Source organism: Iodidimonas sp. SYSU 1G8, from assembly GCF_039655775.1.
GTDB lineage: Bacteria > Pseudomonadota > Alphaproteobacteria > SMXS01 > SMXS01 > RI-34.
On record NZ_JBBYXJ010000001.1, the window covers coordinates 167,321 to 392,853 of the forward strand.

The following is a 225,533-nucleotide window of genomic DNA, read 5'->3' on the forward strand; positions in this document are numbered from 1 at the left end:
AGGCCGCAGAGTCAGGAGCATCTCATGTCACGTGCTGACGCCGGGGAGATGCTTCCGGGGCTGGCGGCGCTGGCGCGAGAGGCGGCGCGCTGCCGCTCGTGCCCGCTGTGGAAGCCGGCGACTCAAACGGTGTTTGGCGAAGGTCCGGAGGATGCGGAACTCGTGCTGGTCGGGGAGCAACCGGGCGACCGGGAAGATCTGGCGGGCCGGCCGTTTGTCGGCCCTGCGGGCGAGGTGCTGGATCGGGCGCTCGCCGAGGCAGGGATCGACCGGACCCGGGCCTATGTCACGAATGCCGTCAAGCACTTCAAGTTTACCCCGCGCGGCAAGAAGCGGCTGCATCAGAAGCCCGACGCGGGCGAAATCGAGGCATGCCGGTTCTGGCTTTCCGGCGAACTGGAGGTGGTCAGGCCGCGCCTCGTCGTCGCGTTGGGTGCCACGGCCCTCCAAAGCCTCGCCGGAAAAGCACTGCCGATCGGGAAGAACCGGGGCAGGATCATGGCAATCGGCGACCTGAACGTGCTGGCGACCGTCCATCCTTCCTACCTGCTCCGCCTGCCGGACGCTGACGCCCGGGAAAGGGAATATGGCCGGTTCGTGGATGATCTACGGCTCGCGGTCAGATCGGCGTAGGCGGCGGCAAACCCTGTCGGCATTGTTTTGAAACATTGCCGCAGATGTCCGGCCGGACGAAGTGTATACAACAGGGCAGATAGTCTGTTCACGGTGGTTGACCCGGCTTATGGTGCGGGTGTACCTGCCAGCCTTGGAGTTTCTCGACGGCGGCCTGATCAGCAGCCAGGCCGTCCCCTCCCGCAGCCGCCCGGTATCCCTTCGCCGGGCGGCTGTTCTTTCGTTGATCGAGAACAAATCCGACTTCGTCTTCGCGCGCTAATCTGCGCGGCATGGAGACGTCCGTGGCACACAAGCGAATCGTCGTCATTCTCGCGCATCCCGATCCCGCCGCGGAGCGGCTGTGCCGGGCGCTGGCCGGCGCGTATGTGACCGCCGCGCGGGCAGCGGGGCACGAGGTCGACTTCATCGATCTGGCGACTCTGGCCATCCCGCTGTTGTCTTCGCAGCGGGAGTTCGAGCATCAACCGGTCCCGGACTCCCTGAGGTCCGCCTGCGAGTCCATCGGCGCGGCTGGGCATCTCGTCCTGGTTTTTCCACTGTGGCTCGGGACCATGCCGGCCCTGTTGAAGGCATTCCTGGAGCAGGTGATGCGGCCTGGCATCGCGTTCCGTTACCGCGACAAGGGATTGCCCGAGAAGCTCTGGGCAGGCAAGAGCGCCCGCCTCATCGTCACCATGGGCATGCCCGCGACAGCGTATCGCTGGTTCTACGGTGCGCACGGCCTCAAGGCGCTGAAGCGCAATATTCTCTCCTTCGTCGGGTTCAGCCCGGTCAGCGACACGCTTTTCGGCATGGTGGAAGCCGCCGGGCCGAAAACGCGCGACAAGTGGTTCGCGAAGGTGCGTCGTCTTGGGGAGAGTGGCCGCTAGCCACTCCGTTTGGCGGCGTCGAAAAAATAAGCGCCCGGTCACAAACTCGGATAGGGCTTGGGGGCTGAATTCCGAGATCGTGACCGGGCTGACGAGGCCAACACCGGTAAAGTCGCTTCGTCCTGTGGCGGCAATTTGACCGCCATCGGGCATTTCCGAGAACGAGAATTTTCCCGTCGGTTCAGGGCAGCGTGATAACCCTTCGGTAGAGATGCCAGGTGGCGTGGCCGAGCACCGGCATCGCCACGGCCAGCCCGACGAAGAACGGCAACGCGCCGAGAAGCAGCAGGCCGGACACCATCAGTCCCCAGACCGCCATGGGAAGCGGATTGGCCGCGACCGCGCGCAGCGAGGTCAGGACCGCGTCCACCGGACCCACGTCCCGATCGACGAGCAGGGGGAACGAAATGACGCTGATGGACAGCACGACGCCCGCGAACATCAGTCCGAGCAGATTCCCCGCGCCGATCAGCAGCCAGCCTCGCGGCGTGCCAAATACCTCGGCGAGGAATTCTCCCGGCGACATGAACCAGATGGCGCCGCTGCCGACAGTCGACTGATACAGCGTGATCGCGACCGCCAGCCACGCCATGAACAGGGTGGCGAGCAGCACCGCGAGCACCGCGATGCTGCCGATGCCTGGCAGCCGGAAAACCTGGAAGGCGTCGCGCCAGTGGGTCTCCAGTCCCTGTTCACGCCGCCAACTGACATGATAGAGGCCGACCGCGACGACGGGGCCGAGCAGGGCGCATCCGGACACGATCGGAAAGATCAGCGGAATGACGCCATAGCCAAAGGCCAGGCGAACGACCGTGTACATCAGCAGTGGATAGATGAGACACAAGAACAGCACGTCGCTGCGGTTGCTGGCGTAATCCCGCATACCCTGTCGCAGGACATCGCGAAGATCGGCGACGCGGATTTTGTGGATCTTGGCTTCGGCGTAATCGGAGCTCACGCCTGTGACGGTGCCCATGGTCAGACTCCCCATTTGCTGCGCGAACGCCCGAGAGAGACCATTGCCGCCTATGCTCCCCAGAATCGACGTCGTGTCAGGATCTCGGGCAACCAACGGTTGGAGGATACGCCCCCGCTTGCGATTTGTCATCACAAGCAGGGGCAGGACCGTCAGCGGCTCTCGATCTTGACGAAAAGACGGGTCAGTTGCGACGTCTTGATCCGCCATGCGCCGTCGATCTTTTCATAGGTCTCGCGGTAGTGGCCGTAGCCTCGGAAGAAGAACGTGCCGTTCTTGACAGTGTCCTCCATGGGATGAATCCCTCGCGCCGTCGTCTCGGACAGGAGCTCGATCTCCGGGGTATGGCCATGGTGGGCGCTCTGGGCGTTGGCCAGCGCGCCGCCGATATAGGTGACGATGTTCTCCAGCCCGGAGACCGGCTCATGCTCGGTATAGCCCTCGGGCGTTCCGGCCACGGGATCGCGCAGCGCTTCGCGGAAATCGAAGACGGCATCGGGCGCGAACACGGTGCGCAGCGTGTCGAATTCCTTGGTGTCGATGGAGCGGAAATACCGCGCCTTGAGCTGCTTGATTTCCTCGATGGCCAGCAGCTTTTCGATATCTGTCACGTCTTTCTCCCTGTCAGGCGGTCGCGCCGCCGTCGATCTTCAGATCGGCGCCGTTGATGTAGCTGGATTCCGGGGCCGCCAGATTGAGGACGGCGGCGGCGATGTCTTCCGGCTGCGCGACCCGCCCGCTCGGGTTGGCGCGTCCGGCGGCTTCCATGTCGTCGCCGATGACACGGCGGAGCAGGGGGGTGTCGACGGCGCCGGGCGAGACCGAGATCACGCGAATGCCGTCCTTGCCATGGGCCAGCGCCACCGACCGGGTCAGACCGATGACGGCATGCTTGGTGGCGGCATAGACGGCGTTGCCGCCCAGTCCCTTGCTGCCGGCGATGGACGCCGTGTTGATGATGATCCCCGACTTGCGCGGCAGCATCACGCGCAACTCATGGCGCATGGCGTAAGACACCCCGTCCACATTGGTGCGGATGGTGTCGTGATAGCCCATGGTGCCGTCGAGCGGCGCGTCCATGAAGGCGCCGAACGGTCCTTCGATGCCGGCATTGTTGAAGCCGATGTCGATACCGCCATGGGCGGCGACACAGGCATCGACCAAGGCCGCGACCTGGGCCTCCTCCCGCACGTCGGCCTGGATGTAGGTCGCCTTGCCGCCGGCCGCGCGAATCTCGCTCTCGAGCTGCCTGCCGACGTTCTCGCGCCGGCCGCAGATCACGACGGCGGCGCCCTGCGCGGCGAAGGCCTTGGCGGTGGCGGCGCCGATGCCGGAGGTTCCGCCGGTGATGAGGACGTTCTTGCCGGCAAATCGGCCCGCGGTGGTGGGCGCCGCGGCCGCCTGTGCCGCGGCGCCGCCGGCGGCCATCGTGGCAGCAGCGGCCAGCGTCGCGCCGCCCAGCAAAATCTCGCGCCGCCCGGGACGGGCGGTCTTGTCCGTATCATGAGTCATGCGACATCTCCCCAAAGTCCATGCCGACCGATGATAGGAGCGGCGGGCGCAAACGGCTACCGCCGATGCTGAAATTCAACGCGCCGTTTTCACCGTCATCCGTGCTTGTAAGTGCGCTGGCGACTGCGCTAGCATCTGGTGGACCTTGAGGCGTCGCCACGGGGTGCGATGCCATGTGGACTGGGGAGAGCACATGTCGGCCGTTGAAGAGATGATCCGCGAGCGCTTGAAGAACGAGATCGATCCTCGTGAATTCGACGCGCCGGAGTTCCAGCGCAATCCATTTCCGCTCTACCAGCGTCTGCGCGACCATCATCCGGTCTACCATGACCGTTTCCACAACAGGTGGGTGATCAGCCGCTACTGGGATGTCGACGCCGTGTTCCAGAACAGCGAAGCCTACACGCGCGGAATCTACGAAGAGGATGGCCCATACAAATTCGGCTCGCGCCATGTGTTCGGCCCGAACATCCTGGAATATGGCCGGGGCGACCGTCACCGCTGGCTGCGCAACGTGATCGCCGGACAGTTCGTCGGCCAGAAGCTGAACGACTTTCTGCCCGTGATCGACATGATCGCGCGCGAACTCATCGACAAGTTCCGCAACGATGGCGAGGTCGAACTGGTCACCCAGTTCAGCCACCAGTTCCCGATCCGCGTGATCTCGAACATGCTCGGCCTGCCGCGCGAGGACGAGAACATGTTCGTCGGCTGGTACCAGGCGCTGATCGCGGGCCTCGGCTTCGGCGGCGTGCATCTGGCCCGCGGCATCGCGGCGCGCAATGAAATGTGGGAATATCTCGAGCCGCTGATCAAGCAGCGCGAGAAGAATCCCGGCGAGGACCTGCTGTCCCGCATCATCGCGGCCGAGCTCGACGGCGTGAAGATGGACATGGACGAGATCAAGGGCTTCGTCGCCCTGCTGCTCGCGGCCGGTGGCGATACCACCGACAAGGCCATCGCCAACATGATGTACCACATGATGTACACGCGGCCGGACCAGTATGACCGCGTCCGGGCCAATCCGGAGCTGTGGGAGAACGTGTTCACCGAGATGATGCGCTATGACCCGGTGGTCCATACGCAGGGCCGCCGCACCGTCAACGAGATGGCGCTCTATGACGAGGTGATCCCCAAGGGCGCCATGGTGCTGATCTATCTGGGTGCCGGCAACCGCGACGAGCGGGTGTTCAAGGATCCGGACACGTTCGATGCCTTCCGCGACGATCTCCACATGGGCCGCGAGAACCGGTCCGGCCGGTACAAGGATGGCAAGCCTGGCCATCTCGGCTTCGGCATGGGTCAGCATTTCTGCATGGGCTATGCGATGGCGCGGCAGGAAGCGGTTCTGGCCTGCACCTACTTCGCCAAGTCGCTCAAGAACCTGCGGCCCAAATTCGCCGAACACGAGGGGATCAAGTCTCCCAACATCGATTCAGGCGGTTTCCGGTCGCCTGACGATCTGTGGCTAACATTCGATCCCGAGTGACGGCGATGAAAGTGAAAGTCGACTACCGGAAGTGCCTGAAGGCGGGTGAGTGCTACTACAACCATCCGACCATCTTTCAGCGCACCGAAAACGGCTATCCCAAGCTTCTGGTCGAGGAGATCGATACCGACGATCTGCGCCAGGAAGTCGAGGAAGCCATCGAGGTCTGTCCCGCCGGGGCGATCACCCTCGAAGCCTGACTGGCAGGGGCGGCGGGGAGCAATCCCGCGCCGCCCTAAGCCTGCAAGGCGAGTTCCATCATTCCACCGGTACCACGCTCGCCACGCCTTCGGCGCCGATATAGACGACCAGAAGGGCGACCGGCTCGCTTCCCTTGTTCATGCCCCGGTGCGGGACTTCCTGCGCCTCGACGAGGGCGTCGCCCTTGCGGAATGTCCGGGTGCCGTGCGGGCCATAGTCCACCGTGATCTCACCCTGAAGCACATAGGCGTACATGGGAATCTGATGCCGGTGCAGTTGTCCCGATTCGCCGGGCTTGATGGTCACGATCGCCGAGCTGACCTTCGCGGGGCCCGAGGGATAGGTGATCCCGCGTCCCAGCACGTCGGCCTGTGTCGACAGCAGGTCCTGCGCCGGATAGCCCAGGTTTTCAGCCCTGCCGGCCGTCGCCAGGGTCAGACATGCCAAGAGTGCGGCGCCGAAAACTGTCCTCATCGCGTATTCCACTTTCCTATGGGCGATCAGCCCAACGCTTCGTCGCGGGTCTCCCGCATATGCCAGATGGCCACGAAGCTGATCAGGGCCGCGGCGATCAGATAGCCACCGACCCAGTGGAGGCCGCCCATGTCCACCAGGATCTGGGCGACGAATGGCGCCAGCGAGGCGCCCAGGATGCCCCCCAGATTATAGGTCACCGAGGCGCCGGTGTAGCGCACGTGAGTCGGGAACAACTCGGATAACACCGCGCCCATCGGGCCGAAGATCAGCCCCATGCAGAGCAGGGACATGCACAGAAACAGCCCGATGACGAGGGTCGAGCCGCTGGACAACATTGGCCCCAGCAGCAAGCCCATGGTGGCGGTCGCGACCAGCCCGGTCAGCAACACGGGCCGGCGTCCCCACCTGTCGCTCAACCATGCTGATATGGGGATGCCCACCGCCATGAAGGCGATGGCGACGCAGAGCAGGGCGAGGAACGCCTCTCGGCTGTAACCCAGCGTCTTGGTCCCGTAGCCCAAGGCAAAGACGGTGGCAAGGTAGAACACGGCGTAGCAGCCGACCATGGCCAGGGTGCCAAGCACGGTGTCCTTGCGGTAGCTGCGCAACAGCGTGCCCAAGGGAATGCGCTGCTTCTCGCCCTGATCCAGTGCTTTCTGGAAGAAAGGCGTTTCGGTCAGCTTCAAGCGTACGTACAGACCGACGACCAGAAGTGCGGCGCTCATGAGAAAGGGGATGCGCCAGCCCCAGTCGCGGAACTGCTCTTCGGATAACTGCATCGCGAGTAGCAGGAACAGGCCATTGGCAGCGATGAAGCCGACCGGCGCGCCCAGCTGGGGAAACATGCCGAACCATGCGCGGCGGTTCGGCGGCGCGTTTTCCACCGCCAGCAACGCGGCGCCGCCCCACTCGCCACCCAGACCAATGCCTTGGCCAAAGCGCAGAAGGCAGAGGAGGATCGGGGCGACGACGCCGATGTCGGCATAGGTGGGCAGTACCCCGACAAGAGTCGTGGAAATTCCCATGATCACGAGGGAAGCGACGAGAGTGGATTTTCGACCGATGCGGTCGCCAAAATGGCCGAACAGCGCCGACCCCAGCGGCCGGGCCACGAACGCAATGGCAAAAGTCGCGAACGAGCTTAACTGCTGCGCCGATGTCGATTCATGGGGGAAGAACAGCGGGCCGAACACCAGCGCCGCTGCCGTTGCATACACGTAGAAGTCATAAAACTCAATCGCCGTGCCGATGAAACTGGCGACGACAATACGTCCGGTCGTGTTGGCCGGCGCGGCAGGCGGAGCGGAAGCGGTCATGGGTTCCCCTTTACAACGGGCGAACCATTACACCTGACCGTATTCAGCGCAACCTGTCGTGCGCCGCTGTAACTCTTGGAGAAAAGGGCGGAGACGTCAATGCGCGTCTCCGCCCCTCACGGTCAATGCTTGGCGTGGCTCTTGCCAGCCTTCTCGGCCTTCAGCAGCTCTTCGCGTTCATCGCTCGAAAGAGCCTCCTTGGCGTCCTTGGCGGCCGCTTCGACCTTGCCCGACTTGGCAAACGCCTCGGTCTTCTCATTGTATTTGCGTGCGCTTTCCTTGTCGCCTTCGCCCTGATTCTTCCATTTGTCGGTCATCTGGCTCTCCTTGCTGGCGTGAGCTTGGATAACGGCGTGGAATGCGTCATGGTTCCATGACCTGAGGAACAGTGCAGTCAGTCCAGCGTTTGTCAGCAAGGGCTACTGGGGCCGTTTGGCCATCGTTCGCGTTTCCAGGGTCGATCTGTGGTTACCAGGGGACGGCAACGTGGTGAGCCTCGTGAAACGGCTGAAATATTACTGCGACTTCGACGACGACGCTACCAAGCCACTCCTTGAGTTGCCCGGCCGCTATATGGACGTCATGCGTGGGGCGGAACTGATCAGAGCCGGTGACTCGCCGACCCACGGTTTCATCGTCGAGAGCGGCTGGGCGATGCGCTATACGCTGCTTTCTGACGGTCGGCGGCAGGTGTTGAACGTGCTGATGCCGGGTGACATGTTTGACCTGCAGGTGTTTGTCGCCGCACAGGCCGACCACTCGGTGACGGCGCTCACGGATATGAACGTCAAGCTGTTCCGCGCCGAAGACCTTCTTGATGTATTCAACAGTTCAGGCCGGATCGCCCAGGCGCTTTGGTGGACCGCGGTCCAGGAAGAGGCAATGCTGCGTGAGCAGATCGTGCGCAATGGACGGCGCAACGCGGCGGAGCGTATCGCGCACTTCGTCCTCGAGCTTCATCGACGTGCGCTGATGGTCGATGAAGGTCAGGGGACAAGCTTTCGCCTGCCGCTGACACAGTCGGTGATCGGAGACGCGTTGGGGCTCACGTCGATCCATGTGAACCGGGTGCTGAAACGGTTCCGCGACTGCGGTCTGATCACCAAGAATGGACAATGGATCGAACTGGTTGACCGGGATGCCCTGGTCGCGCTGTGCGATTTTGATCCGTCCTATCTGCATCTTGACGCGTATCCCAGACGTCTGCGATTTCGTAACAGTTAACAAAATAGTGAGATGCTGTTGATCCAGGTTAACGCGTTGTAGCGGATTGGCGTCTATTGTTGCAGTCAGTGGGGAAAGACTTCTCGCTGTAGTCTTTGGAATCGGACCCGACGATCTTGACGAGGTCACAAGACCGATCCTGACAAGCACGGAATTCTCCGTTGCTTGGAGTGTAAAGGATACTGTGACTGATGGATAACGCCATTGAACCGGAAGAAATTCCTACGGTTCTGAGCGACGCCGACTTCGAGCGGCAATTACGAGACATCATTCCCCATTTGCGCGCCTTCGCCCGTAGTCTATCAGGCGCTGCCGACCGCGCCGACGATTTGGTGCAGGACGCCATGCTCAATGCATGGAACGCGCGGAAGCGCTTTCACGCTGGCACCAATTTCAAGGCATGGATGTTCGTGATCCTGCGCAATCTTTTTCTCTCGGGGGTCCGGCGGGCCCGGTTCACCGGAGAATGGGACGAAACCATGGCCGAACGCGCGCTTTCGACGGCGCCCGGTCAGGACCATCAACTCGCGCTGGGTGATGTGCAACGGGCGTTGATGCATCTGACTCCGTCGCGCCGGGATGCACTCATCCTCGTCGGGGCAGGCGGCTTTTCCTATGAAGAGGCTGCTCAGCTATGCAATTGCCCTGTCGGGACGATCAAAAGCCGCGTGGCGCGGGCCAGAACCGACATGGAGCGGCTGCTTTCCGGTGCTGGTAATCTTCCCCCGCGGAAACGCGGCGGCAGGCGGAACGCCGCACTGGACGACGTCATGCGACAGGTTGATCGTCTGTCCGACTGCGCAGCCACCCAACCGGGATAGTATCGCGGGGAAGCAATAGGAAAGGAATGGGCCGCCCAAGGCGGCCCATGTCACTTTCAGGCGTCGTGCTTCTTGGACGAGCGGTCCGGTTCGGGCACGCGCGACGCTGATAACCCACGCCGGTCACTTTCGGTGGCTTTCGCTCCAGAGGTCTGGCTGGATTTCTGGGTGCGCCAATCACCGAAATCCTGACCGAATCTCGACTGTCGCTCCTCACGCCACTTGGCATATTCGTCATCATAGGCGCGGCGCTTTTCGGCGCGCCACGCGTGATAATCGCGATCGTGCGCCCGCAACTGATCCTCGCGCCAGTTTTCATACTCGGGATCCACGCTTCTCGCATAGCGGCGCAGATCCTCCCCAGTCAGTCGGTCACCAGTGTCTGGTCCGTAATTGGGGGACCAGAAGGCGTCTTCCGTTGTCTGCCCAGAGACCTGCCGCAGCGTACCGGGGCGGGATTCGGGATATCGCGGCCCGCGTCCCCACTCATCACGATCGTCGATTTCGTACCGCGCATAATCACGTTCAGGGCGCGTGTAATTGCGGAGCGGGCGACTGTAATTCGGCTCACCATAGGCCGCATCGGCCCCGACACCAAAGGGGTGGGCCGAGCCGTGATCGTCACGTTCGCTTCTCCAGTCACCGTGGGTGTTCCAACGACGATGGTCGCCTCGCTGGCGAAAATTGGGGCTGTACCGGTCGTCCCGGTCATGCCCGCGAGGCTCATCATCGTTGTGGCGGAAATGGTCGCCTTCATGGCGTTCGCGATAGCGATTCATATCGTTTCTCCTCTCGCGCGATGGAAGCGCCGGCGATTGCCGGCATTTAAGACAACTCGAAGGCCCGGGAGGAGGTTCCGTCATTTTTCAGACCCGACCACCTGTCTGGAACTTTGGCGACAATCCGATGTTCACGAGGCAATTGTTTCGCACAAGGAAGGATCTGCCGTGCGTGGACCCGCGACTGTTATCGCTCTTGGCCTGATAGCGGCAATGGCGGCACCCGTTGCCGCCCAAGACCAGATCGCGGGGAATCCGCCGATCATCGCCGCCGCCGCCGCGCCGGGCGGAGAAGAGGTCACATCGGTCGCCGCGCAGGATCTCGTCGGCCGCGAAGTCCACAATCTCGACGACCAGATCATCGGCGAGGTCGAGGGCGTGAAGGTGGACGAAAAGGGTAATGTCCAAATGGTCGTCGTGGGCGTTGGCGGCTTTCTGGGCGGCGGTGAGAGGCATGTCGCCATCGACTGGTCAGGTATCGTCGTGTCCAGTGATGGTCGTAGACTGGGCGTGAACGCCACCAAGAAGCAACTACAGGACCTGCCGCCCTATATCTATGCCGAGCCATCTCACCGCGGCACCGTGTTCGGCATGACGACGGGAGAATAGCCTGGCGGTTCGCATCCGCCTGCTCGAATAAGCCTGCTTCCTTCTAGGTCGATCGCCCTGAGGAACCGGCATCGCCCACAGGTCGTTCTCATTCCAGCTAGCAGCTTCGAGGAGACCGATCATGTCGACCCCGCCGTCATCGCGTCCGGATACCCCTTCCCATCCGGAAAGGCCGGAGCCTGAAGTGCCCATCGAAAAGCAGGCACCGCCTGAATACGAGCCGCCGGAGCCGCCGGCTCCCACCGAGGTGCCAGACGAAGTTCCACCTATCTCCGACCCTGACCGGACCCCGCCGCAGCCCGGTGCATGAAAAGAAACGCCGCCATGATGTCATGGCGGCGTTTTCGTTCAAAAATGGAGTGGCTCAGCCTGTCTTGGAGGGAGAGCCTTTGTCCCCTGGTCCGGTGGCGGACAAGGTTGCCAGCGCCTCCCGGACGTGTTGCAGCGATTCCGCGGGTTGACCCGCGGTCGTGCCAGGCATGTTTTCCTCGGACGCGACCATGAGCTGCCGCAAATCCTGCTCCCACTCTTTCAGCGTCTTGATCTTCTGAGCGTTGGTAAGCGAGCGGTCATTGAGGATGTCGTCGGGGTGGGCATACTGCTCCGAGACGTCCCCGGCGACAGGGTGTTCTGTCTTCGTGGTCATCTGATATTCCATGGTTCATTGATGTTGGTTCATTAACGTTCGTGGCGTTTCGGATGTTCCGCATCGGGAACGTGACCTGGATCACCGGACAGCGCCAGGCACCACCGCCTCGGCTCGACGCGGCCGACAAATCCTCGCCGGTTACCGAAACGAAAAACGGCCCTCCCGAAGGAGGGCCGTTCCAGGATCATGGAAGAGGGGTCAGCGCGCGTCGAATTCGACGGGCAGGTTCCAGCATGTGTGCATTTCCCAAAGCCGCAGCGAACGCAGTTCAGGCTTGGCGCCCGCCTGCAGCCGGAGATTGGGAAGCGAATCCAGCAGGATCGATGCCGCTGTGGTCGCCGTATCGCGGGTGATCGCATAAAGCGACCGGGGACGATCCTCGGGCACCGCGGGATGTTTGGTCGGCGCCCCGAGGCCGAAGGCGATGCCTGCAGGTAGACCGTCGGCCCGATATTGACCCCGCGGCTCGCGCTGGCACAGGTCCTTGCGGCCCACGACGAATACGTCGGGATCCTTGTACTGGCGCGGATCCCGGTTTGCCGCAGCGGCAGAGCAGATCATCATGCCACCTTCCGGGATCAGCTTGCCGAAGCGTTCTACTTCATGGCGCGCGAAGCGGCGGGCTGACAGCACCGGCGTGGAATGACGCAACGTTTCCAGATACGCGAACTTCACCAGACGCCGTTCCGCCATGACACGGTCGAGCTGCTCGGGATGGGTGAGCAGCAGGAACAGCATGTTCGACAATGCGCCGTGCAGGGTCTCATGGTCCTGCTCCAGAAGCGTGATCACCAGATCCTCGGCGGTTGTTTCGCCGCCATCGGCATCCAGCATGGCGACGGCCGAGATCAGGTCGCTTCCCGGATTGGCGCGGCGGGCCGCCAACAGGGGACGGAAGTACTCGGTCAGTTCGCGGATCGCCGCCAGACCGTCCTGTTCCGCGTTCGGCTCCCAATTGAACCCACGCTGCATGCGCCAGTAACGCTGCGAGAACAGGCCGATGTCGGCCTTGGGCAGGTCGAGTACCCGAGCAAGCAGCTCCAGTGCATAACGGCCAGCGAAGTCGATGGCCAGGTTGGCGCGTCCGTTGCCCGAGAAATCAGCGATGATCTCTTCGGCGACCGCGGCGGCGTTATCGTCAATGCCCTTCGCCTGAGCGAACAACACCGGCAATTCCTGTCGCAGGTCGCGCCCATAGGACTCTATGCCGTAGAACCAGCGCTTCGGTCGGGTTTCGAAGTTGGCATCGTCGGTAAAGATCGACGTCACGTCGTTGTACTGGGTGATCCAGTAGGAGTTTTCCAGCCAGTCGCGATAGGCGGGATAATTCTCGCGCAGAATCTCCAGGAACGGGTAGGGATTGCGGACGAACTCAGGGGAGATCAGTTGCCCGGCCTTGATCTTCGCCGTGGATTCGCCCAACCGCTCGCGCTGATGGACTTCATAAGTGCGAAAACCATGGCCCTTCACACCGCCTGGCGTGATCGGCACGCCGTTGCGGCCATAGGTGATCTTGGGCGTCGCCGCAGCCGTCGCAGGCTGGGAGGTTCCGGTACCTGATACGGTCCGGGTCGTTTCTGTCGTGCTCATGGGATAAGCCCTAGTTGAGGTCGTAGTCGATCCAGAGATTCTTCACCGACATCAAACCGATCGGTGCGAGGCTCTGGCCATCGATATCCTTCGGCATTTTCGCCACGTTGATGCGCGGATTCTTCAGGTAGCGCCACAGGATCTTCGATCCGATGACGGCTTCCTGATGCGAGATCCAGGCGCCTGGGCACAGATGCGGACCAACGCCGAAAGCCATGTGGCTGCACTTGCCTTCCTTCCGGTAGCCGCTGCGCAGCAGCTTGCCGCTATACAGGTCCGGCCGGAAGATATTGAAACCTTCGGGATCATTGAAGATGCGGTCATCGTGGTTGGCCGAGAAATCAACCATGTTGATCAGCGAGCCGGCCGGAATCTTGACGCCGTGCAGTTCGATGTCGAACGAGTTGTGACGTGGCTGACCGCCGATGGGCGACGAATTGCGCAGCGTCTCGTGGAACACGGCATCCCACAGCGTCTCGTCTTCGGAAACGGCCTGGAACTGGTTTGGGTGCTGCAGCAGCAGGTACCACATGTTGAGGATGGCGCCGCGGGTGGTTTCACCGCCGCCGCCGACGACGAGCGCGATATTCGACGTGATTTCCTCGGTCGACAGATAATCGCCGTCGATCTGGGTCTCGCACAGCTTGGAGATGATGTCCTTGCCGCTGGGATTGCCGGCCGCGTCATAGAGATAGGTCGGGCGCACGCGGCGTTCCTCGACCAGGGTCTCGACATAGTCTTCCAGATGCTGGCGTGCCTCGAGACCGATGTGATGGGTTTCCGACCCGCCAAGACCGGACATCATCGAGTTGTACCAGAAGTAGAAGTTCTTCCGGGACTCCTTCGGGAAGCCGAGCACGTCGCACACGACGCGGATGGGGAACTCGTTGGCGAAGGCGCGAGCGATGTCGATGGTGCGCACACCGTTGGAGTCCTGGACGATGCTCTCATCCAAGGTATCCCAATCGTCGATCATCTCCTTGGCGATGCTCTCGATGGCGTGCATGCGGTTGTCCAGCGACTTGCCGACCAGATGCTGGCCGTACAAGTTGCGGCGGCGGCGATGTTCGACGCCGCTCAGCTCGAGCTGGGTGTTGCCAAGGACGCCGCTCGACGAGCCTTTCGGGATCGTGTTGAACCCTTCATCGTCGAAATAGCAGGTCGTGATGTCGTCATACCGGGTGACGTAGTAGCAGTTGTGCAACTTGTCGAAGAAGACGGGGTAGTGATCCCGCATGATCCGGTAGTACGGATAGGGATTCCGGAAGAATTCCGGCGAATTGAAGATGCGCGGGTCGATCAGGGGCGTGCCATCGGGCGCGTGGCCCATGTCGCATGCCTGACCAAGCGGCATCAGCGGGAACTGGCCGGTATCGGCGTTGCTGCTGCCGCTGTCCGTATCGGTGTCCGCGATCGTGTTCAGAAAAGAGGTGATGGATTCCACTGTGGGCCTCACTCGGTTCGGTTTGGGCCAGATTTTCGCCAACCTACATCCTGGCTGGTCGATTGGCAATGAATCAAAAGTCACGCTTGACTTGACAATGATTGAAATCAAGCGGTCAGAAGATGACGGGCAGGCTCCAGCACGTATGCATCTCGCCAAGCCGCAGGCAGCGCAGGGTTGGCGCGGCGCCGGGCTTCAATTTCAGAGCCGGCAGCATCTCCAGAAGCACGTTGGACGCGGTGGTCGCCGTGTCGCGGGTGATGGCATAAAGCGAGCGCGGACGATCTTCAGGCACGGCCGGATGCCGGGTCGGCTTGCCCAGTCCGACGGCGATGCCGGCCGGCAGGCCATCGGCCCGGTATTGCCCTCTCGGTTCGCGCTGGCACAGATCCTTGCGACCGACGATGAAGTCGTCAGGGTTCTTGTACTGGCGCGGATCGCGATTGGCGGCCGCCGCCGAACAGTGCAGCAGCGCACCGATGGGAATAAGCCGGCCGAACCGTTCCACTTCGTGCCGGGAGAACCGGTGGGCCGTGAGCACCGGCGCGGAATGGCGAAGGGTCTCGAGATAGGCAAACTTGAGCATGCGCCGTTCGGCCTTGACCCGTTCCATCTGCTCGGGATGGGTGAGGAGCAGGAACCACATGTTGGACAGCGCGCCGTGCAGCGTCTCGTGATCCTGTTCCAGCAGGGTGATGACCAGATCCTCGGCCGTCGCCGGTCCGCCATCCGTGTCCAGTCCGGCGATCGCCGAAACAAGATCGTCGCCGGGCGCGGCGCGGCGCGCCTCGATCAGTGGGCGGAAGTAGGCCACGAGATCCCGGATCGCCTGCAGACCGCTCTGCCTGGTTTTCGGCTCCCACAGATGGCCGCGCTGCATCCGCCAGTACCGCTCGACGAACTGGGGAAAGTCCTGCCTGGGCAGGTCGAGCACGCAGGCGAGCAGTTCCATGGGAAAGCGCGCGGCGAATTCGATGGCGAGGTCGGTGCCGCCATTGCTGGCGAAGCCCTCGACGATCTCGCGCGCGATCCGTTCCGCATTGGCGTCGATGCCCCGGGCCTGTGCTTCCAGGACGGGCAATTCCTGGCCGAGATCGCGCCCCAGATCCTCGATACCGTAGAACCAGCGCTTTGGACGGGTTTCGAAATTGGCTTCGTCGGTAAAGATGGACGTGACGTCATCATAACGGGTGACCCAGAACGAGTTGCCCAGCCAGTCGCGGTAGAACGGATAGTTCTCGCGCAGGATTTCCAGCGCTGGGTAGGGATCGCGCGCGAACTCCTCGGACACCAGCTGGATCGGACGAATCTTGTCGGTCGCCTCGTGAACCCGCTCGCGCTGATAGATTTCATAGGTGCGGTAGTCCGACTGAACACCGTTGCGGGCGTAGAGCGGCACGCCGTTGCGGCCGGTGAACGCGTCCTTGTCGGGCGCGCCGGCGCCATAGCTCGGCGGCTTCACCGCTTCCTTCAGTTCCGTGCTCATTGCGCGTGTCCTAGGCCAGATCGTAGTCGAGCCAAAGCTCGCGGGTCTTGTTGATGCCGATGGGCGCGAGGCTGACGCCGTCGATGTCCTTGGGCATCCGGTCCACATTGATGCGCGGGTTCTTCATGGTCCGGGCGATGATCCGCGAACCGATGACGGCTTCCTGGTGCGAAATCCAGGCGCCGGGGCACATGTGCGGGCCGACGCCGAACGCCATGTGGCTGCACTTGCCTTCCTTGCGGTAGCCGCTGCGCAGCAGCTTGCCGGTATAAAGGTCGGGACGGAAGATGTTGAAGCTGTCCGGGTCCTTGAAGATGCGCTCGTCATGGCTGCCCGAAAAGTTGACCATCTCGATCAGCGAGCCGGCAGGAATGTGGATGCCGTGGATCTGCACGTCGAAGGTGTTGTGGCGCGGCTGGCCGCCGATCGGGTTGGAGTGTCGCAGCGTCTCGTGGAACACGGCGTCCCACAGGCTTTCGTCGCGCGCGACGGCATCGGTCTGGTCCGGATGCTGCAGCAACGAGTACCACATGTTCATCAGTGTGCCGCGCGTGGTCTCGCCACCGCCGGCGACTACCAGCGCGATCAGCGCGGTGATCTCCTCGGTCGACAGGTAGTCGCCGTCCACCTGGCTCTCGCACAGCTTGGAGATGATGTCCTTGCCGATGACGTTACCGTCATTGTCATAGAGGAAGGTCGGCCGCGCGCGCCGCTCTTCGACGATGGACTCGACATAGTCCTCGAGGTGCTGGCGGGCTTCCATGCCCTGCTTGTGGGTTTCCGAGGCGCCCAGCCCGCCCATGATGGAATTGTACCAGTAGACGAAGTTGCCGCGCGCTTCCTTGGGGAAGCCCAGCACGTCGCAGACCACGCGGACCGGGAAGGCGTCGGCGAATGCCTGACCCAGTTCGATGGTGCGCACGCCGTCGCGGTCGATCTTCCAGTGCGCGTCGACATTTTCCCAGTCGTCGATCATCTCCTGTGCCAGCCGCTCGATGGCGGGGACGCGGTTGTCCAGCGCCTTGCCGACCAGATGCTGTCCGAACAGGTTGCGCCGGCGGCGATGCTCGACGCCGCTCAGCTCGTGGGTGACATTGCCGAGCACGCCGTTGGACGAGCCCTTTGGAATGGTGTTGAAGCCGATATCGTCGAAGTAGCACTCCGTCATGTCGTCATAGCGGGTCACGTAATAGGTGTTGTTCAGCTGGTTGTGGAACACGGGATAGTGATCGCGCATCAGCCGGTAATAGGGCCACGGATTGCGCCGGAATTCGGCGGAATAGAACAGGCGCGGGTCGATCAGCGGCGTACCGTCCGGCGCGTGGCCCATGTCCACGGTCTGGCCAAGGGGCATCAGGGGAAACAGCGCCTGCATGTCGCTGTCGGAATCGCCGGCGAGCGCGTCGGCGCCGACGGCTCTGGCGAATACACTGGCAAAAGGTTCAGTATTCATCATCTACCCCGTTCAACTGTGACTTTTTTCCCCAAAGCAACGTTACATGGTGTACCCCTGTAAGGCAACGCCGCATAAAGTCACGCTTGACTTGGCATACCCTCGCGGGTGTACTGCGCGCGTCGGGAGACGGCGGGCCTTTCCATGGGGAGAGAACCACCTTCGACCGCCGTCAGCCCACATATTTCACCAGGGCACGGCGCGTTCCGGGTGGTAGAATTGGCAGGCACGCCGATACCAAAGCATTGGCCGAACCGGGGCGATTCGCGATCCTGGACATCGGCCGCACATATGAGGCTCGGGAGCTTATGACCTACGTAATCAGCAACGCCTGCATCGACGTCAAAGACATGTCCTGCATGGAAGTCTGCCCGGTGGATTGCATCTACCAGGAAGACGAGGACCGGATGGTTTATATCGAGCCGGAGCAGTGCATCGATTGCGGCGTCTGCGTCTCCGCCTGTCCCGTGGGCGCGATCTTCGCCGACCACGAGATTCCCCCGGCAGCCAAGGATTTCATCGAAATCAACGCCCTGTGGTTCCAGGACAAGGACGCCGCGCGCGCCCAGGCAGCCGAACGCGCCGGCACCAGTATCTGACCGGACGCGCCTGGCCAAGCCGTTGTAGAACGGCGTGCACCGAAGGAGGTGCGCGCCGTCCATGTCGTCGTCCTTGCCGATGACGCCAAGGTGAGCGCGGAACGATCCCGCCGGATCAATTGATTATCCGATTGGCCTGTGGTCCCCTCGCCGAAGAACAGGGGAACTCGCCATGAAACTCTACAATTTCGCCGCGCCCAATCCTCAGAAGGTCCGCATCTATGCGGCCGAGAAGGGGATTCCGCTCGAGCTCATCGATGTGGACGTCTTGGGGCATCAACTGCGGACGCCGGAGATGCTGGCGAAGAATCCCCTGGCCGTCGTGCCGTTTCTCGAACTGGACGATGGCACCGTGATCCGCGAGTCCCTGGTGATCATCGAATATCTCGAGGAACTGCATCCGCACCCGCCCATGCTCGGCACCTCGCCGCTGGAGCGCGCCCGGATCCGTGAACTGGACCGGCTGGCGGAACTGGGGCTGATGGTCGAGCTCGCGCACTATGTCCATAACGTCTCGCCGTTCTTCGCCGACAAGGGGCCGCAATCTTCCGAGGCCGCCACGATGGCGCTGAACAGCTACCGCAAGACCCTGGCCGTCATGGACCGGGAAATCGGCGAGCGTCCGTTCGTCGCGGGGGGCTCGCCGACGGTGGCCGACTGCACGCTCTATTCGACCCTCGGCTTTGGCGACTATGTGGGGGTGAAGGCGGCGGAGGACTTTCCCAATATCGTCCGCTGGCGAGCGGCGTTCGCCGCGCGGCCCAGCGCATCCGCCTGAACGGCCGCGCCCGTCAGCGGACGGGGAAGTCGAAATAGGTGTCCGGAAAGGGTTCGTTCGTCAGGGTGAAGTGCCACCACTCCTTGTCGAACGGCTTGAACCCGTGCCGTTCCATGGCAAGGCGCAGCAGGAGCCGGTTCGCCCGCTGTTCGTCGGATAACGGCTCGTGACCTGGCCAGGATTCCGGGCCGAAGAAGTCGAACCGCGTGCCCATGTCCAGTTCGGCGCCATCCGCCAGCGAAACCACCGTCAGATCCACCGTGCTGCCACGGCTGTGGCTTGACCGCGTCGCCACATAGCCCTCCTCGAACAAGCGGTGCTTGTCGATGTCGGGGTAGTAGAGCGCCTTGATGTCAGGATCGTCGGGCATCTCGGCCCAGCGGACGAAGTGCGCCACCGCTCGCTGCGGGCGATAGGCGTCGAACACCTTCAGGCCGAGACCGAACGGTCGCAATTCTTCCTGAACGGCGGCAAGGGCCTTCGCGGCGGGGGCGGAGAGAATGGCACGCGTCCCTTCGTAACCGTCCACGACCGCGCCGACGAAGTTCTCGGTTCCCGAATAGGCGAGATCGACGCGCAGTCCCGGGACCGTCTCCTCCAGATACACGAAGCCTTCGGGCAGGGTGTCGGCGGCTTGGACAGGATGGGCCGTGACCAGCATCAACAGATATCCGAAGGTGAAAAAAGGGCGGCGCATGCTGGGATGCTAGCGTCTTTGGCGGTCCGCCGGAACCCGGTTGTCGCCGGCACCACCTTGCAGTCCCGCTGTGGAAGGCTTAAGTACCGCTTCATCCGCCACCAGCGCGGCTTAACCGGAGGTTTCCGATGGCCATCAAGGCTCTGCTCGTCATCCTGCTGCTCGTCCTTGTATTCGGGAAGGGCAAGATTTCCGATCTCATGGGTGACATGGCGAAAGGCATCCGCAGTTTCCGCAAGGGGTTGGCCGAGGATGACGAGGACGAAGCGGTGGCGGAGAAGCCGGCCGCGCTTCAGCCGCCCGCGCCCGTGGCGACGGCCATGGCCGAACCTGCGCGCAAGGACCCCGTCTAGCCGATCAGAAACAGGGCCAACAGCCCCGCGCTGCCGATGGCGATCCGCCACCAGCCGAACAGGCCAAAGCCCCGCCGGCCGACATAGGCGAGCAGGCCGCGCACCACCAGCAACGCCGTGACGAAGGCGGCCACGAAGCCGATGGCGATGATCGCCGTATCGTCGAAACTCAGCACGTCGCGATTCTTGTAGAGGTCATAGACGACGGCCCCGGCCATGGTCGGCATGGCCAGGAAGAACGAGAACTCGGCGGCGGAGCGCTTGTCGGTACCCATCAACAGCGCGCCGACGATGGTGGCGCCCGAACGCGACACACCCGGGACCATGGCGAGGCATTGGCATAGCCCGATCCTGAAGGCTAGACCCGGCGGATAGCGCATGGCGTCCGTATGGCGGGGCGTCAGTTTCATCCGGTCGACGAACAACAGGACGATGCCGCCGAGGATCAGCATGGCGCAGATCAGCCATGGGGTTTCGAACAGCACCGTCTTGATGAAATCATGGGCCAGAACGCCGATCACCGCCGCCGGCAGAAACGCCAGCAGGATGCTGGCGATGAACCGCCGCGCCGCCGGATCCTTCGGCGCGGCCGCCGCCACGCCCAGCAGACGCTGGGCGTAGACGAGCAGCAGCGCGAGAATGGCGCCGAGCTGGATGACGACCTCGAAGGTCTTTCCCGCCGACTCGAACCCCATGAAGTGACCGGCCAACAGGATATGGCCGGTCGACGACACGGGAAGGAATTCGGTCAGACCCTCGATCAGGCCGAGGATCAGCGCCTCGACGATGGTCTGACCATCCGCCGCGAGCAACGAGACCATCACGATCCTCAGGACTTCGGCAGGGCGCCGGAGCTCTGCCCCGGCACGGTTTTGGCCGTGCCTTCGACGACGCCGTCCTCGATGTCCTGGGCATCTCTGTAGCGCGTCCGCCAGTCACCAAGGAACAGCATGATCGGCGCCGCGATGAAGATCGACGAACTGGCGGCGATGAAGATGCCGAACAGCATGGGCACGGCGAAACTTTCCACCGCCGTGCCGCCGATCACCGCCATGGGCAGCATGGCGAGGAAGGCCGTCGCGGAGGTGTAGATGCTTCGGGCCAGGGTTTCGTTGATGCTTCGATCGATGATCTCGCGCAGGCTCAGCTTCTTGTAGAGCCGCATGTTCTCGCGCATGCGGTCGTAGACCACGACCTTGTCGTTGACCGAATAGCCGACCAGGGTCAGCACGGCCGCGATCGCGGTCAGATTGAAGTCGAGTCCGGTGAGGGCGAAAAAGCCGATGGTCTTGGTGACATCGAGGATCAGGGTCACGATGGCGCCCACGGCGAAGTACCACTCGAACCTGAACCAGATGTAGAACAGCATGGCGATGCTGGCGAGCACGACGGCGATCAGGCCGTCCTGCGCCAGCTCGCCGCTCACCTTCGGCCCGACCACTTCGGTCCGGTCGAAGACGGCCCCCGGGACCAATTTTTCGATGGTCGTGCGCACCGTCTCCACGGCCACGCGCTGTGCCTGCTCGCCGCCCGGCTGGCTCTCGATCCGGATCAGCACGGTGCGGTCATTGTCCACGTTCTGCAGGGCGACGTCACCCAGCCCCAGGCCGCCGAGCGCATCGCGCATGGCGCCCAGATCGGACTTCTCCGGCGTGGCGACTTCCAGCTGGATGCCGCCCTTGAAATCGATGCCATAGTTCAGCCCGGGGGTGATGAACAGGATGATCGAGGCGACGGACAGCACGATCGAGAAGCCGATGCCGAAGAAGCGCGCCTTCATGAAGCTGATCGTCGTGCCATAGGGCACCACGCCGATCGGCGGCTCCATCGACATGGTCTTCAGGCCCTTCCAGCGGATCAGCTGCAGCATGATCACCCGCACCACGGCGACGGCGGTGAACATGGAGATCACGATGCCGAGGCCCATGGTGATGGCGAAGCCGCGCACGGGGCCGGAGCCCATGGCGAACAGCAGGACGACCGCGATCAGGGTCGTGACGTTGGAATCGATGATTGTGGCGTAGGCCTTGCGGAAACCCGCATCGAGCGCCGCGTAGGCGCCGATGCCTTTTCGGCTTTCTTCCCTGATACGCTCATTGATCAGCACGTTGGCGTCAACGGCGAGGCCGATACCGAGCACGATGCCGGCGATGCCGGGCAATGTGAGGGTGGCGCCGAGAATACTCAGCGCGGCAACGGTCAGGATGGTGTTCAGGGCAAGCGCCAGATTGGCGATCAGGCCCCATGATCCGTAGAGCATCACGATGAAGACGAACACCAGGCCGAAGCCGATCAGGCCGCTCCAGGCGCCCATGGTGATCGCGTCCCCGCCGACATCGGCGCCGACCGTGCGTTCCTCGATGACGACCAGCGGCGCGGGCAGGGCACCCGCCTTCAGCATGGTCGACAGGTCCCGGGCCTCGGTGGTGGTGAAGTTGCCGGTGATGACGCCTTGTCCGCCCAGGATCGGTTCATTGATGGTGGGCGCGCTCAGGATCTTGTTGTCGATCACGATGGCCATGCGCTTGCCGGTGTTCTGCTGCGTGATACGGCCGAACAGGCGGGCGCCGGTGGCGTCAAACTTGAAGCCGACCTGCGGTTCGCTGGTGTATTGGGCGAAGCTGACGTCCGAACCTTCGAGATGATCGCCGGTCAGCATCGGCCGCTCGATGAGGGCCACCATCTGGCCGGTGCTCTCGTCGGGCAGCACGATCACCCCATGAGGCGGGGTCGCGCCCGGCGCGACCGGATCGGTCACCAGATGGAAACTCATCTTGGCGGTGCCGCCCAGCAGCTTGGTGATGCGGCCCGGATCCTGTTCGCCGGGCAACTGGACCAGAATGCGATCCGTGCCGACGCGCTGGATGGTGGGTTCGGCGACACCGGCGCCGTCGATACGCTTGCGTACCACTTCCAGGCTCTGATCGACCGCGGCAACGATACGCCGCCGTTCGCCTTCCTCGGTGAAGGTCACGCGGAACTGATCCGTGCCGCGCGGTTCGATGTTCACGTCCGGCTGGGGCGTGCCGAATGCCGATGGCGGGGCCTGGGTGATGTCCTGAATGATCTTGCGAATATCCGCGCTGCGGCCGGTATCCAGGAATTTCACCATCACCGCGTCGCCGACCGGCGTCGCGCGGATGCTCTGGATCTTGGCCTGCTTCACCGACAGGACGATATCGTCGGCCATGGACTGCAGGCGTTCCTTGATCAGAGCCTTGGAATCCACTTCCAGAACGAGGTGCGAGCCACCGCGAAGATCGAGGCCCAATGTCACCTGCTGCTTGGGCATCCAGCCGGGCAACTCGGCCAGTTTGTCCTTATGGAACACATTGGGAAGCGCCATCACGATCCCGAAGAGGATCACGACGCTGTAAAGATAAATCTGCCACTTGGGTGTCTGCATGGAGTCCGTCCCTGGCCTTTGCGGCCTGCAGCCTCCGCCTGTTGGGGGGCGGGGCCGATGTCTATTGATGAAGTTCCCCGGAAAGGAAATGACGCGCCTGGAGCGCGGTCGCTCAGACCTGCCGGGCGGGCGGCGCGCGTGGGCCGTTTTGCACGGCCAACGGCGCGGTGGCCAGCACCGTCGCGGGCTTGGGAGCGGCCGTCTCCGCCTCGTGACGCGGCGCGGGCGGAAGGGGCGGGATCAGAAATCCACCGCCGGAATTGCTGCCCGAGGGCGTGAATTTCGAACGCGTCGCGTCCGAGATTTGCGTTCCCGCTCGCCCGGATGCCTGCGCTTTCGCCGCGTCGAGCGGGGAGGCGGCCAGGTCGGAGATCGGATCCGCAATATCGCTGGCCTGGGCAAACCGGTCGGCGATGCCGGGCGACGGCTGCCCGCTCTGGTCGAGGACAAGCGACAGCAGAAGCAGCGGAACGGCCACGAGCAACGCCTTCGACCGGCAGCAGTGCCGCTCGAACCAGTCGGTCCAGGAAGTGCCCGCATTCCGGGCCTTGGTCACCGATACGTCTCCCGAAGAAGCGCCGGAACGGATTTTCCGCTTGGCTCAGCCTCTGCTGCCGTCCACACATAGAGCCAGGTTCTTGTAACTGCAAGGCAGGACCTCGCCGCAGGCGCCGGCGCATTGTACCATCGTCGTTTTTCAGGGGAATGTGGTGAGCCGCAAGCTGCTAGTCGTGGAGGATGATTCCATTACCTCCAGCTACCTGGTGCAGAGCCTCCGGGAGCAGGGCTATACCGTGGATATCGCCGAGGATGGACGAGAAGCGCTTTATCTCGCTAGCGATGGCGCCTACGACCTTGTCGTTCTGGACCGGATGCTTCCCGGACTGGATGGACTGTCCGTTCTCAAGGCGCTGCGTGCCGCCCGAATCGAAACACCGGTACTGTTGCTCTCGGCGCTCAGTACGTTGGACGAGCGGGTGAAGGGCCTCAAGGCCGGCGGCGACGACTACATGGTCAAACCCTTCGCCGTTTCCGAACTCCTCGCGCGTATCGAGGTGCTGCTGCGCCGACGCAGCGCGGGTCCCGAAGCCGAGACCAAGCTGCGCTGCGCCGATCTGGAAATGGATCTGATTGCCCGCAAGGTGTCGCGCGCGGGCAAGATCATCGAGCTTCAGCCGCGTGAATTCGCGCTGCTCGAATATCTCATGCGCCACCAGGGGCAACTCGTTACGCGGACCATGCTGCTCGAGGCCGTGTGGGACTACCATTTCGATCCCCAGACCAACGTCATCGACGTCCATATCAGTCGGCTGCGCCAGCGGGTGGACAAGGGCTTCGAGCAGTCACTGATCCACACCATACGCGGCGCCGGATACCGGCTCGCAGCCGAAGGCTAGACATCATGGCAAGCCGTCCGCAGAGCGCCACGCTCCAGATCGCTAGGGCGCTGGTGCCGCTGGCCGTGATCGCCACGTTGGTTCCCTTCGGCGTGTTGTTCTTCGAGCTGTCTCGCGTCTATGAAGAAAAGGCTGCGCGGGAGGTCGCCGAGGAACTGTCGACGTTGCGGTCGGTCTATTCGCAGGAAGGGCCGGCGGGCGTCGATATGCTCATCCGGCACCGGCTGCGCGGCCCGACGCGCAAGCACCTACTGTATCTGCTGGAGGACGGGGCGCGCTACCGGGTGGCGGGTAACATCACCGCCTGGCCGTCCAAGACCGGCTCCACCTTTCAGTGGACCGTGACCGAGCTCAGCCGGTCGACCTTCAGCGAGCCCGAGGTCATGGGCGCGGCGGGCAGTGAACTGCCGGGACGCTACAGGGTGCTCGTGGCCATGCCCCGATCGGAATGGGGTGTTCCGACCCAGATCATCTTCCAGGCCGCCGGTCTGGGACTCGCCATTGCGCTCGCGCTCACCGTGGTCACGGGATACGCCGTCTCCCGATTCTTGCAGCGTCACATGAGCAGCATTGTCGAGACGGCGGAGGACATTCTGGGCGGCGATCTCTCACGCCGCGTGAAGGTAACCTATCTTCCCGTTGAATTCAGTGTGGTTTCCGCCTCGCTTAACGCGATGCTGTCTCGCATCGAGGACAGCATGACCACCATGCGGGCGGTGACAGACAGCATCGCCCACGATTTTCGCAGTTCTCTCACAAGGCTGGGCGCGCGCCTTGAGATGGCGTCGGGCGGGCGCGGCGGGGAGCAGGAACTGCGCACTGCAATGCGCGACGCGGCCAGCGAAGTTGATTCCATGCTGCACGTGCTCAATTCCCTTCTGGAAATCGCCCGCGCCGAGGCCGGGGTGAGCGGTGATCAGATGGTCGACATGGACCTGGCCACGTTGATCTCGGATGTCGGGGATCTCTACGTCCCGGTTGCCGAAGAGAGTGGGTTGCGGCTCAACGTCCACGCGGCGGAACCGATCCAGGTTCGGGCTCATCCGGAACTGCTCGCGCAGGCCATTGCCAATCTTATCGATAACGCCATAAAGTACTCGCCGCGCGGCACCGCCATCGAACTGCGCGCCTCGCTCGGTCCACTTGGTCCGCTGATCGAGGTCAGCGACAGGGGGCCGGGCATCCCGGCCGAGGCTCGCGAGCGGGTGATTCATCGCTTCGTCAGATTGGACGCAGCCCGCAAAAGTCCGGGCTCCGGCCTGGGTCTTAGCCTGGTTGCTGCAGTTGCGAAATTGCACGGCGCTTTTCTGAAATTGCACGATAATTTGCCCGGCCTGACGGCCGTGATTCAATTCGTGTCGAAACCCCGCAGAAAGCCGCCGCTCTCCTTCCTGTTCCGGGGGGCGCGGGAAAGATGAACAAAAGTTAATCTTCGGGTCATGGTCAGTTCATGCAGGCGCGCATAACCTCGACCTGAAGGCCTCTCGCACACATGTGTCGAGGCTTTGTCGCCCGGGGAGGGCGACATGGCGCGCCGCCAGGGCGCGCCGGGGAAGTTCAAAAGCGTCGAGGTACCATGACCCAGGTTAACCAGAGTGCAATCTCGGGGAGAATGATCGGCTTCGGCCTCGTCATTCTTCTTCACGTCGGGATCGTCTATGCGTTGATCACCGGTCTCGCCAAGGAAGTGGTCCAGGTTATTCGCGGACCAATGGAGACCGAGATCATCGACGAGATTCAGACCGATGACGAGCCGCCGCCGCCGCCGCCGCCGGAGTTCGAGCGTCCGCCGCCCGCCTTCGTCGACATGCCGGTGCTGAATATCGAAACAGCGCCCGCGACCACCAACGCCATTCAGTCAGTGACTAATGAGCGTCCGGTCGTCAAACCGCCGCCGCCGCCGCCGGCGCCGCCGAAGAAGGCGCGCACCGAGCCGCAGCAGAACCCAAAGCGGCCGATCACGCAGCCGGAATATCCGTCGACCTCCGTCCGCCTCGAAGAAGAGGGCGCGGTCGTGCTGAAGTTCATGGTGAAGCCTGATGGCCGTGTCGATGCTGATTCCATCACGGTCGAGGAAAGCAGCGGGTTCGAGCGTCTCGACAAGGCCGCTATCGCCGAGGCCCGCAAGGCCTGGAGGTTTACGCCGGCCACTGAAGACGGGAAGCCGGTTGCCGCGTGGCACCATTTCCGCGTCGTGTTCGAATTGAAAAAGGCCCGGGGCCGCTGAGCGGCTTTCACGTCCAAGAATCCAGAACGGAGATCACAAAATATGAACCGCCTGTCCAACACTCTTCCGGGTCTCGCGTCCGTCGCGCTTGCCCTCTCACTGCTTGTCGCCCCGGTCGCCGCCGTGGCCCAGGACGCCGCCGCACCGGCGGCTGACGCCGCCGCGCCGGCCGATGGCACGACGCCGCCGGTCATGACCGATCCGGTCGCCGCCGAACCCGCCCCGGCCGAAGCCCCGGTCGAAGCCGCGCCGATCGAAGACGAAGACGCGACCGTCGTCGAAAACCCCTATGGTCTGCAGGCTCTGTGGGCGCAGGGCGATTTCGTCGCCAAGGGCACCCTGATCATCCTGGTCATCATGTCCATGGGCACCTGGTACATCATGATCACCAAGGTGTGGGACCAGCATAAGCTGAACAAGCAGGCCAAGGCCGTCGACAACGAATTCTGGAAGGCCCCGAGCCTGCAGGAAGGCCTGGACAAGCTGGACCGCAACAACGCGTTCCGCACCCTGATCGAAAAAGGTCTCGGCGCCGCGGCCCATCATGAAGGCCGTCTGACCGACCAGATCGACGGTTCGGAGTGGATCGCCAACAACCTGCAGCGCGAAGCCGACAACATCAACAATCGTCTCCAGGGCGGCATGGCCTTCCTCGCCACCGTGGGTTCGACTGCTCCGTTCGTCGGTCTGTTCGGTACGGTGTGGGGCATCTATCACGCTCTGGTCGCCATCGGCGTGTCGGGCCAGGCCTCGATCGACAAGGTCGCCGGTCCGGTCGGTGAAGCACTCATCATGACCGCCATCGGTCTGGCCGTCGCCGTTCCCGCGGTGCTCGCGTACAACTGGCTGGGCCGTCGCAACAAGGCCGTGCTGGAGTTCGTTCGCAACTTCGTGACCGACTACGGCGCTTATCTGGTGACCAGCCGCGCTGCCGGCCGTCCGGTGACCGCGACCACCCGGAGCCACTAACATGGCAATGGCCGTCGGAGCGCAAGACGATGAGGTGATCTCGACCATCAACACCACCCCGCTGGTGGACGTGATGCTCGTGCTCCTCATCATCTTCCTAATCACCATTCCCGTGGTGGTCCAGACGCTTCCGGTGGAATTGCCCACGGCTACCAACCAGGTGACGGTCACGAAACCGGAGAACGTCGTGGTCGCCGTCGATGCCGAGGGCAAAATCTACTGGAACGCCGTTCAGTTGGCGAACCAGGGAGTACTGATGGACAAGTTGGCCGAGGTCGCCGTCATGGTGCCGCAGCCGGAAGTCCACATTCGTGGAGACAAGAACGCCCGCTACGATTTTATCGGACGCGTGGTGGTGGCTTGTCAGCGGTCGGGCATCGTGAAGCTCGGGTTCATCACCGAACCCGTTCGCGCACCGTCCTGATCCGGCCCTGTAGAAGGAGTACCTAAATGGGTATGAGTGTAACGACAGGTTCGGGTGACAGCGACGACGTGATGATGGACATCAACACGACACCGCTGATCGACGTCATGCTGGTGCTGCTGATCATGTTCATCATCACCATCCCGATCCAGACGCATGCGGTGAAGCTGGATATGCCTCAGAGCAACAACAACCCGCCCCCGGCCGTCGAACCGGTCGTGGTCGAGTTGCAGGTGGACTTCGACGGCACCGTTCTTTGGAACGGCAACGTGGTGTCCAGCATGGGGCAGTTGAACGGCTACCTGTCCGACATTGCCAGCCAGGTGCCGCAGCCGGAAATCCACATCCGGCCGCATAAGCTGGTGAAGTACGACTACGTCGCGAAAGTGATGGCGTCGGCGCAGCGGCTTGGTCTGACCAAGATGGGTCTGATCAACGATTCCGTCGGCATGTAACCAGATTTCGGGAGGTTGAGCCTCGTTCAGGCGGGGTTCAACCTCCCGAAACTATTTTGTGAATCGCGCGATCGACGCGTGGACTGGTAAAGAAACGGAAGACACACATGAACTGGAAACCGCTTGTCGCCTCCGTGACCTTTGCGCTCATGGCGCCGGTCATGGTCAGCGGCGTGACCAATGTCGGGGTGGCCCTGGCCGCCAAGGATACCATCAGCCAAAAACTCGCCAAGCCGTTGACCGAAGCTCAGGGCGCGATCAACTCGAAGGATTGGGATGGCGCGCTGGCCGCTCTCGCGACCGCCAAGAAGGTCGAGAAGCGCAGTCCGTATGAAAACTTCATGATCGCCAACTTTGAATACAACGCCTATGTGGGCAAGAAGCAGCTGCCGCAGGCGGCGAAGGCGGCCCAGGCGATGATCGATTCCGGCTACGCTTCGCCGGAGCAGGTCAACTCCATGCGCAAGGCGATCCTGCAGATTCACACCAACACCAACAACTTCAGCGCCATGGTCGATGCAGGTCAGGCGTATCTGAAGGCCAACCCCAATGACCTCGACGTCATGGGCCAGATCGCGTTCGCGCAGTACAAACTGAAGCAGTGCGATGCGGCCAGCAAGACCATCAAGCAGGCCACCGATGCCGCCAAGGCCTCGGGCAAGGCACCGAAGGAAACCTGGTACCAGCTCGAGCTGACCTGCGCCGTCGAGGCCCAGGACAATGCCGGCGCCGTCAAGGCCCTGGAGAATCTGGTCCGCTATTTCCCGAGCGACGATTACTGGAACCGTCTCCTCGAACAGCAGCAGGGCGCCGCCGGTGGTAACACCGACCTCAATATCGAGGTCTACCGTCTGAAGGAACAGACCGGCACCATGAAGACCGCAGCCGATTACATCGAGTGGGCGGAACTCACCCAGCTGCTGCAGCCGCGTCTGCCGGGTGAAGGCAAGCGGGTCATCGACGAAGGCTTCGAAAAGGGCATCCTGGGCGGCGACAAGCAGGGCACGGACAAGAAGCATGACCGTATGAAGACCCTGACCACCACCGAGGCGGCCAAGGATCTCGCGACCATCGCCGAACTGGAGCCGGCCGCCAAGGCCGCCCCGAACGGCGATCCGGATGCGGCGCTGGGCGATACCTATGCCAGCCATGGTCAATACGACAAGGCGATCGAGGCCTATGAGCGCGCGCTGAAGAAGGGCGTGAAGAACTCCGCCCAGGTTCAGCTGCACCTTGGCCAGGCCTATGTGAAGACCGGCAACAAGGCTTCCGCGACCAATGCGTTCAAGGCCGTCAAGGGTGACGCCGCCTATGAACGTCTCGCCCAGCTCTGGCTGCTGGCGATGCGCTAAGTCAGGCTTTTGGGGCCCGTCAGCGGGTCCCAGCCTCCTGAGACAGATCCCCCCGTTTCTCGGAACGGGGGGATTTTTTTTGCCTAGCGTCCGGCGGGCGGGACCAGCGTGCACAATTGGGGCCGGCCGGGTGCCTGAGCGGTTGAGGTGACGATGAGGTCGCAGGTATCGTAACCCGCCTCTCTCAGGATCGCGGCGGCGCGGGCGAGGGTCTGGTCCGGCAGCGCTTCCTCGCGGGCGAGTATCCAGGCGTAGTCGCGACCCGGCTCTCCGACCACGGACCAGCGGTAGTCGCTGTCGAGGCCAATAATCCAGTACCGGCCCGCCGCCTGCCACATCCACCATCCTCCCACATCGACGAAGGTCACCTCCAGCTTTCCCTCGGTGGAAGGGCCGGCGAAACGGGCAAGACCCTTGGCCGTCTTTTCTGTGCCCGAACCGGTCGCACAGCGATTGGTGACGTGCACGAGCAGGCCGTCGAGTTCATAGCGTGCCTGCGCCGCGCCGCTACAATCATCCTGGAAACTGGCCGGAACGGTGGCGATTTCGTGCCAGTCGCCCATGTAACGCTGCGCGTCGAAATTCTTCACCACCGCCATAGTCTCTCCGTCGCCGGGGGAGCACGCCGTCAACGTGCCGAGGACCATGGCGAGAAGCGCGGCGCGGCGTATTCGGAGTCTCGGCGGAAATGGCATAAGGTCTCCTTCATCGAAGGTGCGCGGCGACCGCGCGCGGCACGGTGTTCTTTTGATTGGTGACAACCTAACCGGTTCGATACCCTGCCGCGACCATATGCGGCGGATGGCATGTTCAGGGAGAATGCACGTGACGGTATCGCAACGGCGGAGTTTGCTGTTCTGGCTGATCGGCTTCTTCGTGTTCATGCTTCTGGTCTGGCTACTGCGGTCGATCCTGCTTCCGTTCCTCGCCGGATTGGCGGTCGCCTATTTCCTTGATCCGGTCGCCGACCGGATGCAGCGGTGGGGCATGTCGCGAATCTGGGCGACATCGCTGCTCACGATCGCTTTCGCGCTGATGGTGGTCGCCGGCGCGGCCCTGCTGCTTCCGCTGGCGATCAATCAGCTGAGCGACCTCATCGACAGTCTTCCCGCGCTGCTGGAGCTGGCGCGCAGCCGGGCCCAGTCGTTGCTCGACTACATGGACCGGATATTCGATCCGGGTACCTCCGATCAAATTCGCGACAGCCTCACCAGTTCTCTCGGCGGGATCGGCGCATGGATCGCGAGCCTCATGGCGGGTGTGCTGTCCAGCGGCCTCGCCATGCTGAACATCCTCTCTCTGGTCTTCCTTACGCCGGTCGTCGCGTTCTTCATGCTGAGAGACTGGGACGGCTTCGTCGCGAAGCTCGATTCCTGGATTCCCCGCAATCAGCTCGATACCGTGCGTGATCTCGCGCGGCAGATCGACGTGACGCTCGCCGCGTGGGTGCGCGGCGTCGCGCTGGTCTGCGTGCTGCTCGGGGCATTCTACGCCATCGCCCTGACCCTGCTCGGGCTCAAGGTCGGACTCTTTATCGGCCTTTTCGCCGGGGCACTGTCTTTCGTGCCGTTCGTCGGTGCCGTCGGCGGGTTCGTGCTGGCGGTGGGCATGGCGGCGCTGGAGTTCGACAGTGTCTGGCGCATCGTCGCGGTGGGAGGCGTGTTCCTGCTCGGTCAGGCCCTGGAGGGAAACTGGCTGACACCCATGCTCGTCGGTGAAAAGGTCGATCTGCATCCCGTCGCGGTCATTTTCGCCCTGCTCGCGGGTGGTGCGCTGTTCGGATTCGTCGGTTTGCTGCTCGCCGTGCCCATGGCGGCGGTCATCGGTGTGTTGGCCCGTTATGCCATCGACCAGTATCTGAGCAGCCCCCTCTACAGAGGCGGGGATCCAGCACCGCCTGTGTGAGACAAAAGAAAGCCGGGCATTGCCCGGCTTTAAATCAACTCTGGATGTCGCCCGTCAGAGCCAGTACGGCGTGACGTTGTAGTAGCTGTGGACCTGCTTGCCCCAGGTCTGGTCTTCCCAGTTGGGACGATCGGTTGCGTCGTAGGACGGCGCCTTTTCCAGCTTTTCCTTGTCGATATTGACCACATAGCCATCCATGTCGGTGTTGTACTTCAACACGCTCCATGGAAGCGGATGATGCCGGTTGCCGATCCCGAGAAATCCGCCGAACGACATGTCGGCATAGGCAACCTTGCCGCTCAGCTTGTCAATCATGACATTGGAGATCGATCCGACCTTGTCGCCGGAGGGATTGTAAACCGTGGTGCCTTCAACCTTGTCGGAGGAAATCAGACGGGCGTTCGAGGTGGTTTGCATCGTTCTGCCTTTCTGTTGTGATCCGGAAGACCCGCCCTGTAAGTTTCGGCGGCGTCTGACATCCCATCAACGTACGGGCCGTGCTCGCGTTCCTGGAGCGGGGGAATTATCCGTTAAAAATGCAGCCTATGCGTGCAGACTGTCGCTGGTCACATGCTCCAGGCCGCCCTCGCCGGGCAGCCAGCCGATCAGTTGGTAGGTCGTAAGGCCGCTGGCCTCGCGGACGTGATCGAACACATATCCTTCGGCGCGCAGGCCGCTGATCGCCGCGCGCACCGATTGTGACGAAAGGCCCGTCTCCCGCTGAATGGAGGTGATGTCGGCGCCGTGGGGTTTGCCCATGATGGCCATCAAGACCCAGTGCAGGTCCTCTTCGGACAGCAGTTCACCCGCATGCATGGCGGCCTGATCCTGGGCCTCGCGCGCATCGCTGGTGGTCTCGTCCATATGTGCCGCGCCGCCGGCGGCATTCAGGGCGGCAAACCCGGCTTCCGAGACGGAGAGCGTCGTAGCCGTGCGGCCGGCCCGCCAGATGGGCTCGTCGGCAAGAGCCTGTCGTTCATGGATCAAACCACGGCGGATCAGGCGCTCGAGCGCGATCACCACGGCGAGACCGCGGACGTAGATGAAACGGGGAAGGGGAAGCAGCGTGCCCGAAGCGCGCCGTGCCGCATTGGCCAGAATCGCCGTCTCCGTCTTGCTCAATGCCATCGCGCGCTTCCCGACCATAACGCGCCTTCAAGGCGCAGGCCCCAATCCCCGTGGGCGATGGCGGAAACGGTAGCGAGGGTTCGCGGCAGGATTGTGGCGCGGTGGTGTTAAGCTGCAGGACAGGCTAGGCGTGGTTCGTGATCGAGATATCCACGACCATGCCGAGGGTGTCGCCCGGAAAAGCTTCGATCGACCCCTGGATCGGCGACGCCTGGTGCGGCTCGCGGACGATAGCTACGGGGATCAGTTCGATATCCGATGTCAGGGCGTTGGTCGGGTCCACGTGCGTCCATCCAGCCCCCGGGAGGTAAACCTGCAACCAGGCGTGAGTGGCGCCGCCGCCGATGACGCCGACTGCGTTCGAGCCCGGATCCTGAGCCGCGTCATAGATGTATCCGCTGACGAAGCGCGCGGCCAGGCCGACGCTGCGCATTGCCTCCATCATGAAATAGGCAAAGTCGCGGCAGGTGCCGCTGCCGCCGTGCAAAGTCTCAAGCGGCGACTGCGTGCCATAGATATCGCGCGGGATGTAGGCGAAGTTGTCCTTGATGGACCCGGCGATCTCCTTGATCAGGCTCAGCGTCTCCTTGGTCGTCGTGGTGCCTTCTGCAGTAGCCAGAAACGTCTTTGCCCACAGATCGACTTCATGCTCGGGATCGACCACATGACGCTCCTGCAAACCGGCGAGGTCGCGAATTTCGTCAGCGGAGTAGGCGAGTGGGAGGTGACGGGCATGGTCGGATAACAGAGCATTCGCATCGACGAACGCGAAGCGTTCCACATCGAGGGTGCTCTCGATGGTCAGCGTCGTGGCCTGACAGTCGAAATCGACGAGCGCGATGCTGTTGCCGAACACGTCATATTGCCAGACGATCTGGCTCGGCAACGGATCGATCATCAAGGTGGCGTCGTGCAGCTTCATCTCATGGCTGTCGCGGGGACGCAGCATCAACCGATGGCGGCCGAGCGTCACCGGATTGGCGTAATTATAGGTCGTGGTGTGCCGCAGCAGGAATCTCATGTTCGCCTCGCGCCCCTTCAGTACTGGAGCACCACAAACGTTTACCCTTCGGTTCGGTTCCGCGCGGCCGATAGCGGGTCAGCGTTGCAAGGCGCCGGGTAGATCAGCCTGGTCAAATCGCCATGGACGCCGGGGCTATCGCGACGGGCCAATGCGTCCCTCGCATATATACATGAGGCTATTCCGGCATCAGCCATTCGGCCGTGGAAGGACCCTCCGCGCCCAATGCCTGGCGCAGCCAGGGCAGGGCGGCCTGTGCCGCCGCGGGCAGCGTATAGGGAGGATTGACGATGAACAGGCCTGAGCCGGTCATGCCCCGTTCCTGCGTGTCTTCGGCCATACCCAGTTCAATCCGGAACGTCTTGCGCAGGCCGGCGGCGCGCAAGGCGACCTCCATGGCCCGGACCCGGTTCCGATCGATGACCGGATACCATAAGGCGTAGGTACCGGTGGGAAACTTTTTCCACGCCCGCGCGATGGCCGTGATCACCACCGCATAATCCGTCTTGATCTCGTAGCTGGGGTCGATCAGGAACAGACCGCGCTTTTCCGGCGGCGGCGTCAGGGCGATCAGACCGCCGAGCCCATCACTCTTTTCGACCCGTACACCGTGCTCGCGCCGGGTGATCTCGACGAGGCGCTGATGGTCGGCAGGGTGCAGTTCATGGAAGACCACCCTGTCCTGGGGGCGTTTCAAGGATAGGATCAACGACGGCGATCCGGGATAGGCGTGAAGATTACCCGCGGGGTTCAGCGCGCGGACCATCTCCAGATAGACGCGGAACAGCTCCGGCGTTTCGGCGGACGCCGACAACAGGCGGGCGATTCCGGCGTGATATTCGCCGGTCTTCTCGGCCTCGGGCGCTCGCAGATCATAGAGCCCGGCGCCCGCGTGGCTGTCGTGGAACAGCAGCGCGCCGTCCTTCTGCTGCAAGTAACGGGCAAGATAGACCAGTACCGCATGCTTCAGCACGTCGGCATGGTTTCCTGCGTGAAATCCATGACGGTAGGAAAGCATGGCGGGACCAGACGAATAAGGCGGATTGGCCAGCACTTTGGCCACCAGGTGGTTAGCGATCAAGCGCTAATCCCGCGTGGGGACGAGGCAAAAGAAAACGGGGCGGACCAGTACCCAGGCCCGCCCCGTTCCTGTCGCGGTCAGTCTACCAGCGGTAGGTGGTCTGGATCGTCACCAGCCGCGGCATGCCGAGCTGGCCGGTCAGGTCGCCGGTCTTACCCAGCGGCTTGTCCTGGATGCTGTAGACATAGTGGTCGTTGGCGCAGTTGGAGCAGATCAGCGAGAACTCCCACGGGCCGTCGACCTGGTAGACGCGGAGAGACGCGTTGATGATCGTTCGCGCCGGGACCGCCGATCCTGGTTGGCGGATGGCGAGCCTGCCCTTGCTGTTGTGCATCACGTCGCCGCTGAGGGCCAGGTTCCACGAATTGTTGACCGGCACGTCATAGGTGAAGCCGGCGCTGATCTGGAACGGACCGCCGCCGTAGCGCTGGCCGGACAGATCCTGGATGCAACCGGTGGCCGCAGGGCTGGCGCACTGGATGGTGACGTCAGCCGCCACGCGGCACAGCGCCGCAAGCTCGGGCCGGTAGGTCGAGGCATTCGGATCGGCCTGACCGGCATAACACTGGGCTTCGGGGAAGCTGTCGTACTTCAGGTCGTTATACTGGCCGGCAAGGCGCAGTTGCAGTTCGTCGCTCGCCTGCAGCAGCAGGTTCGCTTCGACGCCCTTGTTGATGGCGGCGGCCGCGTTCTGCACGGTGAAGTTGGTGGTCACCGGGTTGAACACCGCAACCTGCAACGAGCTGTACTTCATGTAGTACATCGCCATGTCGGCGGTCAGGATGCCGTCGAAGAACGAACCCTTGGCGCCGATTTCAAAGCCTTTGACGGTCGAGCCGTCGAAGGTCAGCGTGTCCTGGATGTCGACCGTAGGACCGAAATTGCCGATGGTGCCCGGATTGGAAATACCGGCGGCCTGGAAGCCGGTCTTGTACGAAGCGTACACCATCAGGTCATCTACGGGCTTCCAGCTCAGGGTCACCTGAGGCGACGTGTTGTGGAAGCTGCGGGTCAGATCGTAGGTGGTGCCGGTGTGGGCGAACGGGTTCGCCGTGTCGGGCAGGCCGAGCACTTCAGGGAAGAACTGGTCAAGCCGATTGAACAGCTGCACGCCCGTGGCGCTGCGGTTGTCCTCGGTGTAACGCACGCCGCCGGAGAGCTCGAGAGCGTCGGTGATGTCCCACCGCATTTCCGCGAACACTGACCAGCTCTCGACCTTGTTATCCCAGTACTGGTGATAGGTCAGGAAGCTGCCGTTGTAGAAGTCGGGATACTCTCCGCTGTCCGGGGCCGGGCCGAGCGGAAAAATCTGCACCGGGGCATCCAGATAGCGGCTGGCGTTTTCATAGAAGCCGCCGATCATGAAGTTCACCGGGCCGTCGAAATCGGAGCGCAGGCGCAGTTCCTGGCTGAACGTGCGGCCGCCTTCACCCTGTTTGGACGCGACCGCGCCGTAGGTGTAGTCGTACTGGGTCAATTCGGACTGCTTGTAGTCCCAGTAGCCCGAGACCGAGGTCAGCGTCAGGTCATCGCTGACCTGCCAGTTCATTTCCAGCGTCGTCAGCAGGTTACGGAAATGGTTGTAGTAGTGGGTGTCGTTGTCATCGAGCGTCGGGTTGCTGGCGAACCAGGCCTCCGGCGGCTGGGTCGAGTGGCGGCGCCAGCGAATCTTGCCGTCGCAGGTCTGCGTCGGGTCCGCGACGTTGCCGAAGAAGCCGGTGGACAGATACGGATTTCCGCCGATGCCGTCGGCGCAGGCGATCACCGCGGCGGCGCCCGCGTCGTTGTCGCGGGAATCGGCGGCGAAGATTTTCAGCGTGGCGTCGAAATTGTCCGTCGGCTCGAAACGGGCGGTGATACGGCCCACATACTGCTTGGTCTGGGGCTGCGACTTGAACTGGTTCGGGTTGGTCGGATAAAGCGCGTCGGTTTCGTACGGACTCAGATTGCGCGGCAGGCCGATCAGGTCGCTCGACGTGTTCTTGTAGTAGCCGCCCTGCATGAACTGGCCGCGGCCGGCGACACGGATGGCGAGCTTGTCGTTGACCGGGATCGATACGCCGAACTCGGCGGTCGGATCCTCGGACCTGAATTCATAGCTCAGCTTGGCGAAGCCCTCGAATTCGTCACCGGGGCTGACGCTGGTAACCGCGATCACGCCCGCCGGGCTGTTCTTGCCGAAGAACAGGGTCTGCGGGCCCTTGAGCACCTGGATGCTGGCCACGTCGAAGAAGCCGACGCTGGACATGTGGCCGCGGGTGAACGAGAAGCCGTCGATCACGAACGCCACCGGCTGCTCGGCGCCATAGTCGGACGCCTGCCGCCCGATGCCGCGGATGATGAAGTTGCCGCCGGCGCCGCCGCCGGAGGCCTTGCTTACCTCGACGCCGGGAAGCTGGGTCGACAATTGAGTGATGTCGGTGGTGTTGTAGCGCTGGATCTGGGTCTCATCCATCACCGCGAGGGCGACGGGCGTGTCGATGGCGCGTTCCTCGGTCTTGCGGGCGCTGACCATGACGGTGTCGATGGCCTGGCTCCTGGGCTGGGCGGCCGGCTGTTCCGATGGGCTCTGTGGCGCGACCCCTTCCTGTGCGGCAGCCGGCACGCCAACCGATAGCGCCAGCACGGTCGCCAAACCGGTCAGCGTTCGACCGGAGTGGCCGAGATAATTAAAAAGCTGTCTCACTGGTTGTTTTCTCCCCTTGTCGTGTTGTCCTGCGACCGTTGGAGTGCCCAACGGACATGAGATCAGGCTGCGGTTACGCCCGCGTCTGTTTTGATTGTGGTGGTGATGCGCGAGGAGGTGCCCGGCGTGAGGGTGCGAGAAGCCCATGTGGTGACCATCCGCACCTGTCCTCCCCAGATCAGTGCTTCGACTATTTAAAACAACATCATAATATTTTAATACATTCAAGCATGAATTTTCCGGGCTGCGCAGGTTGCAACAGTCTACACCGCCGGTCGTGCGGGCGGGACAGCCACTTTCAGTGAGTGGCTGTCCGACGTACAGCTCGCCGAAAGAAAAGGGGCGGACCGGTTTCCCGGCCCGCCCCTTGGCGGCTTATGCTGGGATAGCTTACCAGCGATAGGTGCTCTGGATGGTGACCAGGCGCGGCAAGCCGAGCTGGCCGGTCAGGTCGCCGGTCTTGCCCAGCGGCTTGTCCTGGATGCTGTAGACGTAACGCTCGTTGGCGCAGTTCGAGCACATCAGCGCGAACTCCCACGGGCCATCCACCTGGCTCACACGGAGCGAAGCGTTGATGATGGTCCGGGCGCCGACGGCGGTGCCCGGCTGACGGATGGTCTCGCGACCCTTCGTCCGGTGGTTCACGTCACCGCTGAGCGACAGGTTCCAGTCGTTGCTCAGGCCGATATCGTAGGTGAAGCCAGCGTTGATCTGGAACGGCGCGCCGCCATAGTTTTCACCCGACATGTCTTGCACCCGGCCGGTGCCGCTGGAGCTGAAGCCGCAAAGCGCAGCCAGTTCCGGACGGTAGTTCGACGCGCTCGGATCCGCCTGACCCGCATAGCACTGGGCTTCCGGGAAGCTGACATATTTCAGGTCATTATACTGGGCCGACAGGCGCAGCTGCAGTTCGTCGGTGGCATACATATAGAGGTTGGCCTCGACGCCCTTGTTGACGGCGGCGGCGGCGTTCTGGACGGTGAAGTTGGTGGTCACCGGGTTGAACACGGCGACCTGCAGGTCGCTGTACTTCATCCGGTACAGTGCCAGATCGCCGGTCAGGATACCGTCGAAGAACGATCCCTTCACGCCGAGTTCGAAGCCCTTCACCGTTGAGCCGTCAAAGGTCAGGATCGGATTGACCTCTTCGCTGGTCGCGCGGATCGGATTGCCGTTCACGTCGTAGCGGATCGCGCCGTTCTGATCCTTCGAATAGAAGTTACCGATCGTGCCCGGATTGGAAATACCGGCCGCCTGGTAACCCGTCTTGTAGGACGCGTAGAGCAAGATATCCGGCGTGGCCTTCCAGCTTAGGGTCGCCTGCGGCGAGGTGTTGGTAAAGCGGCGGTTCAGATTGTATTCCGTGCCCGAATGCGCGAACGGGTTGGCCGTTTCAGGCAGTCCCAGAAGGCCGAAGAACTGGTCGAGGCGGTTGAACAACTGCTTGCCGTTGGCCTTGCGCTCGTCCTCGGTGTAACGCACGCCGCCCGACAGCTCGAGGGTATCGGTGATGTCCCAGCGCATTTCCGCGAAGATCGACCAGCTGGTGATGTTGTTCTTCCAGTACTGGTGATAGGTCAGGAAGCTGCCATCGTAGAAGCTGTCATAGAACGGGCTTGACGGGGCAGGGCCGAGCGGGAAGATCTGCACCGGCGCGTTCAGGTCGCGGAACATGTCTTCATAGAAGCCGCCGATCATGAAGTTGACCGGGCCGTCATAGTCGGAGCGCAGACGCAGTTCCGAGGTGAAGCTGTGACCGCCTTCGCCCTGCTTCGACGCGACGACGCCATAGGTGTAGTCGTACTGGGTCAACTCGCGTTGCTTGTAATCCCAGTAGCCGGACACCGAGGTCAGCTCGAGGTCGTCATTGATCCGCCAGTTCATTTCCAGGGTCGTCAGGAAGTTGCGGAAATGGTTGAAGTAGTGGGTGTCGTTGTCGTCCAGCGTCGGGTTGGTTGCCAGCCATTCTTCGGTCGGCTGGGTGCTGTGACGCCGCCAGCGGATCTTGCCGTCGCAAACCTGGGTCGGGTCCTTGACCAGGCCGAAGAAGCCCGTGTTTTGATATGGGCTGCCGCCGATACCGTCGGCGCAGGCGATGACAGCGGCCGCGCCGGCGTCATTGTCGCGTGAGTCCGCCCCGAAGATCTTCAGTGTCGCATCGAAACTATCCGAGGGCGTGAACACCGCCGTCAAACGGCCGACGAACTGCTTGGTCTTCGGGGTTTCCGTGAACTGGTTCGGATTGGTCGGGTAGGTGGTCTCCAGACCCAGATTACGGGGCAGGCCGACAAGATCGGACGAGGTGTTCTTGTAGTAGCCGCCCTGCATGAACTGGCCGCGACCGGCGACGCGGATGGCGAGCTTTTCGTTGACCGGGATCGACACGCCGAATTCGAGGCTGGGGTCCTCGGCGCGGAATTCGTAGCTGACCCGCGCGAAGCCCTCGAACTCGTCGTCGGGGCTGACACTGGTGACCGCGATCACGCCGGCCGGGCTGTTCTTGCCGAAGAACAGGGTCTGCGGGCCCTTAAGCACCTGAACGTTCTCGACGTCGAAAAAGCCGACGCTGGACATGTGGCCGCGCGTGAACGAGAACCCGTCCAGCACGAAGGCGACAGGCTGGTCGGCGCCGTAGTCGGATGCCTGACGACCGATGCCGCGAATGATGAAGTTACCGCCGGCGCCGCCGCCGGACGCCTTGTTGACCTCAACGCCCGGCAATTGCGAGGTGAGCTGGGTAATGTCGGTGGTGTTGTAGCGCTGGATCTGGGCCTCATCCATCACCGCGAGGGCGACGGGCGTGTCGATGGCCCGTTCCTCGGTCTTGCGCGCGCTGACCATGACGGTGTCGATGGTGCGGCGCGCTTCCGGCGCGGGCGGTGCCGGGGGCGCATCCTGTGCGCCCGCAGGCAGGCTGGCCGACGTCAGGAGCAGAGCCCCCGCCGTGCCAGTAAGCACGCGTCCGGCCAGCCGGCGCGCGCGTTTATGCTCTGTCGCTCTCTTGGTCACTGTTTACTCCCCTGTTTCGGCTTTCCCCAGCCGGTTCCCTTGTGTCTGGCGCCCGACGCCACCGCATCAGGACCATTGTTAAATTTCCGAAAAATGGGCTGCTCATGTCGCGTCGGCTTCTTGAGCGAGGACCGACTTCTCCACTTGGTGGCGTTTCGGATGACCCGGTAGCACGCACCCGATCCTCCCCAAGATGGTGTGCCTACATGTCGCAACGGCCTGAAAATCAGACCATGTTACCCCTCAGCATTCAAGCATGATTTTTTAAAAACAATACGACTGTTTGTTTTTGAGCGCGGTATATGCGACCTCGTGTCGAAGATGTCCGCTGCCTGTCAATGGTGTCGTGCCGGCTGCGAATAAGCAAGGGTGCTTTTTCCGGCGTCACGCGCTAGGCTCGGGGGCGGAGGCTTCTTTAAAAATGGGGATGACACGAATGTCCGACGATCCGAGGCTTCAGACCCTTTGGGATAAGCAGGAGATTGCAGAGGTGCTCGGCGCGCGCTACGGCCGGGCGCTGGATTGGCTCGACGAGGAGGCTCTTAAGGACTGCTTCCATCCCGACGGCCATGTCGACTACGGATTTTTCGTCGGCAATGCCCATGATTGGTGCGTCGCGGTCATGCCGATCGAGAAGGAGAGCCTTCATCGGTTCCATTATGTGTTCAACATCCTGATCCGGATCGAGGGAGACACGGCCGAGGCCGAGAGCAACAGCCTCGCCGGCGGCCGGCGGCCCGATGGAGAGGGAGGCTTTACCCAGAGCTTCTTTGGCAGCCGCTATCTCGACAGGCTGGAACGGCGCGGCGGCGTCTGGAAGATCGCGGAGCGCCGTGCGCTGCTCGAGTTCGCGCAGGAAATGCCGAGCTCCGGCGGACCAGGTGGCGGGCTGGCGGGACTGGAACTGGTCAGCGGTCTTTCGCCGCAGCACGCTCTCTACCGTCCTATGCGGCCTGCCGACTAGATCAATCATCCGGTCCCTTCGCGAGCGAATCGATCCCTCCGCCCGTCGATGCCCTGAAAGCCGCGCTTCTGGCCGGATGAGGACGTTCCAACCGCGTTGCGGCCGCGCCGTCACGGAGCCGTAATTGCCCAGCGGAAGCCGGGTTGGCGGGGGCGCGTGACGGGCCGTGGACGACCGTCCCCCGATCGAACTCGTCGCACGGGGTAGCGTGCGGCGGCGTCCCATGCTTTTATGTCGCCCCCGGACGGCAAAAGGAGCGGCATTGTTTCAGCCCGCTGAGATAATCCGGCCACGTCGCGGCAACGCGATGTTGAGGTTGGCGACGGTCGCGGCGATGGTGATCGGGGTGACGCTTGCCGCGTCGCCCGCGGCAGCCCAGACGGCCACACCGCAGCGTATCATCGTGAAACAGAAGGCTGCGCCGGAAGTCTCCACACCGTCGCGCGTCGAAACCAATCCCGAGCCCTGGACCGGTGACCTCGATGGCATGAAGGACCGTCAGGTCATCCGTATCCTCGTGCCCTACAGCAAGACCCTCTTCTTCTATGACAAGGAGAAGGAAATGGGCGTGCTGCACGAGATGGGGCTGTCGCTGGAGAAGTGGGCGAATACCCACACGGACGGTGCCGCGCAGGATGGCAATATCCGGATCGTGTTCGTACCGGTCGCCGAGGACCGGCTTCTTCCCGACCTGAAGGCCGGTCTGGGCGACATTGCGGCGGGCGGTCTGACCACCGAGCCCGAGGGAAGGATCGGACTGGATTTGAGCGGTGCGCTGGCGCCGAACAGCGGTGCCGTCATCGTTACCCGCAAACGCGGTGATCCGGTTCCCGAACTGGAGCGTCTTTCCGGGCGGCAGGTGGCCATCCACGCGTCCAGTGCCGCTTATGTGCCGCTGCGCCAGCTCAGCGACAAGATGGTCGCCGAGGGAAAGCGTCCCATCAATCTCATTACGGTTCCGGAGGAATTGCAGGACGAAGATCTGCTGCAAATGGTCAATGGCGGCTTGCTGTCGGTCGCGGTGGTCGATGGCTACGTCGCGGCATTCTGGTCCCAGGTCCTGTCAGGCCTCGTCGTGCGGGACGATCTGCTGGACTACGGTGGGACCGAGCTTGCCTGGGCCGTGCGTCAGGACAGCCCCCAGCTCAAGCGCCTGATGGAAGGGTTCCTGGCGCGCAACAAGCCGTCGACCTTTGCCGCGGCCTCGTTGAAGAAGTATCTCGGCGAGACGGCCCTGCCCAATAACGCCACGGCGGAGGGGGAGATGGCGAAGTTCAATCAGGCCATCGACATGTTCAAGAAGTATGGCGACGCCTATGACCTCGATCATCTGATGATGATGGCGCTCGGCTATCAGGAGTCCCGTCTCAACCAGAAGGTGCGTAACCCCTATGGCCCGGTCGGCATGATGCAGATCACCCAGGCCACGGCGGCGACGTCTGTGGTGGGGATCAGAGGGATCGAAAAGGACGCGGGACGTAATGTGGAGGCCGCCGCCAAATATCTGCGTTATATCGCGGACTCCTATCTGGACGACCCCAACATGGACCAGATGAACCGGACGCTGATGGCCTTCGTCGGTTACAATGCCGGCCCCAAGAACCTGGAACGGGTCCGCGATGCGGCGGTAAAGTCGGGCCTCAACCCGAACGTATGGTTCAACAACGTCGAACTGGCCGCCGCGCAGACCCTCGGCCGCAAGAGCGTCGAGTACGTTTCCAATATCTACAAGTACTACACGGCCTATCGCGTCGCCGTCGGGGATCCCGCGTTGCGGGAAAAATCCGTGAAAGGGCTGCCTCCGGAGACGGACGGCCAGGCCCAAGCCAAGGCACCGGCCGCGCCCTAGGGCCGAGCTTTGTACGAGGGTTTTTCCCCTGTGGATCTACGGTAGCGGGGTATCCCGTTTCCGTAGTCCTGCCATTCTGAAAAAACCTGATATGGCGCTCAAACCGGGCGATAAAGTCTTGGCCGTAAACTTTCGAGGGCCTATATGTCGCGCGCCTATTGTTCAAGTCGAGGCTGTCGGTTTTTAGGCAGGTCCCGCCCGGATGGTAACGGAGTTCCAGGCTATGTGTTTCTCGATTTGATCGACCGCCACGGTCACCACGCGTTCTCGTCGCGCCGTACCCAGACCCTTGAAGGCTTCATGCGTACTTATCGCTCTCCTCTGCACAAAAGGCTGCTGACGGGCATCCTGGGCGCCGCGTTGCTGGCGGCCTGCGGCGATGCCGAACCCGAGGCCGAGGTCGCGCGGTCGGCCATGACCGTGACCACCGCGCCGGTCCAGTCCAGACCCGTCACCCGTGAGATCACGGTGATGGGCACCGTGGTGGCTTGGGAGGAAATGCCTCTGGGCGCGGAAGTCAGCGGACTGGCGATCACCGACGTGCTGGTCGACGAGGGCGACGCGGTGAAACGCGGACAGCTGCTGCTCAAGCTCAACGATACGACCCTGCGCGCGCAGCTTGCCCAGCAGGAGGCCACCATCGCGTCGGCCAGGGCCAGCCTGACGGAAGCACAGGCCAATCTCCGCCGTGCCGAGGACCTGCTGCCCAAGGGGCATATCAGCGGACAAACCGCCGATGCGCGCCGGGCGGCGGCCGATACCGCCGCGGCGCAGCTGGCGCTGGCCGAGGCGTCTCGGGCGGAAACGGCCGCCCGTCTCGCACAGACACGGATCGTCGCGCCGGACGATGGCTATGTGTCGGCACGCAGCGCCGTGATCGGTCAGATCGTGTCATCGGGCACCGAACTGTTCAGGATCGTCCGTCAGGGCCGCCTCGAACTGGACGCCGAGGTGCCGGAGGCAGCGCTGGCCTCCGTGCGTCCGGGACAGATCGCCACCGTCTCGGCCGGTGGTGTCGCGCCCACCAGCGGTACCGTCCGCGATGTGGCGCCCAGCGTCGATACCCGCTCCAGGCTCGGCGTGGCGCATATCGCCTTGCCGCCGGATTCCGGCTTCCGCCCGGGCATGTTCGCGCAGGCGAGCATTGCTCTCGACCGGGACGACGCACTGGTGGTGCCGCAATCGTCGGTGATCTATCGCGATGGCGGCGCCGGTGTTTTCGTGGTCGGCCCCGACATGACCGTGCGCTTCACCCAGGTCACCACGGGCGATCGCGCGGGGGCGTTCGTCGAGATCCCTAAAGGCGTGAAGGCCGGTGATCAGGTGGCGCTGCGCGGTGCCGGGTTCCTCGAGGACGGCGATCAGGTCACCGTCGCGCGCCAACCGGAGACGGCCCATCCGCTCGCGGGCACGGAGCCCCGCTCCAAATGAGGAACCTCTCGTCCTGGTCGATCCGGAATCCGGTTCCCACGATCGTCCTGTTCCTCCTGCTGGTGATCGCCGGCATCGCCGGCTACTCGTCGCTGCGGATCAACAACACGCCTGATCTCGACGTGCCGGCGATCATCGTTTCGGTGATGCAGCCAGGCGCCGCGCCATCCGAGATGGAAACGCAGATCACGCGTCTGGTCGAGGACTCCGTGGCCGGTCTGGGCGGGGTCAAGCACATCCGCTCGGTGGTCAATGACGGTATTTCCGTCACCACGGTTGAGTTCCAGCTGGGCACGGACACCGACCGCGCCACCAATGATGTCCGCAATGCCGTGACCGGCGTGCGGGCCGACCTTCCTGCCGACGCCGAAGAGCCTATTGTCGAGCGCATCGATGCCACCGGCGGACAACTGGTCACCTACGTGGTGCGCGGCGCGGGCCTCTCACCCGAGGAACTGAGCTGGTTCGTCGACAATGACGTGGCCAAGGCATTGCTCGCGGTGCCGGGCGTCTCGCGGGTGCAGCGGGAAGGCGGCGTCACCCGTGAAATCGCGGTAAGGCTCGATCCGCAGCGCCTTGCCGCGCTCGGCATCACGGCCGGCGAGGTGAGCCAGCAGCTCCGGCTGATCAACGCCAATCTGCCGGGCGGACGGTCCGACATCGGCGCGGCCGAGCAATCCATCCGTACGATCGGCAGCGCGCTCACCGTTCAGGGGCTCGCCGACAGCCTGGTCAATTTGCCCGATGGCCGCACCGTGCGCCTGTCGGACCTGGGCAGGGTGGAGGATTCCTGGGCCGAGCCGCGCACCCGCGCGCGCTTCGATGGCGAGGAGGTGGTCGGTTTCGGCATCGTCCGCACGCGCGGCGCCAGTGAAGTGCATGTGGCCGAGGCGACGCGCGCCGCCGTCAAGCAGCTTGACGAAGCCCGTCCGGACGTGAGCATCGAGGAAGTCACCTCGGCCGACGAGTTCGTGCAGCAGAGCTACATGGCCTCGCTGGAGGCGCTGCTGCTCGGCGCGGCGCTGGCGGTGCTGGTGGTGTGGTGGTTCCTGCGCGATGGCCGGGCCACGTTCATTTCGGCGCTGGCCATGCCGCTGTCGTTGATCCCGACCTTCGCCGTCATGGCCATCTTCGACCAGTCTTTCAACATCGTGACGCTGCTCGCGCTCGCCCTGACCGTCGGCATCCTTGTGGATGACGCCATCGTCGAGATCGAGAACATCGTGCGCCACATGCGCGCGGGCAAACCTGCCTATCCCGCGGCCATCGAGGCGGCGGACGAAATCGGCCTGGCGGTCGTGGCGACCACCATGACCATCGTCGCAGTGTTCGCGCCGGTCGGCTTCATGCCCGGTATCGTCGGCCAGTTCTTCCGGGCCTTCGCCATCGCGGCTTGTGTCTCGGTGCTGTTCTCTTTGCTGGTCGCGCGCACGATCACGCCGCTGATGGGCGCCTATCTGCTGAAGGGTGGCGACCTCAGGCATGACGAGCCGCGCTGGATGCCGCGCTATCTGGCAATCGTCGGCTGGGCGCTGGACCACCGGGTCAAGGTCATCCTTTCCGGCTTCGGCGTCGTCGTCATCTCGGTGCTGATGGCAACCTTCATGAAGTTCGACTTCGTCCCGGTCAGCGATACCGGCCGCTCCGTCATGTCCGTGGAGCTGCCGCCGGGCGCGAACCTGAGCGAAACCGACGCGGTTGTCGCGAGCCTGTCGGACATTCTCAAGAAGCGGCCCGAAGTGGAATCCATCTACGTCGCCCTGGGCACCAGCATCCAGCTGATGGGACCGGGCGGTGGTGGCAGCACCCAGGGTGAGGTGCGCCGGGCGACGATGACCGTCAATCTGGTACCGCGCGGCGACCGTGACCTGACCCAGCAGGAGTTCGAGGCCGATGTGGGTCCGACATTGCTTGCCGTGCCCGGGGTGCGCGTGCGTTTCGGCGCCGATGGCTCCAGCGGCTCCAAGCTTCAGATCGCGCTGGTCAGCGACGACGCCGAGGCGTTGACCCGCGCCTCGCGCCAGCTGGAGCGAGAGATGCGCGGTCTCGACGGACTGAACAACGTCGCATCCACGGCCAATCTTGCCCGCCCGGAAATCCTCATCACACCCAAGGCGGACAAAGCCGCCTCTCTGGGTGTCGCGACCCAGACCATCGCGCAGGCGGTCAGGGTGGCGACCCTCGGCGACGTCGATGTCAACCTGCCGAAGTACAATCTGCCCAACCGGCAGATTCCCATTCGCCTGATGTTGGTGGAGGACGCGCGCCGCGACCTGGATACGATCCGCAATTTGCGCGTCCAGACCAACAATGGCGGTTCCGTACCATTGTCGTCGGTGGCCGATGTCTCATTCGGCGCCGGCCCGTCGCAGATCGACCGGCTCGACCGGCGCCGTAACGCGGTGATCGAGGCCGAACTTGCCGGTCTGCCGCTGGGTGAGGCCAACGATCTGGTCTATTCGCTGCCGGCCATGAAGAACCTGCCGCCGGGGGTGTTCGAGGTGCCGACCGGCGACGTGGAGAATCTGGGTGAACTGCTCAACGGCTTCATCTTTGCCTTCGTGACCGGCATTCTGCTGATGTATTTCGTGCTGGCTCTGCTGTTCCGGAACTTCGGCTATCCGATCACCATCCTGACCGCGCTGCCTTTGTCATTCGGCGGCGCATTCGGTCTGCTCCTGCTTCTCGACAAGCCGTTCTCGGTCCCGGTGCTGATCGGCATCCTCATGCTGATGGGAATCGCGGCGAAGAATTCGATCCTGCTCGTCGAATACGCCATCGTCTCCCGCGCCGAGCGGGGCGCGACGCGGCGCGAGGCTTTGCTGGACGCCGCCCACAAGCGCGCCCGGCCGATCATCATGACCACGCTCGCCATGGGCGCCGGCATGTTGCCGATCGCCGCGGGCATCGGCGCGGATACCGAGTTCCGCTCGCCCATGGCCATTGCCGTGATCGGTGGCCTGATCACCTCCACGGTGCTCAGCCTCGTCTATGTGCCGGTCGTCTTCACCATCGTCGATGACATTCAGGCATGGCTCGGCAGGCGTGCCGGCAAGATCGCGTTCGGATCGCCTGATCCGAAGAACGAGTCTGAGACACCGGGTCCGGCGGCGCGTCCCGGGGAATAGCCGGGCCTCGGCCATTGCCAGCGCCGTTGAATTTCGCTAAGCCGTCGCCGGAGTTGCAAGGGAAGCCACATCATGTCCGCCAACGGAACACCGTCATTCTTCGACCTGGAAACCGCTGTCGAGAAGGTCGCGGATACGCGCTTCCTGGCCAATTTTCACGAGACGTGGGGCATCGCGGGCGGCACGCCCAATGGCGGTTACCTGATGGCCATCGCCGTCCGGGCCCTGGCTGGCACGCTAGAGCATCCGCATCCGCTGACCGTTACCGGACATTACATGAAGCGCTCCTCGGCGGGGCCTGTCGAGATCCTGACCGAGCGTCTGGGACGCAGCCTCACCACGTCGACCGGCCTGGCCCGGCTGATCCAGGAAGGTGTGCAGCGAACCCATTTCACCGCCACCTTCACCGATTTCGATCTGGCGACCGGCAAGTCGGTCGTGCATGCGACCCCGCCGGACCTGCCGCCGCCGGAAGAGTGCGTCGAGCACCCCTATGTGGAAGGCAAGTCGCCCAAGTTCCAGGAACTGATCGACATGCGCTTTCACCCCACCCACATGGGCTGGGCGAGGGCGACGCCGCACGGGGTCGGGGAGATGGCGGGCTATATCCGTTTCAAGGATGGGCTCGAGCCCGATCTGTATTCGGTTCTGATGTTCGCCGATGCCGTGCCGCCGGCGATCTTCAACGTGGTCGGCGCGACCGGCTGGGTGCCGACAATCGAGCTGACCACCCATCTGCGCCGGCGCCCCGCGCCGGGGTGGCTGCGGTTCCGTTTCACCACGCGCCTTTTGACGCGCGGATTCTTCGAGGAAGACGGCGAGATTTGGGATTCGCAGGACAGGCTGGTCGCTGATTCCCGGCAGATCCAGAAGCTGATGTCGCCCAAGGCGAGAGCCTGAGGCCGGCCGGAAACAAGGTTCCTGATCCCTAGACCAGCAGCTTCTGCTCTTCCTTCGGCTGGCGCTTGGCATCGAAGGCGGCCCAGACGCCATTGGCGCCATCCCAGCTTCCCTTTGTCGCGCCCTTCGAATATTCCGTGGCGCGCTGCTCGAAGAAGTTGGCGTGCTCGACACCGTTCAGGATTTCCACCAGCCACGGCAGCGGATGCGCCTTGATCTGGCTGTAGGTGTTGTCGTGCTCGCTGAAGTAGCCGAACACGGGCGACAGCTTCAGCTGGGTCAGCCGCCAGTCGGCGACATAACGAACATAGGCGCGGATGTCCTCGGCGGTCATGCCCTGGATCCCGCCCAGGCCAAAGGCCAGATCGACGAATTGTTCCTCCAGATGGACCATGGTCTTGGCCACGTCGATGATGTCGTCGCGCACGGCCTTGGTCACGGCGCCGGTTTCGCGATTCCACTGATGGTAAAGCCGAATGATGCCCTCGCAGTGCAGGCTCTCGTCCCGCACCGACCATGACACGATCTGGCCCATGCCGTTCATCTTGTTGTGGCGCGGGAAGTTCAGCAGCATGGCGAAGCTGGCGAACAGCGACATGCCCTCGGTGAACGCGCCGAACATGGCCAGCGTACGGGCCACGTCCGACACCGTGCCGACACCGAAGGTGTGCATGTAGTCGGCCTTGTCGCGCATTTCACGATAGTCGCGGAACGCTTCGAATTCGGCCTTCGGCATGCCCAGCGTCTTCAGCAGCAGGGCGTAGGCGTCGATATGCACCGTTTCCATGTTGGTGAAGGCGGCCATCATCATCTGCACCTCGATCGGCTGGAAGATCGGGATGTAGCGCTTCAGATAGTTGTCGCCCACTTCCACGTCCGACTGGGTAAAGAAGCGGAAAATCTGGGTCAGCAGGGCGCGCTCGGCCGGCGTCACACGGTCCGAGGTCCAGTCCTTGATGTCCGCGCCAAGCGGCACCTCTTCGCCCATCCAGTGCGTCTGCTGCTGGCGTTTCCAGAAATCGTAGGCCCATGGATAGCGATCGACGTCATAGGTGCCGGTGGCCGTCAGCAGGCCGACCTTGCCGGTACCGATCAGGCTGCGCGGGTCGACATGGGACAGGTCGCTCACTGACATGCGAGGCACTCCTCGTAATCCGTGCGCTCACCCTGGACCACGTGCATCTCGGCCTTTTCGAGCTGGCCCGCGAAAGCGGCGCGGCTGATCGATTTCGAGCGGCAGTAATACAGGCTCTTGATGCCCTTTTCCCAAGCGGTCCAGTGCAGCATGTGCAAGTCCCACTTGTCGATGTCCGCTGGCAGATAGAGGTTCAGGGACTGGCTCTGGCAGATGAAGGGCGTCCGGTCGGCCGCCAGGTCGATCAGCCAGCGCTGGTCGATCTCGAACGCGGTGCGGAATACCGCCTTCTCGTCTTCGTCCAGGCACGCCAGATGCTGCACCGAACCTTCATGCTCGACGATGGACTGCCAGGTTTCCGCGGTATCCTCGCCCTTGCGCGCGAGCAGGTCCTGCAGATACGGATTGCGGACCGGGAAGGCGCCGGACAGCGTCTTGTGGGTATAGATGTTGGCCGGGATCGGCTCGATGCAGGCGCTGGTGCCGCCGCAGATGATGCTGATCGAGGCGGTCGGGGCGATGGCCAGCTTGTGGCTGAAGCGCGCCTTCATGCCGCGCTCCAGCGCATCGGGGCAGGGGCCGCGCTCTTCCGCCAGCGCGACCGAGGCCGCGTCGGCCTCGCGGCGGATCTTGCGGAAGATTTTCATGTTCCACGACTTGGCCATGGCGCTCTCGAAGGGAATGCCGCGCGCCTGCAGGAACGAGTGGAAGCCCATGACGCCCAGGCCGACCGACCGCTCGCGGAACGCCGAATAGCGGGCGCGCTTCATGCTGTCGGGCGCTTCTTCGATGAACTGGGTCATCACGTTGTCGAGGAAGCGCATGACATCCTCGATGAAGCCCGGCTCGTTGTTCCACTGATCCCAGGTCTCGACGTTCAGCGACGACAGGCAGCACACGGCCGTGCGCTCCTCGCCATGGTGGTCGACACCGGTCGGCAGGGTGATCTCGCTGCACAGATTGGACGTGGACACCTTCAGGCCGAGATCGCGCTGATGCTTGGGCAATGCCCGGTTCACCGCGTCGATATTGAGGATGTAGGGCTCACCGGTCTGGATGCGCGTCTCCAGGATGCGCTGCCAGAGCTGGCGGGCGTTGACCTCGCGGATGGTCTGGCCGGTCTTCGGGCTGACCAGAGGGAACATGGCGCCGTCGCGCACCGCTTCCATGAAGGCATCGGTGACGTTGATGCCGTGGTGCAGGTTCAGGCCCTTGCGGTTGAAATCGCCGGACGCCTTGCGGATTTCGAGGAACTCCTCGATTTCCGGATGGTGAATGTCCAGATAGACGGCCGCCGAGCCACGGCGCAGCGAACCCTGGCTGATCGCCAGGGTCAGGCTGTCCATCACATGGATGAAAGGCACGATCCCCGAGGTCTCGCCGCAGCCCTTCACCGGCTCGCCGATGGAGCGCACGTTGCCCCAATAGGTGCCGATGCCGCCGCCATTGGACGCCAGCGCGACATTCTCGTTCCAGATGTCGACGATGCCGTCGAGGGAATCGGGCACCGTGTTGAGGAAGCATGAGATCGGCAGGCCGCGCGTGGTGCCGCCATTGGACAGGATCGGCGTCGCGGGCATGAACCACAGCCGCGAGACCGCGTCATAGATGCGCTGCGCGTGTTCCACATCGTCGGCATAGGCACAGGCGACGCGCGCGAACATATCCTGGTAGGACTCGCCGGGCAGCAGGTACCGATCTTCGAGCGTCGCCTTGCCGAAGGGCGTCAGCAGGGCGTCGCGGCCGCGATCGAGCACGAGGTCGGCCGGGGTCGGCTTCGGCGCCAGCGGCATGGGCAGCGGCGCGCGCTTGGCCGGCTCGGCCGATGACGCGTCCGCCGAGAATTTGAAGGGAAGCTGCGATGGTGGAATGGGAAGACGCGCTGCGGGCTGCTGTTGCGGCACCAGATGTCCGTTACGGTCGAAGTCGTAAGCGAGCGAAGACATACAGCGTTTCTTTCTCTTCTCGTGGCGGGGAATCGAAGGACGCTATCCGGCGCTAAACTCCGGCATGCACCCCCAAGGCCCTCCGCCCAGGGACGTTTCCAACTTCCACGGCAGGTTTCCTGGCTTGCGGGTCACCGCTTCTGCCTGGCCTTCCCGGCGTTGCCGCCAGTGACGCGAACGACAGTTGCTCGCCGCCTACAGTTGCGGGGGCAGCCCCGGATTCGCAGGGTTTTTGCCTGCTTCCCGGCTTCCCTTTTACCCCAAATATGACTGTTCGAGGCACCGTGGACGCAACATCTTGTGCTCGGCAGGGGGTATCGTCAAGCGCATTGATGATCGCGATTTCGTGATAATCAGGTTGACATCGGCAACCCCAAGCGAAGCCGCGGACCTTGGCGCTGGAGCCCGAATTGTCTCCGGTCACGAGGGGTATTATGCTGCCCGCATGGGGGAGTTTTGGCGGCGGCATGAGGTGGGGGCGTTGCATCCGGCATGGCTGCCGGGCATGCTCGCCAACCATACTGGCATCGTCCAAGGAGCCTCACATGAGTGGAACAAAGAGCCCGAACCCTGAAACACTGGTGCTCCACGCAGGCTATCGCGCCGATTCCACGACCGGCGCGGTGGCCGTGCCGATCTATCAAACCACGTCCTACCAGTTCCGCGACGCGGACCATGCGCGCCGTCTGTTCGCGCTGGAGGAGTTGGGAAATGTCTATACCCGGATCATGAACCCGACGACCGGGGTGCTGGAAGACCGGATGGCGGCCTTGGAGGGCGGCGCGGCCGCGCTCGCGGTCGCTTCGGGACAGGCTGCGTCGGCGCTGTCGCTTCAGAACCTGGCATCGGCGGGCGACAATGTGGTGAGCTCGACCGATCTCTATGGCGGGACCTGGAATCTGTTCGCCAATACGTTGCGCGCCCAAGGCATCGAGGTCCGCTTCGTCGATCCCTCCGACCCGGAGAATTTCCGCCGGGCAACCGATGCGCGCACCCGGGCCTATTACGCCGAGACGTTGCCGAATCCCAAGTTGCAGGTCTTCCCCATTTCGGAAGTGGCGGCCATCGGACGCGAGGCAGGGATCCCGCTGATCATGGACAACACGGCCGCGCCGCTGCTGTGCCGGCCGTTTGACCATGGCGCGGCCATCATCGTGTACTCCCTGACCAAATATATCGGCGGTCACGGCACTTCGATCGGCGGCATGATCATCGACAGCGGACGCTTCGACTGGGAGGCGCATTCCGACCGTCAGCCCAATCTCACCCAGCCCGATCCGAGCTATCATGGCGCGGTCTGGACCGACGCGGTCCGGCCGCTGGGACCCATCGCCTACATCATGCGCGCGCGGACAGTGCTGCTGCGTGACCTTGGCCCCGCACTGAGCCCGATGAATGCGTTCATGATCGCGCAGGGGCTGGAGACGCTGCCGCTGCGGATGGAGCGGCACTGCGCCAATGCCAACAAGGTCGCGGCGTGGCTCGCCGCCCGCGGCGACGTCACCCGCGTCATCCATCCGAGCCAGCAGAAGGGCGAGGCGCGCCGCCGGGCGGACGCCTACCTGAAACAGGGCTATGGTGGGCTGATCGGCTTCGAACTGGCGGGAGGCGTCGATGCGGGCCGCCGTTTCATCGATGCACTGAAGATGTTCTACCACGTCGCCAACATCGGCGATGCGCGCAGCCTGGCCATTCATCCGGCCAGCACGACCCACAGCCAGCTATCCCCGGAGGAACAGCTGGCCACGGGTGTGACCGATGGCTATGTGCGCCTGTCCATCGGCCTGGAACATATCGACGATATTCTCGCCGACCTGGAGCAGGCCCTGGCCGCGTCGGGCGGCTAGAGGCCCGACTGCGAGGAGACGAGGGTCCGGAGCTCCTCGGCCTGCGGGTTCGAGACACGGCGCTCGATTAGGATGTCGCGCGAGGTGACGCTGCCGCCGTAATACTTGGCCGCCATCTTGTTGCGGGACTTGATCTTGGTGCCTTCCAGGCTGACCCCGGCGAACAGGCCGCCCTGGGTTTCGGCGTGATAGTAGATGTCGCGGCGGCCGGTCGTTGTGCCGGTCGCCTTGTCGACGCCGGATTCGACGGCGACCGCGCTCAGATCGGCGCCGATCTGTACGTCGCCGCTCATGACCCGACGCACGGCGTTGTCGGTCATCAGGATCAGGAGAAAACGGTTTTCCTGGCCGCCGAGCTGGAGGCCGATGCTGATCGAGCTGAGATGGTAGAAGCCCGGATAGCTCCAGACCCCATCTTCTCCGCGCACCAGCAATACGCCGCTGCCGCCTTCGCCGCCGATGCCGATCGCGCCCTTGATCACGGACGGAAAGATCATCACGCCCTTGGCGTCCTTGAGCAGGGCGCGCAAAGTCGCGTGCGAGCCCCGGTCGGTCAGGTCGTCAAAGGCGAAGCGCGCGGCGGATACCAGTTCATGCGCGTCGGCTTCGGACGCCGCCTGGGCCGGCTGACTGGGATACAGCGCGACGGAAGCCGTCCCCGTGACCAGAGCGACCGCCAATGCCGCCGCCTGGACTCCGCGACGCGTGAACTTCAGCATGTTCGTGATCTCCTCGGTATTGTGATGCCGCCCCCGGCCCCGTGTTCGCACTAGATTTAGGCGATTATACGCCCTGCGCAAATCTCTCGGACCGCATGGGATTATTTTAGTGCCGAAACGCTCAGTTCCGCCGGGCGCATTCGATGCACTGCGGCGTGTAAGGCAGGGCCTGAAGGCGGGCTTCGGCGATGGGATCGCCGCATGTCGTGCAGATGCCGTACTCGCCTTCTTCGATGCGCGCAAGCGCCGCGCGGATTTGGACAATCTCGGCGCGGCTCGACTCTTCGAGGGCCTGATTGGCCTCGGCCGATTCCATATCCGTGGCTTGCTCGGCGAAGTCCGGATCGAGGGGCAGGCGAAGGTCGTGCTCAAGCCGATCGGCGCGGTCAGTCAGTTCCCGCAAGCGGTTCGAGAGGTCGTCGGCGACTTTGCGAAGGTCCAGCATTCAGGCAGCCTAGACCCAATTCGCGGGTTTGACCACCGAGATGCGCCGGAACCCAGGTGGCTGGACGGGGAGACGCTGCAGACGTTCCCGTCCAGCCGTCAGCACATCAGCTTGAGGGGGCTTGGGTGCTGAAAGACTATTCTACCGGAATGTTTTTTATTCGCAGCCAATTTCTTCCTGATCACGATGACGTGACAGGCCCACCAATGCCCAGTCTGAGCCGGAGCGCACCGCCGTCCGACAGCAGATCAGCCAGGGTGACGCCGTCCAGAACCGCCAGAAAGGATTTAAGCGCTTGGGCCAGAACGCGCTCCAGACGGCAGATGCCGGCAATCGGACAGGTATTGTCGGCGCTGCGAAAACATTCGACCAGAGTCAGGTTCTCCTCCATGTCGCGCACCACGTCCCCGATATTGATCTCCGCCGGGCCGCGCGCCAGCACAAGGCCGCCGCCGCGGCCCCGAGTGGGCACGACAAACCCAAGCCGCCCCAGCGTATTGGCGACCTTCATCAGATGGTTGCGCGAAACGCCATAGCTTTCCGAAATCTCTCGGATGGTCGAGGCTTCGCCCCGCTTGAGGCCGACGTGGATAAGCACGCGGAGGGCGTAGTCGGTATGTTGCGTCAGGCGCATAGGAGAAGAACTCGCTGGTTGGCTGTTTCGCCATTTGACGATCCATCGGAAACAGATTAAAGATGTATATAGAATGCATCTTATGGAGGGCTACATGGAAAGTCTCTACAAGCGGCTCGGCGGCGCGCCGGCGATCAAGGCGGCGGTGGACGTGTTCTACGGCAAGGTGCTCGCCGATGACCGGATCGCCAGGTTCTTCGACGGCGTGGACATGGAGCGTCAGCGGGCGAAGCAACGCGGTTTTCTCACCATGGTCACCGGCGGTCCCAATGGCTACTCGGGCAAGTCCATGCGGGAGGGCCATGCCCATCTGGTGGCACAGGGCCTCGACGACTCCCATGTGGATGCCGTGATCGAGAATCTGGCGGCGACGCTGCGCGAGCTGGGCGTATCAGAGACGGATATCGCCGATGTCGGCGCCCTTGCGAACTCGGTGCGGGATGACGTGCTGAATCGTTCAGCCGCGGCCTGACGCTCAGTCCGCGCCCCGACGAAGACGCCACATTCTGAATACGGCGACTTCGCCGAGGGGGCGGCGGTTCTTGATCCGGAAACTGTCGGCCCATTCGGACGCGAAATCGCGTTGAAGCGCCATGTTGACCCCGATCGTGACGCCCATGGCGATGAGCGCGCCCAGGCTCGCGAGCGCCATGTCCTTGTGGGCGTCCCAGACGTCGCCCTGTGTGCCCAGGAACGCCATGCCCAGATTGCCGCCGAACCAGGCGGCGGCACCCCACTCGATCAGTTCGTAGAGCATCGACGTCGACATCATGACGTCGAGGGGCAGGAAATACCCCCAGAAACCTCGCACGTTGACGACGCGAAGGAATATCTCGCGCGTGGGATAGGCCATCAGCAGGCCGTAACTGAAGTGGATCACCCGATCATAATTGTTGCGCTCCCATCCCAACGCCTCGTTCAGCGACGCGCCTGTCAGCGCGTGGAACCAGGCGTCGTAGGGAACGTCGGAATAGGTGTAATGCGACCCGACCTCGTGCAGGCACAGGAACAGGAAGATCATGGTCGCGGACAGGCGCGAGAAGGCGAAATGCCGGTGCATGAGCGCCGCCACGCCGATGAAGGCGGCGACCAGGGCGTTTTCCAGCAGCCACGCGGACCGGTCGGCGGGCGAAATCGCCAGAGCCACGAACAGGATGAGGAACAATACGCCGAGGACGGTCAGGTAGGTCTTGTGCCGCATGGTGCCTCACTCGGTGCGTCCTGGAGCAACATAGCCTCCCCATCGGCGGTCGGCGCAAGCCGGATCGATGAACGGCGCTATTTCGACCAGTCGGGATGCAGGTGCTGTTTCACCCTGGTGGGCCGGCCATGAACGCCGGCTTCCCAAAGCTGTAGCAGGAACGCGCCCGTCGGAGAATGGATGCGGTGCGGTCCGAGCTGCAGACGCAACATCTTCTCGATCTGCCCCTCGACATCGATGAACTGGACAGCGTCCACACCTTCGAAAAGGCCAAGCGGGATGCGATGGATCGACGCGACTTCGTCCGGGTTGGGCGTCATGGCGGAGGTGTCGGTCGCCCAGAAGACATAAGGCGAGATGACGTAGCCCGAGCGGGATGAAATATCGTCGAGCCGGCCGAGGAAATGAGTCTCGTCCAGTTCCAGGTTGATCTCCTCGCGCATCTCGCGGAGCGCCGCCTGGAACGCGTCTTCGCCCGGGTCGATCCGTCCGCCCGGCAAAGCCCACTGTCCTGCATGCTTGTTCAGCTTGGAGGTGCGCCGTGTCAGCAGCATGGAGGCGCCGTCCTCGGGCGTGTCGCCCGCCAGGATGGTCAGCGCCACGGCAGCGTGGCGCATGCCTTGCGTGTCGATCTGCTCATGGGGAAAGGCTGCCAGATTGGTGCCTATGGCGTCGCGGAAGCGGTCGTGAAAGTCGTATGGCATGGAATGCTCCTTCGGCCGCCAAACTGCCCCAAGCCGAAACGCTTGTGAAGGGACAACAAGCACGCGTGAACGATTTGTTCTTGCCAGCGGCGGGGAGGGGCGAGCTATGGTTCTGCCGTAGATTGAACGAGGACTGGCATGACGATCGACGACCTGCTTGAGATCGAGAAGATCAAGACCACGCGGCATCTCTATTCGCATTACTACGATGGCGGTGAGGTCGACAAGCTGGCCGCCCTCTTCACCGACGACGCCGTCTGCGAGTTCGGTCCCGATTACGGCGGCGACTGGGTCGGTCGTCCGGCGATCCATGCGAACTATGGCAAGTTCATGTCGAGGTATGGCGGCATTTTCAACGTGCTCCACGCCGTGACCAACCCGTTCATCCAGTTGAACGGCGAAGACCGCGCGACAGGGCGGTGGTATCTGCTCGACCTCCGGACCGCCGTGGGCACGGAGAATCCGTTGATCCTGTTTGGTATTTACGACGACGAATACCGTAAGGTGGGCGACGAGTGGCTGATTCACCGGACGCGTCTGCACTTCCTGTGGCCCAAACGCGATCTCGGGACGTTCCGCGTCTGATCGTTTCGGTGCTGCGGCCTAATGAGGGGCCGCGCTGCGGTACCATGCTGCGCCCGGTGGCGGAAATATGACGCTTCCTGAGTCTTCACTTTAACTTTAGCTTGCACAAACCCGCGAAACATAAGACTCTTTTGACATCATCAAATTGCTCGTGGAGTAGGGCGGTCAAAGGGAGGGTAGGGGTGCTTTTCAGGGCATTCGGACGTCGTTTTGCGGCGAAGATCATCAAGGCCAACGTTCTTGTCATCGCGGGACTGCTCACCATCGGTGTCGCGGCCGCGCCCGTAGCCGAGGCCAAGACGCACAAGAGCAAGACCGCCAAAGCCAAGAAGCCCGCCTACCAGATCGGTACCGGCGCCATCATCATCAATGAGGCGACCGGCGAGGTGCTTTACTCCCGCAATGCCGACAAGAAGCTGTATCCGGCCTCCATGACCAAGGTCATGACGCTTTATCTGACCTTCGAAGCGCTTCAGAACGGCACCTTGACCCTCGATCAGAAGCTGACGTTCTCGCGCGAGGCGGCCAGCCGCTCGCCCAGCAAGCTGGGCCTTCCCGCAGGCAGCAAGATCAGTGTCGAGGACGCTATTCTCGCCCTGGTTACCCGCTCGGCGAACGATGTCGCCACCGTGCTTGCCGAGTCCATCGGCGGCACTGAAAGCGATTTCGGTTACCTGATGACCGCCAAGGCGCGTGAACTGGGCATGCGCAACACGCTGTTCCGCAACGCGTCCGGACTGCCCAACAAGGAGCAGATCTCGACACCGCGCGACATGGCGTTGCTCGGCATCGCCATCCACCGCGACTTCCCGCGTCAATACGATTACTTCAAGACCCGCAGCTTCACCTTCAACGGTGTCACCCACACGTCGCACAATCGGTTCGTCGCCAACTACAAGGGCGCCGACGGCATCAAGACCGGCTTCATCGGCGCATCCGGGTTCAATCTGCTCGCCGCCGCCGAGCGCGATGGCGTCCGGCTGGTCGGCGTGGTGTTCGGCGGTTCCACTGCCCGTTCGCGCGATGCGCACATGGGCGAGATCATGGATGCCAGCTTTGCCCGGGCCAAGGGCAACGATCTTCCCGGCGTCGAGTATGTGAAGGAAGACGACGCCAAATCCGGCAACAAGGTTGCTGTCATCGAGATGCCGGAACCGAAGGTCGAGCGCATCAAGGTCGCCGGCTTCACCCCGGATGGAACGCCCGTGGCTCAGCCCGCGGTGACCATGCAGACCCTGGACGATCAGGTCGCTTCCGCTGATCCCGCGGTGTTGCGCGCGGCGTCTCTGGCCGCCGCGGACAGCGAAGCCAGGTCGGAGCCGGCCACCGTCAGCCTCGCCTCGGCCATGACCAATAACGAGCCGGAGCCGGCCGATGTGGACACCCCGGCTGGATGGGCCGTTCAGGTGGGTGCGTTCGCCAAGCGCGATGCCGCGCGTCAGTTCGCCCAGACGGTGGTTGGCAAGCTGTCCGATGCGCTTGACCATGTGAGCCCCGCAGTCAGCCTTGTCGAGGGCAAGAAGCCGCTCTACCGCTCCAGGCTGGTCGGCTTCAACAGCCGGAATGAAGCGCAGCAGGCGTGCACCCAGCTGAAGCGCGGCAAGGTCAGCTGCATTCTGGTCGCCCCTGGCACGGCCACCGCGAGCCTCAACTAGTTTACGAGAATGTTTATCAGGTCGAGGGCGTGCCCGTTTTCCGGGCCGCCGAACCTCCCTTCGGCCGTATAGGTCGCGACCGTTTCAACACCCGGCCGGACTTCGATCAAGGCGACGATGGAAATCCCGCCTGGGAGGCGGGCATCGGTGCAGATGATGCGCACGGGAAGTTTTGCCTCGCGGGTACACACGGGCTTTCTAGTATCCAAATGCATGGCAATATCTATTCTGAATAGCGGCAACGGTTGGTGCTGACATACCGTGCATATTCCTTCAACGCAAGGTGCACGACGGGCAGGCACGCCGCGATGGCCGCCGAAGCGGCCATCCGTCACACCCAGTCTAGCGCTTGTCCAGTCCCCGCTGTTCCCGTTCGCGGGCAAGGCGCTGTGCATCCGACGTCAGCCGCGGACCCAATTCGTCATCATTCAACGTGCCGTCCATGTGCCGCGCCGATTTGCCGCTGTCGAACGTGATCCACTGCGTCGGAATGACCTCGAGGATCGTCCGCATGGGCGAATTGAGTGTTTCGACGAAGCGGTCGGCGCGGGCCTTGTCGCCACGATGGGACTTGTCCGCCAGCGCCCGGTAGAACCAGGCCTTGGTTTCATCGTCATCATGGAAGATGCCGATGCCCTTGGCGGTCGCCGAACCCATGGGGCAATCCGGCTCCACGCCGGCGACGCCGCTGACCGCGACGGCGACCTTCGGGTTGCGCTTGATCGCGGCGGCGCGGTGACGGTGCGCGGCGAAGGTGATCCAGATGCGTCCGTTCCGCCAGATGAAAGAATGGTAGACGCCGACGGGCCAGTTATCCTTGGTCGACCACATCAGCACGCATTCCCTTGCGTCGGTCATCAGCCGGTCCAGCTGCTCGGGCGTGTACGGATAAATTGAGACGACTTCATGGTCGTTCGGCTTGCTCATCACTCTCCCTTTCAATACTCAGCGCTCTCCCCGGGCGCGGAGAAATCTAATCATTGCACGCTCCTCAATGGAAGCGTCATGCGTGCTGGTTTTTCCAAATGCCTGTGACGCCGTCGCGCGTCACACGCGCGGAGTGTTCCGGGCCGCCATCAGCGGTGGAATGCACAGGAGATAGAGGCAGGCTCCCACGATCCAGATCGCGCCGTTCCAATGGGCGGCGGTCGCGGCATAGATGCCGGTCACCGCAAGCGGGCCGATGATCGAGGCCAGACTCATCAGGCTGGCGACGGTGCCCTGCAATTCGCCCTGCTTGTCCTCGCCGACCTGCCGCGAGACCAATGACTGAAGCGCAGGCACGCCGACGCCGCCCGCCGTGAGGAACATCAGGATGGGGAACACCATCCAGCCCTGCGTCGCGAATGCCATCAGCACGAAGCCCGTGCCGTCGATCGCCACGCCCAGCGCCAGCGTACGCTTCTCGCCCAGACGTGCCGTGATCGGACCGGTGAGGAAGGCCTGGGCGATCGCGTGGAACAAACCGTACGCCCCCAGTGATACGCCCACCATCCAGGTGTCCCAGCCGAACGTGTCCTCGCCATAGATCACCCAAATCGAGCCTGGAATCTGGCCGACCAGATGCATGGTGAAAAAGATCGCGATCAGAGGCAGCAGCGCGCGGATGCTCAGCGCCCAGCGGAAGGAGCCAAAAGGGTTCAGGGATTTCAGCCGGACTGGCTTGCGGTCCGCCGCATGGGACTCGGGCAGGACAAACCATCCGACGAGGAAGTTGATCGCGTTGAGCGCCGCGGCCAGCAGGAACGGATAACGCAGCGACAGCTCGCCCAGCAGTCCGCCCATGACCGGGCCCGCGATGAAACCGATACCGAAACATGCCTGCATCAGCCCATAGCGCCGCGCCCGTTCGTCGGGCATCGAGATATCGGCGATATAGGCCGTGGCCACGGCGATGCTGGCGCCGGTGATGCCGGCGATCGCGCGGCTGACGAAAAGGATCGCCAGATTGGGCGCCAGCGCCATCACCACGTAATCGACCGCCGCGCCCGCCAGCGCGATCAGCAGGATGGGCCGCCGGCCGAAGCGGTCGCTGAGCGCGCCGAGGATCGGGGCGAAAATAAACTGCATCAGCGCATAAAGGGCCAGCAGGACGCCGTAGGTGCCGGCGATCTCGGTGGTGTGGCCCACCTCGCGCAGCAGGCTGGGCAGAATGGGCATGATCAGGCCGATGCCGATGGCATCCAGCGTGACCGTGGCCAGAATGACGAGCAGGGCTTTGTTCATGACGGTCTCGTGGACATATCCTGTTGGGTGTCCACAATCGCGCGGCACTCAAAAGCCTACAGGAACTAGGGTCGCGCCCGGTAAAATCTAATGGGAAATCGATGATGGTTTCGTGAACACGGCGCCGTGCTTCAGGCGTGAATTTCCCAGCCGCCATCCAGATTGAAATCGGAGCCGGTCATGTACGAGTTGCCGTCACTGGCGAGGAACACCATCAGCGGGCCGCCGTCCTTCATCGGGTCGCCCAGGCGCTTCATGGGCACCGAGTCCGCGTATTTCCTCACGTCCTCGGGCCTGGCCTTTTCCCAGTTCTCCCACGCATCGGTGCGCAGGAAGGGGTTGACGGTATTGACCTGGATGCCGAGCGGACCCCATTCGCGCGCGGCCGTGCGGGTGATCACCCGGATGGCTTCCTTGGCGATGTTGTAGGAGGTATTGCCGGGGTCGCCGGTCATGCCCGCCGCCGAGGCGAAGTTGATGATCTTGCCGCCCCGGTCTTTCATGTGCGGAAAAACCGCCTGCATGGCCCAGAGGGTCGCCTGCGCGCCTGTCCGGAACGTATACTCCAGTTCCACGTCGTCCGTGTCCTGCACGGAGACGAACACCGTCGATTTTTGCGGATTGGCTTCGGTCCCGAAGCCCTGTGCGTTGTTGACCAGGATATCGATGGGACCGAACGCCGCGACGGCCTGATCGACCATGGCGAAGATCTGGTCCTTGTGGCCGACATCGCAGGCGATGCCGATGGCCTCGCCGCCTGCATCCCAGATCTGCCGCGCGACGGCCTCGGTGGTGGCCGGCGTTCGCGAGGCGACCACGACCCTGGCGCCTTCACGTCCATAGGTGATTGCGGTCGCCTTGCCGATGCCCCGTCCCGCGCCTGTGACGATGGCTACTTTTCCGTCAAGCTGTCCCATGATCACGTACTCCCCAGTTTCGTAAGAAAACAGGGTCACGCGGGAGCGACAAATAAGCAAGATGGGTCAAGCGTCAAAGCCGTTTGGTGAGGGCAAGGGCGTTGGTTGTCGCCGCGCCCGCCGCCGTGTTGTCGAAGATGCACCAGGTATTGGCGCCGTTTTCCGCATGTCGCCCCAGATGCGCCTCGATCCGGGTCAAATCCGCCTCGGAATAGGGCGACCAGTACATCCGAGGCGCGCCATGAAGCCTGTAGTACACCAGTTTTTCGGAGCCGCCCGGCTCATCGGCACCGGGACATGGCGCGGGATCGGCGGCGACGCGCGCGATCCCTCGCTGCGCGAGCAGGTCGCCGGCTTCTTCGGTGAACCAGCTTGCGTGACGCGGCTCGCATGCCACGTGGGCGTCCGTTTGTGTTTGGAGGCAATCGAAGAAACGCGCTGCTGTCTCCGCTGAAAACGCGAGCCTTGGAGGCAGCTGGACGAGTAGCACGCCGAGCTTTTCTTTCAGCCCGTGGGCTTGCTCCAGAAAGTCCTCAACAAGTTTATCGGCCTCGTGCAGGCGGGCAGCGTGAGTGATGGATCTGGGGGTCTTGACGGCGAAGCGAAAACCATCTCGGACAGACTCCCGCCATCTTTCATAGGTCGCGCGCTGGTGAGGCCTGTAGAAGGACGAGTTGATTTCGACGGCGTTGAAGTGGCGCGCATAGCGCTCGAGATGCGTTCCAGGTCCAGGAAAATTATCCCGGTGCTCCGAGCGGATCGCCCAGCCCGCGATTCCGATACGACATGTCGTCATCGGCGGCATGGAAGAAGCCCCGCCGTGCGCCGGCGGGGCTCGTTCCTTCAGGGCCAGTTCGGCAGCGCTTCCAGTTCCTGCTTGGTCATGGTCGTGACAAGCTTGTTGTTCTGGAGTTTCAGGGAGTTCAGCTGGAATACCGCTTCCTTTTCCCCGACGCCCATGAACCCGCCATATTCGACAACGACCGCGACGATTTTGCCGGTCGAGTCCGCGAGCACCTCTTCGACGTCGCCGATGCGATCACCAGCCGGCGTGACCACGTCCAGCTCTTCCAGCTGATCGACATTGATACCGAAGGGCGTGACCTGCAGGGAATCATCGTCCACTTCCACAAGGGCCGGGGCGGCAGCGGACGGGGCTTGGGCCATGGCGGACAGCGTACCACCCAGGCTCAGCATCAGCGCGGCGCTGGCCACTGCAATATGGTTCTTCATGGGAAATCCTTCCTGTTGTAAAGCTTATCTAACGCGGTTGCGGGTGTGAGGTTCCTACCTTGGGCCGAGCGGGCTTCAGTCGCCGAAACGGTCGTCGTCTACCTCGCGCGACACCACCTTGCCCGTCTGCGGATGAATCTTCAGTTCCACCTCGCGGCCCTTGCCATCGCGTCCTTCGACCTCGTAGACGCCGTCATCCATCTCGATCTCCTCGATGCGAAGACCCTGGGTTCGCGCCTCGCGTTCGACCATGCTGAAGCCGGAGGGGTTGACGCTGGGGCCGGAGGGGCCATCGTCGCGATCATCGGCCCAGACAGGCGCCGCGAGTGCTCCGGCGGCGGCGATGGCGAGCAGGGTGGCGCGGATGGGATTGCTTGCGATGGTCATGATTCTGTCTCCTGGTTGCTGTGACACCGTGTTTCTAGCAACCCTCGCCTGACATCGGTCCGACGCAACCTGTCAGGTTCCTGTCAGGTTTCGAAGGCTAAAAGGAACCGATGAAGCGTATCCTGCTCGCATGCCTGGCCGGTCTGCTGACCGCGAATCCCGTCAACGCCGATGACGACTGGGACGACGACTACTATTCTGAACATGATCTGGCGCGGGACGCGTTAGGGCGCGGCGCCGCCTTGCCGTTGGCCACGATCCTGGCTATTGCCGGGCGTTATCAGCCCGGCGACATCATCGATGTCGACCTCGATGAGGAGGATGGTCGTCTGGTCTACGAGTTGAAGGTGCTCACCCGGTCAGGACAGGTGCGCGAAATTCATCTGGACGCGAGAGACGGGGCCCTTCTGAAAATCGAGGACGATTGATGCGCGCTTTGGTGATCGAGGATGATCCGGATGTCGCGCTCGACATCGCCCGGGGTCTGGAAGCCGTCGGCTTCGTGGTCGATGTGGCGAGTGATGGCGAGGAAGCGTGGTTCAAGGGCGATGTCGAGGATTACGACATCGCGGTGCTGGATTTGGGGCTGCCTCGCCTCGACGGCCTTACCGTCCTGCAACGCTGGCGCGCCAATGGCCGTAATCTGCCCGTGCTTATCCTGTCGGCGCGCGGCGACTGGACGGAAAAGGTCGACGGAATTGAGGCCGGAGCCGACGACTATCTCGGCAAGCCCTTCGAGATGGGAGAACTCATTACCCGGGTGCGCGCGCTCGTTCGACGGATGGCGGGTCATGCGGCTCCGGTCCTCGCCATCGGCCGGTTGCGCATCGATACCCGGCGAGGGTCGGTAGAGGTGAATGGCGTACCGGTGAAGCTGTCGCAGCTTGAATTCCGGCTGCTCAACTACCTTGCGCACCAGCCTCGGCGCGCGGTACCCGCAGGCGAGTTGGCGGAACACCTTTACGGCGCGGAAGAAGCCGGAGACACCAACGCCATCGAGGCCCTCATCGTCAGGCTGCGGCGCAAGATTGGTGCCTCGGCCATCGAGACGCGGCGCGGCTTTGGCTATCTTCTGGTGGACGGGGCATGACTCCCGGATCTCTGCGGCTCAGGCTTCTGCTGGGAGCAGGGCTGGCCGTTTTCACCGCGTTGGCGGTCGCGTCCGTGGTGATGATCCTGTTGTTTCAGCGCCACGTCGAACGCGGTATCGCCGAGGAACTCAAGCGCGATGGCGTGCAATTGATCGCGGGTCTTCAGGTCGGTCCTGACGGCTCGCCACGGCTCCAGCGTCAGCCGACCGACCCTCGGTTCTCCAAGCCCTTGAGCGGCCTGTATTGGCAGGTAACCGGTGCAAGAACATTGCGTTCGCGCTCACTTTGGGATCAGCTTTTGCCTACCGCGCACGAGGCGCCCGCCGCGGAATGGCGGCTCCGTAAGATCGAAGGACCGTTCGAGAGACCGGTGCTGGTACTGGAGCGAAGGGTACAGATCGGCAAAAGCGTGCCTCTGCTGGTTCAGCTCGCGCATGACGATACCGCCGTCCGTCACGCGCGCGCCGAGTTTGCGCGGGAGCTGGCGGTGTTCATGGCGCTGCTGTGGACGGTCTTGCTGGCGGCTGCCTGGCTGCAGGTGCGCCTTGGACTGCGGCCGTTCCGGCGGGTGCGCGAGGAACTGGCCGCGTTACGCCGCCATCCGTCGGCTCGGATGGGCGGTCAGTATCCCTCGGAGGTCCGCCAGCTGACCGACGCCATCAACGACCTGGCATCGGCGCGCGAGAGCGACCTGAAACGGGCCCGCCAACGCGCCGCCGATCTTGCCCACGCGCTGAAAACGCCGCTGGCGGCGCTCGCGGCGCAGAGCCGCCGGATTCGCGGCGCAGGAAATACCGAGGCCGCGGACGGACTCGACCGTGTCATTGGCGCGGCCGGTGCGGCGGTGGAGGCGGAACTCGCCCGCGCCCGTGCCGCGGCGTCCCGGCTGGCGCCGCAGGCCGCAGATGCATTCCCGCTGGCCGTTGCCGAACGGATCGCTGCCGTTCTGGAGCGCACGGAAAAGGGCATGCGGACAGACTGCGAACTCGACATCCCAGAAGGCCTGCGGATTTCTGTTCCCGCCGAGGATCTGAGCGAGATACTGGGAACACTGTTGGAGAACGCCGTGAAGTTCGCGCGGCGGCGCGTGCTTGCGACGGGCGGGACAGCGGATGGCAAGACTTGGCTGTGCATCGAGGATGACGGGCCGGGCATCGCCGAGACCCGCCAGGCCGAGGCGCTGACCCGTGGCGGCAGGCTGGATGAAGTCGGTGGTGGTCATGGACTGGGTCTTGCCATCGCCCGCGAGCTTACCGAGGCGACGGGCGGTTCGCTGGCGCTCGACATCTCGCCGCTTGGCGGTTTGCGGGTGACCCTGCGCTGGTGATGACAGCCGCGCCGGAGCCGATTACAGTCGGGGTGAACCGGGGAGGGACATCATGAAGATCGAAGGCGGATGCTATTGCGGCGGGCTGCGCTATGCGGCCGAGGGTGAGCCCGTGCTGAAGGCTCAGTGCCATTGCCGCGAATGCCAGTATATCTCGGGCGGATCACCCAATGTGATCGTCGGCATGCCCCTTGATGGCTTTGCTTACACCAAGGGTGAGCCCAAGCAATTCTCTCGCTCCGATATCCCGCGCCCCGTGACACGCGAGTTCTGCCCGGAGTGCGGCACCCATATCCTGACCCGCGCCAAGGGCTTTCCGGGCGTGATCCTGAAGGTCGGCACATTTGATGATCCGTCGCTGTTCGGCGGGCCTGACATGGCGATCTTCACCATCGACAAACAGGCCTTCCACACGATTCCCGAAGGACTGCCCGCCTTCGAGCGCTTCCCCGGCTAGGACGAGAGCTCCGACCGCTCTGTGCCGCGTCAGGCTTCGGCCCTCGGGACCTGGCGCTACTTCAGGGCCTGGTTGATCAGACCGGACAGGCGGACGCCGGCCTTCTTCATCTGGGTGGAGGCGATGTTCGCTTTCTCGTACGGATAGTCGCCCGAGATGATGATCCTGCCATTGTCGGTGGCCGCGCCGCGCAGATCGTCATAGGCACCGGTCTTGGCGACCTGCGCCGATTCCCAGCACCAGTCGCGCACGCTGCCCGTGAACCAGCTCTTGCGCAGCTGGAGTGTGATGTTCTTCCTGAACCTGGTCGCCAGAGCGGTCGGGTCGGACCCCATGACCGGGACGATGGCGGTTTCCCAGAGCGCGTACAGCGTCGTGTCCTTGCCATCCACCGTCGCCTTGATGTCGTTACCTCGGTTGGTGCCGTTGTCGCCGCAGTTCAGCGGCTGGTGGATGTCGCCAACCAGGTGGATCAGGAATTTCAGGGCGTCCGCGCGGGCCGCCTTCGGCTGGGTCTTGTCGGCCAGGGTCAGGTAAGCCCGCTCCGTCTGGGCCACGACGCAGTTTCCATCCGGACAGTCGCGGGCCGGATCGTAGGCGGGCTGGTCGACGGGAACCGGGGCGTAATGCCAACTCTTGGTTTCAGGACGGTTGGCGACAATTTCGTCCGCCCAGCCGGCCGCCGACATCATGGTCGCGACGGGGTCGCCTCCCAACAGCTCCTGCACCTGTGTCTTGGCCGCCGGCGTCAGGTAAGGAGCGGCGATCAGGGCGATGATCCGATGGCCGTCGCGTTCCCAGGCCGCGACTGGCCCGGACCAGAGAACCGCCGCGGCAAGGGCGAGTGTGGGAAGGCGGAAGGATATGGCGCGCATGGTGCTCCTCGGTTCGAATGTCGTCCCCATCTATAGTTCTATATAGTCGCGGGGGTCCGGGGAAACCGTGAATTGCCCTCATCGACCATTGAGACGATCTGGTCGGTGGGCAGGGGCGGCAAACTGGCATGGAATGGGGACGCCTTTGCCGAGGGCGCGCGTGTAGTACCCTTGGAAGGATTATTGCCGAGGTTTGTCCCGCTTTGTTGGACGGTGAGACGCCGGGGCACACGCAGCGCTCTCCTTGTCGTCCAACTCTTTCAACAGCGCCCGAAACCGGTCGGGAAGGGGCGTATCCTCCGACTTGCCGTACAGCAATCCCAGATTGCGCGCGAGATTGCGCCGCTCGTTACAGCCCAGGGTCGGATCCCGCTTCTCTTTGACATGCTCGATCACGATAATTCAACCTGTCTACCCATCAAGGGAGACAACGCCACCATCGGAAATTAGTTCAGTACTTTCAATAATTTCGGCTGATAATCAGCAATTATTGATGAAACAGGTGGCCCCCTACCTTAGGGGGGACGGCTTTGTCGGTAATGGTGCGCCCGGCGAGATTCGAACTCACGACCCCAGGATTAGGAATCCTGTGCTCTATCCTGCTGAGCTACGGGCGCCCCGATGGAGAGATAGCGGAAATCGCGGGGCCGGACAACGCTTGGGTGCCTGTTGGCCGGCGAGGGGATGCTTTTCCTCCTGCGCCGCGCGGGGCGCACAAAGCGGAGCGGTATTCGCCATATTGTCGCCGAACTCCGACGCTATCCAGTTTCCCGAGCCCGCTATGTACGGCGTGTTCAGGGGGTTAGGAAACATGGATTCGGTTCTGCTGTCATTCTTGCGCGGGCTCATCCTGCCCGTGCTGGTCGTGATCGTGCTCGCTTATCTGGTCTTGGGCGCCGTCTTCAACTGACGCACCGCGCCGCGGATGCTAGTCTCGATCTCATGCAACTCAGTTCTTTCTTCGCGGCACTCCTGCTCGCAACCGTCATGGTCGCACGGCCAGGGATCGCCGCGGCCTTCGCCACCCTGCCGGCGGATGCGACGACGGGAACTGGACAGGCGCGCGTCGTGTCGGTCACCGACGGCGATACCCTGGTTCTCGACAATGGCGTGACGGTTCGTCTGGTCGGCCTTCAGGCCCCGAAGCTGCCGCTCGATCGTCCCAACTTCAGGGAATGGCCGCTGGCCCGAGAAGCAAAACGCGCGCTCGAGGAACTGGTCCTCAACAAACGCCTGACCCTGCATCCCGCAACCACGCCGACGGACCGCTGGCAGCGCACGCTGGCACACCTCAGCCGCGATGACGGTCTGTGGGTTCAGGGCGAGATGCTGCGGCTGGGCTGGGCCCGCATGTATACCTTCCCGGACAATCGCATGCTGGCATCGTCCATGCGAGGCCTCGAGCGCGAGGCGCGCGCCGCCCGGCGCGGCATCTGGCGGCATCCCTATTACGCGGTGCTGACGCCAGCGGGCGCGATCAAGGCGCTCAACACCTTTCAGCTCGTGGAAGGCAAGGTCGTCGACGCGGCGGAGGTCAAGGGCCGTGTCTACCTGAACTTCGGCGAGGACTGGAAGACCGATTTCACCATCATGGTGCCGGCCAAGGTCAAGCGCGCGCTTGCCAGACAAGGCGACGACCCCGTGTCGCTCGAGGGCAGGACCGTCCGGGTGCGCGGGTGGCTCAAGAGCTACAACGGCCCGATGGTCGAGCTCACTCATCCCGAACAACTGGAAGTGTTGGACGGCGGGTCTGACCAGCGCCGATAAAAAAGGGGAGGGCCAAGGCCCTCCCCAATTCCATTATGTCGACGGGATCAGTCCGACCCTGTGCGGGTCGCCGCCGACGAGCCGCAGCAACGCCTTGCGCAGCTTGCCCAGCGCCTGATGCTCGATCTGGCGGACACGCTCCTTGCTGATGCCCAGCTGGTCTCCCAGCACGGCGAGCGTTACCGACTCTTCACCCAGGCGGCGTTCCTGGATGATCAGCTTCTCGCGCTCGGTCAGCGTCTCCATGGCCTGCTTCAGCCAGCCGAGACGGATCTGCGTGTCATGGGCGGTCATCACCGCGTCTTCCGGAATCGCCCGGTCGTCCGCGATATAGTCCTGCCATTCGTTGTCGCCTTCCTCGCCGACAGGCGCGTTGACCGACTGGTCGCCGCCGGTGAGGCGCGCTTCCATGTAATCGACTTCCTGCTGCTTCACGCCCAGTTGGGTGGCGATCCGCTGGCGTGTTTCCGCGGAAATCGGCGCGGCGCTGTCATTGCCCGTGCTCTGTCCGATCAGGCTCCGCAGCCGGCGCAGGTTGAAGAACAACTTCTTCTGCGCGGCGGTGGTGCCGGTCCGGACGATCGACCAGTTGCGCAGGACGTAATCCTGGATGGCCGACCTGATCCACCAGCTGGCATAGGTCGAGAAGCGGATGTCCCGTTCCGGTTCGAAACGGTCGGCGGCCTGGATGAGTCCGAGGCAGCCTTCCTGCACGAGATCGTTCGCGGGCAGCCCATAATGACGATATTTGCTCGCCATGCTGATGACGAGACGTAGATAAGCACCCATCAGCTGCTGCAAGGCGGCGTGATCGTGATCGTCCCGCCACCGACGGGCCAGATCGAATTCCTCCTCTTTTCCCAGGAGACGGGCATCCGTGGCTGCCTTGACCAGCCTTTGGTCGATACGCTGTGGATTCAGATCCATGGTGGACCTCCTACTGTCGCTCCCTCCTGCGTCGGCGCGGACGAACCGCTATCCATTCTTACGGTGTGGCGAGCAGTTTGGACCAATTCTAATATGATATGGGTATGGCGGCGTTCAATTTAAGGTGATGAGACGAAAAAAGGCCCGCCGGAGGCGGGCCTTTCTGCAAACGCGATGTGCGAGCTTGCTTTATGCCGCCTTGAGTGTCTTTTCCAGTTTCTCGATCGCCGAACGCTCGTCGATCTTTTCAACCGCGGCAACCTCGCGAGCCAGACGGCCAAGGGCCGATTCATAAATCTGGCGTTCGCTGTAGGATTGCTCCGGCTGGTCGTCCGCGCGGTGCAGATCGCGCACGACTTCGGCAATGGACACGGGATCGCCCGAATTGATCTTGGCTTCGTATTCCTGCGCGCGGCGGCTCCACATGGTCCGCTTGACGCGGGCACGGCCGCGCAGCGTGGTGAGGGCCGTCTTCATGATGTCGGGCGATGCGAGACTGCGCATCTGCAACTGGTCAACTTTCGCGATCGGAACCCGCAGCGTCATCTTTTCCTTATCGAATTCAATGACGTATAGTTCCAGTTCCGTGCCCGCGATGGTTTCCTTGTCGATGGAAACGATCCGGCCGACGCCATGCGCCGGATAGACGATATGCTCGCCCTTGCGGAACTTCTTCTTCGACGCATCCAGCTTCTTGGTGGTCATGCTATCCATCTTGCCATCTCTCTCCAAAGTCCCGGGTTGGTGGCCGTGCCGGATAGTGCCGGCAGTTGACAGCAACTCCCGCCCGGCGGCTGCTGCCGCACTGACCGGATGATTGCTGTACTGTCGCCTCGTTGGACGACCGGTTCTCACCGAAACGGGAGACGCGCACCCCGCAACAAGGGACATCGACTTACGCCGATTTGTCACGACGCGACGGCTATGGGTATCATAAAATCGTAAAAAAAGCACCCCCGAATTCAAGGATCGGGGATGCTTTTCTCACATAACGCTTATGCGTTCAGGTCGAGACGTCTCAGGCGCCGGGATTCGACGAAAAATACTTCTCGAACTTGTCACTCTCGCCCTTGGCGTCGTCGGCGTCGGGAAGGGCCTCTTTCTTTTCAGTCAGGTTGGGCCATTCCTTGGAATATTTGGCGTTCAGCTCGACCCACTGGTCGATGCCGTCTTCCGTGTCCGGCATGATCGCCTCGGCCGGGCACTCGGGTTCGCAAACCCCGCAGTCGATGCACTCGTCGGGATTGATGACGAGCATGTTTTCCCCTTCGTAGAAGCAGTCCACCGGGCACACTTCAACGCAGTCAGTGTACTTGCACTTGATGCAAGCTTCGGTCACGACGTAAGCCATCGCGGTCTCCTTGAGCCTTTTTTATTCTGACACGCCCAGCCGGCTGAGCACCCGCTTGCGCGCTTCCCCTCGTTCACGGTCGGAAACGTAGAGCAACCCCGCGATTCGGCGCAACAGATTTGCTTCATAGGCGTGTAGTTCGCCGTCCGCATACACCACTTCCCAAAGCAGTTCAACGAGTTCCACGCGCTGCGCTTCGCTGAATTCACTCTTGACCGTAAGGGTGTAGCGGTTGAGATCGCTCGCCTTGTCCTGCTTGGCCTCGGCCATAGTGACAAGGTTCGTGGCGGCCTCCGAAGTCAGTCCGAAATGGCGCTGCAGAATCGTCGTGACCGTCTCGCGCTCGGCGTCGTTGAACTCGCCATCCATGCAGGCGGCATCAACCAGCAGGACGGCGGCGGCGACGTGAATGTCCTGGCTGTGCGGAACGACGCTGCGCGGCGCCGCGGTGAAGAGGGCTTTGAGGGCGTCGATCATCGCATTCCGGTAACATGCCCGGCACGGTGCCGCAACTCGCGGATCATTCCGCGGCGCCCATCGGTACCGTAAGGTTGCCGCCCATGGCGCAGCCGGCGGACGGCGCCAGATCATGGTAAAGCGCCCGTGCTTCCGGGGCCGGCCCCCGCCGCTCACCCAGGGCGACGACCTCGATCACCCGGATCAGGTCACCCTGCGCGAAGGTAAGGACGTCGCCGATCCTCAGGATGGCGCTCGCCTTCGATATACGCTGTCGGTTGACCCTGATGTCGCCGGCCTGGATGTGTTTTGCGGCCAGGGATCGACTCTTGTAGAAGCGTGCGTACCAGAGCCATTTATCGACGCGCAGGGCCATCTCGTGCATGGGGTCTCCGTCTAGCCTGTCCCGAGTGCGGTTTTAAGTGCCTTCAATCCGGCGAATGGCGAATGCTCGTCGCGCTCACGCATCTGCCGTGTCGCCTTGAGGGTATGTTTGCGGTGCTCTTTGCGCTGCCGCACGAAGATGATCTCGCCGTCATCGGCCGCCTGGCCTCGATAGCCCAGGGAGGCAAGGATGGCGTTGAACGCCTCGCCCCGGCAGCCGACGAACGCGGTCAGGTCGCGGTCGGCCTTCAGCGCGCCGGCCTCGTGACGAGTCCGTGCGGCTTCGGCCACCTTCTCGAGCATGTCGAGCCGCACGGCCCGCCCCGCGATGACCCGGTAGCCCGCCATTTCATAGAAGCCGTCCGGGACCTGCGCGGCGACCAGCGATGTGAGGCCCGGCGCGGGCGGTTGCGGCACGTCGCGCAGCCGATTGAACACCCGCCAGCACATCAGACGGTGGCGGGTGACGCCGGGCTTCAGCACCGCGGGAATGAAAATGCTGGCTTCGCCGAATTTCACGCCCAGCGACCGCAGCTGCCAGCGCTCCCGCGGCGCAAGCTTCCGGATGTCCTCGGCCGCGGCATCGCGCGGCATGGTGCCGAGCGCCTCCACGAGGCGGAAGGCGATGCCGCGTGCCAGCCCGGTGAGGGCCTCGCCCGTGTTCTTGTCGGACGCATCCAGCGCGTCCTTCAGCCGGAACAACGGCGCCATCGCACGCCGCAGATGTGTTTCGCACCATGTGGACAGCCTGGCGGCGACAGCGGTGCGTTCAGCCGCTTCCAGAAAGTCGCCGGCGATCACCTCGACGCGCGGGCTCAGCGGCGTTCCGCCCTTGCTCAGGCGTCCGATCACCCCGCCGGCGAACGAAATGTCGCCGGTTTCTGGCGTCAGGCTGAATGCCGTATCGGCGCCGTCACGGATACGCTGGACCCGTCCGGCCACTTCACGGCGCAGTGCCCGGCTGGCGGCGTTGAGCAACACATTGCCCTCGGCGCCGCGCGCTGTCTCGTCCACGTCGAATACCAGGCCGTTGAGCCGCCCGACATAATGGCCTTCCACCAGCACATCGCTCTGGGGATCGACCGCCGCGAACAGCCTCTCGTCCGACTGCATGCGCTTCATCAGCATGGCCGAGCGCTTGTCCACGAACCGCAGGGTCAGCTGTTCATGCAGCGCGTCCGAGAGCCGGTCCTCGATCTTGCGGGTCTCGCCGCGCCAGTGAGCCGGATCGTTCATCCAGTCCGGCCGGTTGGCGATATAGGTCCAGGTGCGTGTGTGCGCGATGCGGGTCGCGAGCGTGTCGATGTCGCCGTCGGTCCGGTCCAACCGCTTGACCTGCGACGCGATCCAGTCCTCGGGCAGCTTGCCGTTCTCTTCCATCAGATGCAGGAACAGCTTCTTGACCAGCTGCGCGTGTTCGTCCGCCATGGTCTTGCGGAAATCCGGTACCTGGCAGACTTCCCAGAGGCGGGAGATGGCCGCGCGATGAGTCGCGGCGCTCCGGATCTCCTCGTCGCCTGCCAGCGCCTTCAGCACGGCGAGATCCTCGCTCTCGCGCGCCCGCAGCAGCCCGGCGATGCTGGGAGGCTTTTCCAGGCTGGCGATCAGCCGTGGCAGCGAGGCGTAGTCGAAGGCGGCGTTGCGCCATTGCAGCTTCTCGATCGGCGTGAACCGATGCTGTTCGACGGCCTCGATGATTTCGGGCTCCATCATCGGGTCGCGGCCGCCGAAGTCGCCGCCCGCGTCGCTGAGCACGCCGAAGGTGCCGTCATTCATGTGGCGTCCGGCGCGGCCAGCGATCTGGGCGACTTCCTGTGGCAGCAAGCTGCGGTGGCGGATGCCGTCGAACTTGGTCAGCGAGGCGAACGCCACATGGTTGATCGCCATGTTGAGGCCCATGCCGATGGCATCGGTGGCGACGATATAGTCCACCTCGCCATTCTGGTACATCTCGACCTGGGCGTTGCGGGTCCGCGGCGACAGCGCACCCATGACGATGGCGGCGCCGCCCTTGCGCCGGCGGATCAGCTCGGCGATGGAATAGACGTCCCGCGCGGTGAAGGCGACGATGGCGCTGCGGCGGGGCAGGCGGGTCAGCTTCTTCGAGCCGGCATAGGTGAGATGGGAAAACCGCGTGCGGTTGATGATCTCGCAATCGGGCAGCAGCCGACGCACCATGCGGGCCATGCTCTCGGCGCCCATGAACATGGTTTCCTCGCGGCCTCGCGCGTGCAGCAGGCGGTCGGTGAAGGTGTGGCCGCGCTCCTCGTCGGCGCACAGCTGGATTTCATCGATAGCGAGAAACGCCACGTCCTTGTCCAGCGGCATGCTCTCGACGGTGCAGACCCAGTAGGACGGATGGCGCGGGACGATCTTTTCCTCGCCGGTCACCAGCGCCACATGGGCGGGCCCGCGCATGGCGCAGATCTTGTCATAGACTTCCCGCGCCAGCAGGCGCAGCGGCAGGCCGATCATGCCGGAGCTATGCCCCAGCATGCGTTCGATCGCGAAGTGAGTCTTGCCAGTGTTAGTGGGACCGAGGACGGCGACCAGGCGCCTATCGTCCTGATCGTTCTTCATCCCGCTCCGTGGCCCAACTGCCGGCCCCGCGGGCATATATGGGGGACCTGAGTCATCTGGACTCTATATTTGCCCATTGGGCGGCGCAGGCAACAGAAATTATCGTGACGGTTGCCTATGCGGTGTGCGCGCGAAGCCATATGACAAGATGTTCGAAGCGGAAGTCGCGGTTTTCATAGAGGCCGTTGATAAACTCGTATGCCTTCAACGGATCCGCCTCGATGGTCAGACCATTGACGGCGAGGAACACGTAGGTTCCCGCGAACGCGACGCGCTTGTTACCGTCTATGAACGGGTGATTCTGTGCGAGGCTTTCCCATAGGGCGGCTGCTTCCTCGACAAGGTCGGCGTAGTAACCCGTTTGGGGGCGGAACAGGGCGGACTCAAGCGCGCCCATGTCCCTGATGCCATGCGAGCCGCCATATCGTTCGATCTGATCGTCATGGATCGCCAGAATGTCGGCGACCGTGAGATAGTCGGTCATGATTCTGAGGCTTGGCTACTTGGCCAGCCGTTCGTAGAGCGGGCCGAATTTTTCAACGCTGTTCTTATAGTGAGCCATGATGTGCTTGCGCGGTGAGCTCTGCTTACGCTTCTCGATCAGATCTGCGAGGGCTTCTTCGATAAGCGCCTGAAGTTGCCGTCCTTCCGCATCGGCCAAAGCCCGCACTTCCTGCAGGATCGCCGGATTAACCTGGGTCGAGAATTTTTGCTTCATATCACTCATACACCAATTCTATCATGATGTATCAGGATTCATCAAGATGGCGCGTCGTGTCGATTGTGGCCATCCTTGTCTCTGCCTGTCTCGCTTGCGCGCCCGCGTTGACTTGGCGGTAACCACTCGTCCATTCTCCTCGGCGAAAAGGGGAGATGCACGTATGACTGTCACGCTGGGAACGCCGCTCGATCTACCATGCGGCATTACGCTGCCCAATCGCCTGTGCAAGGCGGCGATGACCGAGGGTCTGGCCGATCCGCAATTGCGGGCGACCAGCAAGCATGCGGTCCTTTACAAGCGGTGGGCCGAAGGCGGCATAGGCCTGTCGCTGACCGGCAACGTGCAGATCGACCGCAACCACCTAGAGCGTCCCGGCAACGTGGCGATCGACGGCAATGGCGGCCTCGACGAACTGAAGGCCTATGCCGAGGCGGGCAGGACCGGCGGCACCGAGCTGTGGATGCAGATCAATCATCCCGGCCGGCAGGAGCCGGCCTCGATCAGCGCCCGGCCGCGCGCGCCGTCCGATGTTCGGCTCGGCTCCAGCGAAGCGGCGTTCGGCACGCCCATTCCGCTGACCCATGACGAGATCGTCGATATCATCCGCCGCTTCGCCCATGTGGCCGAGACGGCCAAGGCGACCGGCTTTACCGGCGTGCAGATCCATGCCGCCCACGGCTATCTCCTGAGCAACTTCCTGTCGCCCGTGGTCAACCGCCGGACCGATCAGTGGGGCGGTCCCATCGAGAACCGCGCCCGGCTGCTGCTCGACATCGTCCGCACGGTCCGCGAGGCGACCGGCAGGCATTTCGGCATTTCGGTGAAGCTGAACTCGTCGGATTTCCAGCAGGGCGCGTTCACGCTGGATGAATGCCGTCAGGTCGTCGGCTGGCTGGGCGAGGCGGGCATCGACCTGCTCGAGGTCTCAGGCGGTACCTATGAACAGCCCGCCATGGTCGGACAGAAGGGCAGCGCCAGGACCTGGCAGGACCCGCTGAAGGAATCGTCCCGCGCCCGCGAGGCCTATTTCGTCGAATACGCCAAGGCGATCCGTCCCGCGGCGACCATGCCGCTGATGGTGACCGGCGGCTTCCGGACCCGCGAGGCCATGGAATCCGCGCTCAATGATGGCTCGCTCGACGTGGTCGGCATCGCCCGGCCGCTGTGCGGCGACACGGAGTGCCCTGGCCAGCTGATCCGGGGCGAGATCGACGCGCTGCCCGCCTATGAGCACACACTGGTCGTGCGCGAGGAAGAGGCGCCCGATCTCAGCCCCTCGCACCGGTCCCTGCTGCAGCAGCATGGCCAGCAGGGCTGGTTCTGCGTCAACATCATCCGCATGGGTGAAGGCAAGGAACCGGCGCTGGACATGGGCTGCCTCGAGGCCGCCCGCGCTTATGACGAAAACGAGGCCGCGACCAATGAGCGGCGCAAGGCCGCGCTCGATATGGCGCCTGCCGAATAGCAGGCCATGCGCCATCGTCAGCCGCCCATGCAACGGCGCGATTTGACACGGAAGCAGGTTTGGCGATACTCCGCCCCCAATATAGGTTGCCATCGATTTGTCATGTTAACGTGACGAACGGAAGCGTGTTCAGGGAGACCAGGGATGTCGGATACCAAGAAGCCCACCGTCGATGAATGGAAGGCGCTGGCCCAGAAGGAACTGGGGCAGACTCCGCTGGCCAATCTGGACTGGGAAACCCCCGAAGGCATCACGGTAAAGCCGCTCTACACCTCGGAGGATCTCGAGGCGATGGCGGAAGACGAAAACCTGCCCGGGTTCTTCCCGTTCACCCGCGGCGTGCGCGCCACCATGTATTCCAACCGTCCGTGGACCGTGCGCCAGTACGCGGGCTTCTCGACCGCCGAGGAGTCCAACGCCTTCTACCGCCGTAATCTGGCCGCCGGCCAGATGGGCTTGTCGGTCGCGTTCGATCTGGCGACCCACCGCGGCTATGACAGCGATCATCCGCGCGTCGTCGGCGATGTCGGCAAGGCCGGCGTGGCCATCGACAGCGTCGAGGACATGAAAATTCTCTTCGACCAGATCCCGCTCGACAAGATGTCGGTCTCGATGACCATGAATGGCGCCGTGATCCCGACGCTCGCTTTCTACATCGTCGCCGCCGAGGAGCAGGGCGTATCGGCCGACAAGCTGGCCGGGACCATCCAGAACGACATCCTCAAGGAGTTCATGGTCCGCAACACCTACATCTATCCGCCGACGCCCTCCATGCGGATCATCGCCGACATCATCGAGTACACGGCCAAGAACATGCCGAAGTTCAACTCGATCTCGATCTCCGGCTACCACATGCAGGAAGCCGGCGCGACCCAGCTCCAGGAACTGGCCTTCACCCTGGCCGACGGCATGGAATATGTCCGCGCCGCCCAGGCCAAGGGCATGGACGTCGATGCCTTCGCCGGCCGCCTGTCGTTCTTCTTCTGCATCGGCATGAACTTCTTCATGGAAGTCGCCAAGCTGCGCGCGGCGCGCATGCTGTGGGCGCGGATCATGAAGGATTTCGGCGCCAAGAAGCCGGGTTCGCTGATGCTGCGCACCCATTGCCAGACCTCGGGCGTGTCGCTGACCGAGAAGGACGCCTACAACAACATCATCCGCACCACGGTCGAGGCCATGGCCGCGGCCTTCGGCGGCACCCAGTCGTTGCACACCAACGCGTTTGACGAAGCCGTCGCGCTGCCGACCGACTTCTCGGCCCGTCTGGCGCGCAACACCCAGCTGATCCTGCAGGAAGAGACCGGCATCACCCATGTCATCGACCCGCTGGGTGGCAGCTACTATGTGGAAAGCCTGACCAAGTCGCTGGCGGATGCCGCGTGGGAGCTGATCCAGGAAGTGGAAGCCCTGGGCGGCATGACCAAGGCCGTCGACAGCGGCATGCCCAAGCTGAAGATCGAGGAAGCCGCCGCCCGCAAGCAGGCGCGCATCGATCGCGGCGAGGAAGTCGTTGTCGGCGTCAACAAGTACAAGCCGTCCAGCGAGCAGCCTTTCGAGGTGATGGACATCGACAACACCAAGGTGCGTGAGTCCCAGGTGATTCGCCTGAAGCACGTGCGCGAGACCCGCGACGAAGCCGCCTGTCAGGCGGCGCTGGCCGCCCTGACCGAGGGCGCGGCGGGCGATGCCAACCTGCTCGAGCTGGCGGTCAACGCGGCACGGGCCCGCGCCACGCTGGGCGAGATCTCGGATGCCATGGAAAAGGTGTTCGGCCGTCACCGCGCCGAAATCCGCTCCATCTCCGGCGTCTATGGCGCGGCGTACGAGGGCGACGAAGGCTTCGCCAATATCCAGAAGGATATCGAGACGTTCGCCGCCGCCGAAGGCCGCCGGCCGCGCATGCTCGTCGTCAAGATGGGCCAGGATGGTCACGACCGCGGCGCCAAGGTCATCGCGACCGCCTTCGCCGATATCGGCTTCGACGTCGATGTGGGCCCGCTGTTCCAGACCCCCGAGGAAGCCGCCCGCCAGGCCGTCGAAGCCGACGTGCATGTGATCGGCGTGTCCTCGCAGGCCGCCGGCCACAAGACCCTCGTGCCGGCGCTGATCGGGGAACTGAAGAAGCAGGGCGCGGGCGATATCCTGGTTGTTTGCGGCGGCGTCATTCCGCCGCAGGATTACGATGCGCTGTATGACGCCGGCGTTGCCGCCGTCTATGGCCCGGGCACCAATATTCCCAACGCCGCCGCCGAAATCCTCGGCCTGCTCGACAAGAAGCGAGCGGCCGCGTAAGCGCCGTCTTTCGCAGAAGAAAGCAAAGCCCCGCGCGGCTATGCCGCGCGGGGCTTTTGCGTTCGGGCGGGCCCTACTCGACCGACAGGCCGGTCTGCTGCTCCCACATCCGGTACCATACCGACAGCTGTGCCTTCCGGAAATCCTGCGCCGCCGCCGTGTCATCGTCGATGACCAGGGTCTGGGGATCGGCGCCTTCATACCGGGGCCACGCCGGCAACGCCTCGCCGTTGGGATCGCCCGTCTTGGCGAAATTGGTCCAGTAGGTCTGTATCATGGCGGCGGTGCGCCGGTCCTTGTCGCTTGGGTGGGCAAGGTATGTGCCGTCCGATGCTTTGCCTTCCGGCCTGTAGTCCACGCCGAAGACGTACATCTGGTCGCCGCCATGGGGCACGCCAGTGAGTGTGCCGCGCCACTCGTCGCCCAGATAGTCGAGCCGATAGACATAGACGGGTGCGCCCGTCCGAGCAGCCATGCTGGCGAGCCCGTGCGAGCCCGCGGTGAAGATGAAGTCCGTGCCGACTTGCGACACCAGGTCGTCCTCGCGCAACGGGCCATCCGGTTCGTAGGCGGGCCGCACCGTGTCCAGCTGGATGCCGAATTTTTCCTTCAGTGTTTCGCCGGTGAAGCCCATCAGGCCGAAGACGCTGAACTCGTCGCTGGTCGAGCCGGACAGATATGGCACCCGCGCGATGTCGCCTTTCGCGAAGGACTCGGCGATGGGGGCCGTCAGCAATGTGCCGTCGACCACTGGGCCATAGGCGGGCGGCCCCTGTTCGTTGCCAAGGATCTGTTCGGCCGTGAGCGAGCGCAGTTTCGCCAGTGCCGTGGGATCATCGCCGGGTGCGCCTGCACGCGCCGCCACCTCCAGACCCACCTTATGGGCATCGGCGAGCGCGGTGCTCGAGTTGAAAAGGCCGCCGCCCGATTGCACGATCGCCTTGGCGAACAGGCCGCGCGCCTTGGGCGAGGCGACCAGCGCATTGACGCTGGTACCACCGGCCGAAACGCCGAAGATCGTGACATTCTCCGGGTCGCCGCCGAAATGGCCGATGTTGCGCTTCACCCATTCCAACGCCGCGATCTGATCCATCAGCCAGTAATTGGCGGTGGGCTCGTCCGGATGCTCCCTAGCGGACGCGGGATGCGCGAAAAACCCCAGCCGGCCCAGTCGGTAGTTCATCGACACGAGGACGATGCCGCGCCTGGACAGTCCGGTGATGCCTTGATCGAGCGGCTTGCGTGACGATCCCAGGAAATACGCGCCGCCATGGATCTGAACCATGACGGGCAATTTCTTGCCGGCCGACTCCGGCGGCGACCAGACATTGATGCTCAGGCAATCCTCGTCCATGCGAGGACCGTCCGGCGCAGCGCCAAGCATCACCGGCTGAGGGCAGACGGCGCCGAAATCGCTGGCATCGAGAACGCCGCTCCATGGCTTGACGGCTTGCGGTGGGCGCCAGCGGAGGTTGCCGATGGGCGGAGCGGCATAGGGTATGCCGAGATAGGCCTCATAGCCGTTGATGACGGTACCGGCGATCCGCCCCTCGGCAAGCACGATTTCCGGGGCGGCATGTGCCGAAGCGCCATAGCCGATGACTGCGGTGATCATCAGCCCGAATAGCGTCGGTCTGGCCATCTGTACCTCCCCATGATCGAGAGGACCGGCGTATCCGACCCGTCTCTCCGATCACGAAGAGTAGTGGCTAAAACCCCGTTAAGGGAAGTCGCGAGGCGCTCAGGCCGTGACCAGGCTCGCTTCCGCCTGGCGGTCCAGATGAGCGACCAGATCGGGCGGGAGTTTCAGCCGATGACCGAGCGCCTCCAGATAGGCCTTCTCGGCCGGATGATCTGGATCGATGGCAAGGCGCGACACCAGGTAGATCTCCGTGGCCTGCTCCTGCGTCCTGGCCGCCCCTGCGATGGCGGACAGATCGGCGGGCCGGGCGAGGGCATCGAACACGAACGCCTTGGCTTCCGCGTCGAGCCCGAGACGATCGACCTGCTCGAAAAGCTGCTTCTGTTCATCGGCATCCACATGGCCGTCCGCCTTCGCCGCGCCGATCATGGCGCTGACGAGCGCGAGCTCGAAGGGCTGACCGTTGGCGGCGGGCGTCGCCGATGGCAGGAAGCGCTCATCCGTATGGCGAATATCCGCCGGCGTCGGCACAGGCGCATTGGCCGCGGCCTTGCCCTGCTGCCAGTTCTGATAGGCCTTGAACGCCAGGGCGCCCAGAGCGGCCGCACCGCCATAGCCCGCGACGCCGCCGGCCATCTTGCGAACCTTCTTGTTGCCCAGCAGCAAGGCCAGAAGGCCCCCTGCGGCCGCGCCGCCAGCGAAACCGCCCATCCCACCCATGCCGCCCATTTTCTCTTTGGCGAAGCCCCCGGCCTGACCTAGGGCAGCCTTGGCGTCGGCGCCGAGGAATTGATTGAGCAGCCTGGTCGGGTCCATGTGGTGTCCTTGGGTTGCCGGTAATTTGGGTCAGGACACAATTGGGGATGAAATCCCCGCAGTTCAACCAGCGTACTAACAGATTTTGACCATGCGCTTGCCGCGGTTTTCGCCGTTCAGCAGCCCGATCAACGCTTCGGGGAGTGCCTCGAAACCGCTGATGACGTCCTCGATCACCTTCAACCGGCCATCGGCCACCCACGCGCGCAACTGCTCGAGCGCCTCGTCGCGCTGCTCGAAGAAGTCCGAGACGATGAAGCCGCGCACCGTCAGGCGCTTGACCACGAACAGGCCGGGCACGCCGCGCGGGCCGTGGGCAGGCGGCGTGCCATCATAGGCGGATACGGCGCCGCAGCAGGCGATGCGGCCCAGCAGGTTCATTTGAAACAGCACGGTTTCGAACACGTCGCCGCCGACATTGTCGAAATAGACGTCGATACCGCCGGGGCAGGCGGCTTTCAGGGTCTTGTAGAGCGGGCCGGACTTGTAGTTGACCGCCTCGTCGAAGCCGAGCTCGTCGGTCAGCCAGCGGCACTTGTCGTCCGAGCCCGCGATCCCGACCACGCGGCAGCCCAGGACCTTGGCGATCTGGCCCACCACATTACCGACCGCGCCGGCCGCGGCCGAGACGACGACGGTCTCGCCTGCCTTTGGCCGGCCGACCTCGATCAGGCCGAAATAGGCGGTCAGACCGGTGATCCCGTAGATGCTGAGCAGATGGGAAAGCGGATCTGTTGGCGTCACCTTTCTCAATACTTTACCAGGCCTTGCGGCATAATCCTGCCACCCGCAATCACCTGACACCAGGTCACCCGGTGCGAAATCCCCATGACGTGACTGCACTACTTCACCCAGGACGCCGCCTGCCATCACCGTGCCGGCCTCAATGGCGTCCCTATAGGTCGCGCCCTGCATCCAGGCGCGGTTGGCGGCGTCCAGCGACACGTAGCGCGCCTTGACGAGGACCTCGCCATCGCCCGGCATCGGGATAGCGCCGCGCTCCAGTCGAAAACAGTCCTGCGTCAGCGGACCCGACGGGATGCGGGCGAGCATGAACTGGCGGTTGATGTCGCTCATGGCATGCTCCTTCAGGCGGTCGGCAGCGTGTAGTCGCGGAAGCGGTCCCGTAGCGCCGTTTTCTGGACCTTGCCGGTCGCCGTATGGGGCAGTTCGTCGACGAACACCACATCGTCGGGCAGCCACCATTTCGCCACGTGGGCGCTGAGATACTCGATCAGCTCGTGCTTGTCCGGCGGCGCGCCCTTGGGCACGACGACGAGCAGGGGACGCTCGTCCCACTTCGGGTGCGCGGCGCCGATCACCGCGGCTTCGGCGACGCCGGGATGGCCCATCGCCGCGTTCTCCAGTTCGATGGAGCTGATCCATTCGCCGCCGGACTTGATGACGTCCTTGGCCCTGTCCGTGATCTGCATGAATCCGTGGGGATCGATGGTCGCCACATCGCCGGTGTCGAACCAGCCATCGGCATCGATGGGGCTGTCCTGCCGCCTGAAGTATCCCGAGGTCACCCACGGACCGCGCACCTGAAGCAGCCCGAAAGTCTTGCCGTCACGGGGCAGTACCCGACCTTCATCGTCGACGATCCGCATCTGCACGCCATACGCGCCGCGACCCTGCTTGACCAGAACGTCAAGCTTGCGCTCCTCCGGCCAGTCGAGCATGTCCCGCTTCAAGGTGGCGAAGGTGCCCATCGGGCTCATCTCCGTCATGCCCCAGCCCTGGCGGACCTGCACGCCCAGCTTGTGGAAGCGGGCGATCATGCTGCGGGGCGGCGCGGTGCCGCCGATGCAGACCCGGTTCAGCTGGCCGACGCCCTTTCCCGAGCTCTCGATCTGGTTGAGAAGATCGAGCCAGATAGTTGGTACTGCTGCGGAATGGGTCACGCCTTCCTTCAACATCAACTCGTGAATGCGCGCGCCGCTGACATCGCGGCCCGGCAACACCAGCTTGGCGCCCACGGCCGCGGCGCAATAGGGGATACCCCAGGAATTGGCATGGAACATGGGTGCGACGGGCAGGATGCAGTCATGGGCGCTGAAGGCATGCACGTCAGGCAGCGACGCGGCGTAAGTATGCAGAATCGTTGAACGATGCGCATAAAGCACACCCTTGGGATCACCCGTCGTCCCCGAGGTATAGCAAAGGGAGGATGCCGTGTTCTCATCGAACAGCGGCCACTCGAACGCATCGTTCTGACCAGCGAGAAGGTCTTCATAGCACAGCGCGTTCGACAGGGTCGTGGCCGGCATGTGCGCGGCGTCGGTCATGATGACCACCGCCTCGACCGAGGGCAGGTCGTCGATCAGCCGCTCCACCAGTTCGACGAAGGTCAGGTCGATGAACAGGAACCGATCTTCGGCATGATTGACGATATAGCTGATCTGCTCCTCGAAGAGACGTGGATTGATCGTGTGGCACACCGCCGCGATACCCGGAATGGCATAGAACAGCTCGAAATGGCGCCAGGTGTTCCAGGCCAGCGTGCCGATGCGGTCCCCTGGTTCAACCCCCAGTGATAACAATAGCTTGGCGAGCATTCTTGTGCGTTTGGCACAATCCGCGTAGGTATAGCGGTGCTCGCCGCTCTCGACCGGGCACGAGACGATTTCGGTCTCGCCATGGTTCAGTTCCGCGTGTTCCAGCAGCGACGAAATCAGCAGCGGCCGTTGCTGCATCAGCCCCATCATCACCGCTTACTCCGCCGCCGATGAAAGGGCGCCATCGTCCTCGTGCAGTCTTGCCGCGTGGAGCGCCAGGCCCTTGGCCCGCTTCATGTCATAGTGGTTGCGCGTGACGATGCGCTGGGCATACAGGCCGCCGCCCGCCTGGATGGTCGAGACAGCCTTGTAGCCGCCGTAGGTATCCGCGGTCAGATCGCGAATGGCATGGAACAGACGGGCACGATAGCGACCATCAACCGATTGCTTGGTGCCCAGATATTTGCGCAACAGATTCCCGGTATCCGGATTGTCCAGGTCGCTCATGGATGGCACCGTGAGGATGGAGCCGCCGCCGATATCGTGCAGGTGGCGCACCATCAGGCTGTAATTGGCCGCGCCATGGTACTTGCCCGCATTGGTGAACAGCTCGTTGGGGAAGGCGGCGCCCTCCGAGGTGACTTCGCTGTGCGCGATGGCCGCCTCGAGGCAGGCGCGGATCAGCGTGGCGTTGATGATCATCTCGGAGATCTTCTCCTTGATGTGGCCGACCTTTTCGAGGCCGTTCGCTTCGGCGATCAGCTGGGCGAACCCCACCAGCATGTCGGCGCCGTTCGCCAGGGACGCCAGGCCGCCAAGCCGTTCCCACAGACCGAGAGAATGGGCGAAGACAGCGGCATAAGCCGTTTCACCATCGAGGAAAATCCTATCGTTCGGAACGAAGACGTTGTCGAAGATAACGAACCCTTCGGGCACGATATGGTTGCTGGAGATCGGGTAGTCGCGGGCATCGCGGTTGCGCGGCGCGGGAGAGGTGTTGACGATCTTGACCCCCGGCGCGTTCGCCGGGACCGCGCAGGCGATGGCGTAATCTTCCTCGCCCTCATGCATGGCCTTGGTCGGGATGACCATCAGTTCGTGGCTTGTCGAGGCACACGAGATGTGCAGCTTGGCGCCCCGGATCACCACGCCATCGGATCGCCGCTCGACCACGTGGAGATAGGCGTCCGGATCATCCTGCTGGCCCGGCTTGCGCGCGCGGTCGCCCTTGGCGTCGGTAATGCACTCGGTGATGCGCAGGTCGTTGTCCTGCACATGCCTGACGAACCGGTTGATGGCATCGACCGCTTGCGGCCGGGCTTCCTTCACTCGGTCGGCGGCGGTCAGCAAGGTCATGATCGAGGCATAGGTCACATGGGTCAGCAGATCGACCTCATGGTGCAGCTCGACCTTCCTGCGCAGCTCGTCCACCGATCCCGGCACGGTCATGTAGTCGCTGACCGCGCCCGGTCCGGGTTTGTAGAAGCGGTCGTAGTCGGCCGCCACGTCGTCGATGGATTTGGCGAAGATGGGATGAGCCATCAGATCGTCGATCCGGCGCCCCTCGAAATAGGTCGCGCGGCCATCGTTCAGCGACGCCTTGTACTGCTCGCCCGTCATCATGGTTCTGGTCTCCGAATTCCCCGTTTTTCGGGTGAAACGGTGGCAGGACTCCGCGCCCCTGTCCAGCGATGCCGCCAGCGCGGGTATCCTTGCCGCCATCCATCCCGATTAGACTGAGGCGAATGGTGACGGGGTGTGGTAAATCGATGTGTATATACCGCGTGGACGCATTCATGAACGACCTTGAACTTGCCTGGCGGATGGAGCGCGCCTGCCGCAACGCGTGGCCGGCGCCCCGCTCCCTCTGGCTCGACGGCTGGGTGCTGAACCTTGCCGGCAGCCTGGGACGGCGGATCAACTCGGTGAACGCTCTCGGGCCTGCGCCCGGTCCTGTCGCGGCCTTGGTGCCGGTCGCGGAGCGCTTTTATGCGTCGCACGGACAGCCGGCGATCTTTCGCGTCACCGACCTGATCGGGCAGGGGCTGGACCAGCGGCTGGACGATGCCGGCTACACGACCGAGGGCAGGACGCTGACCCTTCACGCCGCGATCGCCGCCCGCACTATGGATGCCGCGGTGACGATAACCCCCGAGCCGGACGCAGCCTGGCTGATGGCGATGTCGCGGCTGCAGGACCAGTCACCCGATACGGCGTTGGCCTATCACCGCATTGTCCGGTCCATCGCGGCCCCCTCTGGCTTCGCGGCGTTCAGGGAGGACGGCCAGTATTGTGCTCTCGCCTATGGCACGGTCAGTGAAGGGCTGCTCTGTCTGGAATCCGTGGTCACGGATGCGGCATGGCGTCGCCGCGGCGCGGCCGCGCGCCTGATCCGGTCACTGATGGGCTGGGGCGCCTCGCAGGGGGCGGCGGCGGTCTGTCTCCAGGTCATGGCCGACAATGTCGCCGGGCAGGCGCTCTATCGCAGCCTCGGGATGGGCGAACCGGTGTATCGCTACCATTACCGGAGACAGCCTGGGGAGCGTTAGTATGACCGGGTTGCGTATTGGTTGCAGCGCAACAGCCTGAAATCTACTATATACACGCTCGAAGCGGTCCAGAGCCCTGCCATGCAGGACGGACCTTGGCGGAAACGTCCCCGGGAGAAAGCGGACGCAATGAAGATTCTTTTGGCGCAGCCCCGCGGCTTCTGTGCGGGTGTCGAGCGGGCCATCGACATCGTCGAGCGGGCGCTTGTCAAATATGGCCGCCCTGTCTACGTGCGGCACGAGATCGTGCATAACAAGCGGGTGGTCGAAGACCTGCGCGCCAAGGGCGCCGTCTTCGTGGATGAACTGGACGAGGTGCCGGCCGGCTCCATTACGATCTTCTCCGCCCATGGCGTCGCCAAGGTCGTCGAGAAGGATGCCGGCGAGCGCGGCCTCGAGGTGATCGACGCGACCTGTCCGCTCGTCGCCAAGGTCCACATGGAAGGTCAGCGCTATGCCCGCAATGGGCACGAGATCATCCTGATCGGCCATGAGGGCCATGCCGAGGTGATCGGCACGCTGGGGCAGATCGATGGTCCGACCCATCTTGTCGGCTCTGTCGAGGACGTGGCGCGTCTCACGGTCGCTGATCCGGAACAACTCGCCTATGTCACCCAGACCACGCTGTCTGTCGATGACACCCGTGACATCATCGCGGCGCTCAACCAGCGCTTTCCTGCGATCAAGGGCCCCGATGTCCGGGATATCTGTTATGCGACACAGAATCGCCAGGAAGCCGTGCGGCATCTGGTCGAGCGTTCCGATGTGCTGCTTGTCATTGGCGCCCAGAACAGCTCGAACTCGAACCGGCTGCGTGAGATCGGTGCGGAAATGAACATTCCGTCCTATCTGATCGACGACGCGACGTGTCTCGATCCGGCGTGGCTGGACGGCAAGAAGCTCGTCGGCGTGACCGCCGGGGCGTCGGCGCCCGAGGCGCTCGTGGATGAACTGATCGCGCGGTTGAAGGAATTGGGGGCGGAAGGCGTCGAGATGCTCGATGGCCTTATCGAGAACGTGCAGTTCAAGCTGCCGTCTCAAGTACGTAATGTCGAACGGCCGGCGGCGTAAGGCCGGACGCATCGCAACAGGTTCTTCTGAAAGGATAAATCCTTGGCTGTCCCTCTGATCCAGCAAGTGCGCGTCGCCAGCTACATCATGAAGCAGAAGCTGAAGGGCAATAAGCGCTATCCGCTGGTGCTGATGCTCGAGCCCTTGTTCCGCTGCAATCTCGCCTGCTCGGGCTGCGGCAAGATCGACTATCCGGATGCGATTCTGAACCGGCGGCTGTCGGTCGAGGAATGTCTCGAGGCGGTCGACGAGTGCGGAGCGCCGATGGTATCGATCCCGGGCGGTGAGCCGCTGCTGCACAAGGAGATCGACAAGATCGTCGAGGGCATCATCGCCCGCAAGAAGTTCGTCTATCTGTGCACCAACGCGTTGCTGCTCAAGAAGAAGATGGACCTGTTCAAGCCATCTCCCTACCTGACTTTCTCGGTTCATCTGGACGGCCTCAAGGAAGAGCACGACAAGTCCGTGTCGCAGGAAGGTGTCTTCGACCGGGCCGTCGAAGCGATCCAGCAGGCGGTGCAGCGCGGTTTCCGCGTCACCGTCAACTGCACCCTGTTCAACAATGCCGAACCGGAGCGCGTTGCCGACTTCTTCGATTACGTGAAGACGCTGGGCGTCGAAGGCGTCACCGTATCGCCGGGCTATGCCTATGAGCGTGCGCCCATGCAGGACCACTTCCTGTCGCGCCGCGATACCAAGGAACTCTTCCGCAACGTCTTCCGTCTCGGCGACAAGCGTGGCAGCAACTGGGTGTTCAACCAGTCGACCCTGTATCTGGATTTCCTCGCGGGCAACCAGACCTATGAATGCACGCCCTGGGGCAGCCCCGCGCGCAACGTCTTCGGTTGGCAGAAGCCGTGCTATCTGTTGGGCGAGGGCTATACCTCGACCTTCAAGGAGTTGATGGAAACCACCGACTGGGACAGCTACGGCACGGGCAAATATGAAAAGTGCGCCAACTGCATGGTTCACTGCGGCTATGAGCCGACCGCCGTCACCGACACGGTGTCAAACCCGCTGAAGGCGCTGAAGGTGTTCATGAAGGGCGTCTCGACCGATGCCCCGATGGCGCCGGATATCCCGCTGCAGAACCAGCGGCCCGCGACCTACGTGTTCGAGAAGCAGGTCACCACCTTCATGACCGACCTACATGAAGAAAAGGCGCGGGACGCCGAGACGAGCAAGGTCGCTTAGGGTCCGCTTCGCCGCCGCGGTGTTCAGGCCGAGGCGGATCATGTCGCCGATTTCCCAAGGATGAAGACCCAGCACCGTGAGCGCCCTGACAGCGCTCACGGTGCCGTCATTGTTCATGGCCTCGATGGCCGACACGGGCACCATGCGATTGTGCGCGTCGGCGACCGCGCGCAGGGCAAGGAACCGCGCCCCGCGATCTCTCGCGATCTCGGCCACGCCGAAGCTTTCCATGTCGACGCCTAGGGCGCGGGTCTGGATGTGCAGGAACCGCTTGTCGGACGGCGTCGCCGCCGGTGGGTCGCTATGGGCGAGATTGCCGTGCCGGGATGGAAATTTCTGACCGGCGATGCCCTCGCGCAGACGGCCCATCCAGGCGGCGTCGACATCGATGGCATCGCTCCAGTGAATCACCTGGTCGGCCAGCAGCAGGGTGCCGGGCCTGGCTTCTTCGAGCAGGCTGCCGGCGATGCCGAAGCTCAGCAAGGCGTCGGCGCCATCGTCCATCAAGGCTTCGGCCGCACGGCGCGCGGGACGGTAGCCAGGACCCGCGCAGATGACCTTGATGTCGGCGCCGGCGGATTTTGCCAGCTCGGCCGCGAGGATATCCGCTTCGAACTGCATGCCGGTGACGATACCAAGACGGGTCATGACCCGGTTCCTCCGATTGTGCGGGATGCTAACTCCGCGGCCCGGTTACCCGAGCGGATGGCGCCTTCGATGGTGGCGGGCAGGCCGGTGTCGGTCCAGTCGCCCGCGAGAAAAAGGTTGCCGATGACCGTCGCCGCGTCGGGCCGCTGAATGACAGCCTCCGGCGTCTGGGCGAAAGTCGCACGGCGCTCCTTGACGACGCGGTAAGGCGGCATCTCGTCGGTGATCGCGAGAGCGGCGCGCACATCGCGCCAGCATCGCCCGGCGATATCCTCTGAATCCATCTGCGCTTCGCGCCGCGCGGCGCTGATGGTGATCGAGACGACATCGCCCCGGACGAATATCCATTGGGCGAAGCCGCCGACGATGCCGATGATCTCGGTGGCATCCGTCCCACGCGGCGGGCGCGGCAGCCGGAAATGGACGTTCACGATGGGATCGCCGGCAGGCGGCGTGGTGAGACCGGGCAGCAACGCTGCCGCGTCCCAAGGCGGCACGGCGAGAATGACCATGTCGCCCTGCGCGATCTCGATCCGCTCGTCGCCCGCGATCAAGCCCGAGACGCGGCCTTGCGTACGTTCGAGCGACTGGATACGACTCCCGAAACGCACATCCACGCCGCGCGCGGCCAGAGTGTCCAGAGCGGGATCGATGAAGCTGTCGGCGAGGCTGTGACGGGCGATCAGGGGACGGCATGACGCCGAGCCTTTCGCGAAGGTCTCCAGCAGTACCGGCTTCATCAGGACGGCGGCCGCTTCATCGGCCGGGGCATTGATCGCGGCGATAATCAACGGCTCCCAGAGGCCTCGGTACAGCGGCCCTTCGGCCGGCAGCACATCGGCGACTGTCTGGCCTTCCTGGGCCAGCAGGAGCTTGATCGCGGGCAGATAGGAGAAGGCATTGGCGCCGGGCACGCCGCGCCTAGGTATCAGAACCCACCAGGGAATCGGCCCCGAATTGGGGCGCACCGTCCAGCGCTTGCCCGTGGAGACATCCATGAAGGGGAAGGCGGCCTTCGCGGGACCGACCATGCGGTCGCGCGCCTTGACCTCGTCGAGGAATGCCATCGCCGCCTTGTTGCCACTCATCACCAGATGGTTGCCGTTATCCAGCACGCAGCCCAGTGTGTCGTCATGATAGGAACGGCAGCGTCCGCCCGCGCGGCGCGTGGCCTCCAGCAGGGTGACCTGTCGCCCTGTCCGCGACAGCGAGAGCGCCGCGCTCAGGCCGGCCAGTCCTGCGCCGATGATGTGAATGCGTGCCATGAGCTCAGAAGATACCGTAACGCACCGCGATCCAAAGCTTTTCCAGTTTGGAAACGCCCTTGGGCATGCTGTGAGGCAGGTATGACCAGTCTTCCGCGATTAGACGGTCGAATGTCTTGCGATAGACCATCATCATGATGATCGCGGGGCGCATGGCCCGCCGCGAACACCGGGCGATGGCGGCTTCCGCCAGCCGGAACTCCTCTTCCGCGCGCACGGCGAGATCGCGGCAAGTCTTTCGCAGGCGCGGGTCGTTTAGCACCAGGGCGGGATCGGAAGACTCGATCCCTGCGCCGGTCAGCAGTTCGCGGGGCAGATAAAGCCGTCCCATGGCGGCATCCTCTTCCACATCGCGCAGGATATTGGTCAGCTGCAGAGCAAGACCGAGGTGATCGGCTGTTTCCTGTCCGGCCGTGCCGGGTTCGCCGAAGATGCGGATGCACAATCGACCGACGGCGCAGGCGACGCGGTCGCAATACAGGATCAGCTCGTCCATGGAGGGCGCCCGGATCGGGCCGATGCCATCCATTTCCATGCCGTAGATCAGCGCGACGAAATCTTTCTTTTCAAGCCCATAGGCATCCAGCGCGGGCAGCAGCACGCGGGTAATGGGATGACTGGGCTCACCGCGATACAGGGCGTCGATCTCGGCGCGCCAGCGTTCCAGGCCGATCCGCTTCTCGGCATCGGACGCGTCGCCATCGGCGATGTCATCCACTTCGCGCGCGAAGGCGTAGACCGCGAAGATGGCATCACGCTTCTCGGTCGGCAGGACCCGCATGGCCCAATAGAAGGACGAGCCGGCGGACATCACGGTTTCGCGAACCCGCGCCAGATCGGTGGGGCTGGGCGGGACAGGCGATAGGGAAGGCTGTGCCAGCGACACGGCGAGTCCTCTGAGAGAAGTCAGTTCGCGCCGACCTCGCGCAGCAATTGCGGTTGTCCGAGCGCGCCCAGCACTGTCGTGACCACGTCGCCCGGCGTCAAGCGGGCTTCGGCATATTGTTGCTCTGGGCTGCCATGGCCGATGAAGAAATCGGGCAGGCACATGGTGCGGACCTTCACGCCCGTGTCCAGCAAGCCCTCGCGTGCCATGTGCTGCAGCACATGGGCGCCAAAGCCCCCTGCGGCGCCTTCCTCGACGATCACCAGCACTTCATGGTTGAGCGCGAGGCGCCGGATCAGATCATGATCCAGCGGTTTGGCGAACCGGGCATCGGCGACGGTCGCGGGCAAGCCATAGTGGGCCAGTTCGTCGGCCGCCTTGAGGCAATCGTGCAATCGGGTCCCCAGCGACAGCAGGGCGATGCGGTTGCCTTCTCGCACGATACGCCCCTTGCCGATGGGCAGTTCCTGGCCGCGCGCGGGCAGGGCGACCCCACAGCCTTCGCCGCGCGGATAGCGCATCGCCGAGGGACGGTCGTCGATGGCGAGCGATGTCACCAGCATGTGCTTCAGCTCGGCCTCGTCGGCGGGCGCCATCACGACGAAGTCGGGCAGGCAGCACAGATAGGCGAGATCGAAACTGCCGGCGTGTGTCGCGCCATCGGCGCCGACGAGGCCGGCGCGGTCCATGGCGAAGCGGACGGGCAGGCGCTGGATGGCGACATCATGGACCACCTGATCATACGCGCGCTGCAGGAAGGTTGAATAGATCGCGACGATGGGCTTCATGCCTTCCGTCGCCAGACCAGCGGCGAACGTCACCGCATGCTGTTCGGCGATGCCCACATCATGGGTGCGTTCGGGGAAGCGGCGGCCGAAGATGTCAAGGCCCGTGCCGGAGGGCATCGCGGCAGTGATCGCGACAATGCTCGGATCGTGCTCGGCTTCCTCGATCAGGCCCTGGGCGAAGACAGCCGTATAGCTCGGTGCCTTTGGGGCGGACTTCACCTGCTCGCCCGTCTCCAGGTTGAACTTGTTGACCGCGTGATATTTCTCGGCGTTCGGCGCCTTGAACGGATGGCCCTTGCCCTTCTCCGTCAGCACATGCAGCAGCACGGGGCCGGTTGCTTCGCTGTCGCGGATCCGGTCGAGGACGGTGACCAGATGGTCGATGTTGTGGCCATCGACCGGCCCGACATACTCGAAGCCGAGGTCCTCGAACAGGGTGCCGCGATGGTCGGGACCGGCGGCGTGCGCTTTGGCGCGTTCTTCCGCGTCGGCGAATGGCAGCGGATCGGCAGCACGGACGCGGGACCGGATGTCCGCCAGCGACAGTAGCGGGTTCTCCTCGACGATCCTTAGCAGATAGTGGCTCAACGCGCCCACGGCCGGCGCGATGGACATGGCATTGTCGTTCAGGATGACCAGAAGGCGCGAATTCAGCGCGCCCGCGTTGTTCATGGCCTCGTAGGCCATGCCGGCGCTGATCGCGCCATCACCGATCACGGCGACGACATGATTGTCCGCCTGCTTCATGTCGCGGGCGACGGCCATGCCCAGCCCGGCGGAAATCGAGGTGGAGCTGTGCGCGGCGCCGAACGGATCGAAGTCGCTCTCGCTGCGCTTCGTAAAGCCGTAGAGCCCGCCCTTCTGGCGAATTGAACGGATCCGGTCGCGGCGGCCGGTCAGCACTTTGTGCGGATACGCCTGGTGGCTGACATCCCAGATGATGCGATCATCCGGGGTATTGAAGATGTAGTGCAAGGCGACGGTGAGTTCGACGACGCCGAGGCCCGCGCCGAAATGTCCGCCGGTCTGGGACGCGGCATCAATGATTTCCCCCCGCAATTCGTCTGCGAGCTGTCGCAACTGGCTGGGATCCAGTGCCCTCAGGAGGTCAGGGGTTGCGATGGTGTCGAGTAGCGGAGTCTTTAACGCCATAGGTCCCGGTCGTTCTTGATCATGGGCCGTGAACAGGGACGGTTACACTGCCTCGGACATTTTGCATAGCAATATGCGCCGCGTAGCCTGACCCCTCCAGCTGCCATATATGGTAGAGCAGTCGGCGTCCTGCGCCAACTTGTTGCCGCGCCCGGCCGGCCGAATCACCCCTGCATCTGCGAAGTGTGACTTTTTTGATACTCCCGATCCTTCCACCGGCTGGTCGCTCCCAGCCAGTGGTTGAGCGCGGAATGGACGGTCATTGCCGCATAAAGCGCGGCGGCAAGAGGCAGCGCCAGACTTGCCGCGACTGGCTGGCGATAGTCCCTTTCGGTGGGGATATACGCAAATGCCATCAGTCCCCAGGCAAGCGTCCCCATGAGCGCCGGCAGTGTCTGCTGATGCAGCGGCCAGCTCACGAGCAGCAGCGGCGGTAACAGGAATGTGACCGTCAGCCCGGCCATGGTGCCGATCAGAAGAAGAACGGAGTACCGAAGCTGTGTGAAGGCCGTGCGCGTCACCATGCGCCATAGATCCGCCAAGCCCGCCGATTCCCGCAGGCTCAGGCTCTCATCGGCCAGGCCGAGCCAGATCCGACCCCCGCTACGTTTCACGGCGGTCCCCAGCGCGCAGTCATCGATCAGCTTGCCGCGGATCGCTGCGATGCCGCCGATCCGCTCCAGCGCGGCGCTCCGGAGCAGGACGCAGCCTCCGGCGGCGCCCGCCACCCTGGAACGCGGGTCGTTGACGGCCGGGAAGGGATAAAGCATCTGAAAGAAGAACACGAAAGCCGGCACCAGCAAGCGTTCCCACAGCGTCTCGCAGTGCAGCTTTACCATCTGGGAAACGAGATCAAGCCGATCGGTTTCGGCATGGCCGACCAACTGACGAAGGATACCCGGCGGATGCGCGATATCCGCGTCGGTAAACCATAGGTAAGGCGCTGGTGCTTCCATGGCCGCGTGGCGCAGACCCCGGTCCAGGGCCCACAGTTTCCCACTCCAGCCTTCGGGAAGCATCTCGCCATCGATGACGTCGATCCGACGAATGGCGGAGGCGGCGACCCGCCGCGCCATCTCGCCGGTACCGTCGGTGCTGCCATCATCGACGATGATGATGCGGAGCAGGCCGGGATAATCCTGCGCGGCGAGGGCCGCGACGCAGTGGGCGATGGTGGCGGCCTCGTCGCGGGCCGGCACGATGGCGGTGACCGCCGGCCAGCTGTCGAGCGCGGCCGCGGGACCCAGGCGCTGGTCGGCGCGCCAGAAGCGGTGATGGAAGAAGACCAGATAAAGCCAAGCCAACAGCCCGGCGGCCCCCAGCGCGACGAGCATGATCAGCCCTTTCGGCGCAGCAATACGTCGGCGATCCCCAACGCCGAGCAGCCGAGTACGGCGGGTTTGCTCAGGGCGACACGCGCGGCGATGGGGTCTTCGCGCGAGAGCCGTTCGTTCAGCCGGTCGGCGATGCGGAAGATCACCGCCGATTCGAGCGCCAGCCGCCGGCTCGCCAGCACGCCGGGCAGACGACGCGCCTCGGCGAGCAGGCCGCGAGTGCCTTGGACGGCGCGGTCCAGAACCTGCCGCATCCCCGGCGTCAGCGCGGGCCGGGCCAGCTCCTCGGTGACGGCGCCGGCTTCCCGCATCCACTCCTGCGGCAGGTAGACACGGTCCATCTCGGCATAGTCGTCGGCGCAGTCCTGCATGTGGTTGATGACTTGCAGCGCGTTGCACAGCGCGTCGGAATAGCGGTAGCCGGCGGGATTCTCGCCATGCAGGTCGAGCAGGTAACGCCCGACCGGCGAGGCGGAACGGTCGCAATAGTCGATGAGCTCCGCCCAGCTCTCGTAGCGGTTCTTCACCGCGTCCTGGCGAAACGCCGAGATCAGGTCGAGGCAGTGACGCGCCGTGACGCCGGTCGCCAGAAGGCTGGCGCGCATGGCGTGCGCCTTGGCGAAGGCCGGCTCACTGCTTTCGCCCATGATGGCCGCGGCGAAGCCATCCAGCCGGTCGAGCTTTTCGGCCGTCGGAAGGGCCGCATTGTCCGCGATGTCATCGATCGCGCGGGCAAAGGCGTAATAGGTCGCGACATGCGGCCGCAGATGCTTGGGCAACAGGAAGGAGCCGACGGGAAAATTCTCGTCGGCGGCACCTTTTCCGGAGGGAGTTTCAGCCTGGCTCATGCACGCGGTGATAGCAGCGTCACCGGGCGATTCCTACTGGTACTGCGCCTGCAGATCGTCGCGGATGGCGCGGCCAGCCCGGAAGAAATGGAATGAGGACCAGGCGTAGATGAACAGGAAGGACAGCATGGTGTAGCGCAGCGATTCCTGACCGAACCGCGCATGCATGAAATCGCTGACCGCCCCGACGGCGACAGGCCCGAGGCCCATGCCGACCAGATTGGTGAACAGCAGGAAAATCGCCACCGTCGTCGCGCGCATGCGCAGGCTGACCATCTGCTGCAGGACCGCGTTGACCGGGCCGATGTAGCAGGAATAGGCCGCGCCCGGCAGCGCCATCAGGGCGATGGAAATCACATAGGCATGCACCGAGAAACCGCCGATCTGGTAGATCGTCGCGGGCATGAGCAGGACCAGCGCCGAAATCGGGATGGCCGGGATCATGGCGATGGCGGGAATCCAGACGTACCAGCGCGCGTCCTTGTTGCCCAGCTTGTCGGCCAGCCAGCCGCCGAGCAGCATGCCGCCGACGCCGCCGACGATGAAGGATGGCCCGAGCCACACGCCGATCTGACCGGAGGTGAGTCCGTGCGAACGCTCGAAGAAGGCCGGGACCCAGGTCTGCGAGCCGTAGCCGCCGAAGACGATCAGCGAGGTGCCGGTGACCAGGTGGATGAGCGAGCGTCGCGCCGCCAGGAAGCGAACCACTTCCATGAAACTGGGCTGCGCCTCGCCGCTGAGATGCTCGACCTTGTCGGAATAGCCGCGCGGCGGCTCGCGCAACGTGTACCAGACCACGATCGCGATAATCAGACCGGGTACGCCGGCCGCGACCAGCGCGACTCGCCAGCCATACGATTCGTTGAGCAATCCGCCCAGGACGAACCCCATCAGCGTGCCGATCGGAATGCCCAGCCCGAAGATTGACAGGGCGAAGGCGCGGCTCTCCTTGGGAAAATAGTCGGCGATGATCGACTGCGCGGGCGGCACGCAGCCGGCTTCGCCGACACCGACGCCCATGCGCGCCAGAAACAGCTGCCACATATTGTGAGTCGCGCCGCAGATGGCGGTCATCACGCTCCAGACGCCGAGCGAGGCCGCGATGATGCCGACCCGATTCATGCGGTCGGCGACGCGGGCGAGGGGGATGCCGAGCAGGATGTAGGTGCTGGCGAAGGCCAATCCCGAAACGGCGCCGCCCTCCCAATCGCTGAGGTCGAGATCGTGGGTAATGGTGTTGAGCAGGATCGAAATGATGTTCCGATCCATATGGCTGAACGCGAAGACGACGGTCAGCAAGCCGAGGACATACCACCGGTACCGCGCCGAGTATGCCGGGACGAGGCCGGGCCCGGCGGCATCAGAGGGTTTCACGGTCGGCCTTTCTCGCTGAAATCGGAACCCGGCATGGGAACGGCGTTGTTGTAGGTGTGTCGGTGTTCCATGACAAGGTGGCGACACGGTATATTCATAGAAAATTCTTGCATTGGTGCCATCGGTCGGCAGGATAGCCGCCGGCCAGGGGAGGCGCCGATCACCACGCCGATCGAATTCTATTTCGACTTCATCTCACCTTACGGGTTTTTCGCCGCGACGCGTATCGACGCCATCGCCGCAAAATATGGCCGTACGGTGCGATGGCGGCCGTTCAATCTGCGCCCCGTCGCCATGGCGGTGGGCTTCGACAAGCCCATGGTCGGCTATCCCATCAAGGGACCCTATTTCATGCACGATGTGCCGCGCATGGCGCGGCTTTACGGCATCGCGCCCTGGCAGGTGGCTGACATGCGTCAGGTCAATCCGGCGGTCGCGGGGCGGGCCTTCTACTGGGCCGCGGACCAGGACGAGCATGCCGCCAGGCAACTGGCGCTCGGCATCTACCGCAAGCTCTATTGCGAGGCGACGGACGCGTCCCGTCCCGCCGAGATCGCATCCATGCTCACCACGCTGGGGCTGGACGGCGACGCCTGGCTGGCGGCCGCCGACAGCGCGGCGCTGAAAGCGCGTTACAAGCAGATTACCGAGGACGCGATGGCCGAGGGAGTGTTCGGCTCTCCCTACATCGTCGTCGATGGCGAACCCTTCTGGGGATCGGACAGATTATGGATGGTGGAGAAGTGGCTGGCTGATGGCGGATGGTGAATTCGAGAAGGCGCTGGACGCCGCGACACGCAGGTACATGCCGGAGACGACGGGCATCGCCGATCTGAAGCGTCTCTCGGCGGGCGCGTCCCAGGAAACGTGGGCGTTCGATGCGCCGACGGCGTCCGGAACGCAGGAATTGATCCTGCGCCGTGCGCCCGGCGGCATTCCGGAAAGTCGCTCCACCGCGATCGGTCAGGTGCGCGAGGCGAAACTGATCCAGATCTGCCACAGGCACGGCGTGAAGGCGCCAAACGTGCGTTATGTGCTGCAGCCCGAGGATGGTCTTGGCGTCGGCTTCGTGATGGATCGGGTGCCTGGCGAAACGCTCGCCCCGCGGATTCTGCGGGATGAGCTCTACGCCGCCGTCCGGCCCCAGCTCGCCCGCCAGTGCGGCGAGGTGATCGCCTCGATCCATGATGTCCCTCGCGACGAGCTGGATTTCCTCGAGGAGATCACGCCGGAGCAGCAGTGGCGGAACACCTGGAACGCCTACGAGAAATACTTCCTCGAGTGGTCGCCATCGCCCGTGTTCGATTATGCGTTCCGCTGGCTGAAGGAGCGTGTGCCGGCCCGAGACCGCGTCACGCTGGTTCACGGGGATTATCGCAATGGCAACATCATCTATGGGCCGGAAGGCGTCCGCGTGGTGCTCGATTGGGAAATCGCCCATTTCGGCGATCCCATGGAGGATCTGGCGTGGATCTGCGTCAACTCCTGGCGTTTCGGCAACATCGACAAGCCTGTCGGCGGTTTCGGCGACCGCGAACAGATGTTCGAGGGCTACGAGGCGGTCAGTGGCGTCAAGGTGGACCCGGAACGCGTTCGCTTTTGGGAGATTTTCGGCAGCCTGCGCTGGGGCGTGACCTGCCGTTCCATGGCCTTCACCCACCTGACGGGCCATGACCGATCGGTGGAGCGTCCGGCCATCGGCCGCCGCTCCTCCGAATGCGAGGCCGATCTGATGATTCTGCTGGGGAGAAGCTGATGCGTCCCGACCGTCCCACCGCCGACGAGATGCTCGAGGCCGTCGAGGAATTTCTGCGCGACAAGGTGATGCCGGCCGTCAGCGGCCATCTTAATTTCCACGCGCGCGTCGCCGCCAACGTGATCGCCTCGGTGCGTCGCGAGGTCGCCCAGTCGCCGGCGATCGAGCATGATCAGCGCGATCGCCTGATGGCATTGCTGGGCCATGAGGGCAATATGGAAGTGTTGAACCGGGAACTGTGCGAGGAGATTCGCGAGGGCAGACGCGACCTCGATGATCCGGCGCTACTGGATCATTTGCGCAAGGTCGCGGTCGAGAATCTGGGCGTCGACAACCCGAAATACTCGGCCTACAGGAAGCTGCACGGCTAAATTCGTCTGGAACGGCCCATCATCATCATCCCGAGGCCGGGATGATGATTCCGTTCCAGCCGGTTACTTGGCGCTGATCATCCGTCCCATGACCTTCTTCAGAAGGTCGATCACCGCTTGCTGGCGCTGTTCCTTGTCATGGCCGAATTCGGCCACCGAAAGGCCTTCGAGAGAAACACGCAGTAGATCGCGCGCGACGGCGAAATTCGCCTCGTCGATGGCGGCGACTTCGCCATAGACCTCGCGGCCAAGCTCGAGCCGGCGCTGGTCATAGCGCTTTCCGGCGGCTTCGACGATCTCGGCCAGTTCAGGGTCGGTACGCCCGGCGGCCTGGAGCTCCTGCCAGGCGACGAAAAGCGGATTCTGGACGAAGCGCCAGTAGATATCCACGCCGCCCTGCAGCCGCTTTTCCGCGGCCGGCATCTTGCGCAGTTCCTCGGCATAGGTTTCGATCCATTGATCGATCATGTGGTCGATCGAGGCGCGCAGAACATCCGGTGTGGTCGGAAAGTAATACTGCACGGCGCCGCGCGTCACGTTCGCGCGCTTGGCGATCTCTGTCGTCGTCGTGCGGTGATAGCCCAGTTCAAGGAAGCATTGGATGGTCGCGTCCAGAATGGTATTCCGGGTTGCGATGCTTTTTTTTGTCTGGTGCCGCCGCGCGTCGCGGGCGAGAGAGGCATTATCCTGATCGGTCACGGGCTTCAACTCTGTTGGTGTGCGGGTGCAGCATACAAGTAAGCCCGCCTGACGCCTAGTGACGTTTTCGGCAACGATGATTTTTAATCCAACGGGTCAACAGGTTAGAGGCCGAGCACCAGCTTTGCCATGATATCCCGCTGGACCTCGTTGGTCCCCGCATAGATGGAACCAGCGCGGGCGTTGAAGTAATGGGGTGCCGCGGGCGGCGCGTAGGACGGGCCGATCGGTACATGATTGTGACCGCGCAGGTCGTGAATGGTGAAGGGCGCGGCGTAATACGCCGTCGCTTCCATGGTCAGTGTGGTCAGCCGCTGCATGGCCTCTGAACCCCGAGTCTTGATCATGGACGCTTCGGGGCCGGGTGAGCCGCCTTTCGACAGCACCGACATGATTCGCAACTCGATCATCTCCAGCGCCATCAACTCGACCTCGATGTCGTCGGCCCGGGCGGCGAAGGCGGGATCATCCGCAAGGCGCCGGCCATTGGCGTTTTCCTGCCGGGCGATGTGACGCAGATGCTTCAGGTCGGCGATAAGCCTCGGCGACCATGCGGCGGCGCCGCGCTCCCACTCCAGCAGGTACTTGGCATAGGTCCAGCCCATGTTCTCCTCGCCGATGCGGCCCGACTTCGGCACGCGTACATCGTCGAAGAACACCTGGTTCACCTCGTGGTCGCCGCCCAATGTGATGATCGGCTCGACCTTGATGCCCGGCAGGTCCATGTCGAACAGCAGGAAGCTGATGCCCTGCTGCTGCTTGCCGGTATCGCTGGTCCGCACCAAGCAGAACATGCGCTGGGCATATTGCGCGTATGTGGTCCAGATCTTGGAGCCGTTGATGATGTAATGGTCGCCGTCGCTCACCGCCTTGGTGCGCAGCGACGAAAGGTCCGAACCGGCGCCCGGTTCTGAATAGCCCTGCGCCCAGTAATCGTCGCCGGACAGGATTTTCGGCAGGTACTGGCGCTGCTGCTCCGGCGTGCCGAACTTGATGATGACCGGGCCGACCATGCCGAGCCCGTTGGGCAGCGGCTTGGGCGCATAGGCTTCGGTCATTTCCTTGTTGAAGATATAGCGCTGGGGAATGGTCCAGCCGGTGCCGCCATGTTCCTTCGGCCATGACGGCGCGATCCAGCCCTTCTCGTGCAGGATGCGGTGCCAGCGCATGGTCGGCTCGAACTCGGCGAAGATGGCGGTCTGGGTCATGGCCGCCTCCCGCAGATCGTCGGTCAGCGTCTCGTCCAGGAACCGGCGCACCTCGTCGCGGAACGCCATGTCCTCGCGGCTGAAATCAAGATTCATGCGGTTGTCCTCAGACGGTGGTGGCCGAGCCGCCATCCATGGGCAGCACGGCGCCGTGAACGTAGTCGCTGGCGCGGGACGCCAGGAAGATGGCGACGCCGGCCGCATCCTCGGGCTGGCCGAAGCGGCCCGCCGGAACGCGGTTCAGGATCTTGTCGCCATTCTTCTCGATGGTCTCGGCCATCATCTTGCTGGGGAAGGGACCCGGCGCGATGGCGTTGACCCGGATGTGATCCTTGGCCAGCGTGCGCGCCAGCACGCGGGTCAGGTGAATGAGCGCGGCCTTCGACGACGAATACGAGAAGGTGTCCATGTCGGGCACGGTCAGGCCGTTGATCGAGGCGATGTTGATCACCTTGGACGGCCGCTCCGCGCTCGCCGCCGCCTTCAGGGCACCGTGCAGCTGCTGGATCAGGAAGAAGGGCGCCTTGACGTTGAGGGCATAGACCTTGTCCCATCCGGCTTCGGGAAAGTCGTCGAAGGGCGCGCCCCAGGCGGCGCCGGAATTGTTCACCAGCACGTCCAGCCTGGGCTCGAGCGTCTTCATGCGCTCCGCGAGCGCGAGCACGCCCGCATGGGTTGACACGTCTGCCTGCAAGGGAATGCAGGTGCCTGTCTTCGACAACTCCGCCGCGACCTGCTCGCACACATGCAGCTTGCGCGATGCGATATAAACTTTGGCGCCATTGGCGACGAAGCCTTCGGCGATCATCTTGCCGATGCCACTCGACCCGCCAGTGACCAGGGCAACCTTGCCCTCGATATTGAATAAACCGTTCACGCGTGACTGTTCCCCGTTGATTTACAACGATCACTATGCACGATAGGCGTCCTAAAAAAAGCCTCAAGAAATTCATTCCCAGGGAAGCAGATATGAACCGCGTACTCGAGCATCTCGGCACCAAATATCCCATCATCCAGTCGCCCATGGCCTGGATCGCACGCTCGCAGCTCGCGTCCGCGGTCTCGAATGCCGGCGCGCTCGGCATCATCGAAACCTCGTCGGGCGAGATGGAGCAGTGCATGGAAGAAATCCGCAAGATGCGGACCCTGACCGACAAGCCGTTTGGCGTGAATCTGGCGCTGATGTTCCTGCGTAGCGAGAACATGGTCGACATGGTGATCGACGAAGGCGTGCGCTTCGTCACCACCTCGGCGGGCAGCCCCGCCAAATATATCGAAAAGCTGAAGAAGAGCGGCGTGATCGTCTATCACGCGGTCCCCACCACGGCGATGGCCATGAAGGCGGTTGCCGCCGGGGTGGATGGTCTGATCGTCGAGGGCGCCGAGGGTGGCGGGTACAAGAACCCCGAGGAAGTCTCGCTGTCCGTGCTGCTCCAGACCATTCGCGAGAAGACCGACATCCCGATGGTCGCCGCCGGCGCCATCGTCGATGGCCGCGGCATGGCGGCCGCCTTCGCCGCCGGCGCGGAAGGCGTTCAGATGGGGACCCGGTTCGTGAGTTCGGCCGAAAGCCCGGTGCACCGCAACTTCAAGCAGGCCATCGTTGACGGCGATGAAACCGGCACGGTGGTGCTGAACAAGAAGTCGACGCCTTGCGTCCGCGCGCTGAAGACAGAGCGGTCCATGGCCATCGCCGAGGCCGGCATCATGGAGCGCGCGACCGGGTTCGGATCGGTCCTCGATCTCTATTTCGGCGGCGACATGGAAGCCAGTTTGGGACTTGCTGGCCAGGGCATTGGTCTCATCCATGAAGTGAAGCCCGCCAAGCAGATCATCGACGAGACGGTCGAGAGCTTCTTCGCCATCGCGGACCGCTTCGCCGCGCAGGCAACGAGCCGCTCTTTCTGAAACGGTGCGCCGGCTATCGAGCCGGCGTTTCGTCCAGCGACTGGATATAGGCCAGCAGCGCGTCGATTTCGTCGCGGCTCAGAGTGATCTCGCGCATCGGACCGTGGGGACGGGTCAGGAACGTCTTGTATCGTGCCGGATCGGCGGCCACGGCCGGCGCGAGCTTGCTGAAGGCGGGCGCGGTGTCCATGCCTGTCTGGGCCGGGGCGGTGCCGGTGACATGGCAGGCGCTGCACCAGATCTGTGCAAGGTCTGCGCCTTTCTCGGCCACGGGGTAGGGTGCCGTTCCAGGCGGCAACGCCTGTTCTTCGGCCGGGGCGGATCCAGCGGCAAAGGTGAGGGCGATGGCGAGGGCGATAGCTGTTTTCATGGCCATATCCTGAAGTGATCGCGATGCGGATGCCTTGTTTCAGATCAAGGCTCATCATACGCCTGTTGTTGACCCCCCACAGCCATTCTGCAATCGTGCAGGAAATCACAAAGGCCGGGGTGGGGAGACGATGGCTCTTTACGATAACCTGTTCGAACCGATTCAGGTCGGGCCAGTCACGATCCCGAACCGGATCGTCCGCTCCGCCCATGGCACCCATCTTGGCGGCGACGATCTGATCGCCTATCACGAAGCACGGGCGCGGGGCGGCGTCGGCATGTCCACGCTCGAGGCGACGGGCGTGCACCACAGCGCCCGGACCCACCTGCCGCTCCACAGCGACGACATCCTGCCGTTCTACGAGAAGATCAGCAGGCGCATGCACCAGCATGGGATGAAGCTGTTCCAGCAGATCTACCACTCCGGCGCCAGCGGCGGCGGGTCGCCCGATTCCTGGTCGGTCAGCGGCATTCCGAATCCCATGATCCAGGTCATGCCGTTCGTCATGACCAAGACCCAGATCGACGATGTGGTGGCGTCATTCGGCGCGGCGGCGCGGCGTGTGCGCGACGGCGGCCTCGACGGCGTCGATATTCACGCCTCCAGCGGATACCTGATCCATGAGTTCCTGTCGCCAGCGCTGAACCGGCGCGAGGACGAATATGGCGGCTCGCGCGAGAACCGCATGCGGTTCCTCATGGAAGTCATCGCCGCGATCCGGGCCGAGGTCGGCCATGACATCGCCGTGGGCGTCCGGCTGCCGAACGAGGATTACGTACCGGGCGGCCTGACCGCCGAGGAAAACGCCGCCATCGCGCAGGTGCTCGACCCCCACGTCGACTACGTGTCGCTGCACATGGGCGCCTATTGGCGATTCCATAAACTCATCGCGCCGTCCGACGATCCGCTGGGCGTGGAAATGATCCCCAACAAGGTCATTACCAGGGGCGTGACCAAGCCGACCATCGTGGTGGGGCGCATCATGACGCTGGATCACGCTAGCTCCATCGTCGGCAGCGGCGAGGCGACCATGGTCTCCATGGTGCGGGCGCTCATCGCCGATCCGGAGCTGGTCAACAAGGGCCGGCGGCTGGAAGAACACAAGATCCGGCCGTGCGTCGGCACCAATATGGGCTGTGTCGGGCAGCTGATGACCCGCGGCGTGATCAGCTGCGTGGTCAACGTCGCGGCGGCCCAGGAGCGTACGGTGTCGTTCGAGCCGGAAGACAAGGTGACCCAGCCCAAGAAGATCCTGATCGTCGGCGGTGGACCGGCCGGTCTCGAGGCGGCGCGCACATTGGCGCTGCGCGGCCACAAGGTCGAGTTGCACGACGCCATGCGGCGCCTTGGCGGTCAGGTGGCCATGGCCGCCGATGCGCCGCACCGGGCGGATGTGGGGCAGATCACCCGTTGGCTCGAAAGCGAGATCGAGACGCTCGGCGTCGAGGTGCATCTCAACTCCATGGTCGATGCCGACATGGTCGCCGAGATCGCGCCCGATGAAGTCATCGTCGCCACGGGCACCACGCCGCGCTACGACGGCTTTCAGGTGGCGACGCCCTCCGTGCCGGTTCCCGGCTGGGATCTGCCGCACGTCCACAATTCATGGGAGCTCTTCGGCGTCGGCGGCAAGCCGGACATCAAGGGTCCGGCCGTCGTCTTCGACGATACCGGGACATTCGAGGCGATTTCGGTCGCCGACGTGCTTCTGCAGGCCGGCGTTCCGGTCACCATGGTCTCGCGCACCGAACAGCTCGGCCAGAACGTGCCGTTCCCGCCGGTCACGGTCGGCGCGGCGCGGGAGCGTCTCATGTCGGCCGATTTCGACTTCATCGGCGGGCACTACATCCGGAACATCACGTCCGACGAGGTCGAGATCGGCGTGCTCTTTACCGACAGGGTGCGCAGAATCCCGGCGAAGACGGTGGTGCTGGTCAGCTTCAACCAGCCCAATCGCGACCTGGCCGAACAGCTCGCCGCCCGGTTCTCCAACGTGAAGATCCATCTGGTCGGCGACGTGCGCGGCCGCAACAGCATGATGACCGCGATCCACGAGGCCGCCGAGGTCGCCCGGGCGATCTGAAGGCTCAGTCCGGCGTGAAAACGTTGCGGCCCTCGGCGCTGGTGACGGTGCCGGGCCGGCCCAAGCTTTCGCGGTCCATCAACCCGTTCAGTGTCGCCGCGTCGGTCGGCGTGTTGGCGATGAAGCGCGTCCCGTCGCCCAGGCGGCCAATGACGATGCCGCGCTCCGGCCCGCCGCGCCCGAAGCACACCGTATAGGTCTCGATGGTGCCGCTGCCCGACGGTGTTTCGGTAAAGGGAACGTCCGGCAGCCCGTCGATTTCGCCCTGATACGAAGCAGGGTTCTCCCGAGCCCATGTCCCTTCGGTCGGTGTCGTCGAATAGATGCCGGTGCCCTGCTTGCTGAGATAGCCGCCATTGGCTCCGATCAGGCCATAGGAGCCCGGCTTGCCGCGCAGCAGCGGCTGCATGGCGGCGATGGCGTTGAGCGAATAGGAATTGCCCGGGCCGCCGAAGAAGGGCAGGCCGCCGGTGACGGTCAGGCCGCGCGGGTCGTCATAGGCGAGACCCAGTTCGTCGCAGGCGACTTCCACGGCGGACGGAAAGCAGCTGTAGAGATCGATGAAATCGATCTGGTCGATGCCGATGCCGGCCATGTCGAGCGCCTTGCGTCCGCTCAGCCGCATGGCGGGCGCCCGGCTGTAATCCTCGCGGAAGCTGACCAGTTTCTCGACCGCTTCGCCGACACCATGGATGAAGACCCAGTTGGACGGCGGAATGCCCAGCTCGCGCGCCTTGCCGACCGAGGTCAGGATCACGGCCGAGCCCTGATTGACGCCGTCCATGGCGTTCATCCATCTCGGATAGGGAAAGCTGATATAGCGGTTCTCGCCGCCCGGCGTCGCCAGTTCCTCCGCGCTCCGCTCGGTACCGTAGAACGAGTAGGGGTTGCGCGCGGCCACACGGGTGAACGGGGCGAACAGCGCGCCCATGGCCTGCAGGTGCTGCTCCACGCTATGGCCCTGCTTGCCGCGAATGACGTTCTCGAACAGTGGATAGGTCTGGATCGGGATGCCGATGCCGTGGGCGAATTCGTGAGCGGTGACGAAATTGCTCCCGATGCCCCGGTCATCGAGACTGCCTTCATCCTCTTCCTGCCAATCCAGGGTCAGGCCCAGGCGGGCCGCGTCCTTGGTGGTCTGGATCGCTTCCGCGCCCGCGATCAGCGCCATGCTCACATCGCCCGCCACGATGCGCTCGCACATTTCGCTGATCAGCTTCTGGGGCGTGTTGCCGCCGACCTGGCTGTAGATGGCATGGCGCGGTTTGGCGCCGATGCGGCGGGCGATGGCGCGGGGCGGATTCTCGGCGCGGCCAAAGCCGTGAACCATGCGCGGGCGGTTCGTCGAATCGGGAAAGATGCGGATCATCGCCAGCGTGCAGATGTGCGGCGCCAGCGCCGCGCCCAGTCCGGTATCGGCCATGGCGGCCTTGGCCGCTTCGGCGGCGATCCCCATCGGCGGATGGGCCTTCTCCGGCGACACGCCCTTTTCCGTGAACTGTCCGGCGCCGACCAGAATGGGCGTCGTGTCTTCCATGGGGAGGTCCTCCGTTTCCGATTGGTAACTCTTTCCTGATAGCGGGTTTGTATATGCTTGGAAAGCCGCGCGGGGTCGCCTATCTAGGACATGGGGAAAATTACACAGGATGTCACGATGACCGCCATTTTCAGCGGCGATCGGACCCGCTCGCACGAAGACCTGATGCAACGGGCACTGCGGGCCGGAACGGGATTTCAGGCCATGGGCGTCGGCCCGGACAGCGGCGTCGCCGTCATGCTCCGAAACGACTTCACTTTTTTCGAGGCGAGCCGGGGCGCGACCTTCGCCGGCGCCTATGCGGTGCCGATCAACTGGCACTTCAAGGGCGACGAGGTGCGCTACATTCTCGAGGACTCCCAGGCGCGCGCGCTGGTCGTCCACGCCGACCTGCTGCCTCAGGTTGAAGGCTTCGTGCCTGACGGGGTCGAGACCATCGTCGTCGCGACGCCAGAGGAAGTCGCGGCGGCCTATGGCGTCACACCGGACCGGGCGCTCGTCCCGGCTGGCATGACCTGCTGGGAGCAATGGCTCTCGGGCCTCGAGCCGCACGCCGCGCCGTCATCCGCCTCGCGCGGCGCCATGTTTTATACGTCCGGGACGACCGGACGCCCCAAGGGCGTCAAGCGCGGCGTCGTCGATATCCAGCAGGTCATGGGCCTGATGATCCGGACCGCGTCGGAAGCCTGGGGCTTTTCGGGGCCGCACCACCGCATTCTGGTCACGGGCCCGATGTATCACTCCGCGCCTTCCGGCTACGCCAGCGCGGCGGCCGGCATGGGTGCCTACACCGTGCTTCAGCCCCGGTTCGATGCCGAGGATTTCCTGCGGCAGGTCGAGCGCCACAGGATCACCCACGCGGTCATGGTCCCAACCATGTTCGTGCGTCTGCTGGCGCTGCCGGACGACGTGAAGAAACGCTACGACATCTCGTCGCTGGAATGGATCACCCATGGCGCGGCGCCGTGCGCGCCGGACGTCAAGCGCCAGATGATCGAGTGGTTCGGCCCGGTCATCAACGAGTACTTCGGCGGCACCGAGATCGGCCTGATCACCACGGCGAACAGCGACGACGCGCTCCGCAAGCCCGGAACCGTCGGCAAGGCCATCACCGGCGCCAAGATCCGCATCTTCGACGAGGATGGCAAGGCGCTCGGCCCCGGCGAGATCGGCGAGGTCTATGTCTGGATGGAAGGCATGCCCGATTTCACCTATCACGGCCTTGACGCCAAGCGAGAGGAGATCGGCCGCGACAATCTGGTGTGCATCGGCGACATCGGCTACCTGGACGAGGATGGCTATCTGTTTCTGTGCGACCGCAAGATCGAGATGGTCATCTCCGGCGGCGTGAACATCTATCCGGCCGAGATCGAGGCCACGCTGATCGGCATGCCGGGCGTGCGCGACTGCGCGGTGTTCGGCATACCAGATCCCGAGTTCGGCGAGGCGCTGTGCGCTTATGTGGAACCCGAGGACGGCGCGAGCCTCGACATCGGCACCATCAAGGCGTTCCTGCGCGAGCGGCTTGCCGGCTACAAGGTGCCGCGCGTCGTCGAGTTCGCGTCCGAACTCCCCCGTGAGGATTCTGGCAAGATCTTCAAGCGCAAGCTCAAGGAGCCTTACTGGGCGGGAATGGACCGGCGCATCTAGCGCCGGCCGTTTTCCTCCCGGTCAGCGCCCCGGCGCGAGGGCTTGCAGCGCCCGCTCGTCCGGCGTGCCGGTGGTGCTGAGCGCGTGGATGCAGACCTGGTCGGCGCCCGCGTCGAGATGGGCCTGCACCCGGCGCTCCAGGGCGGCTTCGTCGCCCCAGGCGATGAGCCCGTCGACGAGCCTGTCACTGCCGCCGCCCACGTCGATGTCCTCGGCGCTGAAGCCGAGCCGCAGCAGGTTGTTGCGGTAGTTGGGCATGGGCAGATAGATCGCCAGCGCCTTGCGGCCGATGGCCCGCGCCGTCGCGGCGTCCCGCTCCAGCAGGACCTTCTGCTCGACGCACAGCAGCTTGCCTTCGCCGAGAATGCGCCGTGCCTCGGCCGTGTGCTCGGGCGTCACCAGGTAGGGGTGCGCGCCATCCGCATGGGTGCGCGCCAGCTCCAGCATTTTCGGCCCGAGTGCGGCGATGACGGTGCGCGGCGTCTCCGGCGGTTGCGGCGCCATGTACTGGACCTCCTTCATGGCGTCCAGATAACGGCGCATGGCCTCCAGCGGCGGGCCGTAGACATGGCCGCGAAACCCTTCGACGAAAGGCTTGTGCGACACGCCGAGGCCCAGCAGGAAGCGTCCGCCCGACTGTTCGTTGAGCGACATCTGCGCCGCCCGCGCCGCCCGGGCGTCACGGCCATAGATGTTGACGATACCCGTGGCGATCACGAGTTTCGTCGTGTTGGCCAGCAACCATGACGCGTGCGACAGCGGCTCGCGACCCAGCGCGTCCGGTATCCATAGCGCGCCATAGCCCAGGCCTTCCACCCGCTGCACGAAGCCGGCGGCCTCCGCCGCATTCATTCCGTCAAGGCCGCCCCAGGCCGCCCGTTGTACCATCGTCATCCTCGTCTCCTATTCGATTCCCGCCGCGGCCTTGCGCACCCACAAGGCCGCGGTCTGCCCCGTATCGGGCCGGGTCACATCCGCCTGGATGTAGGCCTGGCCAAAATCGTTGGTCGTTTCCTCGATGACGCTGAACGGCGTGCCGGCGGGAATCAGCACGCAGTGCTGCTTCGCCTGATCGACGGCCTCGCCGATGGTCTCGCCGCGCAGCGCCCGCGCCATCATGTCCGATTCGAGCATCTCGTCGCACCACGCCGTCTCCAGCGTGACGCGCTCGCCGCAGGCGGCGAGGGTAAGCAGGACGACACCGATGGCGGCGCGCGCCGGATGCATCACGGTACCCGGTAGCTGCCGTCCGGCATGTTGATGCGGATCGGATCGGTCTTGCCGTCCCAGGTCTCGGCCGCCTTGCGGACCTTCTCGAAGGTGGCGCGGATGGAGTCGTTGGGCTCGACGATCTCGAGGAAGATGTCGAAGTCCTTCCGCGCGTCGAAATACGCGAAACGCGGCGCGCTGCCATCGCCGCCGCCATAGGTCACGGCCTCATATCCCGCCGCCGGATAGGCCTTCATGTCAGCCTCGTAGTCGCTGCTCCAGACGCAGCAATGATGGAAGCCGTGACCTCCCTTCGGATACATGTCGCGATAGGCGCTGTTGCTGTCGCTGTGCTGCTGGATGAGCTCGATCTGCACGTCGCCCGCCTGAGCGAGGCCGACGGACATGCGCAGCTCGCCCGGCGCGCCCCGATACTGCACGTTGCCGATGCTGAAATCCTGGCTGATGTAGAACGGCCCGACGCCGTAGAACTTCACCCAGCGCATGGCGGCCTCGAACACATCGTCGACGACCCACGCGTTCTGGAAAATCTTGCGCTCGCTCGGCATGCCCATCCTTGTCTCCCCTGATGACGGCTCGCCGCATAGTGGCGCATCGCGGTGCCCGTGCCAACCGGGGCGGTCTCGACGGGAGCGCATCGATCCCGTATTGATGACGCAGGGAAATGGGAGATCAACATGACCGAGACCAACCGTGAATGGCTGCTGGTGAAGCGGCCCGAGGGCGAGCCCAAGGCCAGTGATTATGAGTGGCGTGAAAGCGCCGTACCGGAACCCGGTCCGGGCGAGTTCGTCGTGCGCGTGCTCTATGCCGCCATGGACCCCGCGCAGCGCGGCTGGATGGACGCCAGCGGCAACTACATGCCGCCGATCCCGCTCGGCGCGCCGGTCCGTGCCGTCGTGCTGGGCAGGGTGGTGAAATCCAATGTGGACGCCCATCCCGTGGGCCAGATTGTCTCCGGGCTCGGCGCGTGGGCCGACTATGTCATCTGCAAGCCGGGCTATGTCGGTCCCGTGCCGGTGGAATGGGGCCACGACCTGACCACCTACCTGCATCCGCTCGGCGCGGTGGGCGCCACCGCCTATTACGGCCTGTTCGAGATCGGCAAGCTGAAGGACGGCGAGAACCTGCTGGTTTCGGGCGCGGCGGGCGGTGTCGGCTCGCTGGTCGGCCAGATGGGCAAGATCAAGGGCTGCAAGGTGGTGGGCATCGCCGGCGGCGCCGAGAAATGCCGCTGGCTGACCGAGGAACTGGGCTTCGATGCCGCCATCGACTACCGCGTCACGGACAATCTGTCCGCCGAGATCGGCCGGCATTTCCCGAACGGCTTCGACGTCTATTTCGAGAATGTGGGCGGCCCCACCCTCGAGGCGGCGATCGACAACATGGCGCTGCATGCCCGGATCGCCATATGCGGTATGATCTCGGCCTACAACGACAGCCACAACCCGCCGCCCGGCCCGCGGAACATGTGGAATATTCTCGTCAAGCGCGCCCATGTGGAAGGCTTGCTGGTGTCCGATTACATGCACCGCGCCGGTCCCGGCTATCAGCAGATCAACGAGTGGATCAAGGCCGGCAAGCTCAAGTTCAAGGTGGACGTGCGCGAGGGGCTGGAGAATGCGCCAGAGGTGTTCAACAAGCTGTTCAGCGGCGCCCATGACGGCAAGCTGATGCTGAAGATCGGCGACTGAAATAATCAATCGGAAAAGCGGAGAGACATCATGCTGTCACAGATCGTCAAGGTTCGGGTCAAGCCGGGCAAGGAAATGGAATTCGCGGCGGTGAGCCGCACCATGAGCGGCGTGGTCGAGGCCAACGAGCCCGATACGCTGGTCTACAAGGTGTTCCGCACCGAGGACCCGCTCGAGTTCATCGTCATCGAAATCTACAAGGACGAGGCCGCGCTGCAGGCTCACCGCGACTCCGCCCATGTGGCGGCCGTGCTGCCGCGTCTGGGCGGCGTGATCGACGGCGCGCCGGAGATCGGCAAGTACGAGGAAGTGGTGCTCTGAGCATGGAGCCGCGCCTTAACGCCAATTTCTGGGTCAAGGCGTATATCCGCATCTGCGCGACGCGCGATATCCCGGCGCTGGTCGTTCGCCACGGCGACGACACCGCCGGGACCGTGCTCATCAAGCTGAACCAGTTCGACAAGGGCTGCACCGTGTTCGAGCGCACGGTGGACGCCGATGGCAACCGCGCCTGGCTGCGCGCCACCGGGCCGCAGCCGGTGCCGGAAGCCGACGCCGACGCCTTCATCGGCCGGCAGGTCAAATTCGATCCCGATCTCTGGGTGGTCGAGGTCGAATCCCGCAACGGCGATCATCTGCTGGACGACCCGATCCTTTGAGGTGAATCAAGGCGGCATCGCAACAGAATGACGAAGCTCTGCGAAATTCGTGGAGAGGCGACCCATGCAGCCGCACATCAAGGCGTTCTTCGACCACAGTACCTCGACATTCTCCTATGTGGTGCGCGATCCAGGTAGCCGCGCCTGCGCGGTCATCGATCCGGTGCTCGACTACGATCCCAAATCGGGACGTACGCACACCCGCTCGGCCGACGCCATCATCGCCTATCTGGATGCCGAGGGTCTCGATGTGGAATGGATTCTGGAAACCCATGCGCATGCGGATCACCTGACGGCGTCGGTTCATCTGCTCGAGCGCATGGGGGGCCGGCTCGGCATCGGCACCCACATCACCGCGGTCCAGACGATCTTCGGCAGGCTTTTCAATCTCGGCCCCTCCTTCAGCCCCGATGGCCGCCAGTTCGACCGGCTGTTCCATGAAGGCGACCAGTTTCGTGTCGGCGGTCTCGATGTGCGGGTGATGCACACACCCGGCCACACGCCGGCCTGTGTCACCTACGTGTTCGACGGCTGCGCCTTCGTCGGCGACACGCTTTTCATGCCGGACTATGGGACCGCGCGGGCGGACTTTCCGGGCGGCGACGCCCGCACGCTCTACCGGTCGATCCGCCGCCTGCTGGCTATGCCGCCCGAGACCCGCCTGTTCATGTGCCATGATTACCTGCCCGACGGCCGCAGCGCGTATCTCCACGAATCCACGGTCGCCGCCCAGAGAGCCGGGAACATCCATGTCCAGGATGGCATCAGCGAGGACGTCTTCGTCGCCATGCGCGAGGCGAGGGACAGGACGCTGGAGATGCCGGTGCTGATCCTGCCCGCCATCCAGGTGAACATTCGCGCGGGTCATTTCCCGGAACCCGAGGCCAATGGCGTGGTTTACCTCAAGATTCCGGTCAACGCCGTCTGATGTCGCGCTGCGATTTCGTGGGCGGACGGTTCCGGATATGATCCACAGGCCAGCAGGGAAAGGAGCCCGCGCCATGGAAGCGCTCAGTGTGGAAACTGTCTCCTACATCATCGTGAAAGCGCGCGAATTTGACGCCAAGGTCGATCCGGTCGAGGAAAACCCGGCCTCCGACGAAGCCGATGACGGCGAACGCATCATCCTGGAGGATTTCGTTGATGATCCGACCTATCAGGAATTGCGCGATGCCATCGAGGATCTGGACGATGACGCATCGCTGGAACTCGTGGCCCTGATGTGGATCGGCCGCGGCACCTATGATGCCGAGGATTGGGAGGAGGCGATCGAGACCGCCCGCCTGGAAGCGACCAACTCCACCGCCGACTATCTTACCGGCACGCCGCAGCTGGGGGATTTCCTCGAAGAGGGGCTGGCCGCCATGGGATACGAAGTCGACCCCGATGTGCTGAAGCATCTGTAACGGCACCCCGCCGGATCTGACCGCTGAAAGTTTTTGCGAATGAATCGCATTTTATTGTTGCAAGCGATTCTCAGGTGCGGTACATCTTGTTTCAGTTAAGACGCACTCGCAAGTTCCGGCTGGGATGCGCTGGTGACGGTATGATCCCCAAAGGATCGTGCGCTCCCCGTCACCAGCGCTCCTACCGGCCGGAAACTGCCAACGGAATCCCCGTGACGTCATGTTAGACGTCTCCTGAGCGAGCCCGCCGACTCCTCCCCGTGTCGGCGGGCTTATTCCGTTGACCCTCATGCCGCCCCGGCTAGGATCGTCCCTCCACCAAGGGAGCCGCCATATGAACGGTGCGCAAGCACTGGTCGCCGCCGCGATCGATCACGGCATCGAGGTCTGTTTCGCTAATCCGGGCACCACGGAGATGCCGCTCGTCCTCGCGCTCGATTCCGTGCCCGGCATGCGCGGCATCCTCTGCCTGCACGAGAACGTGGCGACCGGCGCCGCCGATGGCTACGGCCGGATGACCGGCCAGCCGGCCATGTGCCTTCTGCATCTTGGGCCGGGCCTCGCCAACGGGCTGACCAATCTGCACAACGCGCGGCGGGCGTTCACGCCCGTGCTGAACGTGATCGGCGAGCATGCCTCCTGGCATCTGCCGGCCGACCCGCTGCTGGCCAGCCCCATCGAGGAGGTGGCGCGCATGGTCGGCGCTCATGTGCACACCAGCGCCGGGCCGGAGACCGTGGCCTCGGATCTGGCCGATGCCGTCGATGCCACGCACCGGAACGGCGGAGCGGTCGCGACCCTGATCGTGCCCCACGACGCCCAGATCGCCGAGGCAAGCCAGGGCAGCGCCGCGCGCCGCGCTGCAGCGGATCGAAGTTTCATCCCTCGCCACGTGACTAACGCGGCGCAGGTGCTGCGGGATGGCAACGCGGCGATCCTGCTGGGCGGCGAGGGGCTCTCGGAAGCGGGGCTGATGCTGGCGGGTCGGATTGCCGCCGCGACCGGCGCCGACCTGCTGTGCGACACCTTCTTCGCGCGGATGGAACGGGGCGGCGGCCTGCCGCAGCCGGCGAAACTGCCCTACTTCCCCGATCAGGCGCTGGAATTGACCCGTCGCTACGACAAGGTCGTCATCGCCGGTACGCGCCGGCCGGTCGCGTTCTTCGGCTATCCGGGCCTGCCCAGCCATCTCACCACGCAAGCGCAGACGGTACCGCTGACCGGGCCGGGCGAGGATACGCTGGCGGCGCTGGACGCTCTGGCGGGCGAGCTGCGCGCGCCCATGGATTTTGATCCCGTCGCCGGGCCGCTGCCTGACATGCCCGCCGGCGCGCTCGATGCCCAGTCGGTCAGCGCGGTCATCGCCCGCCTGCAGCCCGCCAATGCCATCATCATGGACGAGGCGCTGACCGTGGGGACGCCTTATTTCGACGCTTCGCGCAATGCGCCGCGCTTCAGCCATCTGATGCTGACCGGCGGCGCCATCGGGGAAGGGCCGGGCGCCGCGACCGGCGCCGCCATCGCATGCCCGGGCCGGAAGGTGATCAACTTCCAGTCGGATGGCTGCGGCGCCTATTCGGTGCAGGCGTTCTGGACCCAGGCGCGCGAGCGGCTCGATGTGGTGACAATCATCGGCTCCAACCGCAGCTACAATATCCTGAACGTGGAACTGGCCCGCGCGGGCGTGACCGAGCCGGGACCGATCACTCGCTCCATGGCGGGCCTCGACAGGCCGTTCCTCGACTGGGTGAAGATCGGCGAGGGCTTCGGCGTGCCGTCCGTCGCCGTCGACACGGCGGAAGGCCTCGCCCAGGCGCTGCAAGTGGCCCTCGCCGAGCGAGGACCGCGGCTGATTGAGGCCATCATGACCTGATACCGATGTCCCGCCGGGTTCACCAGCCCGGCGGCTTGCCGTCCAGATAATCGTTCAGCACCTCGTGGAACCGGCGCACACGGGTTTCCTGACCGGCCAGATAGGGCTCCTGATAGCCGCGCGAGCGCCATCCCGCCTGCTGGCCGGGGCTGAGCGCCCAGTCCTGGAACACGACCTGGTCGTGCAGGTCGGCCACCGCGTCGGGCCCGGTGTAGACACGGAAGTCGAACTCGGCTTCCTTCATCTCCACCGCCGTGTCGGTGAGGCGGGCGCGGTATTCGCCATCGATCGGATAGGCCAGCTCCCACAGGTCGAAATAGCATTTTTCCGGGTCGTCCCGATGCGGCTCCCAGCGGAAGAACGACATGCCTTCCGCGCCCGAGCCGAAGGCGATGTTCGGAAACAGCACGCCGAACGGGCTTTCGGTCAGCTCCTCGTTGGTCAGCCGGTCGAAATGGCTGTAGCCGCGCGCCGGGCCCAGCCTGCGCTTGGCCGCCTTCAGGTCCAGCCAGCCCTGCATCGCCTTTTCCTCGTAGGTCGCGTAGCGGGCCGGATCGATCTCCCAGGCGCGCAGCGTGTCATCAAACGGATGCGGCTGCCCGTCGGGCACGCGGTCCCGCAGTGACGGACGGCCCATCTGGATGATGCGCGCATGGCCCATGGGGAACATCTCGTAGCGCGAGGTGAAATGGTCCTGGTCGATGATCGGCGGCACCTGCGGATGGGCGGTGCGGGTGTGATAGGATTCGCTGAAATTGTCCGACGAAAACTTCCAGTTGCAGTTCAACTCCACCCGGACCCAGCGCACCCGCACCATGGTCTCGAACGGGAAGTTCTTGTAGACCTCGGGCAGGGGCTCGAGGAATTTCAACAGCGGCGGCGCCTCGTTGTCCATGGTGTACCAGACGAAGCCGCCCCATGTACCGACCCGCACCTCGATCAGCCGCACCTTGCCGACGGGATCGCCCTGGGGGAAATCGTCCCGGTCGCAGGCGTCGAGCAGGCTGCCATCCAGGCCCCAGACCCAGCCATGGTAGGGACAGGTCCAGCTGTCCTGGGCGCCGTTTTCCCAGACCAGCTTCTGGGCCCGGTGACCACAGGCATTGTAGAAGCCCTTCAGCGTTCCGTCCGGCTGGCGGGCGATGATCACCGATTCGTGCATGAAGTCGTGGACGATGTAGTCGCCCGGCTCGGGAAGCTGGTTCTCGCGGCCGGCGATATGCCAGATCCGCGTCCACATGTGATCCCATTCGCGCTGCATGAACGCGCGCGAGTAATAGCGGTCCGCCGGAATGCGGTCGCCGCGCACATTGCGCGGGTCCTTGCCGTCCATGGCCAGCGGATGGGTGATGATGTCTGTCATTGATGTTCCCCGTTTCCCATTGCCGTCGCGCGACAACGCCCGATCGTTGAAGTCGCCGGAGCTGCCGCCGAGCAACGGAATGGATGGCGGACATCGGCGCGTCGCCCGCGCGCCTTGGAAACCGGTTGGACAAAGGCTTTGACGATCGAACAACCAAGCAGAAAGCGTAGACCCGGTCGTGGAGTCTTGCAACGTGCATGCTTGAATGTATTGTGACCGGCGACTGACGGATTTCTTTTGAAGGGGAAGCGATCATGAAAGCTGTTCTGTGCGACGAATACGGCGCGCCCGATGTTCTGAAGCTGGTCGATCTGCCGGCGCCCGAGATGAAACCGGGCCATATCCGGATTTCCGTCCGCGCGGCGGGCGTGAACTTTCAGGACACGCTGATCATCAAGGGCACCTATCAGTTCAAGCCGCCGATGCCGTTCATTCCCGGCGGCGAGGCTGCGGGCGTGGTGACCGAGGTCGCCGATGACGTGACGGGTTTCGCCGTTGGCGACCACGTTCTGGCGCTGACCAGCTGGGGCAGCTTCTGCGAGGAACTGGTGGCGCCGGCGGATCGCTGCGTGAAATTCCCGGCGGGCATGGACTTCGCCGAAGCCGCCGGCTTCCTGACCAATTTCGGCACCTCCTATCACGCGCTGGTGCACCGCGCGAACCTGCAGAAGGGCGAGACGCTGCTGGTGCTCGGCGCCTCGGGCGGCGTCGGCCTCGCGGCGGTCCAGATCGCCAAGGCGCTGGGCGCCACGGTCATTGCCGCGGCCTCCAGCGAATCGAAGCTGAAGATCGCCAAGGAGTCGGGCGCGGATCACCTGATCAACTACGCCGAAGGCGAATACAAGGACAAGGTCAAGGAACTGACGGGCGGCAAAGGCGCCGACGTGATCTATGATGCGGTCGGCGGTGACTATTTCGACCAGGCGCTGCGCTGCGTGAACTGGAACGGCCGCATTCTGGTGGTCGGTTTCGCCAGCGGCCGCATTCCGACCGCGCCGGTCAACCTGACCCTGCTGAAGGGCTGCGCCATCGTTGGCGTCTTCTATGGCCGCTTCAAGCAGGAAGAGCCGGAAAAGAGCCAGCAGGCCATCGAGGAAATCGTCGATTTGTATCGTCAGGGCAAGCTGAAGCCCCATATTTCCAAGCGTATGCCACTGGAACAGGCCCGCGAGGCGCTCAACCTGTTTGTCAATCGGCAGGCCGAGGGTAAGATCGTTCTCACATCGGGCGCTGCCTGACCTTTCGGGGAGAAGTATTATGTCGGATCATTCGCAATCGGAAGACCGGGCCCAGTTCCGCCGCATGGACGAGGGCACGGAAGCGGACTGGGAAATCCTGGGCCGCGAATACATGAAGATGGCCAGCGGCGTCGTCGACCGCGTCATCGACCACATGAAGCTGCTCGACGGCGATTTCGGCGGCTTCCAGGTCGATCGTCTGACCCACAGCCTGCAGACCGCGACCCGCGCCTATCGTGACGGCAAGGACGAGGAATATGTGGTCTGCGCGCTGCTGCACGACATCGGCGACACGCTTGGCACCTACGCCCATGGCGCGGTCGCGGCGGCGATCCTCAAGCCGTTCATCTCCAAGGCCAACTACTGGATGCTGGAGAACCACACGGACTTTCAGGGCTACTACTATTATCACTTCGTCGGTCTCGACAAGAACCGCCGGGACAGGTTCATCGACAGCCCGTACTACGAGCACACCAAGGAATTCATCGACAAATACGATATGCCGGCGTTCGACCCGGACTATCCGACGATGACCCTCGAGGAGTTCGAGCCGATGATGCGCCGGGTGATGCGCAAGCAGCTCAAGTCCAAGATCGCCAAGCACGCGGCCGAGTAAGTCCGCGCCATGCGCGCCTGGGTCTGCCGCCAGTTCAGCGACTATCACGACATCGCCATCGACACCGTGCCCGACCCCGAACCCGGGGCCGGGCAGGTGCTGGTTCGGCCGCGCGCCGCGTGCGTGACGTTCGTCGAGATGCTGCAGGTCCAGGGCAAGCATCAGCACAAGCCGAAGACGCCCTTCATTCCCGGCGGCGAGTGCGCCGGCGAGGTGCTGGCGGTCGGCGAGGGCGTCACGCGCTTCAGGCCGGGCGACAAAATCATGGGCGGCGTCCGTTTCGGCGCCTATGCCGAGCTCGCGGTCACGGATGAGGGCCTGATCAATCCGCTGCCGCCCGCCTTCGACTGGTACACCGGCGCATCCTTCGGCAGCGCCTACCGGACGGCCTATGTGGGCATCGTCACGCGCGGCGGCATCCAGCCGGGCGAGACGCTGCTGGTGCACGCCTCCTCCGGCGGTGTCGGCCTCGCCGCCGTGGAACTGGGCAAGATTCTCGGTTGCACGGTCATCGGCACGGGCGGTGACAACGACCGCCTCGAGATCGTCAAGCGGATGGGCGCCGATCACGTCATCAATTACCGCGAAACGCCCCGCTTCCGGGATGCCGTCAAGGAACTCACCGGCGGCAAGGGCGCCGACGTGATCTACGATCCGGTGGGCGGCGACGTGTTCGACGAATCCACCCACTGCATCGCGCCCTTCGGCCGCATCCTGATCATCGGCTTCACCAGCGGCCGCATCCCGTCGATCCCGGTCAACTACCCGCTGATCAAGCAGTTCGCCGTCATCGGCGTCCGGGCGGGCGAGTACGGCCGGCTCAATCCGGAAGGCGGACGGCGCGTCACGGCCGACATGATGCGCATGGCCAATGAGGGCCTGTTCCATCCCCACGTCCACAAGATCATGCCGTTCGAGGGGCTGGTGAACGCGTTCGACGAGATCGCCGCGCGCAAGGTTGCCGGCCGGATCGTACTGGAGATTTCCCGTGACTGAAGAAAAGCCCGTCGCCGCCTACAAGCTGAAGCCGAAGGACGCCGCGACCCTGCTCATCATCAGGGGCGGCGAAGAGGTGCTGATGGGCGTGCGCAGCGCCAAGCACGCCTTCATGCCGAACAAATACGTGTTTCCCGGCGGCCGGGTCGATCGCGCCGACGGCATGGTGCCGCGGCCCGTCGATCTTCAGCCCGGCGTGGCCGCGAAGCTGGAGCGTGCCGCCTCGCCCGCGCGGGCTCGCGCCCTTGCCATGGCTGCGGTGCGCGAGACCTTCGAGGAAGCCGGCATGTTGCTGGCCGCCGAGCACGACACCAGGATTAGAACAGGGTCGCCTCACTGGAAGCCATTTTATGCCAGCGGCCTCGTGCCGGCGCTGGACAAGCTGGAATATATCGCGCGCGCCATCACGCCGCCTGGTCGGCCGCGCCGCTTCGACACACGCTTTCTGATGGTGGATGCCGATCACCTGCGCGGCTCGGTCTATGGCAATGGCGAACTGCTCGACCTGAAATGGGTCAAGCTGAAGGACGCCCAGAGTCTCGACCTGCCCAACATCACCCGTCTCGTGATCGAGATCGCCCGGCGCCGGCTCGAGGATGGCGAGCACCGTTCGGAAGACGGCATGATTCCTTTCGTGCGCACGGTGAACAGACGGCATATCATCGGCGATCACTAGTTCGTTACCGCGCTCCCGGGGCCAACGTCCGGCATGCGGTAGTGTGATCCGCCCGGAGATCGATGCACCAGCCCGACCAGGACGAGATCGTCGACTTTCTGTCGTCCGACACCGCTTTCCGCGGTGAACCCGTAAGGCATGTCCAGACGCACCTTTCCCACATCTTTCTGGTGGGCGACAGGGCGTGGAAAATGAAACGGGCGGCGCGCTTCAGCTTCGTCGATTTCACGACGGCCGACTTGCGGCGTGCGTCGTCCGAACGCGAGGTGCTGCTCAATCGCCGCACGGCGCCCACGCTCTATCTTGGTGTGGTGCCGGTAACCTGGGACGGGCGCAACCTCGCGGTGGGGGGGCAGGGCGAGGCGCTCGACTGGCTGGTCGAGATGCGCCGCTTCGATGAGCGGGCCCTTCTGAGCCGGTGCGCGCGCAGCGGCAGGCTGACGCGCGACGTCGCCGCGGCGCTCGCCGAGCATGTCATCGCGTTTCACGATACGGCGGAGCGGCGCACCGACAAGGGCGGCGCCGGGATCCTTCGGTCCACGGCACGGGATGTCGCCTCGAATCTGCACCGCTATGCCGGTACGGTTCTTCGGCGCGAGGCCATCGACTCCTGGGCTGAACGGATCGATCGCACCCTCCTGTGCCATGCCGCTCTCCTGGACGATAGGCGCGATGCCGGCTTCGTTCGCAGATGCCATGGCGACATGCATCTCGCCAACATCTGCCTGGTGGATGGCGACCCCATCCTGTTCGACTGTATCGAGTTCAACGACGACTTCTCGTGCATCGACGTGATGTACGATCTCGCCTTCCTGCTCATGGACCTGATCCATCACGGTGCCTCGGCAAAAGCCGGTCTCGTGCTCAACCGCTATCTCAGCGCGACGGCCGATTTCGGCGCGCTCCCTGTTCTGCCGGCGCTTCTGTCCCTGCGTGCCGCCATTCGCGGGATGGCGTCGCTCATCGAGGCCTCCAATGAAGATGACGAGGGCGGTGACCTCGGTCGCGACGCCCGCCTGCATTTCGACCTCGCGCACCGGCTGCTCGATCGTCCGTCGCCCCGGCTGGTCGGTATTGGCGGCTTCTCGGGGACCGGAAAATCCACCCTGGCCGCCGCGTTGGCGCTCCGCCTCGCGCCCGGCGCGGGCGCCGTCGTCATTTCCAGCGATGTCATTCGCAAGCGCCTCTTCGGCAAGAAACCCGAGGAAAAACTCGGACCGGACGCCTATGCCGGCCCTGTCAGCGCCCAGGTCTACGACAAGCTCTACAATGACGTCCGCTTGGCGCTGGAGGCCGGCCAGGTGGTGATCGCCGACGCGACATGGCTGCGCGAGGAAGATCGCCGCGCCCTCGCCGCCGTCGCGGCAGACTGCGGCATGCGCTTCTCCGGGCTCTGGCTGGAGACACCGGTCGAGATATTGCGCGAGCGCGTTTCGGTCCGGACCGGCGACCCATCCGACGCCGATGTCACGGTCTTGACCGAACAACTTTCTCATAATGTGGGTATCATCGACTGGACCAGGCTCGACACGCCGGGGCCGGGACTGGTCACCGAAGCATTGCTCGCCATCTCGGCATAGCATCGCGCGGCTCTCCGGCCGGCGCGGATGCTGGCCGACATCACTCTGGAGCGCTCATGACCGTCCGCAATCTCGACAAGCTGTTCCGCCCCTCATCGGTCGCGGTGATCGGCGCTTCCAACCGTCCCGACTCGGTCGGGCAGGTCATCATGCGGAACATGCTCGATGCAGGCTTCGAGGGACCGATCATGCCGGTCAATCCCGGGCAGGTATCGGTCGCCGGGGTGATTGCCCACGCCGATGTGGAAAGCCTGCCCGTCGTGCCCGACCTCGCGGTCATCTGCACGCCGCCCGCGACCGTGCCGGGGCTGATCGATGCGCTGGGGCGCAGGGGCACGAAGGCGGCCGTGGTCATCACCGCCGGCGTCGACGTGGACGCCCTGCTGCGGGCCGCCCAGCCGTATCTGCTGCGTATTCTCGGGCATAATTGCGTCGGCTTGCTTGTGCCTGGGATCGGTCTCAACGCGAGTTTCGCGCCGGGCACGTTGAAGGCCGGGAACGTGGCGTTCGTGTCGCAGTCCGGCGCCCTGTGCACCGCCGTGCTGGACTGGGCCGCCGAACGGGAGATCGGCTTTTCCCATTTCATCTCGCTCGGCAATTGCGCCGATGTCGACTTCGGCGACGTCATCGACTATCTGGCGCAGGACGACAAGACCCGGGCCATCCTGCTCTACATCGAATCCATCAGTCACGCCCGGAAGTTCCTGTCGGCGAGCCGCGCGGCCTCGCGCGCCAAGCCCATCGTCGCCATCAAATCGGGACGGAACAGCGAAGGAGCCCGCGCGGCCGCCTCTCACACAGGCGCGCTGGCGGGACGGGACGATGTCTACGAGGCGGCCCTTGCGCGCGGCGGCGTGCTCCGCGTCGACAGTACCGAGGATCTCTTCGAGGCGGTCGAGACGCTGGCGCGCGCCCGGCGCCCGGCGGGCGAGGGACTGGTCATCCTGACCAATGGCGGCGGGCTCGGCGTCATGGCGGCGGATGCCCTCGCGCCGCTCGGCGGCTCGCTGGTGGCCCTGTCTAATGCCACGAAAGCGGCCCTCGACGGCGTGCTGCCGCGTACATGGTCCCACGGCAATCCCGTCGACATCATCGGCGATGCGCCTGGCGCGCGCTATGCCGACGCGCTCGGCGTGCTGCTGGACGCGCCCGAGGCCGACACGATCATCATCATGCATGCGCCGACAGGCATCACGTCGAGCGACGAGGTCGCCCGGGGCGTCATCGAGCGGATCGAAGGCGCGCGCAAGACCGTACTCACCAACTGGATGGGCGGACGCGCCGTCAAACCGGCGCGCGCCATGCTGGAAAATGCGGCGGTTCCCTCGTTCGAGACGCCCGGCGCGGCGGTCAGGGCCTATATGCAGTTGATCCGCTACCGTCGCCTGCAGTCGCTACTGACCCAGACGCCGCCCGCGCAGGCCGAGACATTCAAGCCCGATATGGCGCGGGCGCGAGCGGTCATCGATGGTGTTCTCGCCGAAGGCCGAGACCTGCTGACCGAATTCGAGGCCAAGGAACTGCTGGACGCATACGAGATTCCCATCGTCGCCACCCGGATCGCGCGCGACGCCGACGAGGCCGCCGCGCTTGCCGAGGACATGAGCTTTCCCGTGGTGGTCAAGATCCTCTCACGGGACATCAGCCACAAATCCGATGTGGGCGGCGTCGCCCTCAACCTCAAATCCGCCGACGCGGTGCGAGCCGCCGTCGACGCCATCTCGAAAAGGGTCGGGGAACTCAGACCCGAAGCGGTCATCGACGGTTTCACCGTGCAGCAGATGGTCCGCCGGCCGGGTGCCCATGAACTGCTCGTCGGCGCGTTCGTCGACGACGTGTTCGGTCCGGTCATCATGTTCGGGCAGGGCGGCACCGCGGTGGAAGTGGTCCGCGACAGGGCTGTGTCCTTGCCGCCGCTCAACCCGGTGATCGCGCGCCATCTGATGTCGCAGACCCGGATCTACCGGCTGCTCGAAGGCTACCGCGACCGGCCAAAGGCGGACCTCGAGGGCATCGTCTCCGTGCTGCTGAAGGTGGCGCAACTGGTCGCCGATCTGGCCGAGGTGGCGGAACTGGATATCAATCCTCTGCTCGCCGACGACCACGGCGCCATCGCCCTTGACGCCCGGGTCGTGGTGAAGCCCGCGACGATCGCTGGCATCAGGCGGCTCGCGATCAGGCCTTACCCGTCGGACCTGGAAGAGACGGTGCAGCTGCCTGGCGGCGAGCGGGTGTTGTTGCGGCCGATCCGGCCCGAGGACGAGCCGGCCCACCTGGATTTCTTCCAGCATCTCGATTCCGAGGATCTGCGGCTGCGCTTCTTCAATGTGGTGAAATCACCCTCTCACGAAGCCCTCGCGCGCTTCACCCAGATCGATTACGACCGCGAAATGTGTTTTATCGCGACCCGCCCCGCGTCTGATGGGCACGAGACCGTTGGCGTCGTCCGGGCGATCGCGGACCCGGATAACGAGCGCGCCGAATACGCGGTCATCATCCGGTCGGATCTGAAGGGTAGCGGTCTGGGGCAGGCGTTGATGGACAAGCTGATCCGCTATGCGCGTCAGCGCGGTATCCACGAACTTCACGGGACGGTGCTGTCCGAGAACACGGCCATGCGAGATCTCGCCACGCGCCTCGGCTTCACGACGCGGCCAGGCGAGGATGCCTCGGTCGTCGAAACGGCCCTAGCCTTGTAGATGAAGGCGCGCGGTCCGGCGGCCAGCTCAGTGCGACAGCAGCAGCGGCAGTTCCATGCGCCGCAGCAGATCCTTCGTGACGCCGCCCAGAACCGTCTCGAACATGCGGGAATGACCCCAGGCGCCGCACACCAGCAGGTCGGCGCCGAAATCCTTGCACTCGAACAGCAGCGCCTCGGCCGAGGAGGAATCGCTTTCCACGGTGTGATCAGCCTCGGCCTTCACGCCGTGCCGGGCGAGATGCTGGGCGATTTCGGATCCCGGAATGTGCCGGGTTTCCTCGTCGCCGACACTCAACACCTTCACGGCATCGGCCTTGACCAGCAACGGAAGGGCGTCGTTCACGGCCCTCGTCGCTTCCGTGCTGCCGTTCCAGCCGATCAGGATGCGCCTGCCGATGGCGGAGACCGACGCATTCCACGGCAGTGAAAGCACCGGCCGGCCGGCCGTCAGCACCAGATCGCCCGCCAGATTGTTCGCCGCGCTGATGGGCGCGTCCTCGCCGCCGCCTTGGGCCAGCACCACCACGTCGGTGTAATGGGCGTGCTGGGTGAAGACACTGCGGATGTCTCCCTCGCGGTATCGCCACTCGGCGTGTATGCCCGTCGCCGATTCACGCGCCTTGATGCGCGTCTCGATCTGCTTCGCAGCGGCGCGGGCCTCGTCGATATAGCTCTCGGCCAGATTCGCGGGGACGTAGGGCACCACATAGGAGGGAATCGGCGTGTTGTCGACGACGGTCAGCGCCGTCAACGTCGCGCCGTGCGCCTGCGCCAGATCGAATGCGGCGTTTTCGAGCGCCGCGCCGGCATCGCCTTCGAATGCATGGAACAGAATATTGCGGATCGTCATAACACTCTCCCCGATCATGCCTTGCCCTCTCAGCTTGGCTGAATCGCAGGGTCGCACAAGTAAAAACGGCCGGCCTTGATCTGCCTCAACGCTGTCGGGTAGCCCCCTGAGCGGCGGTTTTCGCGGTGATCGCGGCGATAAGTCCGTCAAACCCTCGCGTGCGGATGACATCGGCGAATTCCGAGCGGCGCAAGGCAACCTCGCTGATCCGTCCTCCCAGATAGAGGTCCGCGACCTTCCAGTCCCCGCCATCCTTGTGCATGACATAGTCGATCGCGACCGAGTCTTCCTGGGGAATACGCACCTCGCTGTTGACGATGATCTTTCCCGCCGGGCCGGGCCGGTCGCCGACCACGACCAGCGTTTCGCCCGTGAACGACCGGAACCTGCTGGCATAGATCGCGCACAGATATTGACGAAATTTATCGGTGTATGTCGTGCGCTGGTCCGGGCTCCAGTTGTTCCACGTCGCGCGTCCCACGGCCATGGCGCTCTGCAGCTTGACGTCCATCTTCGCCTCGAGCAGCGGACACAGTGCCTCGACCCGCTTGGCAAAGGGTTGTCCGCTCGTCTTTTTCAGGATACCCAGCATGCCGGTCTGGAACTCGTCGACGGCCGCCTGCGCCGAACCTGCGGGGATGGATGCCTGTGCATGAGCGCCTGACACGAAGAACACCGCAAGAATCAATGCGGCCAGAAAGGGTTTCAAACGGTTCGTCTCCTACATTCTTGTCAGGCATGCGCCATCGGTTCGTGGCCGGTTTACACCGGGCAACGACCGTCATTCGTCGCCGGCTAGAATATAGGGGGCCGTCCGTTCCGGACAAAGGCCATAGAGAGGAGTGCGACCGCTGGTGATGAAGCTGCTGACCGGATGGCTGGAGTTCGCGGCACGGCGGCCCTGGACGGTACTCGTGCTGGCCGCGATTCTGACCCTCGCGGCCGGATGGTACACATCCGCCAATCTGGGCATCAACACGGACACCAAGACCCTGGTGCCCGCCGACGAGCCGTTCCGCGTTGCCGAAGACGCGTATGTGAAGGCGTTTCCGGACAATGACGACGTCATCCTGATCGTCATCCAGGACCGCGACGCCATGGCGACGGACCGGGCGGCGCGGGCCATGGCGGCGGCGTTGAACAGACAGCCTGAACTGTTCTCCTACGTATTCGCGCCGGGAACCGGGCCGTATTTCGACCGAAATGGCCTGCTGTATCTGGAAACCGACAAGCTCGCCGCCGTCCTCGATCGGCTCGCCGCGGCCCAGCCCGCGCTGGCGATCATGACCCAGGATCCCAGCCTGCGTGGTCTGTTCGGTGTGCTCGATCAGGCGCTGCTGACCGGCGGACCGCTGCCTCCCGCCTTCACCGACGTCATGTCGGGATTGACCGCCGCCGCCGATGCGGTGCGGGACGACAAGCCCGTCCCGGGCGGACTGTTGCAGGGCGCCATGGGCGAGGGTGGTCCGAACACGCGTCTGGTGCTGACGCGACTCAAGCTTGATTTCTCCCAGGCATTGTCGGCGGAGACCGGTGTCGAACGCCTCAAGGCGGTGACCGCCGAACTGCGCGAGTCCGGCGAGATCGCGCCTGGTACGACCGTGCGCCTGACCGGCGACGTCGTCCTCTCGTACGAGGAATTGCTGTCCGTGACCGAAGGCGTTCAGATCGCTGGCACGGTCTCGCTTATCCTGCTGATCCTCATCCTGGGCTGGGGCCTGCGCAGTATCCGGCTGATCGGCGCCGCCTACGCGACCTTGACCGTCGGTCTTGTCTGGACCTCGGCCTTCGCCGCCCTGACGGTCGGCGAACTGAACATGATCTCGGCGTCCTGCGCGGTTCTGTTCATCGGCCTCGGCATCGATTACGCCATCCATTTCTGCCTGCGCTACGCCGAGAACGTGTCCTCCGGCATGGAGAAGCGTGTGGCGCTTGTCGATACGGGCCGGCGTGTCGGACCGGCGCTCGCGCTGTGCGTCATTTCCTCATCGATCGGCTTCCTGTCCTTCACCTTTACCGAATACAAGGGGTTCGCCGATCTCGGCGTGATCGCGGCGGGCGGCGTGTTGATGGCCTTTCTGGCCGGCTTGATCGTCCTCCCCGCCCTGCTGGCGGTGACCGGAGTGCCGAGGCGCGCCCTTTGGCGGCCCGTCGCGGTCAGCGACCTGAAGACGCGCTGGCGGGACCGTATCGCCTGGACCATTCTGGCGCTGGCCATTCTCGCCGTTCCCGTGGCCTTTGGCGCCCGTTTCGATTTCAGCACCCTGGCGCTGAAGGATCCGACCTCGGAGTCGGTGACCGCCCTCGAGGACCTGACGGAAGAGCAGGGCAACATCGGGTATGCCGCCTACATGCTGGCCGAGAACAAGGCGGCCGCGGCGCTGCTGGCCGACAGGCTGCGCGCGCTTCCCGAGGTCGAGTCGGTCATCACGCCCGAGGACTACGTGCCGTCCGATCAGGACGAGAAACTGGCCATGATCGAGGAGTCGGCCATGTTCATGTGGCCGGTGTTCAATCCTGAAAACAAGGCGGCTCCGCCATCCGAGGCGGAACGGCGGGCGTCGGTTCAGGCGTTTGCCGACAGGGCCGCGACCACGGGATCACTCACTCCGGAAACGGCCCAGACCGTGGCCGCCCTCCGTGCCTCCTTGTTGAAGCTGCTCGAGGACCCGGCCGGGGATCAGAAACTGCGTCGGCTTGAAGCGGGGCTCGTGGGCGATGTGCAGGCCCAGGTGGACCGGCTGCGTCTGGCATTCGAGGCCTCGCCCGTGACCTTCGCCGATCTGCCTGCCGACATGCTGGCGCGCGATATCGCGCCCACGGGCCAGATTTCCGTGACGGCGGTACCGTCGGGCGACATGCGCGACCACGAACAGCTGGCGGCATTCGCGCGCGCGGTGAGCGCCGTCGATCCGCTCGCCTCCGGGCGCGCGATCGGCGAGGCAGGGATGGGCCGGATCGTTCTGGAGGCATTCGAAATCGCCTCGGCCCTGACCATCGTCCTCGTTTCGCTCCTGTTGTATGCGATCCTGCGGCGGTGGCGGGATGTGCTCCTGGTGCTGGCGCCGCTGGCGGTCGCGGGCAGTCTGACGACGGCGATTGCCGTGTTGACGGGAATTCAGTTCAACTTCGCCAATGTCATCGTGCTGCCGCTGCTTCTCGGCTTCGGCATCGACAGCGCCGTCCATCTGGTGCTGCGTCGGCGCGAGACGGGCTCGGTCGATGGCGTCATGGAGTCCAGTACGCCGCGCGCGGTGACCCTGAGTGCTTTGACAACCATCGCATCTTTCGGCAGCCTGTCCCTGTCGCCACATTGGGGGACAGCGAGCCTCGGCCTGCTGCTGACTGTGGCAATGGTGATGATCGAGTTGTCTGCCCAACTGGTACTGCCCGCGCTGATGCGCTGGCTGGACGGAGGGCGGGCCAAAGCCTGAACCGGATGGAGAGAGGTCAGCGATGTCCGTCTGGAGAAAACTCCTCGTCGTTGTGCCCGCCTTCGTGATCCTTCACCTGGCGTCGCTGGCGGCTGTCCCGCTGATCGATGGCCTCCGGGATCTCTGGCGACCGGGCACCACGGACGAGATCGTCCTCCTCGCCGCGTTTCCGTTCGGCTATGCCATCGGCGTCTCCATCGGGATCGGACTGGGCTACGGTCTGACGAGGTCGGTGCTCACCGTTGCCCTGCTGGCGTCGATCGCATCCGCCTGGGGCTTCGCCGAATGGGCCGATGGCTACGTGCAGGGTGCTGCCGCTCTGGCCGTGGGCGGGGCGGCCGCGGGCCTTGCGTTGCCGGTGGTCTCGCGGGCGCTCGATCTGGCCTCCAGCCTGTTTGGCGGCATCGTGATGGCGGTGCTGGTCGCGGCGTCCTGGGGCGTATCCATCCCCTTCATCCAGTATCTGAAGGGCGGTCTACCGGTGGGCGATCTGCCGAGTTGGGCCGCGCCCTATTACGCCCAGGCCTTCTTCTGCGTGGTCTGGCTTCCGCTGGTCGTATTTCTCGGCCTGGACAGACGCCGTCGCTGAGACGGCTCAGGCCTCGAACTGTTCGGCGAGAATACGTTCCGCCAGATTGTGCCCGGGGTCGTAAAGCAGGCGAAGCGCCAGATTGCGGTCTTCCTGCACCTCGACGCGGGTCACGTCCCGCACCTCCAGATTATCGGCGGTGGCGCTGACTGGACGTTCGGTCGGCTCCGCGACATGGAATTCGACCCGGGCATCGTGCGGCAGCAGCGCGCCGCGCCACCGGCGCGGGCGAAATGCGCTGATCGGGGTCAGGCAGAGAATATCCGAATCGATCGGAACGATCGGTCCGTGCGCCGAGAAATTGTAGGCTGTGCTGCCGGCGGGCGTCGCCAGCAGGATGCCGTCACAGACCAGCTCGCTCATGCGCTCCTTGCCGTCGACATGGATGCCCAGCTTGGCGGCCTGATAAGTCTGGCGCAGCAGCGACACCTCGTTGATGGCAAGCGCTTCCGTGAAGCTGCCGTCCACGCAATGGGCGCGCATGCGCAGCGGATGCAACTCGACCAGCTCGGCCGCCTGGATACGCTCGATCAAGTCGTTTTCCGCATAGTCGTTCATCAGAAAGCCGAGCGAGCCCGCGTTCATGCCATAGACGGGCAGGCCGTGCTTGAGAACGCTGTGCAGCGTCCTCAGCATGAAGCCGTCACCGCCGAGGGCGACGATGACCTCGGCCTGATCCAGCGGCACGGCCGGATAGCGCGCGGTGAGCGCCTCCATGGCCGCCTGGGCCTTCGGCGTGGGACTGGCGGCGAACGCGATGGCGGGTGTCTGCATGGGGTACTCGGACAGTCGGGACGAACCCTAACCGCCCGTCACGCTCATATGGCGTGAAACGGCCGGACGTTCGCGCCGCCGGTCTATCACGAAATCATGACCTTTGGGCTTTCTTCCGATCGCCTCGTCGATGGCGTCGTTCAGCGCGACATTGTCGGCGTCGGCGCGCAGCGCGGCGCGCAGGTCCGCGGAATCTTCCTGCCCCAGGCACATGTACAGCATGCCGGTGCAGGTCACGCGGACCCGATTGCAGGACTCGCAGAAATTATGGGTCATCGGCGTGATGAAGCCGAGCCGTTGCCCGGTCTCCGCCAGGGTTACGTAGCGGGCAGGGCCGCCCGTTGCGTGATCGGACTCGCGCATGTCATGGCGCTGCCCGATCCGCGCCTTGAGCAGGGACAGCGGCATGTAGTTGTCCACCCGCGCCACGTCGACTTCGCCCAGCGGCATGGTTTCGATGAAGGTCAGGTCAAAGCCTTCGCGGCCGCACCAGTCGATGAGCTCGAACGTCTCATCATCATTCACCCCGCGCAGGGCAACCGTATTGATCTTGATGCGGAGCCCGGCCTCCTTGGCGGCCTGCAGCCCGCCGAGAACCTGGTCCAGCTTGCCCCACCGGGTGATCCGGGTGAACTTGGCCGGGTCCAGCGTGTCGACCGAGACGTTGATGCGCTTGATCCCTGCGCCCACCAGATCACGGGCGTAGCGTGCCAGCTGGCTGCCATTGGTCGTCAGGGTCAGCTCGTCCAACGCGCCGCTGAGCAGGTGACGGCCCAGACCATTGATCAACGTCATGATATCGCGGCGCACCAGCGGCTCGCCGCCGGTCAGGCGCAGCTTGCGCACGCCCTTCGCGATGAAGGCCGTACACAGCCGGTCGAGTTCCTCGAGCGTCAGGACATCCGATTTGGGCAGGAATGTCATGTCTTCCGACATGCAGTAGACACAGCGGAAATCGCACCGGTCGGTGACCGATACCCGAAGATAGCTGATGTGCCGCCCGAATGGGTCGATCACGCCGTTTCCCCTGTTCTCACGCCGGTTCCTTATATAGCAGGAAGTCACCTGATTTTAAGGGATTTCGGCTAGACTGCCCTTCCACCCCCTGGCGAGCGGCCGATGAAACCACTGCCCGATGACGAGATTTGGCACGCTCTTTCGGTGAGCCGCGTGCTGGAAACCCTCGCGGCGCCAGGCGAGGGGCTATCGGCGGCGGAAGCGGAATCGCGTCTGCGCCGGCATGGACCCAATGTCCTGCCGGAGATGGCCTCCCGGCCAGCCTGGCGGCGTTTGCTGGCCCAGTTGAACAATATCCTGATTTATCTTCTCCTTGGATCGGCCGCCGTCACGGCCGTGCTGGGCCATGTGACCGATACGCTGGTCATCCTGCTGGTGGTCGCAGCGAACGCTGTCATCGGCTTCGTTCAGGAGGGCCGGGCCGAGAGCGCTATCGCGGGGCTGCGCCGTGCCGTCAGTCCGCTCGCGTCGGCGGTGCGCGACCACGTCAGAACCTCGGTGCCGGCTGAGAGCATCGTTCCCGGCGATCTGGTCATTCTCGATCCCGGGGACAAGGTTCCGGCGGATTTGCGGCTCATCAAGGCCCGCAATCTGGCCGTCGATGAGTCGCTTCTGACCGGCGAGTCCGTGCCGGTGGAAAAGTCCACCGATCCGGTGCCGCCCGACACCCTGCCCGCGGACCGTCGCTGCATGGCATTCTCCGGCACGCTGGTCGTCGCCGGTCAGGGAGTCGGTGTGGCGGTGCGCACCGGAAGCGCGACGGAACTGGGCAGGATCGGCGCTCTTCTTGGCGGCATCGCGACCCTGGTCACACCCCTGCTGCAGCAGGTAAACCGCTTCGGAAGGACATTTGCCTTCGCGATCATCGGGTTGGCTGTGGCAGTGTTTGCCGTCGCCGTCCTTTTGCGCGGCTATAGCACGCCCGACGCCTTCCTCGCCGTGGTCGGTCTCGCGGTGGCGGCCATTCCGGAAGGGCTGCCGGCGGTCATGACCATCGCGCTTGCGGTCGGCGTCCAGCGCATGGCGTGGCGGCAGGCGATCATTCGCAGACTGCCGGCCGTCGAGACGCTGGGATCGGTATCGGTGATCTGCACCGACAAGACAGGCACGCTGACCCGTAATGAGATGACGGTCCGCCATGCGGTCACCGCCGCGGCGGTCTATGCCGTATCGGGCGAGGGGTACGCGCCCTCGGGAGGCTTCTCCGTGGACGGCGCCGATATCGATCCATCGGGACAGGACGATCTGCTGATGCTCGTGAGGGCCGCCGCGCTATGCAACGACGCGGAACTGCATGATAGAGCAGACGGCTGGAGCGTCCATGGCGATCCTCTGGAAGGAGCCCTGATGGCGCTGGCGGTCAAGGCCGGCGCGGCGCCGGATCTGCTTCGCCGGCAGGTGCCTCGCACCGACGAAATTCCTTTCGACGCCAGTCATCGTTTCATGGCGACCCTCAATCACGATCACGACGGTAATGGCCTCATCTTCATCAAGGGTGCGCCGGAGCGAATTCTCGCCATGTGCGGCAGCCAGCGGCGCGGCGGCATGGACGAGACGCTGAACGTCTCCTGGTGGGAAGGGCATGTGGCGCGGCTGGGCGGCGAGGGTCAGCGGGTCATCGCGCTGGCGATGCGCGCGGCCGGACCGGGCGTGCTGACCCTGAACTTTGGCGATGTCGAGAGTGGTTTCTGCCTCCTGGGGCTGGCGGGCATCATCGATCCGCCGCGCGAGGAGGCCATCCGCGCCATCGTCGAGTGCCGTCAGGCGGGCATCGCCATCAAGATGATCACCGGGGATCATGCCGCCACCGCCGCCGCGATCGCGGCGCAGCTCGGTCTGGAGAACGCGGAACAGGTCGCGACCGGCCATGACCTCGACCGGCTCGATGACGCGGCGCTGCGCGACATGGTTCGGGAAACTGCCGTGTTCGCGCGCACGACACCCGAGCACAAGCTGCGCATCGTGCAGGCATTGCAGAACGAGGGAGACATCGTCGCCATGACGGGGGACGGCGTCAACGATGCGCCGGCGCTCAAGCGCGCCGATGTGGGCATCGCCATGGGCGTCAAGGGAACCGAGGTCGCGAAGGAGGCCGCGAGCATGGTCCTCGCCGACGACAATTTCGCGTCGATCGTGGCGGCGGTGCGCGAGGGCCGCACCGTCCACGACAATCTGATGAAGGTCATCGCCTGGACTCTCCCGACGGGTGGCGGAGAAGCGGCCTGTCTGGTCGCCGCCATTCTCGCCGGCGTGATGCTGCCGCTGTCGCCATTGCACATCCTGTGGGTCAATACGATCACGGCCGTCGCGCTTGGCTTGACCCTCGCCTTCGAACCTGCCGAGGCCAACGTCATGGCGCGGCGGCCGCGCGGCAGGGGCCAGCCCATCGTGTCGGGCTTTCTGCTCTGGCGGATCGTGGCGGTTTCCGCCGTCTTTGCTCTTGGAGCATTCGGCGTATTCTTCTGGAGTCTGGAGCGGTCGGCGTCCGTCGATCTCGCTCGTACCCTGGTGGTCAATCTTCTGGTCGTGTTCGAGGTGTTCTACCTGTTCAGCATCCGCTACCTCGATCAGCCGTCGCTGACATGGCGCGGCGTGGTCGGGACGAAGGCCGTTATCCTCGGCGTCCTGGCGGCGGCGGCCTTGCAGTGCGTGTTCACCTACGCGCCTTTCATGAACCGCGTGTTCGCCACCCAGCCGCTCGGCTGGCTCGACTGGGCCGTCGTCGGCGGTGCCGGGGCGGTGCTGTTCGGTCTCCTCGAAGTGGAGAAGGCCCTGCGGCGATCCTTTGCCCACGGCATCCTGGCCGGGAAACGCGGAATCCGCCATGCCTGACCCGGTCTCGATCGAGGACGCCGCGCCGTCCGACGTGCCTGCCATCGCCGCCATTCTCAACCATGCCATCCTGCATACGACCGCCGTCTGGTACGACGACATCCGCACGCCTGCGGAGATGGAGGCCTGGTTCGAACTCAAGCGGATGCGGGGCTATCCGGTGCTGGTGGCGCGGAAGGACGGCCAGGTTCTGGGCTATGCCAGCTACGGGCCGTTCCGGGCGTTCAGCGGTTATCGCCACACCATGGAGCTCTCGGTCTATGTGGCGGCCGAGGCGCGCCGCTCGGGGGCCGGGCGCCGGCTTCTGGCGGCGCTGATCGAGCGCGCGCGGGCCAATGGCGTGCATGTGCTGGTGGGCGGTATCGACGCGGACAACGAGGCCAGCATCGGGCTGCATGCGGCGCTAGGCTTTCAGGAAGTCGCCCGAATGCCACAAATTGGCCGCAAATTCGACCGCTGGCTGACACTGGTTTTCATGCAAAAGCTGCTGAACGAGCCGTGATCACGCCGCCTTCGCGGCGATCCCGGCGAGCGCCTTGACCAACTCGTGAGCGCCGCGAACCCGCTTCTTGTCCTCCGACCAGTCGCGCATCAGGACCAGCGTGTGATCGGGCCGCAGCTTCGCCGTGCCCGACTGCTTGGAGAGGAATTCGACCAGGCCCATCGGATTGTTGAACGACGCGTTGCGGAACGCGACGGTCGCGCCGCGCGGGCCGGCATCCAGCTTGGCGACGCCCGCCTGCTGGCAGAGCTGCTTGATGTTGACGATCTTGAGCAAGCTCTCGACTTCGGCGGGGAGGCTGCCGAAGCGGTCGATCATCTCGGCGGCGAGGGATTCGATCTCCTGCGACGTGCGCAGCTGGGCGATTCGGCGGTAGAGGCCGAGGCGAATGCCGAGATCGGGGACGTAGTCTTCCGGGATGAGGACGGCCGTGCCCAGATTTACCGAGGCCGACCATTCCTCCAGGTTGCTGGTGTCGCCGCCGGTCTGTTCGGTACGGGCGCGCACGACGGCTTCCTCCAGCAGGTGCTGGTAAAGCTCGACGCCAACCTCCTTGATATGGCCGGACTGTTCCTCGCCCAGCAGATTGCCGGCGCCGCGGATGTCCAGATCGTGGCTCGCCAGGGTGAAGCCGGCGCCCAGCTCGTCCAGCGACTGCAGCACCTTCAGGCGCTTCTCGGCGGTCTTGGTGAGGGTCTTGCCGGCCGGGACCGTCAGGTACGCGTAGGCCCGTAATTTCGAGCGGCCGATGCGGCCGCGCAGCTGGTAGAGCTGGGCGAGGCCGAACTGGTCGGCGCGGTGGACGATCATGGTGTTGACCGTCGGAATGTCGATGCCGGATTCGATGATGGTCGTCGACAGCAGCACGTCGAAACGATTGTCGTAGAACGCGTTCATCACGTCCTCGAGTTGTTCCGACGGCATCTGGCCGTGGGCCACGGCGAATTTCACTTCCGGCACGCTTTCCTTCAGGAACGCTTCGATTTCGGCCAGATCGGCGATGCGCGGACAGACATAATAGGACTGGCCGCCGCGATAGTGCTCGCGCAGCAACGCTTCGCGAATGGCCAGCGGATCGTGCGGCATGACGAAGGTGCGCACCGCGAGCCGGTCCACAGGCGGTGTCGCGATGATGCTGAGGCCGCGCATGCCGCTCATGGCAAGCTGGAGGGTGCGCGGGATCGGCGTGGCCGTGAGCGTGAGCACATGCACGTCCTCGCGCAGTGCTTTCAGCCGCTCCTTGTGGCGCACGCCGAAATGCTGCTCTTCGTCGATGATCAGCAGGCCAAGGTCGTGGAACTTGATGCCCTTGCCGAGCAGCGCGTGGGTGCCGACCACGATGTCCACATGACCGCTGGCGAGGTTCTCCTTGATCAGCTTGGCGTCCTTGGCCGAGACCAGCCGGGACAATTGCTCGATGCGCACGGGCAGGCCCGCGAAGCGCTCGGTGAACGATTTGAAATGCTGGCGCACCAGCAGAGTCGTCGGGGCGATCAGCGCCACCTGACGGCCTTCCAGCGCGGCGATGAACGCGGTCCGCAGCGCCACTTCGGTCTTGCCAAAACCCACATCGCCGCAGATCAGCCGGTCCATCGGCTTGCCCTGGGCCAGATCTTGGGTGACGTCGTCGATGGCGCGCAGCTGGTCGTCGGTTTCCTGATAGGGGAAACGGGCGCAGAACTCGTCGTAAAGGCCCTGCGGCGGCAACAGCCTCGGCGCGACGCGCAACTCGCGCGCGGCGGCGATCTTCATCAGCTCTTCCGCCATGTCCTTCAGCCGCTGCTTCAGCGCCGCCTTGCGGCTTTGCCAGGCCTGGCCGCCCAGCTTGTCGAGTTGGACGATGGCGTCTTCCGACCCGTAGCGGGACAGGACGTCGATGTTCTCGACAGGGACGAACAGCTTGTCGCCGCCGGCGTAGACCAGCATGACGCAATCGTGGGGCGCGCCCGAGACCTCGATGGTCTTGAGGCCTTCATAGCGTCCGATGCCGTGGTCGAGATGGACGACATAGTCGCCTTCGTTCAACGACGAGGCCTCGGCGATGAAGTTTTCGGCGCGGCGCGAGCGCTTGGGCTTGCGGATCAGTCGATCGCCGAGAATGTCCTGCTCGGTCACCAGCGCCAGATCGGCCGTTTCGAACCCATGTTCCAGCCGCAGCACGCTGAGCCCGGCAATGTTCTTCGGCAGCGTCTCGATATCCGACCAGTGGTCGATCCGCTTTGTCCCCGTCATGCCGTGATCGGCCATGACCAGGCCAAGCCGCTCGCGCGAGCCTTCGCTGTAGCTGGCGATCAGCACGCGCTTGCCGGAATCGACCAGGGTGATCAGGTGCTGGCGCAGCGCGTCATAGACATTGACCTCGCGCGCATTGCGCTCGGGCGCGAAATCGCGGCCCTTGCGCGCGCCGTAGTCGACCACGCTGGCGCTTTCCGGCACCTGATACGCGTTAAAGGCGCGCGCGTCGTGCTTTTCCAGCTTGGCGTTCCATTCCGCCGGATCGAGATACAGCATCTTCGGCGCCAGCGGATGATAGCGGTTGGCGCCTTTCTGGTCGGCCTGTTCCTTGCGGGAGCGGAAATAGTCCTCGATCATCTCGTGACGGGACGAGAAGGACTCGTCGGCGAGATGGTCCAGGCTGACGAAGGCGTCCGGCAGGTAGTCGAAGATGGTGTCCATGCCGTCGTAGAACAGCGGCAGCCAGTGTTCCATGCCCTGATACTTGCGGCCCTCGCTGACCGCTTCATAAAGCGGGTCGCCGCCAGTGACGGCGCCGAACAGTTCGCGGTAGCCCTTGCGGAAGCGGGTGATGGAGGCCTCGTCCAGCGGCGCTTCGCTGACCGGCACCAGCCGGAACTTCTTGTCCTTGCCGGTGGTCAGCTGGTTCAGCGGATCGAAGCGGCGGATGCCGTCCAGCGAGTCGCCGAAGAAATCCAGGCGGATCGGTTCTTCCGCGCCAGCCGGGAATATGTCCACCAGACCGCCGCGCACGGCGAACTCACCGGCTTCGCTGACGGTGCTGGAGCGGACATAGCCGTTCTCCGACAGGAAGCGCACGAGGTCGTCGATCTTCACCGTGTCGCCGATTTTGGCGATGAAGCTGTTCCGGCGCAGGACGTCGCGCGGCGGCAGCCGCTGGCTCGCGGCGTTGACGGTGGTGAGGACCACCCGCATGCGCTGGCCTGGGGCCGCGAGCAGGCTCAACGTTTCCATGCGCCGGGCGCACAGGACCGGATTGGGGGAAATCCGGTCGTAGGGGAGGCAGTCCCAGGCGGGCAGGGTGATGATCTCGATCTCGGGCGCGAAGAATTCCAGCGCATCCTGCAGGGCCGACAGCCGCGCGTCGTCGCGGGCGACGTGAAGTATTCCGCCGCTCAGGCCTTCGGCCAGACGCGCACGCGCCACTTCGGCCAGGATGAGCGCGTCAGCGCCCTCGGGCACGCCGCACAGGGTCAGGCGGCCGGCCATTTCGAGGACGCGTGGGTTCACCGCAACCCCTCGACGGTGAAATCGAATGCCTGAAGCATGGACATCACCCGGGTACGATGAGCTTCCGGGACCGGATCACGTCCGATCACCCAGCCATAGACATCGAGATCCTGTTCGTCCAGCAGCGCCGAGAAATGGGCGAGGTCCTCGGCGCCCAGTTCCTCCAGATGGGCATCGGCGAACCCGCCCATCATGAGATCACTCTCCTTCGTGCCCCTGTGCCAGGCACGGAACCGCAATTTCTTGCGCAGAATTTCCAGGGTCTCGGTCATGAAGCTCGCTCCCTTCGCGGCCCCCGATATAATGTCTCCCAGCCTGTCTGTCAGCATCTGGAAGGGCCTTTTCCCTTTATGCGTCCCGAAGTCCTGTTTCCGGTGTTCGCATCCGTGACCACGCTGCCCGGCGTCGGGCCGCGCATGGCCAAGCTGATCGAACGTCTGGCCGGCGGCAAGGTTGCCGATCTGTGCTGGCATCTGCCCGCCGGATTGATCGACCGGCGCTTTGCTCCGAACGTCGCCGATGCCCCTATCGGCGCGGTGGCGACGCTGACCGTCCGCGTCGACCGGCACGAGAAGCCGCACAGCACGCGCGGTCCGTACCGCGTGATCTGCGCCGACGAGACCGGGTTCATCTCGCTTGTCTATTTCAGCGCCCGCGACGACTATCTGCGCAAGCTGTTGCCCGAGGGCAGCGTCAGGATCGTCAGCGGCGTCGTCGAGGAGTTCAACGGCGGGCGGCAGATGAACCATCCCGACTATGTGGTCAGCGTCGAGAACCGCGCCTCGGTGCAGATCGTCGAGCCGGTCTATCCGTTGACGGCCGGACTATCGCCCAAGATCCTGACCAAGGCGATCCGGGCCGCGCTCGCCCAGTTGCCTTCCCTGCCGGAATGGACGCCCGCTGAACTGCTGTCGGCGCGCGGCTGGCGGCCATGGGCCGATGCGTTGCGCGCCGCGCATAGCCCCGAAACCATGGACGATCTCGCGCCATCGGCGCCCGCGCGCGAGCGGCTCGCCTACGATGAGCTGCTCGCCAATCAGCTTGCCCTCGCGCTGGTAAGAACGCGGATGCGCCGTGCCCGGGGGCGGCCTGTCAGGGGCGATGGCCGCCTGCGGTCGCGACTGGCGGCCCTGTTGCCGTACAGGCTGACCAATGCCCAGCAGACGGCCATCGATGAAATTCTGGCCGACATGGCGTCGCCTGACCGCATGCTGCGCCTGCTACAGGGCGATGTGGGCAGCGGCAAGACCGTCGTGGCGCTGCATGCCATGCTGGCCGCCGTGGAAGAGGGGGCGCAGGGTGCGCTGCTCGCGCCCACGGAAATTCTCGCCCGTCAGCACTTCCAAACGCTGCTTCCCTTCGCCGATCAGTTGGGCCTGCGGATCAAGCTGCTGACGGGGCGTGACAAGGGCAAGGCGCGGGAAACGCTGCTCGCGGATATCGCGTCCGGCACGGCCAACATCATCGTCGGCACCCATGCCCTGTTGCAGGACGACGTGGCCTTTCATGACCTCGCCGTCGCCGTGATCGACGAGCAGCACCGTTTTGGCGTTCACCAGAGATTGACCTTGTCGGCCAAGGGCGGCGGTCCTGTGGACGTGCTGGTGATGACGGCCACGCCCATCCCGCGCACGTTGACCCTGACCAGCTATGGCGACATGGATGTCTCGCGCCTGACCGAGAAACCGCCGGGACGCACGCCCATCGACACCCGCGCGGTTCCCGCGACCCGTCTGGATGAGGTCGTCTCCGGGCTTGAGCGGGCGATGGGACGAGGCGCGCAGGCCTATTGGGTCTGCCCGCTGGTGGAGGAATCGGAAGTGCTGGACGTCGCCGCGGCCGAGCAGCGCCACGAAGCCTTGCAGAAGCGGTTCGGCGACCGTGTCGGCCTGCTGCATGGCAAGATGAAATCGGCCGAGAAGGATGCCGTGATGGCCCGGTTCTCTGCCGGCGAGCTGACAATCCTGGTGGCCACCACCGTGATCGAGGTGGGGGTGGATGTGCCCAACGCCAGCATCATGGTGATCGAGCATGCGGAACGGTTCGGTCTGGCGCAGTTGCATCAGCTTCGGGGTCGCGTGGGCCGCGGCTCTGAAAAGTCGTCCTGCATCCTGCTCTACGGGTCACCGCTCAGCGAGACGGCCCAGCAACGCCTGAAGGTCATCCGCGACACGGATGATGGTTTCGTCATCGCGGAAGAGGATCTTCGTCTGCGCGGCGCCGGTGAACTGCTTGGAACCAGGCAAAGCGGCATGCCCCGGTTTCGGGTCGCGGACCTTGAAGTCCATGGCGATCTGCTGGCCCTCGCGCGGGAAGAGGCCACCCGGATTCTCGCGCAGGATCCGCAACTAAAAGGGCCTCGCAGTGATGCCTTGCGTGTGCTGCTCTACCTTTTCGAACGGGATGCCGCGATCAGGTACTTGGCCTCGGGCTGAACGGGATCGTGGCGCGGTTCGTTTCACTATCCACCCGCTTCACACGGGCGCGCCATTCCATCAACAGGGCAGGCAGCGCGAGGCTTGCGATCCCCGCGATGGCGATCATGGTTTTTTGTCCCTCCGGCAAGGGACCCATCTGGCGATCAAAAGCGGCAAGCACGTAGACCAAAACCACGTGGTAGGCATAAACCTGCAACGAGTGCCGACCCAGCAGACGCAGAAACCTTAACTGGAAAATCCAGGTCAGTGCCGCGCTCAGAGAACGCAGGGTGCCATTTCGGGTCTGCTTGCCGGCCACGATCAGCCAGCCGACCGCGTAGGCCATCGCCGCGAAGTTCAACAGATATATCGCACCGAATTCCGGGCGGTTGTCATAGGGCGCAAGCCGCTGAAGGATATCTTCGGGCAGTATCTGAGCGGTCAGGGACAGCTTTAGAGCAAGGAAGAAGGTCAGCACGGCGACCGCGATGGTGAAGGGGAAGCGCCGATGCGGGTTGAACAGCCGGTCGAGGTCGAGTTTGCCCTGAATGGCGAGCGTGCCGAGAACCATGCCGGCCATGAACACAATCTGCCAGGCCATCAAATTGAAGTGCCCCCGCATGGCCAGTCCGTCCTGGGCGGCGCCGAGTCCAGCATTCATGGTGTTGGCGAGCGGCAGATGCAATCCGATCTGTACCGCGAACCAGAGCAGGCCGGACAACGCGGCGACCCAGTGCCACTTGCCCTTGACGCAGAGCCATAGCAGCGGCGGGGCCGCCGTCAGGTAGACGATATATTGGGGCAGGATGTCCATGTAGGTGGGCTGGTAGAGCAGCGTCAGCGCCGCCGCCAGATAGGCATATCCGCCGCCCACGAGGCCCTCCAGCCATGGCTGCCAGGCGCTGGCGGCATTGGGAATGATGCGCATCAGGATAAGCACGGCGGCCAGGCACCCGGCGGCATAGGCGAACAGTTCAAGGGCACGGCGCCACATGATCGGCCCGGCCGTCGCCAGACCTTTCTCTGCCATGCGCCGCGTGTAAACCATGCCGATGAGCAGGCCCGACAGGAAGACGAAACCGGGTGCATCCTGTACGAAGCTCAGTTCAGCATGGTTGATCTTGACCAGCATGTAGCTGCCCTGAAACGACAGATGATTGAGCAGCATGAAAACGAGAAAATACCCGCGCATGCCATCAAGGATGACAAATCGCTCTGGACTGCCTTTGCCGACTGTTCGCGCGCCGGGTGAAGATGTCATGCCGGTTTTCCTTGTCGTGTCTGGCCGGGTCACGTTTGCATGTAGTTGTAGAAATTGACGGATTGGGTCCACCATGGGGCCGAAAGATGACTTTTGCCGCCACATGACGTGACCTCGGGGCCTGCCGTTCTATGTTTCGGTAAGCCAGTCGTGCCGGAGGATTGCCATGAACAGCTCATTCTCGCCTGACCGCCGCGCTGTTCTCGGCCTGCTCGCGGCATCGGGCGCCCTGGCCGCCATGCCGGCCCTCGCACAGCCCGCGCCCCCGTTGAAGCGCCCCATCCCATCGACAGGAGAGACGCTGCCCGTCATCGGGCTGGGAAGCTGGCAGACGTTCAACGTCGGAGACGACCGGGCGCTACGCGACGGCTGCGCCGATGTGATGAAGGCGTTTTTCGATCTCGGCGGCACCATGATCGATTCCTCGCCCATGTACGGCTCGTCCCAGCCGGTCATTGGCTATGGGCTGCAGAAGCTCGGCAAGACGCGCGCGGTGTTTTCCGCCGACAAGGTCTGGATTTCGTCCGGCGACGAGGGGCCGAGTCAGATCGAACAATCGCGGCAGTACTGGCGGGTGCCGTACTTCCACCTGATGCAGGTCCACAATCTGCGCTCGTGGGAAGCGCAGCTCGAGACATTGCAGGCCATGAAGCAGGCGAAGCGTCTTCGCTATGTGGGCATCACCACGTCACATGGACGACGGCATGATGAGTTCGAACGGATCATGCGCGATCATGAACTGGACTTCATCCAGGTCACCTACAACATCCTCGACCGCGAGGTGGAGCAGCGCATCCTGCCGCTGGCCCGGGAAAAAGGCATCGCGGTGATCGCCAACAGGCCGTTCCGGCAAGGCGACCTGATCGCGGCCGTGCAGCGCCACGAGCTGCCGGACTGGGCGGCCGAGATCGACTGCGCGAACTGGGCACAGTTCCTGCTGAAGTTCGTGATCTCCCATCCCGCGATGACCTGCGCCATTCCGGCGACCAGCCGGGTCGATCATCTTCGCGAGAACATGGGCGCGGCGCGCGGTCGGCTGCCGGATGAGGCCATGCGCAGGCGGATGGCTGCGCATGTCGGTCAGCTCTGATGGATCACTGGCTCAGTTACAGCCTGGAAGACTTCCTGCTGTTTTCGCCCAGCACCTACTACCGTCTGTTCGAAAGCCTGAACGTGTCGGCCTGGCCGCTGCATCTGGTCACGCTGGCGTTTGGCGTGCTCCTTGTCGCGATGCTCCGGCGACAGGTGTGGTGGCGCGGTTACGCGATAGCCACCGGCCTCGCCGCCTGCTGGCTGTGGGTCGCATGGGCGTATCATCTGGAACGGTATGCCGGGATAAACTGGGCCGCGCCGTGGCTGGCGGGCGCGTTCGCCGCGCAGGCGCTGCTGCTCATCTGGCTCGGCGTCATCCATAACCGGTTTTCCCCTGGCGCCGTCGAAGGCAGCGCGCGTTACGCGGCCCCTGCCTTTCTGCTGTTCGCGCTCGTGCTTCAGCCCCTGGCCGGACTCCTCGCCGGGCGCTCGTGGGCGGGCGCGGAAATATTCGGCATCGCGCCCGACCCGACGGTCACGGCGACGCTGGGGCTGGTGCTGCTGGCGTCCGGCGCCGCGCGCTGGATCTTGTTGGTTATTCCCGTGCTGTGGTGCGTGGTCAGCGGCGCGACCCTTCAGGCCATGGGATCGCCGGAGGCCTGGATGATGCCTTTGCTGGGGCTCGCCGCCATCGTCGCGGCCGTCGCGGATCCGCGCCGCCGCTAGTCCGGGCGGCGGGAAGTGTCGTATATCTGCCGTCCATGAGTCGTCGCCGGCCCGCCGGCGCGCATCAGCATTCAGGGGAGAAAGTCATGTCGCGGCTGGAGAAGATTTTTGGCGGTTTGCCGGACAAGCCGGGCGCCGAGCACATGCGGACGCTGTTCGACCGCTACCGGGCGCTGATGACGAAAGGCGACCTCGATGGGATCGTGGCCCTGTTCGCGCCCGACGCGCGCTGGGAGGAGCCGGTCGGGACCGCGCCGGCCATCGGCCATGACGCCATCCGCGCCCGCTACAAGGCGGCGCTCGACGGCTCGGGCGGCTCGATCCCGGTCGAGGCGGAGGGCGCGGTACGGATCGCCGGCAACCGGGCGCTCGCCACGTCCATCGCCCGCGTCGCGCCCGACGGTCATCCGCTGATGGTCGAGAGCGCCAACGTCATCACCTGCGACGAGGACGGACTGATCACCGAAATGCTGGTCTATGTCGGCCCCACAAATTTCAAGCCGATCAAGGAGTAAGGCCATGGTATCGCGCCGCGACCAGATCACCATGACGCCGGAAGAGCTGAAGGCGTTCATCCTCCGCGAACATACGCTCATCATCGTTTCCAACGGACCGCATGGCTTTCCCCATCCCATGCCCATGTTTTTCTATCTAGACGAGCAGGGGCGGTTTCTGGTGTCCACCTACGGCGCGAGCCAGAAGGTGGTGAACCTGAAGCGGGACCCGAAGGCGGCGCTGCTGATCGAGGCGGGCCATGATTATGCCGAGTTGCAGTCCATGATGGCCGAGGCGACCGCCGAGATCATCGAGGACAATGATTTCGTGGTGGAGACCATGATGAACATCCGCCGCCAGCGCGACCCGTCGAAGACCGATTTTCCGCCGGAAGAGATGGAAAGCATCCGCTATTCCGCCCGCAAGCGCGTGATCATCCGCTTCACGCCGGTCAAGACCATCAGCTGGGACCACTCAAAGCTGGGCGGGACGTATTGAGGTTGGCCGACGCCTGATCGGGGCCGCCGCCGGTTCTGGCGTCCGGTGGACCTCTCAGATCAGTTGCCCGATGCCGAACAGCAGCACCGAGATCGCGGCGCTGATCCTGATCGCTCTTTCCATTTTCACGACGAGGGGATCGGCTCGAGGGCCGGTTCTGATCTCGATCCCGGGCAACAGGGCCGTGACCGCCACCGCGAACGAGCCGGCGATGATCGCCAGAGAGGTGACGACAAGATCGGGTGTGACGTTCCAGGTGGCGATCCTGTAGAGGAGCCTGACGCCGAACAGCAGGATGGCGCCGAGCGCGAGGCCCAACAGCCCGGCGCCGATCAGTCCGTCCATCGGGAAATGCCAGGGACGGTGCTTGCTCAGAAAATCATAAATGGTGCCGGCTGCTGATTCCGCCCAGTAGGGGCTGTCGGCCTCGACGAAGACACCGGGTCCGCTATTGTAAAGATTGACGAGGATCCGCCGCTGTCCCTCGGGCCTCTTCGTGCTGTCCCGCGCGGTGATGCTGACCATGTGCAGGCTGGGGGACAATCCCGGATTCGCCAGGAACTCGGCGGGATCGTTGGCTCGGATTGTTGAAAGGCCACTGCTGTCCTTGATCCGGATTTTCACCGGGTCCGGCGAGAATTCGTCAGCGATCAGGGCGACCAGTTGCTCGAACTCGGCGCGTCCCATCCGGACAGGCGGCAGGTTCTTGCTGATGGTGACACTGTTCACGACGTGCAGGCCTCGTGCCGGGCGCGAGTGCCCCCATGGCCGCGCCGTCGTGCAAAGCTTGCCTGAAAGCCGGGGAGATGACGAGAGGCCTCGGGTACCGGCGCTGGGCGGTGCTTACAGCGGCTTCTCGTACATCCGGTAGGTTTTGTAGTGCCGGCACAGGATCATTTCGAGAATGCGCTGCATGGGCACGTTGCTCTCGAGAATCCACGAGAGTTCCGCTCGGCGGTAGCCGACCTCGCGTGTCGTGGCCTGGCGAATGGTCTCGATCAGCAACAGCGCCATCGACGCGCCGGCCAGCGTGCCCTGGAACTGCTTGCGCACGCCCATGAGCGGCACACGGCACTGGGTCGGCGACTTGACCAGCAGGCGCCAGGCCAGCTTGGCCCAGCCGAAGGGCAGCATGTTGCCGTTGAGGTCGCGGGCCGCCTGGTTGATGTCGGGCACGGTCAGCATGAAGGCGGTCGGGACGCCTTCCCACTCGGCGATCATGCAGCCCTGTTCCTTGATGAAAGGCTTCAGGTCGCGGCCCATCTTGTCGATCTCGGCGTCGGTCATGGGGATGTAGCCCCAATTGTCGCGCCAGGCGTCGTTGAAGATGTCGATGATGATCTTCAGCTCGTCGGCGAAGTTCTTCTTGCTGACCCGGCGCAGCTTAAGCTTGTCCTGCTTGCGCGCCTTGTCGAGCAGGCGCTGCACGTTGCCGGGGAATTCGTGGGTTATGTTGAGATCGTACGCCCAGAGATCCTGGACCTTGGCATAGCCCATGGCCTCGACATGCTGGCCGTAATAGGGGCGGGCATGGCCCATGAGCAGGCGCGGCGGCTCGTCGAAGCCCTCGACCAGCAGGCCGGATTCCTCGTTGATCGAGGGGCTGAACGGACCCAGCACGCGCGTCATGCCGCGGGCGCGCAGCCAGTCTTCGGCGGCATGGAACAGGGCGTCGAACACCAGCGGGTCGTCGACGGCCTCGAGGAAACCGAAATGGCCGGTGCCCGGTCCCTGGTGCTCCTGCGCCAGCCGGTCGACCTGCGCACTGATCCGCCCGACGGGCTTGCCGTCGATGCGGGCCAGGAAATAGGCCGCCTCGGCATGCTGGAAGAAGGGGTTCTTGCGCCGGTCGAGCATTTCGCGGCGCTCGAAGCGCAGCGGCGGCGTCCAGTAGGGATCGTCCCGGTACACCGTCCACGGAACACTGATGAAGGCCTCGAGATCGGCCTTCGTTACCACCTCGGCGACGTCGACGCCGCCTTCACCGAACCCCATGGGCTTCAGGCCGCTTCGCGCTGGCGGCGGTCGCGGGGCGTTCCCGTATCGACACCGCCGGAGAGCTTGGCGACCCAGGGATACCGAGAGGCCATGCCTTCGTCATATCCCAGGTTGAACACGGTCGCGCTTTTCGGCGGACGGTTGGCGTTGGTGTACAGGGTGCCGAACAGGCGGTCCCACATGAAGTTGGTGATGCCGAAATTGCCCTGCTCGTTGTGGAAATGGTGCGCCATGTGCTGCTGTTTCATGCGCGCCAGGATCGGGTTCTTCGGCTTGTAGGACAGATGCTCGATGCAGTGGCAGAACTCGTAGAAGCAGGTGATCACCGCGCCGGTCGCCAGGCCGAACGCCGCGCCCGGCCAGCCGGCGAGGACGTAGCCGACGGGCATGGTGGCTGCGGCGACGGTGGGCAGGGTGGTGTAGAGCGCGCCGAACAGGATGTGCAGGTCGTGCGGATCCTGGTGGTGATCGTAATGGATGCGCTTCCATACCGGCGCGGTCAGCGGCGATTTCGCCAGCCAGTTGCCGTGCAGGATGAAGCGGTGGATGCCGTACCAGGCCAGCGGATAGATCAGGGCCGAGGCCAGACCTGTCAGCAGGAGCGGGCCGATGGGCGCGCCGCTGCTCAGGGCATAGGCGTAGCCGGCGATGGCGACGACGATGTAGGCTTGGATTGCATAATACTGGAAGTACGCGACGGTGAGTTCCTTCAGCGTCATCTTGTCGAGATGGTGACGCCGCCGTTTCCAGAAGCCGATCTTGATCACGATGTCTTGCGTCCTGTTCAGCCTGCCTGCATGCCGCACTATAGCACGGTCGCCGGGAAAATAGTCCTCCTCGCGGGATTATCCAACGGGAAACGCCTGCATATCAGCGTTCCACCAGGAACGGCATGCGCTTGGCTAGCTTCTTGGGCACGATCAACTGGGCGTCCTCGCGGGTGAATCCGACACGCACCAGTACGACGAGGGCGACGAGCAGGATCACGATACCCAGGATGAAATAGCCCGTGCGCCACATGCCGTTGGTCGCCGTGTAAATGGTCGCCATGATGGCGGACAGGACCAGGGCTGTTCCGATGGGGCGCAGCAGGCGGCGGTCGTAGGGCTTCAGGCCGTAGATGTAGCGGACCTCCAGGAAGCCGAGGATCGCCGAGACGTTGATGCCGCCGGCCGCGGCGATGGCGGCCGCGACCATGCTACCGCGCAGGCCGCCGCCGAACAGCTCGGGCCGGGGGATCAGGAAATAGGCGAGCAGGGCGGTGACGATGACGCCGGCCGCGGCGTTGAGAAACGGAATGCGGTATTTGCCGATCATGGCGAGGATCGAGGTCGACGGGCCCCAGGTCACTTCGAGGCTGCGGCCGATGACGAGAATGAGCAGCGCGCCGGCGCCGGCGACGAATTCGGATCCGCTCTGGCGCAGCAGCTCGTGGCGATAGCAGATCACCAGCGTCGCCATGGGAATGAAGGCGGCCACGGAAACGCGCGTGGCGAAGGCCAGCATCTCGCGCAGCTTGGCCCGTTCCTCGAGCCCGCTATTGGCGGCCGCCAGCGGCGCCAGCACGTATTCGAAGCTCTCCCGGAACACGTTGAGCACGCTGACCAGCTTGCGCGCGGCCGCATAGACGCCGGCGGCCTCGGCGCCGCGCGCACCGGGCAGCATCACGTTGAGGAAGATGACCGGCAGCCAGGAATGCCATTTCTTGGCGAAGTTGGGCAGCATCATGCTGGAAGAGTAGAACACCATCTCCTTGCCCAGGCTGGCGCCGAGGCCGGTCCGCGCGATGAGGTGCTGAAGGCCGTAATGCTTGTGCACCAGCCGGAAGGCGAAGACGGCGGTGACGGCAAGGCCGATCAGGTGCGAGACGAACAGGCCGAGCGAGACGAAGCCGATCACCCAGAACAGCACGCCGAACACGAGCCGGAACCCCTGTTCGTAGAAGATCCGCACCTTCACCTCCGGGCCGAAGATGCTGCGCGCCCGGATCGCGCCCGTCGCCACCTCGATCATCGACCACAGCGGTACCGCCAACGCATAGAGCTGGATGATGAGCACCAGATGCCGGGAGTCGGCCTCGTTCGCGTTAATGATGCCCGCCAGCGCCGGCGCGAACGCCGCCATGGTGATGCCGACGAGGCAGGAGATGACCAGTGAGGTGTTGACCGCGTATTTCAGGACCCGGCCGGCGCTGACGGCGTCGGCGGTGCCCGGAATGAAGCGCTGCAGCGCCATGGTCATGCCGAAATCGGAAATGATGGCGAGCCCCTGAACGAGGCCCCAGAGCGTCATGAACAGACCGAAGGTCTGGGAACCGTACATCTGGGTGAACAGGAAGAAGCTGACGAGCTCGATCAGCGCGCCGCTGCGGCCCAGCAGCGCCAGGCCGGCGCCGCGTGCCATCACTGCCTTTGTCGATGGGCCGGGCGGCGCCGTGGACATCGATCCGCTAAGCCTCGGTGTAGAACAGGACCGAACTTCCCAGGAAGAAGAACAGCGCCAGCGGACTCCAGGCCGCGAGCACCGGCGGGATGGTGCCGAACTGGCCGATGGCGAGCAGCAGGTTGTCGACGACGAAATAGCTGAAGCCGAAGGCGAGACCGCCGATGACGCGCAGGAACATGGTGCCTGACCGCTGCAGGCCGAACGCCGCCATGGCGCCCAGCAGCGGCATCAGGATCGTACCCAGCGGGCCCGCGACCTTGTGATGCAGCCACGCGGTCAGCTTGTTGGCGTTCATCCCTTCCGCCTTGAGCTGGCCGACGGCACTGGCGAGCCGGCCGATCGGCACGCTTTCCGGGTCGATGGACAGGGCGCGGAAACGGGACGGCGGGACCTTGGTGTTCCACGCGGCGCGCGGAACGGTCTCGACCTTGGTCTGATCGACCCAGAAGCGGGTGACGTCGAACATGGTCCATTGCCCGTTGGAATAGGCGGCGAAATTGGCCGAGGTGATTTCAACGATCTTGCCGGCGTCGTCCAGCTTGTACAGCGTCACCTTGTCGAGGATGGTGCCGTCGCGTGTCACCGCCTGCACCCTGATCCGGGTATTGCCCTCGATCGCCCAGGCGTCGGCCTTGGCTGGTGGCAGATCGACGGCGCCGACCGCGAAACCGCTCGCCTGCCAGCGCTCGAACTCCTCGTTGGACTGGGTGACGATGGTCTCGTTCATGGTGAAATGGAAGATCGCGACGACGGCGCAGACGCCCATCATGGGGAAGATGATGCGGAACGAGGACAATCCCGCCGACTGCATGACCGCGACCTCGCTGCTCTGGGCCAGGGTCGTGCAGGTCAACAGGGTCGCGAGCAGGGCCGAGAAGCCGACCACGGTCGACACCATCTGGGGAAAGCGCAACACGGTGAAGCGCCAGATGGATTCCATGCCCGCGCCCGCTGGCGCCAGCACGTCGCCGCTCTGCGACAGAACATCGAGAGCCTGCATGATCAGGGCGATACCGAACAGCAGCAGCAGGAACCGGACGAGAAATGCCTTGGCGATGTATTCCAGCAGTACCGGAACAGACAGGCGGCTCTGTTGCAATCGGGTCATGCGCCACGGGCCTCCGCGTCATCTTCCGAACGCCGGAAGAAGCTGATTTTCTGGATGTTCTCGATGAGGAACTCCCACCCGTTCTCGATCCATGCCAGCGGCCTGGCGCCAACCCTGTGAGCGGTGGTGTGGAAGAAGAAGAACGACAGTGCGGTAAAGCCGATGAAGGGAAGGAAAAGGTTCAGCAATGTGGAGCCATCGCCCAGTCCGGCGGCCGCGGTGCCAAACTCCAGGGTCTTGTGCAGGGTCAGCAACAGGATCACGCCGACGACGAGGCCGAGTTGCTTCTGCTGGCGTTTGGGGCCGACGCCGAGGCCAACCGCCATGAAAGGCAGCACCAGAATGGTCAGCGAACGCAACAGTCGGTCATAAAAGGCCGAGAGATAGGTCTGCGCCTCTCGCGGCTTCTGCGAGGTATGGGATTCCGACCAGAGCTCCGGCAGGGTCATTTCCCGTTCCTTGTCGCCGCGTTGACGGAACTCGGTGATCTTGGGCATCTCGAACGGATAATCGTGCTGCTTGAACGTGAACACGCGCGGCGCGGGCTTGTTGGGCTCCACGTCCACGATGGTGCCATCGCGAAGACGCATCAGGACGGTCGATCCATCCGGCGTGGCGAGAAACGATCCCTCGCGGGCCGTGATGGTGGTGACCCGCCCATCCGAACGCTCCTTCTGCGCGAAGATTCCTTCGAGTTTCTGGCCGCCATCATAGGCCCGCTCGATCCGCAGGGTGAACCCGTCGCCCAGATCGCTGTACTCACCCGGCCGGATCGACGTCCCGAACGCGCCGGACGTCAGGTCGAACAGCAGGCTCTGATAGGAGTAGAAACTGCGCGGCTGGATGTAGCCCAGTAGGGCCACGTTTACGGCCATCAGCGCCAAGGCGAGGCACAGCGGCGCGCGCATCAGGCGGAAGAGACCCATGCCGCCAGCCTGCATGCCCTCGAGCTCATTGGAGTTGGATAGCTTACGGAACGCCAGAAGGACGCCGAGGAGGAAGCCGAGGGGCAGGGCCAGTCCGATATATTGTGGGATCAGGTTGCCCAGCATGCGGAACACGACGCCGACCGGGCCGCCCTGATTGGCCACCATGTCGAACAGGCGCAGCATCTTCTCGAGCAGCAGCAGCATGGCGGAGACGCCGATGGTCATCAGCAGCGGGGTCATGACCTGACGCAGGATGTAAACATCGACTTTCTTGAACACGGCCGGGAACCCTTTCAGCGGATCCAGATAGATATACCAGCGATGCAGGGCCATGCGATCACGCGGCAGCGGTTCAAGTAAAGAGACGCAGGGCGTGATTGCAATCGAATTCTGCAAACCAACATTTGGGAGAGAGCTCCAGGAGCACTACATCAACGCGTCGCCCGCGAAGTTGGTTGCGACGCGAGCCGAAAGGCAACGAGGAGAACAATGTTGACGATATCCAACGCGCGGCGCGGTGGCCTGATGGTCGCCCTGGGCCTTGTCGCTGTCCTGGCGGGCAGTCCTGCGGTCCATGCCGAGGCCGAGTTTGAAAAGGCTCCCATCCCGGAGCACCTCAAGGGCATGCACCTGTCGGGCCGCGCGCTCGAGCTGGTCGCGGGCCGCATCGATCCGTCTCGTCCGCTGGGATACTGCGATCCGGCCAACCAGCAGCCGGAGATCCGGGTGATCGTCCCCAACCTGCGCAACGGCAAGGGTAATCTCAGGCTCAGCCTCCATAGCGATGATCCTTCCGAGTGGGTCGGCAAGAAGAAGGGCGGCAAGCTGATACGGTTCGACGTGCCCGCCGTCGCCGGTCGCATGGAAGTGTGCATGCCGCTGCCCTACGGCAATGGAACCTATGCCGTCGGCATCTATCACGACGAAAACGCCGACGGAAAATACGGCTTTACCAGTGAAGGTTACGGGTTCTCCAACAACGCCAAGGCCGGGCTCTTCGGTCCCGCCTCCCACAAGGATGCCGCGTTCAAGACCCACGCCACTAGAACGGACGTGAAGATTGACCTCCGCTACTGACCCCCTTGAGGGCCTCGTAACAGGATAGTGAGTGTCTTGCCGTTTGACCGGCGGCGGTTTGATGCATAAGTTCTGCGGCTTTCCAGCGCCTCAGGGGAAGGGTCCCGGTGACTCTCGACGAAATCGGTGTCATCAGCAATCCGGGCAGCACCCGGATGAACAAGGAACTCAAGGTCTTTCGCCGCGCGGTGGAGTCCTATCCCGGACTGTCGTATCGGGAACTGGCATCGATCGACGACATGCCTTCGATCCTGGCCGATTTCGCCGCCAAGGGTGTGCGGATGGTCATTCTCAGTGGCGGTGACGGCACGCTCCAGGCGGGCATGACCGCGCTGATCACTCATGATCCTTTCCCCGATCCCCCATTGATGGCGATCCTGCCGGGCGGACGCACCAACATGGTCGCCGAGGCGCTCGGGATGTTCGGCTCGCCCGACGATTGCCTGCGGGATGTGGTGGATGGCGCGCTGAAAGGGCCGCGCGGCCTGAAGACCGTGGACCTGCCGTTCATCCGGATGGAACTGACCCCGGGCGCGCCGCCGGTTTACGGTGCGTTCTTCGGCGCGGCCACCATCGTCCGGGGGATCGAGTTCTGCCGCCGTGTGGTGTACCCGCTGGGCCTGCCCAATTTCCTGTCGCATACCGTGGCGATCATCTGGCTGATCCTGCTGGCGATCCTGCCGTTCAAGAGCCGCAATTCGCCCATGCGGCGCGACCCCATGTTCGTCAATTTCGGTGACTCCACCCCGGAATCCAAGGCGTACATGATCGTGCTGGTCACGACCCTGAACCGGCTGATCCTGGGCCTGTCGGCCGCCTCGAACGTGGGCGAGGGATCGCTGCGCTACACGAGCATCGAATACAATCTGTGGGCCGTGTTGCGCGCGGCGCGCACCTTCCTGTTCGGCCGGCCCTCGACCAAGCTGGTGCGCGGCCTCGTGCGCCGCCGCATGTACAGCGTGGAAATTCGGACCGGCAGCCCGGTCACGCTGGATGGCGAATTTTTCCATCCCGATCCGGCATTGCCGGTTCGCCTCGAGGCGACCGAAGCGTTCCGCTTCGTCCGGCTGGACGACGAATGACGTCCGAGCACGCGGAAGTCCGGACCGTGATGGGCCGTATCCGCGACGAGTTGGGGCAGCCGCTGTTTCCCGCCGCCGATGCCGCCGCCCGGGATTTGCGCGACCGGCATGCGGGCACCGCCGCGATTCTGTTCTATGGCTCCTGTCTGCGGGCGGGCACGGACGAGGACAAGATCCTCGATTTCTACATCCTGGCGGATGATCTGGCCGCCGCGAATGGCAGCGGCGTCCTCGGCTATTTCAACCGGGTGCTGCCGCCAAACGTGTTCTATCGCGAAACCCCGTTCGAGGGCCGTGTCGTCCGCAGCAAATACGCGCTGATGTCCGTGGACGGATTCCGGGCCGCCATGCAGGCGGATCATCTGAATCCCACCTTCTGGGCCCGGTTCGCGCAGCCCTGCGCCATCGCGTGGACACGGGACACGGCGGTCGAGGACGTGATCGTCCGGTCGGTGTCGCAGGCCGTGGTCACGGCCGTGCGCAGCGCCGTGCCGGTGCATCCTTCGCCATTCACGGCGGATGAATTGTGGTCCCACCTGTTTCAGATGACCTATGGCGCCGAGCTGCGTTCGGAGAACGCCGCGACCAAGGGCGGCGAAATCTTTCGCGAGTACGCGGAGCGCTATCGGGCCCTGACCGGTCCGGCGTTGCGGGCCGGGGGCTTCGAGGCGCAGGATGATGGCGGCGTGTTCCGTGTCGAGGTGCCGTCGTCCCATATCCGCGCGGAAGCACGGCGCTGGCGCTGGCGGCGCGTGCAGGGCAAGACGCTCAGCGTCCTACGCCTGCTCAAGGGCGCTTTCACCTTCTCCGGCGGGCTCGATTATCTGGCATGGAAGATCCGGCGCCATTCGGGCGTCGAGATCGACATCGCGCCGTGGCAGCGGCGGCATCCCGTGATCGGCGGTCTCGTCCTGATGCTGCGCACCCGCAAGAGCGGGGCGTACCGGTAGCGGATCAGGCCGCCGGCTTGCTCAGCACGCTGTTGGAACGGGCAAGCCGCTCGAACGTATCGACCACCTTGGCGATTTGCTCTGGCGTATGCGCGGCGCTCAGGCTGCAGCGAAGCAGGTTGAGGCCTTGCGGCGTTGCCGGCGGCATCGCCAGGTTGACGTAGACGCCGTTGATCAGCAGCTGTTCCCAAAGACGCACCGCCATGTCGCGGTCGTCGATCTTCACCGCGACCACCGGGCTGACATCGGCGCCCAGATTGAAGCCGGCGCGGCTCAGGCCGTCATGCAGCTGCGTGGCATTACGCCACAGCTTCTCGCGGTGCTGCGGCTCGGACTTCAGGATTTCGACCGCCTGAAGCGCCGAGGCGACGACCGACGGCGGCAACGAGGCCGTGAACATGTAGGGGCGGGCGGCAAGGCGGAGAATTTCGAACTTGGGATGGTTCGACACGCAGTAGCCGCCGATGGTGCCGACGCTCTTGCTGAAGGTGCCGACGACGAATTCCACGTCGTCCATCACGCCGGCTTCCTGCACGACGCCGCATCCGGTGTCGCCGAACACGCCGATGGAATGGGCCTCGTCGACCATCAGCGAGGCGCCGTACTTGTTCTTGACCGCGACCAGTTCCTTCATGGGCGCCTTGTCGCCCAGCATGGAATACAGGCCTTCGACGATGATCAGCACGTTGCCGCCATCCGTCCCGAGGCGGCGCAGGCGCTTGTCCAGATCGTCGGGGTCGTTGTGCTTGAAACGCACGATCGTCGCGCCCGACATGGTGCAGGCGTCGTAAATGCTGGCGTGGCTGTCGGCGTCCAGCAGGATCACGTCATCCTTGCCGGCGATGGTGCCGATGGTGGCCATGTTGGCCAGGAAGCCGGTGCTGAAGACCATGCAATGGTCCGTGCCATAAAGGCCGGCGATCGCGGCCTCCAGCGCCTTGTGGCCCGTGTAGGTGCCATTGAGCACGCGTGAGCCCGTCGTGCCGGTACCGGCGGCGTCCAGCGCCGCGTGCGCGGCCGCGATGCAGCGCGGATCGAAGGTCAGGCCGAGATAGTTGTTGGTGCCGGCCAGGATGGTGCGCCGGCCCTCGATCATCGCCTCGGTGGGCGAGAGAATCTCCTCCATCACCACGTCGACGGGGCTTGCGTGTTCGATCACGATGCTCTGGCGCATCCGGATCATCGGCTCGAATTTGTCGAACAGATCAGCCATGGGCGGTTTCCGATCCTTACTTCTTTTCGATCAGCGTATCGACGGCATCCACGACCTGTCCGACCGTTTCCAGATCGGGCAGCATGTTCAGCGGGATGATGATGTCGAAATGGTCTTCCATCTCGGCAACGAAATCCATCACGGTCAGCGAGTCCCATTCCAGGTCGGTGGCGAACGTCGTCTCCGGAGTCACCGCGACGCCTTTCTTGTTATACGGCGCGATCAGGGTGCGGATGTCGTCCAGCGCGTTGCTCATGAATGGTCGGCCTTGCGTTCTTGTCTCCGAAGCGCGGGTTATAGCATTGGTGCGGAATGAAGCCCAACCCACGATTGCCGTCAGGGCAGGTCTCCGCTGGCTTCATACCAGCGCCGTGTGTCGGGCAGGCCGCGCTCGGCGTCGATCAAGGCGCGCCAGCCGCAGGCCTCCAATGTCCGGTCGCGGCACACCCAGTCGGGAAAGGACAACTCACGTGCCTTGCCGGGGGTCAGCATGGGGACGCCCCCGGTCAGCATGCTGGCGATCCTGACCATGCCGCCGACGCTGCCCAGGGCGATGGGCGGCAGAAACAGCGGCCTGTGCCATCCGGGGCGTCCGGCGATCAGCGCCAGCACGTCCACCAAGGCATATCCGCCGTCCTTGCCGTCATGCACGTCGGCGGTCTTGCCGGAAAGGCCTGGCAGGCGGAGGGCGGCCTCGAGAGCGCCGGCCAGATCGAGAACGTGGATGAGGGAGCTGCGATGCCGTGGACTGCCGGGCAGGAGCGGCCGCCGCGTCGCCGCCGCCTTGAAGAACACCAGTGTCTCGCGATCGCCCGGCCCATAGACGGCCGGCGGACGCAGGATGGTCCAGTCCAGCCCCTCTGTCCGTGTCAGCAGATCCTCGGCGGCGGCCTTGCTGGCGGCATAGGCCGACAGATGCCGCTCGCGCGCCGCCAGGGACGACAGGTAAACAAACTTGACCGGCCGACCGGCCAGGGCGGCGATCAGGCGGCGGGTGCCGTCCACATTCACGTCAAAGAAATCGGCGTCGCGCCGGGCCTTGATGAGGCCGGCCACGTGAATGACCGCGTCCGTGTCATCGACAAGGGCGGCAAGCGCGCGGTCCTGGGTAAGATCGCCCTCGACCCAGCGCACGCCGTCTCGTGCCGGCATGGCGCGGCGGGTGAGGGCGCTGACGCTGTATCCCTGGCCAACCAGGTGATCGAGGGTATGGCCGCCGACAAAGCCGGTCGCGCCGGTGAGCGCGACCCGTTTGCCGCGGGGGTCCAAGGTGCTTATTGGCCCGCTGCCGCTTTCAGGGGCAGCGCGTCTTCCCAAGGATAGGGATCGCTGCCGTCCAGCGGCTCGAGCAGGCCGGACATGTAGTTGGCCCGGGCCTTCACGCGGCTGAGCTTGCCGGACGACGTCCGGGGCAGGCTGCGCGGCTTCACCAGCACGACGCGGCACGCGATGCCCACTTCCTTCTGGATGCGTCGCTTGATCTCGGCCACCAGGCGCCCGCGTTCGTCGGCCTCGCCGACGCGGGGCTGGACCAGGATCAGGGCGACTTCCTCGTTATCGCGTCCCGGCACTGAGATGGCGGCGCTGTCGCCCGAGCGCAGGCCTTCGATCTGCTCCACGGTCCATTCGATGTCCTGCGGCCAGTGATTGCGGCCATTCAGGATAATCAGGTCCTTGGCGCGGCCGATGATGTAGAGCGACTCGCCAATCATGTAACCCATGTCGCCGGTGTCGAGCCATCCGGCTTCGTCCAGTACGTTACGCGTGCCTTCCGGGTCCATGAAATAGCCGGACATGACCGACGGCCCGCGGACATAGATCTTGCCCACATGGCGTTCGCCGACGGTTTCACCTTCCTCGTTGCGGATCTGCAGGTCGTATTCCGGCAGCGGCACGCCACAGTTGACGACTTCGCGGGTCTTGACCGTGCGGTTGGTCGGCGGCGCGGCGCGGTGTTCGAGCGACAACAGGCCCTCGTCGACCTCGTCGATGACGATCCCCTGACCGACGGGCATGAAGCTGACCGCCAGCGTGCATTCGGCCAGGCCGTAGCTGGGCAGGAAGGCCTTTTCGTTGAAGCCAGCCGGGGCGAAGGTCTCGGCGAATTCGCGCATGGAATCGGCGCGGATCATCTCGGCGCCCAGGCCGGCGATGCGCCACGCGCTGAGATCGAGACCGGCCACCGCTTCCGGCTTCACGCGGCGCGCGCACAACTCGTAGCCGAAGGTGGGGCTGTAGGTGACGGTGGACCGGTTCCGGCTCATCAGCTCCAGCCACAGCATGGGCCGGCGGGCGAAGAACTCGGTCGGCAGATAATCCGCCGACACCTGGATGGTCACCAGGGTCAGCATGGCGCCGACGAGGCCCATGTCGTGGTAGAAGGGCAGCCAGGACATCATCCGGTCGCCCTCGCGCACCCCGACGCCATGGACGCCATTGCCGCGGCAATTGGACATCACCGAGGTCTGGGTCACGGCGACGCCGTGAGGAAACCGGGTGCTGCCGGAAGAATATTGCAGATAGCAGATATCACCCGGACCCTGCGGCGTCAGGGCGGGATTGCCCTCGGGCATGGTGTTCAGGTCTTCGCTCGAGACCACCAGCGCGAGGTTGAGGCCTTCGGCGGCCTGAAACAGCAGGTCGGCCATCGCCGCCGGGGCGATGGCGGCGGTGGCGTGGCAGCTGATCATCTGCTTGTTGAGCTGTTCCACATAGCCATCCTTGCCGCCGAACGAGGTCGGCAGCGGCAGGGGAACCGGCAGCAGGCCAGCATACTGGCAGCCGAAGAACGCGGCGATGAAATCGGAGGTGGTATCTGCAATGAGCGCGACCCTGGATCCGCGCTCGATCCCCGCCGTGATCAGGCGCCGGGCAATACCAAGCGACCGGTCGCGCAAGTCGGCGAAGGTCAGGACATCGACCAGGGTGCCGCGTGCGGAATAGAAATTGAAACCGCGTATGCCGCGCGCAGCATAGTCCAGCGCGTCGAGCAACGTTGCAAAGTCGGCCTTGCGACGTGGCAGGCCGGGATCATCCGTCGGTGTTGGTGTCAGCATATTGGCTGTATTCGGTCTTCCTCAGTCCGCCACTGTCTTTCGCCCCGGGGAGTGATCCTTCCCGAAAGCTCTAGCCTTCCCACCGTTTCGCCCAAGTCCACAGACGCCGAAAAGACTAGCTCATTTTTAGGCGTCGGGGCTTCAAAAATTTGACATAGTCGAAGCATAGCGACGGATTGGGCGCCGGTACTTAAGGGGAATCCGCTGGAAAGGCAAGAGTCTAAGAAGCGCGCGGCGCGCGAGAAGGGGCCTCGCGAGCGTCCCGCGCCGCGTCCGGCCAGCGAAGCGTGGCTCGACAGGGCGGCGGTGCACTACCTGTCGCGCTTCGCGTCCAGCATCGCCAATTTCAAGGCGGTGATGTGGCGCAAGATCGAACGGCGCGGCCTGCCCGAGAGCATCAGCGAGGCCGAGGCGCGCCGCTGGGTGGACCGGCTGGCGGAGCGCTTCACGGCTCTGGGCTTGCTGGACGATGCGGCGTTCGCGCAGGGACGGGCGCGTTCGCTGCTGCGGCGCGGGCGCCCGTCACGCCGTATCCAGGCCACGCTCGTCGCGGCGGGCCTGCCGCCGGAAGCGGCGGCGGACGCGGTCGAGGGGCTGGCCGAGCAGACGAATGATGTGGATCTGGACGCCGCGCTTGCGTTCGCCCGCCGCAAGCGGGTCGGACCCTATGCGCGTTCGCCGGCGGCGCCGGAGCGGCGGCAGAAGGATCTGGCGGCGTTCGCCCGGGCGGGCTTTTCCTTCCAGATGGCGCGGCGCATTCTCGACATGGCGCCGGACGAAGAGGAGATCCGATGAATTCCACCCTGGTCATGCATGCATCGTCACGGGCGCGCGTTCTCGGCGCCCTGCTGATCGTGGCCATTGGGCTCTGGTCCGGCGCCGCGTCGGGACAGGACGGACCCGCGGGCGTGCCGCAGTCGCTGCCCCTGTCATCGCTGATGGTGGAGACGGCGGCGAAGGGCGATGTCGCGCTCAGCGTGCAGGTCGCGGACACCGACGCCGCCCGCCAGACCGGGCTGATGTTCCGGACCGAGATGCCGGAGCGGGAAGGCATGCTGTTCATTTTCCCCGAGCTGGCCCGAGTCTCGTTCTGGATGAAGAACACCTATATCCCGCTCGACCTGCTGTTCATCGGCGATGACGGGACCATTCTGCAGATCACGCGGGAGACGGAACCGTTCTCGCTGGCGCCGATCCCTTCCGAGCGCCCGGCCCGCGCCGTACTCGAGATCAATGGCGGCGCCAGCGCGCGGCTCGGCATCGCCGTCGGCGACCGGCTGAGGCATGATCTTTTCAGCAGGCCGGCCCCGCCGTCAGCGCCTCGCCCTTGAGGTGGATGCGCAGGTCGTGTATCTCCACGCCTTGACGTTTTCGGGGCGTAGCTCAGTCTGGTAGAGTGCCTGCTTTGGGAGCAGGATGTCGTCGGTTCGAATCCGGCCGCCCCGACCATCGAAAACACGCAGGACGAGCACATGCAGTCACGCATCCAGGCGCGCATCTACAAGCCGGCCAAGAACGCCATGCAGTCCGGCTGGGCGAACACCCGCAAGTGGCTTCTGGTCTATGAGGCCCAGCGCGCCAAGCGCATCGATGACCTGATGGGCTACACCAGTTCCGACGACACGCGCCGCCAGGTGAAACTGAGCTTCGATACCCTGGAAGAGGCCGTGGCCTATGCCGAAAAGCACGGGCTGGGGTATGAAGTCCAGGAGCCGCATGCCCGCAAGCTGCGCATCAAGGCCTATTCCGACAATTTCAAGTTCGCCAGGACGACCCGCTCGGCCTGACCGGCAATGGCCCCGTAGCTCAACTGGATAGAGCACCTGCCTTCTAAGCAGGATGTTGCGTGTTCGAGTCACGCCGGGGTCGCCACAATCGCAAGGGGAGCGCGATGAGTACGGGCAGCCAACTCGCCTATGTATCGATCACCGGTCCCGACAGGGTCGGCCTGATCTCGGCCGTCACCGCGCGCCTCTATGAGCTGGGCGCCGATCTGGCGGATACCAATTTCGCCGTTCTCGGCACCGGGTTCGAATTCAACGCGGTCTGCGAGGTGGCGCTCGGCACGTCGCTGGACGAGATCGCGGGCGAGCTGCGGACGCTCGAGCAGCTCGGCGAGGCCGAGGTCGCCGTCGTGCCGTTCGCCCATGCCGCCGCGCCGGCCGAGAACGCGCGCATCACCCATGTCATTGATGTGGTCGGCGGCGACCGTCCCGGCCTGATCGCGCGCCTGACCGAGGCGTTCCAGGACTACGACGGCAACATCGTGCGGATGAACTCGACCCGTCTGCCGGGCAGCGGTGGTCGTACCGACTATGTGACCCGCTTCGAGGTGAATATTCCGGCGCGCGTCGACGCGTGTCTGGCCGCCATCGACAATACGGCGCAGCAGCTTTCCTGCGTCTGCCGCTGGCAGACCGTCTGACCCGTTTTCCCAGCTCCTGATCGCGAGCGGAACCGCCGGGTTCAGGCGGCTCCGCATGCTATTGCAAATCGTTCTCATTTATCTTGACAGCCGCTTTGGCTGCTTGCATGGTGCGATCCGCAAATAGGAGTCATTCGCAGTCGCATCTATGGCCTCGAATGGCTTCCCGGCCGGATGGTAACAACCACCACGCACGCCAAGAAAGGCAACAAAATGAGGAAGTGTCTCAACCAGGGGCGGGGTCTTGTATCCCATTACGCGATCGCCGCGGCGGCGTTCGGGTTCACGGTCGCCGCGATGCCGGCGCTGGCGCAGGACGCCGCGCAGACGTCCGGAGCCCAGGTGCTCGGTCCGGTCCGGGTCGGCGGCGAGGCGGAGGCAACACAGAATACCAACCGCGCGACCACGGGGATCTCGCGCATTCCCGAAGAAGTTCAGGATATTCCCCAAGGCGTGAAGGTCATTCCGCAGGAACTGATCCGGCAGCAGGCGGCGACGACACTGGAGGAAGTGCTGCGCAACGCGCCGGGGATCACCATGATGATCGGCGAGAATGGCCAGGTCAGCGGCGACAATCTGCGCATTCGCGGTTTCGACGCACGCAGCGACGTGTTCACGGATGGCCTGCGCGACTTCGGTAACTACACGCGCGACGCGTTCAACTATGAACAGGTTTCCGTGCTTCAGGGGCCGTCCTCGTCCGCATACGGGCGGGGCACCGTCGGCGGCGCGATCGAGGCGACGACCAAGGTTCCGAACCTCATCGAGTCCTATGGCGCCACGGTCGCCGGCGGGACCGGCCCGCACTGGCGAGGCACGGCCGACGTGAATATGCCCATCGGCGAAACCGTTGGCGTGCGGCTTAACGGCATGTACACCAATTCCGAGGTGGCGGGCCGCGACCTCGTGGAATCGGAGCGCTGGGCGATCGCGCCCTCGGTCGGTGTCGGGCTCGGTACCGACACGACCTTCACGGTTTCCTATATCCACCAGGAAGATGACCGCGTGCCCGATTACGGCGTGCCGATCGTCAACGGGACGCCGGTCACGGACCAGGGCGTCAACCGCCGGAATTTCTACGGTACGACGCTGGACCGGGACGACACCGTGATCGATGTGGTGACCGCTCGCTTCAAGCATCAGGTCGGCGACTGGCTGACCCTCACCAATGATACGCGCTACGGCCGATACACCCGTGACTTCGCCGCGACGGCGGCAAATTGTCCGGCGGCGACCTGCGTGCCGGCGTTCCTCGACAATGATCCGCTGACGGTGCCGTTGTCGGGCCGCGGCGGTCCGGCGTTCGAGCTGACGACGAAAGGCTTCCAGAATCTCTCCACGGCGGTGGCGGATTTCGAGACCGGCGCCCTCAAGCACCGGCTGCTTGGCGGCATCGATTATCAGCACGAGACCACCGAGCGCCTCAACAAGGTGTATACGCCGGCGCGTCCGGCGACCTCGCTGCTCGATCCGGATCACACGCCGACCTATTCGATCGCGTACCCGACGCTCGCCAACGCCACGGCGACGACCAATGCCCTGCGCGATACGACGGCCGAAACCGTGGGCTTTTTCCTGAACGAGCGCATGTGGTTCACGCCGCAGTTCTCGATCCAGGCCGGAATGCGCTGGGAAAACTACAAGATTCGCTCGACGTCGGTCGACGTGTCGGGCACCGCGGTCACGGTCAACCGCAGCGACAATCTGTTCAGTCCGACCGCCAGCGCGATCTGGGAGCCGAGCGAGGATATCACGGTGTATTTCACCTGGGCCCAGTCCGAGCGGCCGATTTCCACCGTGGTCGCCGCCGCGCCGACGCCGATTTCGGTGACCAACAGCATCTTCCCGCCCGAGAAGTCGGAGAGCTTCGAAGTGGGCGCGAAGTTCAGCTTCCTGCAGGATGCTCTTGGTGTCGGCATCAGTGCCTTCAGCATCAAGAAGGATAACGCGCTGACCACCGACTCCACCGGGACGGAAGTGATCTCCGGCGACGCGCAGAAGGTTCAGGGCTTCGAGCTGAGCCTGTCGGGCCAGGTGACGCAGGACTGGTCGGTCTATGGCGGCTACACCTATCTGGACGCCAAGACGACGGACTCGACGACCCCGGCTGCGATCGGCTCGCGTCTCCAGAACACGCCCAAGCACGCGGCGTCGCTGTGGACGACCTACAAGCCATTGCCCGACCTGACCCTCGGCGGTGGCCTGACCTATCGGAGTCGGGTGTTCGCCAACACCACCGAGACGGCTTCGGCCAGGCCCTTTGTCAGCGTGGATGCGCTCGTGAGCTATGATTTCGGCAAGTTTACGGTCTCGCTCAATGCGAACAACCTGTTCAATCGCGTCAATTACTCCGCGATCTGGGGCAGCCGTGTCATGCCTGCCCCCAAGCGCACATTCCTGGTGACGGCGGCCGTCAACTTCTGACGTTGTCCGGCGTCATTCTTGAAGGTTAAGTGAGGGGGGAAAGGGGACGGGCCGAAGGCTCGTCCCTTCCTGCTGGAAGGGATTGCCATGCTGCTGAGAATTCCCGGGGTCCTCACGGCCGAAGAGGTCGCCCATGTGGTGTCCGTGCTTTCGGCGACGGAATGGGTCGACGGCCGTATCACCGCCGGGCAGCAGGCGGCGCGCGCCAAGCATAACCTTCAGGTCCCTGAAGCCGCGCCGGAAGCACGGCAGCTGGCGGATCTCGTGCTGAGGGCCATGGGGCGGAATGCGCTGTTCAATTCCGCGGCGCTGCCGCTGCGACTGGTACCGCCGTTATTCAACCGATACGACGCGGGCATGCGGTTCGACGATCACGTGGACAGCGCGCTACGTTTCGTGGCCAACGCCTCCATGCGCATCCGCACCGATGTATCGACCACGCTGTTTCTGACGGACCCAGAGACCTATGACGGTGGCGAACTGGTCATCCAGGACACGTTCGGCACCCAGGAAATCAAGCTGGCGGCTGGCGACGCGGTGATCTATCCGTCAACCAGCCTCCACCGGGTGAAGGAAATCACCCGGGGAAGCCGCTGGGCCTCGTTCTTCTGGACGCAGAGCCTGATCCGTTCCGATGATCAGCGACGGCTGCTGTTCGAGCTGGACAGCAACATCCAGCAGTTGTCCAGCGAGATTGGTCAGTCTCATCCCACCGTGGTTTCGCTGACCGCCAATTACCACAACCTGCTCAGGATGTGGGCGGAGATCTGAGACTAGTTAGAGGCTGCTGCCGACTGCGCCTTCATCACGTCGATCTTGGACGTCATCGCATCCAGCAGGCCCTGCATACCCTTCTGCTGCACGATCCCGCCAAACTCTTCGCGGGTGGTGATCAGCATGCTGATACCCTCGATCTTCACGTCGATGATCTTGAGGCCATTATCCATGGGGCGGACCAGCCATTCCATGGCGATGGGCTCGCCGCGACCCAGGATCTGAGAATCGACGATGGTGTCTTCCTTGGGTCCCTTGCGCTGACCCGTGACCTTCAACGTCTCCTGCTCGAAACGGGCGAGCCGCGAGGTGATGGTCCGCAGCATGTAGTCGTCGAAGATTTCCTCATACGCCTTGCGTTCGGCTTCGGTCGCCGTGCGCCAGTTGCGGCCCAGCGCCTGACGTCCCAGGAAGCCCACATCGAAGCCTTCGCTCATCATCTGGCGGAAACGCTGGTCCCGGTCGGCGCCCCTGGTCTGCGACTGGAGGAGCGATACCGTGTCGTCTGCCAGCTTTTGGACCATGGTTCCGGCCGCGGCCGACTGTGCGGCGGCGGGCAGGGAGGGCAGGGCGAAAGCAGCCACCAGAATCAGCAGCAGGCCTCTGAGTGTCTTCATCTTCTTGGTTCTCCGCAGTGTCGGGCTCGTGGGGTCACTGATAACAGTTAGAGCCGGCGCAGGCACTGTCCATCGAGAAGTGGCCAACGCCATTCCGCGCGACAAGTTCCGCCCGGTCGCCTCCGGCAAAGGCCCGCGAGCATGTCGCTTTCAGAACGAATATCCGGTACATCTGTTGGTTCGCACGCGTGTCATGGGAACGGAGCCGTCACCGGCCAATGCTCTACTTCGAACTTCTCTTCGTTGTTGCCCTCACCATCATCAACGGCGTGCTGTCCATGTCCGAATTGGCCGTGGTGTCCTCGCGGCCCGCGCGTCTCAAGGAACTGGCCAAGCGAGGGAACAAGGGCGCCCGCGCGGCCTTGAAGCTGATCGAGGAGCCCAGCCGGTTCCTTTCCAGCGTCCAGATCGGCATCACGCTCGTCGGCATTCTCGCGGGCGCGGTCAGCGGCGCCACGCTCGCCGACCGGCTGGGCGACGAATTCGACCGGTTTGTCTTTCTCCAGCCCCACGGCGATACCGTGGCGATGATCCTGGTCGTGGCGTCGATCACCTATCTGACTCTGGTCGCGGGCGAGTTGGTCCCCAAGCGCGTCGCCATGGCCAATCCGGAACGGATCGCTGTCATCGTCGCAAGGCCCATGCAGTTCGTGGCCAAGGTCGCGGCGCCGGCGGTCTGGCTGCTCAAGGAATCCACCGACTTCGTCCTGCGCATTCTGGGGCAATCCCAGATCCGCCAATCGGCGATCACCGAGGACGAGGTCAAGTCCATGATCGACGAGGGCACGCGCGAAGGCATTTTCGCGCCGCAGGAAAAGCAGATGATCGAGGGCGTCCTTCGCTTGGCCGACCGTTCGGTAATGGCGATCCTGACTCCGCGCATCGACGTCGCGTGGATCGACATCAAGGCGGACGCGGCCGCGATCCTGCACGCCGTCGAAACCAACTCCCATTCCCGGCTGCTGGTGTGTGACGGCACGGTCGATAATCCGGTCGGGTTTCTGCATACCAAGGATCTGTTGCCGCTGGCGCTGAGGGGCGCCGAGCTCGACCTGGCCCAGTTCGTCACCCCGCCCCTGATGGTGCCGGACCGGACTCCCGTGTTGCTGCTGCTTGAGCGCTTCCAGCGCGAAGGCGTGCACATGGGCGTGGTGATCGACGAATATTCCAGCCTGGAAGGCATCGTCACGGTGACGGACGTGCTGGAAGCCATCGCGGGCGAGCTTCCCGAGCGCGGCGACACATCCTCGCCCATGCTCGTCGCGCGCGAGGATGGGTCATGGCTGGTCGACGGCGCCATGCCTGTCGACGAGTTCGAGGATCGGACCGGCATCCGGCGCCTGCGCGGCAAGGGCGGCTTTCACACCATGGCCGGGTTCATGCTCAACCAGCTTGGACACCTGCCCAAATCAGGCGAGTACGTGATCTACGAAAAGCACCGCTTCGAGGTGATCGACATGGATGGTCTGCGCATCGACAAGCTGATGGTCGAGCCTCAGACGGTCGAGGAACCGAGCATCGACTGAGCCGCCTCAGTTCAGCCGGTTGATCGCCTTGGCCAGCAGGACGTAGAGCTTGCCCATGTCCGATGAGAGGAGTGAGGCCGCGAGCGCGTCGGTGCGTTCATTCTCCATGGCCTGGCGCAGCAAGCCCTCGAAATGCCCGAGATACCGCGTGACGTAGTCACGAAACTCCGGATGACCGCGGTAGCGCTGGGCGATCTTCTCCGACCAGTCCGACCCGCCAAGCTTCACGATGTGCCGCGCGAATGCCTGGGTGTCGCCGCCTCGATACTGCTGCCATACCTTCTGAGGAATTTCGGCTTCCAGAACCCGGTCCAGATCGATGGCGATCGAGCCCAGGGACTCGATCACATTGTTGGCCGTGCGGGCAAAGGCGCTGCCCGTGGCCTGCCGCTCGAGAGCCTCGAGCGCCGCGAGGCGATGCGCCAGGCCTTCCGCCATGGCGACGAGACGGTCGGTGCGGGCCTTGAAGGCCTCGTCGCTGCGTTCCGAGATCGCGTCGGCCGCGCTGGCCGCCGCCGCCAACTCGCGCGCGCCGGCGACCAGAAGTTCGGCACGCTGCTGGAAGCTTTCCGTTTCGGCGGCATAGGCGGCCAGACGGGCACTGTTGGCCTCAAGGCTTTGTCCCGCATCCGCGACAGCCGACGTCACCGTGTCGACAGTGTTCTGGATGCCCGCCGCGCGCGTGGCAAGGTCCTCGGCCGAGCGGTCCATGCGCTGCACGGCGTCTTCGGCGGTGGCGTTGAGTTTCTGGCCGACTGTTTCCAGGATTTCCCCGACACTCATGACCCGCTCGAAGGCACGATTGCTGGCGCGCCGGGCTTCGGCGTCATGCTCGTGGAGCGCCTCGCGCAGCTTGTCGATCCGCTGGACCGCGCTGTCGCTCGCCTCGGTCAGCGAGAGGGTGTCCCGCGCAACCGTCGCCGAGGCCGTCGTGAGGCTGTGTATGCCTTCGCTGGAGGCCGTGCGCAGATCCTGGATCTGGCGCAGCACATCCATGCCGGCGTCGCGCAGACGGTCCCGGGCGGTTTCCGAGGAATGCGACAACCCGCTGGCCGCCTGTTCCAGCAACGCCTCGATCTGCCGGGCGTCCTGCGCCGCTCGGTCCATGGTCTGCGTCAGCGACTGCGCGCGGCCCGCCACCGTCTCGTCGAGGGTTCGGGAGCGTTCGATCATGTCGTCGGCAAGCGCCCGCAGCATGGCGGCGGCCTTGTCCACATTGCCGCCCAGAGCGGCGATATCGGTTTCGGTCTGGTTGATCGCCGACGAAAGGCGGTGGGATTCGGTGGCGAACAGGGTGCTGAGCGCCTCGGTGCGCAAGGCCGCGTTTTGCGCCGTGTTTTCAAGCCGGTGCGCCTGTCCCGCCAGCTGGGATCCAGCCACGTCGAGCGTCTTGGCGGTCTGGGTGCCGGCCGAGTCCACCTCTCCGGCGGCCTGGCGCAGCGCGGCGCGCAGCGCCTCGGTGCGCGCGAGCGCGGTTTCCGCGGCGCGCATGGCGGTGTCGGTGTCCGTGCCGAGATTCTTCCGCATGGCGGCCGATGCCGCGCTGATGCCCTCGGCGGCGGCGGCGGCGGTGCGCTCCAGTTCGGCGGCGCGCGCGCGGAACGCGATGGTCGACTGCCGCGCCTGTTCGGCGGCCGCGGCGGCGGCGTTCTGCCATGCCGCCGTCACCGTCTCGGCGTTCTGGCGCAGCCGCAGGCCGGCCTCGTCCATGCGCTCGGCGGTTTCGCCCGATTTGTTCTCCAGCGCGTCGGTCAGGATCGAGAAGCGCTTGCCCGCCTCGTCCACCCGGCTGACGGCGTCGCCGATCCCGTTGTTCAGACCGTCGAGGGCTTCGTGGGACAGCTCCTTCATGAACTGGGCCTGCAACGCGAAGTGATCCGCCGTCTGGTTGATCCACTGCCGGGTTTCCTCGGCGATGCCGTTCAACCGCTTGCCGTGGGCGGCGACGGTCTGTTCCATCTTCTCGGCGCGCTCGCGGCTGCGTTCGCCGGAGTCCTCGATCGCCTTGACCTCGCGCCGTGCCAGCTCCGTGATGTCGCGCATCTTCGCCGCGAGCGTGTCGCCGGCCGCCACCATGGCCTGCGCTTGCGCCGCGTAGCCGTTGTTGATGTCCTCGATCTGGCGGGCCGCCGAGGCCGTCGCTTGGTCCAAGCGAGCGACGATGGCGATGTAGGTTTCGCTGATGCTTTCCGTGCGCTTGGCCGCGCGTTCGGCTGCCGTCAGCAGATCTTCCGACCGGTTGGCGAGCGCGGCCTGCGCCGACCGCGTGTTTTCCAGCGACTGGGCCGAGACGCGGGAGAGATTGTCGGCGGCCATGGCCACGGTCGCCTCGATGGCGCTGGCCCGCTGCCTCAGCGTTTCCATGGCCTGATCCAGGACGGTCGCTTGCTGGCCGAGCAGGGCGCCGGCGTCGCCACCGCCTTTCTCGACGGCCTCCGAGGCCTCCAGCAGCGCGTCGGTCTGTCGGCGCAGCACGCGTTCCATGGCCTCTGCCCGCTCGCGGGCGATGTCGGTGGCGTGGGCCAGATCGGCGGCCTGGGCCTTCAGGTTCCGCACCACCCAGGCGACGCGCTCCTGCGCCTCATCGGAGGGATAGGTCATGGCCAGCAGGCTGTCATTGATCATCCGGCTGGTATGGCGGAGCGCGCGGGCCTGCAGCAGGTTGATGCTGATCAGCCAGATCGCGAGCAGCGGCAGCACCGTCGCCATGGTGTAGAGCACGGCCTGTTCCGCCGAAACCGAGGTCAGCAGCGCGGCGTCATGCATGAAGAACATGTAGAGGCCGCACAGGCTGGCCCAGAGCAGCGACAGCGCGCTGGCGACAATCAGCAGGTTGCGCGCGGATTCTTCCCGGGGCGGCTCGCGGTCGACGGGCGCGCGGCCCGCGATGGTGGTCAACTCGCCCTGGATGGTCCGGACGTTCGCCACGTCGATCTCGACCTGCGCCATCACGGCTCTCCCGGTTCTGGAATGTGGATCAACTCTCGCTTAAGCCGGGGCGGGAATCAACCGGAGAACACCAATGAAATCCGTGAGTCAGCGGATTTTCCCGCGATACGTTGTGAGCTCGATGCGGCTGGGGTATCCTAATCCGTCTGCCTGTCGGGGAGAGATGCATGACCAGCCTGATCGCCGCCTGCGCGTTGTTTCTGCTCATTCACTCGCTAATCTCCGGCACCGGCCTGCGCACACGGCTCATCCGCGCCGTCGGTGAGGGCGGCTACAGGGCCGGGTTCAGCATTGTCTCCCTCGCGGCCGTGGTCTGGATGGCGATGAGTTACAACGTCATCTCGGAAACCGGCTCCAACATATTGTGGATATTGCCTAATATCGTCCACGCCCTGATGCCGGTCATGCTGCTGGCGCTGCTGTTCGCGGTCATCGGCGTCACGACGAAGAACCCCACGTCGGTCCAGCAGGAAGGCCTGCTGAGGCAGGGCGATCCCGTAACGGGGATCGTGCGCGTCACCCGCCATCCCTTTCTCGTGGGCGTGGCCCTGTGGGCTGGCGCACACCTGCTCGCCAATGGCGACGTGGCGTCGGTGATCTTCTTCGGCACCTTCCTGCTCGTGGCCCTGATCGGCATGCCGAACATCGATCGCAAGCGGGCGCAGTCCGATCCGGATGGCTGGGCGGTCTTTGCCGCCCGGACGTCACGAACGCCGTTTCTCGCCATCATCCAGGGCCGCAACAGCTTCCGCCTCGGGGAGATTGGCTGGTGGCGGATGGCGCTCGCGGCAGCCGTCTATGCGGCGGTGCTCGTCGCCCATGGCTGGCTGTTCGGCGTGCCGCTGCTGGGGTAGGCCCGTCAGGCCGCCCAGGTGCGGTAGGTTCGGCTTTCGGGATGATACACGAGCACCCGGTGGTTGTTGGTGTCCACCAGGAAGATGCGGCCGTCCTCGGCCACCGTGACGCCCGCCGGTTCGGCGGCGGGAATGCAGACGGGGTCGGTGCAGTTGTAATCGCCGTCGTCCAGGTCGCCGGCCACGCCCGAGGCAAGGTCCAGCACGCGCAGGGCACCATTGTAGCTGTCGGCGACGATCAGGCTGCCATCCTCCAGCAGGTCGACGCCGAGCGCATGCTGCAGGCGCGCCTCGGCGAAGGGACCGTTCTCGTGGCCGAACTCGAACAGGCCGGTGCCGACCAGGGTGGAGACCATACGCGGCTCGCGCAGTCCCAGGGCGCGGATCGAGGAGGTTTCGCTGTCGGCGAAATAGAGGGTGCTGTGATCGGGGCTGAGGGCGAGGCCGCTCGGCTGGGCGAGGGCGGCGTCGAGCGCCGGTCCGTCGACCAGATTTTCATGCCCGCTGCCGGCGATGGCGAACACGGTTTCGGCGAAAAGATCAATGACGCCAATCTGATGCGTCCCGGCATTGGCAAAATAGATTGCCTCGCCGGCTACGGCCAGGTCCCATGGAGACGCGAGTGCCACGGTGTTGATAGCCTGCACGTCGGTCAGGATCGGGCCGCGTTTGCCCGTACCCGCGAAGGTCGTGACGACGCCGGATTGCAGATCGATCCGCCGAATGGCGTGATTGCCGGTATCGGCCACATAGATGGCCCCCTCGGCGCATGCCAGTCCCTGCGGCCGGTTGAAGCTCGCATCCTCGGCCGTGCCGTCGTCGAAACCCTGCTCGCCGGAGCCGAGGCGGCGCACCACGGCGCCGTCCTCGTCGAGGAGGGCAATCTGGTGATGCCCCGCGTCCGCGAGCGCCCACAGCGCCGTGCCGGGGATGCGCCGCAGCTTGCCCGGGAACGCGAAGGTGCCGGTGGCGGCCGTGTAGGGGACCAGCGGCAGCGGCGAAGGGACAAGCTGTTCGCCGTCGGCGGCCGCCTGCAGCAGGTCGGCGACGAAGCGCAGCAGCTTCTCGGGCGACGGCTCGCCCGATGTCTGGCCGATCACGGTGCCGTCCGGCGCGATGAAGGTCAGGGTCGGCCATGCCCGAATGGCATATTGCTGCCAGAGTTCGTGTTCGGTGTCCTGGATGACCGGATGGGTGATGCCGTACCGGGCGATGGCGTGGCGCAGCGCGTCGGTGTCCTTCTCGGCGTCGAATTTGGGCGAGTGGACACCGATGACGACGATTTCCTCGGGAAAGGCTTCCTCAAGGATCGCCAGCGTCGGCAGCAGGTGAATGCAGTTGATGCAGCAGAAGGTCCAGAAATCCAGCAGGACGATCTTGCCCTGCAGATCCTTCAGCGACAGCGGCCGTTGGACATTGAACCATTGCAGGCCGGGCCGGTCGATCTCCGGCGCCCGCACTGAACCCTTCACCATGTGGTCGCTCCTTGCCGGACGGGAAACCCAACCCTAGCGGCTGAGTTCCTTCATGGCCCGCTCCAGGCCGTCTAGGGTCATGGGGAACATGCGGTGCCCCATGATCTGCTTCATCAGCCGGATCGACGGCGAGGTTTCCCAATAGCCTTCCGGCACTGGGTTGAGCCAGACGGCCTTCGGATACACGTTCAGCACGCGGTGCATCCAGACCTCGCCGGCCTCCTCGTTCCAGTGCTCCACCGAGCCGCCCGGATGGACGATCTCGTAAGGGCTCATGGTCGCGTCGCCGACGAAGATCACCTTGTAGTCGTGCGGGTAGGTGTGCAGCACCTGGAAGGTGTTGAGCTTGTCGGCGCGGCGCCGGACATTGTCCTGCCAGACTTCCTCGTAGACGCAGTTGTGGAAGTAGAAATACTCCATGTTCTTGAACTCGGTCCGCGCGGCCGAGAACAGCTCCTGGCAGATCCGGATATGCGGGTCCATGGAGCCGCCGACGTCGAAGAACAGCAGCACCTTCACGTTGTTGTGACGCTCGGGCACCATCTTGATGTCGAGGAAGCCGGCGTTCTTGGCGGTGGCGCGGACGGTGTCCGGCAGATCCAGTTCCTCGGCGTTGCCCTCGCGCGCCCAGCGGCGCAGGCGGCGCAGCGCCACCTTGATGTTGCGGGTGCCGAGTTCGACGGAATCATCGAGGTTCTTGAACTCGCGCTTGTCCCAGACCTTGACCGCCTTCTGGTTGCGGCTTTCCTTCTGGCCGATGCGCACGCCCGCCGGATTGTAGCCATAGGCGCCATAGGGCGAGGTGCCGGACGTGCCGATCCACTTGTTGCCGCCCTCGTGCCGCGCCTTCTGCTCTTCCATACGCTTCTTGAGGGTTTCCATGAGCTCGTCCCAGTCCATGGCCTCGAGCGCGGCCTTCTCCTCGTCGGTGAAGAACTTCTCGACCAGCTGCTTGAGCCAGTCCTCGGGGATATCGATCTTCTCGGCGTCGCCGGTGAACTCGATGCCCTCGAAGCACTTGCCGAAAACCCGGTCGAACTTGTCCAGGTTCTTCTCGTCCTTCACCAGGCACGAGCGGGACAGGTAATAGAAGTCCTCGACCTTGTAGTCGGCGACGCCCTTGTCCAGCGCTTCCAGCAGCGTGAGATATTCCCGCAACGTCACGGGAATCTTCGCTTCCTTCAGCTCGTAGAAGAAGTTCGTGAACATCTTTTCTTCCCTCGAAAACCCTCTCCCGCCGGGAGAGGGAATTGCCGGTTCAGCCCTGCCGGCGGCTCAGGAACGCCAGACGCTCGAACAGGTGGACGTCCTGCTCGTTCTTCAGCAGCGCGCCGTGCAGCGGCGGGATCAGCTTGTTCGGGTCCCGCTCGCGCAGGGTCTCGGCGGTCATGTCCTCGGACATCAGCAGCTTGAGCCAGTCGAGCAGCTCGGACGTCGACGGCTTCTTCTTCAGGCCGGGCACGTCGCGGATTTCGTAGAAGATCTTCAGCGCCTCGCTGACCAGCTTCTTCTGGATGTCCGGGAAGTGGACGTCGATGATGTCCTTCATCGTGTCCGGGTCGGGGAACTGGATGTAGTGGAAGAAGCAGCGACGCAGGAAGGCGTCCGGCAGTTCCTTCTCGTTGTTCGATGTGATGATCACGATCGGCCGGTTGATGGCGACGACGCGCTCCTGCGTCTCGTAGACGAAGAACTCCATGCGGTCGAGCTCGAGCAGCAGATCGTTCGGGAACTCGATATCGGCCTTGTCGATCTCGTCGATCAGCAGGACGGGCGAGGTGTCGCCGGTGAAGGCTTCCCACAGCTTGCCCTTGATGATGTAGTTCGAGATGTCGTGCACCTTGGCGTCGCCCAGCTGGCTGTCGCGCAGGCGGGACACGGCGTCATATTCGTAGAGGCCCTGCTGCGCCTTGGTGGTCGACTTGACGTGCCACTGGATCAGCGGCTTGCCGAGCGCCTTGGCGACCTCGATGGCCAGCACGGTCTTGCCGGTGCCGGGCTCGCCCTTGATGAGCAGGGGGCGCTGCAGCGTGATCGCCGCGTTCACCGCCACCTTGAGATCCTGGGTGGCGATGTAGCTATCGGTACCTTTGAATTTCATGGACTCGTTTCCAGCCTGACTGTTGTTGCCTCGCAAATTAGGCGCGCGTGCAGGGACGATCAAGGGTTAAGGGCCAGACCATGCCCGCACGCAGGTGTGTAACTCCGCAAGACCCCGGTGTAGTTTCGCACCGTGCGCCTGTTATTCGTCCTTTGTGTGGCGGCCATCGTCTATGGCTCGCTCTATCCGTTCGCGTTCGTGCCCCATTGGCCGAGCGGCGGCGCCGTGCGCCAATTCCTCGCCACCTGGAATGATCTGCCGTCGCGCGGCGACATTCTCGGCAACATCCTGCTGTTCGTGCCCTATGGCCTGCTGGGGCGCTTCACGGTGCCGGCGCGCCGGATCGTCTGGACCGGCGCGCTGTTGGCGGCGGCGCTCCAGATCGCCCAGTTCTGGATCGAGGACAGGGTGCCGCAGATCCAGGATGTGGTCTGGAACATGGCCGGCCTGGCGGCGGGTCTCGGCCTGGCAAGCCTCACCGTCGTCCAGCGCGGCATGCGGTCCGGCGCCCTGACGTGGTGGCAATCGCCGCCGGCGCTGCTCATCGGCTTCTGGCTGGCGTCGATCGCGGCGCCGTTCGTGCCCACCATCGACCTGGCGCAGGTGATCGCCAGCCTGAAGCCGCTGCTGAAGGCGCCGGTTCTGGATGCGCCGAAAGTTTTTCAGGCGCTGGCCGTGTGGCTGGCCATCGGGTGCCTCGTGCAGGAGTTCGTGGCGGACCGGTCGCGGCAGCGGCTCGCCTATCTGGCGGTGCTCGGGCTGGCGTTCCTGCTCAGGCTGGTGATCGTGGGCAACAGCGTGGCGCTGAACGAGGTGATCGGCATGGCCATCGCCGTGATGTTGTGGTTCTGGCGCGGCGAGCGCACGGCCGCGCGTCGCGGCATGGCGGGCGTCCTGTTGCTGGCGTCCATCTTCTGGGCCGGACTTCACCCCTTCGTGTTCCGGGAGACTCCCGGATATTTCCTCTGGCTGCCGTTCGAGGGGCTGCTGATCGGATCGATGCTGCTCAATCTGAAGGCAGTGCTTGCCAAGATATTCCTCTACGGCACGTCGATCTGGCTCCTGAAGGGGAAGGGGAATCGCTATCCGGTGGCGATCGCCGCGACGATGGCGGTGACCCTGGCCGTGGAGGTCGGGCAGGCGTGGAGCGGCCGAGGCGTGGCCGAAGTGACCGACCCGTTGATGGCGCTGGCGCTCGGTATCGTGCTGGCAAAATGGAAAAAGGTGCGCTGAAATACATGACGCCGTTCGTCAAGGTGTGAATTTTGCATGTCTCCCTTTACGGGCTGTGGAAAAGCGGTTGCGTGAAAGCGGTGTCCTGATTATATCTCGGGCCGCTTTCTAGGCACCCTCAACAGCATGGCGGGTTAGACCACGTGGATAAGATTGTGGATCGGAACAACTCTCAGGTCGCTGTTCACAAGGCCAACGGCATAAAGCTACCGGAAGGCTACGAGCCCTCCACCGACGAAGAATTCATGAACCCCACCCAGCTGGCCTACTTCAAGAAGAAGTTGCTGGACTGGAAGGCCGAGATCCTCCGGGAATCGCGCGAAACCCTGGACCAGCTCCAGGAAGGCGGCATTCAGGAACCGGATCTCGCGGACCGCGCCTCCACCGAAACCGACTGGTCGCTGGAGCTGCGCACACGGGATCGTCAGCGCAAGCTCATCTCCAAGATCGACGCGGCGCTGCGGCGGATCGAAACCGGCGAGTACGGTTACTGCGAAGTCACGGGCGAGCCCATCGGCCTGAAACGGCTCGAGGCGCGTCCGGTCGCGACCATGACGCTCGAGGCGCAGGAAGCGCACGAGCGCAAGGAACGCGTTCACCGAGACGACTGACGCCCTGGGGAGAGCCAAAGTCAGAAAGGCCGGTCTCTGGACCGGCCTTTTCTTTTAGCGCGGACCAGAGAGGGATTCGCCGTAACAAAGAATCGGTCCGGCTCCGCGCAAGTGGGTTCCAGACGCGGGACGTTTCGAGAACATTCCTTGATTAGGCATTAAATATCAATGCTTTACATGACCATTGCCAAAAGAGAACAAAACGCGTACATATAGCGCGTTGAATCGGTCTTGGGCGTGTGAAATAACAGAGGAACAAAGCCATGTCGGCCACTCTCCAGCTCATCAATCGGGATACCATGGACAAGCAGAAAGCTCTGGACGCAGCGCTGAGCCAGATCGAACGCGCCTTCGGCAAGGGTTCGGTGATGAAGCTGGGCCAGAAGGAAGCCTCGGTGGATGTGGAGGCGATTCCCACGGGCTCCCTCGGCCTGGATATCGCGCTCGGTATCGGCGGTTTGCCCAAGGGGCGCATCATCGAAATCTACGGACCGGAAAGCTCGGGCAAGACGACGCTGGCGTTGCATGTGGTCGCCGAGGTGCAGAAACGCGGCGGCGTGGCGGCGTTCATCGACGCCGAGCATGCGCTCGATCCCAATTATGCCCGCAAGCTGGGCTGCGACGTGCCCGAGCTGCTGATTTCCCAGCCGGATACCGGCGAGCAGGCGCTCGAGATCGCCGATACGCTGGTGCGCTCGGGCGCCGTCGGCGTTCTGGTCATCGACAGTGTCGCCGCGCTGACGCCGCGGGCCGAACTGGAAGGCGAGATGGGCGATTCGCATGTCGGCCTGCAGGCCCGGCTGATGAGCCAGGCGCTGCGCAAGCTGACCGGTTCCATCTCCCGTTCCAACTGCATGGTCATCTTCATCAACCAGATTCGCATGAAGATCGGCGTCATGTTCGGTAATCCGGAGACGACCACGGGCGGCAACGCGCTGAAGTTCTATGCATCGGTCCGTCTCGATATCCGCCGTATCGGCCAGATCAAGGACAAGGAAGAGGTCGTCGGCAACCAGACCCGGGTGAAGGTGGTCAAGAACAAGGTCGCGCCGCCATTCCGCACGGTGGAATTCGACATCATGTATGGCGAAGGCATCTCCAAGATGGGCGAACTGATCGATCTGGGCGTCAAGGCCGGGATCGTCGAGAAGTCCGGTTCCTGGTTTTCCTATGATTCCCAGCGGGTCGGCCAGGGCCGCGAGAACGCCAAGGAATTCCTGCGCAACAATCCGGAAATGGCCGCGTCCATCGAAAAGGCGATCCGGGCCAATGCGGGCATCATCGCCGCCGCCATTACCGGTGGGCCCGAAGCCGATGCCGACGACGAAGACGGCTCGCTCTAGCGGAAATTCGATCCATATTGCTGGTGACCGGCACGGCCCGTCCGTGACCGGTCATCCGCGTGTTTCGCAGGCGCGGCCGGCGCATGGCCGCCGCCATGCGGGTGCGCTGGACTTGGTTCCGGGCAGACGCTAAAAGCGGACCGCTCGGTTTGTGCCGGAGCGATAGGATGATACTGGGCAAGGGGATGGAGCGGCCGTGAAGAGCGCCAACGAAATCAGGCGGGCCTTTCTCGATTTTTTCGGGCGGAATGGCCACACCGTCGTGCCGTCGGCGCCGCTCGTGCCGCATAACGACCCCACGCTCATGTTCACCAATGCCGGCATGGTGCCGTTCAAGAACGTCTTCACGGGCAACGAGACGCGCGACTACGTGCGCGCCGCCTCCAGCCAGAAGTGCGTGCGCGCCGGCGGCAAGCACAACGATCTGGACAATGTGGGCTACACCGCCCGCCACCACACCTTCTTCGAGATGCTCGGCAACTTCTCGTTCGGCGACTATTTCAAGCCGGACGCCATCGAGTTTGGCTGGTCGCTGCTGACCAGGGATTTCGGCATCGACCCGAACCGTCTCACGGTCACCGTCTATCATGAAGACGAAGAGGCCGCGGGACTGTGGAAGAAGATCGCCGGCCTCTCCGATGACCGGATCATCCGCATCGCGACCTCGGACAATTTCTGGTCCATGGGCGATACCGGCCCGTGCGGTCCGTGCTCGGAGATCTTCTACGATCATGGCGATCACATTCCCGGCGGACCGCCCGGTTCGGCCAACGAGGATGGCGATCGCTTCGTCGAGATCTGGAACCTGGTGTTCATGCAGTTCGAGCAGGTGACGCCGGACAAGCGCATCAGCCTGCCCAAACCCAGCATCGACACCGGCATGGGCCTGGAGCGCGTCACGGCGGTGCTGCAGGGCGTGCACGACAATTACGACACCGATCTGCTGCGGGTGCTGATCGAGGCCTCGGCCGACGCGACCAACACCGATCCGGACGGTGCGCAAAAGGTCTCGCATCGGGTCATCGCCGATCATTTGCGCGCCTGTTCGTTCCTGATCGCCGACGGCGTGCTGCCGTCCAATGAGGGGCGCGGCTACGTGCTGCGCCGGATCATGCGCCGCGCCATGCGCCACGCCCACATGCTGGGCGCGCAGGAGCCGCTGATGTACCGGCTGGTGCCGGCCCTGACCAACGAGATGGGCCAGGCCTATCCCGAACTGAACCGCGCCGCGGCCCTGGTCACCGAGACGTTCCGCCTCGAGGAAACCCGTTTCCGCGTGACGCTGGAACGCGGCCTGCGACTTCTCGATGAAGAACTGGAGAGGCTGCCGTCCGGCTCGAAGTTGCCGGGCGAGGTCGCGTTCAAGCTCTACGACACGTATGGCTTCCCTCTTGATCTGACCGAGGACGCGCTTCGCGCCCAGGGCCGCGCCGTCGAACAGGAAGGCTTCGTCGCGGCCATGGCCCGCCAGAAGGCGGAGGCGCGCAAGGCCTGGGCCGGCTCCGGCGAGACCGCCACCGAATCCCTGTGGTTCGAAATCCGCGAGGAGCACGGCGCCACCGAGTTCCTCGGCTATGACGCCACCGACGCGGAAGGCAAGATCGTCGCCATCGTCCGTGACGGCAAGCCTGTCGATGTGGCCGAAGCGGGCGACGAGATTTCCGTCGTCGCCAACCAGACCCCGTTCTACGGCGAGTCCGGCGGTCAGATGGGCGACACGGGTACGCTCGTGGCCGATACCGGCGAGATCGAGATCACGGATACACGCAAGGTGCTCGGCGCGCTGCACGTGCATGTGGGCAAGGTGAAAGCCGGCCCGGTCGCGGTCGGCGACGTGGTGCAGATGCATGTGGACGCGGATCGCCGCGACCGCCTGCGCGCCAATCACTCGGCCACTCATCTCGCGCATGAAGCCTTGCGGCAGGTTGTCGGCCCGCATGTGACCCAGAAGGGCTCGCTCGTCGCGCCGGAGCGCCTGCGTTTCGACATCTCGCACCAGGCACCGCTCACCCCGGAGCAGATCGCCGCGGTGGAGGAACGGGTGAACCGGCAGATCCGCCGCAACGTCGAAGTGTCGACGCGGCTGATGACGCCCGATGATGCCGTGCAGGCCGGCGCGCTGGCGCTGTTCGGCGAAAAGTATGGCGATGAGGTTCGGGTGGTCGGCATGGGGCTGGGCGAGGATCCGTCACGTTCCAATTTCTCGGTCGAGTTGTGCGGCGGCACCCATGTCCGCCGCACCGGCGATATCGGCCTGTTCAAGATCGTGGGACAGGGCGCCGTATCGGCGGGCGTGCGCCGCGTCGAGGCCATGACCGGCGAGGGCGCGGTAGACTATGTGACCCAGCAGGAAAAGCTCCTGTCCCAGGCGGCGTCGGCCGTGAAGGCGTCTCCTTCCGAGCTTCCCGAGCGTATCGCGGCGCTCCTCAACGACCGGCGCAGGCTGGAGCGTGAACTGGCCGATGCCAAGAAGGCGCTCGCGCTCGGCGGCGGCACCGGCCGCAGCGCCAATGACGACGTACGCGAGATCGGCTCGGTAAAGATGATCGCCCGCAAGCTGGACGGCGTCTCGGCCAAGGATCTTCGCGGCATGATCGATGAAGCCAAGAAGTCATTGGGCTCGGGCATCGCCGCCTTCGTCGCCGTGGCCGATGGCAAGGTGTCCGTCGCGGTCGGCGTCACCGCCGATCTGACCGACAAGCTCAGCGCCGTCGATCTCGTGCGCGCGGGCGCGGAAGCGCTGGGTGGCAAGGGCGGCGGCGGCCGCCCCGACATGGCCCAGGCCGGCGGTCCCGACGTGGAAAAGGCGCAGGACGCGCTCGACGCCATCGAAGCGGCGGTCGCGGCGGCATAATCCGGAAATCATGAAAGCCGTCATCCTCTAGGTGGGGATGGCGGCTTTTTCTTGTCCGCTGACGATGCGCGGACAGAAAAAGGGCGGCGCAGTCGCCCGCGCCGCCCTTCCGATCTAATGCATGACGTGCTTAGGCGAGCGCCTTCTGCAGGTTCTCGTCCAGCTTGGCCAGGAAGTCCTGGGTGGTCATCCAGGGCTGGTCGGGGCTGACCAGGATCGCCAGATCCTTGGTCATGAAGCCGGATTCGATGGCATCGACGCAGACCTTTTCCAGGGTCTCGGCGAAACGCACCACGTCCGGCGTCTCGTCCAGCTTGCCGCGATGGGCAAGGCCGCGCGTCCAGGCGAAGATCGAGGCGACCGGGTTGGTCGAGGTGGCTTCACCGCGCTGGTGCTGGCGGTAATGGCGGGTGACGGTGCCGTGCGCGGCTTCCGCCTCGCAGGTCTTGCCATCGGGGGTCAGCAGCACCGAGCTCATCATGCCCAGCGAGCCGAAGCCCTGCGCGACGGTGTCGGACTGCACGTCGCCATCGTAGTTCTTGCAGGCCCAGACGAACGCGCCGTCCCACTTCAGGGCCGAGGCGACCATGTCGTCGATCAGGCGGTGTTCGTAGATGACACCGGCTTCCTTGAACTTCGCCGCGAATTCGTTGTCGAACACTTCCTGGAACAGGTCCTTGAACCGGCCGTCATAGGCTTTCAGGATGGTGTTCTTGGTGGACAGGTAGACCGGCCACTTGCGGTCGAGGCCATAGTTCAGGCAGGCACGGGCGAAATCGCGAATGGAATCGTCCAGGTTGTACATGCCCATCGCCACGCCGGCGCTCGGGAACTGGAACACTTCATATTCGATCGGCTCACCGCCGCCTTCGGGCTCGAACTTCATGGTCAGCTTGCCGGCGCCGGGCACCTTGAAGTCGGTCGCGCGGTACTGGTCGCCGAAGGCATGACGGCCGATGACGATCGGCTTGGTCCAGCCCGGCACCAGACGCGGAATGTTGGTGCAGACGATCGGCTCGCGGAACACGGTGCCGCCCAGAATGTTGCGGATCGTGCCGTTGGGCGACTTCCACATCTTCTTCAGCTTGAATTCCTCGACACGCGCTTCGTCCGGGGTGATGGTCGCGCACTTCACGCCGACGCCGTACTGCTTGATGGCGTTGGCGGCGTCGATCGTCACCTGATCGTCGGTGGCATCGCGGTGTTCCATGCCCAGATCGTAGTATTTCAGGTCGATGTCCAGGTACGGAAGGATCAGGCGATCCTTGATGAAGCTCCAGATGATCCGGGTCATTTCATCGCCGTCCAGCTCAACGACCGGATTCTTGACTTTGATTTTCGCCATTGTTGTTTCTTCCTTCTAATCACGCGTGAACGGGACGGAAAAGTCGCGGCACCATAGCATCGGGTCCGGCGTCGGAAAAGCATTGGACCGGGAAATTTCAGGATGGCTGTAATGCACCCGGCGCGCCCTGTCAGGTCCAGTCCGTGAAAGGATGAATCGTCGGGGGGCGGGCATTCCCCAGCGCGGCCAGCACGTGCTGGACGTCATCGACGATTTCATAGAGATCGAGATCGCTCTCGGCGCAGAAGCCGGCATCGGCGCGGTCCCGCATCAGCGCCGCGAAATGGCCCCAGGCACCGCCGACGTTCAGCAGGAGCACGGGCTTGTCATGGATTCCCAACTGCCGCCAGGACAGGATCTCCACCGTTTCCTCCAGCGTGCCGATCCCTCCGGGCAGGGCGATGAAGGCATCCGACAGGTCGAACATCATGCGCTTGCGGTCGTGCATGCTGTCGACGACATGCAGTTCGGTCAGGCCCTGTTTGATCAGTTCCCTGGTGGCGAGATGGCGCGGCATGACGCCGGTGACCTGCCCGCCGGCATCGAGCGCCGCCTGGGCGACCACATCCATCAGGCCGATGCCGCCGGCGCCATAGACCAGGCGGATGCCGTTCTCGCCCAGAAGGCGGCCCAGCGCCGCCGCCGCCCTGGCCATGGCGGGATCACGGCCGCGCCGCGATCCGCAGAACACGCAGATTGATGCAGGCAGGACCATCAGCCCTCGCTCCCCATTGTCACAGGACGGCCTTGGCCGCGTGCTTCAGTCTTACAGGAGGATTTCGTTGCAGTGCAACACCGCCTGACCTTATGGTTCGCGCGCGTGGACACACGTGCTTTTTGCCCTAGGTGACAAGAGGCACGGTGCAGGGTGTCCGGCGCGGTGCAGGTCATTGGAAAGAAATCAGCGTGCGCATTCCCATCGTGCCCATCGTTGTCGCCGCCGCCATCATCGCGGGTGGGATCGTCGCGTTCCGTGGTTCGAGCGACGACGCGCCGCAGATCGCGGTCGGCGAGTCGTCCGGCATGGAATCGAGCGTGACGACTCCGGCGCCAGTCATCGATTTTGACGTGATTCGGATCAGCCGCGAAGGCTCGGGGGTTATCGCCGGCGATAGCGAGCCCGGCGCCTTCATCGACGTCCTGGTTGATGGGGTGTCGATTGGCAAGGCACGGGCTAGCGAAACCGGTGCCTGGGAACTTGTGTTCGCCGCGCCGCTGCAACCGGGCGCCCGCGCATTGAGCCTGACCGCGACCCTGCCCGGCGGACTGGAAGCGCAGTCGCGCAATATCATCGTGGTGGCGGTACCGCCAGCAAAGACCGACGGCCCGACCGATGACGATGGCGCCATTGCCGTCCTGACGCCGCGCGATGGCAGCGCCGCCAGCCGTGTGCTCCAACGCCCCGGGGCACTGCGGCCAAAGGTCGAGGTCGGCCTCGACATCATCGATCGCCTGCCGTCCGGTGTCGTGGTCGTTTCCGGCCACTCGGCGCCGTCGGCGCAGGTTCGCCTGTCGCTCGACGGGACGGCCGTCGGGACGGCGTCGGCCGACGACAAGGGCCGCTGGAGCCTGGCACTCGAGAAGGCGCCTGGAATAGGCGGACATATTCTGCGCATGGACCAGATCGGCGTCGAGGACAGCGTGGCGCTCAGGGTCGAGCAGGTGTTCGACCTCACCGCGACGCTCAGGATGTCGCCTAGCGACGGCAAGGTCGCCGTCGTCCGCGACATGGATGTCTGGCACGTGGTGCGGGCGCTGCCGTCCGGCGGCACGCTCTATACCCAGATTTTCCAGCTCGACAAGGGGCAGGAGCGGCACCCGGTCACCAATGCACCGGTCGTGCTGCGCTGACCTTGACGGTGCGTTGTCCGTTGTTGCCGCCGGAGAATTGACCGACAATAGGTTGGCGTTCAGCATCCACCGCCCGCAAGGGGCTCGTTCGTGACCGACCGGCCGGCCAAGTGCCTTCTCATCGCCCGAAACTTTCCGCCGGTCATTGGGGGATCGGCCATGGTCTATGACCAGCTGGCCAGTCACGCCGGTGGCCGGATCGTCGTGCTCACCGGCCGTCACGACATCGAGACGGGCCTCGAATTACCGGGCTGGCGCGGGCTGGACGAGAGCCGCGCCTACCCGATCGCCCGGGTGGACTGGCTGCGGCCGCGCGAGAGCCGCCGGCGTCCTGGCTTGCTGTCGGCCGGCGCGGCGCTTCTGGCCGACTACTGGACGCGTCTGAAGGTCACCGCCGCCATCCTCCGTCTGTGCCTCACCCATGACATCAGGGTCGTTTGCATCGGCGAGTTGATCTCTCTGGGATGGATCGCTTCGGCCCTGCGCCTCGTGCCGGGCATGCGCAGTATCTGCTTTATCCATGGCGAGGAAATCACCACCGAGTTCGGCTACCGGCGCTTCGCCCGTAACCGTGCCCGCTCGCTGCGTCATGCCGATGCGGTGGTGGCGGTGAGTTCCTATACCCGCGAGCAGCTGGTGGCGCTGATGGGCACCGATCCGGCGAAGATCGAGGTGATCAACAATGGCGTGGACTTGGACCGCTTCCGCCCAGTGGCGGAACGGGCGGACCTCGTGGCGCGATACGGCCTCGCCGGTCGTAGAACCATACTCACCATCAGCCGCCTGATGGAAAAGAAGGGTATCGACAGTACGCTTTACGCGCTCGCCGGATTGGTCGAGGCCCGGCCCGACCTGTGTTACCTGATCGTCGGGGATGGCGAATTTCGCGCCGCGCTGGAGGCATTGGTGTGTGAACTCCATCTCGAGGGCCATGTCGTCTTCACCGGGTCCGTGAAGGTGGAAGAACTCGCCGATCATTATGCGCTCGGGGACTTTTTCGTGATGCCGAACCGCCGCATGCCCGATGGTGACACGGAAGGCTTCGGCCTGGTGTTTCTCGAGGCCAATGCCTGTCGCAAGGCGGTGATCGGAGGGCGCGACGGCGGCGTGGTCGATGCCGTTGTCGATGGTGAAACCGGTCTGCTGGTCAATGGTCACAGTATCGAGTCCATCCGCGCCGCGATGGCCGCGCTCCTCGACGATCCCGAGCGGCGCGACCGCATGGCGGAAGCGGGCTATCGCCGTGCGCTCGGGTCAGGCTGGCCATCGCGCGCGGACCAGTTCATGGCGCTCGTCGACCGGTTGGGAGGACGCGCCCGATGATTCGACGATTGCTCGAGCGCATGCTGGCATCCTATCGCTTTCGCGACGAAATCGAGGCGATGATCCGGGCCCGGGCCGCGCACGCCCGCTTTTCCGATCCGCGCGATGTGCCGCTGACGCCATTGCCGGCGCGCTATGAGCGCATGTCGCGCGCACCACGCTGCGATGGCGCGGGCGCCATCTTCATCACGGCCCGGTTCCGGACCGGATCGACGTTTCTTTGGCAGCTCTTCAACCAGCTGGACGGATTCGCGGCGTTTTACGAACCCCTCAACGAGCGGCACGGGCCTGGGCGGCGATGGGATCATGTCGATCAGACACATCGCGGCGTGACCGACTACCGGCTCAATTTCGACAGGGTCGGCGATCTGGGGCATCTGCACCGAGAAGCGTGGGCGTTCGACAAGCTGTACATGGACGAGGGCGATTGGGATCCGGATCTTCACGACTATATCGCCGCGCTCGCCTCGGTATCGGGCGTCGTGCCCGTGCTGCAATTCAATCGGGTCGATTTCCGGCTGCGCTGGCTCCGCGCCTATTTTCCAGCCGCGCGGATCGTGCATCTCTACCGCTCGCCGCGGGAACAATGGATGTCGTGTCTGGGCCGGGAGCCGGTAACCCGTGACATGAGCCCGGCGGCTTTCGAAGTGCACGACCGGTTTTATCTACTGGCATGGGCGAGAGACCTGGCGCGCGTGTATCCGTTCCTGCATCCGTCCGCACACCGGCATCCGTACGCCATCCACTACATGATCTGGCGCCTGTCGCACGCGCATGGCGCCCGGTTTGGCGATATCTCCATCGCCTATGAAGACCTCGTCGCCGATGTGGGCGGCGTCATGGCGGATGTTCTTGCCCGCTGCGGCTATCCGCAATCGCCGGCGGCTCTCGGCAGGCTCGCGGCGTTGAGCGATCCGCCCGCCATCGGGAAATGGCCGTCATTCGCGCCCGCCAGCTGGTTCGAGGAGATCGAGGCCGACTGCGACCGGATTCTCGAAGCGGCATTCTCCGCCTCCTTCACGGACCGGGCCTGACGAAGAAACGGCCCCGGACATCTCCGGGGCCGTTGTACTCTGTCGATCAAGGCCGCGGCGTCGCTCAGCGGCCGGGACGGTTATCCTCGTCCTGATCCGGCGTCGGGCGCTCCCTCGGTTTACGCTCCTCGCGCTCGCGCGGCGCCTCCCGCTGCTGCGGCGCCGCGGTCGGGCGTTCCGCCTGCGGGCGTTGCTGGACGTCCGGACGCGCGGCACGGCGCTCCTCAATGCTGGGGCGATCATTCCGCCTTTCGCTGGCGGCCGGCGTCGGGGTGCGGTCCGGCGTCGGTTCCTTGCGCTCGATGCCGCGCTGATGCAAGCCTGGCTGAGGCTGCGCCTGCGGCTTCGGGGCCGTCACCGGTGCGGTGCGCTGCTGAACCTCGCGCGCCCGCTCCTGGGCATTGCGGCGGGCTTCCTCGGCACGTTCGCGGGCGCGATCATTATCGTTGTCCCGGACGCGGTCGTTATCGCGGCGATCATTGTCGCCGCGGTCATTGTCACGCCGATCACGATCATTCCAATCACGACCGTCACGGCGATCACGATCGTTCCAGTCCCGGCGGTCGGGACGGGGACCCCAATTGGGCCTGTAGTGGTCGTGATAGTGCCGTTCCCAACGGTTGCGCTCCGAATAGAACGGGCGGCCGCGATAGTAGTTGTCCCAGTAGTTGCCGAAGCTGAAGGAGAGGACGCCAATCCCCAGATAGGGGGCGGCGGTCACGATGCCCTGGCGGCGACCGCGGTAGTCGACGACCAGATCCTCGCCGGCGACCCAGCCGCGATCGGACCGGTACCCCACATCGCACCAGCTCCAGTCTCTCAGGCAGCCGTAGATGTCGACGTTTCGACCGTCACGGATGACGCGCACTGTAGGATAGTCGTAATCCGGTCCGGCGCGCAGCTCGGTCCGTTCGACGGTGAAGCCATTGGCGGCATTCGCCGCACCCGGCAAGAAAGCCGCGCCCGCGACGAGCACGGCGGCGGCGACGCATTTGCGAAACATTGTTCTCTCCAAAAGACGTGCTTGATGACTTGCGGCGTGGGCCGCTGTCTTTTCTCGGTCCGCGCAGGGCGCTAACGCCCGGACCCCTTCAGGGTTCCGGGCGCGAAACAATGACTGGTCAGGGTTACGGACCATCACCGATGAGGGCGGTGGTCGGGCCGGTCGCGGTCCCTGCGATGGATGTCGCCGCGATGATCGGGACCTCGGCGGTGGTCGCTCCAGTGGCGTTCCCAACGGCCGCGATCACGATAGAAGCCGCGGTCGCGATAGTGGTTGTCCCAGTAGGAGCGGAAGCTGAACGAAATCACCGGCAAGTTCATGCGCGGCGCGACCTGGATCACATTCACACGCCGTCCGCGGTAGTCGGCCGCCACGAGATCGCCGCGAATCCAGCCGCGGTCGCGGCGCGCGGTGACCTCGCACCAGCTCCAGTCCCTCAGGCATCCGTTGATCCGCAAAGGCGCTCCGCGTTTGATGCTGCCGACCGTGGGATAGGCCAGGTCGGGTCCAGCCTTCACCTGAACCCGCGCGGTCGTGTAGCCGGGGAGGGCGTGCGCGGATGCGGAAGTGAACAGTGAGGCACCGACCAAGAGAGCGGCGGTGGCCAGAGTAGACTTAATCATGACTGCCTCCTTCGTGATGATGTCCCTTCCACGTGAAGTGGAGGCATTACCCTTCGGAAGGCAGTTAAAATAATTATTTTATCTTTATTACCGAACGCCGCCCAATCCATATATTAACAATCGATTAACGAATATAATTTTTCCGTTAATCTATTGTTCATTGTCTGGCAGACGGGCCGCGCTGCGAGACCTTGGGCCGAGGTGGCAAGGTCGCTTTCTTCCCATGCGCTCAGCCTCGCGTAATGCGGTGGTGGCTGTGCTATACAGCCGCGATGAGTTCCGCCCCTCAGCATCGTGCGCCGCACGGCCGGCATCACTGGAAGACCGTCAAGACCCTGCTGCCCTATCTGTGGCCGCGCGGCGAGACGACCATGAAGGCCCGCGTCGTCGCCGCGCTGGTATTGCTGGCGGCCGCGAAGGCGATCACCGTGTCCATTCCGCTGGTTTACAAGGCGGTGGTCGCGGCGCTGACCGGGCAGGACGCCGTCCCCGGCGGCGACGCATTCGCGGTGCCCGTTCTGCTGATCGTGGGGTATGGCATCGCGCGTCTTTTATCGCCGGCCTTCGGCGAACTGCGCGACATGATTTTCGCCAATGTGGGCCAGCAGGCGCTGCGCCGGGTCGCCCTGCGCGTCTTCCGGCATCTTCACGGATTGTCGCTCCGGTTCCACCTCGACCGGCGCACGGGCGGGCTGAGCCGCGTCATCGAACGCGGCACGCAGGGCGTGGATTTCGTCCTGCGCTTCATGATCTTCAACATCATCCCAACCATTCTGGAAATCTTCTTCGTCGCCGGCATGATGTGGGGCGTGCTCGACTGGCGCTATGCCGCCGCGACGGTCGCGTCCATCGCCGCCTATGTGATCTTCACCTTCGCCATCACCGAGTGGCGCCTGCGGCTGCGGCGGGAGATGAACCTGCAAGACACCGAGGCCAACACCAAGGCCATCGACAGCCTGCTGAACTATGAGACGGTAAAGTACTTCAATAACGAGGAGCACGAGGCACAGCGCTTCGACAAGGCGATGCGCCGCTACGAGCGCGCGGCGGTGCTGAACCAGAGCAGCCTGTCCGGCCTGAATATCGGCCAGAACGCCATCATCGCCGCCGGATTGATGGCGGTCATGATCATGTCGGCCTTCGACATGGCCGCCGGTCGCCATGGCATCGACGATTTCGTGTTCGTCAACATGCTGCTGGCCCAGCTCTTCATGCCGCTCGGGTTCCTCGGCTTCGTCTACCGCGAAATGCGCCAGTCGCTGATCGACATGGAGGCCATGTTCGACCTGATGGAACAGCCGCGCGAAGTGGAGGACAAGCCCGGCGCGGATGTTCTGGTGGTCGGCGACGGCGAGATCGTCTTCGACCGCGTGTCGTTCGGCTACAAGCCCGACAGGCAGATCCTGTTCGACGTCAGCTTCACCGTGCCGGCGGGCGCCAAGCTCGCCATCGTCGGCCACAGCGGCGCGGGAAAGTCGACTATTTCGCGCCTGCTCTACCGCTTCTATGACGTGACCGGCGGCGCGATCCGCATTGATGGCCAGAATATCGCCGAGGTGACCCAGGACAGCCTGCGCGCGGCCATCGGCATCGTTCCCCAGGACACGGTGCTGTTCAACGATACGATCGGGTACAATATCGGCTATGGCCGGCCATCGGCGCCCTTCGAGCAGGTCGAGGAGGCGGCGCGGCTGGCGGCGATCCATGATTTCATCACGTCGCTGCCGCAAGGGTACGACACCAATGTGGGCGAGCGCGGGCTCAAGGTCTCGGGCGGCGAGAAGCAGCGGATCGCGATCGCCCGCACCATCATGAAGGATCCGCCGATCCTGGTTCTGGACGAGGCGACGTCGGCGCTCGACACCAATACCGAGAAGGACATACAGGAAGCGCTGAAAAGCGTGTCGCGCAACCGCACGACCCTGGTGATCGCGCATCGCCTGTCCACCGTGGTGGACGCGGACGAGATCGTGGTGCTTGAACACGGACGGATCGTCGAGCGCGGGACACATACGGCGCTTCTGGCGTTACCGGAAGGATCGTACGCCACCATGTGGCAGCGACAGCAGGAAGCCGTCGCCGCGGCGGAAAAGCTGGAAACGCTGGCGGCGGACTACTAATTGGCCAACAATGGCCGTCACAAGCCCTGGCGAAAACGAGGCAACGGGAAAATATGAGCGTTCTGGATAGCGTAAAGTCGGTCTTCGTGCCCATTCACCGTGAAGGGCATATGTTCATCGGCATATTTGCCGTCGTAACCCTGGTTCTGACCCTGATCTGGGCGCCCTTGGGTTTCGTCGGTCTGGTGCTGACCGTCTGGTGCGTCTATTTCTTCCGCGATCCTGACCGGACGACGCCGGTGCGGGAAGGTCTGACCATCAGTCCGGCCGATGGCAAGGTGGTGTCCGTGGCCTTCGCGCCGCCGCCGCCCGAGCTGGAGATGGGCACCGAACCGCGCCTGCGGATCGGCATCTTCATGAATGTCTTCGACGTGCATGTGAACCGGTCGCCCTGCGACGGGACCATCACCAAGAAGGTCTATTCCCCGGGCCTGTTCATCAACGCGACGCTGGACAAGGCGAGCGAGGACAACGAGCGCATGGCGCTGCGGATGACGACGGCCAGCGGCAAGGATATCGCGTTCGTGCAGATCGCCGGTCTGGTCGCCCGCCGGATCGTCACGCCGGTTGCGCCCGGCGACCTGCTGCGCGCGGGTGAGCGCTTCGGGATCATCCGTTTCGGCAGCCGGGTCGATGTCTATCTGGACGAGGGCATGAAGCCGCTGGTGTCCGTCGGCCAGACGGCCATCGCGGGCGAAACGGTGCTCGCCGACGAGGGCGCGGTCGAGCCGCCGCACCGGGGCGAGGTGCGCTAGAGATGAAAGCCCCGCTGCAACGCCGCATGCCGCCACTGATCCCGGTCCGGGCGCTCGCGCCCACGCTGTTGACCGTGCTGGCGCTGTGTTCGGGCGTCACGTCCATGCGGTATGCCTTTCAGGAGCGCTGGGAGGCGGCGGTCATCGCCATTCTGCTGGCGAGCCTGTTCGACATGCTCGACGGGCGTGTAGCGCGGATGATCAAGGGGACGACCAAGTTCGGCGCCGAACTGGATTCGCTGTCGGACGTCATCTGCTTCGGTGTCGCGCCGGGCGTGATCCTGTGGCTGTGGGCGCTGCATGACGTGCGCGGCTTCGGCTGGGCCGTGGTCCTGCTCTATGCGGTGTGCTGCGCGCTGCGTCTGGCGCGGTTCAACATCATGGACCAGAACGCGGCGGAAGACGGCACCGTCCAGCGCCATTTCATGGGCATGCCGGCGCCGGCGGCGGCGGGCCTTGCTCTCGTGCCCTTGGCCCTGACGTTTCATACCGAGTCTGATTTTTTCCGCGAGCCTGTGGTGTGCACCATCTATCTGGCGCTGCTTGCCCTGATGATGATCAGCCGGGTGCCGACCTTCTCGGCCAAGCACATCAAGGTCAACCGGCACGCGGTCATGCCGATCCTGCTGGCGGCGGCGGCGCTGGCCGCGCTTTTGACCTCGTTCTTCTGGGCCACCTACGTCATTCTGGCGCTCATCTACGCCCTGTCCCTGCCGGTCGTCGTCCTGCAGTCCCGGCGCGAGCAGCGCCAGCCGCTCGCCGCTCCGCCAGCGGACGAATAGGTCCGCCGGCGGCCTCGTGCGGAACCGCCTTCACCGGCTCTGGGAGTGGCTGACCCTGCCAGCGCCCGCCCGTCGCCAGCAACGGGCGGATCGGGGCCGGCTCCGGCCCGATGATCCCGGCGCGGCGCCGACGCTGGCCGCCACCCTCGATTGGCTCGACCGGGCGCAGGACAGCGCTCTCCCAAACGACGGCGGCCTGTGCCGTTCGTTCAGCCTGCTGGATGGCTGGACCCCGCCCTGCGCGCTGGCCACAGCCGATGCCATTGCCGTTTGGCTCGAGACCACGCCATCCCCTGCTGAACTCGCGCCCCGGGCGAGGCGAGCCCTGGACTGGCTGCTCGCCCAGCAACAGGACGATGGCGGATTTGCCGCCACGGATGGCGCGTCGGCGGCGTTCGTGACCGGTCAGGCAATCCTCGCGCTCGCGGCGGCCCGGCCATATCTGGCAGGATCGGAGGCGCTGCGCCTCGCTGCCGGACATCTTCTGGCATCGCAGCAGCAGGACGGCTCCTGGCCGGCGGCGACTGTGCGCGATACCCAGACAGCCTGGGCGCTGATGCGGGCCGACACCATCGCACCGGGGCAGGGCTTCGCCGAGGCGGCGAACCGTGCGCTGGCCTGGGCGATGACGCAGCAGCGCCGCAACGGTTGGATGGCCAGTTGCTGCACGGACGATCCGGTCCGTCCGCTCACCGTCACCATCGCCGACGCCGTTCGCGGCTTCCTGGAGTGCTACCGGGCCGGGCGGACACTGCGTCATCTCGATGCCGCCGTGATGGCGGGCTGGGCTCTGGTCGCCGTCCAGCGACGCGAGGACGGTTCGCTGCCGGGCCGCCTGAGTGAGAAGTGGGAGCCGGCGGTGACCTGGAGTGGGCTGGCCGGCGATGCGCAGGCGGCAATCTGCTGGGAGGCGCTCCACGAATTTACCGGTGACCGCGCCTTTCGGGATGCCGCGCGCGCCGCGATGGGCTTCGTTCGCCGCACAATCGCCCTGACCGGCGATCCCGACCGGGTCGGCGGCGTGCGCGGTTCCTATCCCGTTGATGGCGGCTTTCGCCGCTTCCAGTACGTCAGCCGCGCGGCGGCGCTGGCCGCCACGGCCAATGCGCGCGAACTGGCGGGCGGCGGAACGTCCTAGTTCAGCCGAACAGATCCCAGTACATGCGTGCCGATGTGAGGGCGAGGAAGCCGGCGAATGCCCAGCGCAGCGGCTGCGGCTTCAGCCAGTGGGCCAGCGCGACGCCCCAGGGAACCGCGAGCAGGGTGGCTGGCACGATGATCGCGAAACCGATCAGGCTGACGAAGCCGGCCGACAGCACGGGCAGGAGCGGGTTGCCCCAGCCGGCGATGATGAACCCGATGGTCGCCGGCACGGAGATGATCAAGCCGAACCCGGCGGCGGTGGCCACCGCCCGGTGGATTGGCACGCCGAAAGCCTGCAGGGTAGGGACGGCGAGAGTGCCACCGCCGATTCCCATCATGGAGGAGAACGCCCCGATCCCGACGGGCGGGAGCGCGCCGCCGACGCCTCGGGGAACGCCATCGCGCACTTTCCAGTCGTGCCGGAGGAATGTCATCTGGACGGCCACCAGCAGCGCGACCGTGGCGAAGACCACGGTCAGCGCCTCGCCCCGGACATAGACGGCGACGGCGGTGCCCATGAGGACGCCGATGAACAGGGGCACGCTCCATTGCTTCAGGAGAGGAACGTCCACCGCGCCGCGCCGGTGGTGGCCAAGTACCGAACGAATGGAAGTGGGAATAATGGTGGCGAGGGACGTGCCCACCGCGAGATGCATCCTGACCGACGGATCGATCTCCAGATAGGAGAAGATATGATACAGCGTCGGCACGATGACGATGCCGCCGCCCACGCCGAGCAGGCCCGAAAGGATGCCGCCGAAAAGGCCGACACCGGCCAGCAGGGCGATGAGAACCAGGATCTCAGGCTGAACGGCCATGGCGGGCTCCGAACGGTTTGACGAGGCCGGCCCTTATATCGCGGCGTGCCTGCTCCGCCGATCGCTGTTTCCGGGGGGTGGCCTTGTCAGGTGCCGGTGAAGCGAGGCGGCCGCTTCTCGAGGAACGAGGCGACGCCCTCGGCGTGATCGTCGGAGCCGAAGCACTCCTTCAGGGCCGCCGTGTGCGCCTTCATGTGCTCGGCGGCTGAACGTTCCAGGCCTTCATACGCCAGCGTCTTGATCCGGCTGAGCGCGAAGGGAGAGCCCTTGAGATATTGCTCGGCCTCCGCTCTCGCCGCGGCCAGCAAATTCTCCGGCTCGACGACGGATGCGACATACCCGATAGCCAGGGCTTCCTCGGCGGAGAGGAAGGCACCGGAATACAGCAATTGCAGGGACTTCTGCGGGCCGATCAGGCGGGGCAGCAGCCAGGTGCCCGCCCCCGTGTCCGGGACCAGCCCGCGATGCACGAAATTCCACGCGAAGCGGGCGCGGGGCGTGGCGATGCGTACGTCGCACTGGCTGGTGAACTCGGCCCCCATGCCCACCGCCGGACCGTCAATGGCGGCGATGACCGGCTTCGGGCACTTTAACAAGGGCCACCAGCGCCCGCTGTCCTCGGCCGATCCGCGCAGGCCGCGCTCCTTGCCGGGAATGGAGTTCAGATCCGACAGGTCCGTCCCGGCGCAAAACGCACCCTGGTCGCCGCCGGTGACGATGAGGACCCGGACGGCGGGGTCGGCGCCCAGTCGCGCCACCGTTTCGATGAAGGCGCCCAGCATGGCGAACGACATGGCGTTGCGACGCTCGGGCCGGTCGATCCGCAGCACCGCGATCCCGTCGGGATCGATGTTGGACTTGATGAATTCGCTCATGGGTTACGTCCCCGCTTCACCTCGAAGGTTCGTCCCCGAACAGGGGTTACTGATCCTTGGGCTTGCGCATCTTGTCGCGGTGATACAGCGGATCGGCCGGCTTGCGGGCGCCCGGCAGCATCTTGCTGGCGCTCAAATAGTCGCCGGTGGCCGGCTCCTTGCGGACCCAGTCGACCAGTTCGCTGCGATAGGCGATCTTCCACACACCGAAGCGGTTTTCGTAACGGTCCACATAACGGCCGCTGATGAACAGATCGTATTCCTGGCCATCTTCCTCGATGCGGTGATGCGCCTGGTAATAGACCTCGCCGAACGCTTCCAGATCCTCGACGTCGATCTGGACCTGGCCGATCATGTGATGGTTGGCCTTGTGCGGCCGCAGCGCGTTCTGGGCGAATTCCACGAAGCCATCCGGGCCACCCTCATAGATGCCGTAGGACAGCCAGGCGTCGGCGTGGAACACCGAACGATGCAGCACCGGGTCGAGCCGATCCTGGGCGCGCATGTAGTTCTGGACCAGCTGCATGATCTCGTCGCGGGCGATGATTTCGTGCAGGCGCTTTTCTTCCGACCACTTCAAATTCATGACGATTCTCTCCCTCGTGTCTGCCCGGCCCGTACAATGGCGGCTAGTTCCCTGGCGGTCAAACGTCCGTTGATGCCGGCAACCATTGACCGGGGCTGCCGCGCGGCCTAACCATGCGCTTTCAGGCGGATACACCATCTGGCGGAGGATTTCCGATGGCGGCAGGACAGGTCGAGGCGGCGCGCGGCGGACTATTCGCTCTGTGGGGCGAGGCGCGCGCGCTGGGAGGCGTGCTGCTGTGCGCCGCGAGCTTCGGGCTGGGGTACTGGATTCGCTACGACTTCGTCGAGCCCGAGGCCATGGGTGCGGCGTGCGAACGGGGCAATCCCTGGTGGTGCCCGCTCCGAACCGGCTTCATCATGTTCACGGAACTGAACGGCTTCGGCTGGCTGGCGCTGCTGCTGGCACTGGGCGGCGTGCTGGCGCTGATCCGCCGCAGCCCCGGGGTGGCCCGGCTCCTTGCGGTGGTCGCGCTGATCGCCGCTGGCTTCGGGATGATCCTCTACAACAACACCATGGCTGTCCCGGCCGCTGTGATCGCGCTGCTCTGCCTGATCCGCGCCCGCTGACACAGCGTTCTAACCCCCTGAGTAGATGAGGCGGAGCACCTGGATTCGTTGCGTCATCGGCAGGGCCAGCGCTTCCGAATACATCGCCTGCATCACCGGACAGACCTGGTCGCGCGGCGCCGTCTCGATCGATCCCAGCATCGTCACGGCGTCTTCTCCATATTTGTCCCGGATGTTCTCCAGGAGCAACGTGACCGCGGGTTGGGCCTCCTCTTCGCTCGGAAGGGTCAAGGCCGTCGCCGGCAGCGTGTCGAACACGAGGTCGAACGCCCTTGCTTCCCGCGCGATCAACTCCTCGTCGACATAGTCGTTCAGGTCGATGAGACGCGTGCCGTCAGGGAAGAGGAAGTGGCCGCACGCCTCGGGATCCTGGGCCTGAACCGCCTCGATCTGCCTTAGCGTGACTTTGGTGATCTCCAGCAGCGCGGCCTCGGAGGTATGCGGCAGGTATTTGCGCAACAGCATCCCGAAGGTCATCCGAAGATTGATCAGCGCTTGCTCTTCGGGAATGCCTTGCGCGAGGGACTCGGCATAATGATCAGCGAGGATGTGAAACGCCTTCGGATCGACCTTTTCGATGTTCCTGGCGAGCAGGACCGTCCTCAACTGTTCGCGAATGGCCTCGGAGGAGGCCCCGCCCGTGCCAGAGACAGCGAATTGTCCGCTGGACGCCCCCGTGACATATCCGGCGGCGATGGCTTCTTCCGTGGTCGGGTACCACATGCTGGAGTGGGCCGTGGCATAGCCTTCCTCCATGAAGGCGCGATCGACGCCGTGCGCGACCGCGTCATCGATCACGGACTGCATGGTGAACCGCATATCCTGCTGATCGACGCCGGGGAATTTCCCCTGATGAAATCCCAACCGTTGCCCCGTGGACGGCACATAGCGTTCACGTCCGCCGAGAAACGCGATGGTACAGGCCGAGAGGCATCGGGAAGTGGTGATCGTGACCAGTTTCTTGCTGCGGATGAAGTCGCGCATCCTTACCGCCTCGGCGATCCTGCCGCCGTTGCTGTTGAGATGGATGACCTTGACCGGGTTTCCGTCCATGGCCTGCCGTAACTGCTCTGTCGCGCCGAATTTGATGCTGCCGGCGAATTCCAGTTCCGTGCCGTTATTGAGTAGGCGGATGTGGAAATTCCCGAGTTTGGTGTCGCCGGTGAGAATCCGGAAGGATTCCGCGAGCTGGGGAAGCATGTTGGTCACGACGACGTTGCCGACCTGCACGAGTCCCACCAGCACCATCAACCGGGCAACGATCGCCCAGAATTTCTGGCCGCCGCGTGAAACGTGGTGCCCTGCCGATCGCCAGACGCCGACGATCTGCCACGTGGCTACCGCGAGGATAAATGACCAGAAGAAAGAAAGGGCGATGAACGACCAGACAGGCTGGTAATCATCGAAAAGCGCGCTGAAGACCAGCGCGACGGCGATCATCAGGATATTGCCGAGAAAATTGTTGACCCAGTACGAAACCCCGAGCGAAAGCTGGCCACGCCAGTGGCGGATGATCCAGGAGCCGCCAAGCGGACCCTCGGGTGTCTCGGGAGAAGAGCTGACGGGTCTGAAATCTCGCGGACCTGCCGCGGTATTATCCGAAATATTCACTAAATTTCCCCCAGCAAGTATCGGTGGAATCTACCCGATACCTGCCGGAGAGCAAGGCGGCTTTGGTCACTCGCCGGGAAAACTCATCCGATGGCGCCTCGCGTTCTGCCTCGGAACGCCAGGTCGATGCGCTTTGCTTCCCGGATGGCGAACCCCAACCACGGCACCGACAGCATCACGCAGGTCGCGGCCCATACGACCGCTTCCAGATTGATGAACTGATCGATGGCGAAAGGCCCGGCGATCAGCAGCAGGGCGGCCACCCAGGCTTCCTCCGGTTGAGGCTGGTCGCTCCGTTCACGGGTTGACGGCTGAAGGTGGAGCAGCAGGAAGGCCGCCGCGGGCAGCCAGAACGCCAGCTGCAGGAAGTCGCGGTGCCGGCCGTCAAGCGCCATGGAAAGGGCGAGAACGACCGCAGGGAGCATGACCGCCCAGTGATAGGCGCCGATGAGCTGTGCGCCGTCGAACTTCCGGTTCCTGAACGCCGAGACGACGCCGTCGAAACCCGCGGGCTTGGGCACGTTGCGGCCACCCGCGACGGCGTAGATCAGCAGCGCGCCGCCAATGACCGCGAGCACCATCAGCCAGGAAATCCACACCCAGCCCCACCAGTTGTTGAGCACGATGAGCCCGAGCTGTGCCCCCAGCGCCCAGAGCGTCGCGCCGACGGCGGGGGCGACGAGGCCGAGGCCGATCCAGCGCGGCGCGGTGATCGGCTTGCGCCACAGCAGCGCCCAGGCAAAGGCCAGCAGCGAGACCGCTGCGGTGAATCCCGCCGCCAGTTTCCAGTTCGGCCACTCGCTGACCGGGCCGGTCAGCGGGAACTTCAGCACGCGGTCCTTGTCGAGGATGCCCCAATAGCCACCGACCGTGCCCTCCGGCATGCGCTTCCAGGGCTGGTCGATGGCCTCGATCAGATTGTAGGGGACGCCGATCGATTCCGCCTGCGCGGCGAACTCGCGCACGAAGCGGGCCTGATGCACGAGGGTGGGCGATCCGCCCGAGCGGGTCCGCCCCGCGGACGGCCAGCCGATCTCGCCGATCTGGACCGTCTTGCCGGGGAACAGCGTCTGGGTCTGTTCGATGATGCGGCGCGAATGGGCCTGCACCTCGTCGATGGACACGGGATGCGGATCATCCCAGTAGGGAAGAACGTGGACGGTCACCAGATCGACCGTCTCGCCCACCACCGGGTTGCGGCGCCAGAATTCGTAGATATCGGCGTAGGTCACGGGGAAGTCCGTCCGTGCCTTGACCGAGGCGATGATGCGCGCCAGCCGTTCGCCCGTCATCTCCCGGCGCAGCAGCACTTCGTTGCCCACGATGATGGCGCGCACGGCCTGAGGATACTGATGCGCCAGCTCCAGCGCGCGATTGATCTCCAGTTCGTTGCGCTCGTCGTCGGCGCCGATCCAGATGCCGACCATTACCTTGATGCCCGCGTCTGCGGCGGCCTTCATGGTCTTGCCCTGGTCGCCGAGCATGGAATAGGTGCGGATGCAGTCGGTGTACTGGGACAGGATCTTCAGATCGTTCTCGATCATGCCGTCGGGCACCGAAAACAGGCCGTCCTTGGCGTTGAGCGGAGACGAAGCGTCGGTCGCCGGCGTGTAGGAGAGGCACTGCAGGTGGCCGCGCGGCACATCCACGATGTCGATGGGGCGGCCCAAATGCGCCCAGAGCGCGTAGGAGACAACCCCGGCGATGATCAGCGCGACGATGGAAGCGATACGGGACATGAGGAGCCTCTGGCGGGACATCAATGGGCTGGATGTATCCCAAGCCCCGAGATTTAGAAAGGCGTTACGCCGCCTTCGCCTGCGAGACGGTGGGCGCGGCGCTGTTCCCGGCCGTCGTGTCCGGACTCTGCCGGAACCAGCCACGGGCCCGCTCCAGCCCGAAGAGCAGCGGCGCGGCGAGGAACGGCAGGCTCTGCACCGCCAGGGTCGCGGCGAAGACATAACGTTCCGGTGTCTGGAACTCGTTGGTCGCGATCAGGGCGGCGGAACCGATCAGCAGCAATACGCCCACCGCGCTCTCGACCCGGACCGGGCTCTTGGAGCCGCCCTTGTTGCCGCCGCCCTTGGCGGTAACCTTGAAGGGCAGCGCATCGCTGACGAGGCCCCGTCCGACCGCGTGGGCCACCGTGAATTGCAGGCTCATGGCGGCGAGGGCCGCACCGAAGATGCGGTGGGCCGGAATCTTCACCCGGGTGATGTAGAGCAGGACGCAGTGTAGCAGGTTCACGCCGAACGCGACCAGGATCGGCAGCGTGAACGGCAGCATGGGAATCATCATGTCGGCCAGGATGATCATCGGCACCCAGAACAGATTCAGGAACGCCGTCAGTACGCCGAACGCGTCGGAGATCCAGTAGCTCCAACCCGCGATGAACTGGCTCTTCTGCCGATAGTTCAGGCCCGGCGCGGAAGGCTTCATGTGCGGCCAATGCTTGCGGATGATCTGCATGGCGCCATAGGCCCAGCGGTGCCGCTGGGTCTTGAACGCCTCGAACGTATCCGGCAACAGACCCCACCCGTAGCGGCGATTGGTATAGGTGCCCTCGTAGCCGGCCTCCAGCAGGCGCAGGCCGAGTTCGGTGTCCTCGGTGATCGTCGCCGTGCTCCAGCCGCCGACCTCGTCGAAATGGGACCGCCGGATCAGCAGCATGGTGCCGTGGGCGATCAGGGCGTTGCGCTCGTTGCGCTGGACCATGCCGATATCGAAGAAGCCGGCATACTCGCTGTTGATGGCGGTCTTGAACGCCGATTCCGGGCCATCGCGGTGATCCTGCGGCGCCTGGACGAAGGCAATCTTCGGGTCGGCGAATGCCGGCACCAGATCCTTCAGCCAGTTCTTGTCCACCACGTAATCGGCGTCGATGAGGGCCAGGACCTCGGCATCGGGAGAAACCTGTTCCATGGCCAGGGTCAAGGCGCCGGCCTTGAAGCCCTTGACGTTCTGCAGATTGAGGAACTTGAAGCGCGGCCCCAGCGTACGGCAATGGGCCTGAACCGGTCCCCAATGCGCCTCATCCGGCGTGTTGTTGATGATGACCATGACTTCGAAGTCAGGATAGTCGAGCCGTGCCAGGCTGCTCAGCGTCTCGTTGAGCATGTCCGGATTCTCGCGGTAGGCGGGAACCTGGATGGAGACCTTGGGATACTGGAAATCGGGCGTCGCCGGCACCGGTTGCGGCAGCAGGCGGATCGGCCGCCGGCCCACGGTGACTTCCGCCACCTCGTCGATCTTCAGCAGGGTCATGGCCGTCAGCGGCCACATCAGCAGGAAGCCGATGCCCCAGGCGATCGCCGAGCCCGTGTTCAGATAGTTCTCGAACGGGTAGGCGAGGGCTAGCGCGACGCCCGCTGCCAGCGCCTGCGCCGACAGCGCGACTGCCAGCGCGTGGCCGAATGCCGTGCGGCGGCGACCCAGCGCGATGGCGCTCAGCAGCGCGCCGAGCACCATGGCGACGGCGGCGGTGCGGCCATGGCTGGCATCGTTGACTTCGCCCTGCAGCAGGAACTTGGCCTTGCCCGAGGCATCGAACAATCCCCAATACGGCCCGACACTGCCCTCGTTGGTCTTCCAGGGCTGGTCGTACGCCTCCATCAGATTGTATTCGGCGTCGCGTTCGTCGGCCATGTTCAGGAAGCCGCGGATCAACTCGGCCTGGCGCAGCATGTTGGGCACCGATCCGTAGACGTTCGAGCCCTGGCTCGGCCAGCCGAATTCGGCGATGACGACCCGCTTGCCGGGGAACGTCGCCTTCAGGCGCTCATAGTTCGCCATGGTGTGCTCGAGAGCGCCATCGGCAGGAACGCCTTCCCAATAGGGAAGGATATGGGCGGAGATGAAATCGACCTCGTTGACCAGCGTCGGATTCGCGATCCACTCGTCATAGGTTTCGCCGGTGGTGACCGGAACACGGCTGCGCCGGCGCACTTCTCGGATGTAGCCGGTCAGTTCCTCGAGGGTCAGTTCGCTGCGCAGCAGCGTTTCATTGCCCACGACGATGGAGCGGATATTCGGCAGCGTGTTGGCCATGTGCAGCGCGGATTCGATCTCGCGCTTGTTGTTCTGCTCGTCCCGTCCCAGCCAGATGCCGAGACTGACGGCGATGCCGCGCTCGTTGGCCAGCCGGGGCACCTCCGCCGCCAGACCCGTCGAGGCATAAAGCCGAACCTGCGACGAGACGGTCTTGACCCGGTCGAGCATGTCGCCGACGCGCTGCAGCGCCGCGGGCGTGATGGGGGCGGTGGCCGCTTTCGGCCCGCCCACGTCCAACGAGACGGATTGCACCCGGGTGGTGACCTCGGGCGGGATGCTCATGTCATAGGAAATGAACCAGGCATAGGCCTGGACCAGGGCGCCGATGATGATCGCCAGAACGATATTGCGCATCAGTGAGAGAACTCGTGGCGCTGCAAGGCGGTCCTCAACGGTTGCGATACACCGGAATGCTGATCCCGGCCGATGATTTCAGCAAGGGAAGAAGGCGAGGCCGTGACCGAGGCCTGCTTATTTCGCCTGCTTGCGTTCCGGTTTGGCGGCCGCGTTCGCGTTCGCCTCCACTTCGCTTTCGCGGTTCGGCGTCAGTGTTTCCCAGCAGTTCTTCACCAGAATATCGTTCTTCGGGCGTGCCGCGCCGACGGGGGCATCGACCGCGCAGGCGAAAGCCTGCGGGATGCGGTCGCCGGGGCATTTGAACTTCTCGTAGAACCCCAGATGATCATTCGCCGCGATCGTGTCCTCGCGCAGCAGGGCATGCAGCACGCGGGTTCCGGTCCAGTAGCACTGGCCCTGCAGGAAGGGCGGCTTGGGCTCTTCCTTCACCTTGGCGGACTTGGTCTGGGCCAGGGCAGGGCTCACGGGCACCACCGTGGTCGCGAGCGAGGCGATAAGGCACAGGGCGGCTGTAGTGAAGGCGAAACGATGAGTCATCTAGTCACTGCGCTTGGGAATGTCGGGCGGGTTTAACGGCTAACGGACAAGGGCGGCTTTTCCACATGGGGCGGTGGGCCGTTCGGCCATTGATGCGCCTGAAGATAAGCTCTCCACCATGGAATGCAACGCTTCTGTTGGCTTAGGGCGTGCCTTGCAACCATTGTCGTAAAGGCGATACGATCGCGCCAACGTGAATTTCCGGGGAGATCGATCATGAGCAACGTTTTTGGCGCGGTGGTGCAGCAGGGCTATGTGGTGCCCGATATCGACGCGGCGATGAAGCACTGGACAGCCCGGGGAATCGGGCCGTTTTTCATGGAGCACCTGAAGAATTTCGACGGCGTCGTCGACGGCAAGCCGGTCAAGCTCGAGCTGAAGGCCGCCTTCGCCTATTCGGGCGACCAGCAGATCGAGGTCATCCAGCCGATGGGTGATACGCCCTGCATCTACGAGGAGTATCTGCGCACGCATCCGGAAGGTGGTTTGCAGCATCTCGCGGTCTGGTGCGAGGGCACCATCGCCGAAAAGCTGGAGGAGCTGAAGCGGAAGGGGATGGACTTCATCGTCCGCCAGAATTACGGCGATGCCCATGCCTATATCGATTCCGTCGATCAGCCGGGCGTCATGATCCAGCTGATGGCGAAGGGCGAAATGATCGAGAAGATGTTCGCGATCATCAAGGACGGCTCGGAAAGCTGGGACGGCAAGACCGATCCCGTGCGCCGCATCGACTGGTCGACCGGTACGCCCGTCGTCAAGGCCGCGTAAGCGTTCCGCCCAGCAGGAATCAGAACGGCGCGCCCCGAGGGACGCGCCGTTTCTTTTTGTCCGATCGCCTGCGGCCTAGAGCATGGTCTCGGCGACGACCTTGAGCGCCTCGGGCGAGGTGCGGCCGATCAGCATGGAGCCGATGTGCTTCTTCTTGGCGGCTTCCTTCCACGGAGCAAGCAGTTCCTTGATGCGCTCCTTCGGGCCGCACAGGGCGACGGCGTCGACCATGGCGTCGGGAATGGCGGCGGCCGCCTCGGCCTTCTTGCCGGACAGGAACAGGTCCTGGATCTTGACGGCCTCGTCCACGAAACCCAGACGCTTGGCATAGTCGTTGTAGAAGTTCTTCGAGCGCGCGCCCATGCCGCCGACGTAGAGCGCCATGCCCGGGCGCACCTTGTTGCGGCACTCGTCGATGTCGTCGCCCAGCACCACGTTGACGAACGGCGCCACGTCGAACTTGTCGAGCGACTTGCCGTTGCCCGCCTTGGCGAAGCCCTTGTTGATGTCTTCCTCGAACACGTCGAAGCGCTCGGGATTCATCCAGATCGGGAAGAAGCCGTCGGCGACCTCGGCCGAGGCGCGGATACCGGCGGGCGTGATCGCGGCGGTGTAGATCGGCAGGTTCGGGTCGCCGTGCAGGATCGACTTCAGCGGCTTGCCGAGGCCGGTCGCGCCCGGGCCGTCATAGGGAATGCGATATTCCTCGCCCTTGTATTCCAGCGGCCCTTCGCGCTTCAGGATCTGCCGGACGATCTCGACATATTCCTTCACCTTCACCATGGGCTTGCCATAGGGAACGCCGTGCCAGCCTTCGGCGACCTGCGGGCCGGACGGGCCGAGGCCAAGGATGAAGCGGCCGCCCGAAAGCTCCTGCAGGCTCATCGCCGTCATGGCGGTGCAGGCCGGGGTCCGGGCGGGAATCTGCATGATCGAGGTGCCGACCTTGATCTTGGACGTCTGGGCCAGAACCCAGGCCGCCGGAGTCACCGCGTCCGAGCCATAGGCCTCGGCGGTCCAGGCGGAATCGTATCCCAGGCTCTCGGCCAGCTTGACCGTTTCGATACCCAAATCCATCCGGCCACCGGAATAGCCCAGCAAAATCCCCAGCTTCATCTGACATCCCTTTCGGTTGTATGGCTTGGGCGGATGTTACCGCCCAGTTCGCCGCCACATTAGGTGATTCCCATACCCTCGCAACTCAATTGTCGCAAGCCAAGAAGGGAAAACCGCTTGCGCCATTCGGGCGCCTATGGTGCAAACGACCGAGCCGCACGAAACTTCGACCCAGGGTGGTTGCGATCCTTTCAGAATCCCTTCCGGGCAGTGCGCCCGGTATCATCGAAATCGACCTTGCGGCACTCGCCGACAATTACCGCGCCATGCGTGCCCGGGCGCACGGCGCGGAAGTCGCTGCCGCCGTCAAGGCGGATGCGTATGGCCTCGGCGCCGACCGGGTGGGGCCGGCGCTGTGGGGCGCGGGCTGCCGGAGTTACTTCGTGGCGTCGCTGGGCGAGGGCGCGGCCCTGCGCCAGATTTTGCCCGATGCGGCGATCCTGGTACTCAATGGACTGATGCCGGGTAACGAGGCGGCCTATGAGGAGTTCGGCCTGCGTCCGGTCCTGAACGATATCGATCAGGTTCGCCGGTGGGAGGCGTTCTGCCGGAAGCGGGACGCCAGGTTTCCCGCGGCTCTTCATGTGGATACGGGCTTCAATCGTCTCGGCCTGCCGGTTGCCGAGGCCGAGGCTGTCGCCGGCGGCGGACCGCTGGGGTTCGATGTGGCCTGCGTCATGAGCCATCTGGCCTGCGCGCGCCAGCCCGAGCATCCCAAGAACAGCGAGCAACTGGCGCAGTTCCGGCGCGTCACGCGGCTGTTTCCCAGATTCCGCGCCAGCCTCGCCAATTCAGCCGGCGTGCTGCTCGGCGCCTCCTACTGTTTCGATCTGGCCCGTGTCGGGATCGCGCTCTATGGCGGCAATCCGCTGGCCGATGCCGCCGGCGCGCTCAAGCCGGTTGTCCGGTTGAGCGCCCGCGTGCTGCAGGAGCGGACCGTCGCCGCCGGTGAAACCGTCGGCTACGACGCGAGCTTCGTGGCCGACCGCCAGACCCGGCTCGCGGTGATCGGCGCGGGCTATGCCGATGGCTGGCCGACATCCGCCAGCGGCCGAGGGGCATGCATGCTGGGCGATGCGAGGGTGCCGTTCGTCGGGCGCGTATCCATGGACCTCATCGCCCTCGACGTCACCGATGCTCCCGCGGGAAGCGCGACGGCCGGCTCGCTCGTCGACCTGGTCGGTCCGCGCTGGTCGCTCGACGACGCGGCCGAGGCCGCGGGACTGATTTCCTACGAATTGCTCACGGGGTTGAGCCGGCGCTTCGAGCGCCGCTACGTGATGGCCGACGCCGGCTGAGCTAGAAGCTGTACAGCAGCGTGGCCTTGGTTTCCGTCGAGGTCCTGTCCGCGTCCAACGGCACGTCCGTATCATGCTTCACGTTGAAGGACAGCTTGCCTGAGATCGTCGGGGTGATCTTGGTCTTGAGCGACACGGTGTTCTCGAGCGTGGTGCGCAGGTCGGAAACGAACGCCGTGCCGGTGTTGTTGATCGCGAACGTGTCCGAAACCGTCCAGTTGAAGATCGTGTTCAGGCGGCCGCCGACCTCGTCCTGATCGAGCATGGTTTCGGTCAGCGTGCTCTGGCGCAGCGCGGCGCTGCCTTCCAGATCCAGCGAGACGCGTTCGCCCTGCAGGACGCGATAACCGACGCCGAGGGATTCCAGATACCGGTCGTTGAACGAGCTGAAACGGTCGCGCTCATATTGCAGCAGACCGAAGCTGTAGAGCCGTTCGCTGAACTTGTAGTCCAGCTGATACGACGCCGTGGCCCGTTCCTTGGTGGTCACGCCATCGGTCTTGATCAGGCCAAAGGTGCCACCGACCTTGTGCCGCCAGTCCTCGCGGTCATTCTGCATGTTGATCGCGGTGGCGACCGATTTCGATGACACGTTGCCCGTGTTCAGTGCCGCGCCCAGTTCCACGCCGCCGTTCCAGCCATCAAGAGGCAGAAATCCCTTGGGCTTCGGCGGGGCGGCTTTCACGGCCGCCTTGCTGGCGGGCGCGACGGACTTCTCATCCGCCGAAACCTGCGGCTCCTGCGGCGGCGGATCGACGATCACCACGGGTACGCCTGACGTGATGGTGACGCCCGTCAACGCGGCGAGCGCGCTCGAGCGTGCCGGCGCGAGCGCGGTGGCCTGGGACAGGATTTGCGCCTGGCGGTCCGGATAGGTGTCGATGGCGATCTGCACCGCCGCGTCGAGATAGCGCGTCGTGCTTTCCCGGATGTCGCGGTCCGCCGCCTTGCGCAGCATGGCGGACACGGGTTCAGGCAGGACGTCCTGAGCCAGAACGACGGCCGGCGCCATCGATTGAAGCAACGCGAGAAGCGCGATACCGCGTCCCATCGAGCACCCTTCCTGCTGGTGACTTTTGTAACACAGGATTCACGAAACCTGTGTTGTTTCAACAGTATGTGGAGCTCTGCTCGCGTACTTCAATCGAAGGAGTCGATTCTTTCGCCTTATCGTCCGGCGAAGTGAGCCGAACGCTTTTCGATGAACGCGTCGACGGCTTCCTGGTGATCGGCCGTCTGGTGGCACACGCCCTGGAAGAACGCGCACTGATCGAGGAAGTCCTTCAGCTGCTCGCGCTCGGCCAGCTTCATCAGGCGCTTGGTGTAGCGCGTGGTGATCGGCGGCTTGGACGCGAAGACATTCGCCATTTCCATCGCGCGCTGCATTAGCTGGTCCGGCTCGGTGACTTCCAGCACCATGCCCAGCGACAGGGCCTCGTCGGCCCTCACGAGACGGCCGGAGAAGGTCAGTTCGACCGCGCGCTGGTAGCCAACGATCTTGGGCAGGAACCAGGCGCCGCCATCGCCCGAGATCAGGCCCAGATTGACGAAGGTCTCGCCGAAGATGGCGTCCTTGGAGGCGATGCGGATGTCGCACATCAGCGAGAGGTCGCAGCCGGCGCCGATGGCCGGACCGTTGACGGCGGCGATCACCGGCACTTCGAGGGACTGGATCGCCTGCGGAATCTGCTGGATGCCGTCGCGATAGGTCTGGGCGACGTAGCCGACGCTCTGGCTGCCCTGTTCCTTCATGGCCTTGACGTTGCCGCCGGCCGAGAACGCCGAACCGGCGCCGGTGATGACGAGCACCGAGACTTCCGGTGTCGCGTTGACCCACTTGCAGGTTTCGACGATGTCCTGGATCAGATTGTTGCCGGTCAGCGCGTTGCGCACGTCGTGCCGGTTCAGGGTCATGACGGCGACGCGGTTCTCAAGGGTCAGCGTCGCGTCTACCGGGGTGTGGATGGTGGTCATTGCAATCTCCAATCTCGTTTCGCCCGCGACTATAGCGGGCCGATGCCGAATGATAAGGCCCTTTTGCGGCAGGCGGCTTTGTCTATAGTGGCAGCGTCACGATGGGAGGGGCAGGCGATGGCAGCAGGGACGATGGAAAAGACCTTTCTGGGGCACCCGAGAGGTCTGGTGATCCTGTTCCTGACCGAGATGTGGGAGCGCTTCAGCTATTACGGGATGCGCTCCATCCTGCTCTTCTATCTGACGCGGCACTTCCTGTTCGGCGACACGCCGGCTTACGGCATCTATTCGGCCTACATTTCCCTGATCTACATCTCGCCGATCATCGGCGGCTTCGTCGCGGACCGGTATCTCGGGTTCAAACGCGCCATCCTGCTGGGCGGCATACTCATCGCCTGCGGCCATGCGGGCATGGCGTTCGAAGGCGCGCAGGCAACCATCGACGCGGCGGGCACCGTGGCCCGCGATGGCTTCGCGCTGCAAATTCTCTATCTGTCGCTGGCGCTGATCATCACCGGCACCGGCCTGCTGAAAGCCAATATTTCCTCCATCGTCGGCAGCCTGTACGCGGAGGGCGATCGCCGCCGTGACGCAGGCTTCACCCTGTTCTACATGGGCATCAACATTGGCGCGTTCATCGCGTCGCTCACCTGCGCGTGGCTCGGCGAGACCTATGGCTGGTCCTGGGGTTTCGGCGCGGCCGGTATCGGTATGGCGCTGGGCGTCGTCACCTTCATTCTCGGGCGCGGCTGGCTGGAAGGAAAGGGCATGCCGCCCGATCCCGTGGCGCTCGAGCGGCGTGTCCTTGGGCCGATGACGCTCAATCAGATCGTCATCCTCGGCTGTGTCCTGATGGTGCTGCCCGTCTGGCTGCTGGTGCAGAACAGCGTCATCGTCGGCGGCGCGCTCGGCATCGCGGGCGGTCTGGCGATCCTCGCCGTCGTGATCTACGCCACCATGAAGCTGGAGCCGGTGGCGCGGGACCGGGTGTTCGCCATCCTGATCCTGATGCCGTTCCATTCGCTCTTCTGGGCGTTCTTCGAGCAGACCGGCACGTCCATGGCCCTGTTCGCCGACCGGGGCGTCGAGCTCAGCCTGTTCGGGCTTGCCGTCGCGCCGGGGCAGATCCAGGCCATCAACCCGCTTTGCATCATCCTGTTCGCGCCGGTCATCGCCTGGATCTGGCTGTGGCTGGACCGCATGGGACGCGAGCCACACATCCCGCTGAAGTTCGCCCTTGGCCTGTTGCAGATCGGGCTGGGCTTCTTCGTCTTCGTCATCGGCATCGAGATGACCGCGCAGGGGGACAAGGTCGGGCTGGGCTGGCTCGCCTTCGGCATCCTGCTGCATTCGACGGGCGAGTTGTGCATCTCACCGGTCGGCCTCTCGGCGGTCACGAAGCTGTCGCTGGCGCGGATCGGCGGGCTGATGATGGGTGTATGGTTCCTCTCCAATGCCTTCGCCAATTATGGCGCCGGGCTGATCGCCATGACCGCCAGCATCGAGCACGCGCCCGGCGAGGAAGTGGATGTCGTCCAGGCGCTGCCGATCTATGGCGAGATGTTCTATTCGGTGGGCTGGGTCGCGGTGGGCTCGGCCGCGCTGCTGATGGTGTTGTCGCCGCTGCTCAGGAAACTGATGCACGGCGTCCGGTGAATTCGAAACGAGGGGAAACGGAATGACCAGAGTCGCTTACATGTTCATCGGCATCGACATCCGTGACGAGGCCGGCATGGCGCAATATGTCGAGGAGGCACCGCCGATCCTGGCCAGTTATGGCGGCCGGATTCTCGCCGTCGACAACGATGCCGAACTGCTCGACGGCGTTTACCGTCGCGAGCGAATGGTGCTGCTGGGATTTCCGTCGCTTGAGCAGGCGCGGTCTTTCTGGAAGTCGCCGGAATACCAGCCCATGAAGGTTCTGCGCGAGCGCTCGAGCGAGCAGGATTGTCTCCTGCTCGAAGCGTTCTCGGACGATCCGTTGCCGGAAACGGGCACTGGCGCGGTCTTCATGATCGGCGGCGGCGACACGCGCGACATGGAGGCGATGAAGCCCTATTACGCGGAAGTGCCGGCGATCAGCGCGCGGTTCGGCGTGCAGGCGATCGCGGCGGGGATCAATTTCGACCAGCTGGACGGCGGCTGGCCGCACAAATCCTTCGTCTGTTTGCGATTCCCGTCGGAGGACGTGTTCCGGAAATTCTGGTACGGTGACGAATATTTGCCGTACAAGACGCTGCGTGAACAAAATGCCGACGGCATGCACATGATGGTGCGCGGTATCTGACGATCAGAACGGGGAGACTGCAAATGGGACGTATCGAGGGGAAGGTGTGCCTGATCACCGGCGGCGGCGCCGGGCTGGGCCGGGCCGACGCGATCCGGCTGGCGGAGGAGGGCGGCAAGGTCGTCATCACCGACGTCAATGTGGCTGGCGGCGAGGAAACCGCGCAGATGGCCGGCAACGACGCCATCTTCATCAAGCACGACGTGACCGACGAGGACGCCTGGCAGAAGGTGCTGGCCCAGACGGCGAGCCATTTCGGCAAGCTGAACGTGCTGGTCAACAACGCGGGCATCGTCGTGGTGAAGACCGTCGAGAGCACGACGACGGAGGAATGGCGGCGGGTGCATGCCATCATGACCGACGGCGTCTTCTTCGGCCTGAAATACGGCATCGGCCTGATGAAGGAGAACGAGGACCGCAATTCGATCATCAACGTCTCCTCGACCGCCGCGTTTCTGGGGTATCCGCCGTTCTTCGCCTATGCGGCCGCCAAGGGCGCGGTGCGGTCCATGACCAAATCGGCGGCCATTCACTGCCAGCAGTCCGGCTACCGTATTCGCGTCAACTCCATCCATCCGGGCGGCATCGCCACGGCGATGGTGCGTCAAGCCCAGGCGGAAGGCGGCACGACGCCCAAGCCGGCCGATGGCGGCAACGCCGCGCCTCCCGGTCCCGGACTGGGCGATCCGGAGGACGTGGCCAACACGGTGCTGTTCCTGGCGTCCGACGAGTCGAAGTTCATCAATGGCGCCGAAATGCTGATCGACAACGGCACGATCATCCAGCCCTGAAGTCTGGAAACCGGGGTTGCCATCCCGGCGTGCCGGGATGGTGCTCCGGTGTCAGAGACCGATCGTCCTGATCGGGTCTGTCTTGCCGTCCCAATTGTCGGTCGCCTCGCGCAGCGCCTGCCAGACGATGCTGGCGCCTTCGGGCGCGTCGACCAGCTCGACCATGCAGTTCAGCGTCTCGCGGGTGTCGATGTAGCAGAAGCGGCGGCCATTGGCCGAGGCGACCTCGCCGCTGGTGGCGACTTCGAAGCCCATGGCCCGATAGCGCGCCAGTTCGGCGTCGTAGTCGTCGGGATAGAAGCAGATATGGTGGTAGCCATCCTGTCCCTTCGGCACCGCGTCGCGGTAGGCGGAAGGGCCGTCATTGTGCTGTTCGATCAGCTCGATCTGCATGTGTCCCGCGAAGGCGACCGCGACCGAGATGTCCAGTTCCGCGGGCTGTCCGCGATATTTGACATTCTGCAGGCCGATCCTCGGGATGACGAAGAACGGACCGATCTGCATCGTGTCGCGAAAGCGGGCGATGGCGTCGTGGAGATCGCGGACGACCCAGGCATTCTGGGTCATCACCTGATTCTGATGCTGTTTCATGTTTTGTCTCCCCCTGATCAGCGCGGCACGGTGAGGGTTTGGCCGTCCCAGCTGCGGGCGGCGTCCTCCAGCATGCGGGTCAACTGCTTGTAGTTGTCATCGGCATGGATCAGCTCTACCAGACAACGACCCGTGTTCCAGGTGTCCACATAGGCGATATGGGTCTGGTCGGGGTTGCCGCCCGAGGCGATGACGCCGTGTCCCAGCGCTTCGTACATCGCCACATCTCGCGCCACGTCGTCGGTCAGGACGCCGATGTGATGGAAGCCTTCCTTGCCCGGCGGAAAATAATCCCGGTAGACCGAGGGATGATCGTGCAGGGGCTGGATCAGCTCCATCTGGATGTTGCCGGACGCGGCAAGCGCCGCGTGCAGCTTCATGGTCGTCGGCTGGCCCTTGTAGAAGGCATTGGCCATGCTGATGTTCTCCAGCATGACCCAGGGGCCGATGCCCATGGTCTTGACCCACCGGGCGACGGCCGCCTCGATGTCGTTCACGATGAACGCGTTCTGGAATACCACTGTGCTCTTGCGGTTCATTGTCTCTCCCCTTGTTGCCGCTCAGCCTATGACAGCCGGAGAGCGGGGCCAAGCACCGAGGAGATTGGACATGCGCCGTGAACGTCCTAAAATCCTGGGGGACGATACCGAGAGGGAAATCTGATGCGGATGCTATCCTGTTTGCTCCTCGCCACCTTGTCGGCGTCTCCGGCGCTGGCCGAGGGGCCGCCGCCCGCTGCGGGGGCTGCGTCCTCCCAGACGATCGTCGCGCAGGGGCAGGCCGCGCCGGCCGCGAACGCGCAGCCGGTCAGGAAGCGCGCTCTGGCGTGTCCCGCCTGCCGCACCGACGAAATGCCCAGCTTCGCCATCGTTCCCGATGCCGGCCCGGCCGCCGGAGCAGCGGGCGCGCCGCCGGTCGCCGCCGGGACCGAAGTGCCCGGCGCTGCGGCGGCGCCGCCGCCGGTCAATTTCTCGTTTTCCGGCTCCTCCAATGGCAGCGGGTCGAACAAGTATCGGGGCGGCGTCCGCGTCGGCACCCAGTTCTAGACGTACATTCGCCAGGCGGCCTCCCGTCCGCCGGAACATCTTCCTGAAAGCAAAAAGCCCGGCGCATGGCCGGGCTTTTTCGACTGACAGGCGCTGACGGCTTATTCGTCGGGCGCGATGACGATGGCGAGGCCATCCATGTCTTCGGTGAACTCGATCTGGCAGCTCAGGCGCGAATTGGGCTGCACGCAGTCCAGTTCCTCGAGCAGTTCGTTCTCTTCGTCGTTGCGCGCGCCGATCTTGGCCATCCAGGCGTCGTCGATATAGATGTGGCAGGTCGCGCACGAGCACTGGCCGCCGCAGATGGCCTCCAGCTCGTAATCATTGTCGCGCAGATTTTCCATCACCGAGATGCCGACCTCGCCCTCGATTACGGTTTCGACGCCTTCACGGTCGGTGATGTGGAGCTTGGCCATGGATGCAGGTCCCTCGCGGATGTCTGAATTTTAAGGCTTTAGATTTCGGCCGTTTCACTAGCCAAAGGACGCGCGCTTTGCAACCGATTCCCGCGTCACATGTCTTTCAGGGCGATCTCGGCGTCCGCCGCCTTGTCTGGATCGAGGATTTTGCCCTCGGCGATCAGCTTCTTGGCCGCCATGAAATCCTTGATCATGTTGATGGCATTGATCGCGACGAATTTGCCGTGCCGCAGATACAGCGCCGAGAATTTGCGTTCGGCCGGATTGCCGCGGATCACGACCTCGTCGCCCGGCTCCGACAGGCCGACGATCTGCAGTTTCAGATCGTACTGGTCCGACCAGAACCACGGGATTTCCGAATAGGGCTTCAGTTCGCCGCACATGGCGTTCGCCGCCGTCTTTGCCTGGTCGACGGCGTTCTGCACGGATTCGAGGCGCAGTCGCCGGCCGAGCAGGGCATTGGGATGATTGGTGCAGTCCCCGGCGGCCCAGATATTGTCGTCGCTGGTCTGGCCGTACTCGTCGACGACGATGCCATTGTCCACCGCGAGATCGCCTTCGGCCGCCAGTTCCACGTTCGGCAGCACGCCGACGCCGATGACGACGAGATCGGCGGCGAACACGGAATCATCGGCGCAGGTGACGCGCTCGACCTTGCCGTCGCCTTCGAATCCGGTCACGGCCATGCCCGTCTTGATGACAACGCCCGCGTCGGTGTGAACGTGGTGGTAGAAGGCCGAGACCTCGGGCGCGACGACCCGGCTCATGACACGTTCCAGGCCCTCCAGAACGGTGACGGTGCACCCCATCTTCACGGCGACCGCCGCGACTTCCAGGCCGATGTAGCCGCCGCCGACGATGACCACATTGGTGCCGGGCGTCATCTTCCGTTGAATGGCCAGGGTGTCGTCGAGCGCCCTGAGATAGAAGATGTTGTCGAGATCCGCCCCCGGCGCCTGCAGCTTGCGCACGCGCGTGCCGGTGGCCAGCAGGAGCTTGTCGTAGCCCAGCACCTCGCCGCTGGCGGTGCTGATGGTCCTGGCCTTCCGGTCGAGTTTCGTCACCAGTGTATTGGGACGGAACTCGATGTTCTTCTCGGGATACCACGTCTCCTTTTTCAGGAACGTCCGCTCGACCTCCAGTTCGCCGGCCAGAACCGCTTTGGACAGCGGCGGGCGCTCATAGGGCACATAGCGTTCGTCGCCAATGAGGATGATGCGGCCGTCGAAGCCCTTGGAACGCAGCGTGGCGACTGCCTGTCCGCCCGCATGTCCGGCGCCGACGACGATGAAGGTCTGTGTCATGGTTCCCGTCCGATGTCTTCTCCAGTGGGTCCCGCTCTTATCCTGTTCGGTTGCAAAAATCTATGTTATGGCTCCAATCCTGCCGTATCGTCCCGCGGAGTTGGGGGGAGACCTTCCGGGAATTTCGAACAATAGGCTGCGGTTCGCGCCGCACCAGGTTCGCAGGACAATCGCGAGGCGCTGATCGGCGCGCGGCGGCGGCCCGCTGAGGGGCCGAAAATGCTTTTTCAATCTGGTTGGGAGATGAACCATGGATCTGGGACTTAAGGGCAAGAACGCGATCGTTACGGGCTCGACGAAGGGAATTGGCCGTCGTGTGGTCGATCTTCTGGCGGACGAGGGCGTCAACGTCGGCATCTGCGCGCGTAACAAGGACGAAGTCGATCAGGCGGTCGCCGAGATTTCCAAGAAGGGCGTGAAGGTCATCGGCGGCGTCGTCGACGTAGCCGACACGGCGGCCTACGTCGCCTGGATCAAGAAGACGGCCGACGAGCTGGGCGGTCTGGACATGTTTGTGCCGAACGTGTCGGCCGGCGGCGGTTTCGACCCGAACAACTGGGCCTTCAAGTGGGCCGACAACTTCCAGGCCGATATCCTGGGCACCGTGACCGGTGCCGAGGCAGCCACCCCGTACCTGGAAAAGACCAAGGGCTCGATGGTGTTCATGTCGACGACGGCGGCCAGCGAATTCTTCGCCGCGCCGATGTCCTACAGCGCCACCAAGGCCGCGATCGTCACCTATGGCTCGCAGCTGGCCAATTTCCTGGGCCCGAAGGGCATCCGCGTCAACATCGTCTCGCCCGGCTCGATCTATTTCGAGGGCGGCGACTGGGACAAGATCGAGAAGGGCAATCCGGCTTTCTTCAAGCATGTCCTCTCGACCATCGCCATGGGCCGCTACGGCAAGCCCGAGGAAGTCGCCAACGTCATCGTCTTCCTGCTGTCCTCGGCGGCCAGCTGGGTGACCGGCGTCAACGTCACCGTCGACGGCGGCCAGAACAAGCGCGTCAAGTTCTAAGACAACAAGCGAAAGGGCGGCGGAAAGCCGCCCTTTTTTCGCTCGTTTGGGGGCGGTCCGGACAAAACCTTCAGCCGCGACGCTGGGGGCTAGACCAAGCGGGTTACTGTGCTACAGTCCGCTACCTCTACCGGCGCGGAGCGGGGTTGAACCTCCCGCTCGCCATGCGCGCCGAACCGAGCACACATCTGGACCAGGGAGACACCAGTGCAATTATCACGTGAGCAATTGCTCCGGGCGTATCGTCAAATGAAGACCATCCGCGAATTCGAGGATCGTCTTCACGAGGAAATCCCGAAAGGGCTCATTCCCGGCTTTACGCACCTTTATTCGGGGCAGGAAGCGATCGCCGTCGGCGTTTGCGAGAACCTGAACGACAGCGACGCCATCACCTCCACGCACCGCGGCCACGGCCACTGCATCGCCAAGGGTTGCGACGTGAAGGGCATGATGGCCGAGATTTACGGCCGCGCGACCGGCCTGTGCGGCGGCAAGGGCGGCTCGATGCACATCGCCGACCTGTCGAAGGGCATGCTGGGGGCGAACGGCATCGTCGGTGGCGGTCCGCCGCTGGCCATGGGCGCCTCGATCGCCTTCCGCAACCGCGGCAAGGGCGAAGTCGCCGTCGCGCTGGCCGGTGACGGCAGCTGCAACTCCGGTCCGGTGTTCGAGGCCATGAACATGGCCGTGATGCTGAACCTGCCGGTGATCTTCGTATTCGAGAACAACGGCTATTCCGAACAGACCGCGCCGGCCTACGCCGTTGGCGCCGGCAAGACCGACATGGTCCGCCGCGCCCAGGGCTTCGGCATGCCCGCGTCCAAGGCGGACGGCACCGATTTCTTCGCGGTCTATGACATGACCCGCGAAGCCGTCGAGCGCGCCCGCAATGGCGGCGGCCCGACCGCGCTGGAGTTCGAGTGCCTGCGCTTCTTCGGTCACTTCGAGGGCGATCCCCAGAAGTACCGCATCAAGGGCGAAGTCGAGATGGCCCGCGAGAGCATGGATTGCCTGAAGAACTTCCGTAAGCGCGTGACCGAAGCCAAGCTGCTCGAAGCCTCGGATCTCGACAGCATTGATTCCGAAGTCCTGAAGCTCATCGACGAGGCCGTCGCGGAAGCCATTGCAGCGCCGTTCCCGCCGGATACGGACGTCACCAAAAACGTCTACATCAACTACTAAGGGCTGGGGAGCAACGATATGGCAATCAAGACTTATCGCGAGGCGATCACCGAAGCTCTGATGATCGAGATGGACCGTGACGAGCGGGTCATCGTGATGGGCGAGGACGTCGCTGGGGGCGCCGGTGGCTCCGCGGGTGTACGCGACAACCAGAACGGTATTTTCGGCACCTATCCGCAGTTCCATGCCCGCTACGGCGAGAACCGCTTCATCGACACGCCGATCTCCGAGGCCGCCATCGTCGGCGCGGCCGCGGGCGCGGCGCTTGCCGGTCTGCGTCCGGTCGTCGAAATCATGTTCGCGGACTTCATCGGCTACTGCCTGGATCAGATCATGAACCAGGCCGCCAAGTTTCGGTACATGTTCGGCGGTACGTCGCGGACCCCGATGGTGCTGCGTACGGCTTACGGCGCCGGCCTTTCGGCCGCGGCCCAGCATTCGCAGGCCATTTACCCGATCATCACGCACATTCCGGGCGTGAAGGTCGCGGTGCCGTCGAAGCCGGCGGACGTGAAGGGCCTCATGCTGACCGCCATCCGTGACGATGATCCGGTGATCTTCTTCGATCACAAGGCATTGTTCGGCGTCCAGGGCGAGGTGCCGGAAGGCGATACCCCGATCCCGTTCGGCAAGGGCATGCGCTACCGTGAAGGCAAGGACGCGACGGTCGTCGCCATCGGCCGCATGGTGCATTTCTCGGAAGCCGTCGTCGACAAGCTGGCGAAGGAAAATGGCATCACCTGTGACGTCATCGACCCGCGCACCACGTCGCCGCTCGACGAGGACATCATCCTGTCGAGCGTCGAGAAGACGGGCCGCCTGATCATCGTCGACGAATCGACCCCGCGCTGCTCGGTGGCCGGCGACATTTCGTCCATGGTGGCCATGAAGGGCTTCGACTTCCTGGATGCGCCGATCGAGCTGGTCACCTCGGCTCACTCGCCGGTGCCGTTCGCGCCGAATCTGGAAAGGGCCTACCTGCCCAGCGGTGGCCGGATCGAAGCAGCCATCCGCAAGGCCGTCGAGTACTGATCGACGTTTGGTTTGCGTCGTCGCCCCGGGGGACTAGATGATCCGCCGGGGCGATGATGCTTTAAGGGGATAGAGAAGGAGAGATCGCCATGGCCAATATCAAGGCAATCATCATGCCGAAATGGGGCCTCGAGATGGTCGAGGGTACCCTGGCCAAGTGGCACGTCACGGAAGGGCAGCCCGTTGACAAGGGCCAGCCGATCATGGACGTCGAAACCGAAAAGATAGCGAACGAGGTTGAAGCCGACATTCCGGGTGTCATGCGCCGCCGCGTCGCCGAAGAGGGTCAGGTGATCCCGGTCGGCGGCCTGCTGGGCGTCATCGCCGACAAGGATGTCTCCGATGCCGACGTGGATGCGTTCGTGGGATCATACAAATCCGAGGCTTTCGGACGCGTCGAAGCGCTCGGCTCGGACAATGACAAGCCCGCTCAGGCGTCGGCCGGCAGCGCGGGTTCCTACGGCTCGGCATCGGTCAACGACACGGCCGGGGTGTCCGACGAGGATGACGGCGAGGGTTCCGGCAAGCGTGCGTCTCCGCGCGCCCGCAAGCTGGCGGAAACGCTGGGTGTCGACATCAACAAGGTGACGAGCGACGGTCCGCGCATTTCCGACCGCGACGTTCAGGCTTATTTCGACAGCCTTCCCAAGGACAAGCCGGTCGCGGCGGAGCCGCCGCGCAAGCTGTGGGCGACGCCGCGGGTCAAGGTTCTCGCCAAGAAGCTGGGCGTCGATCTGGCCGATCTGGTGGGCACCGGCAAGAATGGCCGCATCACCCAGGATGACGTCCGCGCCTATGCCGACGAAATCAACGGTCCGCTGAACGAAGACGTGCGCAGCACGCCGGCCGTGCGCAAGCTGGCCAAGGAACTGGGCGTCGATATTGCCCGGGTCCAGGGATCCGGCAAGAACGGCCGCATCACCCGCGAGGACGTGGAAGCCGCCGCCGCCGCGCCCAAGGGTGCTCCCGCGCCGGCCGGCACGAGCTATGTGCCAGGCGAGAACCCGCATACGGTTCAGCCGCTCAACACCATGCGCAAGACCATTGCCCGCCGCCTGACGGAAGCGAAGCAGAACATTCCGCACATCTACCTGACGGTGGATGTGGAACTGGACCGCCTGCTCGCGCGCCGTCAGAAGGTCAATGCCAGCGCGGATGTGAAGGCCTCGGTCAACGACTTCATCATCCGTGCCTGCGGTCTGGCGCTCAAGCATGTGCCGCAGATGAACGTGCAGTACCACGACGACGGTCTGCACTTCTTCAAGCATGCGGACATCTCGATGGCCGTATCCCTCGAAGGTGGTCTCATCACCCCGATCGTCCGTGCGGCCGACGTGAAATCGGTGCAGGACATCGCGGCCGAGACCAAGGATCTGGCCAGCCGCGCGCGTAGCGGCAAGCTGAAGATGGAAGAGATCCAGGGCGGCACGTTCAGCATCTCCAACATGGGCATGCTCGGTATCCGCAACTTCGATGCCGTGATCAATCCGCCGCAGGGTGCGATTCTCGCGGTGGGCAAGGGCGAGGAGCGTATCATCGCCCGCAATGGCGCGCCGGCCGTCGCCACCGTGATGACCGTCACGCTGTCGTGCGATCATCGCGCCATCGACGGTGCCTTGGGCGCCCGGTTCCTCGAAGTCTTCAAGGACCTGATCGAAGAGCCTCTCGCGCTGGTGCTCTAGCCACCGGCCGGAAAATACGGGAAAGGGCGCGGCACACCGCGCCCTTTTTCCGTTGGGGGCCTTCACACTCGCATGTTGCCCCGGCGATACGCCGGGATTAGGTTGGGCCCGCTCGGGACTGTCATAAACCTCAGAGGTCACATAGGTGAGCAAGAACCCGCTGGAAAGCTTTGGCGCCTGGACCGCGGAAGTTTCCGATTCCTGGCCGGCGGACGCCCTCGAATGGGCGCACCGCGAGTTTATCGACGTGATTGCCGTGATGATCCCCGGCGCCGCCGAACCAGCGACCCGCCACGCCTATGACGCGGTCAGGCAGTGGGGGCAGGGGCCCTGCGCCGTGGTCGGCCAGCGCAGCCGGCTCTCGGCGCCGTGGGCGGCGCTGGTCAACGGGACCGCCGGCCACGCGCTGGACTTCGACGACAATTTCGATCCGCCTAAGGCGCATGCGACGACGGTGCTGGCGCCCGCGATCCTGGCGCTGGCCGAACAGGAAAACCTGTCCGGCGCGGCCTGTCTGGATGCCTATATCGTCGGGCTGCAGATCATGGGGCGGGTGGGACAGGGCGTGAACCCGACCCATCGCAACCGTGGCTGGCACGCCACGGCGACCGTCGGCGTGATCGGCGCCGCGGCGGCGTGCGCACGCCTTCTGCAGCTTGACGCCCACGCGTCGGCCCATGCGCTCTCCGCGGCCACCAGCATGTCCGCCGGCTTCATGTCCCAGTTCGGCACCATGATGAAGCCCGTCCACGCCGGATTGGCCGCCAAGGGCGGCATCATGGCGGCGACCTTCGCCCAGGCCGGGATCACGGCCGGCATGGAAACCCTCGATGGCCGCACCGGCATGAACCGGCTGATGGTCGGTCCGGACTATGAGGAGCTTCGGGATACGATCACCCATGTCGAGCATGGCCAGAACCTGCGCTATGAAGTCGACAGCGTCGGCGCGCCGCTGCTGATCACCGAACACAAGTTCCGGGTGAAGCGCTTCCCGACCTGCGGCGCCATCCACCGCGCCATGGACGGCATGCTCGACCTGCGTAGCCAGTATGGATTTCAGGCCTCGGATGTGACCTCGGTCGATCTCTACATGCCGCGCGTGCACTTCAACAACGTCATGTACACCGATCCGCGGGACCCGCTGCAGGCCAAGTTTTCGGCCGAATATGCCGTGGGATGCGTGCTTGCGCGCGGCGACTGCACCCTGGCGGATTTCCGTCCGGAAGCCGTCATGCGCGAGGACGTCCGCGGCCTGTTTCCGATCATTCATCGTCATCCCGTCGACAAGCTGGAAGGCGAGTTTCCCACCGAGGTCCATGTGACCCTGAAGAACGGCCGCACCGTCAAGGCCGTGATCGACATGCCGCTGGGCAGCAAGAAGGCGCCTTTCTCCGATGCCCAGTACTGGGCCAAGTTCGATGCCTGCTGCGATGGCTTCCTGTCCGGACGCGACGCCGCCGAATTGCGCAAGGCGCTGGAGCGTCTGCCCGACCTGCCTCAGATCGGCGATCTCATGCGCCACCTCGTTCTCCCGTTCGCGCAGGTCGCGTGATCCCGCCTATCAACCAAGAAACGCATTGGACATCATGACGCCTCGCCCGCTTCCGGACTCCTTCCCGCCAGCCACCGTCCTGGTCATGGCCGCCAGCCGCAAGGGCGTGAACGATCCCGTCGCGCTGCTGCAGAACAAGTCGCACAAGTGCCTTGTCGAGATCGACGGACAGGTCATGCTTGAGCGCGTGCTCGAGGCGCTGATCGACAGCGGTTGCTTCAGCCGCATCTATGTGTCGGTCGAGGAGGAGAACATCCTGCGGGCGACGCCCCGGATGAGCGCCTGGGTCGACGAGGGCCGTGTTGCCTTCGTGCGCAGCAGTGGCAATCTGGCCGACAGCGTGCTCTCGGCCGTCGACGTGATTCCGAATCCGTTGCCGCTGATCATCACCACCGGCGACAACGCCTTGCATACGCCCGAGCTGATCCGCGATTTCATGACGGCGTTCTGGACCCGGGACGAGGACGTCGCCCTGGCGTTCACCCGCGACGATGTTGTGTTGCGCGACTACGCCAATTCCGGCCTGGCATTCCACATGCTGAAGGATGGCGGCTATTCCGCCTGCAACCTCTATGCGCTACGCCGCGAGAAGTCCCTCTCGGCCGTGCGGGTTTTCGAGAGCGGCGGCCAGTTCGGCAAGCGGCACAAGCGCATCCTCAAGGCCTTCGGCGTCACGCCGTTCATTCTCTACAAGCTAAAACTGACCGGTCTCGACGGGCTGATCAAGGTCATCGGCCGCAAGCTGCGGGTGACCATCGACCCGGTGCTTCTGCAGTATCCCTATGGCCCGATCGACGTGGACAACAAGAACTCCTTCGATATCACCGAGGAAACGCTGCGCAAGCGGCGTAATAAGACGGGCTGAAAGTCTCCTCGATGCCATCAGGCGTGAGAAAATTGACGAAGTCTATTTAATCAATCGTCTTGGCAACGATTCTGCCGCATAAGTACTGTATTGCGGACTCTGTTGCTTCCCCCACAGTTATTTTATTTATTGTATCTAAATCCTTTTTTATTTCATTAATGGACGTATTATGTCTTTCTGAGAGGGCGATAATTAAGTGGTGTATTATTTTGTTTTTCTGTAAATCGTCCATATTTGGCCCCCAGTATTGTAAGTGATGCGGACGTGTTGGCTATCGTGAGTGCTATTTTGGTCTAATGCATGAATGTTATACCTATAGAACTGCCGTATAATAGCCAATCTTCATGCGGGCTTCTGGGCTTCCATTAGTGAATCCGGTCGATGTGAGAGAGCGGCGCTGTGCGTTGTTCAGTTAATGCTGGGTGCCGAGATCGTCGTTAGTTAGTGCGGATGGATATCTTTGCATGATTACGATTCAATCACTTATCGGTCTGACCTGTTTGGCAAATCCTATCGTATTAACGATATGTGTATTTGCAGTTCGCGGCAAGGGAGTTGGTGGCTGTGCAAAGGACGATGACATCGCATAGGATTCTCGGATGAACGGCTTTCTCGAAGATGAAATGCGTAGCAAATTCGGGGTGCGCCTCCACGTTGCGCGGAGGGCCGCCGGCTTTTCTCGACAAACCAGCTTTGCTTCGGCTCTTGGCGTAAGCCCCTCACGGCTTAGCCAGTGGGAACGGGGCAAGCGTATGCCCGATATGATCTATCTAGGAAAGATCTGTACGATAACCGGTGTAACTTTGGACTGGCTGTACTTTGGAAATGCGGCATCGATGCCTTACGGCATGATGCAGCGAATCCACGCATTGCAGGGCGGCGACTAGGATTTCTCGCCGCTATGGGCCGCTAGTGGTTTGCGAAAAATCAACAAATCGTTAATTTTTCTTGCTGTTGAATCATGGATATGGTTCGATCTCATTACTTTTTGAAGCGACGTATACGGGCGCGTGCCCTTTGTCGGAGAGGGGTGAGATTTGGATCAGAAGAGATGTGTAGCACTTATAATGGCGGCGAACCGTAAAGGGGGAGCAAACCCCGTAGCGGAGCAAGCTGGCGTATCACATAAATGTCTGACGCAACTTGCCGGAATCACAATGATTGAACGCGTGTTGCGTGTAATCAGGAGTTCAGGCCGCTTTCATAGATTGATTGTGTCCATTGAGGATTCTAATTTATTTGAAAATATACCTTATATTTGCCAATTAGTAGAGTCAGGTCAACTAGAAATAATTGAAAGTAAAGAAACGTTAGAAGGCAGCGCGATTGCTGTAGCAAGTCGACTGGCGGAGGCGGATTATCCGCTATTTATCACGACGGCGGACAATGTTCTCCATACTGAAGGCGTGATTAGCGGTTTTATCGATGAGGCCCACGCCAGTGGTGTTGATGTTGCGTTTGCGCTGACGCCTCGGAGCGTGGTTGAGAGTGCTTACCCCTCCGAGGCGCCTACTATAGGTTACCTTAAATTCGCAGACGGCGACCATTCGAACTGCAATGTTTATTATCTTCGCGATTCCGGAGCTCTACGCGCCGTAAAGGTCATGAGGTACGGGGGGCAATTTCGCTCCCACCCTTGGCGCATATTACGCGCCGTCGGATTGGGAACCCTAATTAGATATAAGCTAGGGCTTCTTACTCTCGAGGATCTTCTAAAAAGACTGCGGAACTTATTCAATCTATCAATTGGTATAATTATAATTAGAATGGCGGAAGCACCTATAGACGTGGACGGAAGTGAAAGTCTTGTCTTAGCAGAGCGTATCCTGTCTCTGAGGGAGGCCAGGAATGCGGCATAATCTCAGTAAAAATAAGATACTAGTGGGGCCAGCCCGTTCCGGCACGACGCTAGCTTGTCGTTTATTGAATCATAACGTTGTTGAAAATATCATTGCTTTAGACGAACCATTTTCACGTGAGGAAATCTCTGAAGCTTATCCAGAAGATTGTTTGGAGCTAGTCTCTCTCAAATTTGTCCAGGCGCGGAAGATGTTTAAAGAAAACAAAATGGTTCCCTGTACAATTGGTTCGGAGGGTCTAGATAATCATTATGAAGAATCAACCGGGAAAAAACTCCGGAAACGTGTGGTCAGAGTGGGAACAATGCTTCCACAAAAGCCACTAGATGAGGAGTTCGAGATAGTAATTAAACACACAATTCCTTTTACCGCAATCATAGAACAGTTAAGTCGCCATTATCCGACATATGGAATTGTTCGTAATCCTCTATCTATTCTTGCTTCATGGAACACGATAGACGCTGCCTATCGACAAGGGCGGGTTCCTCCATATGTACATAAGGTGACGGGTGATCTGAAATGGTGGTTGCCGGCAGTTCGCAATTTGTTTGAACGGCAGACAGTTCTTCTATCTTGGCATTTTGAAAAACTACTGCCGCTTCTCATGGATAATAAAGTAATTCGATATGAAGATATCGTGTCTAGTGCCGGTAGAGCATTAAGCGTTATAACGCCAAAGGCTCTAAATCTGACCGCAAGTTTAAAGAGTTATAATGAAAATCTTCTCTACGAACGGCCTCTGATTGAAGAGTTAAGGCTAGCCTTGCATCGCCTCGGGGGGGCTATTTGGGAGTTCTATTCAAGGAGAGAGGTGGATGGACTATTCGAGTATATAGGCGATGTCGATAATTCTTCCATTTCACCAGACAAGCCTATCGTAAGGTTCCGAGAGCAACGGATCAATTGTTACGGTCGTGATCGAAATTAAAGCCGCTGGTCGACGGCGTCTTTCGGCAGCACCGATTTGACGTCGTAAAGGACGGAGCCGGCGCGGCCGAGGGCGCGGATACCTTCGGCGCCCATCCGGATGAACTCCTCATGGGCCACGGCGAGGATGATGCCGTCGTAGCGGCCCTCTTCCAGTGCCTGTATCGGCCGAATGCCGTATTCATGCTCGCATTCGTCGGGATTGACCCAGGGGTCGTACACATCCACGTCGATATCGAACTCGTGCAGATGGCCGACGATATCGGCGACGCGCGTGTTGCGGGCGTCCGGGCAATTTTCCTTGAACGAGAAGCCCAGCACCAGAACGCGCAGATCGTCCTTCAACAGGCCTCGGCGGCCCAGCAGGCGCACGAACTGGTTCACCACATATTTGCCGACCCGGTCGTTGATCCGGCGTCCTGCCAGGATCACTTCCGGATGGTGGCCGATCTCCTCCGCCTTGTGGGTGAGGTAGTAGGGATCGACGCCGATGCAGTGACCGCCGACGAGGCCCGGGCGGAAGGGCAGGAAGTTCCACTTGGTTCCGGCCGCCTCGAGCACGTCCAGCGTATCGATGCCCAGCCGGTTGCAGATCATGGCCAGCTCGTTGACCAAGGCGATGTTCAGGTCGCGCTGGGTGTTTTCCATCACCTTGGCCGCTTCCGCGACGCGGATCGACGGCGCCTTGTGCGTCCCCGCGTTGATGATGCGGCCATAGAGCGCGTCGACGAAGTCGGCGACTTCCGGCGTGGAGCCGGAGGTGATCTTCTTGATGTCGGAGAGCTTCAGTTCCTTGTTGCCCGGATTGAGCCGCTCGGGACTGTAGCCGGCGAAGAAGTCGCGGTTGAACGTCAGGCCGGAAACCTTCTCCAGGATCGGCACGCAGAATTCCTCGGTCGCCCCTGGATAGACGGTTGATTCATAGATCACAACGTCGCCGCTTTTCAGGATCGCGCCGATGGCGCGCGTGGCGCTTTCCAGCGGGCTCAGATCGGGATGGTTGTGGCTGTCGACGGGGGTCGGCACCGTGACGATGAAGACGTTGCAGGTGGCGAGGTCGGCCCATTCGGTGGTGAAGGACAAAAGCCGCGCCGCGCGCAGCTCTTCCGCCGTGGTCTCCATGGTCACGTCGTTACCGGCCTGAAGGTCGGCGACGCGCTTGCCGTTGATGTCCACGCCGAAAG

General features: G+C 64.0%; 209 protein-coding genes, 3 tRNA genes, 1 pseudogene and 1 riboswitch (2 of these 214 running past the window's edge). Of the genes and pseudogenes, 104 read left to right on the plus strand and 109 right to left on the minus strand.

Translation table 11 applies throughout. The features are described from left to right. On the plus strand, positions 1 to 633 hold the end of the coding sequence (locus WJU17_RS00825) for a UdgX family uracil-DNA binding protein (RefSeq protein ID WP_346325450.1). The gene continues 780 nt to the left of window position 1, outside the view; the window shows 633 of its 1,413 coding nt (coding positions 781–1,413); its start codon lies beyond the left edge, outside the window; it ends in the stop codon at positions 631 to 633. A gap of 284 nt (positions 634 to 917) precedes the next feature. Continuing rightward, positions 918 to 1,505 (plus strand): NAD(P)H-dependent oxidoreductase, encoded by a 588-nt coding sequence (locus WJU17_RS00830; protein ID WP_346325451.1) that lies wholly within the window; start codon positions 918 to 920, stop codon positions 1,503 to 1,505. Between the two features lie 181 nt (positions 1,506 to 1,686). Here the strand turns inward: WJU17_RS00830 and WJU17_RS00835 are convergent, their stop codons facing one another. From WJU17_RS00835 to WJU17_RS00845, 3 genes are all read right to left on the minus strand, one after another. After that, on the minus strand, positions 1,687 to 2,481 hold the full coding sequence (locus tag WJU17_RS00835) for a DUF2189 domain-containing protein (RefSeq protein WP_346325452.1): 795 nt from the start codon (positions 2,479 to 2,481) through the stop codon (positions 1,687 to 1,689). 152 nt (positions 2,482 to 2,633) lie between these two features. After that, complete coding sequence (locus tag WJU17_RS00840) at positions 2,634 to 3,092, minus strand: nuclear transport factor 2 family protein (protein WP_346325453.1); 459 nt, start codon at positions 3,090 to 3,092, stop codon at positions 2,634 to 2,636. A gap of 13 nt (positions 3,093 to 3,105) precedes the next feature. Next, positions 3,106 to 3,993: an SDR family oxidoreductase gene (locus WJU17_RS00845; RefSeq protein ID WP_346325454.1), complete on the minus strand. Its 888-nt coding sequence runs from the start codon at positions 3,991 to 3,993 to the stop codon at positions 3,106 to 3,108. Between the two features lie 193 nt (positions 3,994 to 4,186). Here WJU17_RS00845 and WJU17_RS00850 point away from each other — a divergent pair, with 193 nt between their 5' ends. Beyond that, positions 4,187 to 5,482: a cytochrome P450 gene (locus tag WJU17_RS00850; RefSeq protein ID WP_346325455.1), complete on the plus strand. Its 1,296-nt coding sequence runs from the start codon at positions 4,187 to 4,189 to the stop codon at positions 5,480 to 5,482. A gap of 5 nt (positions 5,483 to 5,487) precedes the next feature. Then, complete coding sequence (locus tag WJU17_RS00855; RefSeq protein WP_346325456.1) at positions 5,488 to 5,682, plus strand: ferredoxin; 195 nt, start codon at positions 5,488 to 5,490, stop codon at positions 5,680 to 5,682. 58 nt (positions 5,683 to 5,740) lie between these two features. On the opposite strand, the gene WJU17_RS00860 is transcribed toward WJU17_RS00855, so the two are convergent. The 3 genes from WJU17_RS00860 to WJU17_RS00870 all read right to left on the minus strand — a co-directional run bounded on the left by WJU17_RS00860 (position 5,741) and on the right by WJU17_RS00870 (position 7,793). Beyond that, a complete protein-coding gene (locus WJU17_RS00860; RefSeq protein WP_346325457.1) occupies positions 5,741 to 6,157 on the minus strand; it encodes a cupin domain-containing protein in 417 nt (138 codons plus the stop codon). A gap of 26 nt (positions 6,158 to 6,183) precedes the next feature. Continuing rightward, positions 6,184 to 7,476 carry an MFS transporter gene (locus tag WJU17_RS00865; RefSeq protein ID WP_346325458.1) on the minus strand — a complete coding sequence of 431 codons (1,293 nt, stop codon included), beginning with the start codon at positions 7,474 to 7,476 and terminating at the stop codon, positions 6,184 to 6,186. Between the two features lie 122 nt (positions 7,477 to 7,598). After that, positions 7,599 to 7,793, minus strand: coding sequence for a hypothetical protein (locus WJU17_RS00870; RefSeq protein ID WP_346325459.1), 195 nt, complete (start codon positions 7,791 to 7,793; stop codon positions 7,599 to 7,601). 169 nt (positions 7,794 to 7,962) lie between these two features. Here WJU17_RS00870 and WJU17_RS00875 point away from each other — a divergent pair, with 169 nt between their 5' ends. Both WJU17_RS00875 and WJU17_RS00880 read left to right on the plus strand, forming a co-directional pair. Next, positions 7,963 to 8,700, plus strand: a complete 738-nt coding sequence (locus WJU17_RS00875) for a Crp/Fnr family transcriptional regulator (RefSeq protein WP_346325460.1) — start codon at positions 7,963 to 7,965, stop codon at positions 8,698 to 8,700. 191 nt (positions 8,701 to 8,891) lie between these two features. Next, the gene (locus WJU17_RS00880) at positions 8,892 to 9,521 is read left to right on the plus strand and encodes a sigma-70 family RNA polymerase sigma factor (RefSeq protein ID WP_346325461.1); all 630 of its coding nucleotides are present in this window, start codon (positions 8,892 to 8,894) and stop codon (positions 9,519 to 9,521) included. A 56-nt stretch (positions 9,522 to 9,577) separates the two neighbouring features. On the opposite strand, the gene WJU17_RS00885 is transcribed toward WJU17_RS00880, so the two are convergent. Further along, on the minus strand, positions 9,578 to 10,300 hold the full coding sequence (locus WJU17_RS00885; protein WP_346325462.1) for a hypothetical protein: 723 nt from the start codon (positions 10,298 to 10,300) through the stop codon (positions 9,578 to 9,580). Positions 10,301 to 10,513: 213 nt separating this feature from the next. Here WJU17_RS00885 and WJU17_RS00890 point away from each other — a divergent pair, with 213 nt between their 5' ends. Further along, positions 10,514 to 10,909: a PRC-barrel domain-containing protein gene (locus tag WJU17_RS00890; protein WP_346325463.1), complete on the plus strand. Its 396-nt coding sequence runs from the start codon at positions 10,514 to 10,516 to the stop codon at positions 10,907 to 10,909. A 364-nt stretch (positions 10,910 to 11,273) separates the two neighbouring features. Here the strand turns inward: WJU17_RS00890 and WJU17_RS00895 are convergent, their stop codons facing one another. The 5 genes from WJU17_RS00895 to WJU17_RS00915 all read right to left on the minus strand — a co-directional run bounded on the left by WJU17_RS00895 (position 11,274) and on the right by WJU17_RS00915 (position 17,534). Beyond that, the gene (locus WJU17_RS00895; RefSeq protein ID WP_346325464.1) at positions 11,274 to 11,555 is read right to left on the minus strand and encodes a hypothetical protein; all 282 of its coding nucleotides are present in this window, start codon (positions 11,553 to 11,555) and stop codon (positions 11,274 to 11,276) included. A gap of 201 nt (positions 11,556 to 11,756) precedes the next feature. Next, complete coding sequence (locus WJU17_RS00900) at positions 11,757 to 13,148, minus strand: cytochrome P450 (RefSeq protein WP_346325465.1); 1,392 nt, start codon at positions 13,146 to 13,148, stop codon at positions 11,757 to 11,759. A 10-nt stretch (positions 13,149 to 13,158) separates the two neighbouring features. Further along, complete coding sequence (locus WJU17_RS00905) at positions 13,159 to 14,592, minus strand: cytochrome P450 (RefSeq protein WP_346325466.1); 1,434 nt, start codon at positions 14,590 to 14,592, stop codon at positions 13,159 to 13,161. A 115-nt stretch (positions 14,593 to 14,707) separates the two neighbouring features. After that, positions 14,708 to 16,078 carry a hypothetical protein gene (locus WJU17_RS00910; RefSeq protein WP_346325467.1) on the minus strand — a complete coding sequence of 457 codons (1,371 nt, stop codon included), beginning with the start codon at positions 16,076 to 16,078 and terminating at the stop codon, positions 14,708 to 14,710. 10 nt (positions 16,079 to 16,088) lie between these two features. Next, positions 16,089 to 17,534: a cytochrome P450 gene (locus tag WJU17_RS00915; protein WP_346325468.1), complete on the minus strand. Its 1,446-nt coding sequence runs from the start codon at positions 17,532 to 17,534 to the stop codon at positions 16,089 to 16,091. Between the two features lie 305 nt (positions 17,535 to 17,839). Here WJU17_RS00915 and WJU17_RS00920 point away from each other — a divergent pair, with 305 nt between their 5' ends. After that, the gene (locus tag WJU17_RS00920; protein WP_346325469.1) at positions 17,840 to 18,130 is read left to right on the plus strand and encodes a 4Fe-4S binding protein; all 291 of its coding nucleotides are present in this window, start codon (positions 17,840 to 17,842) and stop codon (positions 18,128 to 18,130) included. 172 nt (positions 18,131 to 18,302) lie between these two features. Next, positions 18,303 to 18,908: a glutathione S-transferase family protein gene (locus WJU17_RS00925; RefSeq protein ID WP_346325470.1), complete on the plus strand. Its 606-nt coding sequence runs from the start codon at positions 18,303 to 18,305 to the stop codon at positions 18,906 to 18,908. Positions 18,909 to 18,921: 13 nt separating this feature from the next. On the opposite strand, the gene WJU17_RS00930 is transcribed toward WJU17_RS00925, so the two are convergent. Then, on the minus strand, positions 18,922 to 19,605 hold the full coding sequence (locus WJU17_RS00930; protein ID WP_346325471.1) for a M15 family metallopeptidase: 684 nt from the start codon (positions 19,603 to 19,605) through the stop codon (positions 18,922 to 18,924). Between the two features lie 128 nt (positions 19,606 to 19,733). Here WJU17_RS00930 and WJU17_RS00935 point away from each other — a divergent pair, with 128 nt between their 5' ends. Further along, the gene (locus tag WJU17_RS00935; RefSeq protein WP_346325472.1) at positions 19,734 to 19,958 is read left to right on the plus strand and encodes a twin-arginine translocase TatA/TatE family subunit; all 225 of its coding nucleotides are present in this window, start codon (positions 19,734 to 19,736) and stop codon (positions 19,956 to 19,958) included. On the opposite strand, the gene WJU17_RS00940 is transcribed toward WJU17_RS00935, so the two are convergent. From WJU17_RS00940 to WJU17_RS00950, 3 genes are all read right to left on the minus strand, one after another. Then, the gene (locus tag WJU17_RS00940; RefSeq protein ID WP_346325473.1) at positions 19,955 to 20,779 is read right to left on the minus strand and encodes an undecaprenyl-diphosphate phosphatase; all 825 of its coding nucleotides are present in this window, start codon (positions 20,777 to 20,779) and stop codon (positions 19,955 to 19,957) included. The two genes, WJU17_RS00935 and WJU17_RS00940, sit on opposite strands and share 4 nt — an antisense overlap. Before the next feature lie 8 nt (positions 20,780 to 20,787). Beyond that, entirely contained in the window at positions 20,788 to 23,364 is a 2,577-nt protein-coding gene (secD, locus tag WJU17_RS00945; RefSeq protein ID WP_346325474.1) for a protein translocase subunit SecD, read from the minus strand. 112 nt (positions 23,365 to 23,476) lie between these two features. After that, positions 23,477 to 23,920 (minus strand): hypothetical protein, encoded by a 444-nt coding sequence (locus tag WJU17_RS00950; RefSeq protein ID WP_346325475.1) that lies wholly within the window; start codon positions 23,918 to 23,920, stop codon positions 23,477 to 23,479. A gap of 154 nt (positions 23,921 to 24,074) precedes the next feature. Between WJU17_RS00950 and WJU17_RS00955 the strand changes: the two genes are divergently transcribed. The 7 genes from WJU17_RS00955 to WJU17_RS00985 all read left to right on the plus strand — a co-directional run bounded on the left by WJU17_RS00955 (position 24,075) and on the right by WJU17_RS00985 (position 30,188). Beyond that, positions 24,075 to 24,761 carry a response regulator transcription factor gene (locus tag WJU17_RS00955; RefSeq protein WP_346325476.1) on the plus strand — a complete coding sequence of 229 codons (687 nt, stop codon included), beginning with the start codon at positions 24,075 to 24,077 and terminating at the stop codon, positions 24,759 to 24,761. Between the two features lie 5 nt (positions 24,762 to 24,766). Next, complete coding sequence (locus WJU17_RS00960; RefSeq protein ID WP_346325477.1) at positions 24,767 to 26,179, plus strand: HAMP domain-containing sensor histidine kinase; 1,413 nt, start codon at positions 24,767 to 24,769, stop codon at positions 26,177 to 26,179. 194 nt (positions 26,180 to 26,373) lie between these two features. Beyond that, the gene (locus WJU17_RS00965; RefSeq protein WP_346325478.1) at positions 26,374 to 26,988 is read left to right on the plus strand and encodes an energy transducer TonB; all 615 of its coding nucleotides are present in this window, start codon (positions 26,374 to 26,376) and stop codon (positions 26,986 to 26,988) included. A 42-nt stretch (positions 26,989 to 27,030) separates the two neighbouring features. Then, the gene (locus tag WJU17_RS00970; RefSeq protein ID WP_346325479.1) at positions 27,031 to 27,957 is read left to right on the plus strand and encodes a MotA/TolQ/ExbB proton channel family protein; all 927 of its coding nucleotides are present in this window, start codon (positions 27,031 to 27,033) and stop codon (positions 27,955 to 27,957) included. A gap of 1 nt (position 27,958) precedes the next feature. Continuing rightward, positions 27,959 to 28,381: a biopolymer transporter ExbD gene (locus WJU17_RS00975; RefSeq protein ID WP_346325480.1), complete on the plus strand. Its 423-nt coding sequence runs from the start codon at positions 27,959 to 27,961 to the stop codon at positions 28,379 to 28,381. Positions 28,382 to 28,407: 26 nt separating this feature from the next. After that, positions 28,408 to 28,836 carry a biopolymer transporter ExbD gene (locus WJU17_RS00980; protein WP_346325481.1) on the plus strand — a complete coding sequence of 143 codons (429 nt, stop codon included), beginning with the start codon at positions 28,408 to 28,410 and terminating at the stop codon, positions 28,834 to 28,836. Positions 28,837 to 28,943: 107 nt separating this feature from the next. Continuing rightward, a complete protein-coding gene (locus WJU17_RS00985) occupies positions 28,944 to 30,188 on the plus strand; it encodes a tetratricopeptide repeat protein (protein WP_346325482.1) in 1,245 nt (414 codons plus the stop codon). Between the two features lie 83 nt (positions 30,189 to 30,271). On the opposite strand, the gene WJU17_RS00990 is transcribed toward WJU17_RS00985, so the two are convergent. Then, on the minus strand, positions 30,272 to 30,787 hold the full coding sequence (locus WJU17_RS00990) for a lipocalin family protein (RefSeq protein ID WP_346325483.1): 516 nt from the start codon (positions 30,785 to 30,787) through the stop codon (positions 30,272 to 30,274). A gap of 226 nt (positions 30,788 to 31,013) precedes the next feature. Here WJU17_RS00990 and WJU17_RS00995 point away from each other — a divergent pair, with 226 nt between their 5' ends. Next, the gene (locus WJU17_RS00995) at positions 31,014 to 32,093 is read left to right on the plus strand and encodes an AI-2E family transporter (RefSeq protein ID WP_346325484.1); all 1,080 of its coding nucleotides are present in this window, start codon (positions 31,014 to 31,016) and stop codon (positions 32,091 to 32,093) included. Positions 32,094 to 32,147: 54 nt separating this feature from the next. Here WJU17_RS00995 and WJU17_RS01000 read toward each other — a convergent pair whose 3' ends face one another. The 6 genes from WJU17_RS01000 to WJU17_RS01025 all read right to left on the minus strand — a co-directional run bounded on the left by WJU17_RS01000 (position 32,148) and on the right by WJU17_RS01025 (position 41,018). Next, positions 32,148 to 32,510 carry a PRC-barrel domain-containing protein gene (locus tag WJU17_RS01000; protein ID WP_346325485.1) on the minus strand — a complete coding sequence of 121 codons (363 nt, stop codon included), beginning with the start codon at positions 32,508 to 32,510 and terminating at the stop codon, positions 32,148 to 32,150. A 126-nt stretch (positions 32,511 to 32,636) separates the two neighbouring features. Then, entirely contained in the window at positions 32,637 to 33,221 is a 585-nt protein-coding gene (locus WJU17_RS01005; RefSeq protein ID WP_346325486.1) for a hypothetical protein, read from the minus strand. Between the two features lie 124 nt (positions 33,222 to 33,345). Continuing rightward, positions 33,346 to 34,242, minus strand: a complete 897-nt coding sequence (locus WJU17_RS01010) for a transglutaminase family protein (RefSeq protein ID WP_346325487.1) — start codon at positions 34,240 to 34,242, stop codon at positions 33,346 to 33,348. 178 nt (positions 34,243 to 34,420) lie between these two features. Beyond that, a complete protein-coding gene (gene rlmJ / locus WJU17_RS01015) occupies positions 34,421 to 35,323 on the minus strand; it encodes a 23S rRNA (adenine(2030)-N(6))-methyltransferase RlmJ (RefSeq protein ID WP_346325488.1) in 903 nt (300 codons plus the stop codon). A gap of 82 nt (positions 35,324 to 35,405) precedes the next feature. Continuing rightward, positions 35,406 to 38,009 carry a TonB-dependent receptor gene (locus tag WJU17_RS01020; RefSeq protein WP_346325489.1) on the minus strand — a complete coding sequence of 868 codons (2,604 nt, stop codon included), beginning with the start codon at positions 38,007 to 38,009 and terminating at the stop codon, positions 35,406 to 35,408. A gap of 390 nt (positions 38,010 to 38,399) precedes the next feature. Then, a complete protein-coding gene (locus tag WJU17_RS01025; RefSeq protein ID WP_346325490.1) occupies positions 38,400 to 41,018 on the minus strand; it encodes a TonB-dependent receptor in 2,619 nt (872 codons plus the stop codon). Positions 41,019 to 41,454: 436 nt separating this feature from the next. Between WJU17_RS01025 and WJU17_RS01030 the strand changes: the two genes are divergently transcribed. The 5 genes from WJU17_RS01030 to WJU17_RS01050 all read left to right on the plus strand — a co-directional run bounded on the left by WJU17_RS01030 (position 41,455) and on the right by WJU17_RS01050 (position 49,290). After that, on the plus strand, positions 41,455 to 41,982 hold the full coding sequence (locus WJU17_RS01030; RefSeq protein ID WP_346325491.1) for a nuclear transport factor 2 family protein: 528 nt from the start codon (positions 41,455 to 41,457) through the stop codon (positions 41,980 to 41,982). A gap of 307 nt (positions 41,983 to 42,289) precedes the next feature. Then, positions 42,290 to 43,831 carry a transglycosylase SLT domain-containing protein gene (locus WJU17_RS01035; protein WP_346325492.1) on the plus strand — a complete coding sequence of 514 codons (1,542 nt, stop codon included), beginning with the start codon at positions 42,290 to 42,292 and terminating at the stop codon, positions 43,829 to 43,831. Positions 43,832 to 44,056: 225 nt separating this feature from the next. Further along, on the plus strand, positions 44,057 to 45,262 hold the full coding sequence (locus WJU17_RS01040; protein WP_346325493.1) for an efflux RND transporter periplasmic adaptor subunit: 1,206 nt from the start codon (positions 44,057 to 44,059) through the stop codon (positions 45,260 to 45,262). Then, positions 45,259 to 48,390 carry an efflux RND transporter permease subunit gene (locus WJU17_RS01045; protein ID WP_346325494.1) on the plus strand — a complete coding sequence of 1,044 codons (3,132 nt, stop codon included), beginning with the start codon at positions 45,259 to 45,261 and terminating at the stop codon, positions 48,388 to 48,390. The genes WJU17_RS01040 and WJU17_RS01045 overlap by 4 nt, the downstream gene beginning before the upstream one ends. A gap of 72 nt (positions 48,391 to 48,462) precedes the next feature. Continuing rightward, a complete protein-coding gene (locus WJU17_RS01050; protein WP_346325495.1) occupies positions 48,463 to 49,290 on the plus strand; it encodes a thioesterase family protein in 828 nt (275 codons plus the stop codon). A 28-nt stretch (positions 49,291 to 49,318) separates the two neighbouring features. Here WJU17_RS01050 and WJU17_RS01055 read toward each other — a convergent pair whose 3' ends face one another. Together WJU17_RS01055 and WJU17_RS01060 are read right to left on the minus strand one after the other, a co-directional pair. Beyond that, on the minus strand, positions 49,319 to 50,425 hold the full coding sequence (locus WJU17_RS01055) for a ribonucleotide-diphosphate reductase subunit beta (protein ID WP_346325496.1): 1,107 nt from the start codon (positions 50,423 to 50,425) through the stop codon (positions 49,319 to 49,321). Then, positions 50,416 to 52,371, minus strand: coding sequence for a ribonucleoside-diphosphate reductase subunit alpha (locus WJU17_RS01060; protein ID WP_346325497.1), 1,956 nt, complete (start codon positions 52,369 to 52,371; stop codon positions 50,416 to 50,418). The genes WJU17_RS01055 and WJU17_RS01060 overlap by 10 nt, the downstream gene beginning before the upstream one ends. A 91-nt stretch (positions 52,372 to 52,462) precedes the next feature. Further along, positions 52,463 to 52,673, minus strand: a riboswitch (cobalamin riboswitch). A 243-nt stretch (positions 52,674 to 52,916) separates the two neighbouring features. Here WJU17_RS01060 and WJU17_RS01065 point away from each other — a divergent pair. Then, the gene (locus WJU17_RS01065) at positions 52,917 to 54,218 is read left to right on the plus strand and encodes a PLP-dependent transferase (protein WP_346325498.1); all 1,302 of its coding nucleotides are present in this window, start codon (positions 52,917 to 52,919) and stop codon (positions 54,216 to 54,218) included. Here the strand turns inward: WJU17_RS01065 and WJU17_RS01070 are convergent. The 3 genes from WJU17_RS01070 to WJU17_RS01080 form a co-directional block, all read right to left on the minus strand. Next, a complete protein-coding gene (locus WJU17_RS01070; RefSeq protein WP_346325499.1) occupies positions 54,215 to 54,937 on the minus strand; it encodes a lipid-binding SYLF domain-containing protein in 723 nt (240 codons plus the stop codon). The two genes, WJU17_RS01065 and WJU17_RS01070, sit on opposite strands and share 4 nt — an antisense overlap. A gap of 121 nt (positions 54,938 to 55,058) precedes the next feature. Next, a complete protein-coding gene (locus tag WJU17_RS01075; protein ID WP_346325500.1) occupies positions 55,059 to 55,382 on the minus strand; it encodes a TraR/DksA family transcriptional regulator in 324 nt (107 codons plus the stop codon). Between the two features lie 181 nt (positions 55,383 to 55,563). Then, positions 55,564 to 56,016, minus strand: a complete 453-nt coding sequence (locus WJU17_RS01080) for an Rrf2 family transcriptional regulator (protein WP_346325501.1) — start codon at positions 56,014 to 56,016, stop codon at positions 55,564 to 55,566. A 73-nt stretch (positions 56,017 to 56,089) separates the two neighbouring features. Between WJU17_RS01080 and WJU17_RS01085 the strand changes: the two genes are divergently transcribed. After that, the gene (locus WJU17_RS01085; RefSeq protein WP_346325502.1) at positions 56,090 to 56,488 is read left to right on the plus strand and encodes a group 1 truncated hemoglobin; all 399 of its coding nucleotides are present in this window, start codon (positions 56,090 to 56,092) and stop codon (positions 56,486 to 56,488) included. A gap of 3 nt (positions 56,489 to 56,491) precedes the next feature. Here WJU17_RS01085 and WJU17_RS01090 read toward each other — a convergent pair whose 3' ends face one another. Both WJU17_RS01090 and WJU17_RS01095 read right to left on the minus strand, forming a co-directional pair. Then, positions 56,492 to 57,217, minus strand: a complete 726-nt coding sequence (locus WJU17_RS01090; RefSeq protein ID WP_346325503.1) for a DUF2238 domain-containing protein — start codon at positions 57,215 to 57,217, stop codon at positions 56,492 to 56,494. Positions 57,218 to 57,294: 77 nt separating this feature from the next. Beyond that, entirely contained in the window at positions 57,295 to 57,921 is a 627-nt protein-coding gene (locus WJU17_RS01095) for a CoA pyrophosphatase (RefSeq protein ID WP_346325504.1), read from the minus strand. A 138-nt stretch (positions 57,922 to 58,059) separates the two neighbouring features. Between WJU17_RS01095 and WJU17_RS01100 the strand changes: the two genes are divergently transcribed. Together WJU17_RS01100 and WJU17_RS01105 are read left to right on the plus strand one after the other, a co-directional pair. Continuing rightward, on the plus strand, positions 58,060 to 58,506 hold the full coding sequence (locus tag WJU17_RS01100) for a nuclear transport factor 2 family protein (RefSeq protein WP_346325505.1): 447 nt from the start codon (positions 58,060 to 58,062) through the stop codon (positions 58,504 to 58,506). 182 nt (positions 58,507 to 58,688) lie between these two features. Next, entirely contained in the window at positions 58,689 to 60,161 is a 1,473-nt protein-coding gene (locus WJU17_RS01105; RefSeq protein WP_346325506.1) for a D-alanyl-D-alanine carboxypeptidase, read from the plus strand. Here WJU17_RS01105 and WJU17_RS01110 read toward each other — a convergent pair. The 7 genes from WJU17_RS01110 to WJU17_RS01140 form a co-directional block, all read right to left on the minus strand. After that, positions 60,158 to 60,376 (minus strand): hypothetical protein, encoded by a 219-nt coding sequence (locus tag WJU17_RS01110; protein WP_346325507.1) that lies wholly within the window; start codon positions 60,374 to 60,376, stop codon positions 60,158 to 60,160. The two genes, WJU17_RS01105 and WJU17_RS01110, sit on opposite strands and share 4 nt — an antisense overlap. 127 nt (positions 60,377 to 60,503) lie before the next feature. Then, positions 60,504 to 61,088 carry a hypothetical protein gene (locus WJU17_RS01115; protein WP_346325508.1) on the minus strand — a complete coding sequence of 195 codons (585 nt, stop codon included), beginning with the start codon at positions 61,086 to 61,088 and terminating at the stop codon, positions 60,504 to 60,506. A 120-nt stretch (positions 61,089 to 61,208) separates the two neighbouring features. Beyond that, positions 61,209 to 62,387 carry a Tet(A)/Tet(B)/Tet(C) family tetracycline efflux MFS transporter gene (gene tet / locus WJU17_RS01120; RefSeq protein ID WP_346325509.1) on the minus strand — a complete coding sequence of 393 codons (1,179 nt, stop codon included), beginning with the start codon at positions 62,385 to 62,387 and terminating at the stop codon, positions 61,209 to 61,211. Between the two features lie 131 nt (positions 62,388 to 62,518). Next, a complete protein-coding gene (locus WJU17_RS01125) occupies positions 62,519 to 63,304 on the minus strand; it encodes an SDR family oxidoreductase (RefSeq protein WP_346325510.1) in 786 nt (261 codons plus the stop codon). 73 nt (positions 63,305 to 63,377) lie between these two features. Further along, positions 63,378 to 64,109 carry a DUF72 domain-containing protein gene (locus WJU17_RS01130; RefSeq protein WP_346325511.1) on the minus strand — a complete coding sequence of 244 codons (732 nt, stop codon included), beginning with the start codon at positions 64,107 to 64,109 and terminating at the stop codon, positions 63,378 to 63,380. A gap of 38 nt (positions 64,110 to 64,147) precedes the next feature. Then, positions 64,148 to 64,537: a PRC-barrel domain-containing protein gene (locus WJU17_RS01135; protein WP_346325512.1), complete on the minus strand. Its 390-nt coding sequence runs from the start codon at positions 64,535 to 64,537 to the stop codon at positions 64,148 to 64,150. 75 nt (positions 64,538 to 64,612) lie between these two features. Further along, entirely contained in the window at positions 64,613 to 64,924 is a 312-nt protein-coding gene (locus tag WJU17_RS01140) for a PepSY domain-containing protein (protein ID WP_346325513.1), read from the minus strand. A gap of 110 nt (positions 64,925 to 65,034) precedes the next feature. On the opposite strand from WJU17_RS01140, the gene WJU17_RS01145 reads away from it, so the two are divergent. The 4 genes from WJU17_RS01145 to WJU17_RS01160 all read left to right on the plus strand — a co-directional run bounded on the left by WJU17_RS01145 (position 65,035) and on the right by WJU17_RS01160 (position 67,799). Continuing rightward, positions 65,035 to 65,352, plus strand: a complete 318-nt coding sequence (locus WJU17_RS01145) for a PepSY domain-containing protein (RefSeq protein ID WP_346325514.1) — start codon at positions 65,035 to 65,037, stop codon at positions 65,350 to 65,352. Beyond that, the gene (locus WJU17_RS01150) at positions 65,352 to 66,014 is read left to right on the plus strand and encodes a response regulator transcription factor (RefSeq protein WP_346325515.1); all 663 of its coding nucleotides are present in this window, start codon (positions 65,352 to 65,354) and stop codon (positions 66,012 to 66,014) included. Before WJU17_RS01145 ends, WJU17_RS01150 begins: the two co-directional genes overlap by 1 nt. A gap of 80 nt (positions 66,015 to 66,094) precedes the next feature. Beyond that, positions 66,095 to 67,342, plus strand: coding sequence for a sensor histidine kinase (locus WJU17_RS01155; protein WP_346327365.1), 1,248 nt, complete (start codon positions 66,095 to 66,097; stop codon positions 67,340 to 67,342). 52 nt (positions 67,343 to 67,394) lie between these two features. Continuing rightward, the gene (locus WJU17_RS01160; protein ID WP_346325516.1) at positions 67,395 to 67,799 is read left to right on the plus strand and encodes a GFA family protein; all 405 of its coding nucleotides are present in this window, start codon (positions 67,395 to 67,397) and stop codon (positions 67,797 to 67,799) included. Between the two features lie 56 nt (positions 67,800 to 67,855). On the opposite strand, the gene WJU17_RS01165 is transcribed toward WJU17_RS01160, so the two are convergent. Next, a complete protein-coding gene (locus WJU17_RS01165) occupies positions 67,856 to 68,674 on the minus strand; it encodes a S1/P1 nuclease (protein WP_346325517.1) in 819 nt (272 codons plus the stop codon). A gap of 540 nt (positions 68,675 to 69,214) precedes the next feature. Further along, positions 69,215 to 69,291 (minus strand) — tRNA-Arg (locus WJU17_RS01170). 325 nt (positions 69,292 to 69,616) lie between these two features. Between WJU17_RS01170 and WJU17_RS01175 the strand changes: the two genes are divergently transcribed. After that, positions 69,617 to 70,441, plus strand: a complete 825-nt coding sequence (locus WJU17_RS01175; protein WP_346325518.1) for a thermonuclease family protein — start codon at positions 69,617 to 69,619, stop codon at positions 70,439 to 70,441. A 33-nt stretch (positions 70,442 to 70,474) separates the two neighbouring features. Here WJU17_RS01175 and WJU17_RS01180 read toward each other — a convergent pair whose 3' ends face one another. The 8 genes from WJU17_RS01180 to WJU17_RS01215 all read right to left on the minus strand — a co-directional run bounded on the left by WJU17_RS01180 (position 70,475) and on the right by WJU17_RS01215 (position 76,866). After that, positions 70,475 to 71,368 carry an RNA polymerase factor sigma-32 gene (locus WJU17_RS01180; protein ID WP_346325519.1) on the minus strand — a complete coding sequence of 298 codons (894 nt, stop codon included), beginning with the start codon at positions 71,366 to 71,368 and terminating at the stop codon, positions 70,475 to 70,477. Positions 71,369 to 71,557: 189 nt separating this feature from the next. Next, the gene (locus WJU17_RS01185) at positions 71,558 to 72,073 is read right to left on the minus strand and encodes a CarD family transcriptional regulator (protein ID WP_346325520.1); all 516 of its coding nucleotides are present in this window, start codon (positions 72,071 to 72,073) and stop codon (positions 71,558 to 71,560) included. Between the two features lie 313 nt (positions 72,074 to 72,386). Further along, positions 72,387 to 72,719 carry a ferredoxin FdxA gene (gene fdxA / locus WJU17_RS01190; protein WP_346325521.1) on the minus strand — a complete coding sequence of 111 codons (333 nt, stop codon included), beginning with the start codon at positions 72,717 to 72,719 and terminating at the stop codon, positions 72,387 to 72,389. Between the two features lie 21 nt (positions 72,720 to 72,740). Beyond that, positions 72,741 to 73,196, minus strand: a complete 456-nt coding sequence (locus WJU17_RS01195; RefSeq protein ID WP_346325522.1) for a TerB family tellurite resistance protein — start codon at positions 73,194 to 73,196, stop codon at positions 72,741 to 72,743. Positions 73,197 to 73,239: 43 nt separating this feature from the next. Next, the gene (locus tag WJU17_RS01200) at positions 73,240 to 73,560 is read right to left on the minus strand and encodes an RNA-binding S4 domain-containing protein (protein ID WP_346325523.1); all 321 of its coding nucleotides are present in this window, start codon (positions 73,558 to 73,560) and stop codon (positions 73,240 to 73,242) included. An 11-nt stretch (positions 73,561 to 73,571) separates the two neighbouring features. Then, a complete protein-coding gene (locus WJU17_RS01205) occupies positions 73,572 to 76,139 on the minus strand; it encodes a helicase-related protein (protein ID WP_346325524.1) in 2,568 nt (855 codons plus the stop codon). 115 nt (positions 76,140 to 76,254) lie between these two features. Continuing rightward, positions 76,255 to 76,623 (minus strand): type II toxin-antitoxin system death-on-curing family toxin, encoded by a 369-nt coding sequence (locus WJU17_RS01210; RefSeq protein WP_346325525.1) that lies wholly within the window; start codon positions 76,621 to 76,623, stop codon positions 76,255 to 76,257. A 15-nt stretch (positions 76,624 to 76,638) separates the two neighbouring features. Further along, positions 76,639 to 76,866, minus strand: coding sequence for a hypothetical protein (locus WJU17_RS01215; protein WP_346325526.1), 228 nt, complete (start codon positions 76,864 to 76,866; stop codon positions 76,639 to 76,641). Positions 76,867 to 77,020: 154 nt separating this feature from the next. Here WJU17_RS01215 and WJU17_RS01220 point away from each other — a divergent pair, with 154 nt between their 5' ends. Both WJU17_RS01220 and scpA read left to right on the plus strand, forming a co-directional pair. Further along, positions 77,021 to 78,325: an NADH:flavin oxidoreductase/NADH oxidase family protein gene (locus tag WJU17_RS01220; protein WP_346325527.1), complete on the plus strand. Its 1,305-nt coding sequence runs from the start codon at positions 77,021 to 77,023 to the stop codon at positions 78,323 to 78,325. A 144-nt stretch (positions 78,326 to 78,469) separates the two neighbouring features. Next, positions 78,470 to 80,617, plus strand: coding sequence for a methylmalonyl-CoA mutase (scpA, locus tag WJU17_RS01225; protein WP_346325528.1), 2,148 nt, complete (start codon positions 78,470 to 78,472; stop codon positions 80,615 to 80,617). Between the two features lie 73 nt (positions 80,618 to 80,690). Here scpA and WJU17_RS01230 read toward each other — a convergent pair whose 3' ends face one another. From WJU17_RS01230 to WJU17_RS01250, 5 genes are all read right to left on the minus strand, one after another. Next, positions 80,691 to 82,259, minus strand: coding sequence for a carboxylesterase family protein (locus WJU17_RS01230; protein ID WP_346325529.1), 1,569 nt, complete (start codon positions 82,257 to 82,259; stop codon positions 80,691 to 80,693). A 99-nt stretch (positions 82,260 to 82,358) separates the two neighbouring features. Continuing rightward, the gene (locus WJU17_RS01235) at positions 82,359 to 83,075 is read right to left on the minus strand and encodes a tellurite resistance TerB family protein (protein WP_346325530.1); all 717 of its coding nucleotides are present in this window, start codon (positions 83,073 to 83,075) and stop codon (positions 82,359 to 82,361) included. A gap of 75 nt (positions 83,076 to 83,150) precedes the next feature. Continuing rightward, a complete protein-coding gene (locus WJU17_RS01240; protein WP_346325531.1) occupies positions 83,151 to 84,152 on the minus strand; it encodes an NADP-dependent oxidoreductase in 1,002 nt (333 codons plus the stop codon). A gap of 11 nt (positions 84,153 to 84,163) precedes the next feature. Beyond that, positions 84,164 to 85,783, minus strand: a complete 1,620-nt coding sequence (locus tag WJU17_RS01245) for a long-chain-fatty-acid--CoA ligase (RefSeq protein ID WP_346327366.1) — start codon at positions 85,781 to 85,783, stop codon at positions 84,164 to 84,166. Between the two features lie 6 nt (positions 85,784 to 85,789). Then, positions 85,790 to 87,196, minus strand: a complete 1,407-nt coding sequence (locus tag WJU17_RS01250; RefSeq protein WP_346325532.1) for a 4-hydroxyphenylacetate 3-hydroxylase N-terminal domain-containing protein — start codon at positions 87,194 to 87,196, stop codon at positions 85,790 to 85,792. A 173-nt stretch (positions 87,197 to 87,369) separates the two neighbouring features. On the opposite strand from WJU17_RS01250, the gene WJU17_RS01255 reads away from it, so the two are divergent. The 3 genes and pseudogenes from WJU17_RS01255 to hpnH form a co-directional block, all read left to right on the plus strand. Beyond that, the gene (locus WJU17_RS01255) at positions 87,370 to 88,122 is read left to right on the plus strand and encodes a GNAT family N-acetyltransferase (protein ID WP_346325533.1); all 753 of its coding nucleotides are present in this window, start codon (positions 87,370 to 87,372) and stop codon (positions 88,120 to 88,122) included. 129 nt (positions 88,123 to 88,251) lie between these two features. Next, positions 88,252 to 89,193 carry a 4-hydroxy-3-methylbut-2-enyl diphosphate reductase gene (gene ispH, locus WJU17_RS01260; protein WP_346325534.1) on the plus strand — a complete coding sequence of 314 codons (942 nt, stop codon included), beginning with the start codon at positions 88,252 to 88,254 and terminating at the stop codon, positions 89,191 to 89,193. A gap of 42 nt (positions 89,194 to 89,235) precedes the next feature. Further along, positions 89,236 to 90,321 (plus strand): annotated as a pseudogene (hpnH, locus tag WJU17_RS01265) (adenosyl-hopene transferase HpnH); the annotation flags it as partial. Positions 90,322 to 90,339: 18 nt separating this feature from the next. On the opposite strand, the gene WJU17_RS01270 reads toward hpnH, so the two are convergent. The 7 genes from WJU17_RS01270 to WJU17_RS01300 form a co-directional block, all read right to left on the minus strand. Next, positions 90,340 to 91,035, minus strand: a complete 696-nt coding sequence (locus tag WJU17_RS01270) for a hypothetical protein (RefSeq protein ID WP_346325535.1) — start codon at positions 91,033 to 91,035, stop codon at positions 90,340 to 90,342. Next, positions 91,032 to 92,300, minus strand: coding sequence for a hydroxysqualene dehydroxylase HpnE (hpnE, locus tag WJU17_RS01275; RefSeq protein ID WP_346325536.1), 1,269 nt, complete (start codon positions 92,298 to 92,300; stop codon positions 91,032 to 91,034). The genes WJU17_RS01270 and hpnE overlap by 4 nt, the downstream gene beginning before the upstream one ends. A gap of 4 nt (positions 92,301 to 92,304) precedes the next feature. Beyond that, positions 92,305 to 93,186 (minus strand): presqualene diphosphate synthase HpnD, encoded by an 882-nt coding sequence (gene hpnD, locus WJU17_RS01280; RefSeq protein ID WP_346325537.1) that lies wholly within the window; start codon positions 93,184 to 93,186, stop codon positions 92,305 to 92,307. Between the two features lie 20 nt (positions 93,187 to 93,206). Next, complete coding sequence (gene dxs, locus WJU17_RS01285) at positions 93,207 to 95,126, minus strand: 1-deoxy-D-xylulose-5-phosphate synthase (RefSeq protein WP_346325538.1); 1,920 nt, start codon at positions 95,124 to 95,126, stop codon at positions 93,207 to 93,209. A 164-nt stretch (positions 95,127 to 95,290) separates the two neighbouring features. Continuing rightward, a complete protein-coding gene (locus WJU17_RS01290; protein WP_346325539.1) occupies positions 95,291 to 96,460 on the minus strand; it encodes a glycosyltransferase in 1,170 nt (389 codons plus the stop codon). Between the two features lie 2 nt (positions 96,461 to 96,462). Beyond that, entirely contained in the window at positions 96,463 to 97,308 is an 846-nt protein-coding gene (gene hpnC, locus WJU17_RS01295) for a squalene synthase HpnC (RefSeq protein WP_346325540.1), read from the minus strand. 33 nt (positions 97,309 to 97,341) lie between these two features. Beyond that, positions 97,342 to 98,682, minus strand: coding sequence for an MFS transporter (locus WJU17_RS01300; protein WP_346325541.1), 1,341 nt, complete (start codon positions 98,680 to 98,682; stop codon positions 97,342 to 97,344). A 69-nt stretch (positions 98,683 to 98,751) separates the two neighbouring features. Here WJU17_RS01300 and WJU17_RS01305 point away from each other — a divergent pair, with 69 nt between their 5' ends. The 3 genes from WJU17_RS01305 to WJU17_RS01315 are packed head-to-tail and all read left to right on the plus strand — an operon-like array spanning position 98,752 to position 100,809. Next, positions 98,752 to 99,450 (plus strand): 2-hydroxychromene-2-carboxylate isomerase, encoded by a 699-nt coding sequence (locus WJU17_RS01305; protein WP_346325542.1) that lies wholly within the window; start codon positions 98,752 to 98,754, stop codon positions 99,448 to 99,450. After that, positions 99,437 to 100,438 (plus strand): phosphotransferase family protein, encoded by a 1,002-nt coding sequence (locus WJU17_RS01310; RefSeq protein ID WP_346325543.1) that lies wholly within the window; start codon positions 99,437 to 99,439, stop codon positions 100,436 to 100,438. Before WJU17_RS01305 ends, WJU17_RS01310 begins: the two co-directional genes overlap by 14 nt. Next, positions 100,438 to 100,809, plus strand: coding sequence for a DUF6285 domain-containing protein (locus tag WJU17_RS01315; protein WP_346325544.1), 372 nt, complete (start codon positions 100,438 to 100,440; stop codon positions 100,807 to 100,809). Before WJU17_RS01310 ends, WJU17_RS01315 begins: the two co-directional genes overlap by 1 nt. Positions 100,810 to 100,872: 63 nt before the next feature. Here the strand turns inward: WJU17_RS01315 and WJU17_RS01320 are convergent, their stop codons facing one another. The 3 genes from WJU17_RS01320 to WJU17_RS01330 all read right to left on the minus strand — a co-directional run bounded on the left by WJU17_RS01320 (position 100,873) and on the right by WJU17_RS01330 (position 103,593). Beyond that, positions 100,873 to 101,508 carry a TetR/AcrR family transcriptional regulator gene (locus WJU17_RS01320; RefSeq protein ID WP_346325545.1) on the minus strand — a complete coding sequence of 212 codons (636 nt, stop codon included), beginning with the start codon at positions 101,506 to 101,508 and terminating at the stop codon, positions 100,873 to 100,875. Positions 101,509 to 101,612: 104 nt separating this feature from the next. After that, the gene (locus WJU17_RS01325) at positions 101,613 to 102,812 is read right to left on the minus strand and encodes an acyl-CoA dehydrogenase family protein (RefSeq protein WP_346325546.1); all 1,200 of its coding nucleotides are present in this window, start codon (positions 102,810 to 102,812) and stop codon (positions 101,613 to 101,615) included. 10 nt (positions 102,813 to 102,822) lie between these two features. Further along, on the minus strand, positions 102,823 to 103,593 hold the full coding sequence (locus tag WJU17_RS01330; protein WP_346325547.1) for an SDR family oxidoreductase: 771 nt from the start codon (positions 103,591 to 103,593) through the stop codon (positions 102,823 to 102,825). A gap of 35 nt (positions 103,594 to 103,628) precedes the next feature. Between WJU17_RS01330 and WJU17_RS01335 the strand changes: the two genes are divergently transcribed. Further along, a complete protein-coding gene (locus WJU17_RS01335; protein ID WP_346325548.1) occupies positions 103,629 to 104,624 on the plus strand; it encodes a nitronate monooxygenase in 996 nt (331 codons plus the stop codon). A 13-nt stretch (positions 104,625 to 104,637) separates the two neighbouring features. On the opposite strand, the gene WJU17_RS01340 is transcribed toward WJU17_RS01335, so the two are convergent. Further along, a complete protein-coding gene (locus tag WJU17_RS01340) occupies positions 104,638 to 104,994 on the minus strand; it encodes a c-type cytochrome (protein WP_346325549.1) in 357 nt (118 codons plus the stop codon). A gap of 130 nt (positions 104,995 to 105,124) precedes the next feature. Between WJU17_RS01340 and WJU17_RS01345 the strand changes: the two genes are divergently transcribed. Continuing rightward, the gene (locus tag WJU17_RS01345) at positions 105,125 to 107,077 is read left to right on the plus strand and encodes an FAD-dependent oxidoreductase (RefSeq protein ID WP_346325550.1); all 1,953 of its coding nucleotides are present in this window, start codon (positions 105,125 to 105,127) and stop codon (positions 107,075 to 107,077) included. Positions 107,078 to 107,081: 4 nt separating this feature from the next. On the opposite strand, the gene WJU17_RS01350 is transcribed toward WJU17_RS01345, so the two are convergent. Beyond that, positions 107,082 to 108,614 (minus strand): acetyl-CoA acetyltransferase, encoded by a 1,533-nt coding sequence (locus tag WJU17_RS01350; protein WP_346325551.1) that lies wholly within the window; start codon positions 108,612 to 108,614, stop codon positions 107,082 to 107,084. Positions 108,615 to 108,731: 117 nt separating this feature from the next. On the opposite strand from WJU17_RS01350, the gene WJU17_RS01355 reads away from it, so the two are divergent. Further along, complete coding sequence (locus tag WJU17_RS01355; protein WP_346325552.1) at positions 108,732 to 110,264, plus strand: acyl-CoA synthetase; 1,533 nt, start codon at positions 108,732 to 108,734, stop codon at positions 110,262 to 110,264. Between the two features lie 21 nt (positions 110,265 to 110,285). Here the strand turns inward: WJU17_RS01355 and WJU17_RS01360 are convergent, their stop codons facing one another. Genes WJU17_RS01360 through WJU17_RS01370 form a run of 3 tightly spaced genes read right to left on the minus strand, consistent with a single transcriptional unit; the run spans position 110,286 to position 112,048 of the window. Beyond that, positions 110,286 to 111,158 (minus strand): TIGR03620 family F420-dependent LLM class oxidoreductase, encoded by an 873-nt coding sequence (locus WJU17_RS01360; RefSeq protein ID WP_346325553.1) that lies wholly within the window; start codon positions 111,156 to 111,158, stop codon positions 110,286 to 110,288. A gap of 9 nt (positions 111,159 to 111,167) precedes the next feature. Beyond that, entirely contained in the window at positions 111,168 to 111,491 is a 324-nt protein-coding gene (locus tag WJU17_RS01365) for a hypothetical protein (protein ID WP_346325554.1), read from the minus strand. Beyond that, the gene (locus tag WJU17_RS01370) at positions 111,491 to 112,048 is read right to left on the minus strand and encodes a VOC family protein (protein ID WP_346325555.1); all 558 of its coding nucleotides are present in this window, start codon (positions 112,046 to 112,048) and stop codon (positions 111,491 to 111,493) included. Before WJU17_RS01370 ends, WJU17_RS01365 begins: the two co-directional genes overlap by 1 nt. A 123-nt stretch (positions 112,049 to 112,171) precedes the next feature. Here WJU17_RS01370 and WJU17_RS01375 point away from each other — a divergent pair, with 123 nt between their 5' ends. The 6 genes from WJU17_RS01375 (at position 112,172) to WJU17_RS01400 (ending at position 117,126) form a co-directional block, all read left to right on the plus strand. Continuing rightward, positions 112,172 to 113,188: an NADP-dependent oxidoreductase gene (locus tag WJU17_RS01375; protein WP_346325556.1), complete on the plus strand. Its 1,017-nt coding sequence runs from the start codon at positions 112,172 to 112,174 to the stop codon at positions 113,186 to 113,188. Between the two features lie 30 nt (positions 113,189 to 113,218). Next, positions 113,219 to 113,509 carry a putative quinol monooxygenase gene (locus WJU17_RS01380; RefSeq protein ID WP_346325557.1) on the plus strand — a complete coding sequence of 97 codons (291 nt, stop codon included), beginning with the start codon at positions 113,219 to 113,221 and terminating at the stop codon, positions 113,507 to 113,509. Positions 113,510 to 113,511: 2 nt separating this feature from the next. Further along, the gene (locus WJU17_RS01385) at positions 113,512 to 113,847 is read left to right on the plus strand and encodes a DUF1491 family protein (protein WP_346325558.1); all 336 of its coding nucleotides are present in this window, start codon (positions 113,512 to 113,514) and stop codon (positions 113,845 to 113,847) included. A gap of 64 nt (positions 113,848 to 113,911) precedes the next feature. After that, a complete protein-coding gene (locus tag WJU17_RS01390) occupies positions 113,912 to 114,775 on the plus strand; it encodes an MBL fold metallo-hydrolase (RefSeq protein ID WP_346325559.1) in 864 nt (287 codons plus the stop codon). A gap of 73 nt (positions 114,776 to 114,848) precedes the next feature. Further along, positions 114,849 to 115,253: a DUF3775 domain-containing protein gene (locus tag WJU17_RS01395; RefSeq protein ID WP_346325560.1), complete on the plus strand. Its 405-nt coding sequence runs from the start codon at positions 114,849 to 114,851 to the stop codon at positions 115,251 to 115,253. A 334-nt stretch (positions 115,254 to 115,587) separates the two neighbouring features. Beyond that, positions 115,588 to 117,126 (plus strand): acetolactate synthase large subunit, encoded by a 1,539-nt coding sequence (locus WJU17_RS01400; RefSeq protein WP_346325561.1) that lies wholly within the window; start codon positions 115,588 to 115,590, stop codon positions 117,124 to 117,126. Positions 117,127 to 117,145: 19 nt separating this feature from the next. On the opposite strand, the gene WJU17_RS01405 is transcribed toward WJU17_RS01400, so the two are convergent. Further along, on the minus strand, positions 117,146 to 118,489 hold the full coding sequence (locus tag WJU17_RS01405; RefSeq protein WP_346325562.1) for an aromatic ring-hydroxylating dioxygenase subunit alpha: 1,344 nt from the start codon (positions 118,487 to 118,489) through the stop codon (positions 117,146 to 117,148). A gap of 254 nt (positions 118,490 to 118,743) precedes the next feature. On the opposite strand from WJU17_RS01405, the gene WJU17_RS01410 reads away from it, so the two are divergent. The 6 genes from WJU17_RS01410 to WJU17_RS01435 all read left to right on the plus strand — a co-directional run bounded on the left by WJU17_RS01410 (position 118,744) and on the right by WJU17_RS01435 (position 126,294). Next, positions 118,744 to 119,727, plus strand: coding sequence for an NADPH:quinone oxidoreductase family protein (locus tag WJU17_RS01410; RefSeq protein WP_346325563.1), 984 nt, complete (start codon positions 118,744 to 118,746; stop codon positions 119,725 to 119,727). A 19-nt stretch (positions 119,728 to 119,746) separates the two neighbouring features. Further along, complete coding sequence (locus WJU17_RS01415) at positions 119,747 to 120,343, plus strand: HD domain-containing protein (protein WP_346325564.1); 597 nt, start codon at positions 119,747 to 119,749, stop codon at positions 120,341 to 120,343. Positions 120,344 to 120,352: 9 nt separating this feature from the next. Beyond that, positions 120,353 to 121,339 (plus strand): NADPH:quinone oxidoreductase family protein, encoded by a 987-nt coding sequence (locus WJU17_RS01420; protein WP_346325565.1) that lies wholly within the window; start codon positions 120,353 to 120,355, stop codon positions 121,337 to 121,339. Further along, positions 121,332 to 122,015 (plus strand): NUDIX hydrolase, encoded by a 684-nt coding sequence (locus WJU17_RS01425; protein WP_346325566.1) that lies wholly within the window; start codon positions 121,332 to 121,334, stop codon positions 122,013 to 122,015. Before WJU17_RS01420 ends, WJU17_RS01425 begins: the two co-directional genes overlap by 8 nt. Before the next feature lie 62 nt (positions 122,016 to 122,077). Further along, on the plus strand, positions 122,078 to 123,595 hold the full coding sequence (locus WJU17_RS01430) for an AAA family ATPase (RefSeq protein WP_346325567.1): 1,518 nt from the start codon (positions 122,078 to 122,080) through the stop codon (positions 123,593 to 123,595). A gap of 56 nt (positions 123,596 to 123,651) precedes the next feature. After that, a complete protein-coding gene (locus tag WJU17_RS01435; RefSeq protein ID WP_346325568.1) occupies positions 123,652 to 126,294 on the plus strand; it encodes a bifunctional acetate--CoA ligase family protein/GNAT family N-acetyltransferase in 2,643 nt (880 codons plus the stop codon). A gap of 27 nt (positions 126,295 to 126,321) precedes the next feature. Here WJU17_RS01435 and WJU17_RS01440 read toward each other — a convergent pair whose 3' ends face one another. Next, the gene (locus tag WJU17_RS01440) at positions 126,322 to 127,146 is read right to left on the minus strand and encodes a universal stress protein (RefSeq protein ID WP_346325569.1); all 825 of its coding nucleotides are present in this window, start codon (positions 127,144 to 127,146) and stop codon (positions 126,322 to 126,324) included. An 85-nt stretch (positions 127,147 to 127,231) separates the two neighbouring features. Continuing rightward, complete coding sequence (locus WJU17_RS01445; protein ID WP_346325570.1) at positions 127,232 to 127,855, minus strand: ABC transporter substrate-binding protein; 624 nt, start codon at positions 127,853 to 127,855, stop codon at positions 127,232 to 127,234. Between the two features lie 148 nt (positions 127,856 to 128,003). Between WJU17_RS01445 and WJU17_RS01450 the strand changes: the two genes are divergently transcribed. Together WJU17_RS01450 and WJU17_RS01455 are read left to right on the plus strand one after the other, a co-directional pair. Next, positions 128,004 to 130,580, plus strand: coding sequence for an MMPL family transporter (locus WJU17_RS01450; RefSeq protein WP_346327367.1), 2,577 nt, complete (start codon positions 128,004 to 128,006; stop codon positions 130,578 to 130,580). A gap of 22 nt (positions 130,581 to 130,602) precedes the next feature. Next, positions 130,603 to 131,169 (plus strand): hypothetical protein, encoded by a 567-nt coding sequence (locus WJU17_RS01455; protein ID WP_346325571.1) that lies wholly within the window; start codon positions 130,603 to 130,605, stop codon positions 131,167 to 131,169. Positions 131,170 to 131,175: 6 nt separating this feature from the next. Here the strand turns inward: WJU17_RS01455 and WJU17_RS01460 are convergent, their stop codons facing one another. Next, positions 131,176 to 131,943 (minus strand): NAD kinase, encoded by a 768-nt coding sequence (locus tag WJU17_RS01460; protein ID WP_346325572.1) that lies wholly within the window; start codon positions 131,941 to 131,943, stop codon positions 131,176 to 131,178. 27 nt (positions 131,944 to 131,970) lie between these two features. Beyond that, positions 131,971 to 132,960, minus strand: a complete 990-nt coding sequence (gene moaA / locus WJU17_RS01465; RefSeq protein WP_346325573.1) for a GTP 3',8-cyclase MoaA — start codon at positions 132,958 to 132,960, stop codon at positions 131,971 to 131,973. A 102-nt stretch (positions 132,961 to 133,062) separates the two neighbouring features. On the opposite strand from moaA, the gene WJU17_RS01470 reads away from it, so the two are divergent. Both WJU17_RS01470 and WJU17_RS01475 read left to right on the plus strand, forming a co-directional pair. Then, the gene (locus tag WJU17_RS01470) at positions 133,063 to 135,792 is read left to right on the plus strand and encodes an HAD-IC family P-type ATPase (RefSeq protein WP_346325574.1); all 2,730 of its coding nucleotides are present in this window, start codon (positions 133,063 to 133,065) and stop codon (positions 135,790 to 135,792) included. Continuing rightward, positions 135,785 to 136,294 carry an N-acetyltransferase family protein gene (locus WJU17_RS01475; RefSeq protein WP_346325575.1) on the plus strand — a complete coding sequence of 170 codons (510 nt, stop codon included), beginning with the start codon at positions 135,785 to 135,787 and terminating at the stop codon, positions 136,292 to 136,294. Before WJU17_RS01470 ends, WJU17_RS01475 begins: the two co-directional genes overlap by 8 nt. Here WJU17_RS01475 and mfd read toward each other — a convergent pair whose 3' ends face one another. Next, entirely contained in the window at positions 136,295 to 139,780 is a 3,486-nt protein-coding gene (gene mfd, locus WJU17_RS01480) for a transcription-repair coupling factor (RefSeq protein WP_346325576.1), read from the minus strand. Continuing rightward, positions 139,777 to 140,052, minus strand: coding sequence for a succinate dehydrogenase assembly factor 2 (locus tag WJU17_RS01485; protein ID WP_346325577.1), 276 nt, complete (start codon positions 140,050 to 140,052; stop codon positions 139,777 to 139,779). The genes mfd and WJU17_RS01485 overlap by 4 nt, the downstream gene beginning before the upstream one ends. A 78-nt stretch (positions 140,053 to 140,130) precedes the next feature. Between WJU17_RS01485 and recG the strand changes: the two genes are divergently transcribed. Then, the gene (gene recG, locus WJU17_RS01490; protein WP_346325578.1) at positions 140,131 to 142,215 is read left to right on the plus strand and encodes an ATP-dependent DNA helicase RecG; all 2,085 of its coding nucleotides are present in this window, start codon (positions 140,131 to 140,133) and stop codon (positions 142,213 to 142,215) included. On the opposite strand, the gene opgC is transcribed toward recG, so the two are convergent. Next, positions 142,193 to 143,458, minus strand: coding sequence for an OpgC domain-containing protein (gene opgC / locus WJU17_RS01495; RefSeq protein WP_346325579.1), 1,266 nt, complete (start codon positions 143,456 to 143,458; stop codon positions 142,193 to 142,195). The two genes, recG and opgC, sit on opposite strands and share 23 nt — an antisense overlap. Positions 143,459 to 143,696: 238 nt before the next feature. Between opgC and WJU17_RS01500 the strand changes: the two genes are divergently transcribed. From WJU17_RS01500 to WJU17_RS01515, 4 genes are all read left to right on the plus strand, one after another. Continuing rightward, positions 143,697 to 144,548 (plus strand): aldo/keto reductase, encoded by an 852-nt coding sequence (locus tag WJU17_RS01500; RefSeq protein WP_346327368.1) that lies wholly within the window; start codon positions 143,697 to 143,699, stop codon positions 144,546 to 144,548. Then, positions 144,548 to 145,216: a DUF6064 family protein gene (locus WJU17_RS01505; RefSeq protein ID WP_346325580.1), complete on the plus strand. Its 669-nt coding sequence runs from the start codon at positions 144,548 to 144,550 to the stop codon at positions 145,214 to 145,216. The genes WJU17_RS01500 and WJU17_RS01505 overlap by 1 nt, the downstream gene beginning before the upstream one ends. 86 nt (positions 145,217 to 145,302) lie before the next feature. Beyond that, positions 145,303 to 145,731 (plus strand): nuclear transport factor 2 family protein, encoded by a 429-nt coding sequence (locus WJU17_RS01510; RefSeq protein ID WP_346325581.1) that lies wholly within the window; start codon positions 145,303 to 145,305, stop codon positions 145,729 to 145,731. 4 nt (positions 145,732 to 145,735) lie between these two features. Further along, positions 145,736 to 146,209 carry a pyridoxamine 5'-phosphate oxidase family protein gene (locus WJU17_RS01515; RefSeq protein WP_346325582.1) on the plus strand — a complete coding sequence of 158 codons (474 nt, stop codon included), beginning with the start codon at positions 145,736 to 145,738 and terminating at the stop codon, positions 146,207 to 146,209. Between the two features lie 54 nt (positions 146,210 to 146,263). On the opposite strand, the gene WJU17_RS01520 is transcribed toward WJU17_RS01515, so the two are convergent. The 6 genes from WJU17_RS01520 to WJU17_RS01545 all read right to left on the minus strand — a co-directional run bounded on the left by WJU17_RS01520 (position 146,264) and on the right by WJU17_RS01545 (position 153,022). Continuing rightward, entirely contained in the window at positions 146,264 to 146,938 is a 675-nt protein-coding gene (locus WJU17_RS01520) for a hypothetical protein (RefSeq protein WP_346325583.1), read from the minus strand. A gap of 114 nt (positions 146,939 to 147,052) precedes the next feature. Continuing rightward, a complete protein-coding gene (locus WJU17_RS01525; protein WP_346325584.1) occupies positions 147,053 to 148,204 on the minus strand; it encodes a hypothetical protein in 1,152 nt (383 codons plus the stop codon). A gap of 5 nt (positions 148,205 to 148,209) precedes the next feature. Further along, positions 148,210 to 148,974, minus strand: coding sequence for a sterol desaturase family protein (locus WJU17_RS01530; RefSeq protein WP_346325585.1), 765 nt, complete (start codon positions 148,972 to 148,974; stop codon positions 148,210 to 148,212). Between the two features lie 103 nt (positions 148,975 to 149,077). Then, a complete protein-coding gene (locus WJU17_RS01535; protein WP_346325586.1) occupies positions 149,078 to 150,610 on the minus strand; it encodes an oligosaccharide flippase family protein in 1,533 nt (510 codons plus the stop codon). A gap of 46 nt (positions 150,611 to 150,656) precedes the next feature. Beyond that, entirely contained in the window at positions 150,657 to 151,760 is a 1,104-nt protein-coding gene (lptG, locus tag WJU17_RS01540; RefSeq protein ID WP_346325587.1) for an LPS export ABC transporter permease LptG, read from the minus strand. After that, positions 151,757 to 153,022: an LptF/LptG family permease gene (locus WJU17_RS01545; protein WP_346325588.1), complete on the minus strand. Its 1,266-nt coding sequence runs from the start codon at positions 153,020 to 153,022 to the stop codon at positions 151,757 to 151,759. Before WJU17_RS01545 ends, lptG begins: the two co-directional genes overlap by 4 nt. Before the next feature lie 156 nt (positions 153,023 to 153,178). On the opposite strand from WJU17_RS01545, the gene WJU17_RS01550 reads away from it, so the two are divergent. The 3 genes from WJU17_RS01550 to WJU17_RS01560 all read left to right on the plus strand — a co-directional run bounded on the left by WJU17_RS01550 (position 153,179) and on the right by WJU17_RS01560 (position 155,798). After that, entirely contained in the window at positions 153,179 to 153,766 is a 588-nt protein-coding gene (locus WJU17_RS01550; protein WP_346325589.1) for a DUF2141 domain-containing protein, read from the plus strand. Between the two features lie 107 nt (positions 153,767 to 153,873). Continuing rightward, positions 153,874 to 154,848, plus strand: a complete 975-nt coding sequence (locus WJU17_RS01555) for an acylglycerol kinase family protein (RefSeq protein WP_346325590.1) — start codon at positions 153,874 to 153,876, stop codon at positions 154,846 to 154,848. Next, on the plus strand, positions 154,845 to 155,798 hold the full coding sequence (locus WJU17_RS01560; protein ID WP_346325591.1) for a hypothetical protein: 954 nt from the start codon (positions 154,845 to 154,847) through the stop codon (positions 155,796 to 155,798). The genes WJU17_RS01555 and WJU17_RS01560 overlap by 4 nt, the downstream gene beginning before the upstream one ends. A 4-nt stretch (positions 155,799 to 155,802) precedes the next feature. On the opposite strand, the gene WJU17_RS01565 is transcribed toward WJU17_RS01560, so the two are convergent. The 4 genes from WJU17_RS01565 to WJU17_RS01580 form a co-directional block, all read right to left on the minus strand. Beyond that, entirely contained in the window at positions 155,803 to 157,011 is a 1,209-nt protein-coding gene (locus WJU17_RS01565) for an aminotransferase class I/II-fold pyridoxal phosphate-dependent enzyme (RefSeq protein WP_346325592.1), read from the minus strand. A 16-nt stretch (positions 157,012 to 157,027) separates the two neighbouring features. Next, positions 157,028 to 157,267: an acyl carrier protein gene (locus tag WJU17_RS01570; protein ID WP_346325593.1), complete on the minus strand. Its 240-nt coding sequence runs from the start codon at positions 157,265 to 157,267 to the stop codon at positions 157,028 to 157,030. 80 nt (positions 157,268 to 157,347) lie between these two features. After that, on the minus strand, positions 157,348 to 158,280 hold the full coding sequence (locus WJU17_RS01575) for an NAD-dependent epimerase/dehydratase family protein (RefSeq protein WP_346325594.1): 933 nt from the start codon (positions 158,278 to 158,280) through the stop codon (positions 157,348 to 157,350). A 5-nt stretch (positions 158,281 to 158,285) separates the two neighbouring features. Next, entirely contained in the window at positions 158,286 to 160,067 is a 1,782-nt protein-coding gene (locus tag WJU17_RS01580; protein ID WP_346325595.1) for a fatty acyl-AMP ligase, read from the minus strand. Between the two features lie 306 nt (positions 160,068 to 160,373). Between WJU17_RS01580 and WJU17_RS01585 the strand changes: the two genes are divergently transcribed. The 8 genes from WJU17_RS01585 (at position 160,374) to WJU17_RS01620 (ending at position 165,687) form a co-directional block, all read left to right on the plus strand. After that, positions 160,374 to 160,862, plus strand: a complete 489-nt coding sequence (locus WJU17_RS01585; RefSeq protein WP_346325596.1) for a RecX family transcriptional regulator — start codon at positions 160,374 to 160,376, stop codon at positions 160,860 to 160,862. Then, positions 160,859 to 161,398, plus strand: coding sequence for a DUF192 domain-containing protein (locus WJU17_RS01590; protein WP_346325597.1), 540 nt, complete (start codon positions 160,859 to 160,861; stop codon positions 161,396 to 161,398). The genes WJU17_RS01585 and WJU17_RS01590 overlap by 4 nt, the downstream gene beginning before the upstream one ends. Positions 161,399 to 161,439: 41 nt before the next feature. Next, positions 161,440 to 161,516, plus strand: a tRNA-Pro gene (locus WJU17_RS01595). Positions 161,517 to 161,539: 23 nt separating this feature from the next. Beyond that, positions 161,540 to 161,854 (plus strand): ETC complex I subunit, encoded by a 315-nt coding sequence (locus WJU17_RS01600; protein ID WP_346325598.1) that lies wholly within the window; start codon positions 161,540 to 161,542, stop codon positions 161,852 to 161,854. Positions 161,855 to 161,862: 8 nt separating this feature from the next. After that, a tRNA-Arg gene (locus WJU17_RS01605) sits at positions 161,863 to 161,939 on the plus strand. Between the two features lie 19 nt (positions 161,940 to 161,958). Then, a complete protein-coding gene (locus tag WJU17_RS01610; RefSeq protein ID WP_346325599.1) occupies positions 161,959 to 162,492 on the plus strand; it encodes an ACT domain-containing protein in 534 nt (177 codons plus the stop codon). Between the two features lie 213 nt (positions 162,493 to 162,705). Further along, a complete protein-coding gene (locus WJU17_RS01615) occupies positions 162,706 to 164,916 on the plus strand; it encodes a TonB-dependent siderophore receptor (RefSeq protein WP_346325600.1) in 2,211 nt (736 codons plus the stop codon). Positions 164,917 to 165,003: 87 nt separating this feature from the next. Next, positions 165,004 to 165,687 (plus strand): Fe2+-dependent dioxygenase, encoded by a 684-nt coding sequence (locus WJU17_RS01620; RefSeq protein WP_346325601.1) that lies wholly within the window; start codon positions 165,004 to 165,006, stop codon positions 165,685 to 165,687. A 2-nt stretch (positions 165,688 to 165,689) separates the two neighbouring features. Here the strand turns inward: WJU17_RS01620 and WJU17_RS01625 are convergent, their stop codons facing one another. Beyond that, complete coding sequence (locus WJU17_RS01625) at positions 165,690 to 166,307, minus strand: ABC transporter substrate-binding protein (RefSeq protein ID WP_346325602.1); 618 nt, start codon at positions 166,305 to 166,307, stop codon at positions 165,690 to 165,692. A gap of 218 nt (positions 166,308 to 166,525) precedes the next feature. Here WJU17_RS01625 and WJU17_RS01630 point away from each other — a divergent pair, with 218 nt between their 5' ends. Then, positions 166,526 to 167,833, plus strand: coding sequence for a hemolysin family protein (locus tag WJU17_RS01630; RefSeq protein WP_346325603.1), 1,308 nt, complete (start codon positions 166,526 to 166,528; stop codon positions 167,831 to 167,833). A 6-nt stretch (positions 167,834 to 167,839) separates the two neighbouring features. Here the strand turns inward: WJU17_RS01630 and WJU17_RS01635 are convergent, their stop codons facing one another. Then, entirely contained in the window at positions 167,840 to 170,782 is a 2,943-nt protein-coding gene (locus tag WJU17_RS01635) for a hypothetical protein (RefSeq protein ID WP_346325604.1), read from the minus strand. Between the two features lie 167 nt (positions 170,783 to 170,949). Here WJU17_RS01635 and WJU17_RS01640 point away from each other — a divergent pair, with 167 nt between their 5' ends. Next, positions 170,950 to 171,636, plus strand: coding sequence for an NnrU family protein (locus WJU17_RS01640; protein WP_346325605.1), 687 nt, complete (start codon positions 170,950 to 170,952; stop codon positions 171,634 to 171,636). A 5-nt stretch (positions 171,637 to 171,641) separates the two neighbouring features. Here WJU17_RS01640 and WJU17_RS01645 read toward each other — a convergent pair whose 3' ends face one another. From WJU17_RS01645 to WJU17_RS01655, 3 genes are read right to left on the minus strand one after another with little or no spacing between them, the layout of a single operon-like run. After that, a complete protein-coding gene (locus WJU17_RS01645) occupies positions 171,642 to 173,111 on the minus strand; it encodes a redoxin domain-containing protein (protein ID WP_346325606.1) in 1,470 nt (489 codons plus the stop codon). 33 nt (positions 173,112 to 173,144) lie between these two features. After that, positions 173,145 to 174,320 carry a VWA domain-containing protein gene (locus WJU17_RS01650; protein WP_346325607.1) on the minus strand — a complete coding sequence of 392 codons (1,176 nt, stop codon included), beginning with the start codon at positions 174,318 to 174,320 and terminating at the stop codon, positions 173,145 to 173,147. A gap of 49 nt (positions 174,321 to 174,369) precedes the next feature. After that, a complete protein-coding gene (locus tag WJU17_RS01655; protein ID WP_346325608.1) occupies positions 174,370 to 175,212 on the minus strand; it encodes a MoxR family ATPase in 843 nt (280 codons plus the stop codon). 132 nt (positions 175,213 to 175,344) lie between these two features. Between WJU17_RS01655 and WJU17_RS01660 the strand changes: the two genes are divergently transcribed. The 4 genes from WJU17_RS01660 (at position 175,345) to alaS (ending at position 181,253) form a co-directional block, all read left to right on the plus strand. Continuing rightward, the gene (locus WJU17_RS01660; protein ID WP_346325609.1) at positions 175,345 to 176,445 is read left to right on the plus strand and encodes a VanZ family protein; all 1,101 of its coding nucleotides are present in this window, start codon (positions 175,345 to 175,347) and stop codon (positions 176,443 to 176,445) included. Positions 176,446 to 176,690: 245 nt separating this feature from the next. Then, complete coding sequence (gene dksA, locus WJU17_RS01665; RefSeq protein WP_346327369.1) at positions 176,691 to 177,056, plus strand: RNA polymerase-binding protein DksA; 366 nt, start codon at positions 176,691 to 176,693, stop codon at positions 177,054 to 177,056. A 263-nt stretch (positions 177,057 to 177,319) separates the two neighbouring features. After that, a complete protein-coding gene (gene recA / locus WJU17_RS01670; RefSeq protein WP_346325610.1) occupies positions 177,320 to 178,399 on the plus strand; it encodes a recombinase RecA in 1,080 nt (359 codons plus the stop codon). Positions 178,400 to 178,595: 196 nt separating this feature from the next. Continuing rightward, positions 178,596 to 181,253 carry an alanine--tRNA ligase gene (gene alaS / locus WJU17_RS01675; RefSeq protein ID WP_346325611.1) on the plus strand — a complete coding sequence of 886 codons (2,658 nt, stop codon included), beginning with the start codon at positions 178,596 to 178,598 and terminating at the stop codon, positions 181,251 to 181,253. A 130-nt stretch (positions 181,254 to 181,383) separates the two neighbouring features. On the opposite strand, the gene WJU17_RS01680 is transcribed toward alaS, so the two are convergent. After that, complete coding sequence (locus WJU17_RS01680) at positions 181,384 to 182,598, minus strand: NADP-dependent isocitrate dehydrogenase (RefSeq protein WP_346325612.1); 1,215 nt, start codon at positions 182,596 to 182,598, stop codon at positions 181,384 to 181,386. Positions 182,599 to 182,728: 130 nt separating this feature from the next. Further along, positions 182,729 to 183,313 carry a TIGR00730 family Rossman fold protein gene (locus WJU17_RS01685; protein ID WP_346325613.1) on the minus strand — a complete coding sequence of 195 codons (585 nt, stop codon included), beginning with the start codon at positions 183,311 to 183,313 and terminating at the stop codon, positions 182,729 to 182,731. A gap of 191 nt (positions 183,314 to 183,504) precedes the next feature. On the opposite strand from WJU17_RS01685, the gene WJU17_RS01690 reads away from it, so the two are divergent. The 3 genes from WJU17_RS01690 to WJU17_RS01700 all read left to right on the plus strand — a co-directional run bounded on the left by WJU17_RS01690 (position 183,505) and on the right by WJU17_RS01700 (position 186,806). Then, positions 183,505 to 184,449 carry a hypothetical protein gene (locus tag WJU17_RS01690; protein WP_346325614.1) on the plus strand — a complete coding sequence of 315 codons (945 nt, stop codon included), beginning with the start codon at positions 183,505 to 183,507 and terminating at the stop codon, positions 184,447 to 184,449. Positions 184,450 to 184,539: 90 nt separating this feature from the next. Continuing rightward, positions 184,540 to 185,772, plus strand: a complete 1,233-nt coding sequence (locus WJU17_RS01695; protein WP_346325615.1) for a glycosyltransferase family 4 protein — start codon at positions 184,540 to 184,542, stop codon at positions 185,770 to 185,772. Then, on the plus strand, positions 185,769 to 186,806 hold the full coding sequence (locus WJU17_RS01700; RefSeq protein ID WP_346325616.1) for a sulfotransferase: 1,038 nt from the start codon (positions 185,769 to 185,771) through the stop codon (positions 186,804 to 186,806). The genes WJU17_RS01695 and WJU17_RS01700 overlap by 4 nt, the downstream gene beginning before the upstream one ends. A gap of 64 nt (positions 186,807 to 186,870) precedes the next feature. Here WJU17_RS01700 and WJU17_RS01705 read toward each other — a convergent pair whose 3' ends face one another. Both WJU17_RS01705 and WJU17_RS01710 read right to left on the minus strand, forming a co-directional pair. Next, positions 186,871 to 187,809 carry a hypothetical protein gene (locus tag WJU17_RS01705; RefSeq protein ID WP_346325617.1) on the minus strand — a complete coding sequence of 313 codons (939 nt, stop codon included), beginning with the start codon at positions 187,807 to 187,809 and terminating at the stop codon, positions 186,871 to 186,873. A 134-nt stretch (positions 187,810 to 187,943) separates the two neighbouring features. Beyond that, the gene (locus WJU17_RS01710) at positions 187,944 to 188,432 is read right to left on the minus strand and encodes an SH3 domain-containing protein (RefSeq protein ID WP_346325618.1); all 489 of its coding nucleotides are present in this window, start codon (positions 188,430 to 188,432) and stop codon (positions 187,944 to 187,946) included. A gap of 272 nt (positions 188,433 to 188,704) precedes the next feature. On the opposite strand from WJU17_RS01710, the gene WJU17_RS01715 reads away from it, so the two are divergent. Genes WJU17_RS01715 through WJU17_RS01730 form a run of 4 tightly spaced genes read left to right on the plus strand, consistent with a single transcriptional unit; the run spans position 188,705 to position 193,227 of the window. After that, on the plus strand, positions 188,705 to 190,552 hold the full coding sequence (locus tag WJU17_RS01715; RefSeq protein ID WP_346325619.1) for an ABC transporter ATP-binding protein/permease: 1,848 nt from the start codon (positions 188,705 to 188,707) through the stop codon (positions 190,550 to 190,552). 26 nt (positions 190,553 to 190,578) lie between these two features. Continuing rightward, positions 190,579 to 191,307 (plus strand): phosphatidylserine decarboxylase, encoded by a 729-nt coding sequence (locus WJU17_RS01720; protein WP_346327370.1) that lies wholly within the window; start codon positions 190,579 to 190,581, stop codon positions 191,305 to 191,307. 2 nt (positions 191,308 to 191,309) lie between these two features. After that, positions 191,310 to 192,089: a CDP-diacylglycerol--serine O-phosphatidyltransferase gene (gene pssA, locus WJU17_RS01725; protein ID WP_346325620.1), complete on the plus strand. Its 780-nt coding sequence runs from the start codon at positions 191,310 to 191,312 to the stop codon at positions 192,087 to 192,089. Between the two features lie 16 nt (positions 192,090 to 192,105). Further along, positions 192,106 to 193,227: a prenyltransferase/squalene oxidase repeat-containing protein gene (locus WJU17_RS01730; protein ID WP_346325621.1), complete on the plus strand. Its 1,122-nt coding sequence runs from the start codon at positions 192,106 to 192,108 to the stop codon at positions 193,225 to 193,227. 1 nt (position 193,228) lies between these two features. Here the strand turns inward: WJU17_RS01730 and WJU17_RS01735 are convergent, their stop codons facing one another. From WJU17_RS01735 to WJU17_RS01745, 3 genes are all read right to left on the minus strand, one after another. Beyond that, complete coding sequence (locus WJU17_RS01735) at positions 193,229 to 194,050, minus strand: sulfite exporter TauE/SafE family protein (protein WP_346325622.1); 822 nt, start codon at positions 194,048 to 194,050, stop codon at positions 193,229 to 193,231. A gap of 86 nt (positions 194,051 to 194,136) precedes the next feature. After that, positions 194,137 to 194,925, minus strand: coding sequence for an enoyl-CoA hydratase/isomerase family protein (locus WJU17_RS01740; RefSeq protein ID WP_346325623.1), 789 nt, complete (start codon positions 194,923 to 194,925; stop codon positions 194,137 to 194,139). Positions 194,926 to 194,971: 46 nt separating this feature from the next. Beyond that, complete coding sequence (locus tag WJU17_RS01745; protein WP_346325624.1) at positions 194,972 to 195,511, minus strand: nuclear transport factor 2 family protein; 540 nt, start codon at positions 195,509 to 195,511, stop codon at positions 194,972 to 194,974. Between the two features lie 155 nt (positions 195,512 to 195,666). Between WJU17_RS01745 and WJU17_RS01750 the strand changes: the two genes are divergently transcribed. Next, entirely contained in the window at positions 195,667 to 196,080 is a 414-nt protein-coding gene (locus WJU17_RS01750; RefSeq protein ID WP_346325625.1) for a hypothetical protein, read from the plus strand. Positions 196,081 to 196,089: 9 nt separating this feature from the next. Here the strand turns inward: WJU17_RS01750 and WJU17_RS01755 are convergent, their stop codons facing one another. From WJU17_RS01755 to WJU17_RS01770, 4 genes are all read right to left on the minus strand, one after another. Further along, positions 196,090 to 197,520: a hypothetical protein gene (locus tag WJU17_RS01755; protein ID WP_346325626.1), complete on the minus strand. Its 1,431-nt coding sequence runs from the start codon at positions 197,518 to 197,520 to the stop codon at positions 196,090 to 196,092. A 254-nt stretch (positions 197,521 to 197,774) separates the two neighbouring features. Beyond that, positions 197,775 to 199,430, minus strand: coding sequence for a hypothetical protein (locus tag WJU17_RS01760; protein WP_346325627.1), 1,656 nt, complete (start codon positions 199,428 to 199,430; stop codon positions 197,775 to 197,777). Between the two features lie 64 nt (positions 199,431 to 199,494). Beyond that, entirely contained in the window at positions 199,495 to 202,095 is a 2,601-nt protein-coding gene (locus tag WJU17_RS01765; protein ID WP_346325628.1) for a glycosyltransferase family 2 protein, read from the minus strand. A 117-nt stretch (positions 202,096 to 202,212) separates the two neighbouring features. Next, entirely contained in the window at positions 202,213 to 202,635 is a 423-nt protein-coding gene (locus WJU17_RS01770) for a hypothetical protein (protein WP_346325629.1), read from the minus strand. 216 nt (positions 202,636 to 202,851) lie between these two features. Between WJU17_RS01770 and WJU17_RS01775 the strand changes: the two genes are divergently transcribed. Next, positions 202,852 to 203,406, plus strand: coding sequence for a VOC family protein (locus tag WJU17_RS01775; RefSeq protein ID WP_346325630.1), 555 nt, complete (start codon positions 202,852 to 202,854; stop codon positions 203,404 to 203,406). Between the two features lie 75 nt (positions 203,407 to 203,481). Here WJU17_RS01775 and WJU17_RS01780 read toward each other — a convergent pair whose 3' ends face one another. Continuing rightward, positions 203,482 to 204,522: an LLM class F420-dependent oxidoreductase gene (locus tag WJU17_RS01780; protein WP_346325631.1), complete on the minus strand. Its 1,041-nt coding sequence runs from the start codon at positions 204,520 to 204,522 to the stop codon at positions 203,482 to 203,484. Positions 204,523 to 204,698: 176 nt separating this feature from the next. Between WJU17_RS01780 and alr the strand changes: the two genes are divergently transcribed. Further along, a complete protein-coding gene (alr, locus tag WJU17_RS01785) occupies positions 204,699 to 205,820 on the plus strand; it encodes an alanine racemase (protein WP_346325632.1) in 1,122 nt (373 codons plus the stop codon). A gap of 1 nt (position 205,821) precedes the next feature. On the opposite strand, the gene WJU17_RS01790 is transcribed toward alr, so the two are convergent. Together WJU17_RS01790 and WJU17_RS01795 are read right to left on the minus strand one after the other, a co-directional pair. After that, on the minus strand, positions 205,822 to 206,871 hold the full coding sequence (locus tag WJU17_RS01790; RefSeq protein ID WP_346325633.1) for a DUF481 domain-containing protein: 1,050 nt from the start codon (positions 206,869 to 206,871) through the stop codon (positions 205,822 to 205,824). Between the two features lie 116 nt (positions 206,872 to 206,987). After that, a complete protein-coding gene (locus WJU17_RS01795) occupies positions 206,988 to 207,794 on the minus strand; it encodes an enoyl-CoA hydratase-related protein (protein WP_346325634.1) in 807 nt (268 codons plus the stop codon). A 117-nt stretch (positions 207,795 to 207,911) separates the two neighbouring features. Here WJU17_RS01795 and WJU17_RS01800 point away from each other — a divergent pair, with 117 nt between their 5' ends. From WJU17_RS01800 to WJU17_RS01810, 3 genes are read left to right on the plus strand one after another with little or no spacing between them, the layout of a single operon-like run. Beyond that, positions 207,912 to 209,450 carry a peptide MFS transporter gene (locus WJU17_RS01800; protein WP_346325635.1) on the plus strand — a complete coding sequence of 513 codons (1,539 nt, stop codon included), beginning with the start codon at positions 207,912 to 207,914 and terminating at the stop codon, positions 209,448 to 209,450. A 22-nt stretch (positions 209,451 to 209,472) separates the two neighbouring features. Continuing rightward, positions 209,473 to 210,081, plus strand: a complete 609-nt coding sequence (locus WJU17_RS01805; RefSeq protein WP_346325636.1) for a DUF1330 domain-containing protein — start codon at positions 209,473 to 209,475, stop codon at positions 210,079 to 210,081. Between the two features lie 23 nt (positions 210,082 to 210,104). Further along, entirely contained in the window at positions 210,105 to 210,872 is a 768-nt protein-coding gene (locus WJU17_RS01810; RefSeq protein ID WP_346325637.1) for an SDR family oxidoreductase, read from the plus strand. A gap of 51 nt (positions 210,873 to 210,923) precedes the next feature. On the opposite strand, the gene WJU17_RS01815 is transcribed toward WJU17_RS01810, so the two are convergent. Both WJU17_RS01815 and WJU17_RS01820 read right to left on the minus strand, forming a co-directional pair. Then, a complete protein-coding gene (locus tag WJU17_RS01815; RefSeq protein ID WP_346325638.1) occupies positions 210,924 to 211,463 on the minus strand; it encodes a VOC family protein in 540 nt (179 codons plus the stop codon). Positions 211,464 to 211,480: 17 nt separating this feature from the next. Then, complete coding sequence (locus WJU17_RS01820) at positions 211,481 to 212,002, minus strand: VOC family protein (RefSeq protein ID WP_346325639.1); 522 nt, start codon at positions 212,000 to 212,002, stop codon at positions 211,481 to 211,483. A 123-nt stretch (positions 212,003 to 212,125) separates the two neighbouring features. On the opposite strand from WJU17_RS01820, the gene WJU17_RS01825 reads away from it, so the two are divergent. Continuing rightward, complete coding sequence (locus tag WJU17_RS01825) at positions 212,126 to 212,509, plus strand: hypothetical protein (protein WP_346325640.1); 384 nt, start codon at positions 212,126 to 212,128, stop codon at positions 212,507 to 212,509. 101 nt (positions 212,510 to 212,610) lie between these two features. Here WJU17_RS01825 and WJU17_RS01830 read toward each other — a convergent pair whose 3' ends face one another. Continuing rightward, positions 212,611 to 212,925 (minus strand): 2Fe-2S iron-sulfur cluster-binding protein, encoded by a 315-nt coding sequence (locus WJU17_RS01830; RefSeq protein ID WP_346325641.1) that lies wholly within the window; start codon positions 212,923 to 212,925, stop codon positions 212,611 to 212,613. Between the two features lie 95 nt (positions 212,926 to 213,020). Next, the gene (locus WJU17_RS01835; RefSeq protein WP_346325642.1) at positions 213,021 to 214,232 is read right to left on the minus strand and encodes an FAD-dependent oxidoreductase; all 1,212 of its coding nucleotides are present in this window, start codon (positions 214,230 to 214,232) and stop codon (positions 213,021 to 213,023) included. A gap of 250 nt (positions 214,233 to 214,482) precedes the next feature. On the opposite strand from WJU17_RS01835, the gene WJU17_RS01840 reads away from it, so the two are divergent. The 9 genes from WJU17_RS01840 to WJU17_RS01880 all read left to right on the plus strand — a co-directional run bounded on the left by WJU17_RS01840 (position 214,483) and on the right by WJU17_RS01880 (position 224,350). Then, positions 214,483 to 215,250, plus strand: coding sequence for an SDR family oxidoreductase (locus WJU17_RS01840; protein ID WP_346325643.1), 768 nt, complete (start codon positions 214,483 to 214,485; stop codon positions 215,248 to 215,250). Between the two features lie 207 nt (positions 215,251 to 215,457). Continuing rightward, entirely contained in the window at positions 215,458 to 216,432 is a 975-nt protein-coding gene (locus tag WJU17_RS01845; RefSeq protein ID WP_346325644.1) for a thiamine pyrophosphate-dependent dehydrogenase E1 component subunit alpha, read from the plus strand. 18 nt (positions 216,433 to 216,450) lie between these two features. Beyond that, positions 216,451 to 217,464 carry a pyruvate dehydrogenase complex E1 component subunit beta gene (locus tag WJU17_RS01850; protein ID WP_346325645.1) on the plus strand — a complete coding sequence of 338 codons (1,014 nt, stop codon included), beginning with the start codon at positions 216,451 to 216,453 and terminating at the stop codon, positions 217,462 to 217,464. Positions 217,465 to 217,553: 89 nt separating this feature from the next. Next, entirely contained in the window at positions 217,554 to 219,146 is a 1,593-nt protein-coding gene (locus WJU17_RS01855) for a 2-oxo acid dehydrogenase subunit E2 (RefSeq protein ID WP_346325646.1), read from the plus strand. 145 nt (positions 219,147 to 219,291) lie between these two features. Next, a complete protein-coding gene (locus tag WJU17_RS01860) occupies positions 219,292 to 220,698 on the plus strand; it encodes an MmgE/PrpD family protein (RefSeq protein WP_346325647.1) in 1,407 nt (468 codons plus the stop codon). Between the two features lie 34 nt (positions 220,699 to 220,732). Further along, positions 220,733 to 221,563 (plus strand): nucleotidyltransferase family protein, encoded by an 831-nt coding sequence (locus WJU17_RS01865; protein ID WP_346325648.1) that lies wholly within the window; start codon positions 220,733 to 220,735, stop codon positions 221,561 to 221,563. A 599-nt stretch (positions 221,564 to 222,162) separates the two neighbouring features. Further along, on the plus strand, positions 222,163 to 222,450 hold the full coding sequence (locus tag WJU17_RS01870) for a helix-turn-helix transcriptional regulator (protein ID WP_346325649.1): 288 nt from the start codon (positions 222,163 to 222,165) through the stop codon (positions 222,448 to 222,450). Between the two features lie 150 nt (positions 222,451 to 222,600). Further along, on the plus strand, positions 222,601 to 223,422 hold the full coding sequence (locus WJU17_RS01875; protein ID WP_346325650.1) for an NTP transferase domain-containing protein: 822 nt from the start codon (positions 222,601 to 222,603) through the stop codon (positions 223,420 to 223,422). Beyond that, on the plus strand, positions 223,412 to 224,350 hold the full coding sequence (locus tag WJU17_RS01880; protein WP_346325651.1) for a hypothetical protein: 939 nt from the start codon (positions 223,412 to 223,414) through the stop codon (positions 224,348 to 224,350). The genes WJU17_RS01875 and WJU17_RS01880 overlap by 11 nt, the downstream gene beginning before the upstream one ends. Here the strand turns inward: WJU17_RS01880 and WJU17_RS01885 are convergent. Continuing rightward, positions 224,347 to 225,533 carry the 3' portion of a nucleotide sugar dehydrogenase gene (locus WJU17_RS01885; RefSeq protein WP_346325652.1) on the minus strand. 121 nt of this gene lie beyond the right edge of the window, so 1,187 of the gene's 1,308 nt are visible here — the last part of the coding sequence; the start codon falls outside the window, past its right edge — the gene reads right to left on this strand; its stop codon occupies positions 224,347 to 224,349. The two genes, WJU17_RS01880 and WJU17_RS01885, sit on opposite strands and share 4 nt — an antisense overlap.

What these genes read in the sequence shown, in the direction of transcription:
- WJU17_RS00835 (WP_346325452.1), bottom strand. Translation starts at nt 2,481, where the DNA reads ATGGGCACCGTCACAGGCGTGAGCTCCGATTACGCCGAAGCCAAGATC.
- WJU17_RS00845 (WP_346325454.1), bottom strand. Translation starts at nt 3,993, where the DNA reads ATGACTCATGATACGGACAAGACCGCCCGTCCCGGGCGGCGCGAGATT.
- WJU17_RS00850 (WP_346325455.1), top strand. Translation starts at nt 4,187, where the DNA reads ATGTCGGCCGTTGAAGAGATGATCCGCGAGCGCTTGAAGAACGAGATC.
- WJU17_RS00855 (WP_346325456.1), top strand. Translation starts at nt 5,488, where the DNA reads ATGAAAGTGAAAGTCGACTACCGGAAGTGCCTGAAGGCGGGTGAGTGC.
- WJU17_RS00860 (WP_346325457.1), bottom strand. Translation starts at nt 6,157, where the DNA reads ATGAGGACAGTTTTCGGCGCCGCACTCTTGGCATGTCTGACCCTGGCG.
- WJU17_RS00865 (WP_346325458.1), bottom strand. Translation starts at nt 7,476, where the DNA reads ATGACCGCTTCCGCTCCGCCTGCCGCGCCGGCCAACACGACCGGACGT.
- WJU17_RS00870 (WP_346325459.1), bottom strand. Translation starts at nt 7,793, where the DNA reads ATGACCGACAAATGGAAGAATCAGGGCGAAGGCGACAAGGAAAGCGCA.
- WJU17_RS00880 (WP_346325461.1), top strand. Translation starts at nt 8,892, where the DNA reads ATGGATAACGCCATTGAACCGGAAGAAATTCCTACGGTTCTGAGCGAC.
- WJU17_RS00885 (WP_346325462.1), bottom strand. Translation starts at nt 10,300, where the DNA reads ATGAATCGCTATCGCGAACGCCATGAAGGCGACCATTTCCGCCACAAC.
- WJU17_RS00890 (WP_346325463.1), top strand. Translation starts at nt 10,514, where the DNA reads ATGGCGGCACCCGTTGCCGCCCAAGACCAGATCGCGGGGAATCCGCCG.
- WJU17_RS00895 (WP_346325464.1), bottom strand. Translation starts at nt 11,555, where the DNA reads ATGACCACGAAGACAGAACACCCTGTCGCCGGGGACGTCTCGGAGCAG.
- WJU17_RS00900 (WP_346325465.1), bottom strand. Translation starts at nt 13,148, where the DNA reads ATGAGCACGACAGAAACGACCCGGACCGTATCAGGTACCGGAACCTCC.
- WJU17_RS00910 (WP_346325467.1), bottom strand. Translation starts at nt 16,078, where the DNA reads ATGAGCACGGAACTGAAGGAAGCGGTGAAGCCGCCGAGCTATGGCGCC.
- WJU17_RS00915 (WP_346325468.1), bottom strand. Translation starts at nt 17,534, where the DNA reads ATGATGAATACTGAACCTTTTGCCAGTGTATTCGCCAGAGCCGTCGGC.
- WJU17_RS00920 (WP_346325469.1), top strand. Translation starts at nt 17,840, where the DNA reads ATGACCTACGTAATCAGCAACGCCTGCATCGACGTCAAAGACATGTCC.
- WJU17_RS00925 (WP_346325470.1), top strand. Translation starts at nt 18,303, where the DNA reads ATGAAACTCTACAATTTCGCCGCGCCCAATCCTCAGAAGGTCCGCATC.
- WJU17_RS00930 (WP_346325471.1), bottom strand. Translation starts at nt 19,605, where the DNA reads ATGCGCCGCCCTTTTTTCACCTTCGGATATCTGTTGATGCTGGTCACG.
- WJU17_RS00935 (WP_346325472.1), top strand. Translation starts at nt 19,734, where the DNA reads ATGGCCATCAAGGCTCTGCTCGTCATCCTGCTGCTCGTCCTTGTATTC.
- WJU17_RS00940 (WP_346325473.1), bottom strand. Translation starts at nt 20,779, where the DNA reads ATGGTCTCGTTGCTCGCGGCGGATGGTCAGACCATCGTCGAGGCGCTG.
- secD (WP_346325474.1), bottom strand. Translation starts at nt 23,364, where the DNA reads ATGCAGACACCCAAGTGGCAGATTTATCTTTACAGCGTCGTGATCCTC.
- WJU17_RS00960 (WP_346325477.1), top strand. Translation starts at nt 24,767, where the DNA reads ATGGCAAGCCGTCCGCAGAGCGCCACGCTCCAGATCGCTAGGGCGCTG.
- WJU17_RS00965 (WP_346325478.1), top strand. Translation starts at nt 26,374, where the DNA reads ATGATCGGCTTCGGCCTCGTCATTCTTCTTCACGTCGGGATCGTCTAT.
- WJU17_RS00970 (WP_346325479.1), top strand. Translation starts at nt 27,031, where the DNA reads ATGAACCGCCTGTCCAACACTCTTCCGGGTCTCGCGTCCGTCGCGCTT.
- WJU17_RS00975 (WP_346325480.1), top strand. Translation starts at nt 27,959, where the DNA reads ATGGCAATGGCCGTCGGAGCGCAAGACGATGAGGTGATCTCGACCATC.
- WJU17_RS00980 (WP_346325481.1), top strand. Translation starts at nt 28,408, where the DNA reads ATGGGTATGAGTGTAACGACAGGTTCGGGTGACAGCGACGACGTGATG.
- WJU17_RS00985 (WP_346325482.1), top strand. Translation starts at nt 28,944, where the DNA reads ATGAACTGGAAACCGCTTGTCGCCTCCGTGACCTTTGCGCTCATGGCG.
- WJU17_RS00990 (WP_346325483.1), bottom strand. Translation starts at nt 30,787, where the DNA reads ATGGCGGTGGTGAAGAATTTCGACGCGCAGCGTTACATGGGCGACTGG.
- WJU17_RS01000 (WP_346325485.1), bottom strand. Translation starts at nt 32,510, where the DNA reads ATGCAAACCACCTCGAACGCCCGTCTGATTTCCTCCGACAAGGTTGAA.
- WJU17_RS01005 (WP_346325486.1), bottom strand. Translation starts at nt 33,221, where the DNA reads ATGGCATTGAGCAAGACGGAGACGGCGATTCTGGCCAATGCGGCACGG.
- WJU17_RS01010 (WP_346325487.1), bottom strand. Translation starts at nt 34,242, where the DNA reads ATGAGATTCCTGCTGCGGCACACCACGACCTATAATTACGCCAATCCG.
- WJU17_RS01030 (WP_346325491.1), top strand. Translation starts at nt 41,455, where the DNA reads ATGTCCGACGATCCGAGGCTTCAGACCCTTTGGGATAAGCAGGAGATT.
- WJU17_RS01035 (WP_346325492.1), top strand. Translation starts at nt 42,290, where the DNA reads ATGTTGAGGTTGGCGACGGTCGCGGCGATGGTGATCGGGGTGACGCTT.
- WJU17_RS01045 (WP_346325494.1), top strand. Translation starts at nt 45,259, where the DNA reads ATGAGGAACCTCTCGTCCTGGTCGATCCGGAATCCGGTTCCCACGATC.
- WJU17_RS01050 (WP_346325495.1), top strand. Translation starts at nt 48,463, where the DNA reads ATGTCCGCCAACGGAACACCGTCATTCTTCGACCTGGAAACCGCTGTC.
- WJU17_RS01055 (WP_346325496.1), bottom strand. Translation starts at nt 50,425, where the DNA reads ATGTCAGTGAGCGACCTGTCCCATGTCGACCCGCGCAGCCTGATCGGT.
- WJU17_RS01060 (WP_346325497.1), bottom strand. Translation starts at nt 52,371, where the DNA reads ATGTCTTCGCTCGCTTACGACTTCGACCGTAACGGACATCTGGTGCCG.
- WJU17_RS01065 (WP_346325498.1), top strand. Translation starts at nt 52,917, where the DNA reads ATGAGTGGAACAAAGAGCCCGAACCCTGAAACACTGGTGCTCCACGCA.
- WJU17_RS01070 (WP_346325499.1), bottom strand. Translation starts at nt 54,937, where the DNA reads ATGCTGAAGTTCACGCGTCGCGGAGTCCAGGCGGCGGCATTGGCGGTC.
- WJU17_RS01075 (WP_346325500.1), bottom strand. Translation starts at nt 55,382, where the DNA reads ATGCTGGACCTTCGCAAAGTCGCCGACGACCTCTCGAACCGCTTGCGG.
- WJU17_RS01080 (WP_346325501.1), bottom strand. Translation starts at nt 56,016, where the DNA reads ATGCGCCTGACGCAACATACCGACTACGCCCTCCGCGTGCTTATCCAC.
- WJU17_RS01085 (WP_346325502.1), top strand. Translation starts at nt 56,090, where the DNA reads ATGCATCTTATGGAGGGCTACATGGAAAGTCTCTACAAGCGGCTCGGC.
- WJU17_RS01090 (WP_346325503.1), bottom strand. Translation starts at nt 57,217, where the DNA reads ATGCGGCACAAGACCTACCTGACCGTCCTCGGCGTATTGTTCCTCATC.
- WJU17_RS01095 (WP_346325504.1), bottom strand. Translation starts at nt 57,921, where the DNA reads ATGCCATACGACTTTCACGACCGCTTCCGCGACGCCATAGGCACCAAT.
- WJU17_RS01100 (WP_346325505.1), top strand. Translation starts at nt 58,060, where the DNA reads ATGACGATCGACGACCTGCTTGAGATCGAGAAGATCAAGACCACGCGG.
- WJU17_RS01110 (WP_346325507.1), bottom strand. Translation starts at nt 60,376, where the DNA reads ATGCATTTGGATACTAGAAAGCCCGTGTGTACCCGCGAGGCAAAACTT.
- WJU17_RS01115 (WP_346325508.1), bottom strand. Translation starts at nt 61,088, where the DNA reads ATGAGCAAGCCGAACGACCATGAAGTCGTCTCAATTTATCCGTACACG.
- tet (WP_346325509.1), bottom strand. Translation starts at nt 62,387, where the DNA reads ATGAACAAAGCCCTGCTCGTCATTCTGGCCACGGTCACGCTGGATGCC.
- WJU17_RS01125 (WP_346325510.1), bottom strand. Translation starts at nt 63,304, where the DNA reads ATGGGACAGCTTGACGGAAAAGTAGCCATCGTCACAGGCGCGGGACGG.
- WJU17_RS01130 (WP_346325511.1), bottom strand. Translation starts at nt 64,109, where the DNA reads ATGCCGCCGATGACGACATGTCGTATCGGAATCGCGGGCTGGGCGATC.
- WJU17_RS01135 (WP_346325512.1), bottom strand. Translation starts at nt 64,537, where the DNA reads ATGAAGAACCATATTGCAGTGGCCAGCGCCGCGCTGATGCTGAGCCTG.
- WJU17_RS01140 (WP_346325513.1), bottom strand. Translation starts at nt 64,924, where the DNA reads ATGACCATCGCAAGCAATCCCATCCGCGCCACCCTGCTCGCCATCGCC.
- WJU17_RS01145 (WP_346325514.1), top strand. Translation starts at nt 65,035, where the DNA reads ATGAAGCGTATCCTGCTCGCATGCCTGGCCGGTCTGCTGACCGCGAAT.
- WJU17_RS01150 (WP_346325515.1), top strand. Translation starts at nt 65,352, where the DNA reads ATGCGCGCTTTGGTGATCGAGGATGATCCGGATGTCGCGCTCGACATC.
- WJU17_RS01155 (WP_346327365.1), top strand. Translation starts at nt 66,095, where the DNA reads ATGATCCTGTTGTTTCAGCGCCACGTCGAACGCGGTATCGCCGAGGAA.
- WJU17_RS01160 (WP_346325516.1), top strand. Translation starts at nt 67,395, where the DNA reads ATGAAGATCGAAGGCGGATGCTATTGCGGCGGGCTGCGCTATGCGGCC.
- WJU17_RS01165 (WP_346325517.1), bottom strand. Translation starts at nt 68,674, where the DNA reads ATGCGCGCCATATCCTTCCGCCTTCCCACACTCGCCCTTGCCGCGGCG.
- WJU17_RS01175 (WP_346325518.1), top strand. Translation starts at nt 69,617, where the DNA reads ATGCAACTCAGTTCTTTCTTCGCGGCACTCCTGCTCGCAACCGTCATG.
- WJU17_RS01180 (WP_346325519.1), bottom strand. Translation starts at nt 71,368, where the DNA reads ATGGATCTGAATCCACAGCGTATCGACCAAAGGCTGGTCAAGGCAGCC.
- WJU17_RS01185 (WP_346325520.1), bottom strand. Translation starts at nt 72,073, where the DNA reads ATGACCACCAAGAAGCTGGATGCGTCGAAGAAGAAGTTCCGCAAGGGC.
- fdxA (WP_346325521.1), bottom strand. Translation starts at nt 72,719, where the DNA reads ATGGCTTACGTCGTGACCGAAGCTTGCATCAAGTGCAAGTACACTGAC.
- WJU17_RS01195 (WP_346325522.1), bottom strand. Translation starts at nt 73,196, where the DNA reads ATGATCGACGCCCTCAAAGCCCTCTTCACCGCGGCGCCGCGCAGCGTC.
- WJU17_RS01200 (WP_346325523.1), bottom strand. Translation starts at nt 73,560, where the DNA reads ATGCACGAGATGGCCCTGCGCGTCGATAAATGGCTCTGGTACGCACGC.
- WJU17_RS01205 (WP_346325524.1), bottom strand. Translation starts at nt 76,139, where the DNA reads ATGAAGAACGATCAGGACGATAGGCGCCTGGTCGCCGTCCTCGGTCCC.
- WJU17_RS01210 (WP_346325525.1), bottom strand. Translation starts at nt 76,623, where the DNA reads ATGACCGACTATCTCACGGTCGCCGACATTCTGGCGATCCATGACGAT.
- WJU17_RS01215 (WP_346325526.1), bottom strand. Translation starts at nt 76,866, where the DNA reads ATGAGTGATATGAAGCAAAAATTCTCGACCCAGGTTAATCCGGCGATC.
- WJU17_RS01220 (WP_346325527.1), top strand. Translation starts at nt 77,021, where the DNA reads ATGACTGTCACGCTGGGAACGCCGCTCGATCTACCATGCGGCATTACG.
- scpA (WP_346325528.1), top strand. Translation starts at nt 78,470, where the DNA reads ATGTCGGATACCAAGAAGCCCACCGTCGATGAATGGAAGGCGCTGGCC.
- WJU17_RS01230 (WP_346325529.1), bottom strand. Translation starts at nt 82,259, where the DNA reads ATGGCCAGACCGACGCTATTCGGGCTGATGATCACCGCAGTCATCGGC.
- WJU17_RS01235 (WP_346325530.1), bottom strand. Translation starts at nt 83,075, where the DNA reads ATGGACCCGACCAGGCTGCTCAATCAATTCCTCGGCGCCGACGCCAAG.
- WJU17_RS01240 (WP_346325531.1), bottom strand. Translation starts at nt 84,152, where the DNA reads ATGAGCGACATCAACCGCCAGTTCATGCTCGCCCGCATCCCGTCGGGT.
- WJU17_RS01245 (WP_346327366.1), bottom strand. Translation starts at nt 85,783, where the DNA reads ATGATGGGGCTGATGCAGCAACGGCCGCTGCTGATTTCGTCGCTGCTG.
- WJU17_RS01250 (WP_346325532.1), bottom strand. Translation starts at nt 87,196, where the DNA reads ATGATGACGGGCGAGCAGTACAAGGCGTCGCTGAACGATGGCCGCGCG.
- WJU17_RS01255 (WP_346325533.1), top strand. Translation starts at nt 87,370, where the DNA reads ATGAACGACCTTGAACTTGCCTGGCGGATGGAGCGCGCCTGCCGCAAC.
- ispH (WP_346325534.1), top strand. Translation starts at nt 88,252, where the DNA reads ATGAAGATTCTTTTGGCGCAGCCCCGCGGCTTCTGTGCGGGTGTCGAG.
- WJU17_RS01270 (WP_346325535.1), bottom strand. Translation starts at nt 91,035, where the DNA reads ATGACCCGTCTTGGTATCGTCACCGGCATGCAGTTCGAAGCGGATATC.
- hpnE (WP_346325536.1), bottom strand. Translation starts at nt 92,300, where the DNA reads ATGGCACGCATTCACATCATCGGCGCAGGACTGGCCGGCCTGAGCGCG.
- dxs (WP_346325538.1), bottom strand. Translation starts at nt 95,126, where the DNA reads ATGGCGTTAAAGACTCCGCTACTCGACACCATCGCAACCCCTGACCTC.
- WJU17_RS01290 (WP_346325539.1), bottom strand. Translation starts at nt 96,460, where the DNA reads ATGCTCGTCGCGCTGGGGGCCGCCGGGCTGTTGGCTTGGCTTTATCTG.
- hpnC (WP_346325540.1), bottom strand. Translation starts at nt 97,308, where the DNA reads ATGAGCCAGGCTGAAACTCCCTCCGGAAAAGGTGCCGCCGACGAGAAT.
- WJU17_RS01305 (WP_346325542.1), top strand. Translation starts at nt 98,752, where the DNA reads ATGACAAGGTGGCGACACGGTATATTCATAGAAAATTCTTGCATTGGT.
- WJU17_RS01310 (WP_346325543.1), top strand. Translation starts at nt 99,437, where the DNA reads ATGGCGGATGGTGAATTCGAGAAGGCGCTGGACGCCGCGACACGCAGG.
- WJU17_RS01315 (WP_346325544.1), top strand. Translation starts at nt 100,438, where the DNA reads ATGCGTCCCGACCGTCCCACCGCCGACGAGATGCTCGAGGCCGTCGAG.
- WJU17_RS01325 (WP_346325546.1), bottom strand. Translation starts at nt 102,812, where the DNA reads ATGAATCTTGATTTCAGCCGCGAGGACATGGCGTTCCGCGACGAGGTG.
- WJU17_RS01335 (WP_346325548.1), top strand. Translation starts at nt 103,629, where the DNA reads ATGCACGATAGGCGTCCTAAAAAAAGCCTCAAGAAATTCATTCCCAGG.
- WJU17_RS01340 (WP_346325549.1), bottom strand. Translation starts at nt 104,994, where the DNA reads ATGAAAACAGCTATCGCCCTCGCCATCGCCCTCACCTTTGCCGCTGGA.
- WJU17_RS01345 (WP_346325550.1), top strand. Translation starts at nt 105,125, where the DNA reads ATGGCTCTTTACGATAACCTGTTCGAACCGATTCAGGTCGGGCCAGTC.
- WJU17_RS01350 (WP_346325551.1), bottom strand. Translation starts at nt 108,614, where the DNA reads ATGGAAGACACGACGCCCATTCTGGTCGGCGCCGGACAGTTCACGGAA.
- WJU17_RS01355 (WP_346325552.1), top strand. Translation starts at nt 108,732, where the DNA reads ATGACCGCCATTTTCAGCGGCGATCGGACCCGCTCGCACGAAGACCTG.
- WJU17_RS01360 (WP_346325553.1), bottom strand. Translation starts at nt 111,158, where the DNA reads ATGACGATGGTACAACGGGCGGCCTGGGGCGGCCTTGACGGAATGAAT.
- WJU17_RS01365 (WP_346325554.1), bottom strand. Translation starts at nt 111,491, where the DNA reads ATGCATCCGGCGCGCGCCGCCATCGGTGTCGTCCTGCTTACCCTCGCC.
- WJU17_RS01370 (WP_346325555.1), bottom strand. Translation starts at nt 112,048, where the DNA reads ATGGGCATGCCGAGCGAGCGCAAGATTTTCCAGAACGCGTGGGTCGTC.
- WJU17_RS01375 (WP_346325556.1), top strand. Translation starts at nt 112,172, where the DNA reads ATGACCGAGACCAACCGTGAATGGCTGCTGGTGAAGCGGCCCGAGGGC.
- WJU17_RS01380 (WP_346325557.1), top strand. Translation starts at nt 113,219, where the DNA reads ATGCTGTCACAGATCGTCAAGGTTCGGGTCAAGCCGGGCAAGGAAATG.
- WJU17_RS01385 (WP_346325558.1), top strand. Translation starts at nt 113,512, where the DNA reads ATGGAGCCGCGCCTTAACGCCAATTTCTGGGTCAAGGCGTATATCCGC.
- WJU17_RS01390 (WP_346325559.1), top strand. Translation starts at nt 113,912, where the DNA reads ATGCAGCCGCACATCAAGGCGTTCTTCGACCACAGTACCTCGACATTC.
- WJU17_RS01395 (WP_346325560.1), top strand. Translation starts at nt 114,849, where the DNA reads ATGGAAGCGCTCAGTGTGGAAACTGTCTCCTACATCATCGTGAAAGCG.
- WJU17_RS01400 (WP_346325561.1), top strand. Translation starts at nt 115,588, where the DNA reads ATGAACGGTGCGCAAGCACTGGTCGCCGCCGCGATCGATCACGGCATC.
- WJU17_RS01405 (WP_346325562.1), bottom strand. Translation starts at nt 118,489, where the DNA reads ATGACAGACATCATCACCCATCCGCTGGCCATGGACGGCAAGGACCCG.
- WJU17_RS01410 (WP_346325563.1), top strand. Translation starts at nt 118,744, where the DNA reads ATGAAAGCTGTTCTGTGCGACGAATACGGCGCGCCCGATGTTCTGAAG.
- WJU17_RS01415 (WP_346325564.1), top strand. Translation starts at nt 119,747, where the DNA reads ATGTCGGATCATTCGCAATCGGAAGACCGGGCCCAGTTCCGCCGCATG.
- WJU17_RS01420 (WP_346325565.1), top strand. Translation starts at nt 120,353, where the DNA reads ATGCGCGCCTGGGTCTGCCGCCAGTTCAGCGACTATCACGACATCGCC.
- WJU17_RS01430 (WP_346325567.1), top strand. Translation starts at nt 122,078, where the DNA reads ATGCACCAGCCCGACCAGGACGAGATCGTCGACTTTCTGTCGTCCGAC.
- WJU17_RS01435 (WP_346325568.1), top strand. Translation starts at nt 123,652, where the DNA reads ATGACCGTCCGCAATCTCGACAAGCTGTTCCGCCCCTCATCGGTCGCG.
- WJU17_RS01440 (WP_346325569.1), bottom strand. Translation starts at nt 127,146, where the DNA reads ATGACGATCCGCAATATTCTGTTCCATGCATTCGAAGGCGATGCCGGC.
- WJU17_RS01450 (WP_346327367.1), top strand. Translation starts at nt 128,004, where the DNA reads ATGAAGCTGCTGACCGGATGGCTGGAGTTCGCGGCACGGCGGCCCTGG.
- WJU17_RS01455 (WP_346325571.1), top strand. Translation starts at nt 130,603, where the DNA reads ATGTCCGTCTGGAGAAAACTCCTCGTCGTTGTGCCCGCCTTCGTGATC.
- WJU17_RS01460 (WP_346325572.1), bottom strand. Translation starts at nt 131,943, where the DNA reads ATGCAGACACCCGCCATCGCGTTCGCCGCCAGTCCCACGCCGAAGGCC.
- WJU17_RS01470 (WP_346325574.1), top strand. Translation starts at nt 133,063, where the DNA reads ATGAAACCACTGCCCGATGACGAGATTTGGCACGCTCTTTCGGTGAGC.
- WJU17_RS01475 (WP_346325575.1), top strand. Translation starts at nt 135,785, where the DNA reads ATGCCTGACCCGGTCTCGATCGAGGACGCCGCGCCGTCCGACGTGCCT.
- WJU17_RS01485 (WP_346325577.1), bottom strand. Translation starts at nt 140,052, where the DNA reads ATGACCGAGACCCTGGAAATTCTGCGCAAGAAATTGCGGTTCCGTGCC.
- recG (WP_346325578.1), top strand. Translation starts at nt 140,131, where the DNA reads ATGCGTCCCGAAGTCCTGTTTCCGGTGTTCGCATCCGTGACCACGCTG.
- opgC (WP_346325579.1), bottom strand. Translation starts at nt 143,458, where the DNA reads ATGACATCTTCACCCGGCGCGCGAACAGTCGGCAAAGGCAGTCCAGAG.
- WJU17_RS01500 (WP_346327368.1), top strand. Translation starts at nt 143,697, where the DNA reads ATGCCGGCCCTCGCACAGCCCGCGCCCCCGTTGAAGCGCCCCATCCCA.
- WJU17_RS01505 (WP_346325580.1), top strand. Translation starts at nt 144,548, where the DNA reads ATGGATCACTGGCTCAGTTACAGCCTGGAAGACTTCCTGCTGTTTTCG.
- WJU17_RS01510 (WP_346325581.1), top strand. Translation starts at nt 145,303, where the DNA reads ATGTCGCGGCTGGAGAAGATTTTTGGCGGTTTGCCGGACAAGCCGGGC.
- WJU17_RS01515 (WP_346325582.1), top strand. Translation starts at nt 145,736, where the DNA reads ATGGTATCGCGCCGCGACCAGATCACCATGACGCCGGAAGAGCTGAAG.
- WJU17_RS01525 (WP_346325584.1), bottom strand. Translation starts at nt 148,204, where the DNA reads ATGGGGTTCGGTGAAGGCGGCGTCGACGTCGCCGAGGTGGTAACGAAG.
- WJU17_RS01535 (WP_346325586.1), bottom strand. Translation starts at nt 150,610, where the DNA reads ATGGCACGCGGCGCCGGCCTGGCGCTGCTGGGCCGCAGCGGCGCGCTG.
- lptG (WP_346325587.1), bottom strand. Translation starts at nt 151,760, where the DNA reads ATGACCCGATTGCAACAGAGCCGCCTGTCTGTTCCGGTACTGCTGGAA.
- WJU17_RS01545 (WP_346325588.1), bottom strand. Translation starts at nt 153,022, where the DNA reads ATGGCCCTGCATCGCTGGTATATCTATCTGGATCCGCTGAAAGGGTTC.
- WJU17_RS01550 (WP_346325589.1), top strand. Translation starts at nt 153,179, where the DNA reads ATGTTGACGATATCCAACGCGCGGCGCGGTGGCCTGATGGTCGCCCTG.
- WJU17_RS01560 (WP_346325591.1), top strand. Translation starts at nt 154,845, where the DNA reads ATGACGTCCGAGCACGCGGAAGTCCGGACCGTGATGGGCCGTATCCGC.
- WJU17_RS01565 (WP_346325592.1), bottom strand. Translation starts at nt 157,011, where the DNA reads ATGGCTGATCTGTTCGACAAATTCGAGCCGATGATCCGGATGCGCCAG.
- WJU17_RS01570 (WP_346325593.1), bottom strand. Translation starts at nt 157,267, where the DNA reads ATGAGCAACGCGCTGGACGACATCCGCACCCTGATCGCGCCGTATAAC.
- WJU17_RS01580 (WP_346325595.1), bottom strand. Translation starts at nt 160,067, where the DNA reads ATGCTGACACCAACACCGACGGATGATCCCGGCCTGCCACGTCGCAAG.
- WJU17_RS01590 (WP_346325597.1), top strand. Translation starts at nt 160,859, where the DNA reads ATGAATTCCACCCTGGTCATGCATGCATCGTCACGGGCGCGCGTTCTC.
- WJU17_RS01600 (WP_346325598.1), top strand. Translation starts at nt 161,540, where the DNA reads ATGCAGTCACGCATCCAGGCGCGCATCTACAAGCCGGCCAAGAACGCC.
- WJU17_RS01610 (WP_346325599.1), top strand. Translation starts at nt 161,959, where the DNA reads ATGAGTACGGGCAGCCAACTCGCCTATGTATCGATCACCGGTCCCGAC.
- WJU17_RS01615 (WP_346325600.1), top strand. Translation starts at nt 162,706, where the DNA reads ATGAGGAAGTGTCTCAACCAGGGGCGGGGTCTTGTATCCCATTACGCG.
- WJU17_RS01620 (WP_346325601.1), top strand. Translation starts at nt 165,004, where the DNA reads ATGCTGCTGAGAATTCCCGGGGTCCTCACGGCCGAAGAGGTCGCCCAT.
- WJU17_RS01625 (WP_346325602.1), bottom strand. Translation starts at nt 166,307, where the DNA reads ATGAAGACACTCAGAGGCCTGCTGCTGATTCTGGTGGCTGCTTTCGCC.
- WJU17_RS01630 (WP_346325603.1), top strand. Translation starts at nt 166,526, where the DNA reads ATGCTCTACTTCGAACTTCTCTTCGTTGTTGCCCTCACCATCATCAAC.
- WJU17_RS01635 (WP_346325604.1), bottom strand. Translation starts at nt 170,782, where the DNA reads ATGGCGCAGGTCGAGATCGACGTGGCGAACGTCCGGACCATCCAGGGC.
- WJU17_RS01640 (WP_346325605.1), top strand. Translation starts at nt 170,950, where the DNA reads ATGACCAGCCTGATCGCCGCCTGCGCGTTGTTTCTGCTCATTCACTCG.
- WJU17_RS01645 (WP_346325606.1), bottom strand. Translation starts at nt 173,111, where the DNA reads ATGGTGAAGGGTTCAGTGCGGGCGCCGGAGATCGACCGGCCCGGCCTG.
- WJU17_RS01650 (WP_346325607.1), bottom strand. Translation starts at nt 174,320, where the DNA reads ATGTTCACGAACTTCTTCTACGAGCTGAAGGAAGCGAAGATTCCCGTG.
- WJU17_RS01655 (WP_346325608.1), bottom strand. Translation starts at nt 175,212, where the DNA reads ATGAAATTCAAAGGTACCGATAGCTACATCGCCACCCAGGATCTCAAG.
- dksA (WP_346327369.1), top strand. Translation starts at nt 176,691, where the DNA reads ATGAACCCCACCCAGCTGGCCTACTTCAAGAAGAAGTTGCTGGACTGG.
- recA (WP_346325610.1), top strand. Translation starts at nt 177,320, where the DNA reads ATGTCGGCCACTCTCCAGCTCATCAATCGGGATACCATGGACAAGCAG.
- WJU17_RS01680 (WP_346325612.1), bottom strand. Translation starts at nt 182,598, where the DNA reads ATGGCGAAAATCAAAGTCAAGAATCCGGTCGTTGAGCTGGACGGCGAT.
- WJU17_RS01685 (WP_346325613.1), bottom strand. Translation starts at nt 183,313, where the DNA reads ATGGTCCTGCCTGCATCAATCTGCGTGTTCTGCGGATCGCGGCGCGGC.
- WJU17_RS01700 (WP_346325616.1), top strand. Translation starts at nt 185,769, where the DNA reads ATGATTCGACGATTGCTCGAGCGCATGCTGGCATCCTATCGCTTTCGC.
- WJU17_RS01705 (WP_346325617.1), bottom strand. Translation starts at nt 187,809, where the DNA reads ATGTTTCGCAAATGCGTCGCCGCCGCCGTGCTCGTCGCGGGCGCGGCT.
- WJU17_RS01710 (WP_346325618.1), bottom strand. Translation starts at nt 188,432, where the DNA reads ATGATTAAGTCTACTCTGGCCACCGCCGCTCTCTTGGTCGGTGCCTCA.
- WJU17_RS01715 (WP_346325619.1), top strand. Translation starts at nt 188,705, where the DNA reads ATGAGTTCCGCCCCTCAGCATCGTGCGCCGCACGGCCGGCATCACTGG.
- pssA (WP_346325620.1), top strand. Translation starts at nt 191,310, where the DNA reads ATGAAAGCCCCGCTGCAACGCCGCATGCCGCCACTGATCCCGGTCCGG.
- WJU17_RS01735 (WP_346325622.1), bottom strand. Translation starts at nt 194,050, where the DNA reads ATGGCCGTTCAGCCTGAGATCCTGGTTCTCATCGCCCTGCTGGCCGGT.
- WJU17_RS01740 (WP_346325623.1), bottom strand. Translation starts at nt 194,925, where the DNA reads ATGAGCGAATTCATCAAGTCCAACATCGATCCCGACGGGATCGCGGTG.
- WJU17_RS01745 (WP_346325624.1), bottom strand. Translation starts at nt 195,511, where the DNA reads ATGAATTTGAAGTGGTCGGAAGAAAAGCGCCTGCACGAAATCATCGCC.
- WJU17_RS01750 (WP_346325625.1), top strand. Translation starts at nt 195,667, where the DNA reads ATGGCGGCAGGACAGGTCGAGGCGGCGCGCGGCGGACTATTCGCTCTG.
- WJU17_RS01755 (WP_346325626.1), bottom strand. Translation starts at nt 197,520, where the DNA reads ATGATCGCCGTCGCGCTGGTCTTCAGCGCGCTTTTCGATGATTACCAG.
- WJU17_RS01760 (WP_346325627.1), bottom strand. Translation starts at nt 199,430, where the DNA reads ATGTCCCGTATCGCTTCCATCGTCGCGCTGATCATCGCCGGGGTTGTC.
- WJU17_RS01765 (WP_346325628.1), bottom strand. Translation starts at nt 202,095, where the DNA reads ATGCGCAATATCGTTCTGGCGATCATCATCGGCGCCCTGGTCCAGGCC.
- WJU17_RS01770 (WP_346325629.1), bottom strand. Translation starts at nt 202,635, where the DNA reads ATGACTCATCGTTTCGCCTTCACTACAGCCGCCCTGTGCCTTATCGCC.
- WJU17_RS01775 (WP_346325630.1), top strand. Translation starts at nt 202,852, where the DNA reads ATGAGCAACGTTTTTGGCGCGGTGGTGCAGCAGGGCTATGTGGTGCCC.
- WJU17_RS01780 (WP_346325631.1), bottom strand. Translation starts at nt 204,522, where the DNA reads ATGAAGCTGGGGATTTTGCTGGGCTATTCCGGTGGCCGGATGGATTTG.
- WJU17_RS01790 (WP_346325633.1), bottom strand. Translation starts at nt 206,871, where the DNA reads ATGGGACGCGGTATCGCGCTTCTCGCGTTGCTTCAATCGATGGCGCCG.
- WJU17_RS01795 (WP_346325634.1), bottom strand. Translation starts at nt 207,794, where the DNA reads ATGACCACCATCCACACCCCGGTAGACGCGACGCTGACCCTTGAGAAC.
- WJU17_RS01800 (WP_346325635.1), top strand. Translation starts at nt 207,912, where the DNA reads ATGGCAGCAGGGACGATGGAAAAGACCTTTCTGGGGCACCCGAGAGGT.
- WJU17_RS01805 (WP_346325636.1), top strand. Translation starts at nt 209,473, where the DNA reads ATGACCAGAGTCGCTTACATGTTCATCGGCATCGACATCCGTGACGAG.
- WJU17_RS01810 (WP_346325637.1), top strand. Translation starts at nt 210,105, where the DNA reads ATGGGACGTATCGAGGGGAAGGTGTGCCTGATCACCGGCGGCGGCGCC.
- WJU17_RS01815 (WP_346325638.1), bottom strand. Translation starts at nt 211,463, where the DNA reads ATGAAACAGCATCAGAATCAGGTGATGACCCAGAATGCCTGGGTCGTC.
- WJU17_RS01820 (WP_346325639.1), bottom strand. Translation starts at nt 212,002, where the DNA reads ATGAACCGCAAGAGCACAGTGGTATTCCAGAACGCGTTCATCGTGAAC.
- WJU17_RS01825 (WP_346325640.1), top strand. Translation starts at nt 212,126, where the DNA reads ATGCGGATGCTATCCTGTTTGCTCCTCGCCACCTTGTCGGCGTCTCCG.
- WJU17_RS01830 (WP_346325641.1), bottom strand. Translation starts at nt 212,925, where the DNA reads ATGGCCAAGCTCCACATCACCGACCGTGAAGGCGTCGAAACCGTAATC.
- WJU17_RS01835 (WP_346325642.1), bottom strand. Translation starts at nt 214,232, where the DNA reads ATGACACAGACCTTCATCGTCGTCGGCGCCGGACATGCGGGCGGACAG.
- WJU17_RS01840 (WP_346325643.1), top strand. Translation starts at nt 214,483, where the DNA reads ATGGATCTGGGACTTAAGGGCAAGAACGCGATCGTTACGGGCTCGACG.
- WJU17_RS01850 (WP_346325645.1), top strand. Translation starts at nt 216,451, where the DNA reads ATGGCAATCAAGACTTATCGCGAGGCGATCACCGAAGCTCTGATGATC.
- WJU17_RS01855 (WP_346325646.1), top strand. Translation starts at nt 217,554, where the DNA reads ATGGCCAATATCAAGGCAATCATCATGCCGAAATGGGGCCTCGAGATG.
- WJU17_RS01865 (WP_346325648.1), top strand. Translation starts at nt 220,733, where the DNA reads ATGACGCCTCGCCCGCTTCCGGACTCCTTCCCGCCAGCCACCGTCCTG.
- WJU17_RS01870 (WP_346325649.1), top strand. Translation starts at nt 222,163, where the DNA reads ATGAACGGCTTTCTCGAAGATGAAATGCGTAGCAAATTCGGGGTGCGC.
- WJU17_RS01880 (WP_346325651.1), top strand. Translation starts at nt 223,412, where the DNA reads ATGCGGCATAATCTCAGTAAAAATAAGATACTAGTGGGGCCAGCCCGT.